This window comes from Lysobacter brunescens (genome assembly GCF_042677005.1).
Taxonomy (GTDB): domain Bacteria; phylum Pseudomonadota; class Gammaproteobacteria; order Xanthomonadales; family Xanthomonadaceae; genus Lysobacter_I; species Lysobacter_I brunescens.
The window spans coordinates 2,148,007-2,347,754 of sequence record NZ_JBHTIF010000001.1 but is presented as its reverse complement, the minus strand read 5'-3'; the positions used below and the strand labels follow the sequence as shown (position 1 = coordinate 2,347,754).

Below are 199,748 nucleotides of genomic sequence, written 5' to 3'. Positions count from 1 at the left end.
GCTTCGAGACGTTCGGCTTCGAGACGTTCGGCTTCGAGACGTTCGGCTTCGAGACGTTCGGCTTCGAGACGTTCGGCTTCGAGACGTTCGGCTTCGAGACGTTCGGCTTCGAGGCGTTCGGCTTCGAGGCGCTCGGCTTCGAGGCGTTCGGCTTCGAGGCGTTCGGCTTCGAGGCGCTCGGCTTCGAGGCGCTCGGCTTCGAGGCGCTCGGCTTCGAGGCGTTCGGTGTCGCCGCCCGTCGCTTCGGCCTGCTCGGCCGCCGCACGCTCGGCCTCGAAGGATTCCATCATCGCCAGCAGGCGAGCGGTGTCGTCGACATCGCTGGTCGTCGCCACCGGTTCGGGCGCTGGCGGCGCGACGGGTACCGCGCTGGACGGATTGCTCATCTCGCCGAGCAGGCGGGCGAGTTCGGCTTCCGCCGAGGCGTCGAGGGTGAGGTCCGGGAACGACACGGACGGCGACGGGGCCGCCGACGCTTCTGCCGGCAGTTCCGGCGCGGCAGTCGGGGCGTCGAAATGACCGTAGGCACTGAGATCCAGCTCGGTCAGTTCGATACCGGCATCGGTCGGTGCGGTCTCGGCGTCGAACGGCAGCGGCTCGTCGACCGGCGCCACCGGACGCGATTCCGGCAAGGCATCGCGCAGCGCGACGAAACGCGCGGCCAGGCCATCACAGCGCGGCACGCGGCCACCGGCGCTGGACAGCGCATCGATGGTGCTGCGGACGCGACCGGCAAGCTCGCCGATCGCATCGACGGCTTCCGGATCGGCCAGGCCGCCGGACGCGAGCAGACGACGCACATAGCCCTCGGCGGGCGTCAGCGCATCGGTGATCGCAGGCACTTCGGTCATCGCGAAGGCGCCGTTCATGGTGTGGATCGCGCGGACCAGCGGCTCGTCGGCGGCGGTCGGCATGACGCGCGCGCGCTCCAGCCAACGCTCGATCGTGCCGAGATGGCCACCGACTTCGGCCTGCAGGATCTCGAACAGGACCGCGCCGACGCTGACCGGAATGCCGTCGTCGGCCGCTTCGGCTTCGATCGCATCGACGGCGATCGTTTCCGCCGGCGCTTCCACCGGGATGTCCGCTTCGGACGCAGCCTCGATGGCGTCGACGGCGACGGCCGCAGGCGCGGCGGCCAGCGCGAACGCGGCGGCGGACGGCATCACTTCTTCGCCACCGGCGATGCGATCGGCCATGGCCTCCATCGCAGCGAGGTTGACGTTGACCAGGCCGTCGCCGGCCAGCGCAGCATGCAGCTGCGGCAGGGTGTTGCAGGCGTGATCGACCATCGCGATCACCGGTGGCGTGGCCGGACGCAGGCCATCGCGCACCTTGTTCAGCATGTTTTCGATCTTCCAGCTGAACTCGCCCAGGGTCTTGGCGCCGACGAGGCGACCGCTGCCCTTGAGGGTGTGGAAGACGCGGCGGACCGGCTGCAGGCGTTCGACGTTGTTCGGATCGGCCTTCCAGGCCGGCAGCAGCTGGCCGAGGTTGGCGATCTCTTCCTCGAACTCTTCAAGGAAGATTTCGCGGATTTCGTCGTCGATGTCGTCGCTGGTGGTGTCGAAACCGGCAGAGACCGGCGCGACCGCGACCATCGGCACCTCGACGGCGGCAGGCGCCGGAGCAGCCGCAGGCGGCGCGGCTTCGACAGGGGTCGCCTCGACATGCGTTTCTTCGACCGGAGCGGCTTCGACCGACGGGGCCTCCGGCGCTGCGGCTTCGAGGGAGACCGCTTCGAGGGAGATCGCTTCGAGAGAGATCGCTTCGAGAACCAGGCTGTCCGCGTAGGACGGATCCATCGCAGGCGCTTCAGCGACGGCCTCCAGCTCGACGGATTCGAGCGGGGTGGACTCGAGCGCGATCGACTCGAGGGAAATGGATTCAACCGACTCGGACTCGACCGGAGTCGCTGCCATCGGTGCCTCTGCGGCAGCGGGTTCGACCGCCTGCTCGGCGGGCTGCTCGGCGGCAGGACGCGAATCGGCCGGCGGCGGTGCGAACTGCGACGCCCAGAGCAGGGGACGCGGCGGAGGCGCAACCGGCGGCGGTGCGGCCATCGGCGGCTCGACCGTCAGCGGAATGTCGACATCCTTCGCGACGGGTTCGGGCGCGACCGGCTCCGGCGCACGCGTCTGGACCGGTGCCTCGGCGGGCGCCGCCACGGGCGGCGCGGCGGCCGGCACGGCCTCGGCGCGCGAGCGCTCGGCAGGCAGCGGCCAGTAACCCAGCGTTTCCAGGCTGTTGCGCGTGATGTCGAGAATGTCGTCGCGGTTCGAGCGCTGCTCGCGCAACGCTTCGAGGTAGTACTCGACGCTGGCCAGCGCGTCCGCGAAGGTATCGAGCTGACGGCTGTTCGGGATGCGGTGGCGATCGAGCAGTTCGATCTCGGTGTACAGGCGCACGCCGTCGAGGTACTGCGCCGGCACCGGCAATTCGAGGATGTTCAGCGCGCCCGAGACATCGCTCAGGAGCTTGGGCACCTGTTCGAGTTCGGCGTGGCTCCAGCTGGTTTCGACGAAGGCGACGAAGGCCTGGCGGGCCGCCGCGAAGTTCGCGATCGCCTCGCGCACCAGCACGTCCAGCACCTTGCGGGCTTCGGCGTTGGCGAGGTCTTCCTCGGTGTCGGCGCCGTCGCCGCTGGCCAGGCGCGCGACCTGGTCGTCCAGCGAGGCATCGACGTAGAGCAGCGCTCCGGCGACTTCAAGCAGCACGGACTCGTCGGCCTTGCGCTTGCCGTCGACGATCTCCTGCACGGCGTCGCGTTGCTGCTGCACGAGGCTGCGCGCGAGCCCCAGGCCGAGCATGCCCAGGGTATCGGACACCCGCTGCAGGGCTTCGGCCTGCGGCTGCAGGGCAAGCGGATCGCGCTGGCTGGTACGCAGGTACAGATCCAGCTCGTCCTTCACGCGCAGCAGGTCTTCCTTCACCGCGCCGGCGACCGTGTCGAGGAGCGAACGGTTGCGGCCGGCGACGCTGCCGCGGGCATGGTCGAGTTCGGATTCGGTCGGCTTCAGCGCTTCGAGGTCGAAGACGTCGCGCAGCTTGGCGAGAGAGGCATGCGCCGAATCGCTGTTCGCGACGTGGAACAGCAGTTGCCGGGTCGGTTCCAGCGCGGCATCGGCGCGCGGCGCGTCGTAGCCGGACGGCGCGAAGATCCCGCGCGCCTCGCGTTCGACGCTGGCGAAGGCCTGGCGCAGGCCGGGCGTGGCGGCGATCGCGTTGTCGCGCAGCGCCTCGGCGACCATCGCGGCCACCCAGAACATGCGGCGCTGCGGCTCGTCGGCGGTGCGCGCGAGCAGCGCGTCGGCGGCGAACTGCAGGCCCTGGGCGTCCGTGGGACTGCCCTGCTCCGGCCAGCCCTGCATGGCGTCGCGCAGGCGCAGCAGGAAGGGCGATGCCTCCTGGCCACGACTGGCGGGCGATGCCGCAGGTGCGCGCGGCAGCGATTCCGGCAGGGCGCGATCGAGATCGGGATTGAACAGCACGCTTTCGCTGAGGCCCGACTCGCCGCGCGCGGCGCGCAGCTCGTTGAGCATCGGCAGCAGGACGATCGAGATTTCCTTGTGGCCGCTCTGCAGGCGTTCCAGGTAGTCGGGCAGCAGCACTGCGCCGCGCATCAGCGCGGAACAGGCGGCATCGCGATCCGAGACCCCGCCTTCGCGCAGGGCGTTGGACAGGTGTTCCATTTCCTCGGCGACCATCGCCGGCGCGTACAGCTCGACCATGCGCAGGGTGCCTTGCACCTGGTGCAGCAGATCGGCGCAGACGCGCATGCGGCCGGTGTCCGCCGGATCGTCGGCGAAGCCTTCGATCTCGACGCCGACCTGACGCAGGGTCTCGTCGAGTTCCGGTTTGACCCAGCCCAGGACGCTGTGTTCGATGGCCTGATGGAGTGCGCTCATCGGGCGCCTCCACCGGCACGCACGCGCCGGGTTTCAAGGTGGCAGGGGTTTCGGATCATGTCGCCAGTGCTCCGCACCTTTGGAGTCGGGCCGTCAGGCCGGCAGCTTGAAGTCGGCGACCGAACGGCGCAGATCCGCCGCCAGTTGCGCCAGGTTTCCGATCGACGCGGCGGTCTGGTTCGCACCCTGCGAGGTCTGCGCGGTAATCGACTGAATGGTGGTCATCGTCTGGGTGATGTCGGTCGCCGCCGCGGACTGCTGCTGCGCCGCACTGGAGATGCCGCGAATCAGGCCCGCGAGCGTGTTCGACACCGTTTCGATCTCGCCCAGCGCGGTACCCGCGTCCTCGGCCAGTCGCGCACCCGCGACCACTTCGGAGGTCGTCTGCTCCATCGAGCTGACCGCTTCGTTGGTATCGGCCTGAATGGTCTGCACCAGCGCTTCGATTCGCTTGGTCGCGTTCGATGTGCGTTCCGCGAGTCGCTGCACTTCGTCCGCCACCACCGCGAAGCCGCGGCCCGCTTCACCCGCCGAGGCCGCCTGGATGGCCGCGTTCAGCGCGAGGATGTTCGTCTGTTCCGAAATGTCGTTGATGAGTTCCACGATCGAGCCGATTTCCTGGGAGCTTTCGCCCAGTCGCTTGATTCGCTTCGAGGTTTCCTGGATCTGGCCACGGATCGAGTCCATGCCCACGATCGTCTGGCGCACGACGCCGGCGCCCTTGGTCGCGATTTCCACGGAGCGCTGCGCCACGTCCGCCGATTCGGCGGAGTTGCGCGACACCTGGTTGATCGAGGTCGCGATTTCGTTGATGCGGTTGGTGGCGGTATCGATCTGCTGGGCCTGGTGTTCCGCGGCCTCGGCCAGGTGCATGGCGGTCGCCTGCGTTTCCTGGGCGCTCGACGCGACCTGCACCGAGGTGTCGTTGATCGTCTGCACCAGGCTGCGCAGCTGTTCGACCGCGAAGTTGATCGAGTCCGCGATCGCGCCGGTCATGTCCTCGGTCACGGTCGCCTTCACGGTGAGGTCGCCTTCCGCGAGCGAACCCATTTCGTCCAGCAGGCGCATGATCGCCTCCTGGTTTCGATTGTTCAGTTCCATCGAGCTCTCGTACCGGCGGCGCTGCGCGCGGTTCAGCGAGACCACCAGGAAGAGGATCGAGATCGCCGCCAGCAGGCCGGAGAGCACGCTGATCGGCAGGCTGCCGATGCCGAACATGTTGCTGCCTTCACCGGACGAGCTGAACGCGGTGAACGCACTGAAGAGCTTCACGCTGTCGTCGAGCAGGCGGTTCGAACCGGTGGTCAGGTCGGTCGCCGCAGTCTGCGCGCGGAACAGCTTGTCTGACGATTCGACGATGGCGTCGAGGTCCTTCTTCATCTCGACCCACAGCGTGGTGGCCTGGTTCAGGGTCGCCAGCGCGGTGGCGTTGGTGAGCTTCTGCACGCCCATCGCCTGGTCGCCTTCGCGCAGGCCGTTGAGCACCTGGGCGAACACGCCGGCGTCGCGGACGAGTCGCTCGCCGGCCACCGATGCGCCGGTGCCGCCTGCGCGCATTTCCGCGACGCTCTTGGCCATCGACGCCGCGAGCACCGACTGGCGCTCCGCCATGAACACCTGCGACGGCGCCGAACCAGTCGACGACATCGCGCGGCCCATTTCGTCGAGCTGCGCCTGCAGCTGCGGCACGCGATCGGTGAAGTTCTTCGCGTTGCCGGCCACCGCGAGGACAGCGCTTTCCGAGGCAAGGATCTGGTCGGCGCTCTTGCCCATCGGCACCCAGGTCGCGGTCGCCGCGCCGATCGGACCGGACACGTCCATAGCGCTGCCGAAGCGGTCGTTGAGCAGCTTCACGTCGGCTTCGATCTGCGCCTTGGTCGCGCGGACCGCCTTGAAGGCCGCCGCGTCGCCGTTGACCGCCTCTCGACTCTGGTTCGCCAGCTTCTGCGAATTCACCTGCAGGTTCGAGGCCGCGGTGTTGGCCCCGCCGAACCGCGCCGTCTTGTACAGCGCGTAACCGGTGTTGCCCGCGAAGACGAGCAGCGAGACGACCAGGACCCACAACCACAGGGAAGTGCTCTGGGCGCGGCCTTTGCCGGCGGTGTCCATCGGAGTGCTCATGGTTCTAGCCTCGATCTACGTTGTTTTAACTGATGCTGTGAATGGGCGTGCCGTCAGACGGCGGCATGACGGAATTCGGGGGTGCGGACGAGACGGTCGAGGCTGAATACGCCCCAGACATCCTCCGCCACCCGGTAGGCGCGTTCGATCAGTCCGGAGTAGCGACCTTCGGTCACGCCTTCGGCGTCGACCAGCTGCTCCTCCATGAAGGAACGCTGGCCGTAGAGTTCGTCGATGGTCACGGCGACGTCGCCGCCCGGCTGGCGCAGCACCATGACCTTCTGGTGGCCTTCGTGGATGACCGAGCGCGCGCCTTCGAGGAACTGCTTGAGGTCGACCACCGGCAGCAGGTTGCTGCGCACGTTGGCGACGCCGAGCATCCACGGCTGCGCGCCGGGCACCGGGGTGATCTGCGGGACGGTGATGATTTCGGCCACGGCCTCGTAGTTCGAGACCAGGCGATGACGGCCGATGCGGTAGCCGATGCCGCGCCACAGGCCGGCGGCCTGCAACTGCTCGGGCAGGCCCGCGACGTGCGCCAGGCTGCGCCGCTCGTATTCGGCGAGCGTGTCGAACGCATCCACCATCGGCATGGCCGGCGGGGCGATGGCGTCATCGGACGGCGGGCCGTCGATGTCCAGGTCCTCTGCGCTCATGTCCCGTTCCCCAGGAGTTGGTCGATCCGCGCGATCAGGGCATCCTCGTTCGGCGGCTTGACGATGTAGTCGCGCGCGCCCTGGCGCATGCCCCAGGCGCGGTCGGTGTCCATGCCCTTGGTGCTGACAATCAGCACCGGGATGTGCTTGGTCGACGACTCGCGGGTGATCGCGCGTGTCGCCTGGAAGCCGTTCATCCCCGGCAGCACCACATCCATGAGCACCACGTCCGGCAATTCCCTTTTGCAGACTTCGATGCCGTCCTCGGCGCTGGTGGATGCCAGGACCTGGTGACCGTGCTTCTCCAGCAGGCGGGTGAGCACCGCGGTGTCGGTCGGCGAATCTTCAATCAGCAGGATACGAGCCATGGTTGCCTTACCCCCCGGTCAGGCGTTGACGTGCGTGCGGATGGCGTCGAGCAGTTCTTCACGGGTGAATGGCTTGGTGAGGTACTGCTCGGAGCCGACGATGCGGCCACGCGCCTTGTCGAACAGGCCGTCCTTGGACGACAGCATGATGACGGGCGTGTGCTTGAAGATCTGGTTGTTCTTGATCAGCGCGCAGGTCTGATAGCCGTCGAGGCGCGGCATCATGATGTCGACGAAGATGATCTGCGGTCGCTGGTCGGCGATCTTGGCCAGGGCCTCGAAACCGTCGGTCGCGGTCACCACTTCGGCCCCCTCGCGCTTGAGCAGGGTCTCGGCGGTGCGCCGGATGGTCTTCGAGTCGTCGATCACCATCACCCGCAAACCCTGCAGGCCTCCGGCGGAATTCTCGTCTTGCGTCATCGCGTTTCCCCATGCGTCCGACACCGGGTGTCGTAGCAGCTGGTTTGCCATCATTTTCAGCCACCTATATCCCAGTCTGAAGCTGGACTGTCAAGGTTTGTTAGCAATTTCCCGGCCAATCGCACGGCAGGTGGCATCGACTTGTTACCATCCACCCGTTCGAAGGGCGGAGAGAAGGCGGAATGACGAAGCTTGCGCGCGATGTGGTCGTGGTCATGGATCCGATCGCATCGATCAAAATTGCGAAGGACTCCACATTTGCGATGTTGCTGGAAGCCCAGCAGCGTCAGTATCGACTCTTTTACGTCACACCGGGCGGGCTGGCGATGAGCGGCGGTGCCGCGGTCGCCGAGGTCGCGCCGCTGACCGTCCGCGACGATCCGTCGGGCTGGTTCGAAATCGGACCCAAGTCACAACGTGCGCTGGGAGCGGCCGACCTGATCCTGATGCGCAAGGATCCGCCGGTCGACGCCGACTTCCTCCACGACACCCACATCCTCAGCTTCGCCCAGCAGGCCGGCGCCCTGGTCGTGAACGACCCGCGCGGCCTCCGCGACCACAACGAGAAGCTGACCGCGCTCGAGTTCCCGCACTGCTGCCCGTCCACGATCGTCAGCAGGAATTCCAGTGAAATCAAGAAGTTCGTTGCGGAACACGGCGATGCCGTGCTCAAGACGCTGGACGGCATGGGCGGTCGCTCGATCTTCCGCGCCCGGGCCGGCGACCCGAACCTGAACGTGATCCTGGAGACCCTGACCGCCGGGGACCAGCATCTGGCCATGGCCCAGCGCTACATCCCGGAGATCGTGTCCGGCGACAAGCGCATCCTGCTGATCGACGGCGTCCCGGTGGACTACTGCCTGGCGCGGATCCCGCAGGGCGACGAGTTCCGCGGCAACCTGGCCGCCGGCGGACGCGGCGAAGGCCGCCCGCTGACCGAGCGCGACCGCTGGATCGCCGCCCAGGTCGGCCCTGAAATGAAGCGGCGCGGCATGCGCTTCGTCGGCCTGGACGTGATCGGCGACTACCTGACCGAGGTCAACGTGACCAGCCCGACCTGCATCCGCGAGCTGGACAAGCAGTTCGGCCTGAACATCGCCGGCCAGCTGTTCGACGCCCTGGAGGCGGACGCCTGACGCGATGAGCGCCGTCCCCCTGCCCGCCGCGCCGGTCATCGGTGAGAACGAACGCCTTGGGGCCACCCTGGTCCTGTCCGTGCTGGTCCACGGCCTGCTGATCCTGGGCCTGGGCTTCGCGCTGGAGCGTGCTGCCCCAGTGGTGCCGATGCTGGACGTGATGCTGACCCAGACCCGCAGCCCGCTGACCCCGAAGCAGGCCGACTTCCTGGCACAGGCGAGCAACCAGGGCGGCGGCGACCACGACAAGGCCAGCCGTCCGCGCGACCCGCAGCCGGGCACCGTGCCGCAGATCGAGGCCGGGGCGGCGCCGCAGACGGTGCGCGCGCAGTCGCCGGCGCCGCAGCCGCCGCCGGAAGCGCGGGTGATCAGCAGTCCGAACAGCGAGGTCCGGCTGCCCACGCCAAGTCGCGACCGGCGTTCGACACCCACCACGCAGCGCGACGGCGAGCAGAAGATCGAGCACGACATGGCGATGGCCCGGCTGGCGGCCGAGATCCACCTGCGCTCCTCCCGCTACGCGAAGCGACCGACGCGCAAGTTCGTCTCGGCGAGCACGCAGGAATACGCCTGGGCGAATTACCTGCGCGCCTGGGTCGATCGCGCCGAGCGCGTCGGCAATCTCAACTATCCCGACGAAGCCCGGCGCCGGAAACTCGCCGGCACCGTGGTCATCAACGTCGGCATCCGCCGCAACGGCTCTGTGGAGCGCGCGGATATCGTGCAGTCCAGCGGCATCCCGCTGCTCGACGAATCGGCGCTGCGCATCGCGAAACTGGCCGAGCCCTACCCGCCCCTGCCGAAGACCAAGGAAGATCCGGACATCCTCAACGTCGTGCGCACCTGGCAATTCCTGCCGGGCGGCGAGCTGATCGACGAGTGATTCGAGCGACAGAAACGGGGCCGTCCCGTAGAGCGGAGCTTGCTCCGCTCGCTTCTCCCGGAAAGGCCTGAGCGGAGCAAGCTCCGCTCTACAGGATCGGGATTACAGTCGCGTCCAGCCGAAGCCTTCGCCGCTGCGGTAGTAGACGGCTTCGGCGCGCGCGTACAGCGATTTCATCGGCACCAGGCCGAAGAAACGGCCGTCCTGGCTGTTGCCGCGATGATCGCCGAGCACCAGGGCCATGCCTTCGGGGATGACGAGGCCGTCGATGTCCGGGCCACCACCGTGCGCGAGGTTCAGCATCACCGCGCGATCGCCGAAGTGCTCGACATCCGTCGCATCGGCATCGAACAGGGCCTTGCCGTCGACCCACAGTCGACCATCGTGCAGCGCCACCGCCTGGCCACCGATGGCGACCACGCGCTTGATCAGCCGCGTGCCGTCCTCCGGCGACTTGAAGACGACGATGTCGCCGGGCACGGGCTCGCCGCGATCGTAGAGCTCGATGTCGGTGAACGGTACGCGCAGGCCGTAGGCCATCATGTTCACGACGACGCGGTCGCCGGGCATCAGATTCGGCTCCATCGAGCCGCTGGGCACCTGGTAGTGGTTCGCGAACGAGGTGCGCGCCAAGGTCAGGAGCAGCAGCATCGCGACCAGCGAGGCCCATTCGCCGCGCCACCAGGGCGTGGTCCGGGCGGCGGCGGTGGTTTCAGTCATCGGGATGTCCTCGGAAGGTGATGAAGAATCGACCGGACCGGGCGCATCGAGTTCCTGTGACCGATGGCCTATGCCACGGCGCGCGACTCAGGCCCGCGACGCGCGCAGGGCCTGCTGCTCGGCGATGGTCAGCGCGACGTTGTTGCGCAGGTAGGCCGGTTCCAGCAGGTCCGGGGCGACCGCTTCGCCGCGCTGCCAGGCCACGTGGGCCAGTCGTGCCACGTCGCCGGCATGCGGCAGGGCTTCGGCGTCGACCGCATGCAGCCGCGCACAGAGGCGCTCGCGCAGCGCGCCGGCCTTTGCGGCGAAACCGGTGCCGACACCCAGCCAGCCGTCGCCGTCGTCCGGCGGCGTCACAGCATCCGGCGGCTGGACGCGCTCGGCATCGAGTGCACGCGGCACGAGCAGGCCGTCGTCGCCGGCGTCGAACACGTAAGAGGCGGCGTAGACCTCCTGCATGCGTGCGTCGATCGCGGCGAGGACGCGCTGGCCGGCACCGCTGTGCGCCGGAAGGGAGAGGCTGCGCATGGCCAGCGCGGCGAGCGTGGACACCGGCAGCGCCGGCAGGTCCAGCGCCAACGCGATGCCCTGCGCGATCGAAATGCCCAGGCGGACACCGGTGAAGGCGCCGGGGCCGCGCCCGACGGCGATGGCGTCGAGCTGCGATTTCGCCAGCCCGGCCTCGGCGAGCAGTGCATCCGCCCACGGCAGGGCCAGTTCGGCGTGCCGGCGCGGTGCGATCTCGTGGCGTTCGCGCACGTCGCCGTCGACCCAGAGGGCGACGGAGCAGGCTTCGGTGGAGAGTTCGAAGGCGAGCAGCTTCATGGCGTCATTGTAGGTCGGGCGGGGCCGGCGTCTGCACGAGGTCCGGATCGCCCGCAGTTGCATCGACGGGCGGTGCGAAGAACGCGCGCACGTCGTCGAGCGAGCGCGTGCGCGCGAACGGCGGCAGCGAGTCGAGGAAGGTGCGGCCGTAGGATTTTCCGATCAGGCGCGGGTCGCACAGCACCAGCACGCCGCGGTCTGTTTCGGTACGGATCAGGCGACCGACGCCCTGCTTGAGCGCGATGACCGCCTGCGGCAGCTGCTCGTCGCGGAAGGGATTGCCGCCGTCGCGACGGATCGCGTCGAGCCGCGCTTCGAAGACCGGGTCGTCGGGCGCTGCGAAGGGCAGCTTGTCGATCACGACCACGCTGAGCGCCTCGCCGGCCACGTCCACGCCTTCGCGGAAGCTGGCGGCGCCGAGCAGCACGCCGTTGCCGGAATCGCGGAAGCGCTGCAACAGCACCGAGCGCGGCGCGTCGCCCTGCACGAACAGCGGCCACGGGCTGTCGCTGCGCAGCAGGTCTGCGGCTTCGCGCAAGGCGCGGTGCGAGGCGAACAGGACGAAGGCGCGGCCATTCGAGGCTTCGAGCACGGGGCGCACGACATCGATGACCGCCGCGGTGTAGTCGCGCGAATTCGGCTCGGGCATGCGCGGCGGCAGGTAGCACAGTGCCTGGTGCGGCCAGTCGAACGGACTGGGCGCGATCAGCGTGCGCGGCGCATCGAGGCCGAGGCGTTCACTGATGTGATCGAAACCGCCGGCGACCGCAAGGGTCGCCGAGGTGAACACCCAGGCCGCACGCGACTGCTCGCGGTGCGCGCGCAGCGGGCCGGAGACATCCAGCGGCGTCCGCTGGAAGCGGAAACCGCGCGGCGACAGCTCGTACCAGCGCACGTCCCAGAGTTTCTTGGCGTCGGTGTCGGTGTCGAGGTCGCCATCGAGATGCGGAGCGACATCGTCGTGCGTCGATTCAACGACCTGCGTCGCCGGCAGATCCAGCGCGACGTTCGTTCCAGTTGCATCCTCGTCGCCCTGTGCATCGAGATGGCGACGCGCGAAATCCGGCGGCGCCCAGCGCAGCAGGCGTGCGCGCTGCTCGACCGCCCGCGCATGGCAGGCGTCGAAGCCGGGCGCGGCCTCGCGCAGCGGCGCGACCGCATCGATGAACGTGCACAGCGCGTCGTCGAGCGCGGACAGCGCCTCGAACACGCCGGGTTCCTGCAGCGCGCGCCAGCGCGTGCCGCGCGTCGGCAGTCCTTCCATCGCGGCACGCATCGCGCGCGTCGCTTCTTCGAGATCCCGCGACGGCGCCTGCACCACGGCCAGCGCGCCGGTCACGGACTTGGCTTCGCCCTGCGCGTCGCGCGCGAGTTCGACCAGCGGACGCGCGCTCAGGCTTTCGCCGAAGAACTGCGCGGCGAGTTCGGGCAGCTGGTGGGCCTCGTCGACCACGAACACCTGCGCGCCCGGGAGGATTTCGCCGAAACCTTCCTGCTTCAGCGCGAGATCGGCGAGCAGCAGGTGATGATTCACGACCACGACATCCGCCGCCTGCGCGCGCTGGCGCGCCTGCACGACGAAGCACTCTTCCCAGAACGGGCATTCGCTGCCGAGACAGTTGTCGGTAGTCGAAGTGACCATCGGGATCAGCGGCGAATCCTCGGGCAGCGCGTCGAGTTCGGCGAGATCGCCCAGCCGCGTGCGCCCGCTCCACTGCACGATGCGCTGGAACTGGGTGATCTGCTCCTTCGTCGTGAAGCGTGGTTCGCCCTTGCTCTTTTCCAGCCGGTAGCGGCACAGGTAGTTCGCGCGGCCCTTGAGCAGCGCGGTCTTCACGCCCTTGCCCAGCGCATCGCGGACGCGCGGCAGGTCGCGGTGGTAGAGCTGGTCCTGCAGCGCGCGCGTGCCGGTCGAGACGATGGTCTTCAGGCCCGAGAGCAGCGCCGGCACGAGGTAGGCGAAGGTCTTGCCGGTGCCGGTGCCGGCCTCGGCGAGCAGCACCGCGCGGTCCTCGACGGTCTCGGCGATCGCCATCGACAGCTGCTGCTGCGGTGCGCGCGGCGCGAAGCCCGGGATCGCCTCGGCCAGCGCCCCGCCCTCACGCAGTGCATCGCGCGCGGCACGCGCGAACACCGAACGCGGGGATGCGGCATCGCGGTCGTCCGCATCGTCGCCGCTGCGGACGCCGTCTTCAGCGAAGTCATGCATCGATCAGTACCGCGGCGGACCGGTGAGCGTGCAGGCGGCCTGCGCCTGCTCGGCCTCGGCGCCTTCCTGCGCCAGTCGCGTCTTCGCCTGCGTCCACGCGTCGAGCTTCTCTCCCTTCAGCGGCTTGGCCGCCGCCTGGGCATCGAGCAGGCGCAGGTCGAGGGCGATGCGCTGGCGGATCGTCGCCCAGTGGCGACGGCACAGCGGGCCGACCTTCGCGCCGATGTTGAACGCACGGCGGGCCAGGGTCGCGGCCCGGGCGAGATCCTGCTGCAGCACCGCGACTTCGGCGCGCTCCTGGAGCAACGCGGGATCGTCGGGCGAGATCGACAGCGCCTTGTCGAGCGCGGCGGCGGCATCGGCATGGCGCTGCGCGCGTTCGGCAGCGGCGGCCTGCACGCGCAGGTCCTCGACCATCGGGTCGCGCAGCGGCTGCACGTCGAGTTCGTCCGGCGCGGCCTTGCCGGCCATGCGGATCTCGGCGACGAGGGCCTCGGGGGGCGGGCCGACCCAGCGTTGCACCGGCGGCGCGGTGCCGCAGGCACTCGCGATCAAGGCAACGGCGAGGAAGACAGGAAGATGGCGCAAGGAGAGGCTCATGGTGCGGGCGGATTGCTCGGTGCGTTGTCGGGCGGCGGCGGGCTGTCGTCCTTGTCGCCGCCGATGCCGAACAGCTTGCTCCAGAAGCCGCGCTCCTCGCCTTCCGTGCCCGGCTCGACTTCACCTTCCTCGGCGAGCAGGCAGGGCTGGTATTCCGGCGCGAAGCCGCTGACGAAGCCGATGCGGCGGGCATCGGGGCAGCCAGGATCGGTCGCATGGCCGTCGCCGCGAATCCACACCCAGTCGACGCCCTTGCCGCCGACCTGCAGCGGCGCGGTGGGCAGGCGCGAGAACAGCCCGGACCACACGCGCATCGCGCCAGTGGCGCCGTACAGGCCGGTCGGCGCGTTCTGGTCGTTGCCGACCCAGACCACCGCGAGGTGATCGCCAGTCCAGCCGGCGAACCAGCTGTCTCGGCTGTCGTTGCTCGTCCCGGTCTTGCCGGCCGGCTGCAGGCGGCCCAGGCCGTCGCTGAGCAGCGGCCGCGCGGTACCCGAAGTCACCGCATGCTGCAGCGCCGAGGTCACCAGGCGCGCGGCCACGGCATCGCCGGGCTGCGCGGGCTTGGGCGCCACGTCGTAACGGTTCAGCGCCTTGCCGTTGCCGTCGAGCACGCCGCGCACCGCATGCAGCGGCTGGATCTCGCCGCCGGACGCCAGGAACTGGTAGAGCTGCGCCATGGCGTACGGACTCTGGTCGAGCGAGCCGAGGATCACCGACGGATTGGTGCCGGCGTCGATGCCAGCCACGGTGCGCAGCAGCTCGCGCAGGCGCTCGGTGCCCACGTCCATGCCCACGCGGACCGTGGACTGGTTGTAGGACATCGCCAGCGCATCGATCATCCGCACGCTGCCGTGGCTGCGGCCGTCGGAATTGCCGGGGTTCCAGCGCCGGCCGTTGTCCAGGGTGATGCTCACCGGCGAATCGTCGATCACCGTCGCCAGCGAATACTTGTCCGGCTGTGCCAGCGCGAGCAGATAGACGAAGGGCTTGAGCAGCGAGCCGACCGGACGCTGCGCCTGCACCGCGCGATTGAAGCCATGCTCCTCGAAGCTGCGGCTGCCGATCACCGCCACCACCTGGCCGGTGTGCACGTCGGTGACGACCACGCCGGCCTGCAGCGGCGGGCGCTTCGAATTCGTGCCCAGCGCCTTCATCGTGCGCGTCACCGCGCCCTCGGCGTAGGCCTGCGCGGAGGGCGACATGCCGGTCATCACGGTCAGTCCGGCGCCGGACAGCTCCTCCTCGGAGTAGTCGCGCGCCAGCTGGCGGCGCACCAGGTCCACGTAGGCCGGGAAGCGGTTCGCGACCATGCTGCCCGGCACTTCGGTCACGCCCAGCGGCGTCTTCACCGCGCGGTCGTATTCCTTCTGGTCGATGATGCCGGTCTCCAGCATCTTCTTCAGCACGAGGTTGCGGCGATCGAGCGCGCGCTCGGGGTTGCGGCGCGGGTTGTACCAGGACGGGCCCTTCACCAGGCCGACCAGCAGCGCAACCTGCTCGGTGGTGAGGTCGTCGATCTGACGGCCGAAATAGAACTCCGCGCCGGAGGCGAAGCCATGGATCGCCTGCGAACCGCGCTGGCCGATGTCGACCTGGTTCATGTACGTCTCGAGGATCACGCCCTTGTCGTAGCGGGCATCGATGATCAGCGCGTACAGGATTTCGTTGAACTTGCGGCTGAGGGTCTGCTCCTTGCCGATGCCCAGCAGGCCCGAGCGCGCCAGCTGCTGGGTCAGCGTGCTGGCGCCCTGCTTCACGTCGCCACCGGTCTTCACCGTGACGAACAGGGCACGGGCCATGCCGCTGGGGTCGATGCCGTGGTGGCGCGCGAAATCACGGTCCTCCACCGCCTGCAGGGTGTCGGTGAGGATCGGCGGGACTTCGCTGATCCGCACCAGGCGGCGCTCTTCCTGCTTCTGGCCGTAGAGCGTGGCGATTCGCGCCGGGTCGAGGCGCACCGACTTCACCGTGCGCCCCCGCTGCAGGTCGCGCACGGACTGCACCCGGCCGCCGGAGACCACCGCTTCGATCCTGCTGGGGCCGATGCGGCCATCCACGTCCAGATAGCCTCGGCTGGAGATGCGCCAACGGTTGCCGTCCTTGCCGTAGGTGCCGGGCTTCTCGCCCTTGCCATCGTCGCGGTAGGACGCGGCGTCGAGTTCGGTCTTCAGCGTGCGCGCGTCCATCGCGACGCCCGGTGCGAGTACCAGCGGGCGGGCATAGACGCGGGTCGGCAGCTGCCAGCGCAACTCGCCGAAGCGCACCGTGACCTGGTGGTTCAGGTACAGCGTGTAGGGAATCAGGAAGCCCAGGCCCACCGCGACGACCACGGCCGTCCAGCGCAGGAGCCGGCGTCGCCAGCCGGGTGCAGCGCCCGCGTCGTCGTCCTCGTCTTCGGGGAGGTCGTCGTCGAGATCGTCGTCGAGGTCTTCGTTTCGTGCCATTCGGTCGGGAGTCGGCTGTTTGCTGAGCGATGATGCGAAAATGCCGACCGAGTCTAGCAGGGTGCCGGCAACGGCCACCCGGGCCCATCGTCACCCACGCCACCGCCCCGCAGGAGCCCCACCCGGATGCCCGTTTCGCCCGCCGACCTGCGGTTCATGTTCCTGCGCGGCCTCGGGCTGCTGCGGCGCGGCTGGACCAGCCTGCGCGCGCGCGGCTGGCGCGCCACCTGGGACCGGACCCGGGCGCAGTTCCACCGGGCCACGCCCTTGCCACCGTCGCAGCTGTACCTGCCCGAGGCCGCGCCGTTCGCCCCGTTCAGCGTACCGACCTCGGACACGCCGGTCGCGAGCCTCGTGGTCCCGGTCTACAACCAGTTCGCCCACACCCTCGCCTGCCTCCGCGCGCTGGCGGCGCATCCGCCGGCCACGCCTTTCGAGGTGATCGTGGTCGACGACGGCAGCCGCGACGAAACCGGCGACGCCCTGCCCCGCGTCGACGGCGTGCGCTACCACCGCCGCACCGTGAACGGCGGCTTCATCGCCGCCTGCAACGATGGCGCCTCGCTGGCGCGCGGCGAGCATCTCGTCTTCCTGAACAACGACACCGTGCCGCAGCCGGGCTGGCTGGAGGCATTGCTTGACACCTTCGCCCAGGAACCGGGCACCGGTCTGGTCGGCGCGCAGCTGCTCTACCCCGATGGCCGCCTGCAGGAAGCCGGCGGCGTGGTCTTCGCCGACGGCAGCGGCTGGAACTACGGCAAGTTCGAATCGCCCGAGGATCCACGCTTCGCCTACCTGCGCGACTGCGACTACGCCAGCGGCGCGGCGATCGCGATCCCGAGCGCGCTGTTCACCGCACTCGGCGGCTTCGATACGCGCTACGCGCCGGCCTATTACGAAGACACCGACCTCGCCTTCGCCGTCCGCGCCGCCGGGCATCGCGTGGTCTACCAACCCGCATCGCGGGTCATCCACGTCGAAGGCGGCACCGCCGGCACCGACACCAGCGTCGGCATGAAGGCCTACCAGGTGCGCAACCGCGAGACCTTCGCCGCCCATCGCGCCGACGCGCTCGCCGCGCACCTGCCCGCACACACAGTGCCGACGCCCTCCCTGCTGCACCGGCGTCAGAAGCAGATCCTGGTCATCGACGCACAGACGCCGCGCCCGGACCACGATTCCGGTTCGCTGCGTCTCGTGAACCTGATGCGCCTGCTGCGCGAGGAAGGCGCGCACGTGGTGTTCATGCCCGCCGACCGGCATCGCGTCGAACCCTACGCCACGCAGTTGCAGCGGATGGGCGTCGAAACCTGGCACGCCCCCTTCGCTGCGCGCGCGCCGGCCTGGCTGCGCGAGCACGGCCATCGTTTCGATGCAGTGATGGTGAGCCGCCACTACGTCGCCAGCGAATTCATTCCGCTGATCCGCGCGCACGCGCCGCAGGCACGGTTGATCTTCGATACCGTCGACCTGCACTACCTGCGCGAACGACGCGGCGCCGAGGTCGCGGGCGACGCCGCACTGGCGCGCGCGGCCGAGCGCACCCGCGCGCTGGAACTGGGCGTGATCGCGAAATGCGACGCCACCCTGGTGGTCAGCGAGGTCGAACGCACCCTATTGCACACCGATGCGCCATCGGCAACGGTCGACATCCTCTCGAACCTGCACCGCGTCGCCGGCGCGGGCAAGCCGTTCGCCGATCGCCACGATCTCGTGTTCGTCGGCGGCTTCCGCCATCCGCCCAACGTCGACGCCGTGCTGTGGTTCGTCCGCGAGGCCTTCCCGCGCATCCGCGAACGCCTGCCCGACCTGCAGTTCCACTGCATCGGCAGCCACACGCCGCCGGACATCCAGGCACTCGCCGCCGTGCCCGGCGTGATCATCCACGGCCACGTCGCCGACATCGACCCGTACATGGACGGCTGCCGCATCGCCGTAGCCCCGCTGCGCTACGGCGCCGGCGTCAAGGGCAAGGTCAACCTGAGCATGGCCCACGGCCAGCCCGTCGTCGCCACCGCCTGCGCCGTCGAAGGCATGCACCTGCGCGACGGTGAGGATGTCCTCGTCGGCGACACCCCCGACGCCTTCGCCGACGCCGTGGTGCGCCTGTATCGCGACGAAGCCCTGTGGACCACGCTGTCGCGCAACGGCCTGCACAGCGTCGCCGCGCATTTCTCGCTGGATGCCGCACGGGACACGGTGCGGCGGGTGTTTCTAAGTTCCTGAAACACCCGTAACGCCCTTGTAGAGCGGATCGAAGATCTGCTGCGCGGTTCCGTGCGCCAGCTCAGCGCACCACCGCCTCCGCTGCGCGCAGGCGGGCGTCGAAATCCTGCAGTCCGTCGAGGGAGGCGTCGAGTGCGCGGGCGGTGTCGTGGGCGGCGCGGGCGGCGGGGAGTTCGCCGCGGCCGAGGCGTTCTTCGCCGACGGCGATCCAGCGTTGCGCGAGGGCGGTGCGCGACTGCGCGATGGCGCGGCGGTCGCCGTCGAGCGCGGCCCAGGCGTCGAGGCAGACGCGGGCGCGCTGCAGGCGGTTGTCGCGCAATTCGTCTGCGAAACAGGTGCGAGCGTGGCGCTGCAGCTTCGTCGTCGCGGTGCGCACGCCGGGGTCATCCGGCGCGAGCGCGCGGGCGGCGCGAAGCTTGTCGAAGGCGCTCTCGCCCGGCGGGGTGAGCCAGTACCCTGCGGCTTCGGCGCGCTGCGCGTCGTCGAGCAGCGTGCGCAGCCGCTGCGCGCGCTGTGCCGGCGTCAGCGGATCCAAGGTCGCGCGCGCACGCTCGGCGCGGCGCAGTTGCAGGCGGGCTTCGCGCAGGGCATTGGGCTCGACAGGCAATTCAGCCGCCGCCGCGAATTCGTTGCGGGCGCGATCGAGGCGACCGGCCGACAGCGCTGCGCGCATCCGCGCCAGGTGCAGCGCGGCGACCTCGGCGAGTGCCCGATCCGCCGCGTCGACATCCACACCGCTGTCGCGCCAGCGCCGGTAGGCATCGGTGGCGCGGTCGGTCCGCCCATCGCGCAATGCGCGATCGCCGCGACGACGCAGGGTTTCGGCGACACACACCCGTTGTTCCTCGATGTCAGGCACATCGCCATGACCCGCGTCGTAGCCACGCGCGGCGGCGAGCAGTGCTGCAGCGGTCGCCATATCCTCGCGGCGCAGCGCGTCGCCGGCTTTCGCCAGCAGCGCCGACAGCGCGTCCTCGCGGCCTTCCAGCGCCTGCAGGTGTCCCGGCTGCAGTTCGAGGATGCGCCGATACAGCGGCAGCGCCGCACGCGGGTTGCCGTCGAGCCGGCCTTGCGCGCTGGCTTCAGCGGCATCGCGCAGCATCGCGTCGATGCCCGCCACCGCCAGTCTGCGGCGACGCAACTGCTCGGCCAGTGCATCGGTGCCTGCACGCGGTGCGGACAGCGACCGCGCGAGGGCCAGCGAGCGTTCCGCCGCATCGAGATCGCCCTGCGCCAACTCGCGGCCCGCACGACGCAGCGCGGCTTCGGCGACACGCGACAAGCCTGCACGCGATTCGGCGCGATCCGGGTCGATCGCCATCGCCGCTTCGTAGAGTTCGCGCGCGCCGCTGCCGTCGACGGCGGTGAGATGTCCGCGCGCGAGCGCGGCATCCGCCTGCCGACGCAAGGTCTCGGCTTCGGCCTCGGGCCAGAGACGTTCGCTCCAGGGGCCGCGCGTCGACAGCATGAGGCCGAGCACGACCGCCAGCAGCAGCGCGCTGCCCGCCAGGAGCCAGGGCCATCGGGCCCTGCGGAGGCGCGCTGCGGTCGTGGTGCGGAGGTCGCGATTCACCGCAGCAGCATAGCCGGAAGCGACGTCAGTCGCCGCCGCAACCACCCCCGCCGCCGTCGCCGCCATCGCTGCCGCCACTGTCGCCATGGCCGTCGTGGTCGCTGCGACCGCCGCTGCAACCGCTGGCGCCACCGCAACCACTCGAACAGGCGCTGCCGTCCGTCGACGCCTTGCGCAGCGATTCGATGTCGTGGCGCATCGCGTCGGGGATGCCGATGCGCGCATCGATCTCGAACAGCAGCGGTACGCCGGCCGGTGCGTCGAGCGGAATCAGTTCCTGCGCGCAGCAGAGCCGCCAGGTGCGCTGCATCGCCTCGCCCATGTCGCCCGCGTGCGAGGCTACTGCGGCGGGAACATGATGGAAGAAGCGGCCGAAGGCCGTCGCGCAGAACCCGGCATACGCGCGCGTGTCGAGGATGAATGCATGCCAGTAGGCATCGACCAGACGCGAGGGCATGGCCACAGGTCGATAGCCGGCCTGCAGCCAGCAGGCGAAGTAACTGCGCACCGCGCGGTGGACCAGCGGCAGTTGCTCGCGCCGGAGCATCGGATATTCCCGACGCAGTGCGTCGTCCAGGTGCGACGGAAACGAATAGCTCTCGATGAACTGCTCCCGATCCCGGCGCAGGCGTCGTTGCTTCTGGCGGAGATGCCAGCGGCCCGCCAGCAGCGCACATCCCAGGGCTGCTGCGCTCGAAAGTGCGATCACTGTCGTTGCCATGCGTCATTCCCCTCTTGTCGTTGTATCGTCGTGTGTCGAAACCTGGATCGCGGCATGCGCCGCTGGCGCATTCAATCGCCACCACCACAGCCACCGCCGCAGCCGTCTCCGCCGTCTCCATCGCCCCCGCAGCCCGACAGGTCGATCTCCAGCACGAAGTCGAAGCGGCCGCGTCGCGCGCTGTAGCTACCGCTCAGTGCGGCGGGATCGTGGCGTGACGCGCCCGGAAGGCGCAGCAGCCGATCCAGTTCGAACAGGATCGGCAGTCGCGTGGCCTTGCCCGGGTCGATGCCCGCCTGTTCACAGGTCGATCGCCACAGGGTGTCGATGGCCGACGCGGAGCGCGACGCAGGGCCCTCCGCCATGCGGTATTCGGGAAGGTGATGGAAGTATCGACCAAAGGCGTCTTCGCAGAAGGCGTGATAGGCGCGAGTGTCGAGGATGAAAGCGTGCCAGAGCGCGTCGGCGGCCTTCGAGGGCATGGCCAGGATCCTGTCAGGTCCGGCGTAGAGATGGGCGATGAAGAAGCTGCGCAGTGCCCGCTGCGTCATGGCGATCTGCCAGTCCCGGAGTTCGGGCCAGGTCCGGCGCAGGGTGTCGAGAACCTCGGGCGGAAACACGTAGGTGTCGATGATGCGTCGTCGTGTCTCGAGGAAGGTCCGGCGACGGCGCCAGCGTTCTCCAAGGATGGGCAACACGAAGAAGAGGACGACCAGCAGCAGCATGAAGAGGATGCCTGTGGCCATGTTCGCCGCGCCGGGAGGTTCGGCGGGTGGAACGGCGACTGTCTGGAGGTTCTGGTTGAAGTCTGCGCACTCTCTATTTGGACTGATCGCAGTGTCGGGCCGGAAAATGACAGGCGAATGACAAATGCCATACTTCGGTCACGCGGCTTTCGTCACGCCCGTCGCACCTCCTCCACGCCGGGCAGGCTGTCGATGCGCCCGAGCAGGCGCGCGAGCTGTTCGTGGTCGCGCACGCGCAGCCGCAGGCGCAGGCGCACGCGGTTGCCGGCCAAGCCGTCGCTCTGCATCGACAGCACGTGGGCGTCGTCCTGGGCGATGAGGTTGGTCAGGTCCTTGAGCAGCCAGCGCCGGTCGACGGCGTCCACGGCGACATCGACGGCGTAGCCGCCGCCGGTGCGGCCCCACTCCACCGGCATCACCCGCTCGGGCTGCTGGGTCGACAGGCGCTGGAACGAGGCGCAATCGGCGCGATGCACGCTGACCCCGCGTCCCTTGGTCAGGTAGCCGGCGATCGGCTCGCCCGGCAGCGGCTGGCAGCAGCGCGCGATCTGCACCAGCAGGTTGCCTACGCCGACCACGGTGAATGCGGAACTCGGCGGTGGGCGCGGCGCCAACGCCTTCGGCGGCCGGGCCAGTTCGCCGCGCGCGGCATCCGCCGGGGCCGCTGCGGCCTCCTGGCGGCTGCGCTCGTGGTCGAGCAGCGCGCGACCGACCTGGTGCGGCCCGGCATCGCCCAGCGCGACCATCACGTAGAGATCATCCACGCCCGGTGCGTTGAACTTCGCCAGCACCGGCGTGAGGTCCGCATGCAGCAGCGACAGCCGGCGCAGTTCCTTGTCGAGCAGGTCCTTCCCTGCATGCACGTTGCGCGCGCGGTCCAGCTTGTGGAACCAGGCGCGCACCTTGTCGCGCGAACGGCCGCTGGCGAGGAAACCGTTCGCGGCGACCAGCCAGTCGCGGCGCGGCTCGGCGGTCTTCGCCGTCAGGATCTCGACACGCTGGCCGCTCTGCAGGCGGTAATCCAGCGGCACGATGCGACCATCGACCTTCGCGCCGCGGCAGCGATGGCCGACCATCGTGTGCACGTGGTAGGCGAAATCCAGCGGCGTCGCCCCCACCGGCAGGTCGATCACGTCGCCCTGCGGCGTGAGCGTGTAGATGCGGTCCTCGACCAGTTCGCTGTCGAACGCGGCGTGCAGGCCTTCGTCGCGACCGGTGGCGTCGCCCGCTCCATCGCCGCCAGGCTCGGCGGCGTCTTCGCGCGGGCCTTCGAGCAGCCTGCGCATCCACTCGATCTTGCGGTCCAGGGCGGCATCGGCGGGCGCGCTGCGGCCTTCCTTGTAGCGCCAGTGCGCGGCGACGCCCAGTTCGGCCTGCGCGTGCATCTCGTGCGTGCGGATCTGCACTTCCAGGGTCTTGCCCTCGGGGCCGACCACGGCGGTGTGCAGCGAACGGTAGTCGTTGCTCTTGGGCCGCGCGATGTAGTCGTCGAACTCGCTGGGAATGGGCGTCCACAGCGCGTGCACCGCGCCCAGCGCGGCATAGCACGACGGCACGTCCTTCACCATCACCCGCACCGCGCGCAGGTCGTAGAGTTCGCCGATCGGCACGCCCTTCTTCTGCATCTTCTTCCAGATGCTGTTGATGTGCTTGGGCCGCCCGGCGATCTCGGCGTCGATGCCCTGGGCGCGCATCGCCTCGCCGAGGTCGCGCTTGACCTGCTCGATGTAGCGCTCGCGGTCGCCGCGCTTCTCGTCCAGCCAGCGTGCGATGCGCTTGTAGGTGTCGGGTTCGAGGTGGCGCAGCGCGAGGTCTTCGAGCTCCCACTTCAGCTGCCAGATGCCCAGCCGGTTGGCCAGCGGCGCGTGGATGTCGCGGGTCAGCCGGGCCAGCGCACGACGCTCGGCCTCGGGCCGGCGGCCGGCGTCGCGCATCAGCGCGAGCTGCCGCGCCAGCAGCACCGGCACCACGCGCAGGTCCTTCACCATCACCAGCAGCAGCCGGCGCAGGCCCTCGGCATTGCGTCCGCCAGCGGCCTCGGCATGCAGGGTCCAGACCTGCGCGGCGGCGCGCTGCCCTTCCAGCAGCGTGGCCACGGTGGGCCAGCGCTTCGCCAGCTGCGGCTCGATCCGCGCCCGCCAGTCCGGCAGGTCGTGCAGCAGCGCGGCCAGCACGACATCGCCTTCGGCGTTCAGACGCGCAAGGGCGTCCAGGGTGTCGGGCAGCGCGGCCGGGAGGGCGTCGACCAGAGCATCGCCCGGCGGCGCAGCCTCGGCCAGCGCCTCGCGCCAGACCGGTGCCATCGCCGCCACGGCCGGCAGGGCCATCAATGCGGCCAGCGAGGCTTCCGGCGGGGGCGGAACGGGAGCGGACACGCGTGTTCAATCGTCGGGGGGAATGCCTACACTAGCGAGGACCCGCCCCGAGGAACAGACCGATGTCCATGCTTCGCCCGCTGCTGCCGCTCGCCCTGCTCGCCGCCTTCGCGTTCTCGCCCGATGCGCTGGCGCGCAAGCCCATCGAACAGGACATGACGCCCGAGGAGTTCAAGGCCGCCGGCCTGGACAAGCTGTCCGCCGAGGAGCTGGCGAAGCTCAACACCTGGCTCGGCCGCAAGATCGACACCGCCGCCACCGAGGCCGCGACCGAAGCGAAGAAGAAGGTGGAGGACGAGAACCGGGGCTTTTTCCACTTTGGCTCGATGGAGCCGATCACCGGCCGCCTGCAGGGCGAATTCCGCGGATTCCGCCGTGGCCGCGAATACACGCTGGAGAACGGCCATGTCTGGCGCCAGGTCGACGACGCCGAGCTGGGCGGCGTGCGCCTGCAGGCCCCCGAAGTCACGCTGAAGCCGGCGATGATCGGCAATGTCTGGTACATGGGCGTGAAGGGCTACAACACCCGGGCCAAGGTCGAACGCGTCAAGTAAGCGCGCGGCAGCGGACGCGCCACCTCGCCGACCAGGCTGTCTGATCGGCGAGGTGCGCAGCGCCGCGGCCTGCGCGACACTCGCGACTCCGCACCGCATCGTTCGCAAGGAGTCGCGACATGGCATTCCCGCGTTCACGCAGCCTCGTTCTGGCCGTCTGTCTCTTCGCCGGACTGGCCGGCACCGCGCCCGCCAGCGACACCGCTTCGCCCTCGCCTTCGCAGCGCTGGGCCTGGCTTGCCGCCGATGGCGGTACCTACTGGTACGTACCGCAAGCCGGCCTGCCCGCCTACCGCTGGCAAACGAACGATCCGGCCGGCGCCACACAGGTCAGCGACCAGACGGTCTGGCACATCGAACGCTTCGAGAACGGCTACGTCTTCGGTCCCGTGGTCGGGCAACTGGACGACCAGTCGCCGCAATGCCAGTACCTGATCGGTTCGATCACCCCGGACGGGCGGGTCTACCTGACCTTCACTTCCACCGGCAGCAGTGGCTCGCCATCGCTCACCACGGGCATCGGCGAGGTGATCGAGGATCAGACCGGCCCGGTCTTCCAGATGCAGATGGCCACCGGCAGCGACAGACTGCAGGTCACCCACTGGGCACGCATGACCCAGTGCCGCGCAGGCGAGCCGTGCTGGGACGCGTTGCCCGGACTCGATGACACGTCGATCAGCGAATTCCTCGGCAGCTGCGGGGCGGACTGAATCCGTTCGTGGCGCCCGTCACGCGATGCCATGCATCCTGCGGATAGACTCGGCGCGCCGGACCCACGTCCGGCCGCGCATGGACAGGCATGGTCCAGCGCGTGAAGGAAGTCCATCCATACGACTGGAGGTCTCATGAGAAGCATCATCGCAGTGCTGTTCAGCACCATCCTGCTGATGTGCGCCATTCCGCAGGTGCAAGCGCAATCCACTTGTCCGTATTCCTCGGTACAGGTCCGCGTCCAGCCGAACACGTCCATTCCCTGGACGCAATCGGTCACCGTGGCCGTCGGAAGCAACGTCCATGTCGGCGTGTTCAAGAATGGCTGGGGCGTGCCGGTCTCGCCGGGCACTGTCACCGTCTACGCCGTGCAGGGCTCGCTGTGGCAGACGATGAGCCTGAGCAACGGCTGGGAAGCCTGGTGGCGTTCGAACTACGCCACCACGTGGAGCTTCGAAGCCTATTGCGGCGGCATGTGGGTCGGCCGCGCCACCGCGACCTATCGCTGATCGCTGCACGTCCGGGCGGGAACGCCTCGCCCGGACCCTGGACATCACGTCCCAGGCATCCATGCCTCCTCAGTCGCGCAACCACTTCAGCATGCGCGGGTAGCGCACCTCGCCGCAGTCGGGCGTGAACCCCGGCGCGGCGGCCAGCCCCGCATCGCAGAGCCCGCGCAATCCCGGATACACGCCGAACGCGTACATCTGCAGCAGGTCGCGCGCACGGCCGTGATAGCCGCCGTCGTGGATCAGCACCTCGACCGGGATATCCAGCGCCAGCACGGCGGCGTACGCCCAGGCCATCGCCTCGGTTTCGCCGGCATGCGCCGCATCGGCGGCGTTGGGCTGGTCTTCCTCGGCGATGTGCCGCACCTGCGACGGCAGCACCGCCAGATGCCCGGCCTCGTGCAGCAGGTCGCCCGGCCACTGCAGGCGCGCCGGATCGACCAGGATTCCGCCCTCGCGCAGCTCAAGGCCGGGCAGGAACGTGCCCTCGGGCAGCGTCGCCTCGCGGATCGGCAAGCCGATGCCGGCGATGAAATCGAAGATGGCGCGATAGTGCTCGGCGTGGTGCATGGCATTGCGTCTCGTGGCCCGGCCCGGGAACGCGACCATTCTCACCCGGATCTCACCCGTCGGCGCTAACGCTTCTTCCGGTAGCTGCAGGCGCTGTTGTCCGGGCTCAGCGTCGGCTCGAAAGCCAGGCCGATGCGCGTATCCTCCGGGGCCTTGCGGTAGATCAGCGACGAGCAGCGGTTGCCCTCGGTTTCGAAGTCCTGCAGGTACTCGTGGTCCTGGGTCGGCACCAGACTTGCGCTCGCCGAGCAGTAGTAGTTCATGTAGCCGTCGCTGGAGGCGAAATTCGCGCCGATGACGATGCGCTGGCCGACCGGGATCCGCGCGCGGCCGTCCTTGGTGGGCAGCGACTGCGGTTCGGTATCGGCGCAGATCCACGACGTGACGCCACGCGGCACTTCGATGAGGGTGGACGGTGCGTTGGCCGGGAGCTTGTACACGCTCATGCAGCCGGAGCCGGCGAGCAGCACGAAGCCGGCGAACGCGATGCGCATGGTACGGGTGTTCATCGCGAAGTCTCCTTGCCGGTCGCGGGCGCGGCCTCGGCGCCCTTCACTTCCGCGGCGTAACGTTCGAGGATGGCGGCCGCCGGAATCGCATCGCGCTCGCCTTCGGGCACGACCCAGATGTAGGCATGCGTTGCGGGCTTGCCGAAGGTGCTGCTGACCTTGCGTTCGGTGCTGCGCACATCGGCCACGGCGTCGTACAGCGACGAATACAGCACGAAGTGCGTGCCGCCCTCGCGCTGGGTCACTTCCGCGCTGCGGTACAGCAGGTAGATGCCGACCTTTTCCGGCTTGATGAAGCCATTGCCGGCGAAGCCGACCTTGATCGTGCTGCCCGGGCCCTTCCGGTCCCAGTAGCCGCCGGTCCAGCCGAGCAGCGGATTGCTCGTGCTGTGGTAGCCGGTGGCGCAACCGGCCAGCGCGCACGCCAATGTGGCGGCCGCGAGTGTCCGCAATCTCATCGTGGATTCCCCCTGTGGAATGATCCGGCGCGCCTGGCGTGCCGTGGACGACATTATTTCCGCAGGCGAAAGACCGGGCAAGTCGTCGCAGGATTCAGGGGGCGTCCGGATCGGGCGGTCGCTTCGCCAGGTTGCGCAGGAAGAGGAAAAATCCGCCACCCGCAAGCAACAGGAAGAACACCGCGTCGCCGCTGGCACGCTCGATCAGCGCGAAGGCATCATGCAGCACGATCAGGATGCCGAGCAGGCAGAGCGACGACAGCAGCATGTGCGCGCTTTTCGCGATCGTTCCGGGCTTGCGCACGGCGGAGAACACCAGGTTAACCAGCACCAGCACGACCGCACACGGATAACCGACCAGCAGCGTGCCGAACCCGGTGTAGTCGCTGGCCCAGGCGACGCCCGGAGACGACAGCAAGGCCAGCGCGAACGGCACCCACTGGACGGTGGCGCTCACGCGCGTCGACATGCTCAACGCAGCTTCACCGCATCGATCGGCATCACCAGCACCCCCATGAAGCCCAGCCCGCCCGGAGATGCGGGCATCGCACCTGCGAAACCGCGCACGATCATCCGGTCCTCCAGCAGCAGCGCGTGCTCGTAGCGCACGGTGTTGTGGAACCTCGGCGACAGTGCGGGCAGTTCGGCCTTCATGGGCTTGAAACCGGTCAAGGTGCCGGCGACATCCGCCGCGATCGTGTCGAGGGCGCGCGCATACGCGGCCTGGATCGCCGCTTCGAGATTGGCCATGCCGTCCGCAGGCAGGCCCTGCGCGACGTCGAGCAGCGGGACACGGCCCTGCACCAGCGACGAATAGCGACTGTTCCATGCACCGATGTTCACGTCGACGATGGCCCAGAAGATCAAGCGCCCGTCCTGGTCGCGGGTGACATGCAGGCTCGGGACGATCCGCGCCTCCTGCGCACCTGCGCTCGCCTCGCCGCGCGCCTGCAGCGCCTTCGCCATCAAGGCCTGGGGGGTGAAGGGAAAGCGGCCGCGCAGCGCCCCCGCCTCCTTTTCGTTGGCGTTCTGGACGGCCGCAGCATTCGCGCCTGCGCCCAGCGGCCCGAACAGCAGGCCGACGGCCAACCCACCACCACCGAATTCCTGCCGGTAGGTGATCCGCCTCTGTTCGTCGAGGAATTGACCGGGTCCGACCACGACCAAGGCAAGGCCACCGCTGCGCTTGGCCGGCTGCGGCGGCGGAGGGGTCGGTTCGACCACCGAGAAGCGCAGGCTCTCGGACAGCGCGGGCTCCGGCGGCATCGCATACATCACCTTGCGCGCCGACGATTCGGGGGACCACGTCACCAGAAGAACGAACAAGAAGACCCACCACCCCTGTTTCATGCCAAGCCCCTGCGTGCGTCCGGACAAACCCGTGTCGCGATGTTACCGCGTGCACCGCCGGGATCGCGGACGACACCATCTGCAGGCAGCACGGGGCACTACCGGACCCAGCCGAGCGACCACAGCGTGATCGACACCCATCGCTGCGACAGCGCGCCGGGGCAGCGCCCATCGCCTTCGCCGTCCAGCCCGCCGCCGGGGCGGCAGAGTTCCCGGCCCCCGGTGTCGAACAGGATCCATTTGCATCGCAAGTGCGCGCGACTCAACCGCGAGGCAGATACAGCAGCGGGCTGTCGGGGCCGAGCGGCGCGCCGGTGAAGTACCAGAGCACCAGCATCGCGGTCCACACCAGGCCGAGCACGATGGAATACGGCACCATCAGCGCGATGAGCGTGCCCAGGCCCGCGCTCTGCCGGTATTTCTGGAACACGGCGAGGATGATCAGCAGGTAGGAGTTGAGCGGGGTGACGATGTTCACCACCGAGTCGCCGATGCGGTAGGCCGCCGTGGTCAGCTCCGGGCTGATGCCCACGATCATGAACATCGGGATGAAGATCGGCGCCAGCACGCCGAACTTGCTGAGCATGCCGCTCATCGCGAAATCGCCGAACACCACCACCGCGACGAAGGCGACGACCAGCAGCGGGATCGGCAGGTCGGCGTCGAACAGCAGGCTGCCGCCGGCATAGGCAAGCATGCGATCGAGTCCGCTGTAGCCCATGTAGGCGACGAACTGGGCGAGGAAGAACAGCATCACCAGCACCGGCACGATGCTGCGGATGCCGTGATTGAGCGCATCAGCCAGGTCCTGCTGGTTGCGCAGCGCGCCGTTGATCACGCCGAACACCAGGCCCGGCAGCAGGAACAGCAGGAAGATCATCGGCACGATCACGTGCGACCAGCGCGGCCCCGGCGATTCGGCCAGGCGCGGCGCGCCCTCGGCGACCACCTGCAGCGGATCGCTGGCGAGCACCGTGCTGCCCTCCTCCAGTTCCGTGCCCGCCGGGACCAGGGTCACCGCCTGCTGCACCAGCACGCGGCCGTTGGGCAGGGTCGGCTGGCCATCGCCGTGCAGCGGCATGCCCGGCACCAGGATCAGCGCCGCCAGCACCGCCGCACCGGCGAGCATCGCGACCAACGCGCCGCCGAGCGCGCGGCGTTCGCGCGGCGTCAGCGCCATCTGCTGCGCGGTGCCGTCGGCGCCGGCCTGCATGTCGTCGGGATGCTGCCGGCGCAGGCGCGGCTCGACGATCCGGTCGGTCACGAACCAGCCGACGCACATCACCGTGAAGGCCGAAACCACCTTGAAGAAATAGTTGTGCAGGATCGACACCGTGTAGTTCGGATCGATCACCCGCGCCGCGTCCTGCGCGAAGCCGGTGAGCACGCCGTCGCTGCCGTTGGGGAAGAAGCCGCCGCCGAAGCCGCCCGCGACGCCGCAGAACGCCGCCGCCATGCCGGCCACCGGATGCCGGCCCATCGCGAGGTACAGTGCGGCCGCGAGCGGCGGCAGGATGATGTAGCCCGCGTCGGAAGCGATCGACGAGGTCGCACCGACCAGCACCACCGCCGGAGTCAGCAGGCGACGCGGCGTGAGCAGCGCGAGCGCGCGCATGAGCGCACTGAAGAAACCGAATTTCTCGGCCAGGCCAATGCCCAGCATCGCGGTGAAGATCAGCGGCAGCGCCGGCATCTGCGCGAAATTGCGCAGCGCGGACGAGAGCATCCAGTAGATGCCGTCGACGGTCAGCAGCGATTGCGGGCGGATCGGCGCGCCGGTCTCCACCAGGTCCACCATCGGTGCACCGCGCGCATCCAGCTTCGGGACCTGCGTCGTGGTGCCGTCGGCGCCGACCACGGCCTCCATCACCACCGTCGGCTTGACCGGCTGGACCTGCCAGTCGAGCGCCGCGCCGATCGCCGACAGCGCGACGACCACGGCGGCGAGCAGCGCGAACAGCAGCGCCGGCTCGGGCAGCTTGTTGCCGATGAACTCGATCCAGTCGAGGAACGAGCGACGACGCCCCGGAGGCGTCTCGGGCGGCAGGGTCGTGGCCGGGATCGTGGCCGGAGTCTGGGATGCGTCGGACATCGGGATAGGGGCTTCGCAACGGGACGCGGGAAGCTAGCACGCGCCCCGGTGCATGGACGCCGGTGGGAAACGGCATCGCGCCGTGGAGGCGGATGCCGCCAGATCCTGCAAGCCGGGCCGAACGCCCGCTGTACGGCGACAGCGGGACGTGCAAGGCAAGCCTGTACGCCAGGCCGCGCGCGATGCGCCCGATCAGTTTCCGTAGACGTAGATCTGGAAGCTGTAGTTCGCCGGACCGCCGGGATACTTCGAACTGCCCGAGGGATCCTTCGCAGTGCCGAACAGGCGCATCTGCGTGGTGTTCGCGATCTGCAGGCCCATGCCGTTGCGCCAGTCCGAACCGTTCCAGCCCGTGTACTTCGCGTTGTAGGTGATCAGCCCGAACGAAGTCCCCGGCGTGGTGTTCACCGTGTACAGCCACAGCTCCTCGTCCTCGCGGAATCCCAGCAGGTACACCACGTCGCCGGTGGTGTTGGTCTGCGTCACCAGCGCAAAACTCTGGAACTGGTCGCCGGTGTTCAGCGCGCTGCCGGTGTACGTCGTCTTCAGCACCCAGCCGGGGTTCGCGGTGCCCACGGTGCTGATCGGCGCCTGGTAGACGTACATCTGGTAGTGGTCGTACTCGTACACCACGAGCAGGCACTGGTCCACGCCACTCGCATCGCGATACGCGGTGATGCCGACGGCGGATGCCTTCTTGCCCGGCATCGTCAGCGTGGAGAGGTAGACCGGCGAAGAGAGGTTGCCGACGTTGTAGAAGGCCACCAGGCCGTTGCCCGTCCCCGAGGTTTCCAGCGGGACGGCCAGCAGGTCGCCCATCATCTGGATGCCCGCCGCGTGGTAGTAGCCCGAATTCGGCAAGACCACCGAACGCACGGCGGGATTGCTGCCCTGCGCCTGCGAAAACCCCGAGAAATAGCCCGAGGTGCTGCTGGCCGAGATGCAGCCGTTGGCGATCGTGGGCCCGCCGTTGCCGTTGTAGGGCGCGATGCCCTGGTAATGCCATTCGACGCTGTCCACGGGATTGATCGAGGACCAGGGCGGAATCGGAATGGTGCCGCTGACGGTGTAGCGCGTCGGATTGGTGCGCGGGATGGCGTTGAGGATCGTGGGCACGGACGTGCGGGTGCCGTCGATTTTCGGATTGGTCAGCAGCATGGTGCGGCATTCCTTTGCGGATGGAGAGGAGACATTGCGTCTTGCGGAAAAAGGCCTCGGCACGAGACCGGTTCACGGGCGGTTCGCCCGAAAGCCATGTTGCCATCCGCGTACTGCCGCCTTCGTATCAGATCCGCATCACCGCACGCCTATCGCTTGATCGCCTTGATCTCCTGGCGCAGCGCCTAGCCGCTCTGGCATGCGGGATCGTCCTCGCCATTCCGGCAGGCGCCCTGCAGCACGCGCAGGGCTGTGTCGTTGTCGGGCTCGACACCCAGCCCGCGACTCAGCTGGAGTGCCTGCATGGTGCATCCCCACGGATCATCGAACGCGCATGCACGCGCGAAGGATCGGTAGGTGCAGGCCAGCATCGATGGATCGTCCCGCGCTGCCATGAACATGCCTGCCGCGCGATTGGTGCAGCCCGACGGGATCCCCAGCGTGCAGGCGCGCTGGAAGAGCGCCTCGGACACGGGCTTCTCAGCCGTCTCCTGGACCGACTGCGCGAGCCAGTCCAGGATGTCCTGACACCATACCGATCATGACCCCCATCGCAGCGGCGAACAGCCGCCGCGCTCATGGCCGCTGCGGCGCCTCCAGCGCCTGCAGCGCATCGCGCACCCGGGCGATGCGCTGGTTCCGGTCGAGGTCGTTGTACCACTCCCAGATCCGGGCCTCGGCATCGCCGCAGCGCAGGGTGAGGCCGGCTCGGCTTTCGTCGGGAATCGGGCGGCGTTCCCTGACCTGCTGCTTCCATGCCTTCAGCTCGACCAGCAGCGAGGTCAGCGTGCGATGGCGCGACGCATCGACCACGGTCTCGACCCGCTGCGCAGGTTCGCGGGGATCGGCGACGCGGTCGCGACGGTAGGCGCCGTCGGCCCCGAGCGAAATCGTCGTTCCACCCCACAGCCCGTGCGCATCGCTGTAGACGACGGCGGGCAGGGGTGCGCCTCCTTTCGCCGCATTCGCGAGGCAGGCCTTCAGCGAAGGCGTCTTCGCCGCCACGCTGACCGAGAGAGACAGCAGCAGCGTGCCGAGGAGGACCGACGCGGCGCAAGGGCCGGGGATCGGGCCATCCGCCTCGACATCGGTCGCGATGTAGAGCTCGGGAAGTCGTTCGTTCATGGCAAGTGCCTCCAAGGTGTTGAAAGGGTATCTGCGGTCGCGACGCGTGGCGATGCCTGGCATGTGCGGCAAATGCGATCGAAGCCCATAGACTACCCGCATGCCCGACTTCGGCCTGTTCATGGCGGCGTTCCTCGCTGCAACCCTGCTGCCCGCGCAGTCCGAGGCCGTGCTGGTGGCCCTGCTGCTGGACGGCCATTCGCCGTGGCGACTGGTCGCGGTCGCCAGCATCGGCAATGTCCTGGGCTCCACCGTCAACTGGTGGCTGGGCCGCGAGATCGTGCGCTTCGGCGACCGCCGCTGGTTTCCGGTCAAGCCCGCCGCACTGGAACGCGCACGCCGCAGCTATGCCCGCTGGGGCCGCTGGACCCTGCTGCTGAGCTGGGTGCCGGTGATCGGCGATCCGCTCACCCTCGTCGCCGGCATGATGCGCGAGCGCCTGTCCGTTTTCCTGATGATCGTGACGTTCGCGAAAACCCTCCGCTACATCGTGCTGGCGGTCGCCGTAATGACGCAGGCGAACTGACGCCGGATGTGGCGAGCTTGTCCAGGCCAACGGCTCGCAGCGCGGGATGTCACAATCCACGACGGAACGCGGGATGGGTACCCGCGCTGGAACGAAGTCGATGCATCTTGAGTCACCGGTCCTGTCGCCGGACGCCCGACGTCCTCCCTTCTTCGATGGCATGGACGAAGACCAGGCGCATCTGGCGTTCGCCTGCGCGGCCTGCGGTGCCGACAACGACATGTCGCTGCTGTCGTTCGTGTCCCGTGCGGAGCGGTGGTTCGACACGCTGGACGACGCCGATCGGCTGCAGTTCGTCCGGCATTTCCGCATGCCGCTCGGCGAATCGCTGGGCAAGCTCGTCATCCGATCGCACGACGATGCAGCGCCCTGCTTCGGTCCCGTCGATTGCAGTCGCTGCGACCGCACACACCTGCTCTACCTGAGTTTCGGCGAGATCCAGCCCGCGCGTTACCGCGCACGCATGCACGGCATCGCCCTCATTACCATGGACGCAGTCGAATCCACACCCGCCATGTCCCCGCTCTCGCTCGTCATGCCCCTCGCCAGCGGTCGTCTGCTGCTGCGTTTCCAGGACAGCACATGGGGATTGACCCATTCCATGCTGGACACCGACCTGCATCGTTTCGCCGCTGGCCCACTCGGCATCGCCTGGGATGCACGCACGGGTCTCGATGCCGTCGACCTGCATGCCGCCAGCGAACCGATCGTCGACACCCGGCATACCTGGCTGCTTGGCTGTCGTGAGCATGCAGGACATCGCGAAACCGGCTTCGGTCTGCAGCCTTTCGCCAGCGAGCCCTTGGTGCTGTACGAGATCGACGAAGCGGGCACGCGCGTCGAGACCTTCACGCTGCAGCAGTTGCGCAGCGTCGAGGGCTGGCAACATCGACTGGAAGACGCCGACGCCGCCTGGGCGATCGATGTCATCGCCCATGCGGGACAGGAGATGGTGGGCCTGCAGGCCATCGTGAGCGCAGCCGCGCGCCGTGAGGGCGCCCTGCACGACCCATTTCCGCTCCTGCAACAACGCAGCCAACGGCAAGCCGAAAACGCAGGCATGTCACTGGCCGGCTGGCACGCGGAAGCCGGCAAACCGCCGCTTCGCTGCTCGACCCAGTCGAGCAGCGTCAGTGCGCTGATCGGCGACATCGCCCATGTCGTCGAGCGCATGCAGCGCCGACGTGCGATGGATCATGCCCAGGCTGCGAACGCCCTGCTGCTCCATGTTCTCACCGCGCGGTTCGAACTGTCCGTGCATTGGCAAGGCGCCGACAACCATCAGCGCATCGGAGACTGGACCTACACCCTGGATCTTGGCGAACTGCGGGGCACCTGGGATGCGGACGACTTCGAGGCACTGTGCGATCAAGCGATCAGGCGCTATGCCCGCGACCACAAACCATCGGAACTCCAGGTCCGGCTCCGCATCGAAAGCGAGTGAGCCGCCCGATGAGCCGCTCGATGAGTCACCCGAGGCCGGCAATGCAGACGGCGCGAACGCAGGACGGGCACAAGCCCGCCCTGCGCGCTGCCTGCGGATGCATCGGAAGCGCCCGCAGACGTCGATCCGCCAGCGATCAGCAACCGTAGAAGTTGCAGAGCGGAACGAAATTCGCCGAACTGAAGCGCGGCCCGACGAAGGTCGTGCCGAAGCCGCCCGGGTACGGACCACTGGTCACGCCGGTGACGATGTTCTGCGTGTTCGAATACGGGTGATAGCGCAGCAACCAGCCACCGCCGCTGCTGCCGTAGGTCATGTCGCAGCCCTTGGCCAGCACGTCCAGCCCGCCGTTGAAGCTCTCCGCCGTGCAGATGTGGGTGTACTGCGTGCTGAGGTTGCTGGCGTAGCCGACCGAGTGCAGGTTCATGATGTAGGGCTGGTCCCAGGCGCGGCCCAGCCAACCGACATAGTTGGTCACCGGAAGACCGGTGCTGAGATTGTTGCCGAGCCGGATCATGCCCACGTCCCAGCGCCGTCCACCGATCGTGATCCAGTTGGTCATGATGCCGGCGGACTGCCAGCCGTACACGCCATAGGGCGCCACGCCGAAGCGATCTGCAGGCACGAAGCGGAAATTGCGGTGCCAACCCTGCCCTCGCGTGTACAGGCAGTGCGCCGCGGTGACGATGATGTTGCGCTGGCTGATCACGTTCGCCGTGCAGTAGCTGCTCGCGCCGCTCGGCGTGACGAAGTACAGCTTGCCGATCTTGTTCCACGGCGCGAACTGCCACATCTGCGTGTTGACGTTGCCGGAATAGCGCGTGAAGACGCCGGCGGTTCCCAGCGTCGTGAATTGACGGGTGTTGCGCTGCCGGTTGTCGGCGAGGGCATCGAGGCTGACTTCGCCTTTTTCGATCATCCGGTCCATCGTTTCGAGTTCGGCCCAGGCCTCGGGAAACGCAGCCTTCGCACGCGCGCTGGCATTCGCAGCCGCCGCGCCGCCGGTCGCGATGCCGGGCGTCGCTTTCCTGTCCGCGGCCTTCCCGCCTGGGCTCTTCGGCGTCGTGCCCCCATCGTCCTCGACCCAGTTCAGCGGCAACACGCGCTCGCGCTGTTCGGGTTTCTCGAACGGATCAGGCCCCTCGTTCGCGGGTGCTTCGACATGCTTGACCTCTGCGGTCTGCGCGATCGCACCCAGCGGCGCGAAGAGGAACGCAAACGCCATGGCACCGACAAAGCAGCGGCCATGCAGGCGATTCTGCAAACGTGACGTGTTCATGATCTACGACTCCTTGTAGGTTCGGGAATGAACATTCGTATCGCGATTCGCCAAACGCGGCGCCATCGCGCCGCGTGGCGAAGCCACGTGTCATTGCCGGGCAGGCCGCCTATCCAATCGAATACGTGGAGAATCGAACAGCATTCGAGCCAACCGGACCATGCCATGTGGCCAGCGCATGGTAGTGCCTTGTTTTTCAGAACCATCGCAACGCGCGTCAAACTTCGGAGATTGAATTTCTCGATCAGATTTCGTGCGAACAGGACAATGCATCAATTCGAAATCCCTTGCGTACGCAGAAATAAGGACATCGAACCTGGCGTGTCGAGAAAACGTCGTGTGTCTCCATGGGTCCCAAAGCGCTCGCCGATCCGGGTGGATTTTCACCCAGCCCACCCGCCCCCCTTGCCCTCAACCCTTCGATCTCGATACGCAAGCGATTGATTGGAGTGCCTTTGATTTCAAAGGAAGCGCCATCGGCAACGAAAGGCCCGGATCGGGATGAGCTTTCCGCCCCTGCGCGCGGTTGGCCCGTCGCTTGCTGAGGGATGCAGGCCAAGCGGATGGCTCGCCGGACAGGCCGGCGATCGCGCCCGCTCCATGCACAAGCCAGGGGAATCCGATGGACGAGAAACGCAGCAAGAACACCAAGCGCAAGATCGAGGAAGTGAAGTCGTTCCAGAAGATCGAAAAGACGCACAAGATGGATGAACTCGCTCCGATGCAGCGCATGACGCGCGGAAAGACCAGAATGATGAAGCTCGAATCGAAGAAGGACTTCTCGAAAGTCGAGCACTTCGGCTTTGATGTCACCAGCAACCTCAGGGAGGCGATGAATCAAGGAGGCAAAGAGGCAAACAGTGAAGTCCGCCATAGAATGCAAGGGGACATCAAACGCTTCATCCTTCACGGCAAATCTCCGGACGAGCTCCTGAACCCCAAGTTCGCCAAGTATCTGTCGAGGATGCAGAAACAAGAATTGTCGTTCATACAGAAGGACAATCGCATCAATCCCCGGGACGGCGGTTCCTACAAGGGCCACATGTTCACGATGACCAGGGTGATGGACTTCGACAAGGAAACCAAACCAGAATCCGAGTTCAAGGAGATCCAGCAACCTTCGAGCCCGCGACCCAAGGATTCCGGGAAAGGCACATGGCACCGCAGTCACACGTCACCCTATTCGTTGAACGGAACGGAAACCAACAAGGCGAAAACCGTCTATGCGCCGAGCTGGAGCAACATCACGATCGACAGTGGCATGGAACGCTTTGCGAAGGAAACGGTCAAGAAGTACGGCGAAGGGAACGTCTTCCACTTCCGCCTGGACAGCCATGATCGATCCAGCCTTGGCGTGATCGTGCACGATGTGAAAAGCGAGTCGGAGAAGCATCGCTGGTTCACCGTGACGGCCCAGTACAAGCGGAAGAACCTGTGAAGGAAGGCGCGGATAGATCTGCAGGGCGGGTCTTGCACCCGCCGAATGGCGGCCGGGTCATTGTTACGTTCGATTGAGGCTACAAGGCCCGCGCTACCCAAGAAATTCACTCGTCTTGCGCATTAAGAGGGTGCAACAGAAGTTCACGGGCGATGACCCGTGCCTCGTCTTCCGTTTCCACCATTTGCACTTCGTAATCTTCACAAGCAAGCAGCGCTCTCCACGACACTGCAGGATCTGAAAGCGCTTTTTCGAGCTCCTCCTTGAATCCGGAGAACGCTGGCGAAGAAAAGACCAACTGGGCATAGAGCCTCTTGCTCACATCGATCGACAAGCCATCTTCAGAGTTGAAGCACGTCCTGAGCGCTCTAACGACTCGGTCCAAACTCATTTGTGCCCGGGTCCGAGGTAATCTCCGCTCGAATTCTGCCACGACAGCGCTCCGTTTCGCATGACAGTCACTGTGGCTGCCGTTGCGATTCAGAGGCGCATCGCGCGCAGGCGCTTCATGGTTTGGTAGCCCGGGTAAGCGCAACGCGCGCACCCGGGATGAAGGCACGCGCACCTATCCGTAAGCCCCGGATGCGGCCTTTGGCCTTATCCGGGCTACTCGCTGCGTGACGGCAAAAGACATCGTCATTCCGGCAGAAGCCGGCATACCATTCTTGAAGCATCTGAAGACGGGCCCCAGCCTGCGCCGGCATGGCGACGAAGGACGAGTCCGACGATGCGCATCGCGCGCAGGTGGGCCAAGCCCAGTCGCGTCATTGCGCCAGCGACGACATCCACAGCACGACGCCGAACAGGGTCCAGTCGTTGAGGACATGCGCACCGGTGGACACCCACAGGTTGCGGGAAAACACATAGCCCAGGCTCAGCACCAGGCGCGCCGTGCCGATGATAGCGAGGCATTGCAGCAGGTCCCAGTCATAGGTCGGCAAGTGCACCAGTGCGAACGGCAAGGCGGACAGCAGCCACGCCACGATCACGGCTGTGCGTCGCCGCACATGCATCCGGGCATGCAGCCACCACAGCAACGCCAGAAAGGGCAGGATCGTCAGCAGCTCCTCGCCCAGCAGCTGCGGCACCATCGCCGCCAACGTCATCGCACGCATGGCGCCATCCGCCTCGCCCAGCGACTGGAACATGGGATTGGCCGAAACATGATGCAGGCCGGCCACCAGCGCACCGACCAGCATCGTGACCAGCAGGTTGAGTACAGCGATGCCCACCATCAGCAACACGTCGCGACCGCGCACGCGATGGAACAAGGCCGTCCAGTGCCGCCCGGCCACCAGCGCCAGCGCCCCTAGCGGGACCCCGCAGAACAGCAAGGCCGGGACCCAGGTGCCCCACGGCTGCGGAAGATGCGTCAAGGGAGCGGTCAACAGGTAGAAGGCGAGCACCACTCCCGCCATCACCACCAGCCACTGCCACCCGGACAGCGCGACCGGGATGCCGGAATAGAAGGGGAAATCGGGACGATCCTGCGAAGCGGACGTAGGCATGGACGACTCCGGGCAGCCGATGGCGGCATTAAAGCATGCGGCTGACGCTGGGTGGCGTGGCTGGTTCTGAGCAGGTTTTGCTGGGTCATTACATGGCGGCCATGCCGCGCAGGGCGGCTTGCGGGCTGGCGCCGCTGTCTTCGCACAGGGCGATGAACTGGGGCGGGACTTCGACGAGCAGAACGTTGGACGGCTGGAACTGCGGCTTGGGCTTGGACATGACGGACCTCCGTTTCGCCCGGCAGCCACTGTGGCCGCCGTTGGCGATTCAGGGGCGCATCGCGCGCAGGCGCGTCAAGGTTTGGTAGCCCGGGTAAGCGCAACGCGCGCACCCGGGATGAACGCACGCCTGTCTATCCGGAGGTCCCGGGTGCGGCCTTTGGCCTTACCCGGGCTACTTGCTATTGGAATCAGGCATCTGCCTTGTATGACCGCCAAAAACCAAACCATTCGTTCGGCTCTGGGTATTTGCACTTCATAAGTCTCTTTGTCTCGCGTGACTGGTCATCCCACCATTCGTCGAAGTCATACAAGTAAGCCTCACCGACTCCCATTCGCCAACCCATAGACCTTCGCGGGAGGTTCGGATACTTAACCCAAGGCGGCGACATCATTCCATCCGCATCATGGTCGGGTACCGGTGGATCAGGCCAAGGACCAACAACGATTGAGCCATCTGTCACGGCAGACTCCAGAGCAAAAAAACTGACGGCTAAAAAAAGCATCTCTTCAGACACAAAGCGTACCGGGCGCAGACACCGCCTGCGCCCGGGTGAAGCTTACGCGGTGGGGCCGTCGAGGGGCACCAGGCGGTCGTCGGCATCGTAGCGCAGGCCGCAAAGCATGGCGGCCATGCCACGCAGGGCGGCTTGCGGGCTGGCGCCGCTGGTTTCGCAGAGGGTGATGAACTGGGGCGGGACTTCAACGATGAGGACGTTGGACGGCTGGAACTGCGGCTTGGGCTTGGACATGACGGACATCCGTTTCGCCCGGCAGCCCCTGTGGCCGACGTTGGCGATTCAGAGGCGCATCGCGCGCAGGCGCGTCAAGGTTTGCACCGCAACTCGCCTCGACCTTGACGCGCCGAGCACGGTGCGACACTGGGACGACAACGGTGGACACATTGAGTCCATGAAGCGGCCAGGCTTTTCTAGAATGGGTTGAGCGCAGCGATACCCATCATCGGCCTCGCGAAATGCGATGGGTTCCGCCCAGCGGAACCCATCCTACCGCGCTCCCTTGGAGAGAATTTCAACAGCCTGCTAATTAGCAATTTCCTTCAAATATCGCTCTTCCAATTTCATTTTTTTAAAGGAACGCAAACCAAACACAAATACAAGCAATGATGCGGCATATAGCAATGGATCATTTACGTCAAAAGCAGCTAGCAATGTAAAAAAAACGATCGCGATAAACGACGAGTACAATCTAATTCTATGCATTTTTGTCACTGATTTTTCAGCATGAATTTTGAAGTGTATAAGCAATGCCCAGTCGTCAATGATGAACAGCAGCACAAATGATGTGAGAGAAAAAAATATACTTTCATATCCCAATATATATTGCATCCACAAACAAATGATCGTAGAAAAGAAAAACATATTTCCGGAATTTCCAGCTGACTTCGTGCTTGAGGAATAAAGTGTCGCTGGGTGATTTTCATATTCAGTGTGCGCGGCCGCTATTCTTACACCATAGCCATCATCAGCGACCCTTGACTTTGAATATCTAACATATGCCATGTACTCATCTCTTTCCAAACTAGACTCCATGGCTAAAAAATTAATAGTCGTAAACACGGAAACTATACTACACACCCTTAAAGCCAACACCCCTGATGCGAGATCATCAACTAATCCGTCAAGACCATTATCAATCAGAATAAAAATTAGATTAACCACCGAAAATATCGCGGGAAAAAAGACGATTGTGCATACGATACTTACAACCAGTAACAATATGCAGAAAATAACAGTTGAAAAACAAATGAAAAAAATAGATGAAAATAAAACACCAAGGCCTTTTGTTCCTTTTACCGCCTCAATCCCTACCGCCAGAAGTAAACACGCAATTAGAACCAATGCCACCATTGAAGGCACATTAGATAAGATAAGGGATATAAGCCACCCTTCAGTCATAAGCCTAACTGACCCCGTATATACTTGCCCAAAGATCGCCCCATGTACGATCCCGCTGGCCACTGATCTTGCGCAGCCTAGAGGGCTTCTCCACCGATTGGCCTCGCAGCTCGGGTGAGCGCAAAGCGCACACCCGGGATAACGAGGGCATGCCTACTGAAGACCTTGGGTACTTGTTACTTGCCATGCAAGACTCCTGCCACCCGAATCTCCTTGAATTTACAGACCGTAGGGCGCATAAGCCGAAGGCGTCATGCGCCATGACACGGAAAAGTTGCGGCAACCCGAAAGGAGGTGCATGACGCTTCGCTTATGCACCCTACAACAGCGTATCCGCTTTACGGCCTTGGGGCGGGACTTCGACCAGCAGCACGTTGGACGGCTGGAACTGCGGCTTGGGCTTGGACATGACGACACTCCGTTTCGACCGGCAGCCCCCTGTGGCCGCCGTTGGCGATTCAGAAGCGCATCGCGCGCAGGCGCGTCAAGGTTTGCATCGCAACTCGCCTCGACCTTGACGCGCCGAGCACGGTGCGAGGATGGGACGACAGCGGTGGGCACCTAGAAACTCTACTCTGACCCCTGTTTTTGCTGAGTTATCCAACAATCACGTTACGACAAAGTGTTGCACTTTGCCCGGCGATTGGCCAAAAACGTCAAGCTTCCCGACACCGAGCTTGGTAAACGTACCTGATGCAATCGCGGTCACAAGTTGGGACTCCATGTGTGACACTCCGGGCTGGATACGTCTCACCTCCCGCCCGAGATACTTTGCAAGAGGGAATTCGTCTCCTGATTTGAAGGATTTGAGGCACTTTGTGAGGAGCGCAACGAAATCCGCGAAATCGTCAATGACAGTGTCAAGCTTTCCACGGGCGTCCTCGTCAAGGACATACAGTGTAGAAATGAGATGCTCAATAATTCTTAGTGCGATGCGGATTTGATTGGACGTGGCCGGCTTGATTTCGTGAGCTGCGTCATTGCCCAGAAAGCGAATTGCGTGCAGCCGCTTTGCATCGCGCAGGGAAATTAGCCCCTGCGTCGCGAGCTTGGAAATGCGTTGATCAAGAGTCTTTCCTGTAATCTGTTGCTCATTGCAAATTGCTTCTACCGTGCCTCGTAGTCCAAGTCCAGCTAGCACACCCGCCTCTTCCCTTATTGCAGTTAGTGATTCGCGGTAGATGGATTGCACGATGTCTGGCACATGATGAAGGCCATACAGTTCCTTGTGCCCATCCAAGTACTTCGGGTATGTCTTGATCTCTTCAGGCACCTCCCAGTGGCCGTCAGCGAGCGGGTATGCATTCTCGAAATCAACAAATTCGTACCTAAATGACTTTCCTCCGCAACCCAAACATCTAACAACGCGATGTGAGATACGACAATGATAGTCGTCCCCGCCATCGTCATCCGATGAATAAAGCACTTCATGGTTAGTGTTTCGCTCGCAACTAGAACAAGCGGAAGAGACAACAAGTGGTTTTGCCACTTTCTGCGCCATGAGAAGATCTCTCTTGTGTTGGCTAACTATGTTTAGACTTGATACTGACGTATAACGCATCGCTCTGTAACAAGGCGCTGGCAAGGACGCAGACAGCATTGAAGCCAAAAGATGCTCATAGAAATCAAACCCCTGTCAACCGCACACCATGCGTTGCAACTGCTCGTGGACCGTTTATCTGACGCCCACACAGCCTATCGTCGTCTTTCGTCACTCAGCCACCAACCCGTTATTTCCGACAGGTTGCGCACCGCCCATCGCCTGCTTCGTACACCATAGCCACCGTTGCTCTCGATGCGCTCTCTCTTCTCGGATCAAAACGGCATCACTTCGGCATCAAGTAGCTCGCGCTAAGCACAAATAAGAAGCGCCACCCGAACCCGGATGACGCCTTTGATGTACCGCCCTAGCGATGTCCGGCGCTGCGGCCGGCTCAGGTGGGGTTCGCTGCGCTCACCACCACCCTACTCGGTCAATGCCCACCATCCAACGCCTTCAGCTCGCTGACGAGCTGGTTCGCCATATCCGCACCGTCGCCATACAGCATCCGCGTGTTGTCGGCGTAGAACAGGGCGTTTTCGATGCCGGCGAAGCCGGTGCCCTTGCCGCGCTTGATGACGATGGTGTTCTTGCTGTTCACCACGTCGAGGATGGGCATGCCGTAGATCGGGGAGTTGGGGTCGGTCTTGGCGACGGGGTTGACCACGTCGTTGGCGCCGATCACCAGCGAGACGTCGGTGTTGGCGAACTCGGGGTTGATGTCGTCCATGTCGACGATGAGGTCGTACGGCACGCCGGCTTCGGCGAGCAGCACGTTCATGTGGCCGGGCATGCGGCCGGCGACGGGGTGGATGGCGAACTTCACCTTCACGCCGCGATCGATGAGCTTCTGCGACAGTTCCCAGATCTTGTGCTGGGCCTGGGCGACGGCGAGGCCGTAGCCGGGGACGATGACCACGCGTTCAGCGAAGGCCATCATCGCGGCGACGTCGCTGGCGTCGATGGGCTTCTGGCTGCCTTCGATGGCGGCCGCTTCACCCGTCGCCCCGAAGTTGGAGAACAGCACCGACTGGATGGAGCGGTTCATCGCCTTGGCCATGAGCTTGGTCAGCAGCATGCCGGCGGCGCCGACCATCATGCCGGCGATGATCAGGGCCTCGTTGCCCAGCACGTAGCCTTCGAAGGCGACGGCGAGACCGGTGAAGGCGTTGTACAGCGAGATGACCACCGGCATGTCGGCGCCGCCGATGGGCAGGGTCATCAGCACGCCCAGCAGCAGCGCGGCGACGAAGAAGCCGATGATGAAGACCGGGTCCAGGGTGACCAGCGCCGCCACACCCAGGCCGACCGAGGCCAGCGCGACCAGGGCGTTGAACGCCTGCTGGCCGGGGAAGGTGTAGCGCTTGTCCATGCGGCCGTCGAGCTTGGCCCAGGCGATGACCGAGCCGGTGAGCGAGACGGCGCCGATCAGCGCGCCGACCACCGCGAGGCCGAGGGTGAAGTTGTTCGGCGCCTTGCCTTCGGCCGAGAAGCGCAGCAGTTCGACGGCGCCGATGGCCGCGGCCGAACCACCGCCCATGCCGTTGAACAGCGCGACCATCTGCGGCATGTCGGTGATGGCGACCTTCTTGCCCCACATCCAGTTGACGGCGACGCCGAGCACGATGGCGACGGCGATCAGCGCGATGTTGTGCAGGTCCGGCAGGAAGAAGGTGGCGATGGTGGCGATGAGCATGCCCACGCCGGCCCACTGGATGCCGCTGCGCGCGGTCTTGGGCGAGGCCATGCGCTGCAGGCCGAGGAGGAACAGGGTGGCGGCGACGAAGTAGCTCAACTTGACCAGCAACAACAGGCTCATGCGTTTGTCTCCTGCACCGGATGGCGCGCATCCGTGGCGTTCTTGTCCAATCGGTGGTGTTCGTACATGTCGATCGCGGTCTTGAGCAGGCCCAGCATGCCCAGGCCGAGGGAGAACAGGCCCAGCGACAGCTGGTTGAGCGCGCTGTCGCTGGCGAAGTAGCTGCCGACGAGGCCGGCGACCATCATCACGAAGGCCTGCCCCGCGATGAGGCACAGGAAGAGGAAACCCTTGCGCGGGTCCTGCCAGACCTTGCGCGAGACCTCGTTCTGCGTGCGCTTCGGATCCTGCAGCGAAGACAGGCCAATGCCGATCCCCATGTACAACAATGCGTAGTTGGCGTCGTCGAAGATCCCGGCGATCCCGGTGAAGGCAGGCTTCATCGCGTAGGCCAGGGCCGCGAGCATCGCCGGGTACTGCAGGTAGCTGATCTTCTGGAACAGCTCGGTGACGCGGGACGGCGATGGGCCCGACGCGGCCGGCGTCCGGGCTGCCGTCATTGCTTGCCCTGCCCCGGCTTGCTGGAAGGCTTGAACATGTCGAGCATGCGCTCGGTGACGACGTAGCCGCCGGCGGCGTTGCCCGCGCCCAGGAACACGGCGATGAAGCCGATGGCCTTCTCGAGCGTGGTGTCGGCGTGGCCGAGGACGACCATGGCGCCGATGAGGACGATGCCGTGGATGAAGTTGCTGCCGGACATCAGCGGGGTGTGCAGGATCACCGGCACCCGCGAGATGATGACGTGCCCGGCGATCGCCGCGAGCATGAAGATATAGAGCGCTACGAAACCATCCACGACGTCCGTTCTCCAGAGGGTGCTGTCCCGCATCATAACCGCCGGGCCATGACATTCGAGACCGTCCGGACACGGGCAAGCGATACGCAGGTCTCATCTGCTTATGCCCGTGGGCGGGTTGTCGATGGCGGGGTGTGGGGGCGCTGGACGTCGGGCTGCCCTGCCCCCCACCTCGATCCTTCCCCGCAGGCGGGGGAGGAAGTCGAAGCCCGCCATGTAAGGCCACTGTCAACCGAGTCACCCACCGGGCGTTTCCCCTGCTGCAGGCGCCGCGTGCGCCGTCCCGTCGAAGCCCGAGGTGCCGCATGAAGCCGTCGATCCTCCTCCCCCTCCTCCCCCTCCTTCTCGTCCTGGCCGCCTGTGCGACCCAGGCCGATGCCCGGGCCGCCGACCGGGGCGACCGCATCGATGCCCGTCTGGACCAGCGGGGCGAGCGTCTGGACGAGCGGTTCGACCGCCGGGCCGGGCGGGCGCAAGATCAGGGACATGAACGCCGCGCAGCGCGGCTGGACCGGACCGGGGACCGGATCGCACACCGGCTGGATGCGAAGGGCGACCGGATCGACGGCCGCCTGGAGCGTCGGGCCGACCGCCGCCAGGACCGCAGGCATTGAAGGCCGGACGCCATGGCGGATGGCCACACCCCGACGGACCCGCGAGGGTCTAGAGTTTCGCGCATGAGCCCGGACGCCGGCCAATCGCGCAGTCCTTCGGCCGTACCCCCCCGGGCGGCCGAGGGACATTCTCTTCCGCACTCGCCGGAGGCGGTGGCGCAGGCCACGCCGACGACGCTCGACGCCTTCCTCGCGGGCATCTCCGCCCGCGCCTTCCGCTTCGCCGAACTGGGTCTGCGCCATCGCGAGGATGCGCTGGACGCGGTGCAGGACGCGATGATGAAGATGATGGGCTACCGCGACCGCCCGGCGGCGGAGTGGACGCCGCTGTTCTGGAGCATCCTGCGCAGCCGGATCATCGACATGCAGCGGCGCAGCCTGTTCCGCCTGCGCTGGATGCTGCCGTCCTCCGCGAAGAACAACGAGGACGGCGAATCGATCGACTGGGCGGACAACACCGCCGACGACCGCCCGGACCCGTCGGGCGCACACGATCAGCAGGAGGCTTACCGCACGCTCGCGTCGGCCCTGCGCGCGTTGCCCGCCCGGCAGCGCGAGGCCTTCACCCTGCGCGTGCTGGAAGACTGCGATGTCGCCACCACCGCGCGAATCATGGGCTGCAGCGAGGGATCGGTGAAGACCCACCTCTTCCGCGCCCGCGACACCTTGCAGAAACAGCTGGAGGATTTCCGATGACCCCGCAGACCGACCTTCGCGACGAGATGGACGCAGACGACGCGCTGCTGCGCGCCGCGCGCCATGCGCACGCGGCGTCGCTCGATCGCCTGTCGCCGCGCGTGCAGGCGCAGCTCGCGCAGCGCCGCCGCGCGGCGATGCAGCCGACACGCAACGCGGGACGCGGCTGGGCGATGATCGCCACCGCCTCGACGGCCGTGCTGGCCGTGGCGATCGGTGTGTTCGTGATGCGCGAGGGCGTGTTGCACAACGACAGCACACAGGCACCGCAGGTCGCGGATAACGGCGCAGCGATGACGGCCCCCGTCGCACCGGCGGCGCAGCCTGCGCCTGTCGACATCCGCGTCGCCGATGCCACCACAACCACGCCGAGCACGATCGCCCCCCCCGACGCGGCGGTCGCACCGCAGCCCGTCGCAACCGACACGCTGCCGGACACGCTGTCCGATTCGCTCATCGCCGCCGAGTTCGACGCCGTCGAGGCGATCGAAGGCGCGACCGACGACATCGGTTACGGCGCGTTCGACGAAACCCCTGATTTCTACGCATGGCTGGGCTCGGAAGACGCGCTGGCCGACGTTCCGGAGTCGCTATGAATCGCACCACCCTCCTCGCCCGCCTGCTCTGCACCTTGCTGGTCGCAGGCGCCATCTCCCCGGCGCTCGCCGGCCCGCCTGGCCGGGGCACCGACCAGGCACCTGCGCGCGAACAGGGGCCGCCGCCTCCGCAGTGGGAACAGCTGACGCCCGCGCAGCGCGAGATGGTGATCGCGGTGCTGCGCGATCGCTGGAACGACAATCCGCAGGAGCGCACGCGCATGCTCAAGCATGCCGAACGCTGGAAGGCGATGACGCCCGAGCAGCGCCGCAGCGCGAAGCACGGCATGGATCGCTGGGCCGGCATGAAGCCCGACGAACGCCAGCGCATGCGCGCGCTGTACGAGCATGCGCGCCAGCTGTCGCCCGAGGAGCGCGCGGCGCTGCGCGATAAGCTGAAGACGATGACGCCGGAACAGCGCCGGACGTGGATGCGCGAGCAGCGCGAACTGCGCCAGCGTCGCGCACCGGGCGACGTGCCCGGTCGTGCTGCACCCGACGCCCCCGCCCCCGACCGCCGCCCCTGATGTCGCACCGCCGCACGCCCTGGCCGCTGGTCACGTTCGCGCTGCTGCTGGCCTGCGGCGCCGTGCTTCGACCTGCGGCACAGACGTCCGCGACCACCCCGGTCGCGCTGCCGGCACCGATGCGCGACGTCGCCTACGGGCCCGATGCCGCGCAGCGCTTCGACATCGACCTCCCCGCGCGCGCCACCGGTGCAGCCACGGTCTTCCACGTGCATGGTGGCGGCTGGGCCTTCGGCGACAAAGCCGGGCAAGTCGAGAACAAGCGCGCGCGCTGGACCGGCGCCGGCATGTTCTTCGTGTCGACCAACTACCGCATGCGCCCCGTCGCGGATCCGCTGGAGCAAGCACGCGATGTGGCCCGTGCACTGGCCGAAGCGCAGCGCGTGGTCGCGCGCGCGGGCGGCGATCCGGACCGTTTCGTGCTGATGGGCCATTCGGCTGGCGGACATCTCATTGCCCTGCTCGCCGCACGCCCCGACCTGGTGCGCGATGCGGGCGCGCGCCCCTGGCGTGCGACGGTGCTGCTCGATGCGGGTTCGGTGGATGTCGTCCAGACGATGACCTCGCCGCGCGGTCGCATCGGCCTGTTCCGCAATGCCTTCGGCGATGATCCTGCGTACTGGCGCACGGTCTCGCCCATGCACCAGCTCGCGGGCAAGACCGCACCGATCCTCGCCGTCTGCGCCAGCGAACGCCGCGATTCCTGCAGCGCGAACCGCGCTTTCCTCGACAAGGCCGCAGGCTTCGGCACGCGCACGCAGCTGATGCAAAAGCCGCTGTCGCACGGCGAGATCAATCGCCTGCTCGGCGAGGACAATGCCTATACGCGAGAGGTGGAGGCGTTCGTGCGGTCGCTGCCCGGATTCGAGTCGCTTGACCCGGGTAGGACCGCAGGTTAAACAGCGCGCTCCACACTGGAGCATCCGCCTTGAACAAGATTCCGCTTGTCGCCGCGCTGGCATGCAGCCTCTCGCTGTTCTCATTGTCGCTGCACGCAGATCAGTTGAAAGTCAAGGCTAGTGGGCTTTCGCCGCAGGATGCTGCGAACCTGCGCGGAAAGTCAGTGGCCGTCACCTTCCATCCACCGAACTTCCTGATGTTCTGGCAGTCGTTCGGTGGAAATCCCGAGGACTTCCTCGCGTATCGCGTACGCGATCCGGCTGCACTGGCGCGTATTCAGTTGTCCAACACACTGAAGGATGCGCTCGAAGCAAACGTACGGGCAATGGATGAGTCTCCGGCACCGTCCGCGAAACCGGAAGACCTGGCGGAAATGCATCGCGAGACAGACTTCGTGCTATCCGTACGCTACACAGGCGGCATCGTGGCACCTGCTCCGGGTGGCAACATGGTCAGCAACCACCTGCATATGCAATTGATCGAAACCGCGTCCGGTCGCATCGTGAGCAACGCGAAGTGCAACGCAACGACCTACAAGCACCCATCGTCGCCTTCTCTTGACGCCCTGCTCGAGAGCAATGCCCGACTCCTCAAGGACATCCTGCTATCACTGTCCTGGAGATGCACGCGTCAATTTGCGATTCAAGGGCTGGGCGTCACGGCAGATCAAGCACCGGTCATCCCGCAGGAGTCCATCGATCCACTCGCGGGGCGCCCTATCACCACTGTCATGGGCGCGCGGCGCGCATCGCGCGAAAAACGTGCCGAGAACGCTGAGCGCAACACGCAGCCGAAGGATTGAACCGGGCGATCAGCCAGCTGCGCCGCCACAGCCCTGCCCCACCATCTCCAGCACCGCCGCATATTCCGGCAGCTTCGCCACGGCACCGGACTGCGCCTGCTGCTTCGCGTCCTGCAGATAGATACGCGCCTGGCCACGGCCGTCCAGCGGTGCTTTCGTGTCGATCGGCTTGCGCCAGATCCGGATCACCGCGGTTCGCGACGGGCAGCCGGCCTGCGGGATGCGGACTTCATCGTTGAGGATCCAGCCCTTCGCTGCGGACGGCATCGCCTTCGCCGGATCGACCAGGCGCGCGCGGGGCTGGCAGCGGCCGGCGGTCTTCGATGCGCCGTAGCGGTACGGCACGGCTGGATCGGTGGTGAACATGCCGCGCAGGTAGGCGCAGGTTTCGGGAATGATGCGGATGGTGTGCGCGCTGCCGACGGCCTGCGGCGGATACGGCTCGCGGCGGATCTCGGGCGCCTGCGCGAGTACGGGCAGGCAGGCCAGCGCAAGGCACAGTCCGGTGCAGGGCGCCCGCAGGGACATGAGGGTCATCGACATGGCATCGACCTCGGACTTGCAGAGAGGGAGGCGCAGGGTGCCGGATCGCGCCTGAACATGCATGCATCCGCACCGCTGCGTATTGGTGCAGCGCGTCATCGCTCCGGTCCGCTTCGCGGCGACACGCCGGATTCCAACACGGGCGGAGCCTGTGCCATAGTCGGGACGTTGCACGTGGCCGCGATGGTCGCGGTCCTGCTGCATCCTGCTTCCGCTGTCACATTCCATTCGACTCTGGGGAGGGTTTCATGCTTGAGCAACACGCAATCTGGATCGCGATCGGCGCCGCCGTCATCGCGATCCTGTACGGCATCCTGTCTGCGCGCTGGATCATGGCGCAGCCGGCCGGCAACGAGCGCATGCAGGGCATCGCAGCGGCGATCCAGGAAGGCGCGGGCGCGTACCTGCGCAGGCAGTACACCACCATCGCCGTCGTTGGCGTCGTGTTGTTCCTGGCGATCGGGCTGGTCCCGGGCCTGGGCTGGCCCACGGCGATCGGCTTCGCGATCGGCGCGGTGCTGTCGGGCCTGGCCGGCTTCATCGGCATGTTCGTCTCCGTCCGCGCCAACGTGCGCACCACCCAGGCTGCGACCAAGGGCCTCAACGAAGCGCTGGCGGTGAGCTTCCGCGGCGGCGCGATCACCGGCATGCTGGTGGTCGGCCTGGGCCTGCTGGGCGTGGCCGGCTACTACTGGCTGGTCGGCAAGGGCGCCACGGACGAGGCCGGCATCAAGGCCGCGCTGCAGCCGATGATCGGCCTGGCCTTCGGTTCGTCGCTGATCTCGATCTTCGCGCGACTGGGCGGCGGCATCTTCACCAAGGGCGCCGACGTCGGCGCGGACCTGGTGGGCAAGGTCGAAGCCGGCATCCCCGAGGACGACCCGCGCAACCCGGCGGTGATCGCCGACAACGTGGGCGACAACGTCGGCGACTGCGCCGGCATGGCCGCCGACCTGTTCGAAACCTATGCGGTGACGATCGTGGCCGCGATGCTGATCGCCGGCATCTCCTTCGCCACCTACGGCAACAGCGGTGTGCTCTATCCGCTGGTGCTGGGCGCGGTGTCGATCGTGGCCTCGATCGTCGGCACCTTCTTCGTGAAGGTCAGCAGCGACGGCAAGATCATGAAGGCGCTGTATCGCGGTCTGATCGTCGCCGGCGCGCTGTCGGCGGTCGGCTTCTGGTTCGTGACCGATGCGATGATCGCGACCAACGCCCGCGAGATCTTCTACTGCGCGATGGTCGGGCTGGTGCTGACCGCCGCGATGGTGGTCATCACCGAGTACTACACCGCCACCGAGTACGCACCGGTGCGGCAGGTCGCGAAGGCCTCCGAAACCGGGCACGGCACCAACGTCATCGCCGGCCTGGCCGTGTCGATGAAGTCGACCGCGCTGCCGGTGCTGGCCGTGGCCTCGGCGATCTACGCCTGCTATGAGCTGGCCGGGCTGTTCGGCATCGCGGTCGCTGCGGTGTCGATGCTGTCGATGGCCGGCGTGATCGTCGCGCTGGACGCCTACGGCCCCATCACCGACAACGCCGGCGGCATCGCCGAAATGTCCGAACTCGGCCCGGAAATCCGCAAGACCACCGACGCCCTCGACGCCGTTGGCAACACCACCAAGGCCGTCACCAAGGGCTATGCGATCGGTTCGGCCGGCCTGGCCGCGCTGGTGCTGTTCGCCGACTACGCGCACAAGCTGGACGAGAAGTACGGCATCAACGCCGTGGACTTCTCGATCGACCGGCCCGACGTGCTGATCGGCCTGCTGATCGGCGGCATGATCCCGTTCCTGTTCGGCGCCTACGCCATGCAGGCGGTGGGTCGCGCGGCCGGCGCGGTGGTGGAGGAAGTGCGCCGCCAGTTCCGCGACATCAAGGGGATCATGGAAGGCACCGGCAAGCCGGAGTACGACAAGGCCGTGGACCTGCTGACCAGGGCCGCGATCAAGGAAATGATCCTGCCGTCGCTGTTGCCGCTGATCATCCCGGTGCTGGTGGGCATGTTCCTCGGCCCGGCCGCGCTCGGCGGCCTGCTGATGGGCACGATCGTGACCGGCCTGTTCGTCGCCATTTCCATGTGCACCGGCGGCGGCGCCTGGGACAACGCCAAGAAGTACATCGAGGAAGGCCACCACGGCGGCAAGGGCAGCGACGCCCACAAGGCCGCGGTGACCGGCGACACCGTCGGCGACCCCTACAAGGACACTGCCGGCCCGGCGATCAACCCGCTGATCAAGATCATCAACATCGTCGCCCTGCTCCTGGTGCCGCTGCTGCCGGCCGACCTGGCTCGTGGCGATACCCCGCCGGAACATGCGGCGCAGGTCGAAGCCGCAGCTGCGGCGGCCGAAGCCGCGGCCGATGCCGCCGCCGCTGCGGCGGAAGCAGCGGCGAAGCAGGCGCCGGCAATGCCTGCGGCCGGGATGCCGGCGGACGCCCCGGCACCCGCCGGTGACGCCCCGGCCAGCGACGCCCCGCAGGCCGAGGCCCCGGCGGCCAGCCCGCCCGGCTGACCCCTGACCGCCAACGCGTGACCCCGAACGGCAGCCTCCGGGCTGCCGTTCGCATGTCCGGCGCCCGGGTCCGGGCATCCCGGGTGCTGCAGCGCAGCAGCGGGCGGCGTAAAATGCCCGCCCCCTTACCGCATCGAATGGAACGCCCATGGGCCTGGACCTCGTCCCCACCGGCAAGAACCCGCCGGAAGAAGTGAACGTCATCATCGAAATCCCGAAGGACGCCGAGCCGGTCAAGTACGAAGTGGACAAGGAAACCGGCGCGATCTTCGTCGACCGCATCCTGTCCACGCCGATGCGCTACCCCTGCAACTACGGCTACATCCCGCACACCCTGTGCGGCGACGGCGACCCGGCCGACGTGCTGGTCATCCTGCCGCTGCCGCTGATCCCCGGCTCGGTGATCCGCGTGCGCCCGGTCGGCGTGCTGCGCATGAAAGACGAGGCCGGCAGCGACGAGAAGCTGCTCGCCGTGCCGGTGGACAAGGTCTTCGCCGGCTACAAGCACATCAACGACATCGCCCAGGTCAGCGAGCACTGGCTGGAGCGCATCGGCCACTTCTTCGAGCACTACAAGGATCTGGAGAAGGGCAAGTGGGTCAAGCTCGACGGCTGGGGCGACGCCGCCGAAGCCAAGCAAATCATTCTGGAGTCGATCGAGCGCTACAACGCGACGCCGGAAGGCGAGAAGCCGCACTTCTGAGTGCTTCGCCACCACGGTGACTCCCCGAAAGCCCGCGCCCTGCGCGGGCTTTCTCGTTCGCGCCCCACATGCCGGGCCGGTTGCAGCGAAGTTCGAGGACATCCGCAATTGAGCGAGACTGCAGCCGCGCGTCTGTCTGCCGTCGCACGCTGAAACAGCTCCGGGCAGGCAATCCTTGCGCAGCAACTGCGTGCTCGCCACACTCTCCGAAAAGGACGTTTGAACTTCCCATACGCGGCCCCATGCCGCTCTTCCTCGCCGACATCCACCTGGCGCGAGCGAAGCGGGCTGGGAAATATCAAGGAAATAGGCGGAAGGATGAATGCCGATGCAAAAGCCGAAAGCGCCCAAGCCGCCACCCTCATCCGCACCCTCGGCTACGGCCGTCGCCACGAATAATTCGCCGATGCCGAAGCGGCGTCGGGAACGAACGGACCACGGAAGTGACGCGTCATTTGGCAGCAGCGAGTGCCAGGCGCGACTCAGGACTGAAGAACGGAACCAACCCCTTCGAGCCCTCCCATGACTGACCAGTCGCCACTAAGGGTTTTCATCAGCTACAGCCATGACTCCGACGCACATCGGGAGCGGGTCCTGGGACTTTCGGAGCGTCTGCGGGGCGACGGTATCGAGACGATCCTCGACCGTTACGTCGAACGCGGATCGCCGCCCGAGGGTTGGCCGCGATGGATGCTGAACGGCCTGGAGAAAGCGACGCACGTTCTGTGCATCTGCACCGAAACCTACTACCGCCGGTTTCGCGGGCACGAGGCGCCGGGCAAAGGCAAAGGCGTGGACTGGGAAGGCGCACTGATGACCCAGGCGCTGTACGACGCCCGCAGCGTTTCGACCAAATTCATTCCCGTGCTCTTCGCAGGCACCGACGCGCCTTCTGTTCCCGAACCGCTGCGGGGACAGACGTTTTACGTCGTGGATTCCGATGCGGGCTACGAGGCCTTGTACGACGCACTGCTGAACCAAAGTGGTGTGGTACCGGGGCCGGTGGGAACCCCGAAACGCAAGCCTCGGGCGACTGGCCAGCAGCTGTCCTTCACGTCAGCTGCCGAAGCCAAAGACAGCACTTCCGATGTCACGCGCAAGATCGCGAGGACGCAGTTGGACAAACACGCGCCGCGCGTGCTGTTCGGCCGCGAGACGGAGTTGGCCGCACTCGACGCAGCCTGGGCGAACGGGACGCTGAATATCTACACGCTGGTGGCCTGGGGCGGGGCGGGCAAGACCTCGCTGGTGTTCCGCTGGGTGCAGACACGCTTCGCGGCGACAGGCTGGCCCGGCGTCGAGCGCTACTTCGACTGGAGCTTCTACAGCCAGGGCACCGACGAAAGCAGGCAGACCTCCGCCGACTTGTTCATCGCCAAGGCGCTCGAATTCTTCGGCGACCCCGACCCGACCGTCGGCAGCCCACATGAACGCGGGGAACGGCTGGCCGGGCTGATTCGCCGGCACCGCACACTGCTGATCCTCGACGGCATCGAACCGCTGCAATACCCGCCGAACGATCCGCAGGCCGGGCGGCTGAAAGACCAGGCGCTCGACGCGCTGCTGCGCGAACTTGCCGCCGACAACCCCGGCTTGGTCGTGATCACCACCCGTGAACACCTGACGGACATCGACAAACTCGCCAACACCGAAGAGCAGAAGCTCGACAAGTTGAACAAGGAAGCGGCGGTCGCCCTGCTGCGGGACCTGCAGATCGTCGGCACGGACGAGGAGTTGCACGCGGCGTGGCAAGGCGCCGGCGGCCACGCACTGACCCTCAGCCTGCTGGGGCGATTCATCGCCGACGCATTTGATGACCACGACATCCGCCACTACCGCGAGGTGAAGTTTAAAGCGGCCGACCAGGAGCACCAGGGCCGCTCGGCATTCAAGGTGATGGTCGCCTACGAGCGCTGGCTGCGCAGCGCCGGACCCGAGCGCCAGCGGGAACTGGCCGTGCTGCGACTGACCGGCCTGTTCGACCGGCCGATGGCGAAGGGTTGCCTGCAGGCCCTGCGGGCGGAGCCGTCAATTCCGGGGCTGACTGACGCGCTGGTGACGCTGACGGAGCAGCAGTGGAACATTGCGGTGACACGGCTGAGCAAGGTGGAACTGCTCTCGGTCTCGCCCGACGCGATCGACGCCCACCCGCTGATCCGCGAGTACTTCGCGGCCCAGTTGAAGCGGGACCAGCCGGAGGCATTCCAGGCAGCCCACTCGCGGCTCTTCGATGACCTGTGCGCGAACACGCCGCACCACCCGGACGGCATCGACGGACTGGCCCCGCTCTACGAAGCCGTCACCCACGGCTGCCTCGCCGGACGGCATCAGGAGGCGCGCGAGAAAGTCTACCGCGACCGAATCCTCCGCGGCGCGGTGAACGACGGCTTCTACAGCACTAAGAAACTCGGGGCGATCGGGGCCAACCTCGCGGCAATCGCGGCCTTCTTCGACGAGCCGTGGAGCCGGGTGTCGCCGAACCTGACCGAAGCCGATCAGGCCTGGCTGCTGAACGAGGCTGCGTTCCACCTCCGTGCCCTCGGCCGCTTGACCGAAGCGCTGCAACCAATACGTGCAACTCTTGAACTCAACGGGGCAAGCGGCCGTTGGAAGAACGCAGCCGTTGTTGCCAGCAGCCTAAGCGAGTTGGAGGTGACGCTGGGCCGCTTGCCGGACGCCGTGACAGACGCCCGCCAGTCGATCACCCACGCCGACCAGAGCGGCGATGCGTTCCAGCGGATGAGCACACGCACCGCGGCGGCGGATGCCTTGTACCAGTCCGGCCAGCGGGCCGAAGCCGGCACCCTCTTCGCCGAGGCCGAACGGATGCAGCAGGAAAGGCAACCGCAGTTCGATCTGCTCTATTCGGTGCAAGGCTTCCAATACTGCGACTGGCTGCTGGCTCCCGCCAAACAGGCCGCGTGGCAGAAACTTCTCAATCAGACCTTCTCAAGTTCTAAATCTCAAATCTCAGATTGCCTTGCCGAGGTCGAACGCCGGGCGAAGACGACGTTGAGTTGGTCGACCCCAAGAAACTTGCTCCTCGACATTGCCCTCGATCACCTGACCCTCGCCCGCGTCGGGTTGATCCGGGCGATCCTGGCGAACCCGCTCCCGCAACCGACGCTCGACCTGACGCACGTCGCCGCTGCGGTCAACGGCCTCCGCGCCGCGGTATCGATGGATCAACTTCCCCGCAGCCTGCTCACCGCCGCTCTCTACCACTTCGTCCGCGGCGAGCACAACCTCGCCCTGAAGCATCTGGCCGAAGCCCAGCAGATCGCCGAACGTGGCCCCATGCCGCTCTTCCTCGCCGACATCCACCTGACGCGAGCGCGCCTCTTCCACGACCACGACGAGCTCGCGAAAGCGGCCAAACTCATCCGCACCCTCGGCTACGGCCGTCGCTACGAAGAACTCGCCGATGCCGAACGCGCCGACAAGATCGTGCAAACCGAAGGCAAGCGATCTACGTCTGGTGCCGGAGAAACGCAACACGTTATCGGCGGCCTCGCCAAGAATGCTTCGGAAAGCGATTTGCCTAAAACCGTAAGTGATTCAACCTTGACACATCCACAAACAGAGAACAAACCGACGATGAGCTTCCATGTCTTCCTTAGCCACAACAGCAAGGACAAGCCAGCCGTCCGTGATTTGAAGCAACAGTTGATCGGATATTCGCTAACGGTCTGGCTTGACGAAGATGAATTGCAGCCCGGGATTCCTTGGCAGCAACTGCTGGAAGACGGCATTCACCAGTCACGCAGCATCGCGGTGCTGATTGGGAAAGATGGCCTTGGCCCATGGGAGGACGAGGAAATGCAGGCCGCTCTCCGGCTTGCCGTCGCCGATAAGCGACCGGTGATTCCGGTGCTCATGCCCGGGGCTGCTGCCCAACCCAAATTGCCGATGTTCTTGGGCAACCGCACTTGGGTTGATCTCAGGAACGGATTCACGAAGGACGGACTCAACAAGCTTGTATGGGGCATCACTGGAAACAAACCGCCCCCGCTCGCCGCTCCACGCACTATTGCGGCAATTGAATTCACTCTGGACCGCCCCTTAAGCGAATCTGACGAAGCTGCATTTCGTTCAGCGTTTCAGCAGGCAACGGGAATTGATGCAAGCCTTGTGCGAATTGCCTCCATTCGCTCAGGAAGCACGATTGTACGCATGGAAGCATCACCTGACGTTATTGAAGACGCCGTCAGACAGTTTCAATCGGCACAGGAGAAGCTGCACAAGTTCTCTCAATTGACTGGATTGAAAGTCATGCGATGGGCGATCGGCGGAACCGAGTATGAATTGAAGGTCGAAGCGTCTGAGGCTGGGATGCAAATTCCACGCCTTCTGGCGAGATTTCAAGAGGAAGACGGGCAACCATTGGAAGTCGATGATGGCGGAGACGACGGTTGCCCAGCGTATTGGATCGATCTGTGGATTGATGGGGCTCCGCCCGAAACTACAAAGGTGGCTTTTGAAGTACTTGATGATCCGGAAAGGGACGAACCGTCCTGGACAGTCAAGCGCAAGAAGTCGGCCGCTAGGGACTTTTTGACGGATGACTTCACATCGTATGGCGACGTTAAGATCATCGCAGTTGGAACTGCAAGCGACCATCGTCTCCTATGGGAGATCAAGTCTTCACTGCTTGATGCTCTGATGCGCGGCTATCGCACGAATATTCCAAACAATGCAGCCTACCGACGTGCGATTGATCAGCTGCGGACGGAATCCAGCCTTCCCTCAAGCCCTGTGATTTCCTCGTCGATCACAACTCCACGATCCAACAACAAAGGGAATACAATGACTCGCTGCAAAGTTCTGTTTCTCGCCTCTGCTCCGTTGGATTGTGACCCGCTCGAATTGGACGAAGAAGCGCGAGCCATCGGGCTGCGGATCCTTCAGACTGACCATCGCGATGCCATCGATTTCGTGTCGAAGTTCGCCGTCCGTCGCGACGACCTGCAGCTTTACCTCAACAAGGAAGGGCCGCACGTCCTGCACTTCAGCGGTCATGGCACGAAGGATGAGATTGAGTTCAAAGGAGACGATGGCAACGCTGTGCCTGTCTCCAAGGCCGCCCTAAAGGCGATGCTGAAGGCGGTGAAGGACAATATTCGTCTGGTCATCCTCAATGCCTGCTATACCGGTGAAACGGCAGACTCAATCACTGACGTGATCGATTGCGCTATCGGAATGAAACGCGGAATTAGCGACGAGGCCGCCCGCGTTTTCGCCGCCTCGTTCTATCTCGCAGTTGGATTCGGGCGTTCGGTCAACAATGCCTTTGATCAGGCCGTCGCGTCTATTCAGGTAATGGGTATTCCGGAAGACAAAACACCTGTCTTGACCTGTCGTGATGGCGTCGATCCCAACGACATGTTTCTCGTCCAAGCAACGGTCAAACAGTCAAACCCCCAGTAGACTCACCGGAAACCGACCGGCGCACGCCGGTGAGTCAGAATTTTCCCGCGCCACGCAGTCGTCATGGTGAGGTTCAAGGCATTTTTGCTCCGTCGAGACTCACTCGGCATGCGGCTCGCAATTTCTTTGGACGTGAGCAGGAACTGGAGCTCATTGATCAGGCGTGGGCAGATTCCGGCATACACGTCTTCAGCCTTGTCGCCTGGGGCGGTGTCGGCAAGACAGCACTGGTCACAGAGTGGCTGGCGACGCGGATGATTGCCAAAGGTTGGCCCGGCGTCGAACGCTACTTCGACTGGAGTTTCTATTCGCAGGGAACCGGAGAGTCCAGGCAGACGTCATCCGCATTGTTCATCCACGATGCCCTCAATTTCTTTGACGATCCTGACCCGACGCTTGGAACTGAATGGGAACGCGGCGAGCGGCTGGCCGAGCTGGTTCGTCGGCACAAAACGCTACTGGTGCTCGATGGCATCGAGCCGCTGCAATATCCGCCGACGGATCGCTCCGGGCAAGCAGGCCGACTCAAGGATCAGGCCCTCGAATCTCTGTTGCAGAGTCTAGCTCAGGACAACAACGGCTTGTGCCTCGTCACCAGCCGCGAACACCTTGCCAACATCGAAAGCTATCCGACACAGAGGGAACATAAACTCGACAAGCTGACCCTGGACGCGGCGATTCGGCTGATTCGTCATCTGCAGTTGATTGGTACGGACACAGAGATCGAAGCGATGTGGGAAGCCCTCGACGGCCACACCCTGTCGATCCTGCAACTCGGCCGGCTCCTCAGCCGAGGTTTCGGCAAAGACCTTCGCAAATGGCGGGAGATCGGTTTCACGAAGGCCGACAAGCTGCATCAGGGTCGCTCGACGATGAGGGTGATGGCGAAGTATGAGTCGTGGCTGTTATCGGGAGACAAAGAACGGCAACTGGAGCTGGCGATCCTGCGTTTGATGGGTCTGTTTGAAAAGCCGATGTCGCCGGGCTGCTTTGAGGCCCTGCGAGCCTCGCCCGCGATCGCAGGGCTGACGGAGTTATTTACGGATTCGGAAAATTTTGAAGTCGAAGCGGCGGTAACCACGCTGATCGAGAACGAACTGCTGTCGCACGAGGGCGAGGACTATGCCGGTTCACTGCTGGAAGCGCCGATCGACGCCCACCCGCTGATCCGCGAGTACTTCGCGGCCCAGTTGAAGCGGGACCAGCCGGAGGCGTTCCAGGCGGCTCACTCGCGGCTGTTCGATCATCTCTGCGAGAACACGCCGCACCGCCCGGACGGCATCGACGGACTGGCCCCGCTCTACGAAGCCGTCACCCACGGCTGCCTCGCCGGGCGACATCAGGAGGCGTGCGACAAGGTTTACCTCGACCGAATCCTCCGCGGGGCGGGCCGCGACGGCGTCTACAGCACCAAGAAACTCGGGGCAATCGGGGCCGACCTCGCGGCGGTCGCGGCCTTCTTCGACGAGCCCTGGCGCGAGGTATCACCGAACATCATCGAAGCCGCTCGGGCCTGGCTGCTGAGCGAGGCCGCATTCCGCCTCCGTGCCCTCGGCCGCTTGATCGAAGCGCTGCAACCGATGCGTGCCGGGTTGGAGATGGCAGTTCGTCTGAAATACTGGAAGAACGCGGCACAAGGTGCCAGCAATCTGAGCGAGTTGGAGGTGACGCTGGGCCGCCTGCCGGACGCCGTGACCGACGCCCGCCAATCGATCGCCCACGCCGACCAGAGCGGCGATGCGTTCCAGCAAATGGTCAACCACACCACGGCTGCGGATGCCTTGCACCAGTCCGGCCAGCGGATGGAGGCAGGCACGCTCTTCGCCGAGGCCGAACGGCTGCAGCAGGAACATCAGCCGCAGTTCGACCTGCTCTATTCGTTGCCAGGCTTCAACTACTGCGGCTGGCTGCTGGCACCCGCAGAACAGGCCGCGTGGCAGCAACTTCTCAATCAGCCCCTCTCAAATTTGGAATCTCAAGTCCTAGATGGCCTTGCCGAGGTCGAACGCCGGGCGTCGACGACTCTCCGATGGGCGATCGACAACCGTGTGTCTCTTCTCAGCATCGCCCTCGATCACCTGACCCTCGCGCGCGTCGGGCTGATCCGGGCCATCCTGGCGAACGCGCTGCCGCAACCGACGCTCGACCTGCCGCACGTCGCCGCCGCCGTCAAAGGCATCCGCGCCGCAGGAACGATGGATCACCTTCCCCGTGGCCTGCTCACCGCTACGCTCTACCGCTTCGTCCGCGGCGAGCACGCCCTCGCCCTGAAGCACATGACCGAAGCCCAGCAGATCGCCGAGCGCGGCCCCATGCCGCTCTACCTCGCCGACATCCACCTGACGCGAGCGAGACTCGCCGCAATTGTGAGGGCGAAAGGCGGAAGGATGAACGTCGATGCGATAGCCGAACTGGCCCAAGCCGCCCAACGCATCCGTGACCATGGCTATGGCCGTCGCTATCAGGAACTCGCCGATGCCGAAGCGGCGATTGGGGGCAGCCGATGAAATCTGAGCCGCCGCGCCCATGACGCCCCCGACAAGCCCGCGCCCTGCGCGGGCTTGTCCTTTGCGGGACCCATGGGACGTTTGCAAGGTGACGCGCGCCGAAGCCACGATCGCCGGCGCATCACCCACCCTGTCGGAGGCCCCATGTTCCGCATCGAAGACTTCCAGACCCCCGCCGAACTCGAGGCCATGGAGGCCACCGTGCGACGCGCCTGCGACGCCGCCGTGCTCGACCCGTTCGCGCAGTTCCTCTTCATCGACCGCTACACGCGCTGGAACGGCTATGCAGGGGCGCTGGTCGCCAAGCTGTCGGGCAACATCGGCGAGTCGCAGGACCTGTTCCTCGACCCCAACGAACCCGACCGCGCCCAGGCCGTGCGCGGCATGGATGTCGCCGGCCACGTACTCGACGCCACCGTCGACGAACACCTCGACAAGGGCCATCGCGTCCCGCACCGCACCCTCGCCCAGGCGATGCGCAAGGCCGCCGCCGATTACGCCGGGCTGTCCATCGCCGAGCGGAACGCGCTGTCGGAGCCTCCGCCGGCCTGGCTGCAGGACGTGGTCGCCCGCACCTTCCGCCACTACGGCAGCGTCGCCCACGACGCCGAAGCGCTGATCCGTTCGATCGGGACACATATCGGTTCGGAAGCGATGGCTGACCGCGAGTACGCGATCATCGACCGCGTGTTCCGCGCCGAGCGGCATCACGAAGGCTTCTACCAGTACCTGCGCGAACGCGATTTCCGGGTCGAACTCGGCGGCAAGCTGGTGCATGCCTACGCCTGGATCACGATCCACGCCACCTTCGAATCGCAGGGCGTCGAAGCCGAACACCTCGCCGAAGCGATGAAGGCGCTGGAACTGGCCGCGCGACATCGCCCGGAGCCGCGGGAACGCATCCTCGAACTCGCGCGCGAAGGCTTTCGCCACTTCGCCGACATCCAGCGCGATTTCTTCGTGCACGTCGAGCAGGAATGCCGAAACGCCGCCGGGAGCAGGCAGCGAGCAGCCTGACCCGTCCGGGACGGGCTCCCGCCGGCCGGCGCGAAGCGGGGGCGGGGACGGGCGACGGTTGCAGCGGATGCACTGAACGGTCGGACGCGCGCGCTTCCCGGCTGCGGGGCCGCCCGGCTAGAGTCGCGCGCATGCCGCCAGCCCGATCCCTGACCTCACCCGTGCGCAGCTCGCGCCCCGCCCTCGCCCGCCTGCTGCGCCAGGCCACGGCCCTGATCGTCGGCATCGCCCTGCTGGCCGGCTGCGACGGCAGCGCCACGCGGCCCAGCCCCGAACAGACCCGACGGACCCTCGAACGCCTGATGCCACGCCACGTGAAGGAGCGCGCGGCCTGGGCGCAGGACATCCAGGCCGCGTTCGCCGCGCTGGACCTGGACCCCTCGCATTCGAATCTCTGTGCGGTCATCGCGGTGACCGACCAGGAATCCAACTTCAGCCCACAGCCCAAAGTACCCGGGCTCGGTCGGATCGCGCGGAAAGAGATCGAGGCGAGGGCCGAACGCAAGCACGTACCGCTGTTCCTGGTGCGCGCCGCGCTGCAGCTGGAATCGCCCGACGGCCGCACCTGGGACCAGCGCATCGCCGCCGTCGAAACCGAAAAGGAACTCAGCGACCTGTTCGAGGAACTGATCGCGAAGGTGCCGCTGGGCCGGCGCCTGCTCGCCGACGCCAACCCCGTCCGCACTGGCGGGCCGATGCAGGTCAGCATCGCCTTCGCCGAAGCGCATGCCGACGACCGCGCCTATCCGTTCGCGCATGCCGGCTCGATCCGGCACGAGGTCTTCACCCGGCGCGGCGGCATGTATTTCGGCATCGCGCACCTGCTCGACTACCCGGCCTCCTACGAGAAACCCATCCACCGTTTCGCCGACTTCAACGCGGGACGCTACGCCAGCCGGAATGCGGCGTTCCAGAATGCGGTGTCGGTGGCGACCGGCATCCCGCTCGACCTGGATGGCGACCTGATCCGCCATCGTCGCCAGAAAGGCAGCGACGGTATCGGCGACACGGAACGCGCGGTGCGCACGCTTGCGCCGAAGCTCGGCATGGACGCTGCGCAGATCCGCCGGGCGCTGTCGAACGCGCACCGCCACGATTTCGAGGACAGCGCGCTGTACACGCGGGTCTTCGAGATCGCGGACAAGCGCAAGGGCAAGCCATTGCCGCGCGCGATGCTGCCGCGCATCCGCCTGGAGAGCCCGAAGATCACCCGCCGGCTCACCACGGCCTGGTTCGCGAACCGCGTCGACAAGCGCTACCGCGACTGCATTGCGCGCGTGCCGCGCTGACCGCGCTAGACCGCTCGAAGCCTGCATCACAGGCGCTTGTCCCGGGACATTCGCGCAACGAAACAATGTAACGCAGGCGAGATGGCGCATCGCTCCGTGACGGAAATCGCAACAGCGCACGCAAATCATCAACGTTTTGATTCATTCGGACGCAAAGGTCGCACGCGCATCGGCGCGCCGTTGACCATCGCAATGCAGCACGGCTAGCGTCGATGCGCCGCACAACGCTGCGGCAGATCAGTGCAGGGAATACCGGACACGGCCACCCGCCGACGCGGGATGCATCGTCGTGCCGGCGCATGCCGCCATGCGGCGCTTGGACATCATCCATTTCGATCACAGGGAGAGTCACGCAATGAATCGTCGTTCCGCTTATCGCATTCTCAGCGCCAGCCTGCTGCTGGCCATGGCCGGCTCCGCTTCGGCCGCGCAGTTCGTCGACCTGCACCAGGTCAACGTCGCGCAGGTCGCGCAGAAGAACGCCACGCTGGCCCGCGCCAACGTCGGCGGCATGGTCCACGCCCGCCACGCCGGCGCGCTGGGCCTCGATCGCCAGTCGCGCCTGCTCATGCTCGATCGCGACACCAGCCTGGGCGCACGCACCTACCGCTACCAGCAGACCTTCCAGGGCCTGCCGGTGTTCGGCGAACAGGTCGTCGTCAGCGAAGACACCAACGGCAACGTGCGTGCGCTGTTCGGTCGCACCGTCGCGGGCCTGGCCTCGGAAATCTCCGCCGCCGCGCCGCGCGTCAGCAAGGCGCGCGCCTTCTCGATCGCGCGCAGCGCCGGCCTCGGCCTCCGCCAGGGCTTCATGCAGATCAGCGACGCGAAGACCGAGCTGATGGTCCACGTCGACGACTTCGGCACCGCGCGCAAGGCCTACGTGGTCAGCTATTTCGCCGACTCCGCGGAAGGCGGCTCGCCGACGCGTCCGTTCGTGGTGGTCGACGCGAACACCGGCCGCATCATCACCCAGTGGGAAAACCTGCAGCATGCGCTGGTCGGCACCGGCCCCGGCGGCAACCAGAAGACCGGCCAGTACGAGTACGGCACCACCTACGGCAAGCTGGACGTCACGCAGAGCGGCACCACCTGTTCGATGAACAGCACCAACGTGAAGACGGTGAACCTCAATGGCGGCACCAGCGGCTCCACCGCGTTCTCGTACACCTGTCCGCGCAACACCGTGAAGGCGATCAACGGCGCCTACTCGCCGCTCAACGACGCGCATTACTTCGGCGCCGTCGTCTTCAACATGTACAACGCCTACATCGGCAAGCGCCCGCTCACCTTCCAGCTGATGATGCGCGTGCACTACAGCCGCAATTACGAGAACGCGTTCTGGAACGGCTCGTCGATGACCTTCGGCGACGGCGCCACGAAGTTCTACCCGCTGGTCAGCCTGGACGTGTCCGCGCACGAGGTCTCGCACGGCTTCACCTCGCAGAATTCGAACCTGACCTACTCCAACCAGTCGGGCGGCATCAACGAAGCGTATTCCGACATCGCCGGCGAAGCCGCCGAGTTCTACATGAAGGGCTCGAACGACTTCCTTGTGGGCGCGCAGATCTTCAAGGGCACCGGCGCGCTGCGCTACATGGCCAACCCGCCGCAGGACGGCAAGTCGATCGACCACGCCTCGAATTTCGTGACCGGCATGAACGTGCACTACTCGTCGGGCGTCTACAACAAGGCGTTCTACCTGCTGGCCACCAAATCGGGCTGGGACGTGCCGAAGGCATTCAAGGTCTTCGCCCGCGCGAACGACCTGTACTGGACGTCGAGCACGAACTACAACCAGGGCGCCTGCGGCATGCGCACCGCCGCAACGGACCTGGGCTACTCGACGGCCGACGTGGCTTCGGCGTTCAGCGCGGTCGGCGTGGCCTGCCCGAACTGATCCAGCCGGATCGCAGCGACACATGCACGACTCCGGCGGCGACGCGATGTCGCCGCCGGAGGTTACATTTCGGGCGTGCTCTCCTCGATCAGGCGCATGGCCTGCTCGTCGCGCCTGTCGCCATCGACAGTCACGGCATCCGGCATGGCCTGCGCGCGGATCGGCGCTGGCACGCGCACGGGCGCCATCTCGACCACCGGCGCCTGCCGATCGCGGGCGGGAGGCGACGAGACATCCGGCGGCACGGCGGTATCGGCCGTCCGCGCGAGCAGCGCACGCACCAGCAGCACGAACACCACGAGGCAGCCCAACGCGATCAGCCACCAGACTGCATTGCCCCGCCGAGCCGGGCGCGCGGTGCGAGGACGCGGGCGCGCGACCTCCGGCACGGGCAAATGCCTTTCGGACGGATCGACGAAAGGATCGGCCTGGCCGCGCTGTTCGGGCAGCTCGCCCAGCATGCCATCCAGATCGCGCGCATCGATGAGCCTGACATGGCCGTGGCGATTGGCCGCCTCGTGGTCCGCGCGCGCGAACGGCCTGCGGTCGACGAGGACCCCGCCATTCGCACCTGCGCGACCGAGATCGCGCACCAGCGACGACACCGCATCCTGCGGCCGATGCGCGCTGTCCCAGTGGCGACAGTCGAGCAGGAGCACCTCGCGATCGCGTTTCAGCAGCCAGGCCGCATCGTCGAAATCGGCGTCGCCCCTCGCGCGCTCCACCCACCAGCCCAGGTCGCGGTAATAGGCCACGAGCAGGTCCTGCAACCTCGCCCGATCCAGGCGTCGCAGCACCTCACCGGGGTGATGTTCCGATCCACGCATGCGATCCAGTCACTTCCATCCGCCTGCGCACCAGCATACGCCGACGCGCATGCAGTCCCAATGCCGGTCCTGCATGCGCACGCCTTCAGACCGGAATCGACTGCGGATAGCGGAACACGTTCTTCGGGTCGTAACTGCGCTTGATCTCGCGGAGCCTGGCCAGGTTCTCGCCGTAGTAGGCGTGCAGGTAATCGCGCTGCGCTGGGTCGATGAAATTCTGGTAGCAGAAGGACGAGGTGTAGCGTTCCATGCGATCGTGGAAACGCGACAGCCACAGCTGGTTGCGTTCGACGCGCGCCTGCGGATCCTGCGCGTTCCATTCCAGCTCGATGCTGGAGATCATCGTGTTGCGGCGATGCACGAATGCGGTCTGCGTCGGCGCCAGGCGATCGATCGCGCCGCCCATCAGGAAGAACTTCCAGGTCGCCGCCACGTTCGTGCCGGGCCAGGCGCGCAATTCTTCGAGAATGGTGGCGATCGCGGCGGGCGACAGCGAATCGGGCACGAAGCGCGAGCGCTCGTGCGAATACTCGGGATAGCCCTCCTCGGACAGGAATTCCTGTGCATCCCAGTAGGCCATCGATTCGACCGTCTGCTTCGAAGGCCGCTGCACCGCATGGACAGGCGCCAGCAGGGACGCGAGCTGCTCGCGCGTACCCGCGAGCTGGCCGAGGATCGACAGCGTCAACCCCGGCGCGCCCGCACGGGCGACGACGCTCAGCTTCATGCCCAGCGTGTCCGGCGCCGACAGCGCCATCGTCTGCAGCGCATCGAATACTTCGGCGAGGCGATCGTTCCAGGCCAGTTCGAAAACCGTGTAGTTCCCGACCTCGAAGGTCTGGAAGGTGAAGCCGGTGTTGATGCCGAAGTTGCCGCCGCCCGCACCGCGACAGGCCCAGAACAGGTCGCTGTTCTCGCGCTCGCTGCAGTTCAGCGCGCGACCGTCGGCCAGCACGATGCGGGTCTCCTTCAGGCCATCGCAGGTCAGGCCATGCGCACGCATGTTGAAGCCGATGCCGCCGCCGAGCACCAGCCCCGCCACGCCGACTTCCTTGCAACGACCATGCGTCACCGCGCGCCCGTACGGACGACAGGCCGCATAGACATTGCGGTTGCGCGCACCGCCGCCCAATCGGGCCACGCCGGTCGCGGGATCGATCTCCACCGCATGCATCTGCGAGACATTGATCATCAGGCCGGGCGTCGTCGAATAGCCGGCATACGAATGCCCGCCGCTGCGCGCCACGAGCGGCACCTCGTACGCCTGCGACCACAGCACGCTGTTGCGCACATCGGCTTCACTGGCGCACATCGCGATCGCCTGCGGCAGGCGCGAGGCGTACTGCAACGCCCAAGGCGCTGCGACCTGGCGGAAATCGGGCGACTGCGGCAGCAGTAGCGTGCCCTGCAGGCTGGCCGCCAATTCGGCCCAGGGCGGCGAACCCGCAACGCGCCCGCTCGCACAGCCGGAAAGCCAGCCGGGCAGGCCCGCAGCGAACGCGAGCCCCGCACCGGTGCGCAGGAAGGTGCGCCGCGTCATTGCGACGCCAGACCGCGCACCGTTGTCCATCACGCTGCCCTGCCCCGGATCCCGTGAATCCACATCCTTGTCCGCATCGAACATCACGCCCCCTTCCCTGTCGGTCCATGTCCTGGGCACAGCCTGTGGCTGCCCCTCCCTTTGGAGGCATTCTGCGCCATCCGCCGGGTCGACGGGCGCGTTTGCGCATGCCTGGACCGCTGTCAAAACAGACAGGGCGGCCGAAGCCGCCCTGTCGCGATGCCGCCGATGCGGAGCGAGATGCGCGAGGATCAGCGTCCGCGCAGGTAGCCGAACACTTCGCCGGCCGCACGCAGGCCCGACAGCGCCGCGCCTTCCATGAAGCCCTGCCACTCGTAGAAGCTGCTGGTGTGGTCGCCCGCGAACATCAAGTTGCCGATCGGCTTGGCCTCATTGTGCGCGGCCGTGGTGAAGTAGCCCGGGCGCGTGCTGGCGTAGGAGCCCCTCGACAGCGGGTTCGTCGACCAGTTGGCGCCGGCGGCGATCACCTGGCCATTGCCGTTGCGGCGCGCCGCGTTGATCGCACCCGGCAGCACGACTTCGAGATCGCGCAGGAAGCGGTTCGCATCGGACTGCAGGCGGCGATCGTCCTGGGTGCGCGCCGCCTGTCCGCCGAGGTAGCGGGTGAGGATGGCGCCTTCCGCGCCACCCTTGACCGCATTCGTTTCCCACGTGGCCTGCAGGCCGGGGCGATCGCTGTAGCCGCTGCCGTTGAGGCCGTGCCGGGTGTACCAGAACGATTGCTTGAAGCCGACCATCAGCTTGCTGTTGTCGCCGGCGACGGCGCTGTTGATCGCGAAGCGCTTCCACGCCGGCAGGCCCAGGCTGCTGTCCAGCTGGATGCGGCGCAGCACGGTGAACGGCAGGGTCATCACCACGGCATCGTGGTCGCTCTGCACGGTCTTGCCCGCCACGTCGAAGGTGAGGCGGATCTGCCCGTTGGCGCGCTTGTGCATCGCGACCAGGCGATGGCCAAGGGTCGGCGGCACGGGGAGGCGTTCGGCCAGGCCGGTCGCGATGCGATCGGTGCCCTCGACCACGTGCAGGTGCACGTCGGCCTGCATACCGAACGCGGCGAACTTGCTGCGCTTGTCCGCATGCGCGAAGCGCAGGAAGCTCAGCGCGCTGGTCTGGTCGATGCCGGTGCCGTACTCGGTGGCGTAGGCCGCGCCGATCAGCCTGCGCAGCCTGTCGCCGGCGCCGTGCAGGATCAGGTAATCGTCGAGGCTCATGTAGTCGTACAGGCTTTCGGCCTCGGTGAAGCGGTCGGCGGTCGGCGTGCCCAGGGTACCGAGATCCTGGCGCATGGACGCCGCGAAGCCGCGGAACTCCTCGACCATCTGCGCTTCGCTGTAGCGCTGGCCGCCGAAATCGAAATAGCGGCTGCCCGGGAAGAGCGAAGCGTCCTCCAGCGTCAGCCCGAGCATGCGGGCATAGCCCAGCATCATGTTGTGCGAGGTGCCGATGAACTCGCCGCCGAGTTCCGCCACCTGGCCGGGGAAGACGCCGCGCACGCTGTGCACGCGACCGCCGACGCGGTTGTCGGCCTCGAAGACCCGGGCACTGATGCCGCGCCGCGCCAGCTCGGTGGCAGCGGACAGGCCGGCCAGACCGGCGCCGACCACGGCCACGTTCTCGGTGGCGGTGGCCCGCTTCCAGGCCGTGCGGATGCGCCCGACCTTGGCGAAGGCGCCTGGCGCCATGGCACCGGTCGCAGCGACCGCAGCTGCGGCGGTGGCCCCCTGCGCGAACCGGCGGCGCCCGGCATTGCCGAGTGCCTCCTGTTCGGCCGTCCGTTCGATCGCTTCCTGCGCGCTCTGTCCCGTGGTCTCGCAATGCGCCGACAAACGCGCAAGGCGCATCAGCTGCGCCATCAATGTGGTGCGACTCATTCCACTGCTCCCGTAACTGGTTACCCGCCCGATGACCCGGGTCGCCCGATGGCGACGACACATCCGTGGACCGGCCCCTGAAATGTTCGATACGCCACGCGCCCGTCCCCCGGGCATGCGCATGCGCACGGCCAGTGTGCCACAGCCGGGGGACGAGCGGCAGGTCGGACCACGCCGGGGCCAGGGTCCCCATGTCCGGCCGTGGCGAATCGGCCGGAATCCTCGACGCGTGCATCCGACGCGAGCCCTCGATGGTTCACGGCGCTTCGACACGGATCACGCGCCTGGGTCGGAATGCGGTCGCGTTGACCGAGTTTGCTCGATACCGAGGAGATGTCCGCTGATGGCCTCGATCCACGAGGAGTGTCTTAAGTCACGACCTGCAGGCCGGCGACCCCCATTAAAAACATGTTAAAATCGACCTGATGTCCTTTCCGGGCCATCGTAACCTCCGCAAGCAAGTTAGCCATCCAGGAAACTCCATGACCACTCGCAGCACTTACTCCCTGCGCCGTCAGCCGCTCACTGCGGCCATTCTGACGACGCTGCTGTTCTCGGGCGGCGCGTTCGCCCAGGAAACCAACGACACCGGCGCGCAGAGCGCGCAGTCCCAGGCAGAGCCCCAGGAAAACCTCGACCGCATCGTCGTCACCGGTTCGCGCATCAAGCGCGCCGAAGTCGAAGGCCCGACGCCGGTCACCATCGTGACTGCGGATGAAATCGAGAAGGAAGGTTTCGCCACCGTCTACGACGCCCTGAACTCGCTCTCGCAGTTCACCGGCACCGTCCAGAACGAACTGAATCAGAACGGCTTCACGCCGAACGCCAGCTTCCTCAACCTGCGCGGCCTCGGCCCGGGTTACCAGCTGGTCCTGATCAACGGCCGCCGCACCGCCGACTATCCGTTGCCCTACAACAGCCAGTCCAACGCGGTGAACCTGGCCAACATCCCGGCCTCGGCCATTTCGCGCATCGAAGTGCTGTCGGGCGGCGCCTCGGCGATCTACGGCTCCGACGCCGTCGCCGGCGTGGTCAACATCATCCTGAAGACCAACTACGAAGGCGACGAAGTCAGCCTGCGCGTGGGCACCACCACCCAGGGCGGCGGCGATTCGTCGCGCCTGCAGTGGGTCGGCGGCAAGACCGGTGACCAGTGGAGCGCCACCTACGCCGTCGAGTACCTCGAGCGCGAAGAGATCTTCGCCTCGCAGCGCGACTTCATGGATTCCTTCCGCGACGATCCTTCGGTCAACTCCGCCGACGCGCTGCCCGTGGAAGGCATCCGCCTCCGCAATCGCAGCGCCGGCGGCGCCCGCATCTGGCCGAACGGCGTCGACGCCAACTGCGGCGGCACCTTCCAGGAATTCGAAACCTTCCGCGTGCCGACCAACCCGGCACTGGGCCAGCTGTGCGGCTACTACGGCTTCCCGGCGACCCAGCAGATCCGCAACGCCGACAGCAACCTGAGCGGCTATTTCTACGGCACGTACGACTTCACCGACGGCCTCCAGGCCTTCGCGCAGGTCAGCCTGTCGCAGGCCAATGCCAAGGTCGCCTCGAGCACCCAGTTCTGGTCCTCGTCGCTGGAAAGCTCCTTCACCAATCAGCTCAACGGCGCGCAGGGCATCATCTTCGCGCAGAACCTCGGCGTCTTCGTCGACGCACAGCGCATCTTCACGCCGTCCGAAGTCGGTGGCCTGGGTTCGCAGCAGACCAAGTACGACGAACGTTCGATCGACATCGCCACCGGCCTGCGCGGTTCGATGTTCGACAACCGCTTCGACTGGGAAGCCTACATCTCGCACGCACGCTATGAGCTGGAAAGCGAGCAGCCGCGCTTCCTCGCCAACAACATCCGCGACTACTTCGTCGGCCCGCGCCTGGGCACCACGGCCAGCGGCTACGGCATCTACAACCTGAACCTGCAGCGCTACTTCAGCCCGCTGGGTGTCGATGCGTTCAATTCGATGATCACCAAGGTCAAGACCGACGCGCAGTCGGAGGTCACCCAGGGTGGCTTCACGCTGAGCGGCGACCTGTTCGAACTCCCGGCCGGCGCGGTCGGCATGGCGGCGACCATCGAATTCGCCTCCCAGGAATACGACCTGCAGCCCGACGCCCGCATCCTGCCGACCTACACCGGCACCGAGCGCGTGTACAACCTGACCGGTACCGGCGGCGGCGGCGAGCGTGATCGCTACGCGCTCGGCATCGAATTCAGCGTCCCGGTCCTGGAGACGCTGAAGCTCAATGTCGCCGGCCGTTACGACAAGTACGACGACATCACCCAGGTGGACGGTGCCGCCACGTGGTCGGCCGGCCTCGAATGGCGCCCCTTCAGCAACCTGCTGCTGCGCGCGAACCACTCGACCAGCTTCCGTGCGCCCGACATGCACTACATCTTCGCGCGCGAGTCCGGCTTCTTCGTCGGCATCTTCGACGAATACCGCTGCCGTCGCGACGGTGGCAGCCCGACCGGCGCCTGCCGTACCGATCCCGACTACGTCTACACCGTCGGCGGCACGCGTCGCGGCAACCCGGAACTCGAAGAGGAAACCGGCAAGTCGACGACCGTCGGCGTGGTGTGGGACATCGTCGACAACCTGTCGATCAGCGTCGACTGGTACAACATCAAGCTCGAAGGTGCGGTCAGCGACATCAGCACCGATTACCTGCTCCGCAACGAAGCCGACTGCCGCCTGGGCCAGCGCCGTGACGGCAGCCCGGTCAACAGCTCTTCGAGCGACTGCGCGTACTTCCTGAGCCTGGTGAACCGCGTCGGCACCGGTCCGTTCACCGACGACCAGGTCGGTTCCTATCGTTCGATCCCGATCAACCAGGCGATGATCGAAACGTCGGGCATCGACGCCACCGCGCGCTACCGTCTCGACACCGATCGCTTCGGCAACTTCAACTTCAACCTGGGCTGGACCCACGTTCTGAAGCTGGAAGAGCAGGAGTTCCCGGGTTCGGAAGTCCGCAACATCCGCGACAACCCGCAGTACTTCAACCAGCGCAGCCGCCTGAACTGGGGCGTGGACTGGGAACGCGGCGACTGGCAGGTGAACGTCAACGGCTTCCGCAATGGCTCGCTGCCGAACTGGGCGGAAACCGATCGCATCGCGCCGTACATCATCTGGAACGCTGGTCTGCAGAAGAAGATCACGGACAAGATGACGATCGGCTTCGCCGTGCAGAACCTGCTGGACAAGGGTGCGCCGCGCGACGATACCTTCAATTCGTATCCGTTCTTCTGGCGTTCGTACAGCCCGATCGGCCGCGAAGTCTTCGCGAACATCAATTACAAGTTCAACTAAGACAAGCGGTTGTTGCGACACGAGGAGGGCGGCCATTGGCCGCCCTCTTTTTTTGTGCGCCATGAGGCGCTTGCACCTGCGCTAGCTGAACTTGGATGGAACACAGGGCGGCGATCACGCATGTAACGCCCGTAACATAGGCCGAGGTTTCGTTAAGAGCGCATTAAAATCGCCGGGCTGCCTGCCACGCAGGCATCGCAACCTCCACGCAAGACCCCCACAGGATATTCATGACCCCTCGCAATACTTCCGTATTGCGTCGTCAGCCGCTGTCTGCGGCCATTTTGACGACGCTCCTGCTCTCCGGCGCCAGCTTTGCCCAGGACACCAGCACGAACCCGCTCCAGGATGAGCAGGCACCCTCGGGCGAACAACAGAATCTGGACAAGATCGTCGTCACCGGTTCGCGCATCAAGCGCGCCGAAGTCGAAGGGCCGACCCCGGTCACGATCGTCACCGCCGCGGAAATCGAGAAGCAGGGCTTCGGGACCGTCTATGACGCCCTGAATTCGCTCTCGCAGTTCACCGGCTCGGTCCAGAACGAACTGAACCAGAACGGCTTCACGCCAAACGCCAGCTTCCTCAACCTGCGCGGCCTCGGCCCGGGTTACCAACTGGTGCTGATCAACGGCCGCCGCACCGCCGACTACCCGCTGCCCTACAACAGCCAGTCGAACGCAGTGAACCTGGCCAACATCCCCGCTGCCGCCATTTCCCGCATCGAAGTGCTGTCGGGCGGTGCCTCGGCGATCTACGGCTCCGACGCCGTCGCCGGCGTGGTCAACGTCATCCTGAAGACCAATTTCGAAGGCGACGAATTCGACCTGCGCGCGGGCACCACCACCCAGGGCGGCGGCGATTCCGTGCGCCTGCAGTGGGTCGGCGGCAAGACCGGCGACCAGTGGAGCGCCACCTACGCCGTCGAGTACCTGGAGCGCGAAGAGATCTTCGCCTCGCAGCGCGACTTCATGGACTCCTACCGCGACGATCCTACCCGTACGCCGAACAGCGACCTGCCGGTGGAAGCGATCGCCCTGCGCAACCTCAGCGCCGGCGGGACGCGCATCTGGCCGAACGGCGTCGCAGCGAATTGCGAAGGCACGTTCGGCGACTTCGAATCCTTCACCGTGCCGTCGGCACCGTCGCTGGGCGAACTCTGCGGTTACTACGGCTTCCCAGCGACCCAGCAGATCCGCAACGCCGACAGCAATCTCAACGGTTATTTCTACGGCACCTACGACTTCGCCAATGGCATGCAGGCCTTCGCGCAGGTGAGCCTGTCGCAGGCCGACGCGAAGATCGCGTCGGGCACGCAGTTCTGGTCCTCGGCCTCGGACAGCACCTTCGACAACGCCGCCTTCGGCACCCGGGGCGTGTTCTTCGCGCAGAACCTGGGCGCCTATGTCGACGCGCAGCGCATCTTCACGCCGTCGGAAGTCGGTGGCGTCGGCTCGCAGCAGACCCGCATCCGCGAACGTTCGATCGACGTGGCGGCCGGCCTGCGCGGCACCCTGTTCGACAACCGCTTCGACTGGGAAGCCTCGCTCTCGCACGCGCGCTACGACCTGGAAAGCCGCCAGCCGCGCTTCCTGGCCAACGGCATCCGCGACTACTTCGCCGGGCCGCGCCTGGGCACCGATGCGAATGGCTTCGGCGTCTACAACCTCAACCTGCAGCGCTACTTCAGCCCGCTGGGCGTCGACGCCTTCCGCTCGATGACCACCCAGGTGAAGACCGAGGCTGATTCGTCCGTCACCCAGGGCGGCTTCACGCTCTCGGGCGACCTGTTCGAGCTGCCGGCCGGCGCCGTGGGCATGGCGGCCGTGGTGGAATTCGCGTCGCAGCAGTACGACCTCGATCCCGATGCGCGCATCCTGCCGGGCTATGCCGGCACCGAGCGCATCCTCAACCTGAGCGGCGGCGGCGGCGGCGGCGAGCGTGATCGCTACGCCGTGGGCGTCGAATTCAGCATTCCGGTGCTGTCGACCCTCAACCTCAACCTCGCCGGCCGCTACGATCGCTACGACGACGTCACCAACGTCGACGGCGCGGCGACCTGGTCGGCTGGCGTGGAATGGCGTCCGGTCAGCAACCTGCTGCTGCGCGCCAATCACGCCACCAGCTTCCGTGCGCCGGACATGCACTACGTGTTCGCGACAGATTCGGGCTTCTTCACCAACGTGTTCGACGAGTACCGCTGCCGTCGCGACGGCGGCAATCCGACCTCGACCGCCTGCACCAGCAATGCGAACTACGCCTACGAGATCGCGGGCACGCGCAGCGGCAGCCGCGACCTCGAAGAGGAGAAGGGCGAATCGACGACCGTCGGCGTGGTCTGGGACATCGTCGACAACCTGTCGGTGAGCGTGGACTGGTATCGCATCAAGCTCGAAGGCGGCGTGAGCGACATCAACACCGGCTACCTGCTGCGCAACGAAGCGGACTGCCTGCTCGGCCAGCGCCGCGACGGCACGCCGGTCAACGGTGCTTCGGCCGAATGCCTGTATTTCACCGGTCTGGTGAACCGCGTCGGCACCGGCCCGCTGACCGACAACCAGATCGGTTCGTACCGTTCGTTCCCGATCAACCAGGCGATGACCCGCACGTCCGGCATCGATGCCACCGCGCGCTACCGCCTGGATACCGATCGCCTCGGCAACTTCGACTTCAACCTGAGCTGGACGCACGTGCTCAAGCTGGAAGACGAACTGTTCAGCGGCTCGGGCGTGCGCGACCTGCGCGACAACCGCCAGTTCACCAACCAGCGCAGCCGCCTGAACTGGGGCGCGAACTGGGAACGCGGCGACTGGCTCGTCAACGTGAACGGTTACCGCTACGGTTCGCTGCCGAACTGGGCGGAGACCGGCCGCATCGCGCCGTACATCGTCTGGAATGCCGGCGTGCAGAAGCGGATCACCGACAAGGCCACCATCGGCCTGGCCGTGCAGAACCTGCTCGACAAGACGGCGCCGAGGGACGAATCGTTCAACGCGTATCCGTACTTCTGGAACAGCTACAGCCCGATCGGCCGCGAAGTCTTCGTGAGCTTCAACTACAAGTTCGACTGAGGCATCCGGTTGTCGTGATACGAGAAGGGCGGCCAATGGCCGCCCTTCTTTTTCTTGCCGGAACATCCTGGCGCCTTCCAATCGTTCGACGCTTGAGGATCCGAGGCGTGTCACGGCACTTGCTGTCGGGATGCCGCCATCGCATCGAACAATGCGTTGGTGACCGCACTGCCCCAGTCGAAGCCGGCCGGGTCGAAATCGGAATTGATGATCAGCACCAGTTCGATGCCGTTGGAGAAACGCATCACCAGCGTGTTGATCTCGCCCGGATTCATGGCGGCGGGATGGAAGCCGCCGTGCCACCACCAGCGGACATCACCGTAGGGCGTGGCGCGCTGCCCCCAGCCCTGGAAGCCGAGCAGGTCCTGCCGCATCCGCTCCGGCAGACGGTTCGGGAGAATCGAGCCCAACGACTCGTTGAGTGCGGCGAAATAGCGCGACAGCTGACGGGCCGACATGAACCAGCCCTGCGAGCCACAGACGAGCGACATGTCGCCGAAGTCGCCCCCATTGTCGTTCGGCGCGGCATGCTTGTAGGCCAGCCCCTGCTTGGCACCATCCGTCGGGGCGCAGGACAATTTCGGCAGGCCTGCCTTCGAGAACAGCTCGGCATTGACGTAGTTGGCGTAGCTGTTGGCCATCACGATGGCATGTTCCTTCTCGATCTGCTCCGGCGTGAAGATACTCAGGACAGGCTTGACCAGCGTGCCGCGGATGACGGGGAACATGACACGCATCAACGCGTAGTTGTGGTTCTGGTAGCAGCCGATGGCACCGGCCGTGGCGGCATTGCCATTGCAATCCCGGGTCTTGTCGGCAACTACGATGCCGCGTTCGACGCAGCGCTTGACGCCTGCGTAGTCGACGCCATCGCCGTCCAGGCAGCGAAAACCGCTGCGGTGCGTGAGCAGTTCCCGGAAGGTCACGGTATCGACACCCGCCCCCGGGGTCCAGTTGTAGGGCAGGTACTTGGCGACCTCCGCGTCCACATCGATGCCCTTCTCCGCCAGCAACTTCAGGATCGCCGCAGCTGTGATGTTCTTGGAAACGCTGGCCAGCGTGTAACTGACATCGACGGACATCGCCATCTGGCCGTCCTGCTGCAGGCGCGCGGATCCCGCCGCGCGTTCGACGGACGTCTCGCCTCGCTTCGACACGACGAACGCATAGCCGTAGACCTTGCCTTCAAGCTGCGCGGCGATCCGGTCGGCATACGAAGCGAGCAGGTTGGGCAATCGCCGGCATCCGATGCCGATCCCGGCATTGCGGTATTCGATGCAGCGCTGGTACGCCATGCTGGCGTAGGTCTCGTCAGGACAGCGGAAGCTCGAACGCCCCCTGAGGCTGTCCACGCAACGCGCATCCAGCAGGCGCTGGTGAGCTTCGGCGAGCGTGGCCCGGCGAGCAGCCCTGTCGGGCTGTCCCTGCAGCGTGCAGTAATTCATCCGGCCCCGTCGCAGCTCAGCCATGCAGGCATCATGTCCCGCCTGCGTGTTGCACAGGGCTTCGTTTGCACGGCCCAGGAAGCGCGAGCAGCCATGCCCTGCATAGTCCATCTCCGCACGCGCGATCTGCGGCGCGCACCAGTAAAGCAGAACTGCAGCGAGCAGTCCGATGATGCCTCTGTTCATGTGTCGCTTCCTCGTTCCGAGTGGTCGTTCGTTCCCTGGGCGCTCAACGCTGCGCAGGCCCCGCACGGATGCGTTGTGCTGGGCGTGGAAGCGGCTCGGATCAGGACAACGCAGCGTCGAGGTGCGATGGGACAGCCAACGGCCGATCGCGGATCGGATCAGGCATCAGGGCAGGCGTGCAGACGGGCGCCTGCGGATCGCAGGCGCCCATGTCGCTCAGGACTTCGCGGGCTTGCGCAGCGTGCGCTCGAAGAGCGCGAGGGTGCGCGACCAGGCTTCGCGCGCGGCGGCTTCGTCGTAGCGCGGCGTGGTGTCGTTGTTGAAACCGTGCTGGGTATTCGCGGGCTGATAGAGCGCGTAGCGCGTGCCGGCCTGCTTGAGCGCGGCTTCGTAGGCGGGCCAGGTCGCATTGACGCGTTCGTCGTTGCTGGCGAGGACGATGAGGAGTTCGGCCTTGATGTTCGGAACGTCTTCGGTCTTGGGTGCGCCGCCATAGAACGGGACGGCGGCGTCGAGGTCGGTCAGCTGCGTGGCGAGGAAGTTGGCCATCGCCCCGCCGTAGCAGAAGCCAACCGCGCCGAGACGGCCATTGCCGCCCTTGATGCTGCGCAGCATACGCGCGGCGGCGAGGAAATCCTGCCGCGTCTTCATCTGGTCCAGCGTCTGGAACGTGGCGCGCGCCTTGTCCTCGTCGCCGGGATAGCCGCCCAGCGGGAACAACGCATCGGGTGCGAAGGCGATATAGTTCTCCAGCGCGAGCCGGCGCGTGATGTCCTCGATGTGCGGATTGAGTCCGCGGTTCTCGTGGACGACCAGCACCACCGGCAGCGGCTTGCGCACTTTCGCCGGCTTGACCAGATAACCGCGCGCGGTGCCATAACCGTCGGGCGACGGGAATTCGAGGTACTCGGCCTTCAGGCGCTTGTCGTCGGGCTTGACCTGCTGCGCCATCGCGAACTGCGGCGTGAGTGCGGCCAGCAGTCCGGCGGCGGTGGTCGCGCCGACGGCGAAGCGTGCGGCGCCGAGCATGAATCCACGGCGATCGATATCGCCGTGCACGTACTTGTCGAACAGCCGGAGCACTTCCGGGTCGAAATCGTCAGCCGTCTTCCGGGGCGGAGTCGTCATGTCGCAGCCTCGCTGGTTCGGGAATCCGGACTCTACTCCACTCGCGAGGCCGGGATGCGGTCACGCCGCAGCCGCCAAGACTCGCCAACGCCGGCGAGCGGTCGTTCCTGTCGCGCGATCGGGCCGGCGCGCCGACTCACTGCGCCAGCACGAATCCGATCGCCGCGTCGACCGCGACCGCCTGCGCTGTGTTGCATTGCTCTGGCGTCGCGCGCGGGCTGTCGGGATAGACCTCGGTGGTCGTGGTGTAGCGCGCGCCCGTGATGCCGGCGCACAGGCCCAGGGCCTTGAGCGGATAGCGGATCACGCCATGGGCGACGACCTCGGAACCGATGATCTCGCCCTTGTCGTCCGCCGGCGCGATGTGGGTCACGCGTTCGACGGCTTCGATGATCGCCTGCTGGAAGGCCGGCTGCGGGTTCTCGGTGTCGTCGACCAGGTAGAAACCGTCGGGGATCAGGCCGGGCTCGAACGGCTTGCCGTCGCGGGCGGCGAGCGCGGGGCGGAATTCGGACTCGTCGCTGTCGGTGGTTTCGTGCAGGTCGATGTGCGCGACGAAGCGGCCGAGCAGCGGCGCGACCAGGCGCATCAGCGCTGCAGACTCCTGCGCCGGGCTCGGTTCGCGGAACGAGCGGTTCGGATCAATGCCGTCATGGTTCCAGCGATGGATCCGCTCGTAGGCCCAGGGGCTGACGCAGGGCGCGACCAGCAGGTTGACCTTGCCCGCATACGCCTCGGCGTGCAGGTCGACGAAGCGCAGCGCGCCATGGACGCCGCTGGTTTCGTAGCCGTGCACGCCACCGGTCACCAGCACGCAGGGCAAGGCCTCGTCCCAGTGGCGGCTGCGGATCGCGAACAGCGGATGACGCTCGTCGCTATACACGAGCTCGCCGTACTGTTCGACATCGAAGCGGTCGCGCAGGCGATCGATCACGCTGACCACGTCGTCCGCATAGCTGCGGTGACGGACCTGGCGGGCCCGCCAGGCGTCGAATTCGGCAGGTCCCCAGGCGCGACTGGGCGTGCCGATCGGGTAGAAAGCGGTCTCGGTCATGGATGCGGGCTCGCAAGGGCAGGCGCACAGTGTAGGCCAAGCCGATCCGGCAAACCGTGGACGGGCAGGCGTCGCAGAACCAGAGGCTTTCTACGGCGCGGACAGACGCATGGATTCACCCATGCGCGCAACGATGCCTTCCCCTGGGCGCATGCCCACTGCAGGCGTGCGGACCTATCCTGTCGCAGATCCATGCAGGAGGAACGCCGATGCGCGTACTCATCACCGGCGCCACCGGCCTGATCGGCCAGGGCGTCCTCCACGAGACTCTGGCCGATGCCGGAGTCGCACGCGTCGCGCTGCTCAGCCGACGCACCAGCGGGCGCGACGAGCCGCGCCTGCGCGAGCTGATCGTGCCCGGCCTCGATGCCCTGGAAGCGGTCGAAGACGCGCTCGCGCCGTTCGATGCCTGTTTCCATTGCGCCGGTGCGCTGCCGCTGGGCACGCCCGAGGCCCAGTACCGCCACGTGACGCTCGACCTGACCCTGCATGTCGCACAGACCTTCGCCCGACTCAACCCGCAAGGGCGGTTCCTGTACATCTCCGGTGCGCATGCGAACGCCCGCAGTCGGATCATGCCGCTGCGGGTGAAGGGCGAGACCGAGGCAGCGCTGCAGGCGCTGCCGATCCGCACCGTGATGCTGCGTCCCGGCGGCGTGCAGCCGGTGCACGGCGAGCGGTCGCCGCACGCGGCGATGCGTCCGCTTTACGCCATCACCGGCCCGCTGATGGGCATCGGCGTCCGCCTCACGCCGGGACTGATGACGAGTACCGCCGCGATCGGCCGCGCCCTGCTCGCGCTGGCCCGGATGTCGGACCCGCCGGCGATCGTGGAGAACGCGGCGATCAACCAGTTTCTCGCCCGGGCCCCGGAAGACGGATAATCGCGGCTCGCCCATCGGGAGCCCGCGCTTGCCACATTCTCCAAGCCCATTGCTCGTCCGTGCGCACGCCGATGCGCTGTCTGCCGCACGCGCCGCTGGTGCGTCCGTGTGGACCGGCTCCTTCGATCTCGACCGGTCGCAGGAGGACATCCAGCTCGATGGCGACGCCTGGATCTGGCGGGGACAGGCTTACCCCTACCCCGGCAAGCTCAAGGACCGGACGATCCACTACTGGGACGGCGAGGATTTCGTCGCGGTCTCGCGCTACAACGGCGCGCTGATCAAGCTGGTGCCGACCGAATGGGGCGCGCCGACCTTCGAGATCGACGGCATCAAGATGCTGCCGACCTCGAAGGCCTCGCCGGTCGACGACGCGCGGCGCAAGGTCGCGCTGGTGCAGCCGCAGGGCAAGGTCGTACTCGACACTTGCGGCGGCCTCGGCTATTTCGCAGCCTGCTGCCTCGATGCGGGTGCTGCGCGGATCGTGTCGTTCGAGAAGAACGCGGACGTGCTGTGGCTGCGCACGCTGAATCCCTGGTCGCCCGATCAGGAGTCGCCCGCCAGCGGCGGACGACTGCAGCTCACGCATGCCGACGTCTCGGAAGCGATCGCCTCGGTCGCCGATGCGTCGGTCGATGCCCTGCTCCACGATCCGCCGCGTTTCGGCATCGCCGGCGAACTCTATTCGCAGGCGTTCTACGACCAGCTCGCGCGCGTGCTGCGTCGCGGCGGCCGGCTGTTCCACTACACCGGCACGCCGAATGCGCTGACCAGCGGTCGCGACGTGCCGCGCGAAGTCGCGAGACGCCTGGAGAAATCCGGATTCAAGGCAGAACCGGCGCTGGACGGGGTGCTCGCGATCCGTCGCTGAGCCACCGGCCTCACGCTGCGGACGCAACATCCGGCCAGGCACTGGGGGAGCTTCCAGGAACGACGGAGTGATACCACGTCGTGCCGGAGGGCTGGCTATACTCGGTCGTGCTGGCACGGACGCCCCACATCCTCGCCCGCCATGCCGCCCGCGCCACGGCTTCGCGCCGCCGCCTGCGGCTTATCGACCACTGGATGTCATCGTACAAGGAGAGACAGGATGCGCATCACACGCCGTGATTTCATCGGAACGGCCGCCACCGCGATCGGTGGCACGGTCATCGCCACCCACGCCGGCAGTGCCCTCGCTGCAGGCCCGAGATCGGCTTCGAAACAGGCGCGCTGGCGCCGCCATGATGCCGCCAGCCCGGAAGGCCAGCGGATGCTGGCCAGCTACGCACGCGGCGTACAGGCCATGCTCGCGCTGCCGGCCAGCGATCCGCGCAACTGGTTCCGCAACGCGTTCACGCATTTCCTGGACTGCCCGCACGGCAACTGGTGGTTCTACGCCTGGCATCGCGGCTACGTCGGCTATTTCGAGCAGACGATCCGCGCGCTGAGCGGAGATCTGGAGTTCGCCCTGCCCTACTGGGACTGGACGCAGCAGCCCGAGATTCCCGCGGCGATGTTCGATGGTCCGCTGACGCCCACCGATGCCGCCTACGCGCCGTACACGCGCAACCTCAAGGTGTTCACCGATTTCATCCAGCCGGCGATGCGCGACTACTGGAACGCGTTGTCGAGCCAGCAGCGCGGCCAGCTGGACATGCGCGGCTACACCTCCTTCGAGCTGTTCTGGAACGACGTCACCGGCTACAGCCCGAAGCAGGACGCGGGCGTGTCCGGCAACATGGCCTTCGCCATCACCTGCGGCGCACGCTATCTGTCGCGCGACAACCCGAAACTCGACGCCAGGACGAAGGAAACCGTCTCGCTGGACACCGTCATCCACGGCCTGGCGCCCTTCGACTTCCACAACGAGATCCCGAGCCTCAGCTTCACCAGCTCCCGGACCGCATCGCACCTGGTGCAACCGGACGGCACCACCAAGTTCTCGGTGCTCGAAGGCCAGCCGCACAACAAGGTGCACAATTGCATCGGCGGCGTCGGCGCGATCGACCCGGGTCCGTACGGCAACATGACCAACTTCCTCTCGCCGGTCGATCCGATCTTCTTCCTGCACCATGCCAACATGGACCGCCTGTGGGACGTGTGGACGCGCAAGCAGCTCGTGCTCGGCCAGCCGATCGGCCCGGACGAGGAGGACGAAGCCGCCTTCATGGACGAACCGTTCCTGTTCTACATCGGCGCGGACGGCAAGCCGGTCGGCCCGACCACCGCGCGCGCGGTGTTCAGCACCGACGCCTTCAATTACGACTACACGCCGGCCAGCGGCAACCAGTACATCCCGAAACCGCGCACGCGCCGCCTGCAGGCCCCGATGGTGGCTTCGGTCGACGCCGACAGCGCCAGCGTCGCGCTGCCCGGTGCGCTGGTCGAACGCCATCAGGCCACGGCGCGGGACGCCACGTTCGTCGCGGAAATCACCGTGGACCGACCCGCAGGGCTCGCGGTCTCGCGCGAGTTCGACGTGCTGGTGAACGCACCCGAAGACATCGATCGCGTCGAGCCGGGCAGCCCCTATTACGCAGGCACGATCTCGTTCTTCGGCCCGGGCATGCCCGGCATGGCGATGTCGCACACCACCACGTTCACCCTGCCGCTGCCGCGCCGATTGCAGGCGTTCTCGCAGCTGGTGGCCGGCAACGCCAATCTCGACATCCGCCTGGTGCCGTCAAGCGGCGGTGCGAAGGACGCACCCGTCGTGCGTGGCGTGACCATCGTCCCGGTGCGCTGAGCAGGCGGCACACGCCATGCGCCACGCCGTCGCCATCGCGCGCGTGATCGCGGGCGCCCTGATGCTGGCAGCGTGCGCGCATGGCGCGTGGCACGAGGCCGGCATCGCGCTTCCGCGCGCGCCTGCAGGCGGTCGCGTGCAGGTGCTGCTGGAAGTCGAGCTGGGCGCGATCGGCAGCGGACAGGAGGTCGTCCTGCGCACGCAGGACGGCCAACTCATCGGCACGGCGTCTCCCCACGGGATCCGCTCCGGCAGGGCCGCAGGGACTTACCTCATCCCTGTTCCCGCGCGCGTGCTGGCGAGCCTGCAGGGCGGGCGCCGCCTGCACCTGCGGGCATGGATCGAACGCGCGGGCGCGGAACCGCGCGAGGCCGACGAGGACGAAGTCCTCGACATCCGTCTGGCGCCTCGCGCGGAGTGATCGAAGCCAACACGCCTGGACAGGACGCTGTCCATCGGACCTGCATGCTCGCGCAGGCATGCGGCAGACAACCCACGGCGGCTTGCGACGATGACGGCAGGACATCCGCAGGCGCGCGCGGCGCCATGCGACAGGCCATGGAATGCGCGTCCCGCGCCCTGCAGGACGACCCGCCGCGACATCTGCAGACAACATGCATGTCATTGATCCAAAAAGCATTTATACGAAAGATTGCGCAGTAGCATCGGCCGTGGCGGCGTCCTGTTCGCCTGCCCCATCCCAAGGAGACGACCGATGAAATGCTTTCGAAATGGAATGCTCTGGCTGTCCTTGCTGTTGTTGTCGAGCCTCGCGCCTGTCGCGCACGCCCAGAGCGTGTCGTGCAGCGGCGTGCCCGCATGGGCCGCCTCCGCGATCTACAAACCCGGTGACCGCATGGTCTACCAGAACCGACTGTACGAAGCACGGGTGCAGATCTGGAACACCGCACCCACCTACTGTTCGAGCTGCGGCTGGTACAGCGACCTCGGCGCCTGCGGCAGCACGCCGCCGCCCCCGCCGCCGCCCACGGGCATCGCCTGCTTCTACGAGAACGAGAACTACGGCGGCCAGAGCTTCTGCGCGAGCGCGTCCAGCGGCACCATCGATGCTGCCTGGAACGACCGCGTCAGCTCGGTGAAGGTCACCGGCGGCTACATCGTAGATCTGTTCGCCGATGCGAACTACGCCGGTCGCACTGTCGCGCTGACCGCGAATGCACCCAGCCTCGCCGCGTCCAATCTGGACAACGCACTGTCGTCGTTCCGCATTCGCGTGCCGGATGGCGGCGGTTCGGGGACCCTGCCGAAACATGCCCTGATCGGCTACTGGCACAACTTCACCAACCCCTCGGGTCCGACCATCCCGATCCGCGACATCTCCAATGACTACGATGTGATCATGATCGCCTTCGGCGACGACGCCGGGAACGGTCGGATCAGCTTCACCGTCGATCCCGGGGCGGGCACCGAAGCGCAATTCATCGCAGACGTCGCCGCTGCGCGTGCGAAGGGCAAGAAAGTGGTGCTGTCGCTGGGCGGACAGAACGGCACGGTCACGCTGAACACCGCGACGAATATCGCCAACTTCGTCGACAGCGCGGAACAGCTGATGCGCCGCTACGGCTTCGACGGCCTCGACATCGATCTGGAAAGCGGTGCGGGCGTCCTCCACGGCGCACCGGTGCAGGCCAACCTGGTCACCGCGATCAAGCAGCTCAAGGCGCGCATCGGCCCATCTTTCTACCTGTCGATGGCACCGGAGCATCCTTACGTGCAGGGCGGCTACGTCGCCTACAGCTCCATCTGGGGCGCCTACCTGCCGATCATCGACGGCCTGCGCGACGACCTGAACCTCCTCCACGTGCAGTACTACAACAACGGCGGCCTGTATTCGCCGTACAGCGCCAACGCGTTGCCGGAGGGTTCGGTGGACATCCTCGTCGGCGCCAGCCTGATGCTGATCGAGGGCTTCCGCACCAACGGCGGCACCGGCGTGATGTTTCGCGGGCTGCGTCCCGACCAGGTCGCCTTCGGCCTGCCGTCCGGGCCGTCATCGGCGAACAGCGGTCAGGCCTCGCAGGCCACGATCGCCAATGCACTGAACTGCCTGACCCGGCTGCAGAACTGCGGGAGCATCCGTCCGCAGCAGGCGTATCCGACCTATCGCGGCGTGATGACCTGGTCGATCAACTGGGATCGTCGCGACGGTTTCAACTTCTCGCGCCCGGTGCGCGCGACCTTGAACACGCTACCGTGATCGCAGGAGTCTGAAACGACGACGCCGGCGTCCGTGCAGACGCCGGCGTCGGATCGTTCCATTGCACCGGCACGCCGAACACGCTGACCAGCGGTCGCAACCTGCCGCGCGAGGTGGCGAAACGCCTCGAAAAATCGGGATTCAAGTCCGAATCCGCGCGGGATGGCGTACTCGGTGTGCGCCGCTGATCGACCCGGGACGACGCAAGGTCGCCTCGCTGGGCGAGAAGTGGCACCGCATGGACACCATGCCGCACGCAGCATCACCTTAGGCTGCGCATGACGAACGATGATACGGAACCTTCAGCGGGGATCGACCTCGTGCAGGCAGGCATTGCCAACGCATGCAGTCCATTTGCATGCCGATCGGCCCGGACATCGCTCGATCACGCGTCCGCGCGACAGGGCGGATACCCACACAATCCTCAAGGAAACAAGATCATGAGCGGAGTCATCTCAAGTGCAGAGCTGCACCCGGCCGGGGCGCTGGCGCGCGAAGCGACCATGCGTGCCCTCCAGGCGCGCGTACCGGCAGAGGAACTGGAGAAGTTCCTCGCCGCAATGTCCAGCAGCGAGATACCTGCTGCGATCGGCGCCACCGCGAGCGTGGATATCGCCATCTGGGGCAAGGCCAAGTGCGAGCCCGACGGGCAGCCCTGGCAATACGACGCCACCATCTGGGGCGGTCCGGCCTTTTTCGGCACTGCCGTCGGTTTCCTGTGGACGGCCTACACCTCGTGGGACGCATTCTTCCGCAACGCCACCGGCGTCCACGTGCAGGGAGCCGCGAGCGGTGGCGGCCTCCTCCAGCTCAACTGGTTCAACGAATCGGGCCTTCCCGTCGGGCAATTCAACGCCCTCTCCGGCGGCATCGGCCTGCTGGAAGCCGGCGGCAGCGGCCGCTGGCAGTCGAAGTGACGGCGTGATCGCCAAGCGGGGCGGCAGCCGTCGTCCCGCTTTCGCTTTACTCACCCCTGCAATTGCTCGATCCGGGCGTCCTTCTCATCCCACAACCCGTTCATCCACTGCTGGAACCGGGCGCGATAGGCGCGATCATCCTGGTAATTGCCACCGATCAAGTCTTCCGGAATCGCTCGCTCACGCACCGACATGCGGACCTCCGGAATGCGTCCACCGAGCAGGTCGACCATCGTCGGTCGCCCGCCCGGATACACGATCGTCACGTCCAGCACCGCGCGCAGGGTGTCGCCCATCGCGTCGATGACGAAGGCCACGCCGCCGGACTTCGGCTTGAGCAGGTGACGATACGGCGACTGCTGCCCCGCGTGCTTCGCGGGCGTGAAACGCGTGCCCTCGACGAAGTTCATCACCGACACCGGGATGCTGCGGAACTTCTCGCAGGCGCGCCGCGTCACCTCCATGTCGCGACGCCCCAGCTCGGGGTTCTTCGCGATCTCTTTGCGCGAATAGCGGCCCATGAACGGGAAATCCAGCGCCCACCACGCCAGGCCCAGCACCGGCACCCAGATCAGCTGGCGCTTCAGGAAGAAACGCATGAACGGCACGCGCCGGTTGAAGATCTTCTGCAGGACGACGATGTCCACCCAGCTCTGGTGGTTGGCCAGCACGAGGTAATGCCCGTCCGCCTGCAGGGTCGACGGCAACTCGACCTGGAACCGCGTGCGCGTGAACCGGTCGATCATTCCGCTGTTCACCGCGATCCAGCGCTCCGCCAGGCCAGTCAGGACCTTGTTCATGGCCAGGCGCAGGCGCGCGAAGGGCAGCAGCGCCTTGAACAGCGCCACCAGCAGCAACGGCAGGGCATGGACCAGGGTGTTGAGCACGACCAACAGGAACAGCGAGGCCACGCGGAGCCAGAGCATGGGAAACGGCCGGAGGAGGAAGACGGGCTATTTTCCTACATCCGCCGCTCGTGCACCGCCCCTCCCCGGATCGGCGGAACACGCCGCATCAGGCCGGGCAAGGGCCATCCGCGCTTAAGATGTGTCTCCCGCACGCCCTCGCAGAGCCCGCATGATCGATCTCACGCCGACGCGCTCGTCCTGGTCATCGGGCGTCGCCACCCCGGGATGGCATGCCGCCTGGTTCGCGTTCGTGGCGATGCTCGCGCTGCCGCTGCCGTGCAGGGCCCAGCATCCAGGCGACATCGCGGCCTGGCCGGAAACCACCGACACACCATGCGCAAGCGTGGACGCGCCCCGGCGGGCCGATTGCGAAGCGCGCGAGGCTGAACGCGATGCGGAAAGGTCGCGCACCAGCCGCGACTACCATGCCTGGCTCGCGGACCGGCTTGCGGAAGACGGTAGCGCCCGCGATCTCGCGATCGCGGCGCACCTGCGCGCGATGTCGATCAGCGGCACGCTGTACGAGACTGGCGACTCGCTGCCGTCCCTGGACAAGGACACCCGACTCGCCGCGTGGGTCCAGCGCGCCACGCGCGAAGGCCCGGACGACCCGCTGGTGCACATGCTGCTCAACCGTCGCTTCTCGACTTCGGACACCATGCGGCTCGCCGCACTGCACGCGCAATGGGCACGCATCGAACCGGGCAACGTGGTGCCGCTCATGTTCGCAGCCGAAACGGAGAGGCCGCGCGCTTCCGCCCTGCCAATACGCTCACCCACGGCGTCCCGCTTCGACCTGCACTACAACGCGCTGCTGCTTGCGGTGATCGATGCCTTCGAACGCCACCCGCCCGGCGCGAACCGCGCTGCGGTACTGTTCGGAGGCGATGTCCCCACCCTGTACAGCTACGCATCGAGCATGGCGATGGCGATGCTGCAACTGCCGCGCTTCATCGACACGATCGACGCCTGCCGCGGCGACGCGCTGGTCAGCGCGCCGGAGCGCCGCACCGACTGCCAGCAGCTCGGCCACCTGCTGGCGGACGATTCGGACACGCTCATCGCGCACATGATGGGATTGGCCCTCCTGGTCCGCGCCAGCGACACGCCCTGCGAACGCGCCGCCGCCGAGGAACGCCGCAGGCAGGCGGGATGGCTGATGCATGAATGGCGGGTGCTGTCGGACGATCAGGCCATACAGGCCGACGAGACGGCGAGTCGGCAAGCCCTGTCCTCGACCCAGGACGAAATGAGCTACATGCGCGTCATCCTGCAACACCATGGCATCGCCACGGAACCCGCGCCGGACTGGAAACACGTTCCCCTCCCGTGATGCGAATCGATTCAATCCCCCTTCCGACCGAGCCCCCGATGTCCACGACCACCCGACTCTCCAGACGCGTCACCGAACTCCTCGGCTGCTCGCGCGCCGATGCCGACGCCTACATCGAAGGTGGCTGGGTCTCGGTGGACGGCAAGGTCGTCGAATCGCCGCAGCATCCAGTGACGGACGAGCGCATCGAACTCGATCCGGACGCGGTTCTGGAAACGCCCGAGCCGGCGACGCTGCTGCTGCACAAGCCGGCCGGTTTCGACGCCTTCCGCCCCGGCAGCCCCGTGGCCTCGCTGGCCACCGCACACACGCGCTGGGACGCCGATCCGACCGGCCTGCGCCTGCTGCAGCGGCATTTCCACCGGCTCACGCCGCTGGTGCCGCTGGATGCGGAGGCGAGCGGCCTGATCGTCCTGAGCCAGGACGGCCGCGTCTGGCGTCGCCTCACCGAGGATGCGGACCAGATCGAGCAGGAGTACATCGTCGAGGTCGCGGGCGAGATCGCGCCGTACGGCCTGCGCCGGCTCAACCACGGCCTGAGCTACCGGGGGCGCGAACTGCCGCCGTGCAAGGTGAGCTGGCAGAACGAATTCCGCCTGCGCTTCGCGATCAAGCGCGTGGAGCCCGGACAGATCCGCGACATGTGCGCGCAGGTCGGCCTGCAGGTCGTGGCGATGCGCCGCCTGCGCATCGGCCGGATCGGGCTGGCGAAGATGCCGGAAGGCGCGTGGCGCTACCTGCCGGTGGGCGAGAAGTTCTGAGACCGCGCGACGCTTGCCAGCTCAGCCGCCGCGCACGCGCAGCGTGAGTCCCTTGAGGAAGTTGCGCAGCAGCTGGTCGCCGCAGGGGCGATAGTTGTGATGGCCGGGCTGGCGGAACAGCGCGCTCATCTCGGGTTTGGACAGCGGGAAACCCGCAGCGGCAAAGACCTCGTGCAGGTCGACATCCTTCAGCTCGAACGCGACCCGCAGCTTCTTGAGCACGATGTTGTTGGTGATGCGCTTCTCCACGGGGCGAGGCGGCTGGTCGCCGTTACGCCCCCGGCGATGGATCACCAGCCCGTCGAGCACATGCGCCAGCACGGCATCGCTGCAGGCGACGTACTCGGGATCGTCCTCCCTGCGCAAGAAGGCCTGCACCGTGGCCTTGTCCAGCGGAAAATCGGGATCGACCAGCCTGGCGATGTCGACGACCTTGCCGTCGCTCAGGTCGAGCATGTAGCGGATGCTGCGCAGGACGTCGTTGTTGATCATGGGATGGCGGATCTCGGCCGGACGTACTTCAGGTGCGACAGCTTAGCCGCGATCGGGCGGTGGATGCGATCGCCCACGCGACCGTCAGTCATCCTGCGCCGCCGCTTCGCGTCCCTGCTGGCGGATCAGGGCTTCCTGGCGCGCCTCCTCGATGGCCTCGCGGACGCCCGCGACATCGGCCCTGCGCTCGTCATGCGCGAACACGCCGGTCAGCACGGTGTCCGGCCGCAGATCGCCGGCCTCGAACAGGGCCCACATCTCCTCGCCGAACCAGGTATCGAGCAGTTCGGGCGCCCAGCGCCCGAGGCTGGCGGTGAGGTTGTTCACGTCGCGCAGCAGCATCTGCCGGGCCGCGTTGTTGCCGGCGGCGCTGACCACCTGCGGGAAATCGATCACGATCGGACCATCCGGCCCGACCAGCACGTTGTAGGCCGACAGGTCGCCGTGGATCAGCCCGCAGCACAGCATGCGCACGACCTGGCGCATCAAGACTGCGTGGAAGTCGCGGGCCTGTTCCGGGCTCAGCGCCACTTCGCCCAGCCTCGGCGCGGAGAAGCCGTCGGCATCGGTCACCAGCGCCATCACCAGCACGCCGTGGTAGTAACCGTACGGTTCGGGCACGCGCACGCCGGCATCGCGCAGCAGGTACAGCGCATCCACTTCGGCGTTCTTCCACGCCGTTTCCTGCTGCTTTCGCCCGTATTTCGTGGCTTTGCCGATCGCCCGCGCCTCGCGGCTGCCGCGCACCTTGCGGCCTTCCTGGTACTGCACGCGCTGCTGGAAACTGCGCTGCGCCATGTCCTTGTAGACCTTGGCACAACGGATGTCGTCGCCGGAACGGACCACGTACACCGCCGCTTCCTTGCCGCTCTTGAGCGGGCGCAGCACCTCGTCGATCACGCCATCGTCTATCAGCGCCTGCAGCGCAGCGGGGGTTTTCATGCGGCATTCTAACCGGGCGACCGGAGGACGCGGGCAGCCGAACGCACCGCAGAGGCTGTCGATCCGGGGCCTCCTCGTCCGTCATGTCATGCAGGCGGACCTCCCGGTCCGCATGATCCCGACCCAGGAGCCTCACCATGATCCCGAAGAACACCCTCTGCCTCTGGTACGACGGCACCGCCCTCGATGCCGCCACGTTCTACGCCGCCACCTTTCCGGACAGCGAGGTGAAGGCCATCCACCGCGCACCCGCCGACTACCCGGCCGGCAAGGAAGGCGATGTGCTGACCGTCGAATTCACCGTGCTCGGCATTGCCTGCATCGGCATGAACGGCGGTCCCGGCGTGCCGCACACGATGGCCTTCTCGTTCCAGATCGCGACCGACGACCAAGCCGAGACCGACCGCCTGTGGCACGCCATCATCGACAACGGCGGCGAAGCCAGCGCCTGCGGCTGGTGCCGGGACAAGTGGGGCCTGTCGTGGCAGATCACGCCGCGCGTGCTCACCGCCGCCTACACCAGCCCGGACCGCGTCGCTGCGAAGCGCGCCTTCGAGGCGATGATGACCATGGGCAAGATCGACATCGCGAAGATCGAGGAAGCCGTGCACGGCTGAAGCGCAGCGGCACGGCGCAAGACGGTGCAGGCGCAGGCCATCCTTCGCGACAACGTCGGCAAACGCGCCGGCCTCTCCTCCCGGCATCCTGCATCCGCCGCCATCGCCCCCGCGTATGCACTGCGCGTGGCACGCAGGCGGGGCCGACCGGTCCCTGCGCCATGGACACGCGCACATCCATCCATGAGGGAGAACACCGTGTCGGACCTGGTCCAGATCGTTTACGTCAGCCGCTCGACCTTCACGACGATGCCCGCCGAGCTCGGCATCGAACCCAGCGTCGCGCGCATCCTGGCCCAGTCGCGGGTCAACAACGCACGACGCGGCCTGGTCGGTGCGCTCTATTTCGGCGACGGCTGCTTCTTCCAGTGCCTGGAAGGCCGCGCCGCCGATGTGGACCGTCTGTATGCGGCGCTGCTTCGCGATCCCCGCCACACCGATCTCAAGCTGCTGTCCAGGCGCAGCATCGACCGCACCCGCTTCTCGGCCTGGACCATGAAGTACGTGCCGCTGGACGCGGAGATGAAAGCCCTGCTCCACGATATCGGCCAGCAGGCCTTCGACCCCTACCGCTTCGACGCGGACACCGTGGCGCGAGTGCTGGACATGCTGACCCGCGGCAGCGACATCGAGTCGCCCGCCGCGCCCCCGGCCGCCACGCCGCAACCCGTGGCTGCAGCTTCGGCGCCCGCAACCTCCGGACGCGCATCACGCTGGGTCTGGGCAGGCATCGGCGCAGTCGCGGTAATCGTCGCCGGCGTCGTGGCGATGCGCGCCTTCGGCTAAGCCTGCACTTGGTCGCGTTCCGCTCGCGCCTGGCTATCGACTGATCAGCACCACCGGCAGGATCACCAGCGCCAGCGCGAACAGGATGCCGAGCACGGCCAGCAGCACGCGGAGCGGTTGTGTTCGCAGCACCATCCAGAAGGTCTCCGCCGTGCCCTCGCGCCGTGCAGCCTCGTTCTCCGCGCGGACCCGTGCGCCGCGCTGCGCCTGGTACTCGGCCATCAGGCGCTTGGCTTCCGGGACATCCCCGTCCTCGCGGATCCATATCCCGGCCAGCGAGATGTTCCAGAACCCCTGCGCGGTTTCGTACCAGGCGATGCCGTGTTCGTCGAGGAAGGCGCGCACGTCGTCGGCTTCGTCGTCGGGCACGTTGCGCAGATTGAGGAGGAGCTTGGCCATCCGGCGATGATAGCAACGCGGCCGCTGCGGTACGGCCATGCGCTTCCCGGTCATGCCACTGGCCCACCCGTCACCCTGACTTGCGACACACCCCGCGCCCGCCTGTCCCGAATGCACCGTTCCAGCCGTTATAGTCCTCGGCATGGCAGGGCATCGCGCCCGGCCGGGAATCTCGGAGAACGACGATGGGTCTGATCAAGGCGGTGACGGGTGCGGTCGGCGGCATGCTCGCGGACCAGTGGAAGGACTTCTACACGGTGCCGGCCGGCCTGCCCTCGACGGCGGCGCTGTTCGCGGCGGTGCCGCAGGGCACCAACGCCGGGCGCGGGTCCAACACCAGTGGCTCCTCCAACATCATCAGCAACGGCTCGAAGATCGTCGTGCCCGAGGGCTACGGCCTGCTGCTGTTCCAGGACGGCAAGATCACCGGTTTCGTCGCCGAGGCCGGCGGCTACGAGTGGCGCTCGGACGACATCAACTCGCAGTCGATCTTCGCCGGCGACGGCATCGTCAGCCCGCTGATCATGCAGAGCTGGGAGCGCTTCAAGTTCGGCGGCCAGCCGGGCTCGCAGCAGGCGGCCTTCTTCGTCTCGCTGAAGGAGCTGCCGGACAACCGCTTCGGCACGCAGTCCGAAATCTACTGGGACGACGGCTTCCTCAACACCCAGGTCGGCGCGGTCACGCGCGGCTCGTACACGCTGAAGATCGTCGACCCGATCCTGTTCGTGAAGAACTTCGTGCCGGCCACGTACCTGCGCCCGGGCGCCGTGTTCGATTTCACCGACCTCGACAACGCCGCCGCCAGCCAGTTGTTCAACGAAGTGGTCGGCTCGCTCGCCCCGGCGTTCAGCCTGTACACGAACGATCCGAGCAAGGGCAACCGCATCACCAAGATCCAGCAGGACTCGGTCGGCTTCGCCAAGAGCCTGTCCGACGCGGTAGAGCAGGCCTACCAGTGGCGGTCCGATCGCGGCCTGGCGATCGTCAAGACCACCATCGTTTCGATCGAATACGACGCCAACACCCGCGAACTGCTCAAGACCGTGCAGCGCGCGGACGCGCTGTCCGGCGCGCGCGGCAACTCGAACCTGCAGGCCAGCGTCGCGCAGGGCATCCAGTCCGCCGGCGAGAACGGCGGTGCCGCAGGCCTGATGGGCATCGGCATGGCGACCGGGATGATGGGTGTCGGTGGCCTGCAGCAGCCGGTGGCGCCGCCCGCGCCTGCGGCCGACGATCCGGTCGCCAAGCTGAAGAAGGCCAAGGAGATGCTCGACCTCGGCCTGATCACGCAGGAAGACTACGACGCGCTGAAGGCCAAGGCGCTGGGCCTGTAAGCCCCGGGCCCGCCGACCATGTCCGACCAGAAGCTGCCGCCACCGCTGCCGCCGAGGACCGTGGACGGCCCGGGTTCGCCCCGGGACGTCCCGCCCATGCCCGGCACGCATCCGATCGACACCTCGAAGCTGCCCGACGCGATCCGCGAGGAACTCGAAGCGCCCGATCCGGTCGCCATCGACACCGCGTCGCCCGAACTCGCCGACGGCATGAACCGCTGCCCGAAGTGCGGCGCGACCGACATCCGCCACAAGCCGGGCACGGAAATGCTGGTCTGCCTCTACTGTCGCCACGAATGGGTGGGCGAACGGGTCGAGGAACTGTTCGGCTTCGGCGAAGGCATCGACCAGCTCAGGGGGACGGTCGTCGCCTCCGGCGCGCGCGACATCGCCGCCGACGCCGCCGTGCTGATGAGCTTCAAGTGCAGCGGCTGCGGCGCCGAGGTCACGGTCAACACCGAAAGCGCGATGACCGCGCGCTGCCACTGGTGCCGCCACGTCTTCGGCGTGAACGAACAGGTGCCCAACGGCGCGGTGCCCGATGCGGTGCTGCCCTTCCGCATCAAGAAGGACGATGCGGTCGCGCGCATCCGCCAGTTCGTCGACAAGCGCCGCTTGTTCGCGCTGAAGGAATTCAAGGAACAGTTCACGCCCGAGAACGTCGTCGGCGTGTACCTGCCGTACATGATCGTCGACGGCAACGCCAGCGCCAGTGTCGCCGGCCATGGCGAAATCAAGACCCGCGAGTACACGCGCGGCACCGACAACAACAAGAAGACCTACTACGACGCCGACATCTACGAGGTCGAACGCCAGGTGGACTTCACCGTCGACGACCTGCCGCTGGAATCCTCCACCGAACGCGGCAACCTCGACACCCGGGTCAACACCAACAACATCATCAACACGATCCTGCCGTTCGACACCAAGAACGCGGTGAAGTGGAATGCGTCCTACCTGTCGGGCTTCACCTCGGAGAAGCGCAACAGCAACGTCGCGCAGCTCCAGCCCAGACTGGAAGACCAGCTGCTGTCGATCGCCCGCGCGCAGGTGCACGCCTCCGTGCGGCGCTACGATCGCGGCGTACGCTGGGAGCAGGAAAGCCTCGATGTCCACGGCACGCGCTGGGTGTCGATGTACCTGCCGGTCTGGCTGTATTCCTACCACCAGCCCGGCGCCAACGGCGGCATGCTGCACTACATCGCGGTGAACGGCCGCACCGGCGAAACCATGGGCAGCGTGCCCGTGCAGCAATGGAAGCTGCTGCTGGCCGCGCTGACCACCGGCACCATCATCGAAAGCATCGCGATCGCGATCCTGGCAGGTTCCTCATGAGCGACGACGGCGGACTCTGGCTGTTGCTGTCCGGCCCGGCCGGCGCGACCGCGCTGTACTGGGCGCTGTACCGGTACTACCGCAACACCGACAAATCGCATGCATTCGAACGCGAGACCAAGGTCGACGCAAAACCGGTCACCGGCCACGACCAGAAGGTCGACGAGGTCAAAGGTACGCAGCGCACGCGCATCGAAGGCGACAACGTCTCGGACTACCGCGAGCGCGTGCGCCGGGTCGGGGGCGATTCGTCCTGACGCCGGCCCGGCACAGGCCGGGCGCGCCGCCGCGATTCGCGCGACAATGATCGCCCGGCACGCTCGGTGCCGGAGGGATCATGCAACGGACACCACGGACATGCGGACTTTCGTACTCAGGGCGCGCGCGGCGCCGACCGACAGCCAGGCGCTGTGGGCCTCGGTGGGCGGCGACGCGCATACCGAGATCCTGGCGCACACGCTGATGAACGCGCTGTTCGTCGCGCAGTCGCATCGTCCCGACGTCGTCGTCTACCTGGTGCTGGAAAGCACGCGGGATTTCTCGCGCACGATCCGCTTCGACATCAATGCGATGCACGAGATCGGCGGCTTCGACGAGCGCTCTCTGCTCACCAAGGTGGCCAAGGCGCTGGATGTGTCTCGCGGCATGGCCAAGGAAGAGACGCGACCGGTGGAATCGGGCGTGACCGTGCAGACGCTGAGCTTCGAGCGGCTGGTGCAGACGCTGGCGCAGGATGATCACCAGCTGTTCCTGATGGATCGCAAGGGCACGCCGATCGGCGAGCAGGTGTTCGCCGACAAACCCTGCTTCCTGCTCACCGACCACATCCCGATGCCGAAGAAGGTCATCCCCGGTTTGGAACGCATGGGTGCGAAGAAGATCTCGCTGGGGCCGACCATGCTGTTCGCATCGCAATGCGTGGTGCTGATCCACCACGCGCTGGACCAGCGGTCGCATCCCTGAGTAGACAAGCGCTGCACGACGTTCGTCGCGCTGCGATCAGGTCTCCGCCCGCAGCCAGCGCAGCAGCCGGTCCGCGACATCGGGATGGTCGAGCAGATCGAGATGGTGCATGCCATACCCGATCCACTGCCGTCGTTTCGCGAATCCGATGGCGCGCGCCGGGTCCGGATGATGGCCGAGCGCACTGGCGACCGGCACCAGGCCATCGCCGATCCAGCGATCATGCAGCGCGCTGCGTCGGCTGGCCGTGGTGGCCGCCATGGCGTAGCAGCGCACGCCGCGCGGCAAAGGTGCCGCCTGCTCGCCTGGTGTCCATGCGATGCCGTGACGCAGATCGGTGATGCCGGCGCTGCGCAATTGCCCCACGCGTGCGAGTGGTGAAGCGAACGGCGTCGCGCCGAGCAGGACATCAATCCAGCGTCCGCCGCGTTCCAGCGGCGCGCCATGATGCGGCGAACCCATGCACACCAGATGCCGCAACGCACCCAGCCAGCGCCGCTGCAGGCGCGCGGCATGCTGGCAGGCACTGCGCGCCACCAGTCCGCCCATGCTGTGGCCGATCAGCGTGATGTCGTCGATCGGCACGGGCCACGCGGCGTGCAGCGCCTCCAGCAACGCGTCGAAGCGCAGCCCGTTGTCCACGATCGACAGGCCGGTGTTGTAATGCAGGTACAGCGGCGTGCAGCCCAGCGCCTCGCCCAGCATCGCACCGTGGTCGTGACCACCGCGCGTCCACTGCAGATCGTTCATGCACAGCCCATGCACGAGCACGAGCAGCTTGCCGCTGGCCGCCGGGCACGCCTGCGACAGCGCCGCCGTGTCCAGCGCCGGCGGCTGTCCCGCATGGTGCAGGCGCATGGGAATGGCGAGCGGGTTGGCCGTGGCCGCGAGGTGATCGCCCAGCACGCCATTCAACGCGGCGATGACCGCCTCGCGTTCTGCCGACGTACGTTCGTATTCAAGATCCTGCCGGGACAACACGGCATCCAGCCCGGCACCGGTCAGGCGGGTCACGCCACGGATGCTGCGATAGACCAGTCCGGTGATTCCGGCGGTGTGCGTTGCGGCTGCATCGCGCAGGCCCAGGTCGGGGCGCGCGATGGCGGCATGCATCGCCTCGACCACATCGGCCAGGCCGGACGTCGCATCCACGCCCAGCCGCGCAAGACCATGCAGGTCGGACAATCGCAGCGAGCGCGGATCGATCATGCGACGAGCGTTCCCGGACAGGGGCGATACCGCAGTATGCATGAAGCCATCCGCCGCCGCGCCCTCGACGATCGCGCCCCTGCAGCAGGGATCGCCGACGGCAAGCGCCTTGATCCCGCAGCCCTCGCTGTCGACCGGATCAGCGCACCATCGCGGCGCACGCCGTCGAGTTCGGGCAGCGCCTGCTGCCCCTCCCCCGCATGCCGCGCAGCGCTGCCCGCCCCGGACCACGGACCGGCGATGCGGGCGACATCGGGTGTGATCCTCTTTTCACGCATGTCCCGCTGAAGAAGGTGCGGCGCGCCGGGGGCCAGGCGTCCACGGCACGTCGCGAACCCAACCTGTTCCTTTCGTCCAACACGCTCCAGAAGGATCCGACATGACGCGTTCGAAGACCACCCGCCTGCTCGCCGCCACCGCCCTGATCCTCGGCATGACGATGCCGTTCCTTGCCTCCGCTGCGGACCTCAAGGCCTACCTGGATTGCCTCCGCCACTGCGCGGGCAGCTGCAACCTCTCCGGTCATTGCTTCATGATCGAAAAGTAATCCGGGAACGCGGTCGGGCCAGGGACCGGGCCACGGCAGGATGTCGACGCATGTCGGCATCCTGTCTCTTTCCCACATGAAGAAGAACGCCATTCCATGACGAAACTTGCGCAATTCATTCTTCCTGCCCTGCTCGTCTGCGGCCTGGGCGTCAGCGGCTATTTCGCATCCACGGCCTTGCGCAGCGCGATGCAGATCCAGCCGCCCCAGGTCGAACTCGGCGACCATTCCGCCGTCGTCCAGCGCTACGGCGCCCGCACCGTGCTGTTCACCTCATCGACCTGCACCTATTGCGCATCGATGAAGGAGATGCTGGACGAACGCAGCGTCGTGTATCGCGAGATCCAGGTCGACAAGCGCCCCGAGGACATGACCTATCTGGTGAACACGCTGAAGGTGCAATCCGTCCCCACGCTCGTTCGCGACGACCGCCGCCTGACCGGCTTCAACCGGAGCCAGGTGGAACGCTTCCTGACGCCCTGACAGCATTCGGTCGCCATCGCGCCTGGCGCCTTCGCCCGACGCGACGCGACGCGAACTGATCGATCAATAGGCGCCCATGAAATCCTTCTTGCCGATCTCCACGCCGTTGTGGCGGAGGAGATCGTAGGCCGTGGTGACGTGGAAGAAGAACTGCGGCAGTCCGTACGACAGCAGATAAGCCTGGCCGCCGATCTTGCGCTCCTTCGGCGTACCCGGACGCAGCACGATCTCCCGCGCCTCGCCGCCTTCGAACCGCGCCGGGTCCAGTCCACCGATGAAGGCCAATGTGGCCGCGATGCGCTGCTGCAGCTCGGCGAAGCTCTGGTCGCCGATCTCGTAGGCCGGCACATCCTCGCCGGCGAGTCGCGCCGAGACGCTCGTGGCGAAATCGCAGGCGATCTGGACCTGCCGGGTCAGCGGGAACATGTCCGGGAACAGTCGCGACTGCAGCAGCGCCACCGGCTCGATCTTGCGCTCGGTCGCATGGGCCTCGGCCTTGGCCAGCACGCCGGACAGGGCGTTGAGCATCTGCTGGAAGACGGGAACGGAGGCGGTGTGCATCGAAATGGCCATGAGCGGATTCCATGTAGGGGATGGGGAAGCGCATGGTAGCGGGCGGACGGGCATGGTGCGATGTCGAATCGACATCGATACAGCCCGCGCGATCGCATGACCACCTGATCCGTTCGGGTTTGGTGCGACGCGACATGCAAGCCTCACCCGGAGACGGTAGGTTGCACGGCAAGGCTGATCGGAGTGACCGGCCAATCGCAGAATCGCCAAGGACAGGCATCGGCATGATCTGCCATCGCGATCCACGCCCGCAGCCCATGGCCGCATCTTGAGCGCAGCTTCGCATCCGCGAAGCCGGGCGCCTGGCGCTGTGGCGCCGACATCGCGACGACGCGACGGCCTCAACACCCGATCCACATCGCCATGCGCATGGCATGGCGCGGCCTCCCCATGTCGTCGCGCGATCCGCCGCACGCGCGACGCCTCCACGAGACCAACCACGATGCGGCGAGACAACGACATCGCCAAGAAGAGGACGACAACTTGAACGCGAACACTGAAGCAAGCGACACCGCCGCCTACTACGACTGCACGCTGAAGGCCGGCTACTACAACCTGGCCGGCGTCGATCTGGCCCATCACACCTATGCCGTCGCCGAAAAGAACGGCGTGGCGCACGTCATGCCCTGCTTCGGCTCTTTCGCACTGCGCGAAGGCGACCGCGGCAACACCGGTGTCCGCTACCCGGCGGACCTGTGGTCGCCTTCGCTGATCTGGTCGCGCAACCAGGGCAATGCGCTGGCGGCCAACCTCTCGGTTGCGCTGGGCATGGCGCAGTTCACGCTGACGCCATATCTCGGCTGGACCGTCGACGAATGGGACAGGCACTGGCGCAATTCGCCGATCGGGGAATTCGGTCTGGCCTCCTGGTCCGGACTGCTCTACGGCGTCACAGGCGTGTGCCATCAGGCCTGCAATCGCATCCTGTTCTCGACCCTGCAGGGCGGCTTCATCTACAGCCCGGTCAACTGGCCGCCCAGCCTGTCCGCCAGCTACTGGGTCTATGGGTTCTACGGCACCGACGCCCCGGCTGCCATGATCCTCACGGCCGCGCTGGTGGTGAAGGCGGTCGCGGGCGAGAAGGCCGACCAGGGCGAACTGCTCAAGGCGCACGAACTCGCGCACAACCTCAGGCGGCATCACGTCGAACGCTTGATCAACGACCCGACGAATGGCGGAGCCCGCGCGCACGAGGTCCGAGGCCTCCTCGAACATCTGCCGGACGAGTTGAAGATCGCGGATCCTGCGGCGGTGATGAAGATCATCGATCTCGACAGGCAGTTCACGACGCAGAAGGCCGCGATGGACAGGCGGTTGATCGACACCTCGACCTCTTCGGATCATGACGAGTACGCCGGCCGGGTCAACGAAGGATTCCGGACCATGCTCGACGGCTTCCGGAACACCATGCCACCCGAAACCTTCCAGCGCCTGTTCCCGGATGCTGGCGAGAACAGGAACTACACCCTGATCGATCGCCGGATGATGCCTGCGAACTACGTCCGCCATCGCGAAGGCCACCACACCTGATTCGTGGCCCAGACCGATCGCCATGAGCAAGACGGGGCCTGTCAGGCAAATCCTGCAGGCCCCTGATCTCGCATCATCCGGGAACGCCTGGCAATCGCACGGCCATGGCGGCAAACCACAGGATTCAAGACTGCGACCAGAAGCCCCGGGATCACTCGCCGATGCAGACCCGGGCAAGCGCACGATCGAGCGCCGCGCGATGCACATCCTCGAATGCGGCAGCCCGCATCACATGGTCCACCGCACGCGCCACCAGGGCCCCGCAGTCGGCGGACTCGCGCAGGGGCCGCAACTGCTGCAGGTCCGCCATGATCTCGATCTGCAGCCTGTCCAGCTCGGGGCGAATCTCGTCCGACAGGCTCCTGCGCGGCCAGGCAGGCGCACGGCCTGTCCGCTTCCACGCATCGAGCAGCGCGTACTGGACCTGCTTGCTCGCTTCGATCTGATCCGTGAAAAGCGCTTCCACATCCTGCGTCGCGAGACCATGGGCCGGTGCAGCCGCCACGGCCTTGGCGATGACCTCCGCCTCCCGCTGCGGATCATGCACGGGTCGACCCGAATCCCACTTGCTCAGCGCGACCTGATCGGCCGTTTTCACACGCGCCGCCATGTGGCTCACCAGCGGCACGAACGCGTTCTGTTCCCTCGCAGGTGTGGATGCGCAGCCCGACAGGAACCAGGCTGCCAGCGCAAGTACCGCCATGACGCGGGCACCCGTCAAACAGGCAGGCTTTCTGCCTTCAAACGAAACCGTTGCTGCCATGTCCGTCTCGAAACCCGTTCGGAGGAACAGGACTGTAAACCGATTTTTGCTGGGGCGACCAGAACACACACTCGGCATGCGGCATGAGAACGTTGTCGTCCCGGTGGCGCACGGCAAAGGGCTGGAGGATTCTCGACACAGGGCGCTGAGCAAGCGCAGGACTTCGACAACCGACGCGTTCGCAGCCGAGGCAATCGCCCCCGATCCGCACCGTCGCCGGTACGACAACGCCTCGCCTCGGGGCCTCGCGCTTCCGCCAAACCGGGAAAAGACCGCGAATTCATGCGTCCGCACGGTTCCGGTACAGTGACTGCCAGCGGACCAATGTCGCGCGATCGTCTCGATCGCGGACATCCATCGTCATCGCACAGGAGGATATCGCATCGCGCGCGCGGTGCCCGGCCAGGGACAGGCCATCGGACGCATTCATTGGCTTCTCTCCAGTCGTGCCTGCAAGCGACCCACGCGGCGTACAGCTCGTCGCGACTACAAGGAGAGAAGTGAACATGAAACATCGTGCTCTTTCGCTATCCGTCGCCGCCTTGTTGATGGCGGCTGCAAGTCCATCGTTCGCGGGCAAGGCCCACCTCGACGGCCTCCGCAGCGACACCGCGTTCGACCAGTTCATCGTCAGATACCGCAACGGCAGCGCGGAGCGCACGGACCGCGCCGCGATCGACCGAGGACTCGCACGCGCCTCACGCGCGATCGTCGGCAAGCGCACGCTCGCCGTGAAGCATTTCCGCCGGATGTCGCTCGGCGCCGACGTGATCCGCACCGACCGCAAGCTCGATCGCGTCGACGCGGAAACCCTGATGCGCCAGATCGCGGCGGATCCGAATGTCGAATACGTCGAGGTCGATGTGCGGATGCATCCGACGCTGACGCCGAACGATCCGCGCTATCCCGACCAATGGCATTACTTCAACCCCACGACCGGCATCAACCTGCCGAATGCCTGGGACAAGAGCACGGGCTCGGGCATCGTCGTCGCCGTGCTGGATACCGGCAGCACCCCGCACAGCGACCTGAATTCCAATACGGTGGCCGGCTACGATTTCATCAGCAATACAACAACCGCGCAGGACGGTAACGGGCGCGACAACAATCCGAACGACCCGGGCGACTGGTTCACCAACTGGGCATGCGGTGGCGCACCGGATCCTCAATTCGAACGCAGGGATTCGAGCTGGCACGGCACTCACGTCGCCGGCACCATCGGTGCCCTCACCAACAACGGCAATGGCGTGGCCGGCGTCGCCTACGGCGCCAGGATCCAGCATGTCCGCGTGCTCGGTCGCTGCGGTGGCTCGCTGTCCGACATCGCCGACGGCGTGATCTGGGCGTCGGGCGGTACGGTCAGCGGCATCCCCGCCAACCAGACCCCGGCGAGGATCATCAACATGAGCCTCGGCGGCGGCGGCACGTGCTCGATCGAATTACAGAACGCGATCAACAGCGCGGTCGGTCGGAGCACCACGGTCATCGTTGCCGCCGGCAACAACAACGGCAACGCCGCCAACGTCCAGCCGGCCAACTGCGCGAACGTGGTGGTCGTGGGCGCGACCGACATCAACGGCGCCCGCTCGGTCTGGTCGTCCACGCAGCAGTCGAACTTCGGAGGCAATGTCGACCTGTCGGCGCCAGGCTCCGGTATCTGGTCCACCCTCAATACCGGCACGCAAGGCCAGGGCACCGAAACCTACGCGTCCTATAACGGCACCTCGATGGCCACCCCGCACGTCGCCGGCGTCGCGGCACTGGTGCAGAGCCGGCGACAAGCCGCAGGCCAGTCCCTGTTCACGCCGGCGCAGCTGGAAACGCATCTGCGAAACAACGTCCGTCCATTCCCCGCCACGCCGGACCAGCCGATCGGCACCGGGATCGTGAATGCAGACGCTGCAGTCACCGCAGCCGTGCCGCCACCATCGGCACCGGTGATCAACAGCTTCACCTGCTCGGGCACGGGCGGCGGCTACTGCAGTGTGAGCGCGACGTCTTCGACACCGATGACCTACGCGTGGTCCGGCGGGTTCAGCAACAGCTGTACCGGGCCGACATGCTCGAATGTATGCGGCACGCTGGGCAGCTTCACGATCAAGGTGACAGTCACGGTCACCAACAGCATCGGCTCGACCAGCGCGGATGCCTGGCCGTTCTGCCAGCGCTCCTGGTGATTCACCCTCGCATGGCGGGTGGTACACCGCCGCCCGCCATGCATCCACCTTGGCATCGGGTTCGACCGTCGGCCTTGCCGGTGCGACTTGCCGGGTCGATGAACCAGCCTGCGGCCTTGCCCGGGTTACTTGCTGTTACTCCCCCGGCCCCGCCGCGTAGACCACACGCCCGCCGATCAAGGTGTAGCGCACATCGGCGAAGGCCTCGACTCCGAGAGCGGGATCGCGGGCCAGGATCACCAGGTCCGCGTCCATGCCCTCGGCGATGCGCCCCTTGCGCGCACGCTGGCCGAAGCGGGCGGCGGGCGTCGAGGTCAGGCTCGCCAGCAGTTGCCGCCAGTCGAGTCCAGCCTCATGCATCAGCCGCAGCTCGTCGCGGGTGTCGTACACGTCGGCGTATCCCGCGTCGGTACCGAACAGTACGTCGCCACCCGCCGCCGAGAACGCACGCAACTGGCCGGACGCATTCTCGCGCATGCGCTCCAGGGCGGCGGCAGGCGCGCCTTCCTTGCGGACTTCCACCTCGATCAGCGCCAGCGTCGGCACCAGCGCGATGTCCGCTTCCACCAGCCGACGCACCACCGCCTCCGGCCAGGGCGCGATGTTCGGGGTGGTATGCGCGAACACATCGACGCCTGCCGCCATCGCGACCTCCATCCCTTCGGTATTGCTGGGGTGCGCGAACAACGGCTTGCGCGCGTCATGCGCAGCCACCGCGACCGCACGGGCGATGTCCAGGTCCATCGGCAGCACGCCGATCTCGCCGCCCACCATGGAGCCCGCGAAGATCTTCAGGCCGTCGGCGCCCTGCGCCAGCTGTCGCCGCGCACGCGCGGACGCCTCGGCCGCCGTCGCCACCTCGGCCTGCTTGAGCGACCAGCCGCCCAGCGTGTCCGGCACGTAGCCCGGCACACCGTCCTTCGGAAAGAACGGCTCGTCGACGGTCAGGATCGCCGGGCCGCGCACCGTGCCCGTCGCGATCCGCGCGCGCAGACCGAACGCATTGCCGGGCGCCGAGGCGATGTCGAACACCGTGGTGAATCCCCAGCGCAGGTACGCTGACGTGAGCGCAGCCGACAGCACGTCATCGGCATGTCCCGCCGCATGATCCAGCGGCGGCGCGATCAGATGCACATGGCTGTTCCAGAAACCCGCGACCAGCGTGCCGCCGCCGGCATCCAGCACCGTCATGCCCTGCGGCACCGGGACACTGTCCGCATCGCCGAACGCTGCGATCCTGCCGTCGCGGATCAGCAAGGCGCCGCGCGAAATGGGCTCCGCCTCCGGCCCCGCCACGATCCGCGCATTCACCACTGCGACCGTCTGCGCATGCACGGACGGCACGACGGCCACGGCCAACAGCAGGCCAGCCCATACAAGCAAACGTCCGGATATCGTCATCGCGCGCTCCTGAGGAAAAAAATCCATCATACGCCGCACGCATGGATGTCCCTCGCGACAGGAACTGCCGGGAGCATTGCATTGGCGGGGGCAAGACTCGCACTACACATGAAACTCACCCGCCTTACGGGTTGTAAACGGATTCATCGCAGCGGCAACCAGGACATGCCTTCAGCATCCGGCATGAACGTTTCTCAGTCCCGGCAAGTGCAACGCACACCACCGGGCGGGACGAATGCGCGCCCCTCCGGAGATTCCGGCCTTGCGCGGGCGACTACCTGCCAACCCAACCTGCACGCCGATAGATGAGGCCGCAGATTTTTTTCCGCAGCGATTCACCCATTCAATCAGGCGGATCGAACGCCTGTCCGCCGCTGCCATCAAGACGCGTACCGCATCAATAGAAGGGCTATGGATCGCTCATGGCCGAGCCCTTTGTCCGCGCTCAGTGCGCACGAGCCAAGGAAGCCGGCATGTCGACAGGCCACTCGATTTCCTGGGAAACGCGATATCAGACACGCTCATGCGATGGGCCGGTCGCGCACGCATCCGGGCACCGGACGTCAACGCGGCGTCATCCCCCTCGTGGGAGCGACGCTCCAACAAGCATGCAGCACAAGGCAGACATACAGCCCTGCGCCTGCTCTCGTCGATAGGAGAACCACCATGCAGATCAGCAGACGTGAATTCAACGTACTCATGTCGTCGGTTGCCATTGCCCTCGTCACCCCTCGGGTTTCAGCCCAGGCGCTACGCGTGCGACGAGAGATCCGCACACTGTCGCCGGCCGATCTGGACGGACTGCGCGCGGGCGTGCAGGCGATGCGCGCCTTGCCCAAGGCGAACTTCCGCAGCTGGCTCTATCAGGCCGGCGTTCATGGAGCACCGGCTGGGGACAGCGCTGGCGTGCCCGATGCGGGCACCTACTGGAACCAGTGCGTGCACGGCGGCCTGCATTTCCTGAGCTGGCACCGATGGGAGCTGCTGTTCATCGAAGAAATCATGAGACTGATGTCGGGGCGCTGCGATTTCACGCTGCCATACTGGGATTACATCGCGGATGGCTTCCTGCCCGACCCACTGCGCCTGCCGGCGGATGCCAGCAACCCGCTGTACAACAGCAGCCGCGCTGCGGCCTTGAACGACGGCAGCGCTGGACTCGGGGGCCTGAGTCTGAACGCGCTGGACCAGGCAGCGTTCGCGAATTTCTCCGGCAGTCTGTATGGCAACCCGCATTCGGCCGTTCACGGCTTGATCGGCGGCGACATGGGGTCGGTACCGACGGCAGCGCGTGACCCGGTGTTCTACCTGCACCACTGCAACATCGATCGCTATTGGGAATGCTGGTCGAAATCCGGCAAGGCGAATCCCGGCGCACCATGGACGACGCAGACATTCCCGTTCCGCACGCTGTCGGGACATCGCGATGCACGCGCCGGCGATGTCGGTCGAACCAGCGACGTTGGCTACACGTATGACAACTTGCCATGCAGGCAGCGTTTCCGTCCGGACCTTCGCGATCTGGTGCGCGACCTGCGCCACATCAAGCTGCGCGTGCGTCCGCGCCCGATCCCCGAGCCAGGCCCATGGCCGTGGGCCGCGGCGTTGACCACCGAATCGTTCGTGATCACCGGGCAACCGCTTGCGGTCCTGCTGCCACAGGCCGAACTGCGGAAAGCGAACATTGCCGCCAGGGGCGCGGACGGCGGGGCACCTGCAGCGGTCACGCTGCGCGGTGTGACCATGTCCAGGGAAGCTCAATCAGGCGGCTTCTTCATCGAGGCCTGGATCGCGCCAGCCAAGGCGCTGCGCGCAGGCAATCTGCAGGACGCCCAACAAATCGGCAGCTTCAGCGGTTTCGATCTGACACTCCATGCCGGTCACGAAGGACACGCAGGCGCCCAATCGATCGCATTGCCCATTGGCGAACAGGCCATGCGCCTCCTGACTGGCGCACAGGGCGACGTTGCCGTCGTGTTCGTTCGCAGAGGACTTGTCGGTCGTAACGGCAAACAACTGGATGGCTCCGCGCGAGCCGAGTTGTTCAAGGTCGAAGGGCTGGGTCTGGAGGCAGCTCGGCGTTGAGCAGCCCGATCGCGGATCCGCGATTTCACTGGCTGCTGGCGGACAGAGACGCCCGGTTCTCCGGGCGTTTCTGTTGGGCGGATAGAGGAATCCAACCCGCATCGCGCGCAGGCGCGTCAAGGTTTGGTAACCGGGGCAGAGCGCAGCGAAACCCGGGATAAGCGCACGCACGTCTACCCGGAGGTTCCGGGTGCGGCCTCTGGCCTTACCTGGGCTACTTGCTACCGCGCTTGCTGTTTTCTTCTATTGCTTTCTATCCATTGCTCAAGATGAGGCCAGACTATTTCGTTGATCTCATCATCGGTGTGTGCGCCGCCACCTAGGCACTCTGCACCTGGCAACTCCCTGACTTGCGTTAGATCGAGATCGAATGCCTCCATAAAAATCGAAACGACTACGAACGCATTGAATTGCGCCTCGTCAATCTCATTCCTGATGATTTCGACGAGCGCGCGTATAGAGCCAGCTTCAAGAGCAGACATTCGCAAATCTTCCAACAAGCGAGTGCTGGCTGTCATACAGGACACCAAGTGTATTGATTCGAGATAAGTGAGTGTCGCTGACTAAGATGAACGTAGACGACCCCGGGCGCAGACACCGCCTGCGCCCGGTAAAGCTTACGCGGCGGGGCCGTCGAGGGGCACCAGGCGGTTGTCGGCATCGTACTGCAGGCCGCAGAGCATGGCGGCCATGCCGCGCAGGGCGGCTTGCGGGCTGGCGCCGCTGGCTTCGCACAGGGCTATGAACTGGGGCGGGACTTCGACGAGCAGGACGTTGGACGGCTGGAACTGCGGCTTGGGCTTGGACATGACGGACCTCCGTTTCGCCCGGCAGCCCCTGTGGCCGCCGTTGGCGATTCAGAGGCGCATCGCGCGCAGGCGCGTCAAGGTTTGCGCAGCAACTCGCCTCGACCTTGACGCGCCGAGCACGATGCGATGCTGGGACGACAACGGTGGGCACCTACTCAATTCAAACGAAGCTGCTTTTGATCCGTAGGGCGGGTCTTGCACCCGCCGAATGACGGTCGGATCGTCGCTTCGTTCGATTGGCGGGTCCAAGACCCGCCCTACAGAGAAATTCACTCGCCTTACGAGTTTGGAAATTGAGTCTAAGCACCCTACAACAGCGTATCCGCCTTACGGCCTTTAGCGATACTACCGCACTTACCGATCACGCAAGCGTTAGTAAATAACTCCACTCTACGTCCAAAATATGCTCTTCTGTTATTGAAATAGGCGTTCGAGTCAGCTCATCTAGGAGCAAGCGGCCGACAACATCATCTTCAACCGCATGAGCCTGAAGTGCCTCTGTAAAAGACGGTCCTTGCAACGCATGCGCGCGCAAAAGCTCAAAACTTGGAGAAAATAACGGCGCAACGTTAGGATTAACGCTATTCAAAACTTCTAATGCCGATGAGTAGGACCGCTCACGCAACTTTACGGAGGCAAGGCCGGATGCGAAGTAAGGCCGCTGCTGCACCCACGGGCACCCATCCAAACCTGACCTAAAAATACTGGCAGCAGCCTCTAAATCACCTCTTTTGATGTAGATCATGCCCTTAAGATGACTGGCAACCCAATCGGCGCGTGTAGAAGGCTGCCAATCATTCAAGTAATTCAAGGCACTTTCTAGCTCACCCACGGCAACCAGCGTAGACGCGATCCCAACACGCGCCGCACGAGCTTGGATAAAATTCTCTTCAATACTAAGATAAAGCCCAAGAGCTTTCTTGAAATATCCACTTCTCCGTTCAAGATCAGCAGAAGCAAGCCAAAGAGAAAAATCTTTTGGGAAATCCTGCTTAAGCTCTTCTAAGACCTGTCTCGACCGAACCCAATCCCGCATGTCACGAAGAATACGTGACTTTGCAGCGCCAAACCCTAAACGCCAACGATGGTCCAAAAGCTTACCTTGATCAACGCACGACAGTGCGGCGCTGAACATGCCCCGCTCTCTTAGCATGTCGGCTTTTTGTATAATCGGCACGGGGTCATCAACCGAAAGGCTCACTGCCAAGTCTTGATCAATCAAGCCTCTCTCGAAATTACCCAAGTCGTGATGCACGCCCGCTCGCCCGCTGAATGCAAATGCATTTGGAAGCGACTCTTCAATAATGCTATTGTACTCCAACAATGCATCCTGCAAATCTCCAAAATGAGCATATACAGACGCCCTAAAGTTCCTTGCAACAATATCGGTGGGGAAAAGATTGACGCAACGCTCGATAGCTTCCAAGGAATTCGCCTTTTGGCCGATCTGCTTAAATATTTCGGCGCGTCCAATTAACGCAGAACGCTCATCCCCATACATCTCTCCAAGTCGGAACTCCTCCATTGCAGCTGGAAACTCACCCTTTGCGACGAGCGAATTTCCAAGCTGAATGTGCGCCCAGGCATCATTCGGAACCTCTTGGACAGCCATTTTCTCAAGCTCGATTGATCGCTCCAGATCGCCGACACTTTTCGCAAATGACGCAAGATCACAAAGAGACTTGCTGAGCAGATCTCGTCGACTTCTTTTCTGAAAAGAAGCCAAATCAGAAACCAATCGCCGAACTTTCTCATCATTACCAAGGGCGATTTCACTCTTAATCTGTGAAACCTGCTTTTTAACCTGCTGGAACGCATTAAAACCTGACACCCCATCAACTTCATCAGGAGGAAAATCGGCTTGCGCCAACGAATCCCGCGCGAATTCAAAAAACCGGCTTTTTGGCTTCTCCTTATACTTAGAAGCCCAAAATTCAACGATTTTTCTCGTGATTGCAGCGTGGCTGCGCAAAACGGGGTCGGAGAGAAGTTTGAACAAAGTGTTATTACTTCCGCCTTCTATGCTTGCAAATTCATAAAAAGCGCCGAGCTTAGATACACGAGCGCGGACCTCATTTCGATCTACACCATCAAAAGTCTCATCAGGAATATCATCCCAAGCGGAAACGCAAGATCGAACAGATGTCTGACGCATCACGAGCGTGTCAAACAGCTCCTCAAGAGCATCAAGATGCAGAGCCCCAAGGAATTCGGAAACCTCGCGCGCAGGAAAATCAGCAGGCAATGCTTTGGAATAGAGCCTATGAAGCACAAATAGCCGTGCGACGTCATCCGCCAAACACTCCTCTGCTAACAGAGCGCAACGCTCACGGCTCGGCATGCTCATTTGAGGATCTAGTGCAATAAGGCATAACCTAAGAGTACGATCGCAATACCAATGATTCTTGCACTGCCTCAGAAGATCTTCTTTTCCTGCGCACTCAATCTCTTCCACATCTCGCGAGTGCAAGAAGAACCTCGGCACTGCGGATCGCCCCAAGACAATTGAGCTAGATTCGCCATCTAACGTGTAGCCGAAGTATTGTCCGCCGCTGAGCAAAACCGCTCGGCGCGCCTCGCCAGAGACAAACCCCTTCATGACGCCACTCTCGCGCTTATAGATTGCTTTTGCAGCTCATCATAGAGCACAGACTGAAGAACCTCGTCCATATGCTCAGTCGGCTTAGTCAATGTGACATGCGCGATGGAGTGCCTATTGATGCTCTGAAATATGTGGACTTCAACACAATCTGACAAGGTATCCGTCGGCGCAGGCAACAGCAATTCGGCCAGCTCGCTACTATTTAAGCCTGCACATTTCGCACCAAATTTTGCAGCAACCAATTTGGCTCGATTTCCCCAGCTTGCTCTGTGTCCAGGACGAATAGGCTGGCCAAGCTGCTGACCGGTCTTTTCCGCAAAATCAAAAAGAGGATACTCAAAAACGCTTGCCCTGCCTGCAATCGAACTTTTTCGCAGGATAACACTACATACCCCATACGCCGTCTGACCGACATCTCTAATCGTCAAGGCAGCAAAACGAATTTCTTTCGAAAAATTTGGGAATAGAGCACTTTCTACCGATTCACGAAAGTTATCAAACCTATTGTCTTGAGGAACTCGTGATTCACCCTCAAGCTGTAGGCCGAATGTTGAGAGTAGCGAAGTTTCGCGCAACAGGTCTAACAATCGTATGCATGGCATGCATATAACAGCATCCGATTCCGAAGCAAGTTTTACAAAAGCATCAAAGTCTTTTTCAGCATTCACATCTGCGGCAGCGATTCGGGCTCGGCTATAACGCATCTCAAGTTGTACGACCTCATCTTCTTTATTAGCTAACCGCACATTCGGAGCACCTGCGTCCGTCCCGCAAGCGGGGCAGTTGCGCAGATGAGGTGCCAGCAAGCTCGTACATTCCCTGTTTGGACACTTCATATGAGACTCTTCCGGTTCGTCGCCACAACTCCCCCTAACCTCACAACTTCTGTTGGAATCGAGAACTGAAATCGAAGACGGAGCTAACTCACATATTCCTTCGATACTCCCCACCCACATCATAGAGCGCATGTGAGATCTGCCCCAGACTGTAAGATTTGACAGCTTCCATCAGCGCCGCGAACACATTCGCGCGATCCCGGGCGGTCTTCTGCAGGTAGCCCAGCCCTTCCGGGGTGTTGCGCAGGGTCTGGTAGTTCCCCACATTCTCGATCTGCTGCCCCTTCTCCCCCTCGGTGGAGCGGATCAGCTCGATCTCGGTGACGATGTCGCCGCCGTGGTCCTTGGGCAGGAAGGTGTTCACGCCGATGAGCGGCAGGCTGCCGTCGTGCTTCTTGTGTTCGTAGTAGAGGCTTTCTTCCTGGATCTTGCCGCGCTGGTACATGGTGTCCATGGCGCCGAGGACGCCGCCGCGTTCGCTGATGGCTTCGAACTCCTTGTAGACCGCTTCCTCGACGATGTCGGTGAGCTTGTCGACGATGAAGCTGCCCTGCCAGGGGTTCTCGCAGAAGTTGAGGCCCAGCTCCTTGTTGATGATCATCTGGATGGCGACGGCGCGGCGCACGCTTTCTTCGGTGGGCGTGGTGATGGCTTCGTCGTAGGCGTTGGTGTGCAGGCTGTTGCAATTGTCGAACAGCGCGTACAGGGCCTGCAGCGTGGTGCGGATGTCGTTGAACTGGATTTCCTGGGCGTGCAGCGAGCGGCCGGAGGTCTGGATGTGGTACTTCATCATCTGGCTGCGGGCGCTGGCGCCATAGCGTTCGCGCATGGCGCGTGCCCAGATGCGGCGGGCGACGCGGCCGATGACGGTGTATTCCGGGTCCATGCCGTTGCTGAAGAAGAACGACAGGTTGGGCGCGAAGTCGTCGATCTTCATGCCGCGCGCGAGGTAGTACTCGACGATGGTGAAGCCGTTCGACAGGGTGAAGGCGAGCTGGCTGATGGGGTTCGCGCCGGCTTCGGCGATGTGGTAGCCGCTGATCGACACCGAGTAGAAGTTGCGCACGTTCTTCTCGACGAAGAACTGCTGGATGTCGCCCATCATCCGCATCGCGAATTCGGTGCTGAAGATGCAGGTGTTCTGGGCCTGGTCTTCCTTAAGGATGTCGGCCTGGACGGTGCCGCGCACGCTGGCGAGGGTCTGGGCCTTGATGTTGGCGTAGGTCTCGGCGTCGACGACCTGGTCGCCGGTGACGCCGAGCAGGCCGAGGCCGAGGCCGTCGTTGGTTTCGGGCAGTTCGCCGCTGTATTCGGGGCGACGCTTGCCTTCGAACAGCTTCTCGATGGTGGCGTGGGCGGCGTCCCAGCGCGACTGGTCGGCGCGCAGGTACTTCTCGACCTGCTGGTCGATCGCGGTGTTCATGAACATCGCGAGGATGATCGGCGCGGGGCCGTTGATGGTCATCGACACCGAGGTGCTGGGCGCGCAGAGGTCGAAGCCGGAGTACAGCTTCTTCATGTCGTCGAGCGTGGCGATGTTGACGCCGGAGTTGCCGATCTTGCCGTAGATGTCGGGGCGCGGCGCCGGGTCTTCGCCGTACAGGGTGACGCTGTCGAAGGCGGTGGACAGGCGCGCGGCGGGCTGGCCGACGCTGAGGTAGTGGAAGCGGCGATTGGTGCGCTCGGGCGTGCCCTCGCCCGCGAACATGCGGATGGGGTCTTCGCCCGTGCGGCGGTACGGGTAGACGCCGCCGGTGTACGGGTAGTAGCCCGGCAGGTTTTCCTTCTGCAGGAAGGTCAGCAGCTCGCCCCAGCTCTTGTAGGTGGGCGCGGCGATCTTGGGGATCTTCTGGTGCGAGAGGGATTCGCGGTAGTTCTCGACGCGGATGGTCTTGTCGCGGACCTGGTATTCGTTGACGTCGTCGACGATGGATTTCAGGCGCGCGGGCCATTCGCGCAGGAGCTTGAGGGCTTCGCTGTCGAGCGACTGGACGGCGTCGTTGTAGCGTTGGCGGAGGGTCAGCAGGGTCTTGTCGACACCCTGCTGTTGTAGAGCGGAGCTTGCTCCGCTGCTCTGGCCATCAGACGTCGCCGCGTCGTCCGAGCGGAGCAAGCTCCGCTCTACAAGGGCGTCGGGGCTGTACAGATCCAGCATCTTCGGCAGCGCGGGATCGGCGAGGCTTTCCAGCGACTGCCAGTAGGCCTGGGCGCGGTCGGCGATCTCGGCCTGGCTTTCGATGCGCTTGTTGATGCTGCGGCCCTGTTCGGCGATCTCGGCGAGATAGCGGACGCGGTTGCCGGGGATCAGCACGGTGGCGCGGGGTTCCCGGAGGCTGGTGTCGATGGCGGGCGACCAGCGATCTTCCGGCAGCGACAGCTTCTCGCGCAGCAGGCGGCAGAGGTTGGCGAACATCCAGCTGACGCCGGGGTCGTTGAACTGGCTGGCGATGGTGGGATAGACCGGGACGTCTTCGTCCGGGGTCTGGAAGGCGACGCGGTTGCGCTTCCACTGCTTGCGCACGTCGCGCAGGGCATCTTCGGCGCCGCGCTTGTCGAACTTGTTGAGCACGACGAGCTCGGCGAAGTCGAGCATGTCGATCTTCTCGAGCTGGCTGGGCGCGCCGAAGTCGCTGGTCATGACGTACATCGGGAAGTCGACGAGGTCGACGATCTCCGAGTCGCTCTGGCCGATGCCGGCGGTTTCGACGATGACGAGGTCATAGCCGAGCGACTTGAGGAAGGCGATGCAGTCCTTGAGCACGACGTTGGTCGCGGCGTGCTGGCGGCGGGTGGCCATCGAGCGCATGAAGACGCGCTTGCTGCGCAGGGAGTTCATGCGGATGCGGTCGCCGAGCAGCGCGCCGCCGGTGCGGCGGCGGGTGGGGTCGACGGAGACGACGGCGATGCGCATCTCGGGGAAGTTGGCGAGGAAGCGGTTGAGCAGTTCGTCGGTGACCGAGGACTTGCCGGCGCCGCCGGTGCCGGTGATGCCGACGACGGGCGTCTTGCCGCCGGCGAGCTGCCATTCCTTGCGGAGGTGGGCGAGTTCGGATTCGTTGAGCGCGCCGGCTCCTACTGAGGATTCCTCGATGGCGCTGAGCATCTGGCCGATGGCGATTTCGTCGCTGAAGTCGACGCGCTTGGGCGTGGTGACCGGCTGGCGCGCGGCGCCGGCGCGGCGGATCACGTCCTCGATCATCGCGACGAGGCCCATGTGCATGCCGTCGTTGGGATGGTAGATGCGCTCGACGCCGTAGGCCTGGAGTTCGCGGATCTCTTCCGGGGTGATGGTGCCGCCGCCGCCGCCGAAGACGCGGATGTGGCCGGCGCCGCGTTCCTTCAGCATGTCGACCATGTACTTGAAGTATTCGACGTGGCCGCCCTGGTAGCTGGAGAGCGCGATGGCGTCGGCGTCTTCCTGCAGCGCGGCGCGGACGACGTCTTCGACGCTGCGGTTGTGGCCGAGGTGGATGACCTCGGCGCCCTGCCCCTGGATCAGGCGGCGCATGATGTTGATGGCGGCGTCGTGGCCGTCGAACAGACTGGCGGCGGTGACGAAGCGGAGCGGTGAGGCCTCCGGCTGCTGGGCGGGGGCGTTGCCTTCGAAGGTGACGGCTGGCGTGCTCATGGCGCGCGCTCCATGCTGAAAACGATGATGGCGTATTGTAACCGCGCCGCCCCGCCCTTGCCCGCATGACCATACGGCAGGGATACTCAACCGCACGGAATATCCACAGATCGTATACATGACCCGTTTCCAGCGCATCCTCGCGTGGGGCACCTTCTCCCTGTTCTCGCTGGTCGGCAGTGGACTGCTGTTCGCCGATCACTTCACGCCGCCGGCCACGGGCGCGCCCGGGGTGGTGCTGCCGGTGAAGCCGGGCGAGACCGAACTGGATCGCGAGATCGAGCCGCTGCTTGCCGCCAATCCCGGCAAAACCGGCGCGCTGCTGGTACAGGACGGCGTGGACGCCTTCGCGGCGCGCGCGATGACCGCGCAGAAGGCCGGGCGCAGCCTCGACCTGCAGTACTACATCTGGCACGACGACCTCACCGGCCGCCTGCTCGGCCGCGAGGCGTGGCGCGCGGCCGAACGCGGCGTGCGCGTGCGCATGCTGCTGGACGACATGAACGCCAAGGGCATGGACTCGAAGCTGCTGCTGCTCGACGCCCATCCCAACATCGAGATCCGCCTGTACAACCCGTTCCGCAACCGCAAGGGCCTGGGCCGCATCTTCGAGATGGTGCAGCGCATCTTCAGCGTGAACCACCGCATGCACAACAAGGCGTGGATCGCCGACAACCGCGTGGCCGTGGTGGGCGGTCGCAACATCGGCGAGGAATACTTCGGCGCAAGCGACCAGGTGAATTTCCGCGACCTGGACGTGGTGCTGTTCGGCCCCGCCGTGGCCGAGACCAGCACCATGTTCGACCACTACTGGAACAGCGAGGCGGTGGTGCCGCTGTCGGCGCTGGCGCGGAAGCCGAGCGGCGGGTTCGACGAGATCGGCGAAGCGATCGAAACCGAGGCGCAGGGTCCGGCGGCGCAGCGCTACCTGGAGCGCGTGGCTGCGTCGCCACGGGTGCAGGACTACGCGCGCGAGCGGCTGACGCCGTTCTGGAGCGAGCGCATCCACCTGGTCGCCGATCCGCCGCTGAAATGGGAAGACGACAAGCAGGACGAATGGATCGTGCATCGCATCGACCAGGACCTGTCGTCGGCGACGCGCAAGATCCTGCTGATCTCGCCCTACTTCGTGCCGGGCACGGAGGTGACCGAGCGCATGACCGGCATGGTGAACCGCGGCGTGACCGTGGGCGTGGTGACGAATTCGCTGGCGGCGAACGACGTGTTCGCGGTGTATGGCGCGTACCGGCACTATCGCGACACGCTGGTGCGCGGCGGGGTATCGGTGTACGAACTACGCGCGCAGGGGCACCCCAGCAGCAGCCTGTTCGGCAGCAGCGGCGCGAGTCTGCACACCAAGGCCTACAGCGTGGACGACACGCGCGGCTACATCGGTTCGTTCAACCTGGACGCGCGATCGGCCTACCTCAACACAGAAATGGGCGTGATGTTCGACGACGCCGCGCTGGCGAAGGCGGTGCGCGAGGAATACCTGCGGCTGGCGAATCCCGAGCTGAGCTACTGGATGCACGTCGGCAAGGATGGCGCGCCGCGCTGGCTGGATCGCGCCACGAAGCCGCCGACCCTGCACACGAAGGAACCGGATACCAAGCCCCTGCAGCGTTTCAGCGCGCATGCCATCGGCTGGCTGCCGCTGGAATCTCAATTGTGAGCGCAGCGCAGTCGATGGACCTTGCCGCGCTGCGCGCTGCCGCCGAACGCGGATCGGTCGAACATGCGTTCGCGCTGGCGCAGGCGCTGGTGGCACAGGAATGCATGGACGAAGCACTGCAATGGCATCTGCGCGCGGCGCAAGCCGGGCACCCGGGCGCGCAGGTCGAATACGCGCGGATGCGGCTGTACGGCATCGTCGGTGCGCCCGCGCCGCAGGAAGCGCTGGCGTGGTTCGAACGCGCCGAGCGCGCGGGGCATCCGGTGGCGGCGGAGTATCTGGTGAAGCTGGCAGTCGGCGGCGTCGCCCTGCCCCGCGACATGCGCATGAACGAACGACTGCTGCGCGGCGTGCAGGGCGAGCATGCGCCTTCACTGCTGGCAGCGGCTGTGCATTTCGGACGCAAGCCGCATGGCGACGACCAGTCCTTGTGCCTGCAATTGCTGGAGCGCGGCGCGGCACGCGGCGACATCGCCGCTGCCGTGCTGCTCGCCGAGCGACTGGCGCATGGCGAGGGCTGCGAAGCGCAGGCGGATGCGGCACGCGAGCTGTGGATGCAACTGGAGGCGGCGGGTGTCGAACGCATGCCGGATTTCACGTTGCCGCCGCCGGGCCCGACTGATGCGCCGCCGCGACAGCTGGCGCTGGAAGAGGCGTTGTCGCCGCCGGAAGCGCGGGTGCTGTCGACGCAGCCGCGCGTGTCGGTGATCGACCGGCTGCTCTCGGCCGACGAATGCCGGCTGCTGATCGTTCATGCGCGCCCGCACCTGCACGCCTCGCGCACGCTCGATCCGACCTCGGGCCAGGCGCTCAACGTGGATCTGCGCACCAGCCACGACGCGCAGTTCGACCCGGTGCTGGAAAGTCTCGCGGTGCGCCTGGTGCAGTGGCGGATGGCCGCAGCGGCAGGACTGGAGCTGGTCGAGGCTGAACCGCTGATCGTGCTGCGCTACGCACCTGGGCAGGAATACAAGCCGCATCGCGACTACCTGCCGCCGGCGTCGATCGCCCGCGACGGCCCACAGGCCGGCAACCGCCGACGCACGATCTGCGTGTATCTCAATCCGGTCGCGGCCGGCGGCGCCACCGCCTTCCCCGTGGCCGGACTGCAGGTCGAGCCACAGCCCGGACGCGCGGTGGTGTTCGACAACATGCTGTACGACGACGCGTCGCCGCAGGGCCGGCCCGACCCCGACTCGCTGCACGCCGGTCTGCCGGTCGAGGCCGGCGAGAAATGGCTGGCGACCTTGTGGATCCGTCAGGGGCGGTATCGGGCGTTCTGAACGCCCGATCGCATCGCATCAGCGGTTGATGACCTCGCGGTGCATCGGGGCGAGGACCGCCAGCAGCTTGTTCTGCGCACGGAAGGGGATGCCGCGCCGGTTCATGGCGATCTGCAGGTCTTCCACCAGGGCATTGAAATCAGCGCGATCGATGCGGTGCGCACCGTGGGCGGCGACCATGTCGCGTCCGGTGTAGGCGCAGCCGCCGCCGAGGATCGCGCAGAATTGCTCAGCGAGCTGGCGCTTCACCCGGTCGTGTTCGACCTTCTCGAAGAACGGACGCATGCGCGGGTCGGCAAGCAGGATGGTCATGAACTCGTCCATCAGCGCGTCGAGGCCGGGGCGTCCGCCGAAATCCTCGAAAACGCCGACCATTTCGGCATGGACCGGCGCGGGATCCGCCGCGCCGGGCGTGCGTTCGACCGGCGCGGTGGACTGGGCCGCGGCCAGCGAGGAGGCGGCAAGAAGGACCACACCTGCGCAGCGCACGGCGACGGCACGGAGGGATGTCGGGATGTTGTGGGACATGGGAAAGCCTCCGGAGGCGATCAGAAACCGACCTGGAGCGAGGCGTACACGCCGCGCTGCCGGTCACGGATGACGATGTTGCCGAGATCGACGTAGGCGACCGTCAGCGCGACATGGCGATTGGGGGTCCAGGCGAGGAACACGTCCCAGGCGTCGTCCTCGGTCGCGATGTTGAGGTTGTCGGGCTTGGTGCGGTACTCGGCACCGACCGCGAGCGTGCGATTGAGCAGGTAGGCGACCGAACCTTCGAACTGCAGCGAATGGCCGTCGCGGCGATCGCCGCCGAAGCCGAGGATGCCGAACTGGTTTGCCTCGGTGTAGCGCAGGGTGCCGTTCACCAGCACGCCCTGCGACAGGTACAGCTTCGTCGCGCTGAGGTAGACATCGGTGCCCGAGTCGCTGTCGGCACCGATCGCGCGGACCAATGCGCCGCGATCGTTGCGCTTGCGCTGCACGCCCAGCGACACCTGCGGCAGCCAGCGGTCCTGTTCGAGGATCGCGTCGCCGAACAGCTTCACCTTCACGCCCACGGTGTCCTGGCGGATCTCGAAGCCGCGGCCGAGGCCGAGCGCGGCGCCGACGGCCTCGGTGTCGAACACCTGCCGCGAAACGCTGAGTTCGACGCGGTCGTGGATACCGACCAGCGCGCCGTAGCTGTCGAGGCTGTAGTCGTCGACATCGACACGGGTGTAGTAAGCGCTGGCGCCGAACTGGCCGGTTTCGCCATAGCCGCCGATGAGCGCCCAGGGCGTCAGGCCACCGCCACCGGCACCTTCGACCTGGGTCACGCCGGCGGTAAGCAGCAGCTTGCCGCCGGTGGCGCGGTTGTCGGGCTCGGCGACGGCGTCGGGTTCATCGGACTGCAGGTCCGACAGCTCCTGCGCAGCGACCTGCGTCGACAGCAGCAGCGCGGCGAAGCAGAGGGCAAGCGATGCCGCGAGTGGAGCGCCGCGACCATGCCGGGCCAGCACGGCAGATATGTATGGCGTGGAACGTGTTGAAGGCATGCGGAAGAATCCTCGGGTTGGCAGGCAGCAGCCTGGCCGTGGTCAATCGCGCGTCGACTGGGACGCGCGGGTGCAGATGCGATTGAAGGCGTCGGCCAGGCGTGCGATCCGCGATGTGCCGACCCCCTGGGCTTTCAGATGCAGATCGCCGGATTCGGCGGCGTAGCCGGCGACGCGCAGGAGATCGTCGAGCGGACCGAACACCTTGCGCTGCAGCCACCAGGCGGCGATGGCCAGCGCGAGCAGCGCGATCACCGCGCCCACGATCATGGGCAGGCGTGCCGCAGCGCGGATGCCGGCATCGCCGCCCGCAGGCACCATGACCAGCATCTGCCCGCGCTCGCTGTCGAACAGCGGTGCGGCCATCGCGAGCCGCGTGCTGCCGGGAAGATCGAGCGGAAGCCCGCGCGGCCCTGCGGCACGCAGCTCGGCCCAGCGCGGCAGCACGCCGTCCGGCAGGCCGGTCGGCATCGACGTCGACAGCGCACGGGGTGCACCGGTCTCACCGGCGATCAGTGCGACATCGAGCGGCGTGCTGGCGCCGGCGGCATCCAGCAGGCGCTGTGCGAACGTGGCGCCGACGGGTTCGCCCAGCATCAGGTAGACATCGCTGAAACCGTAACGGGCCAGCGGCATCACCAGCACGTGCGTCGCGCGCTCGCTGTCGACGATCAGCCCGGAATCCGGCAGCTGCGTGCGGCTGGCGGCGCGGAAGACCTCGGATTCGCCGAACGTGCGGACGCCGGACAGCCTGTCGGTCGTGGCCAGCACGTTCCCCTGCGCGTCGAGCATCGCGATCATGCCGAGCTTCATCTGCTCGCGACGCTCTTCGAGCAGGTCGACCACGGAGGTGTAGTCGGGCTCGATCCCAGGCAGGGTATTGTCGAGCGCCTGCCCGATGTAGCCGGTGACGGCCTGGTTGCGCGCGATCGATTCGCCGCGCTGGATCAGTTCGCGTGCGACATGCCCCTCGGCGGCGCGCAGCGCGGCGTGTGCCGCCTGCAGGTCGCGGGATGCGAGCGAACGCGACAGGGTCAGCTCGTGCCATGCGAAAAGACCGGCGGCAAGCGCCGCGCCGACGGCGAAGATGGCAAGGACGCGCATGTGCTGCTTGAAACCCGTCTGCATGTCAGTGCCTCCCCGCCGCGTGCGTGTCGATCCCGGGCTTGCTGGCGACCAGGCGCTGCGCGGGCACCGGCCCGCTGGGCACGCTGACCTGCAGGCTGGTGGGCACGGCGCGCGGATGCCAGAACACGAGCGATCCAGTGCCGGCCGGCAGGTTGTCGAGTCGGTAGCGCCCGTTGCGATCCGGACGGGTGAAGTACGGCGTCGACAGCACGAGGATGTTCGCGCGCATCGACTGGTGGACGCTGCAGTTCACCACGACGAGGCCGGGACGGCGGAAGGTGTGCTCGCGCGCAACGCCCGGGCCGTAGAAACCGAGATCGAACCCGTTCGCGCCGCTGCGCGAGAACACGTTGTGCAGGATGGTGTCGCGGTTCGGGAAACTCACCGTGCTGCCGGCGGGGACCACCAGCAGCGAGGGCGAGAAGCCCTTGCTGCGCGTGTCGACGCTGAACCGACCCGGCACGGTGCGCAGGTCGCCGCCCTTCGGCAGGTAATACACGACCGTGTCGGCGACTTCGCCCGCTTCGACGCGCTGCCTGCCGTCCGCGACCAGCTCGACCTTGCCGCGGAACGCGTCGTCCTCGCCTGCATGCGCGAATCCTGCGGCGCACAGCGCGAACACGAAGGCGCAGTTAACCGCGCCTCGACGAAACGAGACGATGCTCATCCTGGAATTTCCCCTGTATACGATTGCGCCGTGCGGGACTGTCCCCGAGGCTTGCAGAGGCCCATACGCAGGGCCCGGCTTGACGGATGCAGGCGGCGTGCACGCGACGGACGCCGCCCCGACCGGAGGCATGCGAACGCGGGGAGCGATTCCATTAGACTACGGCGCCTGCGGCCCCCCAAGGCCGTTTCACCAAGCCGCTGATCCAAACGAATTCAACGACTTGCCACATACCCCGGCGTATCCACCAGCCTGTACGCCGGCGCAACGGAGCTTCCGATGATCTTCGAACACGTCGAAAACTACGGCCACGAGCAGGTCGTGTTCTGCCACAACAAGGATGCGGGCCTCAAGGCCATCATCGCCATCCACAACACCGTGCTCGGCCCCGCGCTGGGCGGTCTGCGGATGTGGCCGTACAAGACCGAGCAGGATGCGCTGAACGACGTGCTGCGCCTGTCCCGCGGCATGACCTACAAGAACGCTGTGGCCGGCCTGAACATCGGCGGCGGCAAGGCCGTGATCATCGGCGACCCGTCGAAGGACAAGTCCGAAGCCCTGTTCCGCGCGTTCGGCAAGTTCGTCGATTCGCTGAGCGGCCGCTACATCACTGCCGAGGACGTCGGCATCGACGTCAACGACATGGAGTACGTGTACCGCGAGACCGAGTACGTGACCGGCGTGCACCAGGTCCACGGCGGCTCGGGCGACCCCTCGCCGTTCACCGCCTACGGCACCCTGCAGGGCCTGATGGCCACGCTGAACCGCAAGTTCGGCGACGAGGAAGTGGGCCGCCGCAGCTACGCGGTGCAGGGCCTGGGCCATGTCGGCATGGAGTTCGTGAAGCTGCTCAAGGAGCGTGGCGCGAAGATCTTCGTCACCGACATCAACAAGAACCTGGTCGAGGAAGCGGTGGACGAATACGGCGCCGAAGCCGTGTCGCCGGACGAGATCTACGACGTGAACTGCGACGTGTACTCGCCCTGCGCGCTGGGCGGCACCGTGAACGAGCAGACCCTGCCGCGCCTGAAGGCCAAGATCATCTGCGGCGCCGCGAACAACCAGCTGGCGAACAACGCCATCGGCGACGAAGTCACCAAGCGCGGCATCCTGTACGCGCCGGACTACGCGGTGAACGCCGGCGGCGTGATGAACGTGTCGCTGGAGATCGACGGCTACAACCGCGAGCGCGCCATGCGCATGATGCGGACGATCTACCACAACCTCGGCCGCATCTACGAGATCTCCGACCGCGACGGCATCCCGACCTACCTGGCCGCCGACCGCCTCGCCGAGGAGCGCATCACCGCGATCGGCAAGCTCAAGCTTCCGATGGGCCGCACCGCGCCGCGCTTCCTCGGACGCATGAGAGGTCATTGATCCATTTCGGTGACGGGGCTTCGGCCCCGTTTTCCGTTTCGACGCCGGCCCCGGCGTCATTCGACAGCAAACCAGACGAGCACGAGAACGACCATGCGTCCATTCCCCCTGGGTGAAGACATCGATGCGCTGCGCGAGGCGGTCCGCCGTTTCGCCGAGACCGAGATCGCGCCGCGCGCGGCGAAGATCGACGAAGAGAATGCATTCCCGCAGGACCTGTGGGCCAAGCTCGGCGAAATGGGCCTGCTCGGCATCACCGTGCCGGGCGAGTTCGGCGGCAGCGACATGGGCTACCTGGCCCACCTGATCGCGATGGAAGAAATCTCCCGCGCCTCGGGTTCGGTCGGCCTGAGCTACGGCGCGCACTCCAACCTGTGCGTGAGCAACCTCTACGCCAACGGCAACCAGGCGCAGCGCGAGAAATACCTGCCGAAGCTGTGCACCGGCGAGTGGAAGGGCGCGCTGGCGATGAGCGAACCGGGCGCGGGCTCCGACGTGGTGGGCTCGATGAGCTGCCGTGCCACGCTCAAGGGCGATGTGTGGGTGGCCAACGGCAACAAGATGTGGATCACCAACGGCCCCGAGGCCGACGTGCTGATCGTGTACATGCGCACCGCCAGCCGCGAGCTGGGCAGCAAGTGCATGACCGCCTTCCTCGTCGAGAAGGGCATGCCCGGTTTCCGCACCGCGCAGAAGCTGGACAAGCTGGGCATGCGCGGCAGCAACACCTGCGAGCTGGTGTTCGAGAACTGCGAAATCCCCGCCGAGAACGTGCTGGGCGAAGTGAACAACGGCGTGAAGGTGCTGATGAGCGGCCTGAACACCGAGCGCCTGGTGCTGAGCGGCGGCCCGCTGGGCCTGATGCAGGCGGCGCTGGACATCGCCCTGCCCTACGTGCGCGACCGTCGCCAGTTCGGCCAGGCGATCGGCACCTTCGGCATCATGCAGGCGAAGATCGCCGACATGTACACCGCGCTGCAGTCCAGCCGCGCGTTTGCTTACCAGGTCGCCCGCGACTACGACGGCGGCTACAAGTCGCGCATCGACGCCGCGAGCTGCCTGATGCACGCGTCGGAATCGGCGGTGAAGGTGGCGCTGGAAGCCATCCAGACCCTCGGTGGCAACGGCTACATCAACGAGTACCCGACCGGCCGCATCCTGCGCGACGCCAAGCTGTACGAGATCGGCGCCGGCACCAACGAGATCCGCCGCATGCTGATCGGCCGCGAGCTGTTCAACGGCAATTTCTGATCGGTGCGTTTATCGCTGCAAACCGAAAGGCCGCGACTGGTGTCGCGGCCTTTTCGTTTGCGCCAGCAGGAAGCTCACGCCCGCGCGGGCATCGCGCTGGCCGGCGCCGCTTTCGGCATGTACTTGCGGTTCAACCAGGCCATCACCACGAACGACAGCGACAGCGGCAGGAACCAGGCGATCAGGTGGTACCAGCCCGGCGGGTCGATCCCGACCATGCGGATGATGCGGTCGAAGCCGATGGCGAGGAAGGCGATGTGCGTCGCGACGCCGCAGCCAACCATCGCCGCGTAGTGCTCCTTCATCCACCAGCGCATCGCCGTCATCGGCCGCGCACGGCGGACCAGCATCTGCACACCGGTGATCATGCCGACCGCGCTGAAACCCATCAGCAGCGCCTGCGACATCTTCATGCCGACCGCGAACACCACCACCGATGCCGCGAGGTTCAACACAGCGACCCACAGGTAGGTACCACCGCGGAACGCCGCCTGGTCGCGCTTGCGCTTGACCGCGCGCCAGCCCATCCAGATGCCGGTCGCGGTGATCACTACCAGGTAGGCGAGGAAGGTGGCGATGCCGGGTTTGCCCTGCAGGCCGATGATCACGACCATCGGGACGGCAGTGGCGATGATGCCGAGCATCGCGATCATGTAGGCCTTGCCCACGCGCAGATGCCAGGGCGCGCCCTTCTTCGCGAAGGCGGCCATCCAGAAGGTGACCAGGGCGACCAGGCCGCACAGGCCGTGCGCGGCGAGCAGGATCTTGTAGAGCGTGTCCATGTCGTGACTCCATCGGGAAGTTGCATCGGGAATGGCGACAGTCTCCGGATCCGGGCGTCGGCGCGGCACCTGCCCGTGGTCACCGCGCAGGGGTGAGAAAAGTCACCTCGTGCGCGCGGCGACTTCCGCGCGCCGGACCGGGCTGCCATGCTGATGCCATGACCACACCCGCCCTGCACCGCGAAACCGCGACGCCCGCCGACGGCCCGCTGGCCACCGGACTGTTCTCGACGCACCTGCTGTCGGCGCTGAACATCGCCGCCTACGTCACCTGGCTGGCGATCGCGTTCGCCGTGCTGGAACCGGACAAGCTGGCTACGGGCAATCTGCGCGAATGGCTCGGCGCCGCGTGCCTGCTCGGCATCCTTGCGCTGTACATGAGCTGCGCACTGGCCGGCCGGGATGGCCGCAACGGCATCCTGCGGGTGCTCGGCCAGGGCGCGCTGATCCTGGCGGCCGAGGCGCTGCTCGGCAGCGGCCAGAATTCGGTGCTGCTGATCATCGTGGCCGGGCAACTGGTGCTGATGCTGCCGCTGCGCGCCTTCGTCGTGGTGATGCTGGCGTTCAACGCCGGGCTGGCGCTGATCTGGCTCGAACGCGGCGTGCCGCCAGGATCGACGCTGATTTCGCTGGCGCAGATCGGCGCTTTCCAGGCCTTCGCCGCACTCACCGGCCACTATGCCGGCAGCCGCGAGCAGGCGCGCGAACACCTGGCGCAGGTCAACGCCGAGTTGATGGCGACGCGACGCCTGCTCGAAGAATCCGCGCGCGCCGGCGAGCGGCTGAAACTCTCGCGCGAACTGCACGACGTGGCCGGTCACAGCCTGACCGCGCTCAAGCTCAATCTCGCGCGCCTCGCACGCGACCCGGCCTTGGCCAAGCGCGAGGAGATCGTGCTGTCCGCACAGCTCGCCGACGACCTCCTTGCGCAGATCCGCCAGGTGGTCGGTGCGCTGCGCGCGCACGATGGTCTGGATCTGCGCGCGGCCCTGCAGGCCCTGGGCCGGCCGGTGCCCGGGGTGCGCATCGACATGGATATCGAAGACGGCCTGCGCGTGGACGACATCGACCAGGCCGAAACCCTGCTGCGCTGCGCCCAGGAAGCGATCACGAATGCCCTGCGCCACGGCCGCGCGCGTCACATCCGCCTCCGCCTTCAGCGCGACGCCGCCGGGCTGGCGCTGACCATCGACAACGACGGCCTCGCGCCCTCGCGCGTCGACGAAGGCAACGGCCTGACCGGCATGCGCGAACGCCTGGGCGCGATCGGCGGCCGGCTGGAGATCGAAGCGACGCCGCCGCGCGGCCTGCGCGTCGTTGCCCGCATCGAGGACCCACAGGCATGAGCCCCGCCCCCGACCGTCCGATCCGCATCGCGCTGTGCGACGACCAGGCCCTGGTCCTGCGCGGGCTATCCAGCCTTCTGTCGGACATCGGCATCGAGGTCGCGCTGGAAGCGCCCGACGCCGAACGCCTGCTCGCCGCCCTGCCGCAGCGCCCGGTGGACCTGATCGTCAGCGACATCCGCATGCCCGGCCTCGGCGGCATCGGCCTGATCGGCGCGCTGCGCGAACGCGGCGACGCCACCCCGGTGATCCTGCTGACCACCTTCGACGATCCCGACCTGATGATGCGCGCCGTGGACGCCGGGGCGCAGGGCTTCCTGCTCAAGGACGCCTCGCCGGAGGACCTGAAGGCCGCGATCCAACGCGTGGCCGGCGGCGAGACCCTGCTCCAGCCGGTCAGCCTCGGCCCGGTGCGCGCCGCCTGGAACACGCCGGCCGGGACGGACACCGGCGCCAGGCTCACCGACCGCGAACGCTCGATCCTGCGCCTGGTCGCCGGCGGCTACTCCAACAAGGAGATCGCGCGCAGCCTGCACCTGTCCGAGGGCACGGTGAAGAACTACATGTCCGACCTGCTGGTGAAACTGGACTGCCGCGACCGCACCCACGCCGTGCTCAAGGCGATCACCCAGCGCCTGCTCTGACGCGCCGGCCTGGAGAGGCCTGGGGGGACCGGCGCCATGCCGAATCTGGCGGAGATCGGGACGGGCTCCGACTTGGCCGATCCGGCATCTTTCCTGTCCGATGGTCCATTTGCCGCACTGCAGCACGGCGTCGCATAATCGGAGCGTCGCCGCGCCGCCCCACGCCCGCGCCGGCCCAGATACGACCGACTAGCGCCCCCCGGCGCACCCGCCACGGAGTCCACATGTCCGACATCGTCATCGTCGGTGCCAAGCGCACCGCCATCGGTTCCTTCCTCGGCCAGTTCACCGGCGTCCCCACCCCCACCCTCGGCGCCGCGGCCATCGCCGGCGCGCTCGACCAGGCCGGCGTCGCGCCGGACCAGGTCGACGAGGTCATCATGGGCTGCGTGCTGCCCGCCGGCCTCGGCCAGGCGCCGGCCCGCCAGGCGGCCCTTGCCGCCAAGTTGCCGACCTCGGCCGGCTGCACCACCATCAACAAGGTCTGCGGCTCGGGCATGAAGGCGATCATGCTCGCCCACGACCTGATCAAGGCCGGTTCGGCCTCGGTCGTCGTCGCCGGCGGCATGGAGTCCATGACCAACGCCCCGCACCTGCTCAACGGCTCGCGCACCGGCCTGCGCTACGGCAGCGGCGAGTTCCTCGACCACATGGCGTGGGACGGCCTGACCAACCCGTACGACAAGCAGGCCATGGGCGTCTTCGGCGACGCCGCGTGCCACAAGTACGCGTTCGACCGCGCCGCGCTCGACGCCTACTCGGCCGAAAGCGTCACCCGCGCCCAGAAGGCCATCGCCGAGGGTGCGTTCAAGGACGAAATCGCCCCGGTTACGGTTGTTACGCGCAAGGGCGAAACGGTCGTCGACACCGACGAAGAGCCCGGCAAGATCGATCCGTCGAAGATCCCCGGCCTGCGCGCCGCGTTCGGCAAGGCCGGCGTGCTCACCGCCGCCTCGTCGTCGAAGATTTCGGACGGCGCCGCCGCCACGCTGGTGATGTCGGCCGATGAAGCGCAGCGTCGCGGCGTCACGCCGCTCGCGCGCATCGTCGCGCACGCCACGCATGCGCAGGCACCGGAATGGTTCACCACCGCGCCGGTCGATGCGATTCGCAAAGTGCTGGAAAAAGCGGGCTGGAGCGTCGGTGACGTCGATCTGTTCGAAATCAACGAAGCCTTCGCCTGCGTCGCGATGGCGCCGATGAAGGATCTCGGCATCGCGCACGAAAAGCTCAACATCCGCGGCGGCGCGTGTGCGCTCGGCCACCCGATCGGCGCCAGCGGGGCGCGCCTTGTGGTCACCCTGATCGCAGCACTGCGCGCGACCGGCGGCAAGCGCGGCGTGGCTTCGCTGTGCATCGGCGGCGGCGAAGCCACCGCGATCGCGATCGAGCTTCCATAAGCCATCCATACGAACAAACCGGGAGACACCGGCCACGGTCGCTTGACAGCCGAAACGGGCTTGTCATGATGACGACCAAGCGCCGCGACACCCCGCGCCAATCCACACCATCGAGGAATCCTCACATGACCCTGAACAAGGTTCTGCTCGCTCTCGCCCTCGGCTTCGCCCTGACCGCCTGCGGCGGCAAGGGTGAGGAAGCCGCTGCCGAAGCCGAAGCCGCTGCTGCCGAAACCGCCGACTCCGCCGCCCAGGCCGTCGACTCGGCTGCCGAAGCCACCGGCGAAGCCGCCAACGCTGCCGCCGAACAGGCCGCCGCCGCTGCCGACGCCGCCGCTGCTGCCGCCCCGGGCGCCGCCGCCGACGCCGCTGCCAGCACCGAAGCTGCTGCCGACGCCGCCGCCGACGCGGCCGAAAAAGCCGCCGAAGCTGCCGAAAAGGCCGCCGACGCGACCAAGACCAATTGATCGACGCTCCTTCCGACCGGCACGTCCGGTCGGAAGACACCGGTCGCCCTGTTGCAGACAATCAGTTCAGTCGGGCTTCACAACGCTGAATTGATTGCTACAATTGAAAAGGCCGCACGTTCCATCCGCGGCTTTTTCATGGTGCTGGCAAGCACCAAGTAAGTCAGTGAACGAACACATGCCGGCGCAAGCCGGACTGCCACGCGCACTGGCGTTGCCTGACCCCTAAGCAATCTCAGACAACTCCTACGGAGAGAAGTATGAACACCAAGCTTTACGTCCTCCTGGCCGCCGGCGTCCTGGCCCTGTCGGCTTGCAACAAGGCTGAAGAAGCTCCGGCTGCCGACGCTGCTGCCACCGAAGAAGCCGCTCCGGCCGCCGACGCTGCCGCTCCGGCCGCCGACGCCGCTGCTCCGGCCGCTGACGCCGCTGCTCCGGCCGCCGACGCCGCTGCTCCGGCCGCCGACGCCGCTGCTCCGGCCGCTGACGCCGCTGCTCCGGCCGCCGACGCTGCCGCTCCGGCTGCCGACGCTGCTGCTGCTCCGGCCGCTGAGCCGGCGAAGTCGTAATCGACTTCCGCGGAGCGCAAGCTCCGTCGCAGTACAAGGGAAGGCCCGCTTCGGCGGGCCTTCTTTTTTGTGCCTGAACCCTGAACGGCGACACCTGCGTATCGGGCACATTGCCCGGAGACATGCTGCTAGAATCCGGCGGCTTGCCGTTCGATGCCGCACGGTATCGCACGCGGGGATACCGGATTCGCCACCGGCGAGAGGACACCGTACGCCGACATCCCCGGCCGCGCCATGCGATCGCAGGCACCCCATCGACGTACGACCCCTATCCTTCCCATGGGAGATCCGAAATGAACCACAAGCTTCTGGTCCTGCTGGCCGCCAGCGTCTTCGCCCTGTCCGCCTGCAAGAACGAAACCGAAACCGCGCAGACCGAAGCCGCTGAAGCGGCCCAGGCTGCCGACGCCGCCGTGGACGCTGCGGGCGATGCCGCCGCCGCTGCTGGCGACGCCGCCACCCAGAGCGTCGATGCCGCTGCCGCCGCCACCGGCGAAGCCGTGAGCGAAGCTGCCGGTGCGGTCGAGAACGCCGCCGACACGGCCGCCGCCGCCACCGCCGGTGCCGCTGCCGATGCCGCCAACGCCACCGCCGACGCCGCCAACAAGATGGCCGACAAGGCCGATGCCGTTGCCGACAAGGCCGCTGCCGCTGCCGAAGAAGCCAAGAAGTAATCGGCTTCGCGCACTGCGCATCGCGGACGCCTGGACGTCCGTATCGAAAGACCCGCTTCGGCGGGTCTTTCTTTTTGCGTCGATGACACACGGCGCCAGCAGCAAGGCGCAGCGGTTATCCTTGTCGTCCTTTGCCCCGCTGCCACGACAAGACACCATGCCCGTCCTGAGCTCCCGCCTCGACCCGCAGTCCCAGGAATTCCGCGACACCGTGTCCTACCACCGCGAACTGGTGGCCGAGCTGGATGCGCGCCTGGCGCGCGCAGCGGAAGGCGGCGGAGACAAGGCCCGCGCCAAGCACACAGAACGCGGCAAGCTGCTCGCGCGCGATCGCATCACCGCCCTGCTCGATCCGGGCTCGCCCTTCCTCGAAGTCGCACCGCTGGCCGCCGAAGGCATGTACGACGATGCGGCACCCGCCGCCGGCATGGTCTGCGGCATCGGCCGGGTGATGGGGCTCGAAGTCATGATCGTGGCCAACGACGCCACGGTGAAGGGCGGCACCTACTTCCCGATGACGGTGAAGAAGCACCTGCGCGCGCAGCAGATCGCCCAGCAAAACAAACTGCCTTGCATCTATCTGGTCGATTCCGGCGGCGCCTTCCTGCCGCTGCAGGACGAGGTGTTCCCGGACAAGGAGCATTTCGGCCGCATCTTCTACAACCAGGCGCGCATGAGCGGCGAAGGCATCCCGCAGATCGCCGTGGTCATGGGCAGTTGCACCGCCGGCGGCGCGTACGTGCCGGCGATGAGCGACGAAAGCATCATCGTCAAGGAACAGGGCACGATCTTCCTCGGCGGCCCGCCGCTGGTGAAGGCGGCGACCGGCGAAGTGGTCGATGCCGAATCGCTCGGCGGCGCGGAAGTGCACACCACCGTGTCGGGCGTCGCCGACCATTTCGCCGAGGACGACCGCCATGCGCTGCAGATCGCGCGCAACCTGGTCGGCAATCTCAATCGCCGCAAGGTGCTGCCGGTCGCGGTGCGTCCTTCGATCGAGCCGGCCTATCCGGCCGAAGAGCTGTACGGGATCGTGCCGAAGGACACGCGCCGCCCGTTCGACATCCGCGAAGTGATCGCGCGCATCGTCGACGGCTCGGATTTCGACGAATTCAAGGCGCGCTACGCCAGGACGCTGGTGACCGGATTCGCGCACCTGCATGGCTACCCGGTGGGCATCGTCGCCAACAACGGCATCCTGTTCGCCGAGAGCGCGCTCAAGGGCGCGCACTTCATCGAGCTGTGCAACCAGCGCGGCATCCCGCTGGTCTTCCTGCAGAACATCACCGGCTTCATGGTCGGCAAGAAATACGAGAACGCCGGCATCGCGAAGGACGGCGCGAAGATGGTCACCGCCGTCGCCTGCTCCAGCGTGCCGAAGTTCACCGTGGTCATTGGCGGCAGCTTCGGCGCCGGCAACTACGCGATGTGCGGCCGGGCCTACGGCGCGCGCTTCCTGTGGATGTGGCCGAATGCGCGCATCAGCGTGATGGGCGGCGAACAGGCCGCGAGCGTGCTGGCGACCGTGCGCCGCGACGGCATCGAAGCCGCCGGCAAGGTGTGGACGCCTGATGAAGAAGAAACGTTCAAGGCGCCGATCCGTGACCAGTACGAAACCCAGGGCAATCCCTACTACGCCACCGCGCGACTGTGGGACGACGGCGTGATCGACCCGGCCGACACGCGGCGCGTGCTGGGCTTGGGCATCTCCGCGTCGCTCAACGCGCCGATCGAGCCGGCGAAGTTCGGCGTGTTCCGGATGTAATAATCTGGCTCACAATGAAACTCAACGCAGAACCACAGAAACCGAACCTGGAGCGCTGCCGTCAAGCGTTTTTCAAAATCGGCTGGTTCATTCCCGCTTATGCACAAATGTCTTTCTACCGGGAAACAGCGGAAAAAATTGAATCGGCAAAAAACATTGAAGAGTTAGACTTGGAAAGCATTTTCCTTCAACTCTACTCGCCTGACCATTTGGCGGCGATGCTCCTGCATAGATACACCGAAGTCCCAGAAATTTTTAGATTTAGACGGGTTATACACGAATCAATACAGGCGCACTTCGCTCAAATGCACCGCGTCTCGATCTGCGGAATTCTTTCGTGCATAGAAGGGATCACGCTCGCTATCGGCAAGAACAGAGGACTCAAAAAGAAATTCAGCGGCCAACTATTCGAGATATTATTAGAAGATGTCGTAAAACAGATAAATGAAAAAAATATCGGAATAATTGGCGAATATCATTCAGCATTAAAATCTTTTGAAGAGTTCGCCAGAAAAATAATGTTCGTAAATTCAGAAGCACGAAACGAAAGCAACGGAATAGCCCGAAATTCGATCTTTCATGGAGTACTTGGAGATGAAGACTATGGCGACCCTTTGGATTTCTATCGATGCATATCGACTATTGATTTTCTTTGTTTGATCTCCTCGTTCAAAAATCCAACGTCTATGTTTGCACCAAGCCCAACAGAGCAATCGATGCGGCTGGCTGAACATTACATGGCTTACAGTGTCATTGCTTCTTCCAGCCAATCAATCCAGAACAAGATTTTCGACCAAAATCCCTGACTCAAAAAGCAACATGATCGTCGGCATCGACCTCGGCACCACCCATTCCCTCATCGGCGCGTACGGCGCCGACGGCCCCACCCTCTTCCCGAATGCACTGGGCGAACTGCTGACGCCATCGGTGGTCAGCGTCGACGGCGACAAGGTCCTCGTCGGCCTGGCCGCGCGCGACCGGCTGATTTCGCACCCGGAGCACACCGTCGCGGCGTTCAAGCGCTGGATGGGCACGGCGCGCGAGACCCGCCTCGGCGGGCGCGCCTTCCGGCCGGAGGAACTCTCCGCGCTGGTGCTGCGCTCGCTGCTCGCCGATGCCGAGGCCGCACTCGGCGAGAAGATCACCGAAGCGGTGATCAGCGTGCCGGCCTATTTCTCCGATGCGCAGCGCAAGGCCACGCGTGCTGCGGGCGAACTGGCCGGCGTCAAGATCGAGCGCCTGATCAACGAACCCACCGCCGCGGCGCTGGCCTATGGCCTGCAGGATCGCGGCGGCGAAGGCCGCTTCCTGGTCTTCGATCTCGGCGGCGGCACCTTCGACGTGTCGATCCTCGAATGCTTCGACAGCGTGTTCGAAGTCCACGCCAGCGCCGGCGACAACTTCCTCGGCGGCGAGGACTTCCTCGACATGATGGTCGATGCCTTCTGTCGCGACAACGACCTGCGCCAGCAGGCGCTGAAGACCCAGGAACTCGGCCAGCTGCGCCGTCGCCTGGAGCAGCACAAGCGCGAGCTCAGCGCGCGGACGCCTACACCGCTGCAGATGAGCATCGATGGCCGCGACTACACCTGGGGCATCGACGAAGACCGCTTCGCCCACATCTGCGAACCGCTGGTGCAGCGCATGCGCACGCCGATCGAGCGCGCGATGCGCGACGCCAAGCTGCAGCCGTCGCAGCTGGACGAAATCGTGCTGGTCGGCGGCGCCAGCCGCATGCCGCTGGTCGCGCGCCTGGTCTCGCGCATGTTCGGCCGGCTGCCGCTGCGACACGTCAATCCGGACCAGGCCATCGGCCTCGGCGCCTGCGTGGCTTCGGGACTCAAGTCGCGCAACGCGAAGCTGGAGGAGATCATCCTCACCGATGTGTGCCCGTTCACGCTGGGCACTCAGATCGCGCGTCGCGACGACAACGGCCAGGTCCACAGCGGCTTCTTCCATCCGATCATCCTGCGCAACAGCACGGTGCCGGTGAGCCGCGAGGACCAGTTCTATCCGATGCACGAGAAGCAGGAAAAGCTGACGATCGACATCTACCAGGGAGAGAACCCGCTGGTCGCCAACAACATCAAGCTCGGCGAAATCGCCGTGCAGCTCGACAAGCGCCGCAGCACCGACGACAACGGCGTGACCGTGCGCTTCACCTACGACATCAACGGCCTGCTGCAGGTCGAAGTCACCGAGAATGCGACCAAGCGCCGCCACGAGCTGCTGCTGGAGCAGAATCCGGGCCTGCTGTCGCCCGAGGAGATCCGCGCGCGCCTCGCCGCGCTGGAAACGCTGAAGGTCCATCCGCGCGACCAGCAGGAGAACATCGCCGTGCTCGCGCGCGCCGAACGCCTGTACGAGGAGTACATCCACGAGCGCGAGCGCCTGCAGGAATGGATCATGCATTTCCGCTCGCTGCTGGACACGCAGGACAGCGACCTGATCGCGCGCAATCGCGAGAAGTTCAGCGAGGCTCTGGACATGCTGGAAGCCCAGGGCTGATCGACGGTGAGCTGGGCGCACGAGCACCTCGGCATCGACCTCGACGCCGACGAACGCGCGATCAAGCGCGCGTATGCCGCGAAGCTGCGCACGACGCGTCCGGACGAGGATCCGGAAGGCTTCCAGCAGCTGAACGAGGCGTACCAGACGGCACTGGCCATGCTCCGGCACCGGCTGGCGCAGGAAGCGTTCGCCGCGCAGGAAAGCGATACGGATTCCGAACCGCAAGCGCCGGCAGAAGCGCCAGCGGTGGAGGCAACCACAACGAACGCGCAGCCTGAGGATGTCGATCACGACGGCAGCACAGCGGCCGAGCCGCAGGCGGCCGAGGCCGAGGCTGTCGACGATGGCGAGCCACAGGGCGAGGCGATCACGCTGGACCAGTTCCTCGACGCGTGCTTGGGCGCAGCGGGCGATGGCGATCCGCGCGTGCTGGAAGACTGGCTGCGCGCGCAGCCGGTGCTGTGGTCGCTGGAGCACAAGGCGATGATCGGGCACTGGCTGCTGCGGCTGATGGATGCGCGGCTGCCGCCGATGACCGAGCGCAATTTCGACATCCTGGCGGAGTTCTTCGGCTACAACGACCTGCACGCGGGCTACGACCCGCTGGCGCTGCAGCGGCTGCGTGCGCGGCTGGTCGAAGCGTGGCGCGAGCTGCAGGCGGAACGTCGCTCGCGAAAACATACCCGCAGACCGGGCCCCTCGCCGGCGCATTCGTTTGCCTGGCTTGCAGAGCAGCGACAGCAACGACAGCAGCAACAGCCGAAGATCGACGAAGAGCGGGAGAAAGCTGCGTACATGCATCGCCTCCTCCGCTTGCACGGCTATCTGACACGCCCGGCATCAACATGGAAGAATCTCTGGACGAGCCTCAACATCGGCCGCGTCTCGTCCGTACGTGAAATGTTGTTGAACAACCCTTTCGGCGGATGGGAAAACCTTCCGGACAGGATCAGGCGCGATCAGATCGCCTACTGGCTTGCAGCGACAGAAGGCGATCACTGGACATCGCAACACGTCCAGATCGCACTCTTCCGCTGCCTCATGCTCGCATTGCCCGCATCCCCCCTGCTTGCGACGATCCGGATGCTCGATGCAGGCCAGACCGGAATGACCTTGTCCTTGGCACTGTCGTCGATTGCCTGGCCTTGGGCCATTCTGATGTCCGCATGGGCACTGCAGGCGGGGTTCCGTCGTCTGCTCCATTGGCAAGGTGGCGCTGAACCATCCAGCCCTGCGTTGAGGCGCATCCACCTCGCTCTGGCGCCCATGCTTGCCATCATCTGTCTGGCATCGCTCCTGGTCGACATGTTGTGGCCGATCACCTTTGTGAGCGGCATGCTGGGCTGCTGGCTGGCGACTGCCAGATACTACGGACATTTCCGTCAACGCAGCGCGTCGGCCAGCCCATGGCTGAGCCCTCACCGGGCTCTGCTTCTGCTGATCGCCACAATGGTGATCTTCCCGTTCTTCATGTCGGAGCCAATCTGGATCGCGTTGCCGGCAGCATTGGTCGCGCTTGGGCTCTGGACCTTCGTACGAATGAAATCCCGACCGCCACGATGACTTGGTCCCTCCGCCTGCTCGACCTCCCCGACGACGCCGACGAGCGCGCGATCAAGCGCGCGTATGCGGCGAAGCTGAAGACCACGCGCCCGGACGAGGATCCGGAAGGCTTCCAGCGCCTGCACGAGGCCTACCAGGCAGCGCTGGCATGGGCGCGCTCGGGGCCGCACGACAACGAGGACGCGTGGGACGACGAGGACGCTCAGTGGGAGGGCGGCGACGACGATCGTGGCGAAACGCACGAGTCGTTCATGCCCGACGCCCCTGTCCGCATGCCACCGCACGCCGCTGCGCACGAGGAGACGGTATCGCCTGGGACGCAGACGGCGGCGCAGGCCGTCGAAGACGACAGGCTTGAAACAGCGTCGGAGGACGCGGTCGTCTTCGACCACGACATGTTCTTCGACACCTGTTTCCGCCTCGCGCTGGATGGCGCGGAGGGCGAGCTGCGCCGCTGGCTCGATGCCCAGCCGATCCTGTGGTCGCTGGCGCACAAGGCGCAGATCGGCCACTGGCTGCTGCATGCCATGCACCATCGGCAGCCGCCGATGGCGCCGTCGCGCTTCGACCTGCTGATGGACTATTTCGGCCTGGTCGATCTGCGTACCGGCTACGACGCGTACTACATCCAGCGACTTCGCCACCGGCTGCAGGTCGCCTGGGAATTGAAGACCACGCAACTGCGCGCGCTCGCCGAACGCACCGCCGACGAGGGCACCAGCGTGACCTCGGCGGTGCGACAGGTGCGGCGCATCCTGCACGACCTGTCGCGACCCTTCGACTGGCCGCGCAGCCTGCTCTCGGCACTGATGCCGATGTATCCGACGGCGGTACGTCGTTTCCTGTACAGGCTCGCGCTCGGACGTCTGGACGACCTGCCGCCGCCGATCGATCCGGCGCAGGTCGCGTTCTGGGATGCGGCCTCGGACCGATCGCGGCTGACGCGGGAACGCCTGGCGGTCGTGGGCACGCGCGTGGCGGTCTATGCGGCCCTGGCCACGCTGCTGTACTTCGGCCTGGCCGTGCTGATCGGACAGGGTGATCCATCGATCGGTGCCGAGTCCCTCGGCGCGATTCCGCTGGCGGGCGTCGCGCTCCTCTCGGCGCTGGCGATGGCTGCGGCCTGGAGTCTGTGGACCGGCTACGGCCTCTTCTCCGCATGGCAGGCGCGCGAGGAGGACCCGGACGAACCCCGGCCGATGCTGCGACGCTTCACGATTCCGGTACTGCTGGCAGTCGCACTGGCGATCGTGTGGACACGACCCGATGGTTGGCTCGGCGCTGCGGGCGGCATGCTCCTGATGGTGGCGGCGCTGGCCGCATGGGCGCGGCACCGCGAGCGCAGCGGCCCGCCGCTGGGCCGCCACCTCGGTTACTGGCGCGTGTTCGTGCTGTTCGTCATCGTGCGCACGATCGGCGGCGAAGCGGGCTGGATGAACGATGCAGGCATGTTCGCTGCCATCGCGGGGCTCGCCCTGTTCATCTGGGCGAAGGACCTGTGGCGCCAGAGACGCGATGCACAGGCCGACTGAACCCTGCCCGCACAAGGCGGCAAAGGCGTAGGATGGCCCTGCCCGTTCTGCTGCGCGGATCACACCGGTCGTCATGAGGCGACGCTAAGGTGCACGATCTTCCCGCATGCCCCCCGATGACCCGGAGACCCTCATGGCCATCTTCCAGTCCAGCCCGAGCAAGAAAGACCCGCCACCGGCCCCGACGCCCGAACCCGCGCGTCCCGCCCCGCCTCCGCAGGCCAACACCGATTTCTCGCCGGCGACGTTCCCGCGCACCGATGCCGCGCCCGCCGCGAAGGAGTCCGTCATCGCCGCCGACCTCACCATCGAGGGCAAGATCGAAGGCGCCGGCAACGTGCGCATCGCCGGTCGCTTCAAGGGCGACGTCAACGTGCAGGGCGACCTCACGCTGGAACGCGGCGCCAAGCTCAAGGGCGTGATCCGCGCCAAGAAGGTCGTGATGTCCGGCGAACTCGAAGGCAACATCGAATCCGCCGCACGCGTCGAACTGATGGAGAGCGCCGCGCTGATCGGCGACATCAAGGCCGGCACGCTCACCGTCGCCGCCGGCTGCAAGATCCGCGGCCACATCGATTGCGGCTGGGAAAGCGCGGCACCCAAGGCCGCTGCCAAGGTCGAGCCGCCCGCCGAATGAGCACGCGACCGGGCACCGCGGGCGCCACCCGCGCGTGCCCGCACTGCAAGGCGACCATCCTCGAAAGCGCGGCGATCTGTCCCGCGTGCAAGCACTACCTGCGCTTCGACGGCGACAGCAATGCGGCGACGCCGCTGCAGGTGCCCCTGCAGGTGGAAGGCACGATCCGCCATCCCGCCGACGGCGAGCCCTGGGAGTACTCGGTGGTGATCGCGATCCGCGACGAGCGCGGTCACGAGATCGCGCGCCAGGTGGTCGGCGTCGGCGCGCTGCATGCCGGCGACGAACGTACCGTCAGCCTGTCGGTGGAAGTGTTCGAAGCCAAGGGCGCGAAGGCGCGGAAGCACTGACCCGGACGCGGCATCGCTTGACCCGCGACTGCGGGAATGCTGCCATCGGCGCATGAACCCGCTCGTCCGCGACCGCAGGATCGACACCCCGCCCGGCTACGCCGAGCGCGACTGCAGGCTCGTCTCGTACCGCATGCCGTTCTGCCGGCACTGTTTCGTGCTCTGCCACGACCCGTCCGGCGAACATCCGTCCATCGATTACACGGTGATGGATTTCTTCATGGGCGAAACCCATGCCCTGTCGCGCAGCATCACCGGCAACCCGCACTCCTTCGTCGCGATCCACAGCGGCGGCTTCGTGCGCAAGCGACAAGAGCCTGTTTGTGCTCTCTCCATGCCTCTCGCCGCTCCTGCCGGAACTCGGAGCAAGGAAGAGAGAGGGAGTGGATGTCGATCCACGACCGAACGATGACGCCGCACCGCGTTCCGGCAGGAGCGGCCCTTCGGGTTGTGCCGCAGCGGCCTGCTGGCCGCCGTGCGCCGCTTGACTTGACCACCAGTCAAGCGCGGCGCGACGCCCGACGGCCAGCAGGCCGCTGCGACACAACGAGAGGCATGGAGAGAGCACAAACAGGCTCTAACCTGCACATGCACGTCTTCGTGATCGAACGGCGCTGGCAGAAGGCGTGGTTGTACCTGCTGCTGGCGACGATCCATACGACATCGGCGGCCTTCCGCGCCGCCAGGCGACTGCTTCGCATCGTGCCCGCGCGTCGACGCGCTGCGGATTGAAGCGTAGCGCGCTCAAAGCAAGATCGCCTAGGGCGACCGCTTGTTGCTGCCGTCATCGCAGCCGGAACATCCACCACACCCATCCGCCGCCTTCGACGGCGGCGCGATCCACTTGCCCAGCGCGCGCATCCACGCGGGTCGCGCTTCACGCACCAGCGGCAGCGCGATGGCGATGCGCAGGCGTCGTGCGGCGTTCGGTGCCTGCTTGCGGAACACCACCCAGGCGCTGACCAGCACCGCGATCGCGATGACCGCGTATTGCAGGGTCAGCGACAACGAGGCGTCCATGTCATCCGGCGCCGAGTGCGACCGCGACCTGGTAGGTCAGCAGCGAGGCGAGGTAGGCCAGCGCGAACAGGTAGAACGTGGCGAAACCCATCTGCTTCCACGAGTTGGTCTCGCGCTTGATCGTGGCCAGCGTGGAGATGCACATCGGCGCGTAGATGTACCAGACCAGCAGCGACAGCGCGGTGGCCAGCGACCAGTCCTGGGCGAGCAGCGGCGTCAGCGCGTCGGCGGCGGCGGCATCATCGGCGGCGGACAGCGCATAGACCGTGGCCAGCGACGACACCGCGACCTCGCGCGCGGCCAGGCCCGGGATCAGCGCGATGCAGATCTGCCAGTTGAAGCCCAGCGGCGCGAACACGGCGGTCATGGCATGGCCGATGCGGCCGGCGAAGCTGTAGTCGATGGCCGGACCCAGGGCGCCGGCAGGCGGCGCGGGGAACGTCAGCAGGAACCACAGCAGAATGGTGAGTGCGAGGATGATGCCGCCGACACGCTTGAGGAAGATCACCGCGCGTTCCCACAGGCCGATCAGCAGGTCGCGCGGATGCGGCACGCGGTACGACGGCAGCTCCAGCAGCAGCGCATGCTCGCCGCCCTCGCCCGAGGCTTTCCAGCGTCGCCAGCGCTTCATCACCGTCGCCACCAGCAGCGCGCTGAGGATCGCCGCGACGTACAGGCCGAACAGCACCAGGCCCTGCAGGTTGAACAGGCCGCCGACCTCGCGGTTCGGGATGAAGGCGGCGATCAGCAGCGCATACACCGGCAGGCGCGCCGAACAGGTCATCAGCGGTGCGACCAGGATCGTCGCGATGCGGTCGCGCGGGTCCTGGATGCTGCGCGTGGCCATGATGCCCGGCACCGCGCAGGCGAACGAGGACAGCAGCGGGATGAAGCTGCGCCCGGACAGGCCGGCCTTGAACATCAGCCGGTCGAGCAGGAAGGCCGCGCGCGGCAGATAACCGGATTCTTCGAGGGCGAGGATGAAGGCGAACAGGATGAGGATCTGCGGCAGGAACACGACGATGCCGCCGAGGCCGGCGATGATGCCCTCGGTGACGAGACTCTTCAGCGGCCCCTCGGGCATGGCGTTGCCGACGACGCCGACGAACCAGCCGGTGCCGGCCTCGATCGCGTCCGCCAGCGGCGTCGCCCAGGAAAAGACCGCCTGGAAGATCAGGAACATCACCACGATCAACACGAGCAAGCCGGCGACCGGATGCAGCAGCCAGCGGTCGAGGGCATCGTCGACGCGCGCGGTGCGCTCGGGCATGCGCACGGCGAGTGCGAGCAGGCGCCGGGTTTCGGCGTGCAGTGCGTCCTCGATGCGCGCCGACGCGTCGGCATGGTCGGGCATACGCCGCTCGGGCGGATGCAGGCGTTCGGCCATCGCATCGAGCTGGGTCATCAACGCGCGGCCACCGTCGCGGCGCACGGCCACGGTTTCGACCACCGGCACGCCGAGCTCGCGCTGCAGCGCATCGAGGTCGATCTCGATGCCGCGACGCTTCGCGGCGTCCATCATGTTCACGGCCAGCACCATCGGCTTGCCGAGTTCGCGCACTTCCAGCGCGAAGCGCAGGTGCAGGCGCAGGTTGGTGGCGTCGACCACGCAGACCAGCAGGTCCGGGGCGGGTTCGCCGGGATAGAAGCCGCGGCAGATGTCGCGGGTCACGGCTTCGTCCAGGCTCGCCGCCTGGAAACTGTAGGCACCGGGCAGGTCGAGCAGGGTCAGGCGGCGGCCGGCCGGGGTCTGCAGGCGACCTTCCTTGCGCTCGACGGTCACGCCAGCGTAGTTCGCGACCTTCTGCCGGCTGCCGGTCAGCAGGTTGAACAGCGCGGTCTTGCCGCAGTTCGGATTGCCGACCAGCGCAAGGCGCAGCGGTTTGGCGGCGGTCTCGGTCATGCGACGGGCTCCATGCGCAGGCGCACCCGGCCGGCTTCGACGCGGCGCAGGGCGAAGCGGGTGAACCCGACCTGGACCAGCAGGGGCTCGGCGCCGAACGGCCCGGCGGCGACGATCTCCACCCGCTCGCCGGCGATGAAGCCCAGCTCGCGCAGGCGGCGGGCGATGGCGTCGTTGGCCGAGAGGTCGAGCACCTCGTCGACGAAAGCGGCAGTGCGATGCGGCAGATCGGTCAACTTCACGCCCGGGTCCAGTGCGCTTGCCAAATGGGAATAGTTCTCAATTCTATACCAGCTCCGGCGGCGCCGGACCGATCCAGGTCAATTTCCGCCGCAACGGACCGGTCCGCTGCGGGGTCGTACGGAATCGAATGGCCGGGGCGACCGGATATCATTCACGCCTGTCGACAGGATCAGGGACCCCGGGCATGACCGATTCGCTGCAGCACCACCGCCATGGACCCGTGGTCCATCTCCAGCTGCACCGTCCCGACCTGCACAACGCGTTCGACGCCGACCTGATCGAGACCCTGACCTCCGCCCTCGTCGCGATCGGCGACGACCCGGCGGTGCGCGTGGTGGTGCTGGAAGGCGCCGGACCGAGCTTCTCCGCCGGCGCCGACCTCAACTGGATGCGCGGCATGGCCGGCGCCAGCGAGGCCGAGAACCGCACCGACGCCCTCGCCCTCGCCCGCCTGATGCGCACCCTCGACGAGCTGCCGCGCCCGACCATCGCCCGCGTCCACGGCGCGGCCTTTGGTGGCGGCGTCGGCCTGGTGGCCTGCTGCGACATCGCCATCGGCGCGCCCGAGGCGAAGTTCGGCCTGACCGAGAGCAAGCTCGGCCTGCTGCCTGCGGTGATCTCGCCCTACGTCATCGAAGCGATCGGCGCCCGCCAGGCGCGGCGCTGGTTCGCCACCGCCGAGATCTTCGACGCCGCCGAAGCCCTGCGCATCGGCCTGCTGCACGCCGTGGTGCCTGCCGAAGAACTCGACGCGGCAGTGAAGCGCCAAGTCGACCTGCTGCTGAAGGCCGGACCGGTCGCCTCCCGCGAAGCCAAGGCGCTGGTGCGCCGGGTCGCCGCCGAGCACGACCGCAACCGCCTCGACCACGACAACGCCGACCTGATCGCCCGCCTCCGCGTCTCGGCCGAGGGCCAGGAAGGGCTCGGCGCCTTCCTCGACAAGCGCAAGCCGGGCTGGATCGCATGAGCAACGAAGGTCCTGCCGCGATGACCGCGCCCATCCTCAACCTCGACGACGTCGAGCTGATCGATCTGGCCGAACGCGCGCGCCAGCGCGGCACGACGATGCCGGAAGGCCGCTTCGGCGGCAGCATCGGCCCGATCTCGCCGCGCATCGGCGCACGCAAGCTCGGCTACAACCTGACCGTGATCGCCCCGGGCAAGGCCGCGTTCCCGAAGCACAGCCACCGCGCCAACGAGGAGATGTTTTTCGTCATCGAAGGCACGGGCGAGCTGCGCCTTGGTGATGCGCTGCATCCGGTGCGCGCAGGCGACGTGATCGCCTGCCAGCCCGGCGGCCCCGAAACCGCGCACCAGCTGGTCAACACCGGCGACATCCCGCTGCGCGTGCTCGCAGTGAGCACGATGGAATACCCCGAGATCTGCGAATACCCCGACTCCGGCAAGTTCCTCGCCAGCACCGGTTTCCAGTCCGGCGACTTCCGCCACATCGGCCGCCCCGGCGACGGGCTGGATTACTGGGATGGCGAGGGCGACGACTGCAATGATTCGGCCACGGATTCACGCGGATGAATCCCTCTGCCGTGGCGCACGCCTCCAGTGGACACGACATGACAAGCCTGCATGTCGTTCCATCGCCAGGCTTCATGGGCTGTGCACACGAGATGCACAGGCGCTCACACACTTCGAATGTCCTTTCCACTCGCGTTGATCCGCGCCAATCCGTGGCAGACCATGTTCAATAAAATCCTCATCGCCAACCGCGGCGAAATCGCCTGCCGCGTCATTCGCACCTGCCGCAAGCTCGGCATCCGCACGGTCGCGGTGTACTCCGATGCCGATTCCGACGCACAGCACGTGCGCCAGGCCGACGAGGCGTACCGCATCGGCGGCGCGCGTCCGCAGGAGAGCTACCTGCTCGGCGACGTGATCCTCGATGTCGCGAAGCAGAGCGGCGCGCAGGCGATCCATCCGGGCTACGGTTTCCTCAGCGAGAACGCGGACTTCGCCGATGCGGTGGAAGCGGCGGGCATCGTCTTCATCGGTCCGAAAGCCGCGTCGATGCGCAAGATGGGCAGCAAGGCCGGCGCCAAGCAGCTGATGCAGGCGGCCGGCGTGCCGGTGGTGCCGGGCTACACCGGCGAGGACCAGTCGCCGGCGCTGCTGCAGCGCGAGGCCGATGCGATCGGCTATCCGCTGATGATCAAGGCCGCGCACGGCGGCGGCGGCAAGGGCATGCGCATCGTGCGCAGCAGCGAAGAATTCCTGCCGAACCTCGAAAGCTGCCAGCGCGAGGCGCGCAATGCCTTCGGCCGCGATCGCGTGCTGCTGGAGCGCTACGTCGAAAAACCGCGCCACATCGAGATCCAGATCTTCGGCGATGGCTACGGCAACGTGATCCACCTCAACGAACGCGAATGCTCTGCGCAGCGCCGCTACCAGAAAGTGCTGGAGGAATCGCCGTCGGCCTTCCTCACCCAGGACCTGCGCGAGGCGATGGGCGCGGCGGCGGTGCAGGCCGGCCACGCGATCGACTACCAGAACGCGGGCACGGTGGAGTTCATCGTCGGCCAGGACGGTGGCTTCTACTTCATGGAGATCAACACCCGCCTGCAGGTGGAGCATCCGGTCACCGAGTACGTCACCGGCCTCGACCTCGTCGAATGGCAGCTGCGCGTCGCCTTCGGCGAGCGCCTGCCGAAGGCGCAGCACGAGATCGCGCAGCGCGGCCATGCCATCGAAGTGCGCCTGTACGCCGAAGATCCGGAAGCCGGCTTCCTGCCGGGCTCGGGCAAGCTCACCCGCCTGCACCTGCCCGCACCCGACGCGCACACGCGCATCGACGGCGGCGTGATCGAAGGCGACACCGTCACCATCTTCTACGACCCGATGATCGCCAAGCTGATCGTCTGGGACGAGGATCGCCCGCGCGCCCTCGCCCGCCTGCGCGATGCGCTGGCGCAGTGCACGATCGACGGCCCGAAGTCGAACGTCGCCTTCCTCGAACGCCTGTGCCGCCATGCCACGGTCGTCGACGCGACCATCGACACCGGCACGCTCGACCGCGACCTCGAAGACTTCATGCCCAAGCCGGCCGACCCAGCGCAGGTGCGCCTGGCGCGCGCGGCGGCGGCCACGGTCGCCCTGCTGCAGGAGGAAGCGCGCACCCGCGCGCGCGCCGCCGCGAGCAGCGACCCCAGCTCGCCCTGGGCCAGCGCCGACGGCTGGCGACTCGGCCATGCCGGCCAGCGCCGACTGGTGCTGGACGATGGCCAGCAGCGGCACACGATCCTTGCCCAGGGCAGCGGCGGCGACTATCGCCTGGAAGAGGCCGACGGCGCCTGCGAGGTGCGCGGCGCGCGCCTGACCGACACCCACCTCGACGCGCGCTTCGACGGCGCCAGCCACCGGGTCCTTGTCGACGCGCATGCCGACGCCGTGCAGCGCTCCGGATCCGGCAGCGTGCAGCCGGTCGACGTGCACGACGGCGAGCGTCGCTGGCGTTTCGTCCGCGTGCCCGCCTACCAGCCGGCCAGCGAACAGGGCAGCGCCGCAGGCGACCGCGCCCTGGCGCCGATGCCCGGCCGCATCGTGCTGATCAAGACGCAGGTCGGCGACACGGTCGAACAGGGCCAGGAACTGCTGGTGATGGAAGCGATGAAGATGGAGCTGTCGCTGAAGGCGCCCTGCGCGGGCGTGGTGAAGGAAGTTCGCGTCACTGCCGGAGATTTCGTCGAAGCCGATGCGGCCCTGGTGCTGCTGGGGAGCGAGGCATGACGGCCACGCAACCGACCGACTTCGTCCGCATCGTCGAAGTCGGGCCGCGCGACGGCCTGCAGAACGAAAAGACCCTCGTGCCGGCGGCCGACAAGATCGCGCTGATCGATCGGCTGTCCGCCACCGGCCTGCGCAGCATCGAGGCCACCAGCTTCGTCAGCCCGAAATGGGTGCCGCAGCTGGCCGACGCGACCGAGGTCTACACCGGCATCGCGAAGCGACCCGGCGTGCGCTATCCGGTGCTGGTACCGAACGAACAGGGCTACGAGCGCGCGCGCGCCGTGGGCGTAGACGAGATCGCGGTGTTCACCGCCGCCTCGGAAGCGTTCAACCGGAAGAACATCAACGCCTCGATCGAGGAATCGCTGCAGCGTTTCGCGCCGGTCATCGAGCGCGCGAAGGCCGACGGTGTCGCGGTGCGCGGCTACGTCTCGACCGTGCTCGGCTGCCCCTACCAGGGCGAGGTGCCGGTGGCCGAGGTGGTGCGGGTGGCGAAGGCGCTGCACGCCATGGGCTGCTACGAGGTGTCGCTGGGCGACACGATCGGTGTCGGCACCCCGGCGAAGGCTGCGGCCATGCTGCGCGCGGTCGCGACCGAAGTGCCGATGGCGGCGCTGGCCATCCATTTCCACGACACCTACGGCCAGGCGCTGGCCAATATCCACGCCTGCCTGGACGAAGGCGTGCGGGTGGTCGATGCCGCCGTGTCCGGCACCGGCGGCTGCCCGTACGCGAAAGGCGCGAGCGGGAATGTCGCAAGCGAGGATGTCGTGTATATGCTGCACGGCATGGGCATGGACACCGACATCGACCTCGACGCACTCAGCGCCACCGGGCGCTGGCTGGCCGAACGGCTGGGCCGGCCCAGTGGCAGCAAATTCACATTGGCAAGGACCGCCGCACCATGACAGAACGCTGGCCCGACCCCGCGCAATCCCCCGCCGCCGACCTCCTGCGGACGCTGGACGCGCTGGAACGGGCCAGCGACGACGCGGCCCTGCCGGAGGCGACGCGCACCCTGCTCGGCCAGGCGCGCGACGCCCTCCTCGCGACGCTGGAGGAAACCGAATCCGAGCGCCAGCGCTATCGCGCACTGCTCGATGCCGTGCCCGATCCGGTCAGCATCATTGCCTGGGACGGCACCGTGCTCGACCTCAACACCGCCGGCGTGGCTGCGTATCGCCGGCCACGCGAGGAGATCGTCGGCAAGCCGATCGAGGTGCTCAACCCCGACCTGCCCAAGGACCACCTCGGCCCGGTATGGGCAGCGTTGAACCGCGGCGAGACCTACGTCGTCGAAGTCACCAACATGCGCGCCGACGGCAGCCGCTTTCCCGTCGAAGTGCACACCGCCGGTTTCGAATACCGGGGCGACAAGCGCATGGTCGCAGTGGCGCGCGACCTCAGCCAGCGCTGGCAGGCCGAGTCCCGCTATCGCCTGCTGCTGGAATCGATCGATGTCGGCGTGATCCTGTTCGATCGCGAGATGCACGTGATCTCGGCCAACCCCGCCGCCTACCGCGCCATCGGCGCAGAACCCGGGCAGAGCGTGCAGAACCTCCTGCGCCCCGGCGACTGGAAGGTGGTCGATGCGCGCGGACGGCCGCTGTCGTTCCGCGACTGGCCGACCACGCAGGCGCTGGACTACGGCCAGGTGATCAGCAACACCGTGATCGGCCTGTATTACATCCCCGACCAGCGGATGTCGTGGATCTCGGTGACCAACGTGCCGGTGTTCGAGACCGATGGCGTCACGCCCGAGTACGTGTTCGCGATGTTCAGCGATGTCACCACGCTCAAGCGCGACAACGTGCTGTTCGATCGCGCCCAGGGCCTGGCGCACATCGGCGGCTGGGAATGGGATCGCGGCCGGCAGCGCCTGTACCTCACCCATGAAGCGCAGCGCATCCTCGGCCGCGAGCCCTCGCCGCAATCGGTCGACGCGCTGATCGCCGGCGCGCCCGCCTCCGACCGCGCGCGGCTGCGCACCGCGATCGACCGCCTGATCGAATCAGGCGGCAGCTTCGACCTGGAACTGCAGTACATGCGCGACGACCAGCAGCCCTGCTGGGTGCGCATGATCGGCGAAGCCGACACCGCCGACCCCGGCGTGTCGCGCATCGTCGGTACGCTGCAGGACATCACCGAACGCAAGCACGCCGAGGAATCGCTGCGCGTCCAGGCGCGCACCGATCCGCTGACCGGCCTGCTCAACCGCGACGCCATCCTGGTCGAACTGGATCGGCGCATGCAGGACCCGGCGAACACCGAGGTCGCGGTGCTGTACATCGACCTCGATCGCTTCAAGGTGATCAACGACGTGCTCGGCCACGCTGCAGGCGACGAACTGCTCGCCTCTGCGGCGCAGCGCATCTCCACCGCGGTGGATGGCGAGGGCCTGATCGCGCGTTTCGGCGGCGACGAATTCCTCGTCGCCTGCCAGTACGCCGACGCGCCCGAACGCCCGGAGCGCATCGCCGCCGCGATCCTGCAGGCCCTGTCGGAGAGCTTCCGCTTCGACAACGAGGAATTCACCATCACCGCGAGCATCGGCATCGCCCGCTCGCCCGACGACGGCGTGCGCCCGCAGTCGCTGATCCAGAACGCCGACGCCGCGATGTACGACAGCAAGCGCCGGTCGCGCAACGCCTGGCAGGCGTTCACGCCGGCACTGGCGCAGACCCAGGCCGACCGCCTGTGGATGGAAACCCATCTGCGCCGTGCCGCCGACAACGGCGAGTTCCACCTGGTCTATCAGCCGCAGGTCGACCTGCAGAGCGGCCGCATCGTCTCCGCCGAAGCGCTGATTCGCTGGCAGAACCACCTGCTCGGCGAACTCCGCCCGGACCGCTTCATCAGCCACGCCGAGACCACCGGCGACATCGTGCGCATCGGCGGCTGGGTGCTGCGCGAGGCCTGCCGCCAGGCGGCCGACTGGCGCAATGCCGGCCTGGGCATCGTGCGTGTCGCGGTGAACGTCTCATACCGCCAGTTCGTCGGCGAAGACCTCGCCGACACCGTGCGCCGACTGCTCGGCGAGTTCGGCCTGCCCGGCGAAGCGCTGGAGCTGGAGTTCACCGAGCGCGTGCTGATCGAGGACGCGCCCGACACCCTGCGCAACTTCGCCGAGCTGCGCGAGATGGGCGTGATGCTGACCATCGACGACTTCGGCGAAGGCTACAGCGCGCTGAACTACCTGCGCCGCCTGCCGATCCACGGCCTCAAGCTCAGCCAGCTCTTCGTCGAAGGCGTGCCGCACAACCACTCCGATGTCGCCGTGTGCCAGGCGGTCAGCGGCATCGCCAGCAGCCTTGGCCTGGGTCTCGTCGCCGAGGGCGTGGAATCGGAAGCGCAGCGCCAGTTCCTGCTGCGCCTCGGCGTCCCCGTCGGCCAGGGCTTCCTGTTCGCCCCGGGCCTCAAGCCCGACGAATTCGCGCGCCGCCTGCTGCAGGAAGGCTATCGACCGGCAGCGGCTGCACATTGATCCTCCCATGCCTCCTGCCAACGCAATGTCCACAGCAGCCCCACTCCGCATCCGTCCCATCGAAGCCCGCGACGACGCGGCCATCGCCACGATCATCCGCACGGTGATGCCCGAGTTCGGCGCCTGCGGATCGGGCTTCGCGATCAGCGACCCCGAAGTCGACTGGATGCATCGCGCCTATGCCGAACCGCGTTCTGCCTATTTCGTCGTCGAGCGCGACCACGGCGACGGCCACTGGGTGGTCGAAGGCGGCGGCGGCGTGGCGCCGCTGGCCGGTGGCGACGAAGCCACCTGCGAACTGCGCAAGATGTATTTCCTGTCGTCGCTGCGCGGCCTCGGTGCGGGAGCCGCACTGATGGCGCGATGCCTCGACGCCGCGCGCGGATTCGGTTTCGCGCGCTGCTACCTCGAAACGCTCACCGGCATGGACGCCGCGATGCGGCTGTACGAACGCAGCGGATTCCGCCGCATCGACCACCCAATGGGCGACACCGGCCACGGCGGCTGCAACACGTTCTACCTGCGCGAATTGGGCGACGCCTGAGCGCATGCCTGCGGAGCGTCGCGGCTTGCGCCGCTCCCACAGCACACCGGCTCTTGTGGGAGCGACGCAAGTCGCGATGCTTTCCAGAACAGGCATCGCCCAAAGAAAAACCCCGCCGAAGCGGGGTTTTTCGCGTATCGCCGACAGCGTTCGATCAGAAGCGGTACTGACCGGACACGCCGAACAGATTGACGTTGCTGCTGTACTCGCCGAACAGCACGTGGCGCTGGCTGTCGATGATGCCAATCTTCGGCTTGTCCGGCTGGATGCGGGTGTAGGCCGCGTTGACTTCGAGGTGGTCGCTCACGTTCCAGGTCAGGCCCAGCGAGAACCAGCGACGATCTTCGTCGGGCAGGCGCGTGGTGCGGGTATGGAAGGTGGTCGGGGTTTCGTCGTACGCATAGCCGCCGCGCAGCGTGAACTTGTCCGACAGCTGGTATTCGGCACCGATCGACCAGAACGCGGTGTCCGTCCAGCTGAAGTCTTCCGAGGAGGCCGGCTGGAAGGCGTTGTCGAAGTAGATGGTGACGGCTTCGACGGAGTGCCAGTCGGTCTGCGAGTAGTCGGCCATCAGCGCCAGCTTCTCGTTGAGCTGCCACGACATGCTCACGGTGGTCACGCTGGGCGTAGTCAGCGGCGCGGTGGCGCCGGTGTCGCGGAAACCGTTGCCGAGCACGGTCAACTGGGCGCGCTGGGCGGGCGTCAGCGGCGCCAGCGGATTGGCGGCCAGTGCAGCGAGGCCCGGCTGGGCACCGGCGAACGAGGCCGGCAGGGTGAAGTCGGCGCGACCGCGAAGCTCATGGTCGATTTCCGAACGGTGCGTGAAACCGAAGGCCAGGCTGTCGGTCGGACGCCAGTTCAGGCCGAGGATCCAGCCCAGGCCATGGTCGTCGCCCTGCACACTGACCGAACCGTCGGCCGACTGCGGACGGGCGCCCGGCAGACCGGCGCCGAGCATGATCGTGCCGAAATCGATGTTGTTGTCGAGCGTGGCCTCGGCCTTCTCGTAGATCAGGCCCACGCCGACCGAGAAACGGTCCGGCACGATCTCGTAGGCGGCGGAGAGGGTCACGTCGACCGTCTTCACTTCCGACTTGGTGGACGAGTAGCGGCCGACCCAGTTCTTGTCGTATTCGGTCTTCAGGCCGAACGGCGCGCTGACCATGGCGCCGAAGGTCAGGCCGTTGTCGAACTTGTGGATGAAGGACATCGCCGGCACCGGGGTCGGCTCGCCGATGTCGCCGCCCTGGCCGCCGGTCAGCGGCGCAGCGGCCGGACCCAGACCATTGCCGGCGTAGCCGCCGCCTTCGAATTCGGCGTTGAGATCGATGACAGTCAGGTCGACCTGGGCGGTGGTCTCGTCGAACTGGGTCATGGTCGCCGGGTTGTTCACGACGACAGAAGCATCGCCCTTGGCGACGCCGGAACCGGCGAAAGCGCGGCCCATGGCCTTGACGCTGTTTTCCTTCAGCTGGAAGCCCGAGGCATGGGCCTGGCCGAAGGTCAGCGCGCCGGCGATGCCGAGGGCCAGCGCGGTGAGGGGGATGAAGCGGTGGTAGGTCTGCATGGTACTGACGTCTCCGTGGACAGGTGGTGTGTCGCGCCGCGCGGACAAGGGTGCGTTCCATCTCCCCTGTTCCGCTCCTGCCGGAAGCCCCCTCCCGACGTACGACGGCGTATGTACTATACATTCCATGTTAACCGAACGCTAACAAGCGTTATCCTGCCTGCGGTCTCACCTCGGACATCACGTTCCAGACGCCGCATGTTCGTTCAGCTCCCGTCACGCACCAAGTCCGGCCTGCGCTGGGCCACGCCGCTGGTCTTCGCGACCCTGTGGTGCGCGTTCCTGTGGATCAGCACGCGGATGCCGACGACGCAGCGGATGCTGCTGGAAGACTGGGGCGCACTGACCGGCGGCCCGGGCCTGCCCGAGACCTGGCAGGCGCTGTGGTCGAGCCTGCGCTGGAAGACCCTGTTCACCGCGATCTTCCTGCATGCGGACTGGGCCCATCTCCTCGGCAACCTGATCTTCCTGCTGATCTTCGGTCTGCCGGCGGAACGCGCGATGGGCCCGTGGCGGTTCCTGCTGCTGTTCCTGATCGGCGGCGCCGTGGCCAACCTGGCGACGGTGCTGATGATCGGCACGCCGGAGCGACTGGTGATCGGCGCCAGCGGCGCGGTCGCGGCGGTGATCGGCGCCTATCTCGCCCTGTTCCCGCGCGCCAAGCTCGGCGTAGTGGTGCCGCTGGGTCTGTTCCTGGAATTCATCCGCGCCCCGGCCTCGCTGCTGATCGGCGTCTGGGCGATCCTGCAGGTGGTGTTCGCCTACATCGGTCCGGCATTCGGCGCGGTCGCATGGAGCGCGCACATCGCCGGCTTCCTGTTCGGCGTGGTGTTCGCGGTGCTGGCCCGGGCCGGGATCGAACGCCGCCTGCGCCACGCCCGGAACTGGTAACCCGGACTGGTGAGTCGGGCTGGTGATCGCACCGCCGCGCCCCGGCTATCATTCCGCCATGAACAAGACGCTCTACAAGGTCACCTTCCTCAACCACGGCAAGATCTACGAGGTCTTCGCCGGTCGCGTGGGCAGCAGCAGCCTCTGGGGATTCACCGAAGTCGCCGATCTGGTCTTCGACGTACACGAGGGTCTGGTCGTCGATCCCACCGAGGAACGCCTGCGCGACGAATTCGGCGGCACCAAGGTGCTGCACCTGCCGATGCAGAGCATCGTCCGCATCGAGGAAGTCGAGAAGAAAGGCCAGTCCGCGATCCGCGACGCAGCCAGCGGCGAGAAGGTCGTGACGCCCTTCCCGATGCCGGCGAAGCCACGCTGAGCGACCGCCGGATGCAATGACGGCGCTGCGCGATCCCTGCGCAACGCCGTCATTCCGTCTTGATTGATCGGGCAGACGCCTACTGCAGCGTCACCCGCTTGCGGTTGTCGGACGACACTCGGTCGATCAGCTTGTTGTACGGGTCGAAGCCGGCCTCGTAGGGTTCCGCGTCGACAACCACGGTGAGCTTCGGCGTGCCGCTGGTGATACGGTGGCGCTGCAGGTAGAGCGGCTTCTCGTCCTCTTCCTTGCCCGACGGGCCTCGCGCGAACACGCCGACCTCGATCCAGTCGTCGAGCTTGCCGGCGGTTTCCTTGCCCTTGCCGTCGGCATAGCGCTTGGCGGCGTGCAGGTCGAGTACGACATCGTACTTGCCGTCCGCGCGCTTCTTCGCCGTCGCTTCCTCGACGCGGTTGTCGTAGAAGCTGATCTTCTCGAACAGGTCGGCGATCAACGTCTCGTGCTGCGCGCCGGCCTCGGCTCGGATGTAGTCGAGCAGTTCCTTCGAAGTGGTGTACGGCGGCTGCTGGTAGCCCTTGTCCTGCAGGAACTTCTTCAGCGCGCGGTTCAGCGCCGCCTCGCCCATCTCCTCGCGAAGGCGGTAGAACACCACGGACCCCTTGCGATAGTGGACGTACGGCTGGTTCTCCACGCGGTACAGCGGCAATTCCTCGACGATCTCGCCGCCACGGCCTGACAGGTAGCCATCCAGTTCGTTCTTGAGGAAACGGCGCATCTTCTGCCGGCCGTATTCCTTCTCCATCACCATCAACGCGGAATACTGCGACAGCGATTCCGACAGCACGGTCGCGCCCTGCATGTTCGCGCCGATCACCTGGTGCGCCCACCACTGATGCGCGATCTCGTGCGCGGTGACGTAGAACACGTAGTCGATCGAGTCCTTGTCGCGGATGTCGGCGATGAAGCCGATCGACTCGGAGTACGGAATGGTGTTGGCGAAGGCCTGGGCGAAAGAGGCGTACCCCGGGAACTCGATGATCCGGACCTGGTGGTGCTGGTAGGGGGTGAAATTGGCTTCGTAGTAGGCGAGCGACTTCTGCACCGCCTCGACCATGCGATCGACATTGAACGGGTGCTTGGCGTCGTAGTACACCTCGATCGGGATGTCCTTGTACTTGCCCTTCTTCACCTGCCAGCGCGCGGACAGGTAGGAATAGAAGTTCAGCATCGGACGATCCATCGCATAGCTGAAGCAGCGACGGCCATCGCGGGTGAACTCCTTCTGCAGGTAACCCGGCGACAACGCGATCTGGTCGGGCGCGGTGCAGATCGTGGTCCTGAAGTCGATCCAGTCGGCATCGTCTGAGATGTACGTGTTCGCGCGCGCGGCCTCGTCCTCCAGCTTGGGCATGCGACGCGGCTCACCGAGTCCGCGCTTGCGGCGCTCGTTGCGGTCCGCGATCTCGGCGTTGTCGTTGTAGCCGAACGACGGGAACAGCTGGTTGTTGAAGAACGAACCGTTCTCGACGATCGCCGTCTGCGCGGTGCCGTTGGTGATGCCGTTCGGCGCCATGCGCACCTCGAACGCGATCCTGCGCTCGCCGCCCGGCGCGATGGGCTGCTTCAGGCGATAGATGCGGTAGCCCATGTCCTTGTCGTGCTTCACGAGTTCCGCGTCACCGACGTCGATCGACGCCAGGGTCTTGTCATCCTGCATGGCGACATGCAGTTCGGCGATCGGCGTGGCATGCGGGTTGCGCACGACGTAGCGGCCCTTGGCGGTCATCGTCTGGGTTTCAGGTCGCAGGTCGATATCGACGTCGGCCGACACGATCTTCGGCTGCGCGAGCCCTTGGTAGCGCTTGTATTCGCGCTCGTAGCGGGCCTGCAGATCGAGGGTGTCGTCCGGCGACAGGAAATCGTTGCGGACGTTGGTGTTCCAGAACAGCCAGCCGCCGGTCGCAGCGAAGGCCAGCACCGCCAGCGCGGTCGCAGCGCCCAGCGGGCCACGCAGACGCGCACGCGCCACGCGCAGGCGTTCGCCGAAGCCGCCGACGGAGCCGCGCGCCCACATCGCCGCCGACAACAGCAGCAGCACCAGCAGGAACAGTCCCCAGTAGCCCTGGAACCACAGCTTGGCCCCGAGGAAATGGCCGTAACCGTTCATGTCGGAGTACGGCGCGCCCGGCGAGCCGGCGTAGCTGTACAGGTTGTGGGTGAAATCCAGCGCACCCAGCGCGGCCTGCAGGATCAGCACCAGGATCAGCAGGCCGTAACCGGCGTACTTGTTGCCGGTGAACACCTGCAGGCACAGCGCGAGACCGGCCATCAGCACGAAACCGATGCTGTCGAGCAGCAGGGTCTGCGCGTAGACCGCCAGTTCGAGCTGGGCATGTCCCTTGAGCAACTGGATCACGATCGCGGCCACGCAGCCCAGCAGCTGGAAGCTGAAGATGACCGCGATCAGCGCGGAGAACTTCGCCGACAGCGGCACCCAGTTCGGCACGGGCATGGCATCCGTGACTTCGTGGATCTTCGCCGCGCGCTCCTTGCCGACCAGTTCGCCGGCGTAGAACAGCACGATGATGATCAGCATGAAGTTGTAGGCGCCCTGCAGCGCTTCGAGCATCTGCGAGGTGACCGGGTGGATCGGCGTTTCGTAGAGCGTCTCGGCGAAGATCGCGCTGGGAATGAAGTTCGCCAGGGCGAACAGCAGCATCACGATGAACGGCACGCCGCGGAAGACGCCGACGGTGTCGAAGCGCAGCTGGCGCAGGAACTGCGCGATCGCGGTGCCGGTGCCGAACGACGGCGTCACGCGCGGCAGGTTCAGGGCGCGCAGCGTCGGCACGGCCTCGGCCACGGCGGCCGGCAGCGCCTTGGCGCGACGCAGGCCGCGGCCGGTGCCGGTGCGCTCGGTGCGGAACAGCGCGAAGCACGCGCCCATCAGCACCAGGCCGATGCCCAGCCACAGCGCGCGGTTGGCGAGGATGTAGCCCGCGATGGCCGGCACGTCGGTGTTGCGCTGCTCGGCGGCCCAGTAGCGGATGGTGCGGCTGAAGGCGCGGATGCCCAGCGGCTCGGCCAGCACGGCCGCCCAGACGTTGTCGAGGTCGCGCATCAGCACGCCGCTGACGATGTAGAGGATGATGAAACCGAGCACGCCGACGTAGACCCAGAGCACGCTGCGGGTGAGGATCGCCAGCAGCGACAGCAGCGCGGCCATGAAGATCAGGTTCGGCAGCACGATCACGCCCAGCGCCCACAGGTGCGGCACCGCAGTGACCGGGCCGAGTCGCTGCGGCTCCAGCCACGGCATGAACTGCGCGACGAACAGGCCGAACGCGATCACGCCGTATACGCACAGGCTGGCGAAGATCGCCGCCGACATGCGCCCGGCGACGTAGTCGCGGCGACGGATCGGACTGGCGAAGATCAGGTCGGCCATGCCCTGCTCGTGGTCGCGCAGCAGCGCGCCATTGACCGCCATCGCCACGAACAGCATGCCGAACAGCGAGAAGATGCTGAGGTACTGGACGATGACCACAGGCGCGTTGCGGTGCACGTTGCCGATGGCGCCGCCGATCTGCACCGCATCGGTGGTCAGGCCGAAGAAGCCGAGCAGCGCGAACAGCCCGCCCATGAGCCACAGCAGCGGCGAGCGGAGCTGCTGGCGCAGCTCGAAGCGGAAGAATTCGAACATGGCGGACTCCTCAGGCGGCCTTGGCGTGCTGGCGCAGGCGCTGGAAGTACACGTCTTCCAGGTCCGGGGCCACGCGCTCGAAGCCGTCGCCCGGCGGGAAGTCGCTGTGGATGTGGATCACCGGCTCGCCGCCGACCAGGCGGGTCGACAGCAGGGTGAAGTTCTTCTCGTACTGCGGCAGGGCGTCCTTCGCGACCACCTTGCGCCACACGCGGCCGTCCAGCGCGCCGATGGCATCGGCCGGCTTGCCGGTCAGCAGCACCTTGCCCTTGTTCATGATCGCCATGTTCGGGCAGAGGTCGGTCACGTCCTCGACGATGTGCGTGGACAGGATCACCGCAACGTTCTCGCCGATCTCGGCAAGCAGGTTGAGGAAGCGGTTGCGTTCCTCCGGATCGAGACCGGCGGTGGGCTCATCGACGATCACCAGGCGCGGATTGCCCAGCAGCGCCTGGGCGATGCCGAAACGCTGGCGCATGCCACCGGAGAAGCCGCCGAGATGGCGTTTGCGCGCATCCCACAGGTTCACCTGCTGCAGCAGGCCGTCGACGACTTCGCGCCGCTGCTTCCTGTCGACCAGGCCCTTGAGGACCGCGAAATGTTCGAGAAGATCGAGCGCGCTGACCTTGGGATACACGCCGAAATCCTGCGGCAGGTAGCCGAGCTGGCGCCGCACCGCATCCTTGTCGCGGAGCACGTCGATGCTGCCACCCTTGCCATCCTCGAAGCTGACGGTGCCGCTGTCAGCTTCCTGCAGCGTCGCGAGGGTGCGCATCAGCGAGGATTTGCCGGCACCGTTCGGGCCGAGCAGACCGAACATCCCGCGCGGGATGTCGAGCGTGACGTTGTCGAGCGCGCGCACGCCGTTGGCGTAGGTCTTGCTCAGTTCGCGAATGGACAGCATGGGGCCCCCGAGGTCATGGGGGCGCGACATGCGCCCCTCTCCTTGCAGGGATGCTAGCCGAGGCGCAACGGTCGCCGCGCAGGTCGATGGTCATCGGGCCGAAAGTCATGCGTGACTTGCGGCCCATGGACCCAACGGCATCGCGCCTGTTGTAGAGCGGGTCGAAGACCCGCTGCGCACCATCACGAACCAATTGCCCTGCAGGTTGCAGCGGATCTTCGATCCGCTCTACAAAAGCCGGGCGTTGCCTGGCTCAGGGCTTCGCGCTTGCGGCCAGCGGCTTGTTGCCCTGCGTCTTGAGGACGCCCAGGGCGGCGGTGATCGGACCCTCGCCGTCGAGCACGTCGCCGACGCCCTGCCCTGCGGTTTCCTGCTCGCCACGCAGGTGACCGGGCAGCGCCGATTCCGAATAACTGCCGGCGCTGCGCGCGCCCTCGGGCTTGAGCACGACATCCGGTTCGATGCCGCGCGCCTGGATCGAGCGGCCGCTGGGCGTGTAGTAGCGGGCGGTGGTGAGCTTCACCGCATCGCCGTTGTCCAGCGGCAGCACGGTCTGCACCGAGCCCTTGCCGAAGGTGCGGCTGCCGACCACGCGCGCACGGCCGTTGTCGCGCAGCGCGGCGGCGAGCACTTCCGAGGCGCTGGCCGAACCGGCATCGACCAGCACGACCACCGGCGTGCCCTGCAGGCGATCGCCCGAGGTGGCGTTGAACACGGTGTCGACGACCGGGTTGCGGCCGCGCGTGCTGACGATGCCGCCCTTGTCGAGCAGTTCGTCGGCGATCTGCACGGCGGCCGTGAGCAGGCCGCCGGGATTGCTGCGCAGGTCCAGCACGAGGCCGCGCAGGCGCTTGTCGGCGGCCTGCGCGGACAGTTCGTCGAGCTGGCGCACGAAATCGTTGGCGGTGTCCGCCTGGAAGGTACTGATGCGGAGGTAGCCATAACCCGGCTCGAGCATGCGTCCGCGCACGCTGCTGATGCGGATGGTCTCGCGCTTGACGGTGATGTCGATCGGCTTGGCCTGGCCTTCGCGCTGCACGGTCAGCACGGTGCTGCTGCCGGGCTCGCCGCGCAGCGGATTCTCGCCCAGCGAGTCGGGCGTGAGCGGCTTGCCGTCGATGGCGACGATCAGGTCGCCGGGTTTCACGCCGGCGCGCGCGGCCGGGGTGTCGTCGATCGGCGCGATCACCAGGATGGTGCCGTCGGGCTGGACCTGCACGTCGACGCCGATGCCGTCGTAGGCGCCGCTGCTGTCCTCTTCCAGCGACTGCGCGTCGCTGCGCACGAGGTAGGCGCTGTGCGGATCGAGGTCGAGCAGCAGGCCGCGGATCGCCGACTGCATCAGCTTGCGGTCGTCCACCGGCTCGACGTAGGCCTGCTTCACCGTGTTGTAGACGGTGACGTAGCGGCGGATCTCCTCCAGTGGCACCTGGCTCTCGGGCTTGCTGTCGGCCTTGCCTGCGGCGGGTTTCGCGGCCGGGACCGGCGCGCCGCTCTGGGCGAAGGCCGGCAGGATGGCGGCGGCCAGCACGAGCGTCAGCGGCAGACGACGGGGGAATCGCATCGAACACTCCAGCGGGAAAGCGGACCGGGGTTGGACCACCGGACGGGGGACGGGTTCACCGTGGTGGGCCCCGACCATTCAGGCAAGGCTACCGTATCGGTTTGGCGGCGGCGCAGCCAGTTACTGCCGGCGAAGCCAGCTGTTGGGGTCGACCGGCTGCCCGTTGCGGCGCAGCTCGAAGTACAGCGCCGGCTGCGCCAGGCCGCCGGAGTTGCCGACCCGCGCCACGGCATCGCCGCGCTTGACCGACGTGCCGACATCCTTGAGCAGGGATTCGTTGTGCGCGTACAGGCTGAGATAGCCGTTGCCATGGTCGACGATGATGATCAGGCCGTACCCGGTCATCCATTCGGCGAACACCACGCTGCCGTCGGCCACTGCGCGCACCGGGCTGCCCAGACCCGCAGAGATGAGCAGGCCGTGGCTGGCCCGACCGTCGGGCATGCGTCCGCCGTAACCGGCGAGCAGGCCACCCGACAGCGGCCAGCCGGCCCCGCCGACGCGCACCGGTGGGGCGCTGGCGATCTGGCGCGGCGGCTTGCGTTCGCCCTGCGTGCGCGTGCCCGGCTTGGTGCCGCCGGCCTGCCGGGCCTTCTCGGCCCGCGCCTTCTCGGCGCGCTCCGCCGCCACCCGCTCGGCGGCGGCCTTCGCGGCGGCGGCGCGGAGGCGCGCGACCACCGCCTGCAGCGCCTTGGCATCGCTGCCCAGCGCCTGTTCACGGGCTTGGCGATCCCGGTAACGCTGTTCGAGTTCGGTCAGCGTGACCGCATGCGCCTTGCGGTCGCGGTCGAGGTTGGCCAGCTGCACGCGCTGCTGCGCGCGGGCCGTGTCCAGCGCGGTGCGACGCGCGAGGATCTGGGTTTCGACGCGATCGAGTTCCTGCAGCTCGGCGGTCAGCGCCGCCGCGCGCTGCACGCGCTGGCGCTGCAGGTAGCCGTAGTACGCGAGCTGGCGCTGGCTGTCGGCGACGCGGTCCTGCGCCAGCGCCAGCTTCAGCGGCGCGTGGCCGCCCTGCGCATAGGCCGCGCGCAGCAGCGTGGCAAGTTCGCGGCGCTGCGCGGCGTGCTGGCTGCGCAACTCGTCGCGACGCTCGAGCAGTTGTTCGTAGGCCGCCTGCTCGCGCGCGAGCTGCGCTTCGGCCTCGTGCAGGGCGCGGCTGGAGCGGGCGACGCGCTCGTCGACCTCGCGCAGTTCGCGGCTGGCCGCACCGCGCTGGCCTTCCAGCCGGCGGCGCTCGGCCGCGACCTCGTCCAGCTCGCGGCGCACCTTCTCGAGCTGGCGCTGCGCTTCCGGACCGGACTGGCGCGCGGCCAGCGGCGTCGCCAGCGCCAGGAGCAGCGCGACAAGCAGCCAGCGGGCGAAGGAAGACGTCATGGGGCGTCTTCAGCCAGCGACCAGCAGCGAACGGCCGGTCATGTCGGCCGGGGGCGCGATGCCGAGCAGGTCGAGGATGGTCGGCGCCACATCGCGCAGCGCGCCACCGGTGCGCAGGGTTGCTTCGCGCTGACCGACATAGACGAAAGGCACCGGGCCGACGGTGTGCGCGGTGTGCGGCTGCCCGGTCTCGGGGTCGCGCATCATTTCCAGGTTGCCGTGGTCTGCGGTGATCAGCAGCGCTCCACCCGCCGCACGCACGGCGGTCTCGACCGCACCGATCGCCACGTCCACCGCCTCGGCCGCCCGGATCGCCGCCTGCAGGTCGCCGGTGTGGCCGACCATGTCGGGGTTGGCGATGTTGCAGATCGCGACGTCGATGCGGCCCGAGGCGATCGCATCGACCAGCTTCGCGGTGACTTCCGGGCAGCTCATCTCCGGCTGCAGGTCGTAGGTCGCGACCTTCGGGCTGGGTACGAGGACGCGCTCCTCGCCCGGATACAGATCCTCGCGCCCGCCGCTGAAGAAAAAGGTGACGTGCGCGTACTTCTCGGTCTCGGCGATGCGCAGCTGGGTCAGGCCGCGCTCGGCCAGCACCTCGCCGAGCGTGTTGCGCAGGTCCTCGGGCGGATAGGCCACCGCCGCCGGCAGCTTCGCGTCGTACTCGCTCAGGCAGACGAAGCGCGACAGCGCCGGGCGACGCGTCGCGAAACCGTCGAAGCCGGGATCGACGAACGCGGCGGTCAGCTGTCGCGCACGGTCGGCGCGGAAATTCATGAACACGATGGCATCGCCGTCGGCCATGGGCCGGGCACCATCGAGGACGGTCGGGGCGACGAATTCATCGTTCTCGCCGCGCGCATAGGCCTCGGCCAATGCAGTCAGCGCATCGGCGGCATGGTGGTCGGCCCTCGCCTCGACGATGGCGTCCCAGGCGCGCTGCATGCGGTCCCAGCGCTTGTCGCGGTCCATCGCGAAATAGCGACCACCGACGCTGGCGACATGGGCGTTGCCCAGCGCATCGCACTTCGCCTGCAGCGCGCGCAGGCTGGGCTCTGCAGACCTCGGCGGCATGTCGCGGCCGTCGAGGAAGGCGTGCACCGCGGCCCGGGACACGCCTTCGCGCGCGGCAAGGTCGAGCATCGCGAAGATGTGCTGCTCGTGGCTGTGCACGCCGCCGGGCGACATCAGGCCCATCACGTGCAGCGTGCCGCCGGCCGCCTTCGCGGCGGCGCAGGCCGCGCGCAGCTCGGCATTGGCGAAGAAGCTGCCGTCCTCGATCGCCGCGTCGATGCGGGTCAGGTCCTGGTAGACGATCCGCCCGGCGCCGAGGTTCATGTGGCCGACCTCGGAATTGCCCATCTGCCCGTCCGGCAGGCCGACGTGGCGGCCTTCGGTGTGGATCAGGGTGCGCGGCGCGCCGTCCCACAGGCGCCGCCAGTTCGGCAGCTCGGCCAGGGCCAGGGCGTTGTCGCTCGGGTCCTCGCGATATCCCCACCCGTCCAGGATCATCAGTACGACAGGCCTGGGACTCGGAGACTGGGGATGCGCGGCAGCGGACATGTGACCTTCGGGGCAGTGACTTCGGACAGATGCGATTGTAGCGAAGGCCCCGCATCCTAGGTCCCACACGCACCGCCCGCCCAACCGAGAGGTCCCCCATGTTCAAGCTCCGCGCCCCGACCACCCGCGCCGCCACGCGCGCCACCGCCCTGGCCGTCGCGCTCGCCGCCCTGGTCCCGGCCGCCGCCATGGCCGGCAAGAACGATGTCGACAAGGTCATGGGCAGCATCACCGCGCACGCCGGCCAGACCTACGGCGACCTGACCACGGTCAACGGCAGCATCCGCGTCGAAGCCGGCGCCAAGGCCAGCGACGCCACCACCGTGAACGGCAGCATCCACCTCGAAACCGGCGCCAGCATCGGCGACGCCGAGACCGTGAACGGCAGCATCCGCGGCGATGAGCGCATCCGCGCCGCCAGCGTGCAGACCGTCAACGGCAGCATCCGCCTCGGCAACGGCAGCCAGGTTGGCGACATCGAAACCGTGAACGGCAGCGTGTTCGTCGACCGCGGCAGCAGCATCGGCAAGGACGTGGAAACCGTGAACGGCGCCATCGGCCTGGTCGACACCGACGTCGCCGGCGGCATCAGCACCGTCAACGGCGACATCACCGTCGGCGTCGGCTCCCACGTCCGCGGCGGCATCACCGTCGAAAAGCCCACCAGCAACTGGATGCCCGTCAGCGCCAACAAGCGCAAGCTGCGCATCATCGTCGGCCCCAACGCCATCGTCGAAGGCCCCCTGGTGTTCAAGCGCGACGTGAACCTCTACGTCCACAGCACCGCCCGCATCGGCGAGGTCACCGGCGCTACCGCTGTCCGCTACGAAGGTGCGACTGCGCCGAAGGATTGATCGAAGGAAGCACGGTCGCCCCGCACCTACACGCCCTCCCCCAACGCCGCTCCCTCACCGGAGCGGCGTTTTCGTTGATCGCTTTGGAAGAAACCACAGGCTGCAGCCGCAGGCCGTGGGGTACTGAAGGCGCGGGGTCCGGGCAGAAGCGAGGCCTGACCCAACCATGTCGCCAATCAGGCAAGTGATCGTCCACGTCGATGCAACACCGGCTTTTCCCGGGCCCGAGGATGCGCACAGGAGATCGGCCCATGCATGCTCAGTCGTGCATGCTTAATTGCCCACGCTTCCCGAAGATGCCCTGTACCCGGCGATGTGGGCGCAGGCGAGATCGACATCCGAGATCGTGTTGTAGTAATGGAACGACAACCTCGCCACGTCGCCCCTCGGACTGATGAAGACACTGCGCTCGGCAAGAAACGCAGCGAGGCGGTTTGGCTCCCGGTCGGCGATAGCGATATGCGCCCCCTGCTGCATGGCGTCCGCTGCCGAGAGTACGCGTTCACCTTGTGCGACGAGCTTGCTGATCGCATGGGCGACGAGCGCGGCGATGTGCGCACGCACCGCCTGCATGTCGAGACGCTGCAGCAGATCAAGCGCGGCATTGCATGCGAACACAGCAGGCACGGACTGCGTTCCGGTTTCGAAACGACGCGCGGCCTCGGGAAAATCGAGCTGCCTCGGGTCGAAGGCAAATGGATTGCAGCGCCCGAACCAACCCGTCAGTTGCGGGTCCAGATCCATCATGCCGGGATCCTTCACGTACAGGAATGCGATGCCAGGCCACCCGAGCATGTATTTCATTGCGCCCGCCACGAGGAAGTCGCAATCCAGCGCCACGACGTCGATCGGCTCGGTCCCGATGGCCTGGTAGGCATCGACGAACACTTTCGCGCCGCGTTCACGCGCCGCCTCGACGACCCTGCCGACAGGCAAGCGGATGCCATGCTTGTAGGTCGTCATCGGCACCGAGACAAGGCCAGTGGTCTCATCGATCGCAGATCGATACGACGCAGCGACATCGTCGCCGGGGCCGACGAAGGACACCTTCGCACCGCGCGCGGCCTGTGCGAGCCACACATGCGCGATCGACGGGAACTCGATATCGGCGGAGACGATGGTCGCGCGCTTTGTCCAGTCCAGGCACGACGCGACCTGGAAAGCACCGATGGACGCATTGGGGAGAATCGCGATCTGCTCCGGGCGTGCGCCGATCAGCCGGGCGAATCCCTCGCGCACGCGCTCCAGCTGCAGTTCGAAACGAGGCCACGGCGCACCATCCCGGTCCATGAGTGCGAGCATCTCCGCAACAGCGGCAGCCGCCTGTTCGGACCTGGCACCAAGACTGCAGCTGCACAGATGGACATTGCTCCGGAGCGAAGGAAAGCTGGCGCGAAACTCGGTAGGTGACAATGGCTCGTACATCTGGACTCCATGTTCAAAAGCATGTACGGCGCAGGATGCACCGCAAAATAAAGAAGACCGACCATTGCATGCAGCAACGTCGGCATGGATGGCATGCATCGCATCAGGCCCAGGACGATCCGGCCATAATCGCAGTCACGTCACCATGCACTCAGCGACAACCTCACGAGAGCAGGACGCGCCCTCGGCCGCAGATGCGTCACATGCATGCGACAGTATCCTTGCCGTGACTGATCATTCTGTCAATTTTCATCGGCAGCGCTACGAATGGGATCCGAATCGAAAAAGGTCGTCACGCCTGCAGCGACGTTGCGACAGGCAATGCCTTGCGCATGCGAATGCACCGTCTCCAACCGACGGCGGGCGACCGCTCATGCGTCGCCAACACGAGCATCCGACCGATCTCGCGAGCTAAGCGGTTCTGCGAACACGAGAAGCCACATATGGCCGGGCTCAGGCTCCATCAGCCGGAACTGTCACGCAACTGCCGCGAAAGCATCCAAATTGCCGCATACAGTTGAAGAGGCCTGTTCGACCGCACGTATCGCCATGAACAGTGAAGCCTTCTCATCCATCTTACAGAAGCCGCGATGCCGCGCATGCGCCAAACCTTGCTCCGCGCGAGCCCGCATGCGACAATCATCGGTCTTGCTCATCAACGGCGCTGCATCGCCGCATGGATGCGACGAAGGATCGTTTAGGCCGGATTCACCACGCCAGAGTGCATGCTTGCTGGCAATTTCAAGGAAGAAACAGCGTGTCCATGGACGAAACGAACAATGTTGCGCGCGCATCAGGCGCCATTGATGCTTGGATAGGAAACGACGGCAGTGGCCTGTTTCCATACGATGCCGTGATTCGAGCCTATCACGAAATGGGCAAGCACTTCGTGCCCGACACCCTTCTTGAAAGGCTTGATGACGCACGATCGCTCATCACGAAGCAAGCGCAGACGGAGCAGGCGCTGAAGGTATTCCTGGATGTCGCGCTGGACAAGTACGACAGTCGCTACGAATACGTGACATACCTGGCCATCAGCGTCTTGAGCATCGACGCAGGCGGCGCTCGCGGCGACACACGGTGGAACTCACTCGAAAAGCGCGACAGGCTTTTCCTGCACCTCATCTGCGACATGCTCCGTTTCGAGCTTTTGATGATCGATGGTGCGGACAAGGCCCTGCAGCAATTGCCTCCAGACCCAAAGGTCTCGCAGCGCAGGTGCGCGAGTGCGCTGCGCGCGCTCAAACCCGTCATTGAAAGGATTGGCCTGGACTTCAGCCAGGCGGATGACGACCCCATCGGGATGGCGCGAAACCTGTGCAGGATTGTCGCGAACAGAACGGAACGCCACGAGCAGGAGCTGCTCGCGCGCAGCATCCTGCCAGTCTATGTCGTCCACGACGAATACATGTTCATTCGCGTGCTGCAGTCGTTCGAACTGACTTTCTGCTGGATCGCCGGTCGCCTGATGAAGGCACTGGAATGCTTCGACGATTCGCCGAAGGATGCGGGCATCCTGATCAAGCAAGCGGACGGCGTTCTGGCCGAAACCACCATGCTGTTCTCGCTGCTTTCGACGATGCAGCGCGAGTCATTCCAGACATTCCGCGCATTCACCGAAGGCGCGAGCGCGATCCAGTCAAGGAACTACAAGCTTGTCGAATCGCTGTGCCGGGTTCCGGAGGAATCCCGCCTTCACTCGATCGCCTACTCTTCCGTTCCGGAAGTACAGCAGAAAGTCATCGCAGGCGTATCCACGCTGGACGACGCCTACAAGACGCTCGACAAGCGCATCGGCAATGCGCAGCGAACCGAGCTGACGCAAGCCATGGCCGATTTCGCGAAATCGATCAAACAGTGGCGGAGCACCCACTACGGCATCGCGATCAAGATGCTCGGTGAAAACACGGGCACCGGCTACACCGAAGGAACGCCTTATCTCGACGCCGTCAGAACCATCCCGGTCTTCCCGTCCATCGACGGCGTCGCCCACACGAAGGAAATCGAGGAAGTCTCCTGATGCATACAGTCGCTCCTGTCGGGATCATCGGCGCAGGCCCCGTCGGCATGGTCTGCGCCTTGCGCCTCGCCTCGCTGGGAATACGCAGCGTGCTCCTGGATGCCAAGCCCGCCCTGGTGAAGCAGGGGTCGAAGGCATGCCTGATCCAGGGCGATGTCGTGGAGATCCTGGACAAGATCGCATGCGGCGAAAGGATGCGGGACGAAGGCGTGCGATGGAACGTCGGACGGACCTACGTGCGCAGCAAGGTCATCGCGACCAAGACCTTCCCGCTGGACCTCGGATTCGGGCCATTCATCAATATCTCCCAGCATCGCCTCGAGCAGGTCATGCTGGGTGAGATCGAAGCGAATCCGCTGTGCGAGATCCTGTGGTCTTGCCGCGTCAACGAAATCGCGCAGGACGCCGAGAGCGTACGCATCGTCGCAGAGAGCGACGGTGCCCGAGAAGAGCACGCGTTCCAGTACCTGATCGCGTGCGATGGCGTGAACAGCTCGCTGCGCGGCATGGTCGGCGCCGAACTTGACGGGTATACGCACAACGCGCGCTTCCTGATCACCGACATCAAGGCGAAGCTTCCGTTGCACAAGGGCCGTCACTTCTACTATGACCCGGCATTCAACCCGGGCCGGCAGGTGGTCATCCACCCCCAGCCCGACGACATCTGGCGGATCGACTGGCAACTGGCGCCAGAAGACGACATCGAAGCCGAGAAGCTCAACGGCAAGCTGGATCGGCGCATTCGCGCCGTGATAGGCGACATAGACTACGAAATCGATTGGCTGAGCACCTATCGCTTCCATCAACGGGTGCTCAGGAACTTCCGCCATGGCCGCGTGTTCTTTGCAGGCGATGCCGCACACTCTTTCCCACCGTATGGTTCCCGTGGAATGAACAGCGGCATCCAGGACGCCGACAATCTGATATGGAAGATGGCGCTCGTGCTCAAGGGCGAGGCTGGCGATGCACTGCTCGACACCTATCACACCGAACGCCATGCAGCAGCTGTCGAGAATCTCAGGATCACCGAGGACACCCTGAAATTCATGGTGCCGCCAAACAGATACAGGCGATACATGCGCAACACCATCCTGCATCTGGCCAGGCTGATGCCTGCCATGCGCAGGTTCGTCAACAGCGGAAAAATGGCCGAGCCCTACGTCTACGCCAAGTCGCCCATCGTCGCCGCAGGCCACGTCCTGTCCGGCAAGTTGGCACCAGACGCGATGGTATGCGAACAAGGCGTCGAGGCACGACTCAGGAAATACTTCGGGCGCGCGTTCACATGCGTGTACTTCGCGAAGGATGCCGAGGACGCAAAGGCTTTCGCAGCGCGACAGGAACAGACTGCGAACGTACCGCACGCCAGCATCATCGTCATCCTGCCTCCCGCGCAGGAGGTCCAGTCTATCGCGCCGGATACGCGCATCCTCACCAGCAACGACCCCGACCTCGCCCAGCACTACGGCTGCCACCGAGGGGAGTGGATCCTCGTCCGGATGGACGGGCACGTGGCCGGTCACGGCACGCACGCCGATCGCGTCCGGGACGCGGTCCGCAACGCGCTGGAACCTGGTGCGCGCAGCGTCCGGAAGACGGAGGAGCCCTCCGACCAGCAGATCCGGCGGGCCGCATGAGCGTGCCCGGCCGAGAAAACCGGCACTGTGCCCGACCGCGCACGCGCCTTGTCGTCGCACCATCAGCCGCAGGAGATGTCCGATGAGCTTTACCCCGAGGTTCGCTTGGCATAACGGCCAAATCGTCCCATGGGACGACTGCGTCGTGCATGTCCGGACGCAGGGCGCTTTCTGGGGCGCGAACGTGTTCGAGGGCGTCAGGGCCTACTGGCAAGCCGATGAAGCTCAACTGAGGTTGTTCCGGCTGCAGGATCACCTTGATCGCCTGCATCGCTCGATGAAATGCATCGCGATGCCCTGCAGGTATTCGGACGAAGAGATCCGCAGCGGATGCCAGACGCTTCTTCGCGCCAATGAAGTGGCAGGCGATGCGCATGTCTGCATCGTCGGTTATTTCGGCATGGGTCCGAACTTCGATCCGCTCTGCTACACGGAAGATGCCGGCCTGCACATCACGGCCATCCCGGCCCCTCGATCGCCGCGCTTCCACGCCGGCGCTGCAGCCTGCATCTCGTCCTGGCGCAGGATCAGCGACGATACGATGCCGCCGAGGATCAAGACCGGCGCGAACTACCACAACAGCCGACTGGCACAGCACGAAGCGATCAGGAACGGCTACGACACCTGCCTCATCACCAATCAACGCGGCACTGTTTCCGAGGCACCGGGCGCCTGCTTCGTGATGGTGCGCGACGGCCGGCTCGTCACCCCCCCAGGAACGAGCGGCGTGCTCGAAGGCATCACGCTCGCGACCATCGAAACACTGGCGCGAGAAACCCTCGGTGTCGACCTGGAGCGGCGCGAGATCGATCGCACCGAGCTGTATCTCGCAGACGAGTTGTTTCTCTGCGGCACCCTGGCCGAGATCACACCGATCACGACGATCGACCGTATCGCCGTAGGATCGGGACAGGTCGGCGTGCTGACGAAGCGTCTGCAAGCAGTCTTCGATGCCACGGTGCTCGGCACGGACAACCCGGCCTGGTCGATGCCCGTGTACGCCGATTCGGAGCGCCACACACGCAAGACCGACGACGCACTCGAACAGGTCGTGTGATGGGGAGCGCCCTGATCGAGACCCGCCTGTCGATGGCCATCCCGCCATGCCCTCCCGACCTGAAGCTTCGCGGAATCGCTCCTGCATCGCTCAGCAGGCACGCGCCTCGCACGACCTTGTCGCAACCATGAACGTTGAAAAAGACATGTCCATCACCGGCTCCGCCATCGAAATCCTGCTGCAAGGCCTGACATCCGGCCACCTTCGCATCGTCGACCTGACGGCACCGCTGCACGAACTGACGCCGATCATCCGGCTTCCGCCCGAGCGAGGCCAGCCATGGCCGTTTTCGCGCGAGCTGATCAGTCGATACGACGAAAAGGGGCCGCACGTCTACTGGAACAACCTCAAGATGTGCGAGCACACCGGCACGCACTTCGATGCACCGATCCACTGGGTGACGGGTCGCGATCTCGATGACGTCTCTCAAGTCCCGGTGCAACGTCTCGTGGCGCCAGCGGTGGTCATCGACCTCACCGAAGAGGCTGTTGATCCCTCGTTCCTTCTCGAACGCAAGCATGTCGAACGCTGGATCGAAACGCATGGCCCCCTCCCCGAAGGCGGCTGGCTGCTCTACCGGACGGGATGGAGCCGTCATGGAAACGATCCCGACAGATTCCTCAACGAGGGCATCACCCCCGGCGTGCGCCCGGAGTGCGCGAAATGGCTGGCTGAGGACACCTCAATCCAGGGCATCGGGGTCGAGACGGTCGGTACGGATGCGGGCCAGGCCGGCTGCTTCGATCCGGCGTATCCATGTCACTGGTTCTTCCACGGCGCCAACAAGTACGGGCTGACCCAACTGAGAAATCTCGAATTGCTCCCGGCCCGGGGGGCGATGGTGATCATCGCCCCCTTGCCGATCGTCGGCGGATCGGGCAGTCCCTGCCGTGTCATGGCCATCTACGAGGAGACGACGCGGTGAACGAATGTCCTGTGACGAACGAAGTGGCGAATCAGATCCCTCCGACTGCCGGGGAATCGGAATATGCAAGCTACATGCGTACGGACATGCTGCTGAGCCTGCAGCGTCCCGACGACGAACTGCTGCATCGGGATGAGCGCCTGTTCCAGTGCGTGCACCAGTCGACCGAGCTCTGGCTGAAACAGGCCGTATTCGAGATCGAACATGCGATCACGCTGATCCATGATGCTCGACCCATGGCTGCAGCGCAGATCCTGGGCCGTGCGACCGACTGCATCGACCTGATCACGGGACAACTCAAGCTGCTGTCCAAGATGTCGTCCTTCGATTTCGGCGCACTGCGACCTGCATTGGGCAAGGGCTCCGGCCTGGAGTCTCCGGGCTGGTCCTCGCTGCGTCGTGCCGCACCTCGCCTTCATGCCGCCTTCCTGGCGCAATGCGGGGCTTCCCGCAGCGACCTGCAGGAAATCTTCCGAAGTGGTCACGATCAGCCGCTGTACGTGCTTGCGGAGGCATTGATCGACCTGGATGGAAAGGTGTCGGTCTGGCGCCTTGAACATCTTTTCGTCGCAGTACGCACCATCGGCACTGGCGGGATCGGCACCAAGGGCATGCCCGTCCAGACGTTGGCGAACATGCTGAACCACCGGCTCTTCCCGGAGTTGTGGGAAGCACGCGCCGCATTGGCGGGAGCCTACGCATGAGCCTTGCTCCGCACATGCATGGCGTATCTCGCCTGGACAGGCAGTGCGGGACGACATCATGCCAGGCACTGCCGGCAGATGACCGCTCCTGGCTTGTGTAACCGTCGGGCAAGCCTTCGCCAAGCCTCCGACCTCATGCCCATGCACGGATCGAAGACCGACTCCGAACGAAACAGCCCCGCATCAGAACGCCGTCCTGCAGGACGCACGACACCTGGAACCGAAAACATGAACGACACGAACCGATCCGTCAGCAAATACGTAAAACCGAATGTGATGGCCCTCGATCGCGAGGTGATCCGGGACGAGCTGGCCGATCGCCTTGCTTACCTGCGCCTCGACAAGAACGAGAATCTCCACGCTTTCGACGACGAGCCGTTCGAAAGCTTCAGGCAGACGATCTCCCAGGAGCTTGTCTGGGGATACCCGAACCTGCGTCCTCTCTACGAAAAGTTCGCGCAACAGAACGGCGTCGGGACTGACCAAGTCCTGCTGGGCAACGGCTCGGATGTCGCCATCAAGGCACTTTTCGACGCCTGCATCTCGCCGGCAGATGAGATCATCCTGCATGCCCCCTCGTACTTCATGTTCTCCATCTATGCGCAGCTTGCCGGCGCCGAGGTGGTATCAATCCCGGTCCGGGACTGGCTGCCCGATCTGGAGCGCATGAAGGCGGCCGTTGGCCCGAAGACGAAACTGATGGTCATGGAAGATCCAAGCGGCTTCGTCGGCACTTCGATCACCGTGCCCGAGATGCGCGAACTGGCGCAGTACCTGCACGCGCGCGGCGTTCTTCTCCTGATCGATGAAGCCTACCTGTACGTCGGCGGCGACCGCAGCGAGCACATGCCCCTGCTCGCCGAGTTCGACAACGTGATCATCTCGCGCACGATGTCCAAGGCGCACGGCCTGGCCGGTGCGCGGGTCGGCTTCCTGATGTCGAACCCAGAGCTGATGGCGCATATCGTCAAGTGCCGTCCGCTCTACGAAATCTCGGCACTGTCGGCCCATTTCGCGGAATGGGTGCTCGACCATCCGGAATACGTGGAGGAATATCGCGAGATGGTGACGAGCAGCAAGGCGAAGATCTTCGCCGCACTCGACGACCTCGATGTTCGCTATCGCGACACGCGCGGCAATTTCGTCCTGGTCCACTGCGACCGCATCACGCCGGATGAGATGGTCTCCAGCCTTGCAGCGCAAGGAATCCTGGTTCGCCGTCCGTTCACCGATGCACAGTTCACCGACTGGGTACGCGTCACCGTATCCGGCCCGTGGGCGACCCGCAAGTTCATCGAGGCCTTCCAGAAAGTGAAGACGGCCGGCGTGGAAGCCGAGAACGAAGCCGACGCCCTGTCCACTGTCAACGACTGAACCAAGGAACCTTCCATGACCCTCGCAAGAGCCGTCGGCATCAATCATGTCTCACTCGAAGTGGGCGACATCAAGGAGGCAATCGCCTTCTACAGCCAGCTCATGACCTTCGAAGTGGACGATCTCGAAGAAGACCGCTGTTCGCTTGAGCTCGGCGACCAGTTCATCGCACTCACCAAGGGACGCGTGCAGGAATCAGACGGCGATCGCCACTTCGGGCTTGTCGTCGACGACAAGGAAAAAGTCCGCGCCCGCCTGATCGAACTGGGCATTCCGCTGCTGCCGGGCCGCTTTCTGGGGTTCCTCGATCCGTGGGGCAACCACATTGAAATCGTCGGTTACGGGAACATCCGTTTCGCGAAGACGCCCGACGTGCTGGAAAGCATGGGCATGAGCGACCTTCGCAAGACCGTGACTCCGACGCCCTGAACAAGCTCAGGCGTGGCATGCAGTGCCGCGCGAGGCCCAACATCGATGCATAGACAACCGCTCTTCGACGTCCAGGACCGATCACGGCTGCATGGCCTGATCCGCGAATACCCATTGGGCACGCTGATCATCCAGACAGACAGGGGGCCGTCCGTCGACCACCTTCCCTTCGTGCTGGAAACCGCCACGAGCCCGCTCGGCATGCTCAAGACGCATGCCGCAAGGGACAATGAATTCTGGTCGATCGTCCCGGATGGACTGGAATGCCTGGTCGTCTTCTCCGGACCGAGCGCCTACATCTCGCCATCGTGGTATCCATCGCGCACCAAGCACGGCCGTGTCCAGCCGAGTTGGTACTACAGCGTGGTCCACGCACGCGGCAGGATCCGGCTCGTGCGCGACGCCGCGACGCTCGCCGCCGATGTCCGCAGCATGACCGATTACTTCGAGGCTGGCAGGGAGAACGCCTGGCGGGTCGATGAAGCGCCGCAGGATTTCATCGGTGCGCTGGTGGAGCACATCGTCGGCATCGACATCGAGATCACCCAGCTGATCGGCAAATGGCAGGTCGGCCAGCAACGCAACCCTGCGGATCGACAAGGCATCGTCGAGGCGCTTCGCAAGATGGACATGTCGGCCGAACGCAAGCTCGCCGACACCATGCTTTCCTCCGCCCGCTCGCGTTGAGGCGAACCAACCACCCTCCGCATGCCAATGCCCCCGAGTTCATACCTGGAGTTCCCCGCGATGGAAACAAACCGCAAAGGCCAAGATTACTGCCTGATCCTCGGCTCCGAGAAATTCCGCGATCGATCGCTCCTCGGCGCAGTGCGTGCGACCGACATGCCTGTCGCCGTGATGTACCCCAACGCGACGATCAACGGGCATGCGTTCGCCGACCTCACGATCAACGGCAACCATTGCCATCCGAAAGAGGCCCTGGCCGCGATCGAGCGCTTCCGCGCCCGCACGGGCGCCAAGCCGAGGGCAATCGTGCCCTTGATCGAAATGTGCATGGAAGCCGGACTGGAGATCGCCAGGACTTACGGCCTGCCCTACCTCAGCGAAGCGACGATCGGCCGGGCGCGCAACAAGTACGAAATGCGCAAGGCCTTCGAAGCCGCCGGGCTTCCGGTTCCACGCTACATGCCGTTCACGACGCTGGAAGAACTGGAGACCCACGCGCCGCAGCTCGGCTTCCCCGTCGTCGTCAAGCCGCGCAACGCGGGCGGCAGCGAAGGCGTGATGCTGGTGAGGGAACAGTCCGAACTGGGTGCCGCCTATGCCCATCTGCGGCAGGCGATGAGCGGCTACCAGCAGCGCCACGGGCTCGATGAATCCCTGTTCCTCGTGGAGGAGTACATCGACGCTCCCCACGAGGTCTCGGTGACGCTCGCCACCTCGAAGCGCGGCGTGGTCGCGCTCACCGTCGACGACAAGTATCTCGGCGCGAAGCCCTACTTCGTCGAGATGGGTCATTCGATGCCAAGCGTGTTCAACAAGAGCCGGGTCATACGCGAAACTGCAGAGGCAGCCTGCCGTGCGCTCGGGGTCGACCGCGGCGTGGTCGAGGTGGAGATGAAGGTCTATGACGAGAATCGCGTCGTCCTCATGGAGCTCAACGCGCGTCCGCCCGGCGACGGCACCTTCGACATGATCGAAAGCACTTCGGGCATCAATGCCTTCGAGATGCACACGAAGTCCTACCTGCGCGACGACTACGAGCCGCACGGCATCGAGCTCCGCGGACGCGCCGCGATCTCATTCATGAATGCGGCTGCAGGCGTCGTCGAGCAGGTCAACCTGCCGGCAACCGAAACCCTGCCCGATTGCGTGCAGACGATCTACACCTGGCGCAAGCCGGGCGACCTGATCGTGCGAAGCCACGACTCCAACAGTCGCGATGGCTGCGTGCAGTTCTACTGGCCGGACGATCCGGTCGATGGGTTCCTCAGCGAGCACCTGCAGATCGCGGCATCGCTCTCGCAGCAGATCTACAAAGTCGCCCCCCGATGACCCCCGCCGGCAACAGGAAGCCACACCTAGCGGTTCTGGCGGCCGTACTGCTCTGCTCGTATGCGATCGCGATGGAATCGACCGTGGTGGTCGCGGCGATTCCGACCGTCATCCAGAGTTTCGGCGGCCTTTCGGACATGAGCTGGGTATTCAGCGCCTACCTGATTGCCCAGGCGGTCACCATGCCGCTGTTCGGAAGCGCCTCGGACCGCCTCGGTCGCAAGGGTTGCTTCGTGTTCGCGGCAGCCATCTTCTTTGCAGGAACGCTGGCCTGCGGGCTGGCGTGGGACATGCTGTCCCTGGTGCTCTTCCGCGTGCTCCAGGGTGTCGGCGCGGGCGGCCTCATCACCGTCGGCACGGCTGCGCTCAACGATGTCATTTCCGATCAGTCGAGAGGCAAGTACCAGGCGATGGGGAGTGCCGTATGGGGCATCGCTGCCATCTCCGGGCCGGTCATCGGCTCGGCGATCATGGAGATCCTAGACTGGCGCTACATCTTCTGGATCAACCTCCCGATCGTGGTGATCTCCACGATACTCCTGGTCGGCTTCTATCGCGGCAGGCCGAGCAATGAGGCAGGGGAAGAGAATGCGGATCGCAGCCTCGCCGTCATGCCGTCCGCATACCTGTGCGTGACGCTGCTCGCGACCATGATCGCGCTCGTCCACGGCCAGTCCATATCGCCAATGCAATGGCTGGCGATCGGACTCATCGGCGCCGTATCCGCGATCCTCCTGTGGCGCTCCCAGCAGGATGCCGCTTCCGCACTGTTCCCGACCAGCCTTCTCCGCCTCCCGGTGGTGCTGAAGGCGGTGGTCTCTGCCTTCATCTGTGGCGCGATCGCGATGGGGTTGACCGTGTATGTCCCGACCTTCGCTGCGGTGGTCCTGCGAGCGGACTACCTGGCGATCAGCTCGACGGTCGCCGTGATGACGTTGACCTGGACCTTCAGCGGTATCGGCGTCGGCATGCTCATCCGCTCGCAGCATCATGGCACGCTCGTCAACCTGGCCGGGGCGATCGTACTGGCCGGCTCGCTCGGGCTGTGCCTGGCTGCACTGCAGTCCGGAAACGAAGGACTTATCCTGGTTCTTGCGATGTCGGGCGTCCTCGGCATCGGCCTGGGCGCGTGCAGCGTCATCTTCTCCGTCGCCCTGCAATCCGCCGTCACCGATACCGTGCGGGGAAGCGCGACCTCCCTGTTCTACCTGTCGCGCATGCTCGGTCAGTCCATCGGCGTGGCGGTCTGCGGAGGCCTGCTGGCCAGTGCCGATCCGATCGCCCGTGAACTGATGGCACGCGTGTCGTCGATGGACCCTGCGGACGCTGCGCATGCGATGGCTGCGGCCTCGGGCGCGGCCGACTCGATGCGTAGCGCCTTTCTGGTGATGTTCGCGATGCTCGCGGCACTCGCGGCCCTCCATCTCCTCTTCAACATCCGCACTCGGCATCGGACGGCAGCCATCGAGCCGAGCCGCACATGGCATTGAATCACGCATGAAAATCCTGATCCTGCACAAGATCGATTACGCCAAGATGCTGTACCACAACGGCATCGACCACGACCTGCACGATGTGGTCTACGTCGGCACGGCCGAAAAGCTCAAGAGCGTTCCGCCAGACCTGCGATGCAGGAGAGTCGTCCGGGAGGACAGCGCAAGCGGCATCTGCCAGTCGGTGCTGGAAGCGCTGAAGGCATCGCCGGGCGAAGGAGACGACGACACACGTCCTTTCGACCGCATCATCTCCCTGTCGGAATACGAGTTGCTCGCTGCAGCGGAACTGCGCGATGCGCTGGGCGTGCACGGACCCAGTCTTTCCGATGCCCGGCTCGTGCGCGACAAGGTCGCGATGAAGAAGGCGGTGACGGCGATGGGAATCGACGCTCCTCGCTTCATCTCGCTGGCCACGCTGCGCAGCGGCAATGCCTCACTCGAGTGGACCGGCAGGACAGTGCTGAAACCGACGCATGGCGCCGGCAGCGAGGATGTCGTCATTTTCGAAAACGCCTCATCCGCCATGGCCGCCATCGATGGCCACTGCACAGGCGTGGCGGCCATCGATGGCGAACGACCGAATTACGATGCCTACGAACTCGAGGAATTCGTCGGCGGACCCATCGTCCATTTCGATGGACTGGTGCGGGACGGCGTGGTCGAAGCCGCCTGCGGCAGCCGCTACATCGGCACTTGCCAGCGTTACAACGAGAACGAGCCCCTGGGCTCCTATCAGATCGACCTGGGCGCGGAGCGCCTTGCCTGGATCCAGCGCGTCATCGAAGCGGTGCGCATCCGGGTCGGCGCCTTCCACCTCGAGGCGATCGAATCCGAACGCGGCCTGGTCTTCCTGGAAATCGGCAACCGCATCGGTGGTGCCGGCGTGACGCAGGCGACCTCGCTGGCATGGGGCGTCGATCTCCAGGAGCTCGAGCTTCGCCTGCTCGTCGACGAGTGTCATTTCGATCTGCGCCAGATCGCCAGGCAAGGGAAGTATTGCGGCTGGTATGTCGTGCCGGGGCATCGCTATCGCCAAGGGCGCTGGTCGGAGTCCGGCGCCTTCGAGCAGCTCAGGAGCGACGCGCGCGTCATCGAATGGCACGAGCGCGATCCGGACGCAGCATTCGACGACTCGCCGGACTACGACCTCCCGTCGGTTCCCTACGGCGGAATCGTCGGCGCGCAGCGCTCGGAGGACGTCCGCGACTACATCTCCGGACTGTTCGCAAGCCTGGCGTGGCATCCCGCCGCTTGATCCGGCGCCGAATCATCGGTGACGTGCTTTCCGTCGCCCACCATGGACCGTAGCCAAATGACTCCGGGCATCAAGTTGATCGCGCAAAACCGCATGACCCGAGCAAACGTCCGCTTTTCGCGCAAGTCCGGGATGCGCCTCCAGCTGCTGCTGATGGCGCAGTTTTTCGTCAGCCCGATGATCGCGAGTGCAGACGAGAACACCATCCGTTCCATGCGCCTGCCTGCTGACGAGAAGGTGGTGCTGGACGGGACCATGGCTCAGTCCGTCTGGCAACAGGCGCCTGTGTTCGAAGGCTTCGTCGAGCGGTCGCCCAGATTCCAGGCGACACCGGAGCATGGGACGAAAGTCCGTGTCCTGTTCGACGAGCATGCACTCTACGTCGGCATCGAAGCGATGGATCCGGAACCCGGACTCATCCGCGCGCCATTGGTGAGGCACGACACGGTATACCGCACTCAGGATTTCGTGGCGCTGTTCATGGACCCGACCGGCCAGCGCAAGGCCGCGCAGTTCTTTCGCATGAACGCCTCCGGAAGCACCGGGGATGGGCTGTACACGAACGACGACAACCAGGACTTCTCGCCGGACTTCGTCTTCGAGGGCGCCGCCAGGCGCAGCGAACAAGGTTACTCGGCGGTCTTCCGCGTTCCGTTTTCGTCGCTGCGCTATTCGAAAAGCGGGAAAGGGCCATGGCGGATCATGATCGTGCGCAACGTGCCGCGCGACCGATTCCATACGATCACGTCGGTGACGGTGCCCCTGGAGGCCACCTCGTTCATCGACGCGATGCAGCCCCTGCAGGATATCGAACCGCCGGCTGCTACGGCGCTCGAACTGCGTCCGAACCTGACCTATCGGCAGACCGGCGAGCGCGATGCCGATTCCAGCAGGACGGCCGACCGTGAGTGGAACGTCGGACTGGACTTCAAGTGGCAGGCCAGCCCGGAATGGGTCATCGATGGCACCCTGAATCCCGATTTCTCCCAGGTGCAGCTCGATGTCCCCCAGCTATCGGGCAATACGCAGTTCGCTCTCTATGTCCCGGAAACACGGGCGTTCTTCCTGGAATCGGCAGATCTTCTGCGCACGCCGACCGAAGCGATCTACACGCGCACGGTGACGTATCCGCGCTGGGGCCTGCGCAGTACCGCGCGCACGGCGCATTGGTCCGGCACGGCCTTCACCCTGCGCGACGATGGCGGCGGCCAGGTCTTGATCCCCGGCGCCTATTCCACGGAACAGGTGGACCAGCCGGCATCCTCGGCGAGCCTCGTGCGGCTGCAGCATCACGGCGCAGGCTTTTCGGTGGGCGTCCTGGCCTCCAATCGCCAATATGCGGATGGCATCGGCAGCAACACCGTCGCGGGCGCGGACCTCGTGTGGCAAGCCTCCCGTTTCCTGCGCCTCACGGGGCAATGGTTGATGGCGGATACCACCGCACTGCCGGGTGACGATGGCTTGCTCGCACGCGGCGAGGCACGGCGAGGCAGCAGCATGCACCTGGCCGCGCAATGGAAGACCGAGAACGCCGACACCAACCTGACCTATTCGGATATCAGCTCCGGATTCCGCAACGACATCGGTTTCCTGCAGCAATCGGGCGTGCGCCGACTGTCCGGCACGCAGCGCTGGATCAGGCGCAATCTCGGTCCCGTCAACGAATTGGTGGTCAGCCTTTCGGCCGAGAAGGCCGTCGCGCGCGACCATCACGAACTGATCTCGGAGTCCGTGGTTCCCGGCATCTCGATCGAGAGCCTCTGGAATTCCAACCTGTCCCTGGAATACCGGAATTGGACCCGCTTCCGGACCGCCCCCGGGACGCCGCTGCTCGACGAAACCTACTGGCATGCGACATTCAGCATCAGCCCGTCCGACCGGTTCTCGATGCTGTCGATAAGCGCCGATGTCGGAGACCTTGCGGACACGCTGTCGGACGAGGTCCTGCCTGGCCATCGCCTGACCGTCGACGCGGCCGTCAGGCCCCTGCCCAGGCTCGAAGTCGAGGCGAAGCTGTCCAGTGCAGCGCTGAAATCCGATGGCGGCCGAGTCTATGGCGAGACCGCATCGCAACTGCTTGCCATCTGGCACTTCAACGCGACGCAGACCTTGCGTCTGATCGCACAGCGCACCTTGTACGAACGGTTCCTGGCCTCCGGCGTGAAGACGGACAGTGACCATGTCGACCTGGCGACACTCACCTACGCCCTGCGCAGGAGCGCCGGCACGGCCTTCTACATGGGCGCGAGCTGGCAGAGCGAGAAGGACGCCAGCGTCATGCCGGAAGATCGCAGGATCAGGACCGAGCTGTTCCTGAAGATGCAGGTCGCTTTCGACTGAGCGCCCCAGGCGATCGCCCCCGGTCGTCGACTTGAAGCTGCTGATCGGACAGGGCGCCGTCGGTGCCAGCCCCATGGCCGGTCATGGGCCGTGGCTGCAGCCGCCGGGCGGAGAACCGACAAGTGACGGGTCCACGAGATGATCGCCTCCCCGCCCCCCCTCCCCGCAGGCAGGACGCGCATCCCGATCTCCCAGCCCCCAACAATCCCCGCACACCCGCCCCCACCCTGTCCGTCGTACACTCGGAGGTTCCGTTCGTCAGGAAATATCGAGACCGTACGATGAGCCGTTCATTGCCCAAGACCCTGTTGTTGTCCCTCGCTGCCGCTGCTGCGCTGAGCGCGTGCAAGGGCGAGGAAACGCCGGCTGCGAAGCCGGCGACGGATGCCGCGAAGCCGGCGGCGTTCGCGTTCAAGGATGCGCTGGATCCCGCCGATTTCGCGGAGCACGTGCGCGTGCTGGCGTCGGACGAGTTCGAGGGCCGCGCGCCGGGAACGCCGGGCGAGGAGAAGACCGTCCAGTACCTGAAGGCGCAGTTCGAGCGCATGGGGCTGAAGCCGGGCAATGGCGACAGCTACTTCCAGGTGGTGCCGATGATGGAAACCACCGCCGATGAGTCGACGACGATGACCATCGACGTGAAGGGCACGCCGCGCACGCTGAAGTTCGGCACCGACATGGTGGTCGGCACGCGAACGGGCCAGCCCGAAGTGAAGATCGACGGCAGCGAGCTCGTGTTCGTCGGCTACGGCGTGGATGCGCCGGAGCAGAACTGGAACGACTATGCGGGCGTCGACGTGAAAGGCAAGACCGTGGTCATGTTCGTCAACGACCCGGGCTTCCACAGCAAGGACGCGACGCTGTTCGACGGCAACCGGATGACCTACTACGGTCGCTGGACCTACAAGTTCGAGGAAGCCGGCCGCAAGGGCGCGGCAGCGGCGCTGATCATCCACGACACCGAAGGCGCGTCGTACGGCTGGGACGTAGTGAAGAATTCCTGGTCCGGCGCGCAGTACGACCTGCGTGCGGCCGACGACCCGGCGCCGCGCGTGCCGCTGCAGGGCTGGATCACCGGCGAGCAGGCGAAGACGCTGTTCGCCGACGCCGGCCTCGATCTCGATGCGATGCGCGCGGCTGCGGGCAAGCGCGGCTTCAAACCGGTGACGCTGCCGGCCAAGGCCAGCGTGACCCTGAAGAGCACGATCGCCGAGAAGGAATCGCGCAACGTGCTGGCCCTGCTGCCGGGCAGCGAGCGTCCCGAGGAAGCCGTGGTGTACATGGCGCACTGGGACCACCTGGGCAAGCACGACGGCGAGGAAGGCGACAACATCTACAACGGTGCCGTCGACAACGCGACCGGCGTGGCCGGCATCCTGGAAATCGCCGAGGCGATGGCCAAGGGGCCGAAGCCGAAGCGTTCGGCGCTGTTCGTGGCGGTGACGCTGGAGGAATCCGGCCTGCTCGGCTCGAAGTACTACGTCGCGCATCCGAGCATCCCGCTGGATCGCACCGTCGGCGTGATCAACATCGATGCGATGAGCGTGTCCGGCCGCACCCGCGATCTGACCGTGGTCGGCAAGGGCAATTCGGAGATGGAGGACATCCTCAAGCCGATCGCCGAGCGCCAGGGTCGCACGCTGGTCGAGGAATCGAACCCGGCCGGCGGCTATTACTTCCGTTCGGATCACTTCAACTTCGCCAAGGCCGGCGTGCCCGCGCTGTACGCGGACGGCGGCACCGATCTGATGGAAGGCGGCACTGCTGCGGGCGAAGCGGCCGGCAAGGACTACAACGAGCATCGCTATCACAAGCCGGACGACGAGTACGACCCGGCGACGTGGAAGCTCGACGGCACGATGCAGGACCTCGCATCGCTGTTCGAGGTCGGCCTGGCGCTGGTGCACGACACCAACCTCTGGCCGAACTGGTACAAGGGCAATCCGTTCCGCGCCGCACGCGACGCGATGATGGCAGCGAATCCGCCGGCCTCGCTCAAGGCCGCGCAGGCGGCGTCGCCCACGGATGCTGCGGCACAGGCGAAGCAGTAAGCGCAGATCGACACGCTGACACGACAACGGCGCCCGAGGGCGCCGTTGTCGTATGGGGAGGCTGGACCTCCTCCCCCGCGTGCGAGGGAAGGAGAAAAGCTCAGATCGAGCGTGAGAACGTGAAGCTGTTGGTGACGCGATCCTCGACGGCCTGCGTCAGCGGCTTGGCTTCGCGCTCCGCATCGCGGGCCTGGCGCTCCTGCAGCACGCGCTCGTGCTGGTCGACCTTCGCGGTCACCTGCTGCTCGCTCTGCGCCTTCGACTGCTCGATGTTGACGTAGCCGCTGAAGATCGGTTCCTTGTCGATCTTCTGCGCGAGCATGACATGGCCATTGCGCACGTCCATGTACTCGGGCTTTTCCGACAGGCCGGGCGTGGTGCGCGCGGTGAGCACCACGTCGGTGGCGACCTTGCGCGCCTCGTCCTCGCTCAGGCCGGCCTTGTTCTGCACCAGGTTCACCGCACGGACGAACAGCTCGCGTTCGCCTGCGCTCATCTCCAGTTCGCGCGCCTTCTGCGGTGCCTGCAGCATCGGGCCTTCGCGATCGGGCGGTGCGAGGGTCACGCCATGCGCGCCGCGCGTGTCCTGCGGTTCGGTTGCCTGCCCTTCGAATGACTGACGCATGTCACGGCCTCCTGCGGGTGTTCCTTCATCGAGCGGCACCTGTCGTGGTGCCGTCGGACTGCCCCGAGGGTAGGCCTACCACGCACGGCAGGCAAGCCTCGGCGCCTGCCCGGTCGAACGGCAGGCGGTGGCAGTTCAGGACAATCGATCCGGCGCCGGAACGTCAGGACGCCGCGCGCTCCGGCCACACCGTCTTGGCGAGCAGCTCGTCGTTCCAGTCGAAATGCAGCGCGCCCTGCTTGTCGAGCAGCAGCGAAACGAAGTTGAAGACGTTGCGCGCGAACATGTCGCTGGCGTGCATCGCGCCGCTGCTGGCGAGGTTGAGCGGGCCGGCGATGGTGACGCCACCGTGATCGATGGTCTCGCCCGGACGGGTCAGTTCGCAGTTGCCGCCGGTCTCGGCGGCCAGGTCGACGATCACGCTGCCGGGCTTCATGCCGGTGGCCATCGCGGCGCTGATGATCTTTGGTGCAGGACGACCGGGCACGGCGGCGGTCGAGACGATGACGTCGACGCCCTTGAGGTGGTCAGCGAGTCGCTGCTGCTGCAGGGCACGCTCCTCGTCGGTGAGCTGGCGTGCGTAACCGCCTTCGCCAGCGGCGCTGACGCCGAGGTCGAGGAACTTGCCACCGAGCGATTCGATCTGTTCGCGGGTTTCCGGGCGCACGTCGAAACCTTCGACCTGCGCGCCGAGGCGCTTGGCGGTGGCGACGGCCTGCAGACCGGCGACGCCGGCGCCGATGATCAGCACCTTCGACGGCCGGATGGTGCCGGCGGCGGTGGTCAGCATCGGGAAGAACTTCGGCGCCAGCTGCGCGGCGATCAGCACGGCCTTGTAGCCGGCCATGCCGGCCTGCGAGCTGAGGATGTCCATGGCCTGGGCGCGCGTGGTGCGCGGCAGGCGTTCGAGCGGGAAGGCGACGAGCCCGCGGGCCTGGATGGCTTCACCGCGCGCGGCGTCGGCCTGCGGCTGGAGCATGCCGACCAGCACGGCGCCGGACTTGATGGAGGCGATGGCGGCGGCCGGCGGCGGCTGCACACAGGCGACGATGTCGGCCTGGGCGAGCACGGCGTCGGCGGTATCGACCAGTTCCGCGCCGGCATCGACGTAGGCGCTGTCGGGCTGGTGGGCGGCCAGGCCGAGTCCGCGTTCGATGCGGACCGTGGCGCCCGCTGCAACGAGCTTCTTGCAGGTCTCGGGCGTCAGTGCGACGCGCCGTTCGCCGGGTGCGGTTTCACGCACCGAACCGATGACCACCTTCGCCGCTGCACCTGCACTCGCTTCCGCCATTGCCCGCACTCCTAGCGCCTTCTTGGGTGACCGGCATCCTAGCAGGTTGCGATGACCGCTCTCCTGCAGCGGCGACATTGCGCCACAACGAAAACGCATAACACGACTGCGGTCGCGGGCCGGGCCTCCGCCCGGCAACGCGCACGCACGCCCCCGCAAACGAACGGGCCGCCGGCAACGATGCCGACGGCCCGGGTTAGCGCCAGCGCTGGCGTCGGGTCAGCCCGCTCAGGCGCTCCCGATCAAGCAATCCCGCTGACGGCGGTGCGCGACTGGTTGAGGGTCTGCCACATCTGGCGCATGGCCTCGTCGAACGGCGCTTCCGAGGAACGCAGGATCACGCGGTTCTTCGCGACCAGTGCAGCCAGCTCTTCCGGCGTCACCACCAGCTTGCGCATGCCGCGGCGGTTGACGATGAGGAAGCGCGAGGTCAGCGGGCTGACCCAGGCGATGCGGCCTGAGGTTTCCTGGCCATCCTCTTCGATCAGTCGCAGGTTCTGGCCCACGCGCAGGCGGCGCAGGCGCGCGGCAAGCGCGGGGTCGAAGTCCAGCGAGTCCGTCCCGCCGACCACGCGCAGCCCGCCCCAGTTGGCGGCATCGTTCGGCTCGACCGAAGCGGCGACATCTTCCTCGACCGGCAGGGTGTGGCGCATGCGCGCGCGGTCCGGGAAAGCCAGCGCGGAGACGATCTTCGACAGCGAGTCGCGCGCGGCGACGGCGTCGAGACCGCAGCTGGCATAGCAGCGGCCGAGCGGCGCCTGCAGTTCGAGGATCTTGTCGGCGACGCGGCCGCCCTCGGCGCGCATGGCGTACGCATCGGCCTGCACCAGGCTCTCGCCGATGGCCACGGCGGAAATGTACTGGGCCGAGCTGGGGCCTTCGCGCAGCCAGGTCTGTACCAGGTGATGGCGCCAGTGCCCGGTGAGGAACTCGGCGATGCCATCGGTGAGCGGACGCTCGGCCAGGCGCGAGGCGACGAGTTCGTCGACCGCGCGGCGGGCGTGCTGCAGGCGCTCGCGGCCACCCACGGCCTCGGCGGCGCGCTGCTCGGCGACTTCGCGCATGCGCTTCTGGTTGTCCAGGTGGTCGCGCAGCTCGGACGCGGCGAGTTCGAAGATCGCCTTGTCGTCGCGGTATTCCTCGACCACGCGATCCACGGCGAGTTCGGCGTGGGTCAGGGTCTGCTGGTCCTGCGGCGATTCGCCGGTGTTGCCGTCGCAGGCTTCGCTCAGCGCTTCCAGCAGCTTGCGGCCGGGATGGGCGCGCTGGTCGAACAGGCTGTCGTCGGCGAGGGCGAGCTTGAGATACGGGCCGACCAGGCGGCCGTAGAGCGCGCGCGACCGGGTCAGCGCGGCATGACTGCGGGCCAGGGTCTGCAGCAGGATGCCGACGAGGTCGATCGCGTCCTCGTCCAGCTCGCTGAAACGCGTCTGGGTGGGGTCGTAACCGAGCTGGCGCGAGCCGCTGACGATCTGGTCGCGGATGACGGCCGAGAGCGGCCGCTGGTCGTCGCCGGCGATCGCTCGCACGTACGGCGCCGGGTCGTCGCCCTGCAGCATCGAGGCGATACCGAGCAGTTCCTGCGGGCCCAGCACGCGCACGCCGACCATCGATGAGGGCGGCGGCGGCATGGAGCCGGGGCGCAGCACGGTCTGGCGCCAGGCGCGCAGCTGCTGGTGGACGGATTCGCGGTAACGGAGTGGACGACCGGTGCCGTCGCCCAGCATCGAGGGGCCCGACGGCGCGCCGTACGGCTGGCCGGGCATCGGCGCGCCCTGCATGGGCATGCCCTGCATCGGTGCGCCCTGCATCGGCTGGCCGGGCATCTGCTGCCCATAGCCCCAGCCCTGGTTCGGCGCAGGATGGCCGTAACCTGCGGGTGCCTGGCCGTAGCCGGGCTGCGGCTGGCCATAGCCATGCGGCATCGTGTTCTGGCCGGGATACGCGGGCTGCTGCGGGCGACCTTCGACCAGACCGCCATCCGGCGTCCAACCGGCCTGCGGCGACTGCGCCTGCGGCATCTCCGGCTGCACCTGCTCACGCGGCGCGAAACCGACATCCAGGCTCTCGTTGACCTTGGCGTACAGCTCGACCAGCACCTTCGACAGGCGCTTTTCGAGCTGGAGGAAGATCAACCGGCGCAGTTCGGGCGTGAGGTCGTCTTCGGAGAAGAGTTTGACGAAGGCCGTGACCGGCACTTCGGGACGCAACGGATTGACCTCGGGCGACTGCCTGGGCAGGCCCAGCGCGGTGGCCAGCGCGTCGAGGCGCTCGTGCATCATCTGCAGCGGATGCATCAGCTGGTGTTCCAGCAGTTCGATGATCTGCTGGCCGGACAGGTGCGATTCGATCTGGGCCTCGGACATCAGGCTCATGCTCTTGTTCTCGACCGGGCGCGGGCGCGGGTTGCGCCAGGCGTCGAACGCGGATTCGAGGGATTCGCGGTAGCGGTTGGCCAGCTCCAGCGCACGCTGGTTGAGCAGGCGGATGGCGAGACGGTCGTCGTAGATCGCGCGGCTGTCGTGGCTGGCGATCGCGGCCAGGCGCACCTGCTCCTCGATGTCGCCCCAGAACCCGGCAAGCACGCCCGACAACGCAGTGACGCTGTCGCGGCGCAGCGATTCGTAGACCTTGTCGGAGCTTGGGCGGGGTGGAGCGGGCGAGCGGCCAGGGTAGTACCGGCTGTTGTCGTCCATGGTGTCGTCTCGGGGGGATTCGGGGGAGAATGAGGCGTCTGGACACCCAGACGATACGATCCTTCAAACCGTACTGAGGCGTCTGTGACCCGACTCGCAAATCATCAGCAGCAACGATTGCAATTGCTCGACAGCCGACGGTCGGTACCCAGTCGACTGCTGGGCGGTCCGGGACCAAACCGTGACGAAATTCTCCAAATCCTGCAATCTGCGGTCCGGGTCCCCGACCATGGCAAGCGCGTGCCGTTCCGCTTCCTCAGGATCGAAGGCGACGCCCGTCACACGCTCGGCGACATTCTCGCCCGGCGCAGCCGCGAACGCGACCCTGCGGCTTCGGACAGCGTGGTCGAGAAGGATCGCCTGCGCTTCTCCTTCGCCCCGGTCATCATCACGGTGATCGCCAGGCAGGGCCCGGACGAGAAAATTCCGGCCCAGGAGCGCCTGCTGACCGCCGGCTGCGTCTGCTTCGCCCTGCTCCAGGCCGCGCAGGCGATGGACTTCGGCGCGCAATGGCTGACCGGCTGGGCCGCCTACGACCCGGCGATCCGCGCCACGCTGGGCGTGGCCGACGACGAAGTGGTCGCCGGCTTCATCCACATCGGCACGCCCCAGGTCGAAGCGCCCGAGCGCGAGCGCCCCGACGCGGCGGCGCTGCTGACCGACTGGACGCCTGCATGAGCGCTGCCGACGCGCAGGCCGCACCGGTCTACCTGATCGACGCCAGCATCTATGTCTTCCGCGCCTGGCACACGATGCCGGACGAATTCCGCGACAGCGAAGGCTGGCCGACCAATGCGGTGCAGGGCTTCGCGCGCTTCCTGTTCGACGTGCTCGAACGCGAACGGCCCCGGCACATCGCCGTGGCCTTCGACGAAGCCCTCGATTCCTGCTTCCGCAATCGCCTGTATCCGGCCTACAAGGCCAACCGCGATCCCGCGCCGGAGGAACTGAAGCGCCAGTTCGCGCACTGCAAGGCGCTGTGCGCGGCGCTCGGCCTGAGCGTGCTGCGCCACGACGACTACGAAGCCGACGACCTGATCGGCACCGCGCTCGTGCGTGCACGCGCCGATGGCCATCGCGGCATCATCCTGTCCGCCGACAAGGACCTGTCGCAGCTGCTTCACATCGGCGACGAACAGTGGGACTACGCGCGCAACCAGCGCTGGGGCGCGCACGGCGTGAAGGCGCGGCATGGCGTGGAGGCGCACCAGATCGCCGATTACCTCGCGCTGTGCGGCGACGCGGTCGACAACATCCCCGGGGTGCCCGGCGTCGGCGCGAAGACCGCAGCGGTGCTGCTCGCGCATTTCGGCGATCTCGACAGCCTGCTGCGTCGCGTCGACGAGGTGCCCTTCCTGCGCTTTCGCGGCGCCGCGCAGGCGGCAGCGAAGCTGCGCGAACACCGCGACAACGCCCTGCTCTTCCGCCAGCTCACCACGATTGCCTGCGACGCGCCGCTGGACGGCGCGCATCCGCGCTTCTCGCGACTCGGCGCCGATGCCGACGCACTTGGCGCCGTGTGCGAGACGCTGCGCTTCGGACCGATGACCCGGCGCCGCGCGTACACGCTGGGCGGCCTGGAATTCGCCGCGCACGCCCCCTCTCTTCCCGACGATTTCTGAGGCCCGAATGACCGATCACGACGAGACCCTGTACGAAGGCAAGTGGTTGCGCATGAAGCGACGTGGCCAGTGGGAGTACGCCGAGCGCACGCATGGCAAGAACGGCATGGCGGTCATCATCATTGCGGTCACACCACAGGATGAGGTGCTGTTCGTCGAGCAGTTCCGGGTGCCGCTGGGCGCGCGCACCATCGAGATGCCCGCCGGGCTGGTCGGCGACCTGAGCCACGGCGACGGCCTCGAAGACACGCTGGAAAGTGCGGCGCGCCGCGAACTGGCCGAGGAAACCGGCTGGGACCCACAGAAGGTCGAGGTGCTGCTGATCGGCCCCACCTCCTCGGGCATGAGCAACGAACGCATCGCCTTCGTCCGCGCCACCGAACTCGTGAAGGTCGGCGACGGCGGCGGCGTGGATGGCGAGGACATCATCGTCCACGCCGTGCCGCGCATGCAGGCGCCAGCCTGGCTGGTCGCGAAGCAGCGCGAGGGCTACGAACTCGACCTCAAGCTCTGGGGCGGACTGTGGATGATCGAGCGCAATCCGGATGGATCGCCGGTGGCTTGAAACCGCCATGCGCTTCGAGACACTGCTCGCGCGCCTTGAGTGGGCCGCAATCCCGAACTGCCCCGGGCGATACGTGCTGAGGACGGATCGCGCAACAATCCCACCGGAGCGGCTTGTCGGTGAGAACGCATCGACACGACGCTGCCACTCGCCGCACGCAGCGGATCCGATCGAACTCGTCCTGCTCGAAGACGGCGCCCTCCTGTCCTATCGCAAACCCAACGGCCGCTATGTCCACACGCTCAACACGCCCGAGGGACTGGCGAGGAAGCTGGCGCAACTGGAACTGGCGCAGGCAGTGATGGGCGACGCGGGTACACCATGATCCTCGCCGTCGACGTCCACTACACCGAACCCGGCGCGATCGCGGCGGGCGTGTGTTTCGAGGACTGGCGGGACGCGCAGCCGTCGCACACCTGCATCAGCCGCTTCGATGCGGTCGCGCCCTACGAACCGGGCGCGTTCTATCGCCGCGAACTGCCGTGCCTGCTCGGCCTGCTGGGCGAGCACGACCTGCACCCGACCGTCATCGTCGTCGACGGCCATGTCTTTCTCGATGACGCAGGCCGCCCCGGCCTGGGCAAGCATCTGTTCGACGCGCTCGACGGTCGGGTGCCTGTGATCGGCGTGGCCAAAACGGCCTTCGTCGGCGTCGGGGCCGATCACGCATTACTGCGCGGCGACAGTGCGCGACCGCTGTATGTCAGCGCCGCCGGCATGCCTCTGGCCGACGCGAAGGCGCACATCCTCGCCATGCACGGCGCACACCGCCTGCCGACCCTGCTCAAGGCCGTCGACCGCGCCTGCCGCGACGCGGCGCCCTGAGCGTTGCGCGAACCATCTGCAGCGGGATCAGTTCCGGATCAGTGGTGCATCGGATGGCGCCGCGCGCGGCCCCGTGGATCGCAGCGAAACTGCTGATTTCATGCCGGAACACGGCCTCCCGCATCGCTCGGGCGGCAGCCGGCAGCCCTGCACGCCCCGCTTGACTTCGCCGCCTGCGAGGACGACCTTGGCGTCGTCGACGCGCACGGGGATGCGCGCACAGCCGGAGAACGGACTCCCGCGATGAACGCACGACGCCACACAGACCGCATCCACGACATCGCCCGTGCACGCACGGATGCGCGACGCGTCCCCGCGCGCTCGCCGCAGCCCGCTTCGCACGCCTCACGGAGATCGCCATGACCCGCAGCACGCGCCGCGCCGCCGTACCGCAGCCCTTCACCGTCGCCGACTACCTGCTCACCCGACTGAAGCAGCTGGACGTCACCGATGTCTTCCAGATCCCCGGCGACTACGTGAAGCACTTCACCCAGGCGCTGGAGCATTTCGACGGCATCCGCACGATCGGCGCGATCAACGAACTCGACGCCGCCTACGCCGCCGACGCCTATGCGCGTACGCGCGGCCTCGCGGCGGTGTCGCTGCAGTTCGGCGTGAGCACGTTCAGCGCCCTGAACGCCGTCGCCGGTGCCTGGGTCGAGCGCAGCCCGATCGTGGTCATCAGCGCCACGCCCGGCGCCGATGCGCGCAACATCACCGACATGTACGACGTGCTGTTCCACCACTCCACCGGCGATCTCGACGCAGACCGCAAGGTCTACGAGAACGTCACGGTGAAGGCGATCACGCTGTCCACGAACGTCGGCGCGCCCGAGCAGATCGACGACCTGCTGGTCGAAGCCATCACGCACCGCCGCCCGGTCTACATCGCCTGCTACAAGGAAGTCTGGGGCCAGCCCTGCCCGAAACCGCCGAAGGCCCCGCTCAAGCCGCGCCGCATGCACAGCCCGGAGGCGGCGCTGCGCAATGCGGTCGACCAGGCCTGGACGCAGATTTCCGCAGCGAAGAACCCGCTGATCCTCGCTGGCGTGGAGGTGCTGCGCTTCGGCCTGTCCGACCTGCTGAAGAAGATCATCGACGCCAGCGGCATGCTCTACACCACGACCACGCTCGGCAAGACCGTGCTGGACGAGAAGGGCGACAAGTTCATCGGCACCTACTCCGATGCCGCATCGATCGACAGCGTGCGCCAGGTCGTGGATGCCTCGGACTGCGTGATCGCGCTGGGCACGATCATCACCGACGACTACCTCGCGCTGGTCGAAGGCAAGTACGCGCAGATGGTGCTGGCCGACACCGCCGGCGTGCGCGCCGGCTATTTCAAGTACGCCGACGTGGTCATGCAGGACTTCATGGAAGCCCTGCTCGCCCGGTTCAAGGCAGGCAAGGCCTATCCGCTCAAGGTGAAGGCGCCTCCGCAACCCAAATACCCCGAGCCGTGGGTGTCGAATTCGGACCCGGTCTACGACGACAAGCCCGAGGTCATCACCTACAACCGCTTCTTCCAGCATTCGATGAAGTTCCTGCATGACCACGACATGCTGAAGGACATCGTGATGACCTACGGCGTCAGCTCGGCGATGTACGTCGCCACGAACGCCTACGGCCTGAAGCAGGGCAGCTACGTGTCCTCGGCAGCATGGCAGTGCATCGGCTTCGAGACCGGCGCGGCCTGCGGCGCGCAGCTGGGCAGCGGCAAGCGCGCCTGGACGATCGCCGGCGACGGCGGCTTCATGATGGTCTGCCAGTCGCTGTCGACGCTGACGCGCAACAAGCTCGACGCGGTGATCTTCGTGATGAGCAACCAGGTCTACGCGATCGAACAGGTCTACGTGGACATGGATGCCTTCCTGCCCGGGCCGCAGCACACCTTCGATGCCTTCGACATCCTGCCGAAGTGGGATTACCTCGCGCTCGCGAAGGCCTTCGGCGCCGAAGGCATCCGCGTCGAGACCATCAGCCAACTGAATGCGGCGCTGAAACGTATCAAGGGCATCCGCGACCGCCCCACCCTCGTCGAAGTCGTCATCCCGCAGAAGGACCTGCCGGGCCAAATGCGACGCCTCGGCAGCGAATGAACGCAAGGCACACCCGTCCTCAACCGACCTTTCCTCATCCACGCTTCTTCTGACGAGAGCGACCAGACCATGACACGGAAGACCTACTCGATCTTCGGCGCCGGCGCCGCCGGCCTCTACACTGCGTGGCGCCTGCTCGCCGGCAAAGCCACGAAAGCCGGGCAGCTGAAACAGCTGCGCAAGGGCGATGTGCTCGAACTCTACGACTGGGGGCGCTACGACTTCTCCAAGCGCCATCGCGGTACCCGCGCGGCGGGCGCGCGCATCTGCACCTGGCACTATCGCAACGACCCGGGCCAGTCCTTCGTCGAACTGGGCGGCATGCGCTATTCCTTCTGGGACCAGCATCCCGGCAAGGGCGCGCCGGATCCGAACAGCGGCCTCGCGCCGGGACATCGCGTGGTGACCAAGACCATCGAGCTGCTCGGGCTTGAGAAGTATTCCGTGCCGTTCAACGTCACCAGCGACCAGCTGTTCTACCTCCGTTCGCGCAACTTCTATCTGAACGACATCACCTCGAACAACGCGGCGCCCTATGCCGCGAACAACTTCCTGTCCTCGACCACGCCCGACCAGGGATTCACGACGGTGCAGGACCTGGCGACCACCAAGCCATGGGACCAGTTCACCCGCCGTGACTGGTGCAAGTTCTACCAGGATGGTGAAATCACCGCCGACCTGCCGTCTTCCAGCGTGTTCCAGAAAGGCGACCAGCTGAAGGACATCGGCTACTGGAACCTGCTCTACGACCAGCTGGGTCAGGAAGGCTTCGAGTACACCGCCGATGGCAACGGCTACAGCTCGAACGTGATCAACACCCACGCCGGCGTGTCGTTCAACATCAACAACGAATTCACGCCGGGCAGCCAGTACCGCACGCTGTCGATCGGCTACTCGGGGATGTTCAACGCCCTGTTCGACGAAATCGAGAAACTGGCGAAGGCCAAGGGCATCGAGTTCCGCTACCACCCGGACACTCGCCTGCATTCGATCCTGTGGAAGGACGGCAAGGCCGTCTTCACCTATGCCGACCGCAGCGATCCCAACATCGCCGCCGGCACCCGCGAGGCCGATGCGGCGTGGATGGCGATGCCGCGCGCGGCCATCGACCTGGTCGCGCAGGCCACGCGCTTCCGCGAGCCGCCGAAGGGCGCGGTGGACGTGCTCAACCACGACAAGGTGCAGCTGTACCTCGAAGCGACGATCATGCAGCCCTCGTACAAGGTCGGCATGTTCTTCGATTCGCCGTGGTGGGCGCCCGACGCGGCCAATCCCGCGCCGTATCCGGCGCAGATCATCGGCTACACGATCACGCCCGAGGACATCGCGGCGCTGAAGAAGAAGAAATTCCCCGCCAATGCGCTGAAGGCGATGGCGACGCTGGTCGACGTGCCCTACACCTCGGTGGCGGACATGGTCGCGGCCATCGAGAACATCACCGAGCAGCCGCTGGGCATCGCGCAGACCAAGGCGCTGGCCGCCGCCACGCGCAACGACACCATCGGCCCCAGCGTCAGCAATTCGCCGATCCGCATGGTGGTGTACTTCGGCGACAACGCGCCGCAGCCGCAGAAGAAGCCAGTCTACGGCATCCTCGCCAGCTACGACGACGAGGACAACACCGCGTTCTGGCGCGAGCTGGAACTGGGCCCGGACCGCAACCGCACCATTCCGTGGTCGCAGGACACGCAGCCGCTGGACGGCCCGCGCGCCGTGCCGGCGCGCATGGTGAAGATGCTGCGCAGGATGCTGGCGGAACTGCACTTCGGCCCGAACGCGGACTACAGCGCGGTGCCGGAACCGCTGGACGCCGCGTACATGGACTGGTCGCTGCCGCCGTTCAACGCCGGCTACCACGAGTGGGCGCCGCATTACGACATCGGCGACGTGCAGCGGAAGATCCGCAAGCCCTCGCAGCTCGTCGGTGGCGGCGCCGACGCGGACATTTTCATCGTCGGCGAAGCCTATTCGAACGATCAGGCCTGGGTGGAAGGCGCGTACTGCACGGCGGAATCGGTGCTCAACGATTTCTTCGGCATCGTGCCGATCATCGACGACTGCGAGTATCCGTTCATTTGTCCGGAAACCAGCACGGTCTGAGGACACGATGCTTCACGTAGAGAGGAGCTTGCTCCGCTCGCTTCTCCCGGGAAGGGCATGAGCGGAGCAAGCTCCGCTCTACAGACCACACTCGCTCCGGAGACCGCACAGCGGAGCTTCGCTCCGCTCTGCAAAGCCCTCCCCCGCTTGCGGGGGAGGGTTGGGGTGGGGGCGCAGCATCACCCATCATCAGCCCCCATCCCTGCCTCCCCCGCAGGCGGGGGAAGGAGAAAAGGGCAACGGCGCGGTGGACTTCACCGCTCCGCCATCAGCGCCTCGATCTCGTCGGCGCTGCGCGCCAACGCATCGGTCAGCACCTGGTGGCCGTTCTTCGTGACCAGCACGTCGTCTTCGGTGCGGATGCCGATGCCGCGCCACTTCTCGTGCACGCTCGTGTCGTCGGCGCCGATGTACAGGCCGGGCTCGATGGTGAAGACCATGTCCGGTTCGAGCAGGCGCGATTCCCCTTCGATCCGGTATTCGCCGACATCGTGCACGTCCAGGCCCAGCCAGTGACCGGTCTTGTGCCGGTAGAAGCGCTTGTAGTCGCCGCTGGCGATGTTCTTTTCCAGCGTGCCCTTGAGCAGGCCAAGGCGCAGCAGGCCCTCGGTGAGTGTCTCGACGGCGGCGTTGTGCCCGGCCTCGTAGGGCACGCCCGGACGCGCCTGCGCCAGCGCCGCGCGCTGCGCATCGCCGACCAGGTCGTGCAGCGCGCGCTGTTCCTTCGTGAAGCGGCCGTTTGCCGGGAAGGTGCGGGTGATGTCGGCGGCGTAGCCGCGGAATTCGGCGCCGGCATCGATCAGCACCAGGTCGCCGTCCTTCGCCTGCGCGCGGTTGTCGCGGTAGTGCAGCACGCAGGCATTGCTGCCGGCGCCGACGATGCTGCAGTAGGCCGGCACGCCGTCGTGGCGGCGGAACACGCGTTCCAGTTCGGCCTGCAGTTCGTATTCGTGGATGCCCGCGCGCGACGCGCGCATCGCGGCGACATGCGCCTCGACGCTGATGTCGGCCGCGCGCTGCATCAGCACCAGTTCCTCGCGGTCCTTGAACAGGCGCATCTCGTCGAGCAGGTGGCCCAGTTCGAGGAACTCGTGCGGCGGCTGCGCGCCCAGGCGCACCTGCGCGCGCACGCGGTTGAGCCAGCCGATCAGCTTGAGGTCGAACTCCGTGTCGCGGCCGAAGTGGTAGTAGACGCGACTGCGGCCTTCAAGCAGGCCGGGCAGGATCTCGTCGAGATCGTCGATCGGATAGGCATCGTCCATGCCGAGCGCATCGACCGCGCCCTCGGGACCGACGCGCGGGCCGTCCCAGCCCTCGCGCTCGGGATCGCGCTCCCGGCAGAACAGCAGGGCCTCGCCGTGCTTGCGGCCGGGGATCAGCACCAGCACCGCATCGGGTTCGGCGAACCCGGTGAGGTACCAGAGGTCGGAATCCTGGCGGTACGGGAAATGGGTGTCGCGGCTGCGGATCCGCTCGGGCGCGGACGGCACGATGACGATGGCATCGTCGCCGGCCATGCGCATCAGCTGGCGACGGCGGCGGGCATAGGTGCGGGCGGAAATACCGGTGTGCGTGCTCATCGGCGAACAGGAAAAGTGCAGGTCAATGCAACGTGTCAGTGCAGCTTGCGACGGTGCTGCGCGGCCATGGCGCAGTCGCCATGCAACAGCAGGGCCGCGACGCGGACGAATTCCTCGATCTCGGCCAGCGCGGCTTCGTCCTCCTCGTCGCCCTCTTCCTGGGGCGCGGCGGCGGCCAGCCTGGCCAGGTCGCCCAGCGCCTCGCTGCTTTCCTCGGACAGCGGCGGCTGCCCCCCTGCGGCCAGGCCGAAACCGCCGAGGAACCCCCGGCACCAGTCGAACAGCGCGCTGCTGCGCTCGACCAGCGGCGCCTCGGGCTCAGGCATGAGGAGGTCGAAACCGAAGTCCCGGTCGGACATCTGCGCCACGGTGGCCGCGCGCAGGCGGTCCAGGGCGCTGTCCGCCGCCGGTGAGGCCAGGGTGTCGTCGGCCATCACCTGCGCCAGCCAGCGCGGGGAGTCGCTGCCGCCCCCCGCCAGCCAGCCGCAGAGCGCGCCATGCAGTTCGGAGCCCCCGACCCCCAGGCCCAGGGCGCGTGTCGCGTCCTCGATCTCGTACAGGCCCGGCAGGAGGGGACTGGGCTGGGCAACGGACATCACGGGCTCGCGCAAGGGGAAAGCGGCAGTCTATCAGGGCCCCGGCGGCCGCAGCCCGACCGGGCCGTCCCGACGGCGCCCTGATAGACTGCCGCCTTCGTTGTCTATCAGGTCCTGAGCGCGTGGTGCTTCCTGCGGAACTGCATGTCATCGCTCCGCTCGCGCTGGCGGCCGCGCTCGGATTGGTGCTGCTCGTCGTCTGGAGCCGGCGCCAGCGCGCCGAAAAGCGCCACATCCGGCAGATCCGCGAACGCGAGGAGCGGCTGAAGCTCGCGCTGTGGGCCTCCTCGGAACAGTACTGGGACTACGACCTGCGCACCGGCCACATGCACCGGATGTGGGTCGACACCCGCAGCGTCGCCCCGGAACTGCGGGTGCTGACGATGACCGAAAGCGATCACCGCATCCATCCCGACGACCGCACCGTGGTCGAGGACCGCATGCGCCGCCACCTGCGCGGCGAGACCGAGCTGTTCCTGTCCGAACATCGCGTGCTCGATTCCCACGGCGAGTGGCTGTGGGTCCGCGCCCGCGGCCGGGTGGTCGAGCTCGGCGCCGACGGCCGCGCCCGCCGCGTCGCCGGCACCGCACGCGACATCACCCGCATCCGCCAGGCCGAGCGCGAGCGGCGCATCGCCATCGCCGTGCTGCACAGCATGAACGAAGCGGTGGCGGTGCTCGACCGCGATTTCAATTTCGTCTCGATCAACCCGGCCTTCACCCGTACCACCGGCTACACCGAGCGCGAAGTGCTGGGCCACGGCGCCAACCTGCTCGACAGCACCCGCCACGACGTCGTGTTCTACGGCAAGGTGCGCCAGAAACTCGCGAACGAGGGCCACTGGACCGGCGAGATGTGGCAGCGCCGCAAGAACGGCCAGGAATTCCTCTGCCAGGTCGAATCCAACGCGACCGAGGGCATCACCGGCGAACAGCGCCTGTACGTCGTGGTGATCGCCGACATCACCCAGCAGAAGCGCGCCGAGCAGGAACTGCGCTACCTCGCCAACTTCGACACGCTGACCAACCTGCCCAACCGGGCGATGCTCTCGGAGCGCCTGTCGCGGGCGATCGTGCGTGCGCGCCGGCAGAACCATCACATCGCCGTGCTGTTCCTCGACCTGGACCGCTTCAAGGACATCAACGACTCCCTCGGCCACACCGCCGGCGACCGCATCCTGCGCGCCACCGCGATGCGCCTGCAGGACACCGTGGGCGAGCAGCAGACCGTCGCGCGCCTGGGCGGCGACGAGTTCACCGTGGTCCTGGAAAACCTGAGCGACGCATCGCAGGCCGATCACGTCGCCCGCGAGATCATCATGGCCTTCGAGGCCCCGCTGGTGCTGGACGACCGCCAGGAAGTGGTCATCTCGCCGTCCATCGGCATCAGCCTCTACCCGGACCACGGCCAGGTGCCGACCGAGTTGCTCAAGCAGGCCGACACCGCCATGTACCAGGCCAAGGCAGCCGGGCGCCGCACCTTCGTGCGCTACGACGACAGCATGGACGTGGCCAACCGCCGCCGCGCGCAGCTGTCCGGCGCGCTGCACAAGGTGCTGGATCGCGGCGAGCTGCGCCTGGTGTTCCAGCCGCGCCTGTCGCTGGCCGCGCAGCGCATCACCGGCGTCGAGGCCCTGCTGCGCTGGACCAGCGAGGAATACGGCGAGATCCCGCCGAACCTGTTCATCCCGCTGGCCGAGGAAAGCGGCCTGATCCTGGGCATCGGCGAATGGGTGCTGCGCGAGGCCTGCCGCACCCTGCGCCAGTGGCACGACGCCGGCATGACCTCGCTTAACGTCGCGGTGAACGTGTCGGTGGTCCAGCTGCTGCGCGGCGACTTCTCCGAGATCGTGCGCCGCGTGCTGGCCGACACCGGCCTGCCGCCGCACGCGCTCGAACTGGAAGTCACCGAAAGCGTGCTGATGGCCAACGCCGAGCAGGCCGCCGCCAAGCTGCAGGCGTTGCGCGAGATGGGCGTGTCGCTGGCGATCGACGACTTCGGCACTGGCTACTCCTCGCTGGCCTACCTCAAGCGCCTGCCGATCACCACGCTGAAGATCGACAAGACCTTCATCACCGACCTGAACCGCGACCCGGACGACACCGCGATCACCACCACGGTCATCACCATGGCCCACTCGCTGGGCCTGACCGTGGTCGCCGAGGGCGTCGAGAGCGAGACGCAGATGCGCTTCCTCGACCATTTCCGCTGCGATGAGATCCAGGGCCACTGGCTGTCGCGGCCGGTGCCGCCCGCCGACTGCCTGGCCTTCATCCGCGCCTGGGTGCCGGGCACGACCAGCGGCGCCGCAGGGAACGTCGTGCCGGACGCCCCGGCGGACGGCTCCGCAGGCGGCTCGACAGACAATCCAGCCAGCCCCGCCGGGCGCGCTTGACCCCCGGCGAACGGCTGCCTATCGTGCCGACATGGAAACCGGTCCCGACATGATCGCCGAACTGCGCGCCCTCGCCGCCAAGGTCGAGACCCTCGCGCAGCGCGTCCAGCGACTCGCCGAAGAGAACCGCAGCCTGCGCCTGCAGCAGGAGCAGCTGGCGAACGACCGGTCGCAGCTGCTGGCGAAGAACGAGCAGGCCCGTTCCCGCGTCGAAGCGATGATCGCGCGCCTGAAGTCCCTCGAACAGCACACCTGAGCCCGTCTCCATGAGCGAAGCGGTCAACATCCGCATTCTCGACCGCGAATACACCGTCGGCGTCGATCCCGAACAGCGCGACAGCCTGCTCGCGGCGGCGCGGATGCTCGAAGGCAAGATGCGCGAAGTGCGCGGCAGCAACCGCATGGCCGCCGTCGACCGCGTCGCGGTGCTCGCGGCGCTGAACCTCGCGCACGAACTCGAACTCATGCGCAACGAGCAGTCGGCCCGCGAACGCGAGATCGTGCGCACGCTCGCCGAGATGAACCGCAAGCTCGACGCGCTCGGCGGCGAATAACCGCATCCACCGCGACACACGGCGATACGCCACATCGCGCACAGCGTTCCATGCGTGGAACCACGCATTCCGCAGCGCATCGATGAATGCAGCCGATCATCGGCCTTGCGCTTCGTGCTCGCGCACCTATACTGCACCTGCGTCCTCTGCCGTGAACGACGGCGCGCGCAAACATTCGCCTTGGCCCTTAATGACGACCACGGGGGCGCAACGGAATCCGGGTGTGCATGTCCGCCTTCGCAGCGGAAAGCCCGATGGAAGCCAAGCGTCCCCACTTGAACCCCGGGTTCAAGGTCGTTTTCGCGAGCATCGGCATGGCGGAGGATGCATTTCTTCCCGCAACGCGCGGTTCGCCGCGTGTCGCAGACAAAGCCCGCGCCCAGTCGCGGGCTTTGTCTTTTGTGGCGTCTGCAAAACGATCTGACCTGATGACGCATCGTGTTTTGGAATCGATGTCGTGGATGTCGCACAATGCGCGTCCTCTTCTTCCTGCGGCGCCATGACCTCCAGTCCAGCCACCGACCAGCGTCGGACCCTGCGCCCGCAACTGCGCGAACGCCGCCGGCAGCTGCCCGCCGCCGCGCGCATCGCCGGCGCCGAGGCCCTGTCCGCCCGCCTGCTGGCCCTGCCCTTCGCGCCGCAGGCCGGGCATGTCGCCGGCTACTGGGCCAGCGACGGCGAGATCGCCCTGCATGTCTGGCAACTGCGCCTGCCGCCCGCCGTGACCTACTGCCTGCCGGTGCTCCACGAGGACGGCCGGCTGCGCTTCGCGCCCTGGCGCGCGGGCGAGCCTCTGGTGACCAACCGCTACGGCATTCCCGAACCCGACACCGCCGAACTGCTGCCCGCCGAGGCCATGGCCCTGGTGGTGACCCCGCTGGTGGGCTTCGACGACCACGGCCAGCGGCTGGGCATGGGCGGCGGCTGGTACGATCGCACCTTCGCTTTCCGCCGCGATACCGCCGCACCGCCCTGGCTGGTCGGCGCCGGTTTCGCCCTGCAGCAGGTCGAGCCCCTGATCGCCGAGCCCTGGGACGTTCCGCTCGACGCGGTCTGCACCGAGGCCGACACCCGTCTTTTCGCAACGAACGCCGCATGAGCAAACGCACCCGCTACTGGCTGATGAAATCGGAACCCGACGATTTCTCGATCGACGACCTCGCCCGCGTCCAGGTCGAACCCTGGACCGGCGTCCGCAACTACCAGGCGCGCAACTTCATGCGCGAGATGCAGGTCGGCGACGGGGTGCTGTTCTACCACTCCAATGCCGACGTGCCCGGGATCTACGGCATCGCCGAGGTCGCCTGCACCGCCTACCCCGACCCGACCCAGTTCGACCGCAAGTCGAAATACTTCGACGAGAAGGCCTCGCGCGAACAGCCCCGCTGGGAGCTGGTCGACGTGCGCTACGTGCGCACGCTCAAGCGTCCGATCGCGCTGGACGACATCCGCGCCCAGGCCGATGCGCTGGGCGAGGACTTCGCGCTGATCCGCAAGGGCAACCGACTCTCCGTGCTGCCGGTGACCGCCGCGCAGTGGAAAACCCTTCTTTCCCTCGAATGACCCACCCATGTCCGAAATGAAACGCCTGGCCGCGGAAAAGGCCCTCGAATACGTCGAAGACGGGATGATCGTCGGCGTCGGCACCGGCTCCACCGTGGCCTACTTCATCGACGGCCTCGCCCGCATCAAGGACCGCATCAAGGGCACCGTGTCCAGCTCCGACCAGAGCACCGAGCGCCTGCGCGCGCACGGCATCGAGGTCATGGACCTCAACGCCACCGGCCCGCTGTCGCTGTACGTGGATGGCGCCGACGAATGCGACGGCAACCGTCGGCTGATCAAGGGCGGCGGCGCCGCGCTGACCCGCGAGAAGATCATCGCCGAGGCCAGCAAGACCTTCGTCTGTATCGTCGACCCGAGCAAGCAGGTCGGCATCCTCGGCCGCTTCCCGCTGCCGGTGGAAGTCATCCCGATGGCGCGCAGCCT

General features: G+C 66.3%; 172 protein-coding genes, 1 other RNA gene and 2 pseudogenes (1 of these 175 running past the window's edge). 100 read left to right on the top strand and 75 right to left on the bottom strand.

Annotation, left to right across the window (positions count from 1 at the left end):
- A partial coding sequence (locus ACFQ0E_RS10310) for a pentapeptide repeat-containing protein (RefSeq protein ID WP_386824106.1) occupies positions 1-436 on the top strand: 436 nt, incomplete at its 5' end.
- Positions 437-1,154: 718 nt separating this feature from the next.
- Here the strand turns inward: ACFQ0E_RS10310 and ACFQ0E_RS10305 are convergent.
- From ACFQ0E_RS10305 to pilG, 5 genes and pseudogenes are all read right to left on the bottom strand, one after another.
- Positions 1,155-3,908, bottom strand: a pseudogene (locus tag ACFQ0E_RS10305) (Hpt domain-containing protein); the annotation flags it as partial.
- Between the two features lie 93 nt (positions 3,909-4,001).
- On the bottom strand, positions 4,002-6,029 hold the full coding sequence (locus tag ACFQ0E_RS10300) for a methyl-accepting chemotaxis protein (RefSeq protein ID WP_386823562.1): 2,028 nt from the start codon (positions 6,027-6,029) through the stop codon (positions 4,002-4,004).
- A gap of 53 nt (positions 6,030-6,082) precedes the next feature.
- A complete protein-coding gene (locus ACFQ0E_RS10295; RefSeq protein ID WP_386824104.1) occupies positions 6,083-6,616 on the bottom strand; it encodes a chemotaxis protein CheW in 534 nt (177 codons plus the stop codon).
- Positions 6,617-6,681: 65 nt separating this feature from the next.
- Positions 6,682-7,053 (bottom strand): response regulator, encoded by a 372-nt coding sequence (locus tag ACFQ0E_RS10290; RefSeq protein ID WP_137851564.1) that lies wholly within the window; start codon positions 7,051-7,053, stop codon positions 6,682-6,684.
- Positions 7,054-7,071: 18 nt separating this feature from the next.
- Positions 7,072-7,473 carry a twitching motility response regulator PilG gene (gene pilG / locus ACFQ0E_RS10285; protein WP_386823561.1) on the bottom strand — a complete coding sequence of 134 codons (402 nt, stop codon included), beginning with the start codon at positions 7,471-7,473 and terminating at the stop codon, positions 7,072-7,074.
- A gap of 182 nt (positions 7,474-7,655) precedes the next feature.
- Between pilG and gshB the strand changes: the two genes are divergently transcribed.
- Positions 7,656-8,609 (top strand): glutathione synthase, encoded by a 954-nt coding sequence (gene gshB / locus ACFQ0E_RS10280; protein WP_386823560.1) that lies wholly within the window; start codon positions 7,656-7,658, stop codon positions 8,607-8,609.
- A 4-nt stretch (positions 8,610-8,613) separates the two neighbouring features.
- Positions 8,614-9,492 (top strand): energy transducer TonB, encoded by an 879-nt coding sequence (locus ACFQ0E_RS10275; RefSeq protein ID WP_386823559.1) that lies wholly within the window; start codon positions 8,614-8,616, stop codon positions 9,490-9,492.
- 102 nt (positions 9,493-9,594) lie between these two features.
- Here ACFQ0E_RS10275 and lepB read toward each other — a convergent pair whose 3' ends face one another.
- The 5 genes from lepB to mrcB all read right to left on the bottom strand — a co-directional run bounded on the left by lepB (position 9,595) and on the right by mrcB (position 16,293).
- A complete protein-coding gene (gene lepB / locus ACFQ0E_RS10270) occupies positions 9,595-10,212 on the bottom strand; it encodes a signal peptidase I (RefSeq protein ID WP_386823558.1) in 618 nt (205 codons plus the stop codon).
- Between the two features lie 87 nt (positions 10,213-10,299).
- On the bottom strand, positions 10,300-11,037 hold the full coding sequence (gene tsaB, locus ACFQ0E_RS10265) for a tRNA (adenosine(37)-N6)-threonylcarbamoyltransferase complex dimerization subunit type 1 TsaB (protein ID WP_386823557.1): 738 nt from the start codon (positions 11,035-11,037) through the stop codon (positions 10,300-10,302).
- A gap of 4 nt (positions 11,038-11,041) precedes the next feature.
- The gene (locus ACFQ0E_RS10260) at positions 11,042-13,246 is read right to left on the bottom strand and encodes an ATP-dependent DNA helicase (protein ID WP_386823556.1); all 2,205 of its coding nucleotides are present in this window, start codon (positions 13,244-13,246) and stop codon (positions 11,042-11,044) included.
- Positions 13,247-13,249: 3 nt separating this feature from the next.
- Positions 13,250-13,846 (bottom strand): hypothetical protein, encoded by a 597-nt coding sequence (locus tag ACFQ0E_RS10255; RefSeq protein WP_386823555.1) that lies wholly within the window; start codon positions 13,844-13,846, stop codon positions 13,250-13,252.
- The gene (gene mrcB, locus ACFQ0E_RS10250; protein WP_386823554.1) at positions 13,843-16,293 is read right to left on the bottom strand and encodes a penicillin-binding protein 1B; all 2,451 of its coding nucleotides are present in this window, start codon (positions 16,291-16,293) and stop codon (positions 13,843-13,845) included. Before mrcB ends, ACFQ0E_RS10255 begins: the two co-directional genes overlap by 4 nt.
- Positions 16,294-16,419: 126 nt before the next feature.
- Here mrcB and ACFQ0E_RS10245 point away from each other — a divergent pair, with 126 nt between their 5' ends.
- Positions 16,420-18,519 (top strand): glycosyltransferase, encoded by a 2,100-nt coding sequence (locus tag ACFQ0E_RS10245; protein ID WP_386823553.1) that lies wholly within the window; start codon positions 16,420-16,422, stop codon positions 18,517-18,519.
- A 61-nt stretch (positions 18,520-18,580) separates the two neighbouring features.
- Here ACFQ0E_RS10245 and ACFQ0E_RS10240 read toward each other — a convergent pair whose 3' ends face one another.
- The 4 genes from ACFQ0E_RS10240 to ACFQ0E_RS10225 form a co-directional block, all read right to left on the bottom strand.
- Complete coding sequence (locus ACFQ0E_RS10240) at positions 18,581-20,092, bottom strand: hypothetical protein (protein ID WP_386823552.1); 1,512 nt, start codon at positions 20,090-20,092, stop codon at positions 18,581-18,583.
- Positions 20,093-20,117: 25 nt separating this feature from the next.
- Positions 20,118-20,813: a glycine-rich domain-containing protein gene (locus ACFQ0E_RS10235; protein ID WP_386823551.1), complete on the bottom strand. Its 696-nt coding sequence runs from the start codon at positions 20,811-20,813 to the stop codon at positions 20,118-20,120.
- Between the two features lie 71 nt (positions 20,814-20,884).
- A complete protein-coding gene (locus ACFQ0E_RS10230; protein ID WP_386823550.1) occupies positions 20,885-21,538 on the bottom strand; it encodes a glycine-rich domain-containing protein in 654 nt (217 codons plus the stop codon).
- A 173-nt stretch (positions 21,539-21,711) separates the two neighbouring features.
- Positions 21,712-23,886 (bottom strand): RelA/SpoT family protein, encoded by a 2,175-nt coding sequence (locus ACFQ0E_RS10225; protein ID WP_386824102.1) that lies wholly within the window; start codon positions 23,884-23,886, stop codon positions 21,712-21,714.
- A 110-nt stretch (positions 23,887-23,996) separates the two neighbouring features.
- Between ACFQ0E_RS10225 and ACFQ0E_RS10220 the strand changes: the two genes are divergently transcribed.
- The 3 genes from ACFQ0E_RS10220 to ACFQ0E_RS10210 all read left to right on the top strand — a co-directional run bounded on the left by ACFQ0E_RS10220 (position 23,997) and on the right by ACFQ0E_RS10210 (position 25,708).
- A complete protein-coding gene (locus tag ACFQ0E_RS10220; protein WP_386823549.1) occupies positions 23,997-24,488 on the top strand; it encodes a hypothetical protein in 492 nt (163 codons plus the stop codon).
- Between the two features lie 119 nt (positions 24,489-24,607).
- On the top strand, positions 24,608-25,198 hold the full coding sequence (locus tag ACFQ0E_RS10215) for a hypothetical protein (RefSeq protein ID WP_386823548.1): 591 nt from the start codon (positions 24,608-24,610) through the stop codon (positions 25,196-25,198).
- A gap of 135 nt (positions 25,199-25,333) precedes the next feature.
- Positions 25,334-25,708 carry a hypothetical protein gene (locus tag ACFQ0E_RS10210; RefSeq protein ID WP_386823547.1) on the top strand — a complete coding sequence of 125 codons (375 nt, stop codon included), beginning with the start codon at positions 25,334-25,336 and terminating at the stop codon, positions 25,706-25,708.
- 69 nt (positions 25,709-25,777) lie between these two features.
- On the opposite strand, the gene ACFQ0E_RS10205 is transcribed toward ACFQ0E_RS10210, so the two are convergent.
- The 9 genes from ACFQ0E_RS10205 to ACFQ0E_RS10165 form a co-directional block, all read right to left on the bottom strand.
- Positions 25,778-26,278: a hypothetical protein gene (locus ACFQ0E_RS10205; RefSeq protein WP_386823546.1), complete on the bottom strand. Its 501-nt coding sequence runs from the start codon at positions 26,276-26,278 to the stop codon at positions 25,778-25,780.
- A 65-nt stretch (positions 26,279-26,343) separates the two neighbouring features.
- Entirely contained in the window at positions 26,344-26,787 is a 444-nt protein-coding gene (locus tag ACFQ0E_RS10200) for a hypothetical protein (protein ID WP_386823545.1), read from the bottom strand.
- Positions 26,784-27,245: a CC0125/CC1285 family lipoprotein gene (locus ACFQ0E_RS10195; protein WP_386823544.1), complete on the bottom strand. Its 462-nt coding sequence runs from the start codon at positions 27,243-27,245 to the stop codon at positions 26,784-26,786. Before ACFQ0E_RS10195 ends, ACFQ0E_RS10200 begins: the two co-directional genes overlap by 4 nt.
- Positions 27,246-27,339: 94 nt before the next feature.
- Entirely contained in the window at positions 27,340-27,702 is a 363-nt protein-coding gene (locus ACFQ0E_RS10190; protein ID WP_386823543.1) for a hypothetical protein, read from the bottom strand.
- A 14-nt stretch (positions 27,703-27,716) separates the two neighbouring features.
- Complete coding sequence (locus ACFQ0E_RS10185) at positions 27,717-28,595, bottom strand: hypothetical protein (protein WP_386823542.1); 879 nt, start codon at positions 28,593-28,595, stop codon at positions 27,717-27,719.
- 262 nt (positions 28,596-28,857) lie between these two features.
- On the bottom strand, positions 28,858-30,687 hold the full coding sequence (locus ACFQ0E_RS10180; RefSeq protein ID WP_386823541.1) for an AbgT family transporter: 1,830 nt from the start codon (positions 30,685-30,687) through the stop codon (positions 28,858-28,860).
- A gap of 192 nt (positions 30,688-30,879) precedes the next feature.
- Positions 30,880-31,845 carry a hypothetical protein gene (locus tag ACFQ0E_RS10175; RefSeq protein WP_386823540.1) on the bottom strand — a complete coding sequence of 322 codons (966 nt, stop codon included), beginning with the start codon at positions 31,843-31,845 and terminating at the stop codon, positions 30,880-30,882.
- Between the two features lie 185 nt (positions 31,846-32,030).
- The gene (locus ACFQ0E_RS10170; protein ID WP_386823539.1) at positions 32,031-32,318 is read right to left on the bottom strand and encodes a hypothetical protein; all 288 of its coding nucleotides are present in this window, start codon (positions 32,316-32,318) and stop codon (positions 32,031-32,033) included.
- 103 nt (positions 32,319-32,421) lie between these two features.
- Positions 32,422-32,970, bottom strand: a complete 549-nt coding sequence (locus ACFQ0E_RS10165; RefSeq protein WP_386823538.1) for a hypothetical protein — start codon at positions 32,968-32,970, stop codon at positions 32,422-32,424.
- A gap of 100 nt (positions 32,971-33,070) precedes the next feature.
- Here ACFQ0E_RS10165 and ACFQ0E_RS10160 point away from each other — a divergent pair, with 100 nt between their 5' ends.
- Positions 33,071-33,496 (top strand): YqaA family protein, encoded by a 426-nt coding sequence (locus ACFQ0E_RS10160; RefSeq protein ID WP_386823537.1) that lies wholly within the window; start codon positions 33,071-33,073, stop codon positions 33,494-33,496.
- Between the two features lie 112 nt (positions 33,497-33,608).
- On the opposite strand, the gene ACFQ0E_RS10155 is transcribed toward ACFQ0E_RS10160, so the two are convergent.
- Positions 33,609-33,965, bottom strand: a complete 357-nt coding sequence (locus ACFQ0E_RS10155; RefSeq protein WP_386823536.1) for a hypothetical protein — start codon at positions 33,963-33,965, stop codon at positions 33,609-33,611.
- Here ACFQ0E_RS10155 and ACFQ0E_RS10150 point away from each other — a divergent pair.
- A complete protein-coding gene (locus tag ACFQ0E_RS10150; protein ID WP_386823535.1) occupies positions 33,960-34,940 on the top strand; it encodes a hypothetical protein in 981 nt (326 codons plus the stop codon). The two genes, ACFQ0E_RS10155 and ACFQ0E_RS10150, sit on opposite strands and share 6 nt — an antisense overlap.
- Positions 34,941-35,076: 136 nt before the next feature.
- Here ACFQ0E_RS10150 and ACFQ0E_RS10145 read toward each other — a convergent pair whose 3' ends face one another.
- Complete coding sequence (locus tag ACFQ0E_RS10145; protein ID WP_386823534.1) at positions 35,077-36,219, bottom strand: trypsin-like serine peptidase; 1,143 nt, start codon at positions 36,217-36,219, stop codon at positions 35,077-35,079.
- A gap of 622 nt (positions 36,220-36,841) precedes the next feature.
- Here ACFQ0E_RS10145 and ACFQ0E_RS10140 point away from each other — a divergent pair.
- Positions 36,842-37,657, top strand: coding sequence for a hypothetical protein (locus tag ACFQ0E_RS10140; RefSeq protein WP_386823533.1), 816 nt, complete (start codon positions 36,842-36,844; stop codon positions 37,655-37,657).
- A 106-nt stretch (positions 37,658-37,763) separates the two neighbouring features.
- On the opposite strand, the gene ACFQ0E_RS10135 is transcribed toward ACFQ0E_RS10140, so the two are convergent.
- From ACFQ0E_RS10135 to ACFQ0E_RS10095, 9 genes are all read right to left on the bottom strand, one after another.
- Positions 37,764-38,090: a hypothetical protein gene (locus ACFQ0E_RS10135; protein WP_386823532.1), complete on the bottom strand. Its 327-nt coding sequence runs from the start codon at positions 38,088-38,090 to the stop codon at positions 37,764-37,766.
- Positions 38,091-38,421: 331 nt separating this feature from the next.
- Positions 38,422-39,165 carry a CPBP family glutamic-type intramembrane protease gene (locus ACFQ0E_RS10130; protein WP_386823531.1) on the bottom strand — a complete coding sequence of 248 codons (744 nt, stop codon included), beginning with the start codon at positions 39,163-39,165 and terminating at the stop codon, positions 38,422-38,424.
- An 88-nt stretch (positions 39,166-39,253) separates the two neighbouring features.
- On the bottom strand, positions 39,254-39,385 hold the full coding sequence (locus tag ACFQ0E_RS10125; RefSeq protein WP_386823530.1) for a hypothetical protein: 132 nt from the start codon (positions 39,383-39,385) through the stop codon (positions 39,254-39,256).
- A gap of 559 nt (positions 39,386-39,944) precedes the next feature.
- The gene (locus tag ACFQ0E_RS10120; protein ID WP_386823529.1) at positions 39,945-40,136 is read right to left on the bottom strand and encodes a hypothetical protein; all 192 of its coding nucleotides are present in this window, start codon (positions 40,134-40,136) and stop codon (positions 39,945-39,947) included.
- A gap of 291 nt (positions 40,137-40,427) precedes the next feature.
- Complete coding sequence (locus tag ACFQ0E_RS10115) at positions 40,428-41,366, bottom strand: hypothetical protein (RefSeq protein WP_386823528.1); 939 nt, start codon at positions 41,364-41,366, stop codon at positions 40,428-40,430.
- 544 nt (positions 41,367-41,910) lie between these two features.
- A complete protein-coding gene (locus tag ACFQ0E_RS10110) occupies positions 41,911-42,804 on the bottom strand; it encodes a DUF4145 domain-containing protein (RefSeq protein WP_386823527.1) in 894 nt (297 codons plus the stop codon).
- Positions 42,805-43,276: 472 nt separating this feature from the next.
- The gene (locus ACFQ0E_RS10105) at positions 43,277-44,662 is read right to left on the bottom strand and encodes an NAD(P)(+) transhydrogenase (Re/Si-specific) subunit beta (RefSeq protein ID WP_386823526.1); all 1,386 of its coding nucleotides are present in this window, start codon (positions 44,660-44,662) and stop codon (positions 43,277-43,279) included.
- Positions 44,659-45,162, bottom strand: a complete 504-nt coding sequence (locus tag ACFQ0E_RS10100) for a hypothetical protein (protein ID WP_386823525.1) — start codon at positions 45,160-45,162, stop codon at positions 44,659-44,661. Before ACFQ0E_RS10100 ends, ACFQ0E_RS10105 begins: the two co-directional genes overlap by 4 nt.
- On the bottom strand, positions 45,159-45,491 hold the full coding sequence (locus tag ACFQ0E_RS10095; protein WP_386823524.1) for an NAD(P) transhydrogenase subunit alpha: 333 nt from the start codon (positions 45,489-45,491) through the stop codon (positions 45,159-45,161). The genes ACFQ0E_RS10100 and ACFQ0E_RS10095 overlap by 4 nt, the downstream gene beginning before the upstream one ends.
- A gap of 272 nt (positions 45,492-45,763) precedes the next feature.
- Between ACFQ0E_RS10095 and ACFQ0E_RS10090 the strand changes: the two genes are divergently transcribed.
- The 6 genes from ACFQ0E_RS10090 to ACFQ0E_RS10065 all read left to right on the top strand — a co-directional run bounded on the left by ACFQ0E_RS10090 (position 45,764) and on the right by ACFQ0E_RS10065 (position 49,593).
- Positions 45,764-46,072, top strand: coding sequence for a hypothetical protein (locus tag ACFQ0E_RS10090; RefSeq protein ID WP_386823523.1), 309 nt, complete (start codon positions 45,764-45,766; stop codon positions 46,070-46,072).
- 63 nt (positions 46,073-46,135) lie between these two features.
- Positions 46,136-46,768: an RNA polymerase sigma factor gene (locus ACFQ0E_RS10085; protein ID WP_386823522.1), complete on the top strand. Its 633-nt coding sequence runs from the start codon at positions 46,136-46,138 to the stop codon at positions 46,766-46,768.
- Positions 46,765-47,364, top strand: coding sequence for a hypothetical protein (locus ACFQ0E_RS10080; protein ID WP_386823521.1), 600 nt, complete (start codon positions 46,765-46,767; stop codon positions 47,362-47,364). The genes ACFQ0E_RS10085 and ACFQ0E_RS10080 overlap by 4 nt, the downstream gene beginning before the upstream one ends.
- Positions 47,361-47,891, top strand: coding sequence for a DUF3106 domain-containing protein (locus ACFQ0E_RS10075; RefSeq protein WP_386823520.1), 531 nt, complete (start codon positions 47,361-47,363; stop codon positions 47,889-47,891). The genes ACFQ0E_RS10080 and ACFQ0E_RS10075 overlap by 4 nt, the downstream gene beginning before the upstream one ends.
- Positions 47,891-48,790, top strand: a complete 900-nt coding sequence (locus tag ACFQ0E_RS10070; RefSeq protein ID WP_386823519.1) for an alpha/beta hydrolase — start codon at positions 47,891-47,893, stop codon at positions 48,788-48,790. Before ACFQ0E_RS10075 ends, ACFQ0E_RS10070 begins: the two co-directional genes overlap by 1 nt.
- 29 nt (positions 48,791-48,819) lie before the next feature.
- Positions 48,820-49,593, top strand: coding sequence for a hypothetical protein (locus ACFQ0E_RS10065; protein WP_386823518.1), 774 nt, complete (start codon positions 48,820-48,822; stop codon positions 49,591-49,593).
- A 9-nt stretch (positions 49,594-49,602) separates the two neighbouring features.
- On the opposite strand, the gene ACFQ0E_RS10060 is transcribed toward ACFQ0E_RS10065, so the two are convergent.
- Positions 49,603-50,130 carry a hypothetical protein gene (locus ACFQ0E_RS10060; protein ID WP_386823517.1) on the bottom strand — a complete coding sequence of 176 codons (528 nt, stop codon included), beginning with the start codon at positions 50,128-50,130 and terminating at the stop codon, positions 49,603-49,605.
- Positions 50,131-50,384: 254 nt separating this feature from the next.
- Between ACFQ0E_RS10060 and ACFQ0E_RS10055 the strand changes: the two genes are divergently transcribed.
- The 7 genes from ACFQ0E_RS10055 (at position 50,385) to ACFQ0E_RS10025 (ending at position 65,495) form a co-directional block, all read left to right on the top strand.
- On the top strand, positions 50,385-52,652 hold the full coding sequence (locus tag ACFQ0E_RS10055) for a sodium-translocating pyrophosphatase (RefSeq protein ID WP_386823516.1): 2,268 nt from the start codon (positions 50,385-50,387) through the stop codon (positions 52,650-52,652).
- A 148-nt stretch (positions 52,653-52,800) separates the two neighbouring features.
- Positions 52,801-53,355 (top strand): inorganic diphosphatase, encoded by a 555-nt coding sequence (gene ppa / locus ACFQ0E_RS10050; protein ID WP_386823515.1) that lies wholly within the window; start codon positions 52,801-52,803, stop codon positions 53,353-53,355.
- Between the two features lie 522 nt (positions 53,356-53,877).
- Positions 53,878-58,782, top strand: a complete 4,905-nt coding sequence (locus ACFQ0E_RS10045; protein WP_386823514.1) for a TIR domain-containing protein — start codon at positions 53,878-53,880, stop codon at positions 58,780-58,782.
- Positions 58,783-58,811: 29 nt separating this feature from the next.
- The gene (locus tag ACFQ0E_RS10040) at positions 58,812-61,289 is read left to right on the top strand and encodes a hypothetical protein (RefSeq protein WP_386823513.1); all 2,478 of its coding nucleotides are present in this window, start codon (positions 58,812-58,814) and stop codon (positions 61,287-61,289) included.
- A 144-nt stretch (positions 61,290-61,433) separates the two neighbouring features.
- On the top strand, positions 61,434-62,306 hold the full coding sequence (locus ACFQ0E_RS10035) for a hypothetical protein (RefSeq protein ID WP_386823512.1): 873 nt from the start codon (positions 61,434-61,436) through the stop codon (positions 62,304-62,306).
- A gap of 161 nt (positions 62,307-62,467) precedes the next feature.
- Positions 62,468-63,595 (top strand): DUF1615 domain-containing protein, encoded by a 1,128-nt coding sequence (locus ACFQ0E_RS10030; RefSeq protein WP_449284337.1) that lies wholly within the window; start codon positions 62,468-62,470, stop codon positions 63,593-63,595.
- A 355-nt stretch (positions 63,596-63,950) separates the two neighbouring features.
- Positions 63,951-65,495, top strand: coding sequence for a M4 family metallopeptidase (locus ACFQ0E_RS10025; protein WP_386823510.1), 1,545 nt, complete (start codon positions 63,951-63,953; stop codon positions 65,493-65,495).
- A gap of 62 nt (positions 65,496-65,557) precedes the next feature.
- On the opposite strand, the gene ACFQ0E_RS10020 is transcribed toward ACFQ0E_RS10025, so the two are convergent.
- The 3 genes from ACFQ0E_RS10020 to ACFQ0E_RS10010 form a co-directional block, all read right to left on the bottom strand.
- Positions 65,558-66,322 carry a restriction endonuclease gene (locus ACFQ0E_RS10020; protein WP_386823509.1) on the bottom strand — a complete coding sequence of 255 codons (765 nt, stop codon included), beginning with the start codon at positions 66,320-66,322 and terminating at the stop codon, positions 65,558-65,560.
- An 85-nt stretch (positions 66,323-66,407) separates the two neighbouring features.
- Positions 66,408-67,862: an FAD-binding oxidoreductase gene (locus ACFQ0E_RS10015; RefSeq protein WP_386823508.1), complete on the bottom strand. Its 1,455-nt coding sequence runs from the start codon at positions 67,860-67,862 to the stop codon at positions 66,408-66,410.
- A gap of 272 nt (positions 67,863-68,134) precedes the next feature.
- On the bottom strand, positions 68,135-69,775 hold the full coding sequence (locus tag ACFQ0E_RS10010; RefSeq protein ID WP_386823507.1) for a flavin monoamine oxidase family protein: 1,641 nt from the start codon (positions 69,773-69,775) through the stop codon (positions 68,135-68,137).
- 482 nt (positions 69,776-70,257) lie between these two features.
- Between ACFQ0E_RS10010 and ACFQ0E_RS10005 the strand changes: the two genes are divergently transcribed.
- Positions 70,258-73,092: a TonB-dependent receptor plug domain-containing protein gene (locus tag ACFQ0E_RS10005; protein ID WP_386823506.1), complete on the top strand. Its 2,835-nt coding sequence runs from the start codon at positions 70,258-70,260 to the stop codon at positions 73,090-73,092.
- Positions 73,093-73,322: 230 nt separating this feature from the next.
- Positions 73,323-76,160, top strand: coding sequence for a TonB-dependent receptor plug domain-containing protein (locus ACFQ0E_RS10000; protein WP_386823505.1), 2,838 nt, complete (start codon positions 73,323-73,325; stop codon positions 76,158-76,160).
- Positions 76,161-76,270: 110 nt separating this feature from the next.
- Here ACFQ0E_RS10000 and ACFQ0E_RS09995 read toward each other — a convergent pair whose 3' ends face one another.
- From ACFQ0E_RS09995 to ACFQ0E_RS09985, 3 genes are all read right to left on the bottom strand, one after another.
- Positions 76,271-77,857 (bottom strand): serine hydrolase domain-containing protein, encoded by a 1,587-nt coding sequence (locus ACFQ0E_RS09995; protein ID WP_386823504.1) that lies wholly within the window; start codon positions 77,855-77,857, stop codon positions 76,271-76,273.
- Between the two features lie 150 nt (positions 77,858-78,007).
- Complete coding sequence (locus tag ACFQ0E_RS09990; RefSeq protein ID WP_386823503.1) at positions 78,008-78,919, bottom strand: dienelactone hydrolase family protein; 912 nt, start codon at positions 78,917-78,919, stop codon at positions 78,008-78,010.
- 136 nt (positions 78,920-79,055) lie between these two features.
- The gene (locus tag ACFQ0E_RS09985) at positions 79,056-79,973 is read right to left on the bottom strand and encodes a M14 family metallopeptidase (RefSeq protein WP_386823502.1); all 918 of its coding nucleotides are present in this window, start codon (positions 79,971-79,973) and stop codon (positions 79,056-79,058) included.
- Between the two features lie 209 nt (positions 79,974-80,182).
- On the opposite strand from ACFQ0E_RS09985, the gene ACFQ0E_RS09980 reads away from it, so the two are divergent.
- The 7 genes and pseudogenes from ACFQ0E_RS09980 to ACFQ0E_RS09950 all read left to right on the top strand — a co-directional run bounded on the left by ACFQ0E_RS09980 (position 80,183) and on the right by ACFQ0E_RS09950 (position 86,720).
- Complete coding sequence (locus ACFQ0E_RS09980) at positions 80,183-80,857, top strand: NAD-dependent epimerase/dehydratase family protein (protein ID WP_386823501.1); 675 nt, start codon at positions 80,183-80,185, stop codon at positions 80,855-80,857.
- 28 nt (positions 80,858-80,885) lie between these two features.
- Positions 80,886-81,728, top strand: a complete 843-nt coding sequence (locus tag ACFQ0E_RS09975; protein WP_386823500.1) for a class I SAM-dependent methyltransferase — start codon at positions 80,886-80,888, stop codon at positions 81,726-81,728.
- Positions 81,729-81,947: 219 nt separating this feature from the next.
- Complete coding sequence (locus ACFQ0E_RS09970; RefSeq protein WP_386823499.1) at positions 81,948-83,585, top strand: tyrosinase family protein; 1,638 nt, start codon at positions 81,948-81,950, stop codon at positions 83,583-83,585.
- A 16-nt stretch (positions 83,586-83,601) separates the two neighbouring features.
- Complete coding sequence (locus tag ACFQ0E_RS09965) at positions 83,602-84,006, top strand: hypothetical protein (RefSeq protein WP_386823498.1); 405 nt, start codon at positions 83,602-83,604, stop codon at positions 84,004-84,006.
- Positions 84,007-84,321: 315 nt separating this feature from the next.
- Positions 84,322-85,803: a glycosyl hydrolase family 18 protein gene (locus tag ACFQ0E_RS09960; RefSeq protein ID WP_386823497.1), complete on the top strand. Its 1,482-nt coding sequence runs from the start codon at positions 84,322-84,324 to the stop codon at positions 85,801-85,803.
- 56 nt (positions 85,804-85,859) lie between these two features.
- Positions 85,860-85,991: pseudogene (locus tag ACFQ0E_RS09955) on the top strand (SAM-dependent methyltransferase); the annotation flags it as partial.
- A gap of 252 nt (positions 85,992-86,243) precedes the next feature.
- The gene (locus ACFQ0E_RS09950; protein ID WP_386823496.1) at positions 86,244-86,720 is read left to right on the top strand and encodes a hypothetical protein; all 477 of its coding nucleotides are present in this window, start codon (positions 86,244-86,246) and stop codon (positions 86,718-86,720) included.
- A gap of 50 nt (positions 86,721-86,770) precedes the next feature.
- Here the strand turns inward: ACFQ0E_RS09950 and ACFQ0E_RS09945 are convergent, their stop codons facing one another.
- Complete coding sequence (locus ACFQ0E_RS09945; RefSeq protein ID WP_386823495.1) at positions 86,771-87,646, bottom strand: acyltransferase; 876 nt, start codon at positions 87,644-87,646, stop codon at positions 86,771-86,773.
- 151 nt (positions 87,647-87,797) lie between these two features.
- On the opposite strand from ACFQ0E_RS09945, the gene ACFQ0E_RS09940 reads away from it, so the two are divergent.
- Positions 87,798-88,961: a hypothetical protein gene (locus ACFQ0E_RS09940; RefSeq protein ID WP_386823494.1), complete on the top strand. Its 1,164-nt coding sequence runs from the start codon at positions 87,798-87,800 to the stop codon at positions 88,959-88,961.
- Positions 88,962-88,999: 38 nt separating this feature from the next.
- Complete coding sequence (locus tag ACFQ0E_RS09935) at positions 89,000-89,722, top strand: rRNA pseudouridine synthase (protein WP_386823493.1); 723 nt, start codon at positions 89,000-89,002, stop codon at positions 89,720-89,722.
- 21 nt (positions 89,723-89,743) lie between these two features.
- On the opposite strand, the gene ACFQ0E_RS09930 is transcribed toward ACFQ0E_RS09935, so the two are convergent.
- Both ACFQ0E_RS09930 and ACFQ0E_RS09925 read right to left on the bottom strand, forming a co-directional pair.
- Positions 89,744-90,214, bottom strand: a complete 471-nt coding sequence (locus tag ACFQ0E_RS09930; RefSeq protein ID WP_386823492.1) for a YehS family protein — start codon at positions 90,212-90,214, stop codon at positions 89,744-89,746.
- Positions 90,215-90,298: 84 nt separating this feature from the next.
- On the bottom strand, positions 90,299-91,156 hold the full coding sequence (locus ACFQ0E_RS09925) for a PA4780 family RIO1-like protein kinase (RefSeq protein ID WP_386823491.1): 858 nt from the start codon (positions 91,154-91,156) through the stop codon (positions 90,299-90,301).
- Positions 91,157-91,293: 137 nt separating this feature from the next.
- Between ACFQ0E_RS09925 and ACFQ0E_RS09920 the strand changes: the two genes are divergently transcribed.
- Both ACFQ0E_RS09920 and ACFQ0E_RS09915 read left to right on the top strand, forming a co-directional pair.
- Positions 91,294-91,773, top strand: coding sequence for a VOC family protein (locus ACFQ0E_RS09920; RefSeq protein WP_386823490.1), 480 nt, complete (start codon positions 91,294-91,296; stop codon positions 91,771-91,773).
- Between the two features lie 183 nt (positions 91,774-91,956).
- Positions 91,957-92,559: a BLUF domain-containing protein gene (locus ACFQ0E_RS09915; RefSeq protein WP_386823489.1), complete on the top strand. Its 603-nt coding sequence runs from the start codon at positions 91,957-91,959 to the stop codon at positions 92,557-92,559.
- A 33-nt stretch (positions 92,560-92,592) separates the two neighbouring features.
- Here the strand turns inward: ACFQ0E_RS09915 and ACFQ0E_RS09910 are convergent, their stop codons facing one another.
- Positions 92,593-92,958, bottom strand: coding sequence for a DUF6164 family protein (locus ACFQ0E_RS09910; RefSeq protein ID WP_386823488.1), 366 nt, complete (start codon positions 92,956-92,958; stop codon positions 92,593-92,595).
- Between the two features lie 185 nt (positions 92,959-93,143).
- Between ACFQ0E_RS09910 and ACFQ0E_RS09905 the strand changes: the two genes are divergently transcribed.
- The 4 genes from ACFQ0E_RS09905 to trmY all read left to right on the top strand — a co-directional run bounded on the left by ACFQ0E_RS09905 (position 93,144) and on the right by trmY (position 96,590).
- The gene (locus tag ACFQ0E_RS09905; protein WP_386823487.1) at positions 93,144-94,292 is read left to right on the top strand and encodes an SPFH domain-containing protein; all 1,149 of its coding nucleotides are present in this window, start codon (positions 93,144-93,146) and stop codon (positions 94,290-94,292) included.
- A gap of 18 nt (positions 94,293-94,310) precedes the next feature.
- Positions 94,311-95,627, top strand: coding sequence for a TFIIB-type zinc ribbon-containing protein (locus tag ACFQ0E_RS09900; RefSeq protein WP_386823486.1), 1,317 nt, complete (start codon positions 94,311-94,313; stop codon positions 95,625-95,627).
- Positions 95,624-95,884, top strand: a complete 261-nt coding sequence (locus tag ACFQ0E_RS09895; protein ID WP_386823485.1) for a hypothetical protein — start codon at positions 95,624-95,626, stop codon at positions 95,882-95,884. The genes ACFQ0E_RS09900 and ACFQ0E_RS09895 overlap by 4 nt, the downstream gene beginning before the upstream one ends.
- A 100-nt stretch (positions 95,885-95,984) precedes the next feature.
- Positions 95,985-96,590, top strand: a complete 606-nt coding sequence (gene trmY / locus ACFQ0E_RS09890) for a tRNA (pseudouridine(54)-N(1))-methyltransferase TrmY (protein WP_386823484.1) — start codon at positions 95,985-95,987, stop codon at positions 96,588-96,590.
- Between the two features lie 36 nt (positions 96,591-96,626).
- On the opposite strand, the gene ACFQ0E_RS09885 is transcribed toward trmY, so the two are convergent.
- Positions 96,627-97,799, bottom strand: a complete 1,173-nt coding sequence (locus tag ACFQ0E_RS09885) for a lipase family alpha/beta hydrolase (protein ID WP_386823483.1) — start codon at positions 97,797-97,799, stop codon at positions 96,627-96,629.
- A gap of 379 nt (positions 97,800-98,178) precedes the next feature.
- Here ACFQ0E_RS09885 and ACFQ0E_RS09880 point away from each other — a divergent pair, with 379 nt between their 5' ends.
- Together ACFQ0E_RS09880 and ACFQ0E_RS09875 are read left to right on the top strand one after the other, a co-directional pair.
- Entirely contained in the window at positions 98,179-98,346 is a 168-nt protein-coding gene (locus tag ACFQ0E_RS09880; protein WP_386823482.1) for a hypothetical protein, read from the top strand.
- 96 nt (positions 98,347-98,442) lie between these two features.
- Positions 98,443-98,829 carry a glutaredoxin family protein gene (locus ACFQ0E_RS09875; protein ID WP_386823481.1) on the top strand — a complete coding sequence of 129 codons (387 nt, stop codon included), beginning with the start codon at positions 98,443-98,445 and terminating at the stop codon, positions 98,827-98,829.
- A 63-nt stretch (positions 98,830-98,892) separates the two neighbouring features.
- Here the strand turns inward: ACFQ0E_RS09875 and ACFQ0E_RS09870 are convergent, their stop codons facing one another.
- Complete coding sequence (locus ACFQ0E_RS09870; protein ID WP_386823480.1) at positions 98,893-99,402, bottom strand: DUF1993 domain-containing protein; 510 nt, start codon at positions 99,400-99,402, stop codon at positions 98,893-98,895.
- A gap of 483 nt (positions 99,403-99,885) precedes the next feature.
- On the opposite strand from ACFQ0E_RS09870, the gene ACFQ0E_RS09865 reads away from it, so the two are divergent.
- The gene (locus ACFQ0E_RS09865) at positions 99,886-100,932 is read left to right on the top strand and encodes a hypothetical protein (RefSeq protein WP_386823479.1); all 1,047 of its coding nucleotides are present in this window, start codon (positions 99,886-99,888) and stop codon (positions 100,930-100,932) included.
- A 151-nt stretch (positions 100,933-101,083) separates the two neighbouring features.
- Here the strand turns inward: ACFQ0E_RS09865 and ACFQ0E_RS09860 are convergent, their stop codons facing one another.
- Positions 101,084-101,695 (bottom strand): chorismate mutase, encoded by a 612-nt coding sequence (locus tag ACFQ0E_RS09860; protein WP_386823478.1) that lies wholly within the window; start codon positions 101,693-101,695, stop codon positions 101,084-101,086.
- 506 nt (positions 101,696-102,201) lie between these two features.
- Between ACFQ0E_RS09860 and ACFQ0E_RS09855 the strand changes: the two genes are divergently transcribed.
- Positions 102,202-103,872 carry a S8 family peptidase gene (locus ACFQ0E_RS09855; protein ID WP_386823477.1) on the top strand — a complete coding sequence of 557 codons (1,671 nt, stop codon included), beginning with the start codon at positions 102,202-102,204 and terminating at the stop codon, positions 103,870-103,872.
- Positions 103,873-104,007: 135 nt separating this feature from the next.
- Here ACFQ0E_RS09855 and ACFQ0E_RS09850 read toward each other — a convergent pair whose 3' ends face one another.
- Positions 104,008-105,273: an amidohydrolase family protein gene (locus ACFQ0E_RS09850; protein ID WP_386823476.1), complete on the bottom strand. Its 1,266-nt coding sequence runs from the start codon at positions 105,271-105,273 to the stop codon at positions 104,008-104,010.
- A gap of 666 nt (positions 105,274-105,939) precedes the next feature.
- Here ACFQ0E_RS09850 and ACFQ0E_RS09845 point away from each other — a divergent pair.
- Positions 105,940-107,358, top strand: a complete 1,419-nt coding sequence (locus ACFQ0E_RS09845; RefSeq protein ID WP_386823475.1) for a tyrosinase family protein — start codon at positions 105,940-105,942, stop codon at positions 107,356-107,358.
- Positions 107,359-107,579: 221 nt separating this feature from the next.
- Here the strand turns inward: ACFQ0E_RS09845 and ACFQ0E_RS09840 are convergent, their stop codons facing one another.
- The 5 genes from ACFQ0E_RS09840 to ACFQ0E_RS09820 all read right to left on the bottom strand — a co-directional run bounded on the left by ACFQ0E_RS09840 (position 107,580) and on the right by ACFQ0E_RS09820 (position 115,233).
- Positions 107,580-107,840 (bottom strand): hypothetical protein, encoded by a 261-nt coding sequence (locus ACFQ0E_RS09840; RefSeq protein ID WP_386823474.1) that lies wholly within the window; start codon positions 107,838-107,840, stop codon positions 107,580-107,582.
- 135 nt (positions 107,841-107,975) lie between these two features.
- Entirely contained in the window at positions 107,976-108,167 is a 192-nt protein-coding gene (locus tag ACFQ0E_RS09835; protein WP_386823473.1) for a hypothetical protein, read from the bottom strand.
- Between the two features lie 361 nt (positions 108,168-108,528).
- A complete protein-coding gene (locus tag ACFQ0E_RS09830) occupies positions 108,529-110,514 on the bottom strand; it encodes a tetratricopeptide repeat protein (protein ID WP_386823472.1) in 1,986 nt (661 codons plus the stop codon).
- A 248-nt stretch (positions 110,515-110,762) separates the two neighbouring features.
- A complete protein-coding gene (locus ACFQ0E_RS09825) occupies positions 110,763-111,575 on the bottom strand; it encodes a hypothetical protein (RefSeq protein ID WP_386823471.1) in 813 nt (270 codons plus the stop codon).
- Between the two features lie 118 nt (positions 111,576-111,693).
- A complete protein-coding gene (locus tag ACFQ0E_RS09820; protein WP_386823470.1) occupies positions 111,694-115,233 on the bottom strand; it encodes a methylmalonyl-CoA mutase family protein in 3,540 nt (1,179 codons plus the stop codon).
- 118 nt (positions 115,234-115,351) lie between these two features.
- On the opposite strand from ACFQ0E_RS09820, the gene ACFQ0E_RS09815 reads away from it, so the two are divergent.
- Together ACFQ0E_RS09815 and ACFQ0E_RS09810 are read left to right on the top strand one after the other, a co-directional pair.
- Positions 115,352-116,905 (top strand): phospholipase D family protein, encoded by a 1,554-nt coding sequence (locus tag ACFQ0E_RS09815; RefSeq protein WP_386823469.1) that lies wholly within the window; start codon positions 115,352-115,354, stop codon positions 116,903-116,905.
- On the top strand, positions 116,902-118,188 hold the full coding sequence (locus ACFQ0E_RS09810; protein ID WP_386823468.1) for a 2OG-Fe(II) oxygenase: 1,287 nt from the start codon (positions 116,902-116,904) through the stop codon (positions 118,186-118,188). The genes ACFQ0E_RS09815 and ACFQ0E_RS09810 overlap by 4 nt, the downstream gene beginning before the upstream one ends.
- Before the next feature lie 18 nt (positions 118,189-118,206).
- On the opposite strand, the gene ACFQ0E_RS09805 is transcribed toward ACFQ0E_RS09810, so the two are convergent.
- The 4 genes from ACFQ0E_RS09805 to ACFQ0E_RS09790 are packed head-to-tail and all read right to left on the bottom strand — an operon-like array spanning position 118,207 to position 121,518.
- Complete coding sequence (locus ACFQ0E_RS09805; protein ID WP_386823467.1) at positions 118,207-118,716, bottom strand: group I truncated hemoglobin; 510 nt, start codon at positions 118,714-118,716, stop codon at positions 118,207-118,209.
- 20 nt (positions 118,717-118,736) lie between these two features.
- On the bottom strand, positions 118,737-119,723 hold the full coding sequence (locus tag ACFQ0E_RS09800) for a DUF3034 family protein (protein ID WP_386823466.1): 987 nt from the start codon (positions 119,721-119,723) through the stop codon (positions 118,737-118,739).
- 42 nt (positions 119,724-119,765) lie between these two features.
- Positions 119,766-120,851 (bottom strand): hypothetical protein, encoded by a 1,086-nt coding sequence (locus ACFQ0E_RS09795; protein ID WP_386823465.1) that lies wholly within the window; start codon positions 120,849-120,851, stop codon positions 119,766-119,768.
- A 1-nt stretch (position 120,852) separates the two neighbouring features.
- On the bottom strand, positions 120,853-121,518 hold the full coding sequence (locus tag ACFQ0E_RS09790; RefSeq protein ID WP_386823464.1) for a hypothetical protein: 666 nt from the start codon (positions 121,516-121,518) through the stop codon (positions 120,853-120,855).
- A gap of 279 nt (positions 121,519-121,797) precedes the next feature.
- Here ACFQ0E_RS09790 and ACFQ0E_RS09785 point away from each other — a divergent pair, with 279 nt between their 5' ends.
- The gene (locus ACFQ0E_RS09785; protein ID WP_386823463.1) at positions 121,798-122,898 is read left to right on the top strand and encodes a Glu/Leu/Phe/Val dehydrogenase dimerization domain-containing protein; all 1,101 of its coding nucleotides are present in this window, start codon (positions 121,798-121,800) and stop codon (positions 122,896-122,898) included.
- 93 nt (positions 122,899-122,991) lie between these two features.
- Positions 122,992-124,149: an isovaleryl-CoA dehydrogenase gene (locus ACFQ0E_RS09780; protein ID WP_386823462.1), complete on the top strand. Its 1,158-nt coding sequence runs from the start codon at positions 122,992-122,994 to the stop codon at positions 124,147-124,149.
- 74 nt (positions 124,150-124,223) lie between these two features.
- Here ACFQ0E_RS09780 and ACFQ0E_RS09775 read toward each other — a convergent pair whose 3' ends face one another.
- A complete protein-coding gene (locus tag ACFQ0E_RS09775) occupies positions 124,224-124,931 on the bottom strand; it encodes a hypothetical protein (RefSeq protein WP_386823461.1) in 708 nt (235 codons plus the stop codon).
- A 158-nt stretch (positions 124,932-125,089) separates the two neighbouring features.
- On the opposite strand from ACFQ0E_RS09775, the gene ACFQ0E_RS09770 reads away from it, so the two are divergent.
- From ACFQ0E_RS09770 to ACFQ0E_RS09700, 15 genes are all read left to right on the top strand, one after another.
- On the top strand, positions 125,090-126,277 hold the full coding sequence (locus ACFQ0E_RS09770) for a sensor histidine kinase (RefSeq protein ID WP_386823460.1): 1,188 nt from the start codon (positions 125,090-125,092) through the stop codon (positions 126,275-126,277).
- Entirely contained in the window at positions 126,274-126,921 is a 648-nt protein-coding gene (locus ACFQ0E_RS09765; protein ID WP_386823459.1) for a response regulator, read from the top strand. The genes ACFQ0E_RS09770 and ACFQ0E_RS09765 overlap by 4 nt, the downstream gene beginning before the upstream one ends.
- Before the next feature lie 224 nt (positions 126,922-127,145).
- Entirely contained in the window at positions 127,146-128,321 is a 1,176-nt protein-coding gene (locus ACFQ0E_RS09760) for a thiolase family protein (RefSeq protein WP_386823458.1), read from the top strand.
- A gap of 125 nt (positions 128,322-128,446) precedes the next feature.
- Positions 128,447-128,788: a hypothetical protein gene (locus ACFQ0E_RS09755; RefSeq protein ID WP_386823457.1), complete on the top strand. Its 342-nt coding sequence runs from the start codon at positions 128,447-128,449 to the stop codon at positions 128,786-128,788.
- Between the two features lie 260 nt (positions 128,789-129,048).
- A complete protein-coding gene (locus ACFQ0E_RS09750) occupies positions 129,049-129,357 on the top strand; it encodes a hypothetical protein (protein ID WP_386823456.1) in 309 nt (102 codons plus the stop codon).
- A gap of 293 nt (positions 129,358-129,650) precedes the next feature.
- Positions 129,651-130,031 (top strand): hypothetical protein, encoded by a 381-nt coding sequence (locus tag ACFQ0E_RS09745; protein ID WP_386823455.1) that lies wholly within the window; start codon positions 129,651-129,653, stop codon positions 130,029-130,031.
- Positions 130,032-130,188: 157 nt separating this feature from the next.
- Complete coding sequence (locus tag ACFQ0E_RS09740; protein ID WP_386823454.1) at positions 130,189-131,796, top strand: carboxyl transferase domain-containing protein; 1,608 nt, start codon at positions 130,189-130,191, stop codon at positions 131,794-131,796.
- 14 nt (positions 131,797-131,810) lie between these two features.
- Positions 131,811-132,602: a hypothetical protein gene (locus ACFQ0E_RS09735; protein ID WP_386823453.1), complete on the top strand. Its 792-nt coding sequence runs from the start codon at positions 131,811-131,813 to the stop codon at positions 132,600-132,602.
- A gap of 13 nt (positions 132,603-132,615) precedes the next feature.
- The gene (locus ACFQ0E_RS09730; protein WP_386823452.1) at positions 132,616-134,304 is read left to right on the top strand and encodes an Hsp70 family protein; all 1,689 of its coding nucleotides are present in this window, start codon (positions 132,616-132,618) and stop codon (positions 134,302-134,304) included.
- Positions 134,305-134,310: 6 nt separating this feature from the next.
- A complete protein-coding gene (locus ACFQ0E_RS09725) occupies positions 134,311-135,870 on the top strand; it encodes a hypothetical protein (RefSeq protein WP_386823451.1) in 1,560 nt (519 codons plus the stop codon).
- Entirely contained in the window at positions 135,867-137,402 is a 1,536-nt protein-coding gene (locus ACFQ0E_RS09720; protein ID WP_386823450.1) for a hypothetical protein, read from the top strand. The genes ACFQ0E_RS09725 and ACFQ0E_RS09720 overlap by 4 nt, the downstream gene beginning before the upstream one ends.
- Before the next feature lie 133 nt (positions 137,403-137,535).
- Positions 137,536-138,039, top strand: coding sequence for a bactofilin family protein (locus ACFQ0E_RS09715; protein ID WP_386823449.1), 504 nt, complete (start codon positions 137,536-137,538; stop codon positions 138,037-138,039).
- Entirely contained in the window at positions 138,036-138,389 is a 354-nt protein-coding gene (locus ACFQ0E_RS09710) for a hypothetical protein (protein ID WP_386823448.1), read from the top strand. Before ACFQ0E_RS09715 ends, ACFQ0E_RS09710 begins: the two co-directional genes overlap by 4 nt.
- Before the next feature lie 52 nt (positions 138,390-138,441).
- A complete protein-coding gene (locus tag ACFQ0E_RS09705) occupies positions 138,442-138,801 on the top strand; it encodes a hypothetical protein (protein WP_386823447.1) in 360 nt (119 codons plus the stop codon).
- 176 nt (positions 138,802-138,977) lie between these two features.
- Positions 138,978-139,121, top strand: a complete 144-nt coding sequence (locus ACFQ0E_RS09700; RefSeq protein WP_386823446.1) for a hypothetical protein — start codon at positions 138,978-138,980, stop codon at positions 139,119-139,121.
- Positions 139,122-139,148: 27 nt separating this feature from the next.
- Here the strand turns inward: ACFQ0E_RS09700 and ACFQ0E_RS09695 are convergent, their stop codons facing one another.
- The 3 genes from ACFQ0E_RS09695 to ACFQ0E_RS09685 are packed head-to-tail and all read right to left on the bottom strand — an operon-like array spanning position 139,149 to position 141,554.
- Positions 139,149-139,409 (bottom strand): DUF6587 family protein, encoded by a 261-nt coding sequence (locus tag ACFQ0E_RS09695; RefSeq protein WP_386823445.1) that lies wholly within the window; start codon positions 139,407-139,409, stop codon positions 139,149-139,151.
- A gap of 1 nt (position 139,410) precedes the next feature.
- Entirely contained in the window at positions 139,411-141,312 is a 1,902-nt protein-coding gene (gene feoB, locus ACFQ0E_RS09690) for a ferrous iron transport protein B (RefSeq protein ID WP_386823444.1), read from the bottom strand.
- Positions 141,309-141,554 carry a FeoA family protein gene (locus ACFQ0E_RS09685; RefSeq protein WP_386823443.1) on the bottom strand — a complete coding sequence of 82 codons (246 nt, stop codon included), beginning with the start codon at positions 141,552-141,554 and terminating at the stop codon, positions 141,309-141,311. Before ACFQ0E_RS09685 ends, feoB begins: the two co-directional genes overlap by 4 nt.
- A 185-nt stretch (positions 141,555-141,739) precedes the next feature.
- Between ACFQ0E_RS09685 and ACFQ0E_RS09680 the strand changes: the two genes are divergently transcribed.
- The 6 genes from ACFQ0E_RS09680 to ACFQ0E_RS09655 all read left to right on the top strand — a co-directional run bounded on the left by ACFQ0E_RS09680 (position 141,740) and on the right by ACFQ0E_RS09655 (position 149,321).
- Positions 141,740-142,522, top strand: coding sequence for an enoyl-CoA hydratase/isomerase family protein (locus ACFQ0E_RS09680; RefSeq protein ID WP_386823442.1), 783 nt, complete (start codon positions 141,740-141,742; stop codon positions 142,520-142,522).
- Positions 142,519-143,088: a cupin domain-containing protein gene (locus ACFQ0E_RS09675; protein ID WP_386823441.1), complete on the top strand. Its 570-nt coding sequence runs from the start codon at positions 142,519-142,521 to the stop codon at positions 143,086-143,088. The genes ACFQ0E_RS09680 and ACFQ0E_RS09675 overlap by 4 nt, the downstream gene beginning before the upstream one ends.
- Before the next feature lie 162 nt (positions 143,089-143,250).
- Positions 143,251-145,293 (top strand): acetyl/propionyl/methylcrotonyl-CoA carboxylase subunit alpha, encoded by a 2,043-nt coding sequence (locus ACFQ0E_RS09670; protein WP_386824100.1) that lies wholly within the window; start codon positions 143,251-143,253, stop codon positions 145,291-145,293.
- Entirely contained in the window at positions 145,290-146,201 is a 912-nt protein-coding gene (locus ACFQ0E_RS09665; protein ID WP_386823440.1) for a hydroxymethylglutaryl-CoA lyase, read from the top strand. The genes ACFQ0E_RS09670 and ACFQ0E_RS09665 overlap by 4 nt, the downstream gene beginning before the upstream one ends.
- Positions 146,198-148,777, top strand: a complete 2,580-nt coding sequence (locus ACFQ0E_RS09660) for a sensor domain-containing protein (RefSeq protein WP_386823439.1) — start codon at positions 146,198-146,200, stop codon at positions 148,775-148,777. Before ACFQ0E_RS09665 ends, ACFQ0E_RS09660 begins: the two co-directional genes overlap by 4 nt.
- 25 nt (positions 148,778-148,802) lie before the next feature.
- On the top strand, positions 148,803-149,321 hold the full coding sequence (locus ACFQ0E_RS09655) for a GNAT family N-acetyltransferase (protein WP_386823438.1): 519 nt from the start codon (positions 148,803-148,805) through the stop codon (positions 149,319-149,321).
- Between the two features lie 154 nt (positions 149,322-149,475).
- On the opposite strand, the gene ACFQ0E_RS09650 is transcribed toward ACFQ0E_RS09655, so the two are convergent.
- Positions 149,476-150,888 (bottom strand): OmpP1/FadL family transporter, encoded by a 1,413-nt coding sequence (locus tag ACFQ0E_RS09650; RefSeq protein WP_386823437.1) that lies wholly within the window; start codon positions 150,886-150,888, stop codon positions 149,476-149,478.
- A 198-nt stretch (positions 150,889-151,086) separates the two neighbouring features.
- On the opposite strand from ACFQ0E_RS09650, the gene ACFQ0E_RS09645 reads away from it, so the two are divergent.
- Together ACFQ0E_RS09645 and ACFQ0E_RS09640 are read left to right on the top strand one after the other, a co-directional pair.
- Complete coding sequence (locus ACFQ0E_RS09645; RefSeq protein WP_386823436.1) at positions 151,087-151,779, top strand: rhomboid family intramembrane serine protease; 693 nt, start codon at positions 151,087-151,089, stop codon at positions 151,777-151,779.
- Positions 151,780-151,837: 58 nt separating this feature from the next.
- Positions 151,838-152,158, top strand: a complete 321-nt coding sequence (locus tag ACFQ0E_RS09640) for a DUF1820 family protein (RefSeq protein WP_386823435.1) — start codon at positions 151,838-151,840, stop codon at positions 152,156-152,158.
- A gap of 79 nt (positions 152,159-152,237) precedes the next feature.
- On the opposite strand, the gene ACFQ0E_RS09635 is transcribed toward ACFQ0E_RS09640, so the two are convergent.
- From ACFQ0E_RS09635 to gpmI, 5 genes are all read right to left on the bottom strand, one after another.
- The gene (locus ACFQ0E_RS09635; RefSeq protein WP_386823434.1) at positions 152,238-155,822 is read right to left on the bottom strand and encodes a M1 family aminopeptidase; all 3,585 of its coding nucleotides are present in this window, start codon (positions 155,820-155,822) and stop codon (positions 152,238-152,240) included.
- Positions 155,823-155,832: 10 nt separating this feature from the next.
- Positions 155,833-156,726: an ABC transporter ATP-binding protein gene (locus tag ACFQ0E_RS09630; RefSeq protein WP_386824098.1), complete on the bottom strand. Its 894-nt coding sequence runs from the start codon at positions 156,724-156,726 to the stop codon at positions 155,833-155,835.
- 253 nt (positions 156,727-156,979) lie between these two features.
- Positions 156,980-158,290: a S41 family peptidase gene (locus ACFQ0E_RS09625; protein WP_386823433.1), complete on the bottom strand. Its 1,311-nt coding sequence runs from the start codon at positions 158,288-158,290 to the stop codon at positions 156,980-156,982.
- 120 nt (positions 158,291-158,410) lie between these two features.
- On the bottom strand, positions 158,411-159,664 hold the full coding sequence (locus ACFQ0E_RS09620) for a murein hydrolase activator EnvC family protein (RefSeq protein ID WP_386823432.1): 1,254 nt from the start codon (positions 159,662-159,664) through the stop codon (positions 158,411-158,413).
- Positions 159,665-159,673: 9 nt separating this feature from the next.
- Positions 159,674-161,176 carry a 2,3-bisphosphoglycerate-independent phosphoglycerate mutase gene (gene gpmI / locus ACFQ0E_RS09615; protein ID WP_386823431.1) on the bottom strand — a complete coding sequence of 501 codons (1,503 nt, stop codon included), beginning with the start codon at positions 161,174-161,176 and terminating at the stop codon, positions 159,674-159,676.
- A 149-nt stretch (positions 161,177-161,325) separates the two neighbouring features.
- Here gpmI and ACFQ0E_RS09610 point away from each other — a divergent pair, with 149 nt between their 5' ends.
- The gene (locus ACFQ0E_RS09610; protein ID WP_386823430.1) at positions 161,326-162,081 is read left to right on the top strand and encodes a hypothetical protein; all 756 of its coding nucleotides are present in this window, start codon (positions 161,326-161,328) and stop codon (positions 162,079-162,081) included.
- A 273-nt stretch (positions 162,082-162,354) separates the two neighbouring features.
- Here ACFQ0E_RS09610 and ACFQ0E_RS09605 read toward each other — a convergent pair whose 3' ends face one another.
- Entirely contained in the window at positions 162,355-163,506 is a 1,152-nt protein-coding gene (locus ACFQ0E_RS09605; RefSeq protein ID WP_386823429.1) for an aminotransferase class V-fold PLP-dependent enzyme, read from the bottom strand.
- A gap of 476 nt (positions 163,507-163,982) precedes the next feature.
- Positions 163,983-164,162, bottom strand: a complete 180-nt coding sequence (locus ACFQ0E_RS09600) for a hypothetical protein (protein WP_386823428.1) — start codon at positions 164,160-164,162, stop codon at positions 163,983-163,985.
- 101 nt (positions 164,163-164,263) lie between these two features.
- Between ACFQ0E_RS09600 and ACFQ0E_RS09595 the strand changes: the two genes are divergently transcribed.
- The 13 genes from ACFQ0E_RS09595 (at position 164,264) to ACFQ0E_RS09535 (ending at position 180,810) form a co-directional block, all read left to right on the top strand.
- On the top strand, positions 164,264-165,526 hold the full coding sequence (locus ACFQ0E_RS09595) for a hypothetical protein (protein WP_386823427.1): 1,263 nt from the start codon (positions 164,264-164,266) through the stop codon (positions 165,524-165,526).
- A complete protein-coding gene (locus ACFQ0E_RS09590; protein ID WP_386823426.1) occupies positions 165,526-167,163 on the top strand; it encodes an FAD-dependent monooxygenase in 1,638 nt (545 codons plus the stop codon). Before ACFQ0E_RS09595 ends, ACFQ0E_RS09590 begins: the two co-directional genes overlap by 1 nt.
- An 82-nt stretch (positions 167,164-167,245) precedes the next feature.
- A complete protein-coding gene (gene ilvE / locus ACFQ0E_RS09585; RefSeq protein WP_386823425.1) occupies positions 167,246-168,220 on the top strand; it encodes a branched-chain-amino-acid transaminase in 975 nt (324 codons plus the stop codon).
- A gap of 127 nt (positions 168,221-168,347) precedes the next feature.
- Positions 168,348-169,145, top strand: a complete 798-nt coding sequence (locus ACFQ0E_RS09580) for a cyclase family protein (protein WP_386823424.1) — start codon at positions 168,348-168,350, stop codon at positions 169,143-169,145.
- Positions 169,142-169,849 carry a tryptophan 2,3-dioxygenase family protein gene (locus ACFQ0E_RS09575; RefSeq protein ID WP_386823423.1) on the top strand — a complete coding sequence of 236 codons (708 nt, stop codon included), beginning with the start codon at positions 169,142-169,144 and terminating at the stop codon, positions 169,847-169,849. Before ACFQ0E_RS09580 ends, ACFQ0E_RS09575 begins: the two co-directional genes overlap by 4 nt.
- Before the next feature lie 228 nt (positions 169,850-170,077).
- Entirely contained in the window at positions 170,078-171,223 is a 1,146-nt protein-coding gene (locus tag ACFQ0E_RS09570) for a pyridoxal phosphate-dependent aminotransferase (RefSeq protein WP_386823422.1), read from the top strand.
- Between the two features lie 15 nt (positions 171,224-171,238).
- Positions 171,239-171,652, top strand: coding sequence for a VOC family protein (locus ACFQ0E_RS09565; RefSeq protein WP_386823421.1), 414 nt, complete (start codon positions 171,239-171,241; stop codon positions 171,650-171,652).
- A gap of 45 nt (positions 171,653-171,697) precedes the next feature.
- The gene (locus tag ACFQ0E_RS09560; RefSeq protein WP_386823420.1) at positions 171,698-172,339 is read left to right on the top strand and encodes an FMN-binding negative transcriptional regulator; all 642 of its coding nucleotides are present in this window, start codon (positions 171,698-171,700) and stop codon (positions 172,337-172,339) included.
- Between the two features lie 60 nt (positions 172,340-172,399).
- A complete protein-coding gene (locus ACFQ0E_RS09555; protein WP_386823419.1) occupies positions 172,400-173,668 on the top strand; it encodes an ATP-grasp domain-containing protein in 1,269 nt (422 codons plus the stop codon).
- Positions 173,665-175,158 (top strand): MFS transporter, encoded by a 1,494-nt coding sequence (locus ACFQ0E_RS09550; protein WP_386823418.1) that lies wholly within the window; start codon positions 173,665-173,667, stop codon positions 175,156-175,158. The genes ACFQ0E_RS09555 and ACFQ0E_RS09550 overlap by 4 nt, the downstream gene beginning before the upstream one ends.
- Positions 175,159-175,165: 7 nt before the next feature.
- Positions 175,166-176,419: an ATP-grasp domain-containing protein gene (locus ACFQ0E_RS09545; protein WP_386823417.1), complete on the top strand. Its 1,254-nt coding sequence runs from the start codon at positions 175,166-175,168 to the stop codon at positions 176,417-176,419.
- Between the two features lie 57 nt (positions 176,420-176,476).
- On the top strand, positions 176,477-178,759 hold the full coding sequence (locus tag ACFQ0E_RS09540) for a carbohydrate binding family 9 domain-containing protein (RefSeq protein ID WP_386823416.1): 2,283 nt from the start codon (positions 176,477-176,479) through the stop codon (positions 178,757-178,759).
- A 293-nt stretch (positions 178,760-179,052) separates the two neighbouring features.
- Positions 179,053-180,810, top strand: a complete 1,758-nt coding sequence (locus ACFQ0E_RS09535) for a M28 family metallopeptidase (protein WP_386824097.1) — start codon at positions 179,053-179,055, stop codon at positions 180,808-180,810.
- Between the two features lie 100 nt (positions 180,811-180,910).
- Here ACFQ0E_RS09535 and ACFQ0E_RS09530 read toward each other — a convergent pair whose 3' ends face one another.
- The 3 genes from ACFQ0E_RS09530 to ACFQ0E_RS09520 form a co-directional block, all read right to left on the bottom strand.
- Positions 180,911-181,435 (bottom strand): hypothetical protein, encoded by a 525-nt coding sequence (locus ACFQ0E_RS09530; protein ID WP_386823415.1) that lies wholly within the window; start codon positions 181,433-181,435, stop codon positions 180,911-180,913.
- Between the two features lie 163 nt (positions 181,436-181,598).
- Positions 181,599-182,726 carry an NAD(P) transhydrogenase subunit alpha gene (locus ACFQ0E_RS09525; protein WP_386823414.1) on the bottom strand — a complete coding sequence of 376 codons (1,128 nt, stop codon included), beginning with the start codon at positions 182,724-182,726 and terminating at the stop codon, positions 181,599-181,601.
- Between the two features lie 242 nt (positions 182,727-182,968).
- On the bottom strand, positions 182,969-185,422 hold the full coding sequence (locus ACFQ0E_RS09520) for a DUF1631 family protein (RefSeq protein WP_386823413.1): 2,454 nt from the start codon (positions 185,420-185,422) through the stop codon (positions 182,969-182,971).
- Positions 185,423-185,506: 84 nt separating this feature from the next.
- Between ACFQ0E_RS09520 and ACFQ0E_RS09515 the strand changes: the two genes are divergently transcribed.
- From ACFQ0E_RS09515 to ACFQ0E_RS09485, 7 genes are all read left to right on the top strand, one after another.
- Positions 185,507-186,100 carry a nitroreductase family protein gene (locus tag ACFQ0E_RS09515; RefSeq protein WP_386823412.1) on the top strand — a complete coding sequence of 198 codons (594 nt, stop codon included), beginning with the start codon at positions 185,507-185,509 and terminating at the stop codon, positions 186,098-186,100.
- On the top strand, positions 186,097-187,044 hold the full coding sequence (locus ACFQ0E_RS09510; RefSeq protein WP_386823411.1) for a 5'-3' exonuclease: 948 nt from the start codon (positions 186,097-186,099) through the stop codon (positions 187,042-187,044). Before ACFQ0E_RS09515 ends, ACFQ0E_RS09510 begins: the two co-directional genes overlap by 4 nt.
- A gap of 7 nt (positions 187,045-187,051) precedes the next feature.
- Complete coding sequence (locus tag ACFQ0E_RS09505; RefSeq protein ID WP_386823410.1) at positions 187,052-187,609, top strand: NUDIX hydrolase; 558 nt, start codon at positions 187,052-187,054, stop codon at positions 187,607-187,609.
- Positions 187,610-187,616: 7 nt separating this feature from the next.
- The gene (locus ACFQ0E_RS09500; protein ID WP_386823409.1) at positions 187,617-187,934 is read left to right on the top strand and encodes a hypothetical protein; all 318 of its coding nucleotides are present in this window, start codon (positions 187,617-187,619) and stop codon (positions 187,932-187,934) included.
- Complete coding sequence (locus ACFQ0E_RS09495; protein ID WP_386823408.1) at positions 187,931-188,434, top strand: endonuclease V; 504 nt, start codon at positions 187,931-187,933, stop codon at positions 188,432-188,434. The genes ACFQ0E_RS09500 and ACFQ0E_RS09495 overlap by 4 nt, the downstream gene beginning before the upstream one ends.
- 359 nt (positions 188,435-188,793) lie before the next feature.
- Positions 188,794-190,533 carry a thiamine pyrophosphate-dependent enzyme gene (locus ACFQ0E_RS09490; protein ID WP_386823407.1) on the top strand — a complete coding sequence of 580 codons (1,740 nt, stop codon included), beginning with the start codon at positions 188,794-188,796 and terminating at the stop codon, positions 190,531-190,533.
- A 69-nt stretch (positions 190,534-190,602) separates the two neighbouring features.
- Positions 190,603-192,633, top strand: coding sequence for a hypothetical protein (locus ACFQ0E_RS09485; RefSeq protein ID WP_386823406.1), 2,031 nt, complete (start codon positions 190,603-190,605; stop codon positions 192,631-192,633).
- 254 nt (positions 192,634-192,887) lie between these two features.
- Here ACFQ0E_RS09485 and ACFQ0E_RS09480 read toward each other — a convergent pair whose 3' ends face one another.
- Both ACFQ0E_RS09480 and ACFQ0E_RS09475 read right to left on the bottom strand, forming a co-directional pair.
- On the bottom strand, positions 192,888-194,213 hold the full coding sequence (locus ACFQ0E_RS09480; protein ID WP_386823405.1) for an aminopeptidase P N-terminal domain-containing protein: 1,326 nt from the start codon (positions 194,211-194,213) through the stop codon (positions 192,888-192,890).
- Positions 194,214-194,248: 35 nt separating this feature from the next.
- Positions 194,249-194,809, bottom strand: coding sequence for a UPF0149 family protein (locus tag ACFQ0E_RS09475; RefSeq protein WP_386823404.1), 561 nt, complete (start codon positions 194,807-194,809; stop codon positions 194,249-194,251).
- A 122-nt stretch (positions 194,810-194,931) separates the two neighbouring features.
- Between ACFQ0E_RS09475 and ACFQ0E_RS09470 the strand changes: the two genes are divergently transcribed.
- The 7 genes from ACFQ0E_RS09470 to rpiA all read left to right on the top strand — a co-directional run.
- Positions 194,932-197,205 carry a putative bifunctional diguanylate cyclase/phosphodiesterase gene (locus ACFQ0E_RS09470; protein WP_386823403.1) on the top strand — a complete coding sequence of 758 codons (2,274 nt, stop codon included), beginning with the start codon at positions 194,932-194,934 and terminating at the stop codon, positions 197,203-197,205.
- A 31-nt stretch (positions 197,206-197,236) separates the two neighbouring features.
- Positions 197,237-197,461: a TIGR02449 family protein gene (locus ACFQ0E_RS09465; protein ID WP_137852980.1), complete on the top strand. Its 225-nt coding sequence runs from the start codon at positions 197,237-197,239 to the stop codon at positions 197,459-197,461.
- Between the two features lie 10 nt (positions 197,462-197,471).
- Positions 197,472-197,759 carry a cell division protein ZapA gene (locus ACFQ0E_RS09460; RefSeq protein WP_137852981.1) on the top strand — a complete coding sequence of 96 codons (288 nt, stop codon included), beginning with the start codon at positions 197,472-197,474 and terminating at the stop codon, positions 197,757-197,759.
- 140 nt (positions 197,760-197,899) lie between these two features.
- A non-coding RNA gene (ssrS, locus tag ACFQ0E_RS09455) (6S RNA) lies at positions 197,900-198,087 on the top strand.
- Positions 198,088-198,258: 171 nt separating this feature from the next.
- Positions 198,259-198,858, top strand: a complete 600-nt coding sequence (locus ACFQ0E_RS09450) for a 5-formyltetrahydrofolate cyclo-ligase (RefSeq protein ID WP_386823402.1) — start codon at positions 198,259-198,261, stop codon at positions 198,856-198,858.
- Positions 198,855-199,322, top strand: a complete 468-nt coding sequence (locus ACFQ0E_RS09445) for an EVE domain-containing protein (protein WP_386823401.1) — start codon at positions 198,855-198,857, stop codon at positions 199,320-199,322. Before ACFQ0E_RS09450 ends, ACFQ0E_RS09445 begins: the two co-directional genes overlap by 4 nt.
- A gap of 7 nt (positions 199,323-199,329) precedes the next feature.
- Positions 199,330-199,748 carry the 5' portion of a ribose-5-phosphate isomerase RpiA gene (gene rpiA, locus ACFQ0E_RS09440; RefSeq protein ID WP_386823400.1) on the top strand. Its footprint extends 229 nt past the window's final position, so only the first 419 of its 648 coding nucleotides appear in the window; its start codon is at positions 199,330-199,332; the stop codon falls past the right edge of the window.

What these genes read in the sequence shown, in the direction of transcription:
- ACFQ0E_RS10300 (WP_386823562.1), bottom strand. Translation starts at nt 6,029, where the DNA reads ATGAGCACTCCGATGGACACCGCCGGCAAAGGCCGCGCCCAGAGCACT.
- ACFQ0E_RS10295 (WP_386824104.1), bottom strand. Translation starts at nt 6,616, where the DNA reads ATGGTGGATGCGTTCGACACGCTCGCCGAATACGAGCGGCGCAGCCTG.
- ACFQ0E_RS10290 (WP_137851564.1), bottom strand. Translation starts at nt 7,053, where the DNA reads ATGGCTCGTATCCTGCTGATTGAAGATTCGCCGACCGACACCGCGGTG.
- pilG (WP_386823561.1), bottom strand. Translation starts at nt 7,473, where the DNA reads ATGACGCAAGACGAGAATTCCGCCGGAGGCCTGCAGGGTTTGCGGGTG.
- gshB (WP_386823560.1), top strand. Translation starts at nt 7,656, where the DNA reads ATGACGAAGCTTGCGCGCGATGTGGTCGTGGTCATGGATCCGATCGCA.
- ACFQ0E_RS10275 (WP_386823559.1), top strand. Translation starts at nt 8,614, where the DNA reads ATGAGCGCCGTCCCCCTGCCCGCCGCGCCGGTCATCGGTGAGAACGAA.
- lepB (WP_386823558.1), bottom strand. Translation starts at nt 10,212, where the DNA reads ATGACTGAAACCACCGCCGCCGCCCGGACCACGCCCTGGTGGCGCGGC.
- tsaB (WP_386823557.1), bottom strand. Translation starts at nt 11,037, where the DNA reads ATGAAGCTGCTCGCCTTCGAACTCTCCACCGAAGCCTGCTCCGTCGCC.
- ACFQ0E_RS10260 (WP_386823556.1), bottom strand. Translation starts at nt 13,246, where the DNA reads ATGCATGACTTCGCTGAAGACGGCGTCCGCAGCGGCGACGATGCGGAC.
- ACFQ0E_RS10255 (WP_386823555.1), bottom strand. Translation starts at nt 13,846, where the DNA reads ATGAGCCTCTCCTTGCGCCATCTTCCTGTCTTCCTCGCCGTTGCCTTG.
- mrcB (WP_386823554.1), bottom strand. Translation starts at nt 16,293, where the DNA reads ATGGCACGAAACGAAGACCTCGACGACGATCTCGACGACGACCTCCCC.
- ACFQ0E_RS10245 (WP_386823553.1), top strand. Translation starts at nt 16,420, where the DNA reads ATGCCCGTTTCGCCCGCCGACCTGCGGTTCATGTTCCTGCGCGGCCTC.
- ACFQ0E_RS10235 (WP_386823551.1), bottom strand. Translation starts at nt 20,813, where the DNA reads ATGGCAACGACAGTGATCGCACTTTCGAGCGCAGCAGCCCTGGGATGT.
- ACFQ0E_RS10230 (WP_386823550.1), bottom strand. Translation starts at nt 21,538, where the DNA reads ATGCTGCTGCTGGTCGTCCTCTTCTTCGTGTTGCCCATCCTTGGAGAA.
- ACFQ0E_RS10225 (WP_386824102.1), bottom strand. Translation starts at nt 23,886, where the DNA reads ATGGCCCTGCCGGCCGTGGCGGCGATGGCACCGGTCTGGCGCGAGGCG.
- ACFQ0E_RS10220 (WP_386823549.1), top strand. Translation starts at nt 23,997, where the DNA reads ATGTCCATGCTTCGCCCGCTGCTGCCGCTCGCCCTGCTCGCCGCCTTC.
- ACFQ0E_RS10215 (WP_386823548.1), top strand. Translation starts at nt 24,608, where the DNA reads ATGGCATTCCCGCGTTCACGCAGCCTCGTTCTGGCCGTCTGTCTCTTC.
- ACFQ0E_RS10210 (WP_386823547.1), top strand. Translation starts at nt 25,334, where the DNA reads ATGAGAAGCATCATCGCAGTGCTGTTCAGCACCATCCTGCTGATGTGC.
- ACFQ0E_RS10205 (WP_386823546.1), bottom strand. Translation starts at nt 26,278, where the DNA reads ATGCACCACGCCGAGCACTATCGCGCCATCTTCGATTTCATCGCCGGC.
- ACFQ0E_RS10200 (WP_386823545.1), bottom strand. Translation starts at nt 26,787, where the DNA reads ATGAACACCCGTACCATGCGCATCGCGTTCGCCGGCTTCGTGCTGCTC.
- ACFQ0E_RS10195 (WP_386823544.1), bottom strand. Translation starts at nt 27,245, where the DNA reads ATGAGATTGCGGACACTCGCGGCCGCCACATTGGCGTGCGCGCTGGCC.
- ACFQ0E_RS10185 (WP_386823542.1), bottom strand. Translation starts at nt 28,595, where the DNA reads ATGAAACAGGGGTGGTGGGTCTTCTTGTTCGTTCTTCTGGTGACGTGG.
- ACFQ0E_RS10180 (WP_386823541.1), bottom strand. Translation starts at nt 30,687, where the DNA reads ATGTCCGACGCATCCCAGACTCCGGCCACGATCCCGGCCACGACCCTG.
- ACFQ0E_RS10175 (WP_386823540.1), bottom strand. Translation starts at nt 31,845, where the DNA reads ATGCTGCTGACCAATCCGAAAATCGACGGCACCCGCACGTCCGTGCCC.
- ACFQ0E_RS10165 (WP_386823538.1), bottom strand. Translation starts at nt 32,970, where the DNA reads ATGAACGAACGACTTCCCGAGCTCTACATCGCGACCGATGTCGAGGCG.
- ACFQ0E_RS10160 (WP_386823537.1), top strand. Translation starts at nt 33,071, where the DNA reads ATGCCCGACTTCGGCCTGTTCATGGCGGCGTTCCTCGCTGCAACCCTG.
- ACFQ0E_RS10150 (WP_386823535.1), top strand. Translation starts at nt 33,960, where the DNA reads ATGCACGGCATCGCCCTCATTACCATGGACGCAGTCGAATCCACACCC.
- ACFQ0E_RS10145 (WP_386823534.1), bottom strand. Translation starts at nt 36,219, where the DNA reads ATGAACACGTCACGTTTGCAGAATCGCCTGCATGGCCGCTGCTTTGTC.
- ACFQ0E_RS10140 (WP_386823533.1), top strand. Translation starts at nt 36,842, where the DNA reads ATGGACGAGAAACGCAGCAAGAACACCAAGCGCAAGATCGAGGAAGTG.
- ACFQ0E_RS10130 (WP_386823531.1), bottom strand. Translation starts at nt 39,165, where the DNA reads ATGCCTACGTCCGCTTCGCAGGATCGTCCCGATTTCCCCTTCTATTCC.
- ACFQ0E_RS10125 (WP_386823530.1), bottom strand. Translation starts at nt 39,385, where the DNA reads ATGTCCAAGCCCAAGCCGCAGTTCCAGCCGTCCAACGTTCTGCTCGTC.
- ACFQ0E_RS10120 (WP_386823529.1), bottom strand. Translation starts at nt 40,136, where the DNA reads ATGTCCAAGCCCAAGCCGCAGTTCCAGCCGTCCAACGTCCTCATCGTT.
- ACFQ0E_RS10110 (WP_386823527.1), bottom strand. Translation starts at nt 42,804, where the DNA reads ATGGCGCAGAAAGTGGCAAAACCACTTGTTGTCTCTTCCGCTTGTTCT.
- ACFQ0E_RS10105 (WP_386823526.1), bottom strand. Translation starts at nt 44,662, where the DNA reads ATGAGCCTGTTGTTGCTGGTCAAGTTGAGCTACTTCGTCGCCGCCACC.
- ACFQ0E_RS10100 (WP_386823525.1), bottom strand. Translation starts at nt 45,162, where the DNA reads ATGACGGCAGCCCGGACGCCGGCCGCGTCGGGCCCATCGCCGTCCCGC.
- ACFQ0E_RS10095 (WP_386823524.1), bottom strand. Translation starts at nt 45,491, where the DNA reads ATGCGGGACAGCACCCTCTGGAGAACGGACGTCGTGGATGGTTTCGTA.
- ACFQ0E_RS10090 (WP_386823523.1), top strand. Translation starts at nt 45,764, where the DNA reads ATGAAGCCGTCGATCCTCCTCCCCCTCCTCCCCCTCCTTCTCGTCCTG.
- ACFQ0E_RS10085 (WP_386823522.1), top strand. Translation starts at nt 46,136, where the DNA reads ATGAGCCCGGACGCCGGCCAATCGCGCAGTCCTTCGGCCGTACCCCCC.
- ACFQ0E_RS10080 (WP_386823521.1), top strand. Translation starts at nt 46,765, where the DNA reads ATGACCCCGCAGACCGACCTTCGCGACGAGATGGACGCAGACGACGCG.
- ACFQ0E_RS10075 (WP_386823520.1), top strand. Translation starts at nt 47,361, where the DNA reads ATGAATCGCACCACCCTCCTCGCCCGCCTGCTCTGCACCTTGCTGGTC.
- ACFQ0E_RS10070 (WP_386823519.1), top strand. Translation starts at nt 47,891, where the DNA reads ATGTCGCACCGCCGCACGCCCTGGCCGCTGGTCACGTTCGCGCTGCTG.
- ACFQ0E_RS10060 (WP_386823517.1), bottom strand. Translation starts at nt 50,130, where the DNA reads ATGACCCTCATGTCCCTGCGGGCGCCCTGCACCGGACTGTGCCTTGCG.
- ACFQ0E_RS10055 (WP_386823516.1), top strand. Translation starts at nt 50,385, where the DNA reads ATGCTTGAGCAACACGCAATCTGGATCGCGATCGGCGCCGCCGTCATC.
- ppa (WP_386823515.1), top strand. Translation starts at nt 52,801, where the DNA reads ATGGGCCTGGACCTCGTCCCCACCGGCAAGAACCCGCCGGAAGAAGTG.
- ACFQ0E_RS10045 (WP_386823514.1), top strand. Translation starts at nt 53,878, where the DNA reads ATGACTGACCAGTCGCCACTAAGGGTTTTCATCAGCTACAGCCATGAC.
- ACFQ0E_RS10035 (WP_386823512.1), top strand. Translation starts at nt 61,434, where the DNA reads ATGTTCCGCATCGAAGACTTCCAGACCCCCGCCGAACTCGAGGCCATG.
- ACFQ0E_RS10025 (WP_386823510.1), top strand. Translation starts at nt 63,951, where the DNA reads ATGAATCGTCGTTCCGCTTATCGCATTCTCAGCGCCAGCCTGCTGCTG.
- ACFQ0E_RS10020 (WP_386823509.1), bottom strand. Translation starts at nt 66,322, where the DNA reads ATGCGTGGATCGGAACATCACCCCGGTGAGGTGCTGCGACGCCTGGAT.
- ACFQ0E_RS10015 (WP_386823508.1), bottom strand. Translation starts at nt 67,862, where the DNA reads ATGACGCGGCGCACCTTCCTGCGCACCGGTGCGGGGCTCGCGTTCGCT.
- ACFQ0E_RS10010 (WP_386823507.1), bottom strand. Translation starts at nt 69,775, where the DNA reads ATGAGTCGCACCACATTGATGGCGCAGCTGATGCGCCTTGCGCGTTTG.
- ACFQ0E_RS10005 (WP_386823506.1), top strand. Translation starts at nt 70,258, where the DNA reads ATGACCACTCGCAGCACTTACTCCCTGCGCCGTCAGCCGCTCACTGCG.
- ACFQ0E_RS10000 (WP_386823505.1), top strand. Translation starts at nt 73,323, where the DNA reads ATGACCCCTCGCAATACTTCCGTATTGCGTCGTCAGCCGCTGTCTGCG.
- ACFQ0E_RS09990 (WP_386823503.1), bottom strand. Translation starts at nt 78,919, where the DNA reads ATGACGACTCCGCCCCGGAAGACGGCTGACGATTTCGACCCGGAAGTG.
- ACFQ0E_RS09985 (WP_386823502.1), bottom strand. Translation starts at nt 79,973, where the DNA reads ATGACCGAGACCGCTTTCTACCCGATCGGCACGCCCAGTCGCGCCTGG.
- ACFQ0E_RS09980 (WP_386823501.1), top strand. Translation starts at nt 80,183, where the DNA reads ATGCGCGTACTCATCACCGGCGCCACCGGCCTGATCGGCCAGGGCGTC.
- ACFQ0E_RS09970 (WP_386823499.1), top strand. Translation starts at nt 81,948, where the DNA reads ATGCGCATCACACGCCGTGATTTCATCGGAACGGCCGCCACCGCGATC.
- ACFQ0E_RS09965 (WP_386823498.1), top strand. Translation starts at nt 83,602, where the DNA reads ATGCGCCACGCCGTCGCCATCGCGCGCGTGATCGCGGGCGCCCTGATG.
- ACFQ0E_RS09960 (WP_386823497.1), top strand. Translation starts at nt 84,322, where the DNA reads ATGCTCTGGCTGTCCTTGCTGTTGTTGTCGAGCCTCGCGCCTGTCGCG.
- ACFQ0E_RS09950 (WP_386823496.1), top strand. Translation starts at nt 86,244, where the DNA reads ATGAGCGGAGTCATCTCAAGTGCAGAGCTGCACCCGGCCGGGGCGCTG.
- ACFQ0E_RS09945 (WP_386823495.1), bottom strand. Translation starts at nt 87,646, where the DNA reads ATGCTCTGGCTCCGCGTGGCCTCGCTGTTCCTGTTGGTCGTGCTCAAC.
- ACFQ0E_RS09940 (WP_386823494.1), top strand. Translation starts at nt 87,798, where the DNA reads ATGATCGATCTCACGCCGACGCGCTCGTCCTGGTCATCGGGCGTCGCC.
- ACFQ0E_RS09935 (WP_386823493.1), top strand. Translation starts at nt 89,000, where the DNA reads ATGTCCACGACCACCCGACTCTCCAGACGCGTCACCGAACTCCTCGGC.
- ACFQ0E_RS09930 (WP_386823492.1), bottom strand. Translation starts at nt 90,214, where the DNA reads ATGATCAACAACGACGTCCTGCGCAGCATCCGCTACATGCTCGACCTG.
- ACFQ0E_RS09925 (WP_386823491.1), bottom strand. Translation starts at nt 91,156, where the DNA reads ATGAAAACCCCCGCTGCGCTGCAGGCGCTGATAGACGATGGCGTGATC.
- ACFQ0E_RS09920 (WP_386823490.1), top strand. Translation starts at nt 91,294, where the DNA reads ATGATCCCGAAGAACACCCTCTGCCTCTGGTACGACGGCACCGCCCTC.
- ACFQ0E_RS09915 (WP_386823489.1), top strand. Translation starts at nt 91,957, where the DNA reads ATGAGGGAGAACACCGTGTCGGACCTGGTCCAGATCGTTTACGTCAGC.
- ACFQ0E_RS09910 (WP_386823488.1), bottom strand. Translation starts at nt 92,958, where the DNA reads ATGGCCAAGCTCCTCCTCAATCTGCGCAACGTGCCCGACGACGAAGCC.
- ACFQ0E_RS09905 (WP_386823487.1), top strand. Translation starts at nt 93,144, where the DNA reads ATGGGTCTGATCAAGGCGGTGACGGGTGCGGTCGGCGGCATGCTCGCG.
- ACFQ0E_RS09900 (WP_386823486.1), top strand. Translation starts at nt 94,311, where the DNA reads ATGTCCGACCAGAAGCTGCCGCCACCGCTGCCGCCGAGGACCGTGGAC.
- ACFQ0E_RS09895 (WP_386823485.1), top strand. Translation starts at nt 95,624, where the DNA reads ATGAGCGACGACGGCGGACTCTGGCTGTTGCTGTCCGGCCCGGCCGGC.
- trmY (WP_386823484.1), top strand. Translation starts at nt 95,985, where the DNA reads ATGCGGACTTTCGTACTCAGGGCGCGCGCGGCGCCGACCGACAGCCAG.
- ACFQ0E_RS09885 (WP_386823483.1), bottom strand. Translation starts at nt 97,799, where the DNA reads ATGATCGATCCGCGCTCGCTGCGATTGTCCGACCTGCATGGTCTTGCG.
- ACFQ0E_RS09880 (WP_386823482.1), top strand. Translation starts at nt 98,179, where the DNA reads ATGACGCGTTCGAAGACCACCCGCCTGCTCGCCGCCACCGCCCTGATC.
- ACFQ0E_RS09875 (WP_386823481.1), top strand. Translation starts at nt 98,443, where the DNA reads ATGACGAAACTTGCGCAATTCATTCTTCCTGCCCTGCTCGTCTGCGGC.
- ACFQ0E_RS09870 (WP_386823480.1), bottom strand. Translation starts at nt 99,402, where the DNA reads ATGGCCATTTCGATGCACACCGCCTCCGTTCCCGTCTTCCAGCAGATG.
- ACFQ0E_RS09860 (WP_386823478.1), bottom strand. Translation starts at nt 101,695, where the DNA reads ATGGCAGCAACGGTTTCGTTTGAAGGCAGAAAGCCTGCCTGTTTGACG.
- ACFQ0E_RS09855 (WP_386823477.1), top strand. Translation starts at nt 102,202, where the DNA reads ATGAAACATCGTGCTCTTTCGCTATCCGTCGCCGCCTTGTTGATGGCG.
- ACFQ0E_RS09850 (WP_386823476.1), bottom strand. Translation starts at nt 105,273, where the DNA reads ATGACGATATCCGGACGTTTGCTTGTATGGGCTGGCCTGCTGTTGGCC.
- ACFQ0E_RS09845 (WP_386823475.1), top strand. Translation starts at nt 105,940, where the DNA reads ATGCAGATCAGCAGACGTGAATTCAACGTACTCATGTCGTCGGTTGCC.
- ACFQ0E_RS09840 (WP_386823474.1), bottom strand. Translation starts at nt 107,840, where the DNA reads ATGTCTGCTCTTGAAGCTGGCTCTATACGCGCGCTCGTCGAAATCATC.
- ACFQ0E_RS09835 (WP_386823473.1), bottom strand. Translation starts at nt 108,167, where the DNA reads ATGTCCAAGCCCAAGCCGCAGTTCCAGCCGTCCAACGTCCTGCTCGTC.
- ACFQ0E_RS09830 (WP_386823472.1), bottom strand. Translation starts at nt 110,514, where the DNA reads ATGAGCATGCCGAGCCGTGAGCGTTGCGCTCTGTTAGCAGAGGAGTGT.
- ACFQ0E_RS09820 (WP_386823470.1), bottom strand. Translation starts at nt 115,233, where the DNA reads ATGAGCACGCCAGCCGTCACCTTCGAAGGCAACGCCCCCGCCCAGCAG.
- ACFQ0E_RS09815 (WP_386823469.1), top strand. Translation starts at nt 115,352, where the DNA reads ATGACCCGTTTCCAGCGCATCCTCGCGTGGGGCACCTTCTCCCTGTTC.
- ACFQ0E_RS09805 (WP_386823467.1), bottom strand. Translation starts at nt 118,716, where the DNA reads ATGTCCCACAACATCCCGACATCCCTCCGTGCCGTCGCCGTGCGCTGC.
- ACFQ0E_RS09800 (WP_386823466.1), bottom strand. Translation starts at nt 119,723, where the DNA reads ATGCCTTCAACACGTTCCACGCCATACATATCTGCCGTGCTGGCCCGG.
- ACFQ0E_RS09795 (WP_386823465.1), bottom strand. Translation starts at nt 120,851, where the DNA reads ATGCAGACGGGTTTCAAGCAGCACATGCGCGTCCTTGCCATCTTCGCC.
- ACFQ0E_RS09790 (WP_386823464.1), bottom strand. Translation starts at nt 121,518, where the DNA reads ATGAGCATCGTCTCGTTTCGTCGAGGCGCGGTTAACTGCGCCTTCGTG.
- ACFQ0E_RS09785 (WP_386823463.1), top strand. Translation starts at nt 121,798, where the DNA reads ATGATCTTCGAACACGTCGAAAACTACGGCCACGAGCAGGTCGTGTTC.
- ACFQ0E_RS09780 (WP_386823462.1), top strand. Translation starts at nt 122,992, where the DNA reads ATGCGTCCATTCCCCCTGGGTGAAGACATCGATGCGCTGCGCGAGGCG.
- ACFQ0E_RS09775 (WP_386823461.1), bottom strand. Translation starts at nt 124,931, where the DNA reads ATGGACACGCTCTACAAGATCCTGCTCGCCGCGCACGGCCTGTGCGGC.
- ACFQ0E_RS09770 (WP_386823460.1), top strand. Translation starts at nt 125,090, where the DNA reads ATGACCACACCCGCCCTGCACCGCGAAACCGCGACGCCCGCCGACGGC.
- ACFQ0E_RS09765 (WP_386823459.1), top strand. Translation starts at nt 126,274, where the DNA reads ATGAGCCCCGCCCCCGACCGTCCGATCCGCATCGCGCTGTGCGACGAC.
- ACFQ0E_RS09760 (WP_386823458.1), top strand. Translation starts at nt 127,146, where the DNA reads ATGTCCGACATCGTCATCGTCGGTGCCAAGCGCACCGCCATCGGTTCC.
- ACFQ0E_RS09755 (WP_386823457.1), top strand. Translation starts at nt 128,447, where the DNA reads ATGACCCTGAACAAGGTTCTGCTCGCTCTCGCCCTCGGCTTCGCCCTG.
- ACFQ0E_RS09750 (WP_386823456.1), top strand. Translation starts at nt 129,049, where the DNA reads ATGAACACCAAGCTTTACGTCCTCCTGGCCGCCGGCGTCCTGGCCCTG.
- ACFQ0E_RS09745 (WP_386823455.1), top strand. Translation starts at nt 129,651, where the DNA reads ATGAACCACAAGCTTCTGGTCCTGCTGGCCGCCAGCGTCTTCGCCCTG.
- ACFQ0E_RS09740 (WP_386823454.1), top strand. Translation starts at nt 130,189, where the DNA reads ATGCCCGTCCTGAGCTCCCGCCTCGACCCGCAGTCCCAGGAATTCCGC.
- ACFQ0E_RS09735 (WP_386823453.1), top strand. Translation starts at nt 131,811, where the DNA reads ATGAAACTCAACGCAGAACCACAGAAACCGAACCTGGAGCGCTGCCGT.
- ACFQ0E_RS09730 (WP_386823452.1), top strand. Translation starts at nt 132,616, where the DNA reads ATGATCGTCGGCATCGACCTCGGCACCACCCATTCCCTCATCGGCGCG.
- ACFQ0E_RS09720 (WP_386823450.1), top strand. Translation starts at nt 135,867, where the DNA reads ATGACTTGGTCCCTCCGCCTGCTCGACCTCCCCGACGACGCCGACGAG.
- ACFQ0E_RS09715 (WP_386823449.1), top strand. Translation starts at nt 137,536, where the DNA reads ATGGCCATCTTCCAGTCCAGCCCGAGCAAGAAAGACCCGCCACCGGCC.
- ACFQ0E_RS09710 (WP_386823448.1), top strand. Translation starts at nt 138,036, where the DNA reads ATGAGCACGCGACCGGGCACCGCGGGCGCCACCCGCGCGTGCCCGCAC.
- ACFQ0E_RS09705 (WP_386823447.1), top strand. Translation starts at nt 138,442, where the DNA reads ATGAACCCGCTCGTCCGCGACCGCAGGATCGACACCCCGCCCGGCTAC.
- ACFQ0E_RS09700 (WP_386823446.1), top strand. Translation starts at nt 138,978, where the DNA reads ATGCACGTCTTCGTGATCGAACGGCGCTGGCAGAAGGCGTGGTTGTAC.
- ACFQ0E_RS09695 (WP_386823445.1), bottom strand. Translation starts at nt 139,409, where the DNA reads ATGGACGCCTCGTTGTCGCTGACCCTGCAATACGCGGTCATCGCGATC.
- feoB (WP_386823444.1), bottom strand. Translation starts at nt 141,312, where the DNA reads ATGACCGAGACCGCCGCCAAACCGCTGCGCCTTGCGCTGGTCGGCAAT.
- ACFQ0E_RS09680 (WP_386823442.1), top strand. Translation starts at nt 141,740, where the DNA reads ATGACCGATTCGCTGCAGCACCACCGCCATGGACCCGTGGTCCATCTC.
- ACFQ0E_RS09675 (WP_386823441.1), top strand. Translation starts at nt 142,519, where the DNA reads ATGAGCAACGAAGGTCCTGCCGCGATGACCGCGCCCATCCTCAACCTC.
- ACFQ0E_RS09670 (WP_386824100.1), top strand. Translation starts at nt 143,251, where the DNA reads ATGTTCAATAAAATCCTCATCGCCAACCGCGGCGAAATCGCCTGCCGC.
- ACFQ0E_RS09665 (WP_386823440.1), top strand. Translation starts at nt 145,290, where the DNA reads ATGACGGCCACGCAACCGACCGACTTCGTCCGCATCGTCGAAGTCGGG.
- ACFQ0E_RS09660 (WP_386823439.1), top strand. Translation starts at nt 146,198, where the DNA reads ATGACAGAACGCTGGCCCGACCCCGCGCAATCCCCCGCCGCCGACCTC.
- ACFQ0E_RS09655 (WP_386823438.1), top strand. Translation starts at nt 148,803, where the DNA reads ATGTCCACAGCAGCCCCACTCCGCATCCGTCCCATCGAAGCCCGCGAC.
- ACFQ0E_RS09650 (WP_386823437.1), bottom strand. Translation starts at nt 150,888, where the DNA reads ATGCAGACCTACCACCGCTTCATCCCCCTCACCGCGCTGGCCCTCGGC.
- ACFQ0E_RS09645 (WP_386823436.1), top strand. Translation starts at nt 151,087, where the DNA reads ATGTTCGTTCAGCTCCCGTCACGCACCAAGTCCGGCCTGCGCTGGGCC.
- ACFQ0E_RS09640 (WP_386823435.1), top strand. Translation starts at nt 151,838, where the DNA reads ATGAACAAGACGCTCTACAAGGTCACCTTCCTCAACCACGGCAAGATC.
- ACFQ0E_RS09635 (WP_386823434.1), bottom strand. Translation starts at nt 155,822, where the DNA reads ATGTTCGAATTCTTCCGCTTCGAGCTGCGCCAGCAGCTCCGCTCGCCG.
- ACFQ0E_RS09630 (WP_386824098.1), bottom strand. Translation starts at nt 156,726, where the DNA reads ATGCTGTCCATTCGCGAACTGAGCAAGACCTACGCCAACGGCGTGCGC.
- ACFQ0E_RS09625 (WP_386823433.1), bottom strand. Translation starts at nt 158,290, where the DNA reads ATGCGATTCCCCCGTCGTCTGCCGCTGACGCTCGTGCTGGCCGCCGCC.
- ACFQ0E_RS09620 (WP_386823432.1), bottom strand. Translation starts at nt 159,664, where the DNA reads ATGACGTCTTCCTTCGCCCGCTGGCTGCTTGTCGCGCTGCTCCTGGCG.
- gpmI (WP_386823431.1), bottom strand. Translation starts at nt 161,176, where the DNA reads ATGATCCTGGACGGGTGGGGATATCGCGAGGACCCGAGCGACAACGCC.
- ACFQ0E_RS09610 (WP_386823430.1), top strand. Translation starts at nt 161,326, where the DNA reads ATGTTCAAGCTCCGCGCCCCGACCACCCGCGCCGCCACGCGCGCCACC.
- ACFQ0E_RS09605 (WP_386823429.1), bottom strand. Translation starts at nt 163,506, where the DNA reads ATGTACGAGCCATTGTCACCTACCGAGTTTCGCGCCAGCTTTCCTTCG.
- ACFQ0E_RS09600 (WP_386823428.1), bottom strand. Translation starts at nt 164,162, where the DNA reads ATGAGCAAGACCGATGATTGTCGCATGCGGGCTCGCGCGGAGCAAGGT.
- ACFQ0E_RS09590 (WP_386823426.1), top strand. Translation starts at nt 165,526, where the DNA reads ATGCATACAGTCGCTCCTGTCGGGATCATCGGCGCAGGCCCCGTCGGC.
- ilvE (WP_386823425.1), top strand. Translation starts at nt 167,246, where the DNA reads ATGAGCTTTACCCCGAGGTTCGCTTGGCATAACGGCCAAATCGTCCCA.
- ACFQ0E_RS09580 (WP_386823424.1), top strand. Translation starts at nt 168,348, where the DNA reads ATGAACGTTGAAAAAGACATGTCCATCACCGGCTCCGCCATCGAAATC.
- ACFQ0E_RS09570 (WP_386823422.1), top strand. Translation starts at nt 170,078, where the DNA reads ATGAACGACACGAACCGATCCGTCAGCAAATACGTAAAACCGAATGTG.
- ACFQ0E_RS09565 (WP_386823421.1), top strand. Translation starts at nt 171,239, where the DNA reads ATGACCCTCGCAAGAGCCGTCGGCATCAATCATGTCTCACTCGAAGTG.
- ACFQ0E_RS09560 (WP_386823420.1), top strand. Translation starts at nt 171,698, where the DNA reads ATGCATAGACAACCGCTCTTCGACGTCCAGGACCGATCACGGCTGCAT.
- ACFQ0E_RS09555 (WP_386823419.1), top strand. Translation starts at nt 172,400, where the DNA reads ATGGAAACAAACCGCAAAGGCCAAGATTACTGCCTGATCCTCGGCTCC.
- ACFQ0E_RS09550 (WP_386823418.1), top strand. Translation starts at nt 173,665, where the DNA reads ATGACCCCCGCCGGCAACAGGAAGCCACACCTAGCGGTTCTGGCGGCC.
- ACFQ0E_RS09545 (WP_386823417.1), top strand. Translation starts at nt 175,166, where the DNA reads ATGAAAATCCTGATCCTGCACAAGATCGATTACGCCAAGATGCTGTAC.
- ACFQ0E_RS09540 (WP_386823416.1), top strand. Translation starts at nt 176,477, where the DNA reads ATGACTCCGGGCATCAAGTTGATCGCGCAAAACCGCATGACCCGAGCA.
- ACFQ0E_RS09530 (WP_386823415.1), bottom strand. Translation starts at nt 181,435, where the DNA reads ATGCGTCAGTCATTCGAAGGGCAGGCAACCGAACCGCAGGACACGCGC.
- ACFQ0E_RS09525 (WP_386823414.1), bottom strand. Translation starts at nt 182,726, where the DNA reads ATGGCGGAAGCGAGTGCAGGTGCAGCGGCGAAGGTGGTCATCGGTTCG.
- ACFQ0E_RS09520 (WP_386823413.1), bottom strand. Translation starts at nt 185,422, where the DNA reads ATGGACGACAACAGCCGGTACTACCCTGGCCGCTCGCCCGCTCCACCC.
- ACFQ0E_RS09510 (WP_386823411.1), top strand. Translation starts at nt 186,097, where the DNA reads ATGAGCGCTGCCGACGCGCAGGCCGCACCGGTCTACCTGATCGACGCC.
- ACFQ0E_RS09505 (WP_386823410.1), top strand. Translation starts at nt 187,052, where the DNA reads ATGACCGATCACGACGAGACCCTGTACGAAGGCAAGTGGTTGCGCATG.
- ACFQ0E_RS09500 (WP_386823409.1), top strand. Translation starts at nt 187,617, where the DNA reads ATGCGCTTCGAGACACTGCTCGCGCGCCTTGAGTGGGCCGCAATCCCG.
- ACFQ0E_RS09495 (WP_386823408.1), top strand. Translation starts at nt 187,931, where the DNA reads ATGATCCTCGCCGTCGACGTCCACTACACCGAACCCGGCGCGATCGCG.
- ACFQ0E_RS09490 (WP_386823407.1), top strand. Translation starts at nt 188,794, where the DNA reads ATGACCCGCAGCACGCGCCGCGCCGCCGTACCGCAGCCCTTCACCGTC.
- ACFQ0E_RS09485 (WP_386823406.1), top strand. Translation starts at nt 190,603, where the DNA reads ATGACACGGAAGACCTACTCGATCTTCGGCGCCGGCGCCGCCGGCCTC.
- ACFQ0E_RS09480 (WP_386823405.1), bottom strand. Translation starts at nt 194,213, where the DNA reads ATGAGCACGCACACCGGTATTTCCGCCCGCACCTATGCCCGCCGCCGT.
- ACFQ0E_RS09475 (WP_386823404.1), bottom strand. Translation starts at nt 194,809, where the DNA reads ATGTCCGTTGCCCAGCCCAGTCCCCTCCTGCCGGGCCTGTACGAGATC.
- ACFQ0E_RS09465 (WP_137852980.1), top strand. Translation starts at nt 197,237, where the DNA reads ATGGAAACCGGTCCCGACATGATCGCCGAACTGCGCGCCCTCGCCGCC.
- ACFQ0E_RS09460 (WP_137852981.1), top strand. Translation starts at nt 197,472, where the DNA reads ATGAGCGAAGCGGTCAACATCCGCATTCTCGACCGCGAATACACCGTC.
- ACFQ0E_RS09450 (WP_386823402.1), top strand. Translation starts at nt 198,259, where the DNA reads ATGACCTCCAGTCCAGCCACCGACCAGCGTCGGACCCTGCGCCCGCAA.
- ACFQ0E_RS09445 (WP_386823401.1), top strand. Translation starts at nt 198,855, where the DNA reads ATGAGCAAACGCACCCGCTACTGGCTGATGAAATCGGAACCCGACGAT.